Source organism: Clostridiales bacterium (assembly GCA_014799665.1).
GTDB lineage: Bacteria > Bacillota > Clostridia > Christensenellales > Pumilibacteraceae > Anaerocaecibacter.
In genome coordinates this window covers 1-177,455 of record JAAVHP010000029.1, presented here as the reverse complement: position 1 = coordinate 177,455, position 177,455 = coordinate 1, and the positions used below count along the sequence as shown (strand labels likewise).

Below are 177,455 nucleotides of genomic sequence, written 5' to 3'. Positions count from 1 at the left end.
TATATGGATTATCCTTATACAGAAAAAGCGTTCACCGGAAAGATTAACGGTAATAATTACAAATTATACGGGGAATGCGGTTGGCCGATATTCGGATATATAAAAGGAGCCGAGATTTGCAATTTTGTTTTATCAACTGAATTGCATAATAGTAGGTTGGCGTATGCGCTATTTTGTTATGTGGCTGAAAACAGCAGTATAAAAAACATCACTAATTATGCCTATATGGGTGGCGCAAAAGGGGATAATTGGGTCGTTTCGTTGGGTGGCTTGATATGTCTTATTGCGGATTGCACCGTAGAAAACGTAGTTAATTACAGTGACGTTACGGGAGATGCCGCGATAATCCAAAATGCATATAACAGTACGGTAAGAAACTGCAAAAATTACGGAAATATTTCTGTTGATTTAGAATCTCGGGTTGTTGGGGCTGTCGTAAGCGTGATATGGTCGGATAGATATGAAGTTCCGACTGTCGGGAGTATAGTAGAGGGCTGCGAAAATTACGGAAATATTATAGGAGCAAACTATATAGGTGGGATAGTAGGGCGTGTAGAGCTATTTAATGATGCACTTACTATTGGATATGTTTCTTCGAAGTATTTTACGGATCTTGGGTGCGTAGAATTAGCGCAAAATCCGTCGGTCATAAGAAATTGTAAAAATTTCGGGAACATTTATAGAAATAAAGATTATAGAAAAAAAGTTACAAATTCACCATTATCGAATACAGTAATCTGTTGTTTCGGAGGAATAGCGGGATTGGGTTATCAAATAGAAAACTGCACGAACAGCGGTAATGTTTACGGGTTCGAAGTTATACATCCCGAATATACCGTGGATTATATAGGCGGAGTAGCGGGCGCCGCCTGTACGGTAACAGATTGCACAAGCTCGACAAAATTAGTAGCGTCAAATACGATCGAGCACACGGACGATATTTGCGGTTACTTAATAGAAAAATAAATATGCGCTCATCGAAAGCTTTACGCTAAAAATATGTGATCGGTAAAAAGGCAACGCTGTTCCAGACGGCGTTGCTTTTTGTTAAGGTTCGGTAATCTATTGTAAAAGTTTCTTGTTTGTCTAGAATGGCGTAAAGCAATAAATAATGCAACGAAATTATTCGGGCGAACCGGAATAATAAATCGCTTATGTCAACACACGACACTAAAAGTTTCTTGCCCACTTCTTTTCAAAGAAGTGGGGAAAAGAGTTGACGAATAGGTGATAAAAGAAGTATAATATATTTATGGTAGATTTGGGTATCAACGTAATCATTCTCAGGGTCAAGAGCAATACGCTCGGCGATCTGTACGATATTCCCGTACTCGGCAAAACGCTCGAAGGCTGGGCGGCATCGGCGCTCAACGCACCGTATATCGCGATAGACGCGTCGCCTGTCATCAACCTTGCCGACAAGTTCAGAAACGCGGTCGATCGCACCAAGCCGATAACGGTCGTGCTGTACTGCGACACGCCGCTCATCACGCCAAAGACCGTATCGGTCGCTATCGAGCGGCTCAATACGCAAAAGCTCAACGCCGTCAAGCTCGACCGCGGCTGCGTGTTCAAGACCGAGTACCTCGTTGAACAGCAATCGCTGTACGTGCAGGAAGCGACGGGTAGCGGCGAGTTCGAAGCGGTAACCGACTGCGAATCGCTCTCGAACATAACGGATACCATTCGCCGCAGGATATTGCGTTTCCACGCGGGTGGCGGGGTAATAATCACCGACTTTAACAACACGCATATCGATTGCGACGTTGTGATAGAAAAGGGCGCGGTCATCGAGCCGTACAACTTCCTCAAAGGCAAAACGATCGTTAAGTCGGGCGCGCATATCCTGCCCGGCAACTATATAGAAAACTGCATTATCGGCGGCGGTGCGCGCATAGACAGCTCGCGGCTGTACGACAGTCTTGTCGGCGCGGAAACGCGCGTCGGGCCGTTCGCGTATATCCGTCCCAATACCGTCATCGGCTGCGAGTGCCGTATAGGTGATTTCGTCGAGCTCAAAAACTGCGTTATCGGCGACGGCTGCAAGGTCAGCCACTTGACCTATATCGGCGACGCCGAGCTCGGCAAGAACTGCAACGTCGGCTGCGGCGTGGTGTTCGCCAATTACGACGGCAAGAACAAATACAAATCGGTCGTGGGCAGTAACGTGTTCATAGGCTCCAATGCGAACATAGTTGCGCCCGTCACCATAGCCGACCGCGCGTTCATCGCCGCAGGCTCGACGATTACCAAGCAGGTCCCCGAGCACGCGCTGGCGATTGCCCGCGCACGCCAAACGCTCATACCCGACTGGGCGGGCAATAACTACGCGCCGCAAACGGCGGAGGTCAAGCACAAGACCAATACAGCCGTTCAGTACGACGACGGCATAATCGACGCGGCGCACGGTGCAAACGACAACGGTAACAACGGCGAACAGCCGAAATAATTTTAAATCAAGGAAAAATATCGGAGGCAACCAATGATAGCTCACGGCAACAAAATCAAGCTTTTTTGCGGTAACGCGTGCAGAGGTCTTGCGGAGGCGATAGCGGCACGGCTCAAAATGCACCTGTCCGAAGCCGAGGTAAGCAAGTTCAGCGACGGCGAGATTTCGGTCTCGCTCGGCGAGTCGGTACGCGGCTGCGACGTGTTTGTCATTCAGTCGACGTCCATACCCACCAACGACAACCTCATGGAGCTTCTCGTCATGATCGACGCGTTAAAGCGCGCGTCGGCGGGACGCATCACGGCGGTTATTCCGTATTTCGGTTATGCGCGTCAGGACAGGAAAGCGCGTGCGCGCGATCCCATTACCGCCAAGCTCGTTGCCGATCTTATAACGACTGCGGGCGCGGACAGGATCCTTACAATGGACCTTCACGCGGCGCAGATACAGGGCTTTTTCAATATTCCCGTAGATCACCTTTTGGGCGTGCCCATTCTCGCAAAAGCGATCGCCAACGAGTCGTTCATCAAGGAAGCGGGCGACGACCTTGTAGTAGTTTCACCCGACGTCGGCTCGGTAGGCCGTGCGCGGCAGATGGCGCAAAAGCTCAATAAAACTCTCGCTATCGTCGATAAGCGCAGACCCAAAGCCAACGTTATGGAGGTCATGAACATAATCGGCGACGTCAAGGGCAAACGCTGCCTTATCGTCGACGACATGATAGACACCGCCGGCACCATCACCCAGGGCGCGAAAGCGCTCGTCGATGTGGGCGGCGCGTCCGACGTTTACGCTTGCTGCACGCACCCCGTTCTCAGCGGTCCTGCGATAGACCGTCTCGAAAATTCGGTCATTAAAAAACTGTTCATTCTCGACACGATCGAGCTTCCCGAAGAAAAGAAAATGGACAAGTCGATCACCGTTTCGGTCGCGCCCATTTTCGCCGAGGCGATCGCCGCGATCTTCGCCGACCTGCCCGTGTCCAAGCTTTACGACTAATTAAAAATCAAAGGCGGCTGCGCCGAGCTTATCGGTAAGGCCGCTTTTTAATTGTTAATTAAATTCATCAAATAAAGATCGTAATCGGGCTTGCGCATTGGTTAAATATATGTTATACTATTAACTAGTGTTAATGCGCTCGTATTTTTGCAACTTTGTGAGGGAAAAACAGTGAAGAAAATCATTATATCGTTGAACGGGGAATGGGTGTTGGAGCATCGCGACGACGAGGTTCTGCCTGTCGACGCATTGCTTGAAAAATTATCCGCACACTACGACGGCAAGATTTTTGTAAGCGACAAGAGCTTTTCGTCGCTCGATATAGTTATCGACGAAAGCGATGCGGAAAAATTGCAGCAGAGTATTGTTTCGTTGTTCCGCGCCGACTACGGCGAGGAAAAAGCAGAAAACGTTATATCCATAGCGATCATGGACGCCGAGACTAAACCCGACGAGGCGGATGAGGCGCCTCGAAAGGCAACGGACGCGACTGCCGACGAAAAGGGTTCAAACGACAAGCCCACCGAAAAAAAGAGTGAAGCGGTCGAAACGCCGCCCGAGGGCTCGGACCGAAGATTGCAAAAGGTACTAGGCGAAATCGACGCGCTGGTGGGCGGCGACGAGTATAAAAAGCTAGTCAAGGAGATCGTCAAGATCGCGCCCGAAATAACGCGCAATAAAGCGTACGACGTTTTTTCGTATCGCAGCTACATATTCGCTATCAACGACGGATACGGACTCGACGGATTTCTCGATAAGCTCGCCGACTTGATCACAGCGCTCGGGCTTAAAAAGCTTGCGCAGTTCCGTCCCGTTATCACCGAAAAAGTTCCGGCAACCGCGCAGGGTAACGAAAGTCCGTTCGACGGCGTTAGGGCATTGATAAACAAAAAAGACGACAACTCGCGCGTGCTGTGCATAGATATAAGCGAGTGGCTCAACCGCACCGACAGCCGCGAGTTCAAGGAGTTCTTGCGCGATCTCGAAAAAGAGTCGAACAAGTTCGTGTACGTGTTCCGCACGCCGTTCGTGGATAAAGAAGTGCTCTATAAACTCAAATTCTCGCTCAACGATTTGCTGTACGTGCATACGGTATCATTCCCGCCGCTCGGCAAAGACGAGCTACGCGAGTACGCCAAGAAAGAGCTTGCGCGGTTCGGGTTCACAGTGTCGCCAGCGGCATGGAAGTTTTTCCATCGCCGACTGACCGAGGAGCGGAGCGACGGCAAGTTCTACGGGCTCGACACCGTGAAAAAAGTCGTTATGGAGCTTTTGTATATAAAGCAGCTAGATAACGCATCGCGCCGAAAGACCGTTAATAATATTTCCGTAGCGGATATGCGCGCGCTTTGCGCGACTGCCGACACCGACGAAAAGTCGGGCTTCGAAATGCTCGACGCGCTCGTCGGGAGTGCGGGCATACGCAAGCGTATAGAGGAGATCGTCGCGCATATCGAGCTTTCGCTGTCCACTCAGGGCGTCGAACGCCCGTGCATACATATGCGGTTCGTCGGCAATCCCGGAACGGGCAAAACCACTGTCGCGCGCATAGTCGGTAAGATACTCAAAGAAAAGGGCGTACTTAGCGTCGGCAATTTCTACGAGTATTCGGGCAGAGATTTTTGCGGCAGGTACGTGGGCGAGACCGCGCCCAAGACCTCGGCAATGTGCCGCGACGCGTACGGTTCGGTCATGTTTATCGACGAGGCGTACTCGCTGTACCGCGGCGACGCGGACTCGCGCGACTACGGCAGGGAAGCGCTTGACACGCTCATTGCCGAGATGGAAAACCACAGGAACGATCTCGTCGTTATCATGGCGGGGTATACAGACGACATGACAAAGCTCATGGACGGGAATATCGGGCTTGCGAGCCGTATGCCGTACACGATAGAGTTCCCCAACTTCACGCGCGATCAGCTTTACGATATATTCGTATCCATGCTCAAAAGCGTTAAGTACTCCGCCGATCTTTTGCCTGCGGCGAAGGAATACTTCGACAAGCTGCCGAGCGCGCTCATCGACGCTAAGGACTTTGCCAACGCGCGGTTCGTCAGGAACCTTTTCGAGCGCACGTTCGCAAAAGCGGCTATGCGCTGCCAGCTCCAAAAGCTTAACGGCATAACGCTCACTAAGGACGATTTCGAGCGTTCGTCGCTCGATCGCGAGTTTTCGGAAGTAAACAAGAAAAGATCGCGGATAGGGTTTGAAGTTTAATTAATTCATAATTTAATAACGGAGGTTATAATGGAAGACGAACAAAAATTAAAGCAGGCGAAAGCAGCTTACAATACGCTGTGCGCTGTGCTCGACGAGGAGAACTGGCACTACGAGAAAATAGAGGACGAGCTGACGATCATGTGCAGCGCGCGCGGCGAGGATTTGCCTATGGGGCTTATCGTGCGAATAGACGCCGAGCGTATGCTTGTGGTATTGCTGTCGCCCATGCCGTTCGAGATTCCCGACGATCGAAAGGAAGCCCTGTCCGTCGCCGTTGCGGTGGCGAGCAACACTCTTGCCGACGGCAGCTTCGATTTCGATTACGTAAATGGTCGCATTGCGTTCCGCATGACTTCGAGCTATCGCGACAGCTTGCTCGGCAAAGAGCTGTTCAGGTACATGGTGTTCGTGTCGTGCCAAACGATAGACGAGTACAACGACAAGTTCCTCGAAGTAGCACAGAGCGGTATGTCCAACGAACAAACTTACGAGTTTATCAAACGAGTATCGGAGGGTGAATAATGGAAGAAAAATTTGCAAAAGCGGCGCTGTCCGTTTATAACAAGCTTTGTAACGCGCTCGAAGAAGCCGAGCTTAAATTCGAAAAAGACGTAGAAAATCTCGTCGTGTTCTTTACCATGAACGGCGACGATATTCCCATGAAATTTACTATAAACGTGGACGCCAAGCGCCAGCTCGTTATTATTCTGTCGCACCTTCCGTTCAAGTTCGACGAGAAGTCGAGACTGAACGGTGCAATGGCGACCAACCATATAAACAACAGCCTTGCGGACGGCAGCTTCGATTACGATTACGAAACTGGTGCGGTTGTGTTCAGACAGACCACGAGCTTCCGCGAGAGCCTTATTTCGAGCGACCTGCTCATGTTCATGATCGCGCACGCCGTGACCGTTGTAGACGAGTACAACGACAAGCTGTTAATGGTGGCTAAGGGCGTCGTTTCGCCGGACGTGTTTCTTTAATTAACAATTAAAAATTAATAATTAAAAATTAAGGTGGTTATGCCGTGTCGGTATGACTGCCTTTTTCAATGAAAATTAATTAAATCACCCGATCCCTGAACCCTACGCCTTGTGCCCTGTGCCCTTATTAGCGCATTTCTGTTTGGTCGCTTCGCCGCCGCGGATATGGCGCACGCTCAGGTTATAATCGAGAATTTTCCGTACGCGCTCATAGAGCTCGGGATCGATAAGCGCGAGCGTTTGGGTAACGTCCTTATGCACGGTCGATTTGCCAATATCGAACACAGCCGCACAGTCGCGCACGGTGCATTCCGTTTTTGCAATGTATTTGCCAAGCTCTACGGCTCGCGCGGTTTTTTTGTCGTTCATGCCCGTCTCCGTTTTTTTTCGATAGTTGTATAATGTATGATATAATTCGACGGGAAATGACAGATTAATTAGGAATTAGAAATTAGTAATTAGGAATTATAGATGGCAGAGAAAGTATCAGCGATTTACATCCCACAATTAGTTATTGAATACTTTGAAGAAAAGGAAAATATCAATAGAGAAGTCTTAAAAGCACGAAAAAAGTATATAACTCTTGATTTTGCAAGCAATAGCGAAATGGGATAGTATTGAGAGCCGCTACATTAAGTAGTGGCTTTTCCATTGTCGTTATTCTTGCTTTTCTCTGTAAATTTTGATATAATGATTGTACGATAAACAGTAATTTGCAGAGAAGATTGGAGATATAATTATGAATTTAATAGCAAAATATTTTAATGAATTAACAACAACTGAATTATATGAAATATTAAAAGCCAGATCTGAAATTTTTATTATGGAACAAAATATTCTTTACCAAGATATGGATGATGTTGATTATGAGAGCCTGCATTGTTTTTTTGTAGAAGATAATAAAGTAGTTGCTTATTTAAGGGCATTTTATAATGAGGACAATGTTGTAAAATTAGGAAGGGTACTAACATTGAAACATGGTAATGGCATTGGTAAAGATTTATTAGAGCAAAGTTTAATTGCAATAAAGGAAAAAATGAAATGCAAAAAAATATGTATGGATGCTCAGAAATATGCAGTAGGATTTTATGAAAAATTCGGGTTTAAAGTTACATCAGAGGATTTTTTAGAAGAAGGTGTTGTACATAACACTATGGAATTAAAAATTTAAGATAAAATCAAATTTGCTTGCTTATTATCCGTCCACCGATCCCGAAGCGTATTTGCAATCGCTTGAAGTTGTTGCCGCATTACCGTCCAAAAGGCTATTCCCTGCTCATCATTTATTAAATATTCAACCCGAAATAGCGATTAGGATGAGAGATGCTTTCCGTGAACTGAAAGCACAAGGTAAGCTACATCATGGTGCAGGAACTTTTAATTACGGCGATTGGGCGGTATGGTTATAAGATAAATTTCAATTTAGTGATAAATGGGAGAGTCAATATGCTTGATACGACACCTAACGCAGAAGAAATGACGGCTTTGGTCGGGAAATCTCTATACGATGTATGGAATAATTTGTGCGCTTTAATCGACGATAAATACGATATGGATTGCTTGTGGGATAAAGGCGGCAAAGCGTGGAAATACGAATACAAATATCGTAGGGGCGGTAAAACGCTTTGTGCTTTATATGCAAGCGAAAACTGCATAGGTTTTTTGATTGTGTTGGGTAAAGATGAACGGTTGAAATTTGAAGCCGATAAGGACAGTTACACAAAGGAAGTACAAGCAATATACGATAATACGCATACTTATCACGACGGAAAATGGATAATGTTTAAGCCGACGGATAATTCCCTGTTCAGTGATTTTATCAGGTTATTGAGTATTAAAAGAAAGCCGAACAGAAAGTGAAGATAAATTTCAATTTAGCGTAGGATATTTGTTTTAAGTTTCCATAGGTTGAATTTACAGAAAAAGCCCCGAAAACAGGTCAAAATTCACAAAAAGGTGAGCAGGTTAAGGTGTTGGCGCATTTTGCCGTCGGAGACGGTTGCGCCCACACCAAAAACGACAGAAGCGGGATACCCGCCTTTGTTTTTTTATAAATTTATAGGGATGTAAATTGTACATCGTTAGCAGAATTAATAAAAACACCCCGTAGGGGTCAATCATTCCTAATTCCTAATTCACAATTCCTAATTAAAAAAACTTGCTTTTATCGTAGTTTGGTGATATAATAAATGCTGAAATAATAGGTAAGGAGTTTATCATGCCCAAAGAATATATTATGACCGCCGCAGGCAAACGTGAGCTCGAAGAACGGCTCGAACATATCAAGCTCGTGGAAATGCCCGCAGTCGTCGAGGAAATCGCCAAGGCGCGTGCGCAAGGCGACCTTTCGGAAAACGCCGAGTACGAGATAGCGCGCGAGGAACAGGCTCAGCTTCAAAACGAGATCGACGCCATCAAGGAAAAGCTTTCGTACGCCAAGATCCTCGACGAGAAATCGATCAACGACGACGTGGTGTCTATCGGTTGCGCGGTCGAGGTCATAGAAGCGGATATCGAGGACGGCTTGCAGGAAGCCGAGCGCATGGGTCTTACCCATACCGACGTAGTCGCGGGCTTCTTGACGAATATGTCGGTAAACGATATGCGCGCCAACCGTTATCACAGGACCATCCTCTCCGAGCTTACCGCCGAGGACTACGCTGCCGCCGGCAGCGAGCTTTTGGCTAACAAGCGTTACCGCCGCGAGGAGCTTTTAGACAAGGGCTTTACCGAGGAAGAGCTCGGCAAGGCTAAGCCCAACAACAAGATAGACAAGTCCAAGTGCGCGGGGCTCAAAGTTTATACGATAGTCGGTTCGCACGAGGCGGATGCGCTCAACGGCAGGATCTCCAACGAGAGCCGCGTGGGCGCAGCCCTTCTTAACAAGGAAGAAAAGGACGTCGTTATGGTCGGCGATCTTATCTTTAAGATCGTGGGTATCATGGTCGACAAAAAGGCAGTCAAGAGATAATACGGGAGTAAACGTACGATAATGTCGGAACAAAATAACACACCTGTAACCGAGGAGAGCGAGGAGAGTATCGACGCGCTCAAAGCGGTGCGGCTCGGCAAGCTCGACGAGCTTTGCAAGGCTAACGCCGATCCGTTCAAGATAACAAGCTACGCCGTGTCGGCGCACGCAAGCGATATAACTTCCGCTCCGCAAGAGGGCATGGAGGTGTCTATCGCGGGCAGGCTCATGAGCAAGCGCATTATGGGCAAGGCGAGCTTCGGGCACGTTCTCGACCGTTCGGGACAGATCCAGATCTACGTTAAGCGCGACAACCTCGGCGAAGAAAAATACGACGGGTTCAAAAAGCAAATAGATATAGGCGACATAATAGGCGTAAAAGGCGAGGTGTTCGTAACTCACCGCGGCGAGGTTTCGGTCGCCGTAAAAGAGCTTACGCTTTTGTCCAAGTCGCTCACGCCCCTGCCCGAAAAGTGGCACGGGTTAAAGGATAACGATCAGCGTTACCGCAAGCGTTATCTCGATCTTATAGTCAATAACGAAGTTAAGGACACGTTCGTCAAGCGCAGTAAGATAGTCTCGGCTGTCCGCGCCTATCTCGAAAACGACGGGTTCTTGGCGGTCGAAACGCCCATACTCAATACCGTTGCGGGCGGTGCGGCGGCGCGTCCGTTCGTCACCCACCACAACACGCTCGACCTCGATATGTATATGCGCATTGCGCCCGAGCTCTATCTTAAACGGCTCATCGTCGGCGGCTTGGAACGCGTGTACGAGATCGGTCGGTGCTTCCGCAACGAGGGCATGGACATAAAGCACAATCCCGAGTTTACCATGCTCGAACTTTACCAGGCGTACGGCGATTATCACGACATGATGACGCGCACCGAGGAGATCTACCGCGCGGCGGCTAAGGCTATCGGGCTCGGCGATATCATAACCTATCAGGGCAGGGAAATCAATATCGGCACGCCGTGGCGCAGAGTCACCATGCGCGAGATCGTTAAGGAAGTGACGGGCGTCGACTTCATGGCGCTCGACAAGAAAAAGGCGCAAGCCGCGATCAAGAAGCTTGGGCTCGAACTCGAAGGCGACAAGAACGCCGCCGAATGTATGTACGTGGCGTTCGATAAGCTCGTCGAGAGCACGCTCATTCAGCCGACCTTCGTCACGGGCTATCCCATCGAGATTTCGCCGCTCGCCAAGCGCGACGACAACGGGCTCACTTACAGGTTCGAGTTCTTTATAAACGGCTGGGAAGGCGGTAACGCATACTCCGAGCTTAACGATCCCATCGATCAAGCTAAGCGGTTCGAAACGCAGCGCGCCATGGCTAAGCGCGGCGACGAGGACGCACAAGCCGCGGACGACGATTTCGTAGAAGCGCTTGAATACGGTATGCCCCCGACGGGCGGTCTCGGTATCGGTATCGACCGCATGGTCATGCTTCTTACCGACAGCGCGTCCATTCGCGACGTTATACTGTTCCCGACGATGAAACCGAAAAAGCGTTGAGCGCGTATACATCGCGTGATACGGGCTACGTTTGGCTCGGCGGCTTGGTCATGTAGGTGGGTCTACACTCCCGTCGCCACCTCGCCAACTGTTGCCCGTCTGACGCGCGTCTACGCACTCAACATTGCTTTACACATTACCGATTTAATTGATTTATGTCTTTTGCCGACGAACTGAAAAAAGCGGCGGCGCGCGACGAGCTGCGCTTGCATACGCCGGGGCATAAGGGTAAGCTGAGTCCGCTCGATTTGACCGAGCTGACCGACGACAGCTTTCCCGATTTTGCGCTCGGGTCTGCTCAGTCGTTTGCAGCGAAAACCTATGGCGCTAAGCACTTGCGCTATCTTTGCGGCGGCAGCTCGCAGGGCGTAAAGTCCGCAGTGTACTACGGCGGCGGTAGCGGTATAGTCGATATAAATTCGCACCGCTCGGTGTTCGACGGGTTCAAGCTTTTGAGCAAGCCGTGCATAACGGTGGGCGAGAAGAACGGCGTTTTCCCGATCACGGTAAAGGATATAGACGGCGCGCTGACGCCCGATATCAAGACCGTCGTCGTCACTTCGCCGACATACTACGGCTACTGCGCCGACGTCGTCGGCATACGCGACTACTGCAAAAAGAAAGGGCTTCTCTTTATTTGCGACAGCGCGCACGGCGCGCATTTCGGGTTCGGCGAAAGGCTTCCCAAAAGCGTCGCGCCATATTGCGATATCTGCAATCTGTCCACTCATAAAACGCTGTCGGCGCTCACGCAAACGGCGTTGATGCTTGATAATTTGAGCGATAGCGAAAGCGAGAAGCTGCACGGGGTCGTGGATATTATGGGCTCTACGAGCCCGTCGTACTTGCTGTACGCCTCGATAGACTATGCCGTAAGACGTGCGGCGACCGAGGAGACACGCGCCCACTACGACGCGCTGTGCGCGCCGATAGAGCAGTTAAAGCGCGAGTATCCGTTCTTGAACAACGACGATTACACCCGTCCCGTGCTCGATTGCACGGCGCTCGGCGTGAGTTCCGTCGAGTTAAATAAAAGGCTGTGCGCTCTCGGCGTTTACCCCGAGCGGGTGGACGAGAAGCGCATAGTTTTCATCTTTACGGCAGAAGATACGCCTGGCGAAGTAATTCGGCTCGGCGACGCGCTACATAAGGCGTTGGAGAAATAATGACAAAAGGAAAGTTTATCGTAATAGAGGGCGTTGAGGGCGCGGGCAAGAGCAGACAGTGCTCATTGCTCTGCGACGCGTTGAACGGCTCGGGTATTCCCGCCGTGCATACGCGCGAGCCGGGCGGCGCGGCGCTTGCCGAAAAAGTGCGCGAGCTTTTGCTCGATCCCGACTATTCGCCCGACGCGGTTACCGAGCTGTATTTGTATTCGGCGGCGCGGCGCGACCACCTTAATAAAATAGTTTTTCCCGCCCTCGAAGCGGGCAGGGTCGTGATCTGCGACAGGTTTATTTATTCCACGCTCGCGTATCAAGGCTACGCACGCGGGCTAGATATCGATTATATCCGAGAGGTCAATGCTAAAACCATTTCGCCGCTTAAAGTCGACCTTGCGCTGTTCTTGGATATTCTGCCCGAGGTGGGCTTTGCACGCAAGGGCGGCGCGGACAAGACGGACAGATTGGAGCGCGAAAGCCTCGAATTTTTCAATCGCGTTTACAACGGGTTCAAGGCAATGTGCGATAGCGGCGAGCTTACCGCTATCGACGCAAGCGGCGAAAAAGCGCAGACCGCCCAAAAGATATTGGCGGCGGTAAAGAGTGTCCTATGAGCGAGCTTACGCTTAAACGATACGCCGAATTGTATTCGGGTTTGCCGTCGGTACAAGCCGTAACGCCCAATACGCGGGCGAGCGCGTTCTTGCTTTCGGGCGAAGACGAGGACGGGCTTGCAACGCTCGCGCGCATCGTTGCGGCGCGGATTTTGGGCATTGACGAAAGTCGTGCGTTCGACGATTTTGCGGACATAGTCACTTATCCGCAACCGCCCGAGGTCAAGAAAGCCAAGGGCAAAAAGGCGGACGACGCGCCTAAGTCCAAGAAATACGCCATTTCGGTCGAGGATATTCGCGAGATAATCGACAATCTTTATCTAACGCCGTTCGAGCTCAACAAGCGCGTGTATATAATAGAGAACGCCGAGAGCATGAGCGAGATTTGTCAAAACAAGCTATTGAAATCGCTCGAAGAACCGCCGTCGCGCGTTTGCTTTATTCTCTGCGCGTGCGGAAGGCTGCTGCCGACTGTCGCGTCGCGCTGCAACAAGATAGAGCTTGCGCCGTTCTCGATAGAAAAGGTTGCGGAAGCGTTATCGCCCTATCATAAGGACAAGCTTGCAGTATCGCTCGCGGCGCGCGCAAGCCGCGGCAATCTCGGGCTCGCCGAGAGCATACTCGCCGACAAGACGTTTGCCGAAACGTACAAAACGGCTAAACAGCTTTTGATTTTTTCGAGCGGCAGCCGCAACTTCGCGCACGCCGCCGCCACTTACGAAAAGTATACGCGCGACAGGCTGGATAAGCTTCTCGGCATAATAGAATATCTGTTGTGCGATATAGCAAGGCTATTGTCGGGCTGCGATACCGTTTTCGACAGACAGGATATAGAAGACGTTAAGGCGGGGTTCACGCCGTACAGCGCGGCTAAGTGCGCCGAGCACGTTCGTGCGGCGCGAAAAGCAAACGCGCAAAACGGTATGCCGTCCGCCGTTATGGATATAATGATACTTAAAATCATGGAGGAGAAGGCGTTATGCCAAAGGTCATAGGCGTTAAGTTCAGAACGTCGCCGCGAATGTATTACTTTGCGCCGATCGAGGGCGAGAAAATCGAAAAGGGTGCGCAGGTCATTGTCGAAACCCAGCGCGGCGTGGAGATCGCGACCGTAATACTGCCCGAAACGGAAGTAGGGGAAGATAAGATTGTTGCGCCGTTAAAGCCCATTTTGAGAAAGGCGGGCGACGACGAAATAGCGGGCGTTGCCATCGACCCCGAAAAGCGTCAGGAGATCATCGCTACCGCCAAGCAAAAGGTGGAAGCGCGCAACCTCGAAATGAAGATCGTCGACTGCGAGTACACGGTCGACCGTAGTAAGCTCGTATTATATTTCACCGCCGAGCAACGCGTCGACTTCCGCGAGCTCGTTCGCGATCTTGCTTCGGCGTTCCGTATGCGTATCGATCTAAGGCAGATCGGCGCGCGCGAGGAGTGCAAGCTTATAGGCTCGCTCGGCTCGTGCGGCTTGCCGTGCTGCTGCGGACGGTTCGAGTCGGACAGTGAACACGTTTCTATCAAGATGGCTAAAAACCAAGGTCTTGCGCTCACGCCCAATAAGATAAACGGTATGTGCGGACGGCTCTTATGCTGCCTTTCGTACGAAAACCGCACCTACGAGGACGTGTTAAAGCGCGCCCCTAAGCACGGCACGTTCGTCACTTGTCCGGACGGTCGGCGCGGCTCGGTCGTATCCGTCACTCCGCTTACCGAAAAGGTACGAGTGCGCATAGGCGACGACGAGAACTTCGAGTTCTGCGAGTTCCTGCTCGACGAGCTTAAATTCGAACCGCGCACCGAGCAAAAGCAGGACGGCGGCAAAAACAATAATAATAACAATAACAACAATAACCGCAACGGCAAGAATAAGAATAGGGGCAATAACGACCGCAATAACAATCAGAACAAGCAGGGCGAAAACAGAAACGCCGAACGCCGAAACGATAACGGGCAAGACCCCGCGCGCCAAAACAATAATAATAATAACAATAATAATCAAGGCGGCGGCAAGAATAAAAACCGCAACAAGCATTTCAAGAACAAGCATAAGGGACCGAATAACGGCGGCAATAATTTAAGCGGCAATAACGGCGGCAACCAGGGCGGCGCGCCGAGCGAACAATAACGTGAAAATTGTTCGCTGTCGCTAACCGCAAAAAACGAAACTACCTTATTGACATTTGTACCGAAAGATGATATAATACTTCAAAATATTTTGGAGGTAACAACAATGGCACACAAGATTTCCGACGAATGCGTAGCTTGCGGCGCTTGCGCGGCGGCTTGCCCCGTAAACGCTATCAGCGAGGGTGAAGGCAAGTACGTTGTAGACGCCGACGCCTGCATCGATTGCGGCGCTTGCGAAGGGGAGTGCCCCACCGGCGCTATCACCGAGTAATTACATACTAAATCAATAACGATTAAAAAGGCTCTTTCGGTTGAAAGAGCTTTTTTAGTTGATTTGTATATTTTGATAGAATATTAAGGTACACGTTTCTTTATACTATCTTTGTGAAAGAAGGACAAAAGACGAAATCATTCGGTAGCAGCGCAATGGCGCTTGCAGCGATAGGAATAGTTGCTAAGCTTATAGGCGCGCTGTACCGCGTGCCGCTTACGAATATTGTCGGCGCGGAGGGCATGGGGTTATACCAAATGGTCTTTCCGCTGTATACCGTGCTTCTCGCGTTCTGCGGCGGTGGCATGACGAGCGCGGTGTCGCGCGTTGTTGCAAAGTACACGGTAAAAGGCGATAACGACGCGGCGCGGCGCACGCTCAAAGCGGCGATCATTCCGCTTATAATAATTTCGGTCGCAGCGGCTGGCGGCGTGGCGCTTCTCCGCAACGTTATATCGAATATACAGGGCAACGCCGACGCAGGCGTAGCCTACCTTGCGCTATGCCCGTCGCTTTTGTTCTCGGGCGGGATAAGCGTTCTGCGCGGCTATTTTCAGGGCAAGTCGCAAATGCTGCCGAGCGGGGTAAGCCAGCTTATAGAGCAGGTGGTAAAGCTCGCGCTCGGCATTACGCTCAGCCGTATGCTTTTGCCGTACGGCGTTAAGTACGCAGTAGCGGGCGCGCTCGTAGGCGTTACCGCAAGCGAGCTTATCGCGCTCGGCTATCTAGTCGTGCGTTACGCCGTAACGCGTAAAAAAAGAGTGCGGTACATAGCTTCCGCTCGGCTCGCGCTTGCCGAAAGCGCGGAGGAGTTCGGCACGCCCGTTTCGGTCAGCGACCGCGCGCTCGTAAAAGAACTGTTCTCGTTTGCACTGTCGGTGACGCTCGGCTCGCTCGTTTTGCCCATAACGCAAATGATAGACTCAGCGCTCGTCATCAATCTATTGGTGTACGGCGGAGCGACGCGCTCGGCGGCGACCTCGCTTTTCGGACTTCTTGTAGGCCCCGTCGGCACGCTTATCAATATGCCGACAGTCGTCGCGTTGTCTGTGTCGGTCGCGTTCCTGCCCGCGCTTACCGCGGCGGTCGAGCGCGGCGAGAAAAGCCCTGCCGTCACGCGCAATGCGGCTAAGTGGATAATGCTGTTTGTTCTGCCCGTGACGGTCGCGTTCCTGTTCTTTCCCGATAGGGTGGTGAACTCGCTCTACCGTCGCGGACTGTCTGCGGAGCAGTTGGAACTCGCCGCGCAACTGTTGAGAGTCCAAGCGCTTTCCGTTTTTTATATAGGAATATTGCAGTTGTCTACGTCGATACTGCAAGGCTATAACAAGGCGCACAAGCCCGTTATAAACCTCGTGATCGGCTCGTGCGTAAAGGTAGGGCTGACGCCGCTGCTTGTGCGCGCGTTCGGTATAATCGGCTCTGCGGCGGCTACGGCGGCGTGCTACGCGGTCGCCGCAACGCTAACCTCGCTTGCGGCGTACAAGTGCGCGCCAATAGGCGTGAGCGTAAAGGACGCGCTGATAAAGCCGCTTATATTCACGGGCGTGGGAGTAGGCGCGTTCATATTGTCGTTATTCGTACTGAATAAAACGCCGCTTAGCTATTTTTGGCAAACGGTGATTTCCGCCGCGGTGTTCCTCGCCGTGTATGCGCTTGGCGTGGTGCTGAGCGGCGCACTCGATATAAAGGGTATTAAAATTCATTTTCAATCAAAAAAAATATCGAAAAAGAGGACCAAAACGGTTGACAAAGGCGGCGGCAAATAATATAATAATAAAAAAATCGAGGAGAAAGCTATGCGCTGTATCGTAATTGCTTGCTATAACGGTATAATGTGCATGTGCGGCGAGACATCGTTGCACAGGTAGTTTTTTCTTGACCTTAGCGGTTGAAGCCTGTGTGCAAATAGCATACGGGCTTTTTTATTAGGTATCTATATATCCGATTTAAACTCGTATGCGTAACGGCTACGAGTTTTTTGTTTTGAATTTTTAAGGAGATAAAATGTCATCAATCATCAGCGTACGGAATTTGTGTAAAAGCTTTAAGAGCAAGGACGGCGAAGTGTCGGCGCTCACCGAAGTAAGCCTTGCCGTGGAAAAGGGCGTTGCGCTCGGCGTTATAGGTTTTTCGGGCGCGGGAAAGTCGACGCTCGTACGGTGCCTCAACGGGCTTGAAAAACCGAGCAGTGGAACGGTCACCGTGTGCGGACGTATCGTGAACGATTTGAAAGGCAAGCAATTGTTATCGCTTCGCCGCAAGGTCGGTATGATATTTCAAAGCTTTAATCTTTTCGAGCAAAAGACGGCGATAGCTAACGTTATGTTCCCGCTTTCGGCGGCTGGCGTAAAAAGGGCGCAAGCGCGCGAACGCGCCGAGAGCTTGCTGACCGAGGTGGGGCTTGCCGATAAATTCAACGCTTATCCGTCGCAGCTTTCGGGCGGACAAAAACAACGAGTGGCGATTGCGCGTGCGCTTGCGCTCAATCCCGAAGTATTGCTGTGCGACGAAGCCACGAGTGCGCTCGATCCTGAAACAGCGGTCCAAACGGTAAATCTTCTGAAAAGAATAAACGCAAAGTACGGGCTTACGCTAGTCGTAATTTCTCACCAAATCGAAGTAATCAAGAGTATAAGCGACAGTGTAGTCGTCCTCAATGGCGGACAGGTAGTCGAAAGCGGCAAGACCGACGAGGTGTTCGGCAAGCCGCAGTCGGCGGCGACAAAACGAATTCTTGTATTGGAGGGCGGTATAAATGAGTAGCGAGCTTTGGAGAGAAATAGGCATAGGCTGTTGGCAAACGCTGTATTCGTCCGTGATATCGACGGTGCTGGCGACGGTAATCGGGCTGGTTATCGGCGTTTTGCTTGCGCTTACCGATAAACGCGGGCTACTGCAAAATGTTGTTATTAACAAGATTTTAGGCGTTATAGTCAACGTGCTACGTAGCGTTCCGTTCCTTATACTGTTCGTGGTGGTTATGCCGTTCACGCGAGTCGTGGTCGGTACTACGATAGGCACTGCCGCCACGATAGTGCCGCTCACGCTCGCCGCCGCACCGTTCGTCGCTCGGCTCACCGAGACGGCGATTAAGGAAGTAGACGGGGGAATAATCGAGGCTTCGCTCGCGTGCGGCGCGTCGGTGCGGCAAACTATTTGGAGAGCGATACTGCCCGAGGCGATGCCGTCAATTCTCGCTAACCTTGCCATAACGTTCGTAACCGTGGTCGGTTACTCGGCAATGACGGGTTTTTGCGGCGGTGGCGGCTTGGGCGCCATAGCGGTAAATTACGGCTATTACCGCAATAACCGTACCGTGATGTACGTTGCCGTGGTGTTTATCGTGGTGATAGTTCAGGTGTTTCAAGAGCTTGGTTTGTGGCTTGCCAAGCGGCGCGACAGGCGTAAAAAATAAGTCGCTATTAGTTAAGTCAAAAACTTTTTTACAAGGAGATCATTATGAAAAAACTACTCAAACTGCTCGTTACGGCCGCGCTCGGCGCGTCGGTCTTGTTCTCGTCGGTGGGGCTTGCCGCTTGCGGCGAAAACGACGATAAAACCATTCGTATCGGTGCTTCGCCCACGCCTCACGCCGAGATCTTGAAGGACGTAGTAAAGGATATTCTGAAAGAAAAGGGCTACACGCTCGAAGTCGTCGAGTACCCCGATTACGTTCTGCCGAACACCGCCGTCGAGAACGGCGAGCTCGACGCCAACTATTTCCAACACAATATGTATCTTAACTGGTTTAACGCCGAATACGGCACACACCTCGTTGCGGCGGCGCAGGTGCATTACGAGCCGTTCGGCGTGTACCGCGGAAGCTACAACGGCGAAAGCTTGTCCGACCTTCCGAACGGGGCCAAAATTCTCGTTCCCAACGACGGAACGAACGAGGCGCGTGCACTCTTTCTTTTGCAAAAGGAAGGACTTATCACGCTTAAAGCGGGTATCACTCCGTCCGAGGCGACTAAGCTCGATATAGCCGAAAACCCGAAGAACTTCGATATAGTCGAGGTGGAGGCTGCACAAACGGCGCTTTCTCGCAACGACGCGGCGATAGCGGTTATCAACGGCAACTACGCCATTCAGAACGGATTAAAGATAACCGAAGCCATTGCTACCGAGGACGGATCGGACGAGAACGTGCACGATTACGTCAACGTTATAGCAGTAAAAGCGGGGAATGAGAATACCGATAAAATAAAGGCGCTCACCGACGCCGTATTGAGCGACGCGGTAAAGCAGTACGTTCAAGAGCACTATTCCGGCGCGGTCGTAACGCTGTAAAATATACAAACAACAAAAACCGCTGTCAGTGTGACGGCGGTTTTTTGCGAATGAAAAATCAATAAAAATTATTGGTGATAAGCGTTGATTTTTTACGGGATGTCAACCCAGGCAGAATACTTTATATGCGCGTTTTTTGGCTTTTTTCCGCCTTCTTGCGCTCGACGTAGCGCTTGGGCTACGACTTCGCGCAACAAGTCGACAAATATCTCGAAAAAACGCTGCATATAAAGCGAGCATTTTGGGGTAGCAAATTGGGTGTTAGACAAGGCAAAGCCCGAAGCATAAGCCTAGGGTCGGCTATGCAAGGGCTTTAACGCAGTATAACGCACAATTTGCCCCTAAAAATGTGTTCTGCTCGGGTTGACATCCCGTACCATTTAGGTTATAATGTATAAGTAATAGTCTAATCGAAAAAGGAAGAAAACCAATGATTGACATTAATCTTATACGCAACGATACCGAAGGCGTTAAAGCGGCGCTATTAAAGCGCGGATACAAAGCCGACTTTAAGCCCATTCTCGATCTTGACGCGCGCCGCCGCGAGATAATAGGGCGGACGGAAACGCTTAAAGCCGAAAAGAATAAGGTCAGCGCGGAGATCCCCAAGCTTAAAAAAGCGGGCGAGCCCGTCGAGCCTATTTTTGCGCGTATGCGCGAGCTCGGCGACGAGATTTCCAAGAACGACGAGGAGCTTAAATCGGTAGAGGACAGCCTTCGCCACGAGCTTTTGTGCTTGCCGAACATTCCCGATCCCGACGTAGTTGCGGGCGAGAAAGAGAGCAACGAGGTTATCAAGGTTTTCGGCGAACAGCCCAAGTTCGATTTCCCGATCAAGAACCACGTGGAGCTTTGCGAAAGCTTGCACCTTATCGACTATGAGCGCGGCGTAAAGATCGCCGGCAACGGGTCGTGGCTTTACACGGGCACGGGCGCGCTTCTCGAATGGGCGCTTCTCAATTACTTTATCAAAACGCATACAGCTGACGGCTACACGTTTATTCTTCCGCCGCATATGCTCAATTACGAATGCGGTTTGGGCGCGGGGCAGTTCCCCAAGTTCGAGGACGACGTTTACCGCGTGGAAACCGCCGAAGGGGGCGCGGCGCGTAGGTTCATGCTTCCCACCGCGGAGACCGCGCTCGTCAATCTTTACCGCGGCGAAATTCTTCAAGAAAAAGACTTGCCTAAAAAGCTTTTCGCGTACACGCCGTGCTACCGCAAGGAAGCTGGCTCGTACCGCGCCGAGGAACGCGGCATGATCCGCGGACACCAGTTCGACAAGGTCGAGATGGTTCAGGTCACTACGCCCGAAAATAGTAAGGCGGCGTTCGAGGAGCTTGTCAATAAGGCTTGCGCGCTCGTAGAAGGGCTCGGGCTGCATTACAGGCTCAGCAAGCTCGCGGCGGGCGATTGCTCGGCGAGCATGGCGCGCACGTACGATATAGAAGTCTGGATCCCGTCCATGGGTATCTATAAAGAGGTCAGCTCGGTTTCCAACGCCAACGATTACCAGGCGCGCCGCAACATGACGCGCTACCGCGGCGCGGACGGCAAGATCGGTTACGTGCATACTCTCAACGGTTCGGGGCTTGCCACCTCGCGCATTATGCCTGCTATCGTCGAGCAGTATCAAAACGCCGACGGCTCGGTAAGAGTGCCTAGGGTCTTGCAGGAATTTTTGGGAATCGAAGTAATCAAATAATCAGTATTTTTACAAAAGGTTTTATTATGAGTTTTTTCAACAGACGAAGGGGTGAAGGCGGTACGTCGCCCGTACCCAACGAACAGCTCAATTTAACGAACTACGACGAGCGCACGGTGTTCCCGACGGACGGGTTTAGCGTGCAGCCGTCCGCGCCGCAGCCTATGCAGCAGCCGATCCCGTCGGCAACGACTACGGCGGTATTCGACGGCGCAGGCGTCTCGTCCGTGCCACCGATCGGCACCGAGCGCCCTATGGTGTTTGCGTCCAGAGAGCATAAAGACGTGTACATTTACGAGTATTCCGACCGTTTGGAATACTATGTAAAGATGAATACCTCTATGTATAAATTTAATACCGTTTACAAAAACTCGCAAGGATAAATCATGGACATAGAAAGAATACGCGGATTTATAATGATGATGCGCCCCGCCGACAAGGCTGTGCTTGTGGGCGGCGAGGGCGTTGTTCCGTCGCTCAGCCGTCCTAAGGTAGACAGCTGTGATTTCGGCGATTTCTTGCAGCCGTACGCTCTGAGTGAAATAGGCGAGCTCGCTATCGGTTGCACGTTCTCGCCCAAAATCGCGCGTGCGGTTGCCGAGTATAACATTGCGCAGGCGACGGAAGCGCGTTACGCGTTTGCGGGCGTTGTGCACGCGGGGCTTATCCGCGATCCCATGTCGCCGTCGGCTGCCGAGTTCTTCTCCGAGGACGCATACCTTACCTCAGAGCTTTTGAGTAGCTTCGACGACGAGTACGGTATCGGCTTTATCTATACCGACTGTTTGGGGCAGGGCAGGTTCGTGAACCGTACCGTGGATACCCGCGCACTGCGCGAGCTTTATCTCATGCCGCTTAGGTTTGCGGGAAGTAAGGCTTCGGGCGTTCAGCTCGACGGCGGATATCTCAATGGCGAAAAGGTTTGCGAGTCGAAAACGCTCTGCGAGATATATACAGATTATATTAAAAAGGAAGCAACGCTTTTCACGCAGTACGGCGACGCCGCGAACGGTAGCTCGTTCGACGCTATCGGCAGCGGCTGCGCGTACCTTCTCGGCGCCGACCAAGCCGTAAGGCGCGCCTTGGCGTACGACATAGCAAACGGCGTTCTCGACGAGCGCACTACCACTCGCGTAATCGAGCGCACGCTTGCCGCAGTGGTCAATTCGCACGAGTTCTACAATACGGACAAGCCGCGCGAGCAGTTGTCGGGCGAAAAACCCAATCTTGCGATCGAAAGCACGGTGCTGTTAAAGAACGACGGAACGCTCCCGTACTCGGGCAAGAATATAACCGTGTTCGGCGCTCATGACGCGACGGCGGACAGCGCGAAGTTCTCTATTATTCCCATTAAGGACGCGCCCAAAAAGCTGGGTGCGCTCAACGTGTTCATAATAACCGACTACGAGGAGAACGGTATCGACCATGCCGATATAACGGTTATTGCGGGCGCGGCAGCGGCGTCGAAAACGGTCGTAATAATCAAAGGCAGCTGCGCGACTCCGCTCGACGGCGTGGACTGCGCAAACGCAGTTATGTTCTGTCCGTACGACGTGCGCGTTACCGATATAGTCGAAATGCTCACCACAACCGCGCCGAGCGGGCGCTTGCCGTTCACGTGGTGCAAGAGCAAAACCGATTATCCCGTCAATAACAAGAAATACACAGCGCGCGGCGATTTCCGCTACGAGAGCACGTATAACGGCTACGCGCTGTTTAATAACTTCGACTCGAACGTTTCGTACCCGTTCGGGCACGGGCTCGACTATACAAGCTACGAGATCTCACGCCATACCTTCAACGCCAAGAGCGAGGGCGCTAAAATAACCGTTGAGTTCGTTGTAAAGAACGCGGGCGAGCTTGCGGGCGTTGCGGTGTGCCAGGCGTACATAACGCTTATCGGCGCGCCCGTGTACGGAATTTCCCGCAGGCTTGCCGCGTTCAAGCGTATCCCGCTCGAACGGAAGGAGAGCGAGGACGTTACGCTCGAAATCGATCTTAATAAGTTCGCGGTGTTCGACGAGAGTGCCGACGAGTTCTTTGCGCTCGGCGGCAAGTACCGTATCGATATAGGCTTTTCGAGCAAGGATATTCGGTTGTCGTGCGAGGTCAAGGTCGGCTTGGGTTCGCGCAGTAACGCGGGGCTCAACAAAAAGACCGCGCCCGCGTACTATAACGTAGACGGCAAGTTCGATCCGACCGCGCCCGAGATAGAAAAGCTTTTGAAAGTTCCGTTCATCAAAAAGCCCGACGAGCGTCCGGAGCTGGCGCCGCCGACGGAAGCAAGCGTTAAAAAGAAGCTTAAAAAGTTCGAAAAGAAAATCCCTGCGCACCTTCTGCCGCTGTTCAGGTATAAGGTCAAAACCACGCCTGAACGTAATAGCTAAACAGAGTGCAGTCAAAATAAAAAACAAATCCGACGAGAAATTTACTCGTCGGATTTTCTTTCAAAAATACTGCGCGCCGCCTTTGATAAAACGCACCGAAGCGTTCTCCCGTCGGTTGACTCCGTTAAAGCTACCTTGTGGCACACGCCACATCTTGTTTAGTGCTGCTGCGGTCAAGCCCTGACACGGTTCGCAAGCAGACGTTGCACAAGACCTTAACATCAACGTCACCTAACGGTAACAGACCTCCCATACGCAAACCGGGGACGGTGTTCAACCCTACTGTAGCGGATTGTAGGTTACAGAGCGCCGCTAACTCTCCGTCTAGCGCAGTACGTTTATTATAAGCTATTGCTTGAAAAAAATCAAGTATTTTCCATACTTCTTTGAAAAGAAGTAAGTAAGAAAAGTTTAAGTTTCGGTTTCGTATTGTAATTGACAATTTCTATGTCAAGTGATATAATACCAATGTTGATTTATCAACGCGGTGTAATATGGAAAAGATATTCGAGAATTTTACTGTATCCATACTGAAACTCAATAAGCTCGTACAAAAGATCAAGCTTTACGAAATGGAGGAGTACGGGCTTAAAGCCATTCACGTTATGTGCGGTTATTATCTGTACGAGCACGCGGACGGGCTTACGATAAGCGAGCTCAGTAAATATTGCTTGGAGGATAAGGCGGCTATATCGCGCGCGGTGTCGACTATGCGCGATAAGGACTTGGCCGCATACGACGCCAAAACCTATAACGGCAAAATAACGCTTACCGATAAGGGCAAGGACTTTGCGATAGCGGTGGGGCATAAAGCCGACCGCGCCGTAAACGCGGGCAGCGCGGACATGACCGAAGAACAGCGCGTTGAGTTCTATAAAACGCTCGGCACGATAGTCGATAACCTAAAAGACTATTATGATAAGCTTACGGGCAATAAAACGGAATAACAAACAACGAGGTGTTTTTTGTAATTTATAGCATATCTTACTTTAAGTTGAAAGCGCGATATAAAGTCGTGCTTTTTAATTTGCTATAATGAAGTGACCGCTCAATGAGTTGATTGTACTAAAATTTAAAGTAAGTTTTTCTTAGACGATACGCTTGAAAAAAACGTTATGCTATGGTAAAATATATAATTATATAGGAGAAAATTATGGCGATAACGAGTAACGAAAAACAAAAAGTAAAAACAGTAATATCGGACTATCTTTCTTCAGATAAATCGTCAACACGTAAAGAAATTATGGACGCTGTTTTAGACGCTTTTGGTTTTTTCGATAAAGAAAAACAAAGTAAATCAAGTAACTCAAAATGTAATAACATTCGGAGCTACGCTGGTTCTGTTTTAAGTGAAATGTGTTCTAACGGCGATATAAAAAACGAAAACGGTAATTACGTGTTAATAAAGGAAAGAGCAGTTATAGTTGAAGAGGATCAATGCAGAAATGCAATATTAGCTTTTTTAAAGAAAAAGCCGTATACAAAGAAAGATTTATATGCTACGCTTCAAAAACATTTCAAAACGGATAAAACAAAAACAGTTGCTGATGATAACGCTTTGAAAGGATTGGCAGGGAATTTATTGAGCAGTTTAATTAACACTAAGAAAATACTTTTGGAAGACGGAAAATATTCTTTGCCGGTGCAAATAGAAAAGAAAGTTTATCCAAAACAGGCTGTTGCGGAAGAAACTTTCGAAAAAATCTTTTTAGAACGTTTATGTGATTGCGGAGGAGATTTTTTTGAGAGATTTGTTTCTAATTTGCTTGAAAAATACTTTATTATTACAGGTAGAGACGTGCTTAATTGTGAGGTAATAGGCGGAACAAATGACGGTGGCATAGACGTGGTAATCGATACCATTGAAGAACTCGGATTTACAGAGCAGATTATGGTTCAGGCAAAGTGCCGAAAAAATATACAGATCACCGAAAAAGAAGTTCGTGAGTTTTATGGCGCACTAAATGCAAAGGGCGGTAGCAGGGGAATATTTATCACAACCTCCACATTCCATCCCTGTGCTGAAAAACTCCTCTTATCAATAAATAACTGTGTCGGGATTAACGGGAGCAAAATGTTCGGCTTAGTAAAACAAACCGCTTACGGGATACGCAAAAATAAAGATGGGTATTTATTTGACGAAACAATATTTAATAATTAGATTTCAATTGAGTTAAAAATAAAAATGCTCTTGGACAAGTCGTTCGAGAGCATTTTTGTATTTGTATGTTTTTGCGCTTGCTTCTTTACTGGGTTTTGGAATGGACGAAGGAGTTCGGCATGAACTCGCCGTAGAACATTTGCTGGAAGGCGGCGATATTCGAGTATCTGTCTTTGGGGTAGATCGATAAGGCTTTAAGCAGTGATTTTTCGCGCACGGGCTGAATTTTTACGTTGAGCATGGACGGGGGAACGATCCTGTCGTTGAGCCTGCGTTCCGTCGCTTCGGGCGGGGGATTGCCGACCAAGCAGGTGTATATCGTTGCGCCCAATTCGTATATATCCGTCCACGGGCCTTGCGAGCCGCCTTGCGTGTACAGTTCGAGCGGGGAGTAGCCCTTTTTGAGAACGAAGAACGGTTTCTGTACGTTCTGGGTATAAATGGACGCCGCACCGAAGTCGATTAGCTTTATTGCCTTGTTGTCGACTATCTGAATGTTCTCGGGCGAAATGTCTTTATGGATAACGCCGTGCTGGTGCAGCCTGAGCATGGTTTCGAGCACGGGGCGCATGATATTGAGCGTTTCGGACATGGATAGTCTGCCGCCGCGCCCGTTTATGAAATGGTGCAAGCTCATACCGTTCAGGTATTCCATGGCGATATAAGCGGTGTTGTTCGTAAGGAAGAAATCGTAAATACTGACTATGCCGTCGAGGTGCTTGATAGAGGTCAAGACCTTGGCTTCCTGTATGAACGCGGTAAGCCAATAGTTAAACGCTCGGGCGTTGTCCGGTCCGTCGACCTCGACCGCCGTTGCGCGCGGCGCGCGCTTGGTATAACCCTTGGGGAAGAATTCCTTGATAGCGACAGCCGTGCAGGTCAGTATGTCATACGCTTTGTACGTTATACCGAAACCGCCCCGACCGAGCGGAAGCCCGATAAGGTACCGTCCTGCAAGCAGAGTGCGCAAGGGCAGTGCGCCGAGCGCCGTGACTTCGTCAGTCGCGCGTTTTCCGCAACGTGTGCAAATACGGGTGCGCGGGTCGAGCGTACCGAAGCAGTGAAGGCATATAGTTCTTATGTCGCGGGGGTCTTGCATTTGCGCCTACATTTCCTCAATATATAATTATAAAGGATAAGAACGAATTTGTCAATAATTTAGGGAGAATTAATAGTAATCATATTTTTCGAAAATAATCGCGTAAAGCAATAAACAACGAAGCGAAAATAATCGGGTGTATAAAAAACGAACATTAAAGTAAACACACGACACTGAAATTTTCTTGCTTACTTCTTTTCTAAAAGAAGTAAGAATCGATTGACCGAAGTTGCGTTATATGTTATACTTATTTCATGAGCAGTGCCGAGGTACAAACTACGCGGGAGACCGCGTACAGTAAACCGGAAGAACTGACAAACTTTATAACCTATGCGGTTGCCGCGGCGTTATCGTTTGTCGGGCTCGTTTTTTTATTGATAAAAGCGGATGGCGCGATGCAGGCTTTTTCGTCGTGCGTGTTCGGGCTTATGCCGCTTATAGCGTTCACCGTCGGCGCGCTCGGGCATATCGCTAACCCCGATAAGCAAGCCGTCCGCGTTATGCGCAGGTTCGAGCGTTGCATTATAGCCCTGCTCATGCTTGGCGTAATGGCGCCTATTCTCCTTATCGGCTTGCCGAGCGGCGGGGAAATCGACGCGGCGTGGGGCTACGTACTGTTCTCGATCATTGCGGCGGCTGTCGCGGCGGCTACGGTACTGAACGCAGTCAATATCAAGGAATACAGGTTGATAAGCTTGATATTATACGTGCTTGTAGCGGTTGCTTGCGCCGCGGGCGTACCTCGGATTTTATCGATCTGCGGCTGGGAGCTGTTCTCGTTCGCAATAAGCGGTTGCGCGGTTTACTTGATCGGCACTATTGTGTGCGCCATACGCACTCTTCCGGCGCGGCACGTAATCTGGCATTTATTCGTTATTTGCGGTGCGGTATTGCACTTTGTAGGCGTTTATATTTACTTGTTTTAAGAGGGTCAATCGAATCATGTACAAGAAGGTAACGGCATACGACGCGGTCGGCATGGAAAAGAAGATCGCCGAGTTCTGGAAAGAAAACGACGTATTCAACAAGAGCATAACGGCGCGCGAGGGCGGCGAGGAATTTTCGTTCTACGACGGTCCGCCGACCGCCAACGGCAAGCCGCACGTGGGGCACGTTTTGACGCGCACCATGAAGGATATTATTCCGCGCTTCCATACCATGAAGGGTAAGCACGTTTTGAGAAAGGCGGGCTGGGATACGCACGGTCTGCCCGTCGAGCTCGAAGTCGAGAAATCGCTCAATATCGACGGCAAACAGGATATAGAGAAGTACGGCGTAGAGCCGTTCATCGAGAAGTGCAAGCAGAGCGTTTGGAAGTACAAGTCGGAGTGGGAAAAAATGTCCGACCGCGTAGGCTATTGGGCGGACATGGACAACCCCTACGTGACATACGACGACAAGTATATCGAAAGTGTTTGGTGGTCGCTTAAAACCATATTCGATCGCGGGCTTATCTACAAAGGTCACAAGATCGTTCCATACTGCCCGCGCTGCGGCACGGCGCTGTCGTCGCACGAGGTGGCGCAGGGCTATAAAGACGTTACCGAGCGCACGGCGGTCGTCGGGTTCAAATCCGACTTCGAGGGCGGGTGCTATATCCTCGCGTGGACGACCACGCCGTGGACGCTTCCCTCTAACGTTGCGCTGTGTGTAAACGCCAAGTTCGATTATATTCTTATCGAAGCGGACGGCAACAAATACGTTCTTGCGAAAGAGCTTGTGGACAAGCATTTTAAAGAATATACCACGCTCAAAACTTATAAGGGCAGCGCGCTCGTCGGCGTTAAGTACGAGCCGCTTTACAAGACCTATAACGGCAAAGCCGACTGCTATAAAATAGTCAGCGACGGTTACGTAACGCTTACCGACGGCACGGGCATAGTACATATAGCGCCAGCGTTCGGCGAGGACGACGCGCGCGTCGGGCGGGATAACGGGCTTCCGTTCGTAAAGACGATAGACGAGCGAGGACGGTTCACCGAGCCCAAACAGTTCGAGGGCAAGTTCTGCAAGGACGCGGACAAGGACATAATCGCCGAGCTTAAATCGCGCGGTCAACTCGTATCCGCGCCGTCGTACACGCACAGCTATCCGTTCTGCTGGCGGTGCAATACGCCGCTTCTGTACTACGCGCGCGAAAGCTGGTTCATTAAGACGACCGCCGTCAAGGACAAGCTGATAAAGAACAACGCTTCGGTCAATTGGTATCCCGAGAGCATCGGTACGGGCAGGATGGGCAACTTCCTCGAAAACGTTATCGACTGGGGCTTGTCGCGCGACAGGTATTGGGGCACGCCGCTGCCTATCTGGGTATGCGACAAGTGCGGCAAGACCGAGGCTATCGGCAGCAAGCAGGAACTCAAAGACAAGTGCGGAATAAAAGGCGATATCGAGCTTCACAAGCCGTTCGTCGACGGCGCGACCTATAAATGCGCTTGCGGCGGCACGATGAAGCGCACGCCCGAGGTCATAGACTGCTGGTACGATTCGGGCTCTATGCCGTTCGCGCAGTATCATTATCCGTTCGAGAATAAAGAGGTTTTCGAAAAAACCTTCCCCGCCGATTTCATATCGGAAGCGGTCGACCAAACGCGCGGCTGGTTCTACACCTTGCTCGTTATCTCGACCCTTCTTTTCGACAAGGCACCGTTCAAGAACTGCTTGGTGCTCGGTCACGTAACCGACGAGCAGGGCAGGAAACAGTCCAAGCACCTCGGCAACGTAGTCGACCCGTTCTCCGTCCTCGACGCGACGGGCGCGGACGCGGTACGCTGGTACTACTACACGAACTCCGCGCCGTACCTGCCGAGCAGGTTCTATATGAAAGCGGTGTCCGAGTCGCAGAACAAGTTCCTCGGCACGCTGTACAACACCTACGCGTTCTACGTAATGTACGCCGATATAGACAGCTTCGACCCGACCAAGGTCGATAAGAAAAAGCTCAAATACACGCTCATGGATAAGTGGGCGCTGAGCGAGCTTAACGAACTCGTCAAGTTTGTGGACGACGGGCTTACGCAATACAAGCTGTACGAAACGGCGCGCGCTATTGCCGACTTTACCGACAAACTGTCCAACTGGTACGTGCGCCGCTGCCGCGAGCGCTACTGGGCGGGCGGCATGACGACCGACAAGACCACGGCGTTCTACACGCTGTATACAGTGCTCGAAACGCTCGCGCGTTTGGTCGCGCCGTACACGCCGTTTATCGCCGAGGAGATCTATCAAAACATAGTTCGCACGGTAGACGAAAAAGCGCCGCTGTCCGTGCATACGGCGGACTTCCCCAAGCCAGACAAAAAGCTCATCAACGAAAAGCTTACGTGCGATATGGAGCGCGTTATCAAGGCGGCGGAGCTCGGTCGCGCGGCGCGTAACAAGAGCGGGCTTAAAAACCGTCAAACGCTCGGCAAAGCGATAGTCGCGGGCGAGTTCCCGATCGAGTACGCCGATATCCTCGCCGACGAGCTCAACGTTAAGGCTGTCGAGGTCGGCGGCACGAGCGAGCTTACCGGTTACGACGTAAAACCGCAGTTAAAGACCGTCGGTCCCAAGTACGGCAAAAAGGTGGGCGCGATACGCACGCACTTAGCCGATAACGGCGACGTTGCCGCTAAAACCGTTTTGGCGGGTAATATATATAAGTTCGAGGTCGACGGCGAGCAGGTAGAGCTCACCAAAGACGATATGCTGATAGCAACGCGCGGTGCGGAAGGCTACTGCGTGGAAGCCGATCTTGATATGACCGTTGCGCTCGATATAAATCTCACCGAGGACCTTCTCTTAGAGGGCGGCGCGCGCGAGATAATCTCTAAGGTCCAGACCTTGCGCAAGAGTAGCGGGTTCGACGTTACCGACCGTATCAAGCTTTACTGGGCGGGCGACGAGTTCATAGAAAAAACGTTCGCGCTCCACGGCGAGCGCATAGCTAAGGTGACGCTTTCGGTCGAAGTGATTAAGCTTGCGACGGACGGCGAAGCCGCCGACATTAATGGACATAATGCCATTCTCAAAGTAGAAAAATGTTAGCGCCCGATTGGAACGATTATAAAATTCTCGGCAGCGGCGACGGGCTCAAACTCGAACGCTGGCGGGACATAATACTGCTCCGTCCCGATCCGCAGGCGATATGGCGCGCGACCGTTGATTATTCCGCGTTCGACTGCCACGCGAAATACGAGCGCGACAGGGCGGGCGGCGGCAGGTGGATAGTGCGCAAGCCTATGCCCAAGGAATGGACCATCGACTGGCGCGAGCATAAGTTCTACGTCAAGCCGACGGGGTTCAAGCACACGGGCGTTTTCCCCGAGCAAGCGGTCAATTGGGACAAGACGTCCGCGCTTGTAAAGTCGGGGCAGAAAAAGCTCGGGCGGCAGGTCAAGATATTGAACTTGTTTGCGTACACGGGCGCGTCGACGGCGGTGCTCGCCAAGGCGGGCGCGCACGTAACGCACGTAGACGCGGCGAAGGGCATGGTCGAGCGCGCACAGCTTAACTGCAAGCTAAATTCCGTTCCTACCGAGAACACTCGGTTCATTGTCGACGATTGCAAAAAGTTCGTCACGCGTGAGATAAAGCGCGGCAAGAAGTACGACGCGGTCATCATGGATCCGCCCAGCTACGGCAGGGGCGCGAACGGCGAGGTATGGCGAATGGAGGACGATATCTTCGAGCTCGTAAAGCTGACCACCGTGGTACTGACCGACGAGCCAATTTTCTTCCTGTTAAACAGCTACACGACGGGGCTTCAACCGCAGACCATTTCCAACGTTCTCTCTCTGAATATCCCGTACGGCAAGGTGACGGCTTACGAGGTATGCCTGCCGACTGAGCGAGATAACGTGGCGCTCCCGTGCGGTTGTTCGGGACTTCTCGAACGCGTATAGCTCGCGTGATACTGCGTCAAGCTTCGCGCGCCCTAGGGTCATGTAGGTGGGTCTACACTCCCCGTCGTGCGCACTCGCTTTCCTTGTCTGACGCGGCTCTACGCGCTCTCGCACAAGCTACAAATCACTCCGAAGGGGTCAAAAATTTCTAATTAATTTAAGGTGAAACAGTGCAAGACGATAAAGACAAAATTCAAGCGGCGCCGTCCAAGAAAATCAAGCTTAGGCTTGACGTAAAGGACGTCGTGCGGAAGCCCAAGGAGCAAGAGCCTAACGAGGACGGTATAACCGTGCTGTTCGAGGACAATCATTTGCTTGTGGTCGTTAAGCCGCAAAACGTTCCCACCCAAGCCGACGAGAGCGGCGACGAGGACCTTCTCACTAAGCTTAAAAAGTACCTTGTTAAAAAGTACAACAAGCCCGGAGAAGCGTACCTGGGACTCGTGCATAGGCTCGACCGCCCGACCGGCGGCGTTATGGTTTTCGCCAAGACGAGCAAGGCGGCGGCGCGGCTCAGTGAGCAGCTGAAAAATCACGACGAGTTCGAAAAGACCTACCTTGCCGTGACGAGCGGTAGACCCACGCGCACGGGCAAGATAGAACACTACCTCGCAAAAGACAGCAAGACCAATACGGTCGTCGTTGCGCCGAGCTCGCTCGAAGGCGCGAAAAAGGCGGAGAGCGATATAGAGATAAAGGACGAGCGCGACGGGCTTACGCTCGTTTCGGTAAAACTTTTGACGGGCAGGAGCCACCAAGCGCGCGTGCAGTTAAAGGCGTTGTCCGCGCCGATAGTGGGCGATTACAGATACGCGGGCAATAAGCTTATAAAGAGTCCGCACCTTGCGCTCTGGGCGTACAAGCTCGTTTTTGCGCATCCCGTAAGCGGCGATATCATGCGGTTCATCGCGCTTCCGCCCGACGAGTTTCCGTGGACGGTATTCGATACCGAATCGCTCGTCGATATAGTGCGACCTATAAGCACCAACCACTATTTTAATTAACAATCCAAAATCAGTAATCCAATCCGATAAAACAAGGAGTTAATATTATGTTAGATCAAGAGATTTCCAATCTTTTAGCCTTTGCCGAGACCAACCTTTTGCTCGACGAGCTCGACTGCGCACAAGCGGCGCGGCGCATTGCAAGGCTTCTCAAAATAACCGAGTTCATGCCGGTGGAAGCGCAGGAGGGCGTCGACGCGGTCGCTTCGCCCAATTCGCTTATCGAGCCGCTTTTGTCGTACGCGCTTGAAAATAAGCTCGTGGACGAAGCGGGCAAGGCGGCGCTAAAAGCCGAGATCATGGACGCGCTCATGCTCAAACCGTCGGAGATAAACGATCTGTTCGCCGACACCTATGCGGTCAATAAGCAAAAGGCGTTCGACTTCCTCTACGACTACTGCGTTAAGTCGGGCTACGTAGATCCCGAAGAATGCGCCAAGAACGACAGGTGGGAAGCGAAAGAGCTCAAAAGCAAGATCGAGATAATAATAAACACCATGCCTGCGGCTACTACCGACGGCAAGTACCCCAAGTGCGCGCTCTGCCACGAGAACGAGGGCTACGCGGGTAGGGCGAATATGCGCTCGGTATCGACAGAGATAGACGGCGAGGAATGGTTCTTCGACTTCTCGCGTCACCAATATTTCGATAAGCACGGCGTTTTGGTGAGCGCCGAGCACAAGCCCATGGCGGGCGGTATCGACACCATGAAAAAGCTCGCGCTTGCAGCCGACTTTATCGGTCAGGACGGGTTTGTGGGCGTGGACTCTCTCGCCGAGAACGGCGGAGCACACAATACCGCTCACGAGCATTTCAAGACCGGCTTTAATCAGCGCAACGTGCCCATGCTCAAACAGGGCTACAAGCTTAGGTTAAAGAGCCAAGAGTATCCGTACCTCGAAATGGGCACCGTCGATTGGTATCCCACCGTTATCCGCTTCTCGCACTCCAACCTTGAAAAGACGGTCGAGTTCGCGGCAAAGCTTATCGAAGCGTGGAAGGGCTACTCGGACGAGCGTATCCCCAACGACGGCAAGAGCAATTTTTGCAGCGTCGTGTGCCGCAAGGTGAACGGCAAGTATATATTCGACGTAGTGCTTCGCTCGTCGGCGCTCAAACGCCCGCGCATGGCAGCCGAGTTCGACGAGATCAAGGCGGGCGCGCTTTCGATAACCGATTTACTCGGCTACGTGGTGCTTCCCAACAAGCTCAGCGAGGACCTCAAAACCGCGCAGCTCTATCTCGACGGCACGCTCGCGTTCGACGTCAACGCCAAAACGCCCCTCCACAAAATGGTCGAGCGCATTCTCAAAGCGCAGGGCGGCACGGTGAGCAAGCTCGAAGCCAAGCTCAACGTTCACGACGAAGTCGACGCGGTCTGCGAGAAGATACTCGCTTCCACCGCCACGTTCGACAATAATACGATATTCGATTTCCTCGGCACGCTTAATATAAGAGAGCTGTAAAAAAGCGTATTTCGATATGGAACGTAAATTTAAGGGAAAAAGTCTTTTTGCGTTCCCGACCGATTATACCGTCGTGGATATAGAAACGAACGGTCTTATATCGGGCGTATGCGAGATCATCGAAGTATCGGCGCTCAAATACCGTAACGCGATATTGCAAGGCGAATTCTCGACCCTGATAAAGCCCACGCAGCCGATAACTTGGTTTACCGAGAACCTTACGGGAATAACCGACGAGATGGTGCAGAACGCGCCCGATATATACGGGGTAATGCAGGACTTCTATGATTTTGTCGGTAAGGATATTCTGATAGGGCATAACGTAAACTTCGACGTGAATTTCCTGTACGATAATCTGTGGCGGCATAACGGGCTGGTTCTAGATAACGACTTCGTCGATACGCTGCGGCTTGCGAGAAAGGCTCTGCCTTGGTTACACAACCATAAGCAAACGACGGTAGCCGCGTATTACGGAATAGAAACGACAGGCGCGCACAGAGCGCTACGAGATTGCGAAATTTGCAACGCCTGCTATCTCAATTTGAAAAGGGAATTGAAGTCAAACAAATAGCTCGCTATCTCCGTTGTCGAAGTATAGCGGGCTATTCTTTTATTTCGCGTCGGAAAAGTTAAAATGTAAGATTAATAATCAATTTTAATGCACGTGCGTTGTATTTTTTGTATGCTTTTTTGGTCTCGATTATATTTTCCGCTATCAAGATATTGTGCACGTGTGGAAATTATTTCTTCAGCCTTTTTATAGTGAGAATTGGATATTAAGCGGACGATGGATATTACTATAAAGATAGCTTCTAATATTAACCAACCGAAGCGTGTAATACCTAACATATAATAATATATTATCCAATTAGATTTTTCCACGTTAAAAGTCGAGGGAAGCGCGTATGATAATATTAGAGGGATTGCAAACAATGCTGTGGCAGATATTATATAAAGTAGTGGAATATAAGCTACACCTAATTCTTTTAGAGGTTTGAGTTTCGTTTTTTGTATAATGTATGTAGCTATGGCACATATAAATCCTGCTGCAAAAAGAATCGGTACTATATAAATGGGAATCGTCGCCATTAACGTTTTAAATGTTTTAAAACTATTTAATACTGTAGCATCTACGGTAGGTATAGGTTTTGTTGACGCCGAAGAAGAGAATAGTATTGAAAAAAATACGAGTAAGTGAGAGATTTGTGCAAAGGCGTTTCGTTTAATCGCGTCTGATTTTTTGGGCGGGGTAGTAGGTTCATTATTTTGTAATTCGTTATACCTAGTCCAATCTATAGAATTTTCCATTTGCATAACCTCTTGGAAGTCTTCTCTTGGGATTACTCTTAAGTAAAACTCTAAGGTGTTGGTTTTCCTAGCTTCGGTTGCGACACCATAGGTATAGGTACTCTTTTTCTCTTGAATATCTACTTTTCCGTTAGAACTTATCGTTCCTGTATATCCCGAAACATAGGTACCCGTTTCATTATGATAGTTATACCCGTCATAAGATTCACTAATCGTGTAATGTTTATAGCCCTTTAATTGCAAATCGTTCTCATCTATTATTTCCTCATCTATATTGTAGAATTGATTATGCCCCCTGCTAAAGTATCCTTTGAATTGAAAATAAGGGATGTTATGACTATCACGGGAAGAGGACAATCTGAAATTGTAGTCAAATGTGTTGGATGAGCCGTAGTAACCTGTATCGCCATGAAAGCGGGGAACGTACATAACATATCCAATTGACAGTGCTTTGTTTACTATTTTTTGAAATTTAGTTTCAATAATTTTGTCAGCTGCGATGCTGTTTTTAATTTCGATATTTCTATTTTCTTCAAATGACATATATTCATCCCTCGTTTAGTAGATTTATATATATCATTATATCAGAACAATAGTTCTAAGTCAATATATTTTAGAATAAAAGTTCTAATATATTTATATGAGTTTTGGGGATAGATTAAAAGACCTATTAAAGGAAAACAATATATCACAATCGACCTTGGCTGCTGCTATAAGCGTTTCACAAAGAGCGGTGTCAAAATGGATAAATCACCAAAGTGAGCCGACCGAAAGCTGTATTGTTAAATGCGCGAATTATTTTTCCGTGTCAACGGATTATATGTTGGGAGTGCGCGACGATTATTGATTGTAACAAAGAAGCGCTTGGATATATTCCAAGCGCTTCTTATACGCCGCATTTCGATATAAATATGATTTATGCAGGAACGCGTTCTTCGAGCGAGGGTTCCTGCGATTTGTCGGGGTCCTCGTAGGCGGGTTCTGCCAACATGAACACCTTGCCGTCACGAACGTAAATTTCCAAATCGTGATCGAACGGGTCTTCTTCCAACGCGGAATAGTCGAGCGCGCTATCTTTGATTTGCTCGCAAATGAGTTCTCCCACGCCTTCCGGAAGATCGCGATACTTTTTCTTTTTATTTACGAGAGAGGGAAGGGCGTGGAAGAATGCGTCTACTCTGCCACGCTTGCGCTTGAATTCTACAATATCGATTTTGAGCGTTTTGGTTTCCAGTTCGTGCCAATCTTTGAGCGTGTCCTTTACCTTTTTCGTGCGTTCGAAATAGGTATCAAAGAGGGAGCGGCAAAACTCACGCGAAACCTGCCCGCGCGAACGGTTGAGTACGTATTTTAAATCGCTCACGTAATACAGTACGGCGAGCAGGCGGTTTTGGTACTCCACCCAGGGCTGTATCTCCCAAACGGTATCGCAGTACTTTTTAAAGTCTACGATCTTCACGCGAGAGTACTCATTCAGCGTTTCGTTCGCTTGACCTAGTAGCTGCACACATTCTCCCTCGATGGAGGAAAGCTCGATTAGCGTTCGTGCGCACAGATCGGCATTTGTCTGCAATTCGGTTTTGTGCATTAGTAGCACGATCACGCGGGTGATGAGCGCCTCTACCTTGCTCTTGTATTCGTTTTGCTGAAAAGATGCGATACTGCGAATGCTGTCGTTCAAACGATTTAGACCCTTGGCAATATCCGTCATATACTTTTGCCCGACTATGAGCGCCGCTACGCCGAACACGAGCGAGCTTGCCGTACTGAGCGCCCCACTCGTCGTACTGAGCGCCGCCGCGCTCTTTTTTTGAAAGAGCCCGAAAAACGCCTTCTTCGCGTCTCGCGAGGGTGGAATTTTGGATGCGGCGGGCAAGATCGCCTGATAGGCTTTTCCTACCGCCTGCGAGCTCGCGGAGAGCACGCACGCGATCTCCGGCACGGCTTGGTTGAGGCGGGCGAGAATGATCTCGTCATCGATCTCTACCAACTTGCTTTCATCGATAACCTTATCGGGCAAAAGCTGCTCAACTTTTACGCTCACGTTCGTTTGCTTCTTTAATTTGCGCGATTTTAATCCAAACATTTTTTGTCCTATTCGAATACTCGTTGCGTGATAGTCCTACCGTTCCGCAAATAAGCTTCGCCTATATTGTATCACATTTACGCAGGGAAGTAAATTATATCTGCGTATTTACGCAAACTTTCGAAATGCAAAAAGGCATCTCTGATTTTTAAAAGTTGTATTTTTACGCGATGAAAAAATCTCTCTGACAAATTGTCAGAAAGATTTTAACTGCGTGAGATGAAGTAAAATAAATTACCGTTTATTGTACAATCATTTTATATCCCAAGTACGCCCGCGACGAATAGAATGCCGATTATCATGGCTGCGGTCGTAAGAATAAACACAGCGAGAGCTATAAACCCGATAGGGCGGCGGTTGCAACGGAACTGATAAAAAATGCCCATAAGCGCAGAGCATATATATTCGACGAGTAGTACCACCAAGGCTACCACAAATCCTATGATAAATACTATAAATACGATTATTCCCAGGTCGCCCAAGTCTAATATTGCCATGATCGCCCAAGCGCACAGTACGAACATACCCGTCGTGAATATGCTCATGATAATGGAATACACGCCGAACCACATGGTTGTTTCTTTGCGCCCCGGCTCGTCGCATATTTTGCGGTATCTTCGGTTTAACCGAAAAAATACGTTACTTATCCAATTAAAGCCGCCGAGCAAACAGCCTATATTGCTCATCATGGTTACGTTACCTCCGTTATTGTTTTAGTTTCCTTTGCAGTATACCATATTTGCGATTTGGTTTATTATATCACAATCACAGATTGATTTTTCGATTTCTTTGCAATAATCGATACTCATGGTTCTTTCCGTATTTGCGGTTTGGTTTATTATATCACAATATACCGCGGTTGTCAATATTCTTCTTTACGGCAGCCTGTGCCCAGCCGATTCGTATATCTTGTACCACTCGTAGTCGGTTAGCGTAACTTCACAGCAATCCTTGTAGCCGAGCATATGCTTGTCGAGCGTAGTGCCGACTATCGCCTGCATATCGGCGGGGTGGTGTAGAACCCAAGCGATAGCGACCGCTTCGGGCGTTACGTCGTATTTTTGTGCCAAACCGTTCAGCAAGGCGTTCAGCGCGAAGTATTTTTCGTTTGCCTTATTTTCGGTTATCGCGCCGCGAAAGAAGTAGCCCGTTTCGTCGGTGAACTCGCACTGCATAGTGCCGTAGGTTTGTATCGTTATATCGTTCATGCGGCAGTATTCGAGCACGCCGCCGCTTTTGTCGCACGCCGACGGGTGGTCGGTGTTCACGTTTATGCCGTAGTCTATGATAGGGCAGTACGCGGGACCCAGCTGCAATTGGTTGGCAATAAGCTTTTGCTTAACGGTGCGCTGTAAAAACTCGGTTTGCTGCGCCGAGAAATTGCTGACGCCGAACAGCCGCACCTTGCCCGATCGTTCGAGCTCGTCGAAAGCCCTGGCTATTTGTTCGGGGCGCATGAGAGTATCGGGGCGGTGCAATAGCAGTATATCTATATGGTCGGTATTAAGGCGTTTCAGCGAGCCTTCGACGGACGATATAATATGGTCGTGGTTCAAATCGTACATTCCGCCCTTAATGCCGCATTTGGTTTGCAATACTATTTTTTGGCGTAGCGACGGGTCGATTTTTATCAGTTCGCCAAGCTTGCTCTCGCACGAGCCGCCGCCGTATATATCGGCGTTATCGAATAGGTTCACGCCTATATCGAGCGCGGCGCGGATAAGCCGATCCACGTTTTGCATAGGTTTATCGGCTATGCGCATAAGCCCAAGCGCAAGCCGTGACACCTCGATTCCGCCTAAATTCTTGTATTTCATTGTATAAGTATAACACAGTTCGGCATAAAAATCAATAGATTTACCCGATGCCAACCCGTGTTGAACACATTTTCAGGGACAAATCGTGACTTATACTGCGTCAACGCCCTTGTATAGCCGACGTAAGGCTTATACTGCGGGCGTTTCCTTGTCTAAGCCTACGATTTGTTTCCCTGAAAATGCTCGCTTTTGCGGAGGCGCGTTTCGAGCTATTTGTCGACTTGTCGAGCGAAGTCGTAGCCAATGCGCTACTACGAGCGAGAGAAGGCGGAAAAGAGCCGAAATCGCGCCCTGCCAAAAGTGTTCACACGGGGTTGGCATCGGGTATTGCTGTTGTTTTTAGTATGGCGATAATAAGTTTTTATTATGGTTAAACGACTGTCGAATTTTCGTCAAGTACTTGACAATTATAGCGAAATATTGCATAATATAACAGATATCAAAGGAGGTCTTATGGACGAACTAATTGTACAGGACGAACAATCCTTGAAAGAGCTGATCAAGCGTGTGCGCGCCGCTCAAACCGAGTACGCTTCCTACACGCAGGAGCAGGTAGACAAGATTTTCCTTGCGGCGGCGACGGCTGCCGACAAGGCGCGGCTCGACCTTGCCGAAATGGCCGTTAAAGAGACGGGCATGGGCATAGTCGAGGATAAGGTTATCAAAAACCACTATGCCGCCGAGTATATCTACAACGCCTATCGCGATACCAAGACTTGCGACGTTATAGAAACAGACGAGGCGTACGGCGTACAGGTTCTTGCCGAGCCCGTCGGTATCGTAGCGGCTATCGTTCCTACGACCAATCCCACCTCTACCGCTATATTCAAGGCGTTACTTGCGCTCAAAACGCGTAACGGTCTTATATTCTCGCCGCACCCGCGTGCAAAGAACTGCACGATCGCGGCGGCTAAGGTTGTGCTCGACGCGGCGGTCGCTGCGGGCGCGCCCAAGGGCATTATCGGCTGGATAGACGTTCCCAGCGTTCCGCTCTCGGCGGCGGTCATGAGCGACTGCGACCTCATTCTCGCAACGGGCGGTCCCGGCATGGTGCGCGCGGCGTACTCGTCGGGCAAACCCGCAGTCGGCGTCGGCGCGGGCAACACTCCCGTTATCGTCGACAGTTCGGCGGACATCAAGCTCGCGGCGTCCAGCATACTCCACAGTAAATCGTTCGACAACGGCATGATCTGCGCGTCAGAGCAGTCGGTCATCGTCATGCCCGACGTTTACGACGAGTTCCGCAAAGAACTCGATTACCGCGGCGCGTACTTCCTCAATGCCGAGGAGATCGACAAGGTCCGCAAAACCATACTTATTAACGGTTCGGTCAACGCCAAGATAGTCGGGCAGAGCGCTGCTACTATCGCCAAGCTCTGCGGCTTCGAGGTTCCCGAGACCGCGCGCATACTCGTAGGCGAGGTCGAATCGGTCGAGCTCGAAGAACCGTTCGCGCACGAAAAGCTTTCGCCCGTGCTTGCAATGTACAAAGCAAAAGACTTTAACGACGCGCTCAAAAAAGCCGAAAAGCTCGTCGCCGACGGCGGCTACGGTCACACCTCGGTCATTTACGCCAACGAGCACACCGAGGGCGCGAAGATCCAGGCTTTTGCGGATCTCATGAAAACCTGCCGTATACTCGTCAACACGCCCGCGGCGCAAGGCGGTATCGGCGACATCTATAACTTCAAGCTTCGTCCGTCGCTCACGCTCGGTTGCGGGTCGTGGGGCGGCAACTCGGTATCCGAAAACGTTTCGGTCAAGCACCTACTCAACTATAAAACGGTAGCAATAAGGAGAGAGAATATGCTGTGGTTCCGCGCGCCCGAAAAGGTGTACTTCAAAAAGGGTTGTATGCCCGTTGCGCTTCAAGAGCTGAAAGACATGGGCAAAAAGCGCGTGTTCATAGTTACCGACGAATTCCTGTTCAAGAGCGGGTTCTCTAAGCAGGTGAGCGACGTGCTCAACGAAATGGGTATCGTCAACACCACGTTCTCAGACGTTCAGCCCGATCCTACGCTTGCTTCGGCTAAGAAGGGCGCGGAAGCCATGCGCTCGTTCGAGCCCGATACGGTCGTCGCGCTCGGCGGCGGCAGCGCGCTCGACGCAGGCAAGATCATGTGGGTGCTGTACGAGCATCCCGAAGTCGACTTCGCCGACATGGCTATGCGGTTCATGGATATAAGAAAGCGCGTTTACCGCTTCCCCGAAATGGGCAAGAAAGCGTACTTCGTCGCTATCGCCACCACCGCAGGCACGGGCTCCGAGGTAACGCCGTTCGCCGTTATCACCGACGAAAAGACCGGACTTAAATACCCGATCGCCGACTACGAGCTTCTGCCCAAGATGGCTATTTGCGATCCCGGGCTTATGATGAGTATTCCCAAGGGACTTACCGCCAACTCCGGCTACGACGCTATGGTCCACGCGCTCGAAGCGATCGCTTCGGTCATGTCCAGCGACTTCGCCGACGGCATGGCTAAGGAAGCTATCAAGCTTATTTTCGAATATCTGCCTATCGCGTACAACGACGGCAAGAACGAGAAAGCCCGCGCCGAAATGGCGTATGCCGCTACCATGGCGGGTATGGCGTTTGCTAACGCGTTCCTCGGTATCTGCCACTCCATGGCGCACAAGCTCGGCTCGTATCACCACCTGCCGCACGGCATGGCGAACGCGTTGCTCCTTCCCGACGTAATGCGGTTCAACGCCGCCGAAGCGCCCAACAAGATGGGTACCTTCCCGCAATACGATCATCCCACGTGCTTGCACCGCTATGCGGAGATCGCCGAAATGGTCGGCATAAAAGGCAAGACCGACGAAGAAAAGCTCAATAAGCTTATCGATAAGCTCGTCGAGCTTCGCCGCGCAGTAGGGCTTCCCGACACGATCAAGGCGGCGGGCGTACCCGAGGATAAGTTCCTCGAATCGCTCGATGAAATGAGCCGCGCCGCGTTCGACGATCAGTGCACGGGCGCCAACCCGCGCTATCCGTTGATCGCCGAGGTCAAGCAGATCTATCTCGACGCTTACTACGGCACTAAGAAGGCGAAATAATAGGAGGGGAAATAATGAGTATGAACGAAATTGCAAAAAGACCGAATAAGGTCGTTTACCGCGACGGCGAATGCTGCTACAAGGTTTTCGCGGCGGACTATAATAAAGCCGATATTTTGAACGAGGCGCTCAATCAGGCGCGCGTAGAAGCCACGGGCTTGTTCATTCCCAAGGTCCACGAGGTGAAGAAACTCGACGACGGCAGGCTCGCTATCGTCATGGACTACGTAGAGGGCAAGTCGCTCGCGGCGCTCATTGCCGAGAATCCCGCTAAGCGCAGCGAGTATATCGCGCGGCTTATCGATATTCAGTTGTCCATGCACAAGCTTACCGCGCCCGACCTTAACAAGCAGCGCGACAAGTTCGCTCGTAAGTTCGAGCAGTCTGGGCTTGACGCCACGACGCGCTACGAGCTCCACGCTCGGCTCGACGGTATGCCCAAGCACAACAAGCTTTGTCACGGCGACTTTAACCCGTCCAACGTTATAATCACGGCGGACGACCGCGCTTGCATTATCGATTGGTCGCACGCGACTATCGGTAACGCTTCGGCGGACACCGCGCGCACGTACCTTTTGTTCAAGCTCGCGGGCGACGACAAGACCGCCGAGGACTACATGACGGCGTTCTGCAAAAAGTCCGACACCGCGCGCCAGTACGTCGAAGCGTGGCTGCCTATCGTAGCCGCTTCGCAAATGGCTAAGGGCAAGCCCGAAGAAAAGGAAATGCTTAGCAAATGGGCTGACGTTTGCCAATATGACTAAAATAATCATGAATTAGTAATTAGGAATTAGGAATGATAATGTACACCGAATGGGGTCAAGCGTTTCTAATTCCTAATTGCTTATTATGCTACATTAATTTTTAATTTATATTTGACAGAGGTTACTATGATACTTAGCGTATGCGTCGGTAGCTCGTGCCATTTAAAGGGCTCGTACGACGTGATAGAAGCGTTCAAAACGCTAATCGAGAAATACAAGGTTGCTGACAAGATCGAGCTTCGCGCCTGTTTCTGCCTTAATAGGTGCTCTTCGGGCGTTGCGGTAAAGGCGGGCGATAACTACATACTCGACGTCAACCCCACCAACACGGAAGAGAAGTTCGTTAACGAAATCATTCCGCTTTTGGGGTAGATGCTACCATGTTTTATCTTGACTTTCTTAAAGCCAATTGCAAGAACTGCTATAAATGCCTGCGCGCTTGTCCCGTCAAGGCGATAGATGCGCGCGACGGACAAGCGAAGATAATCGAGAGCCGTTGCATACTCTGCGGGCATTGCACCAAGGTCTGTCCGCAGAACGCCAAGAGCGTGCATAGCGACGTGCAGGCGATAGAACAGCTTTTGCAAAAGAAAAAGATCATCGCGTCCGTTGCGCCTGCGTTCGTGTCGTCGTTCGGCATGACCGACTTCGCGCCCTTCCGTGCGGCGTTAAAGTCGCTCGGGTTCTTCGACGCGTTCGAAACGTCGGAGGGTGCGGCGGCTGTGACCGCCGAGTATAAAAAACTGCTCGAAAGCGGCAAGTACGATAACTTTATAACTTCGGCGTGCCCCGCGGTAAACCGCGCTATCGAGCTTTACCACCACGACGCGTTGAAGTATCTCGCGCCCGTCGTTTCGCCGATGGTCGCGCACGCCAAAATACTTAAAACGCGGTATCCCGACGCCGAGATAGTATTCGTCGGTCCGTGCATTGCCAAAAAGCGCGAAGCCAAGGAAAGCGGTGTGCTTATCGGCGCGCTCACGTTCGAGGAGCTTGCGGGGCTGCTCGCCAAGCATAATATCGAGATAGAAAAGCCGAAGGCGCCGTCTAAGCCCGCGGCTAAAAAATCGGCTTCCGCCGATAAAGAAGTAGCGGCAACGGCGGCGACCGCAAGCGCGGACGCGCCCGCTATGCGCGCCAAGTTCTATCCCATATCGCGCGGCATAATCAAGTCGTTCGACAGCTTCCCCGATGATTACGAATATATCGCAATGGACGGTGTTAATAGGCTCGATCAGGCGATAGAGGACTTGTTGGGCGTTCATCACGTATTCCTTGAAATCAACGCTTGCGACGGCGCGTGCGTAAACGGTCCGTGCTCGATCAAGCACGAGGGCGGCATTGTTGAAGCGAACGTATCGGTGCGCAACTACACCAACAGCGCGCCTATCGATACCGTGCCCCAATACACCGATATTTCGGCGACCTACAAGCCGCGCAAGGCGGGCGACCGCGTTCCCACCGAGGACGAGATAAAAGATATCTTAAAGCGCACGGGCAAGACCGAACCGCGCCACGAGCTCAACTGCGGCGCGTGCGGATATTCGACCTGCCGCGAAAAGGCATGGGCGGTAGTCAATGGCTACGCCGAGGTCGAGATGTGCGTGCCGTATATGCGCGAGAAAGCCGAGAGCATGGGCAACGTCATAATCGAGAACAGCCCCAATGGTATTATCGTTTGCAACGGCGAGCTCAAAATTACCGAGATCAACCGCACGGCGCAAGCGCTTATCGGCATGGCAAATCCCGAGTACATATTCGACTGCTTCGACCCGTCGGCGGTGTTCAAGGCGGCGGACAGCGGTTTAGCCGCGCACGTCGACAAGCAAAAGCTCGATAAAACGGGCAAGTTCGTCGATATAAATATCGTGCCGCTCGCCAAAGAAAAATCGCTTTTGGTCGTTCTTACCGATATAACCGACCGCGTAAACTACGAAGCGGAGCTCGACAAGGTCAAGCAGGGCACGCTCAAAGTTACGACGGCGGTCATAGATAAGCAAATGCGCGTAGCGCAGGAGATAGCGTCGCTGCTCGGCGAAACCACTGCCGAGACCAAGGTCGCGCTTCTCAAACTCAAAGACGCCATGATAGGGGACAAAGACAATTGAGTTACTTTATCGACAGCGGCTACACGTCGCTTAACCACGTCGGCGAGGAGCTTTGCGGCGACCGCGTCGAGTGCGCGGTAAACGGTGATTACCTTACCGCCGTTCTTTGCGACGGCATGGGTAGCGGCGTAAAAGCCAATATTTTGGCGACGCTCTCGTCCAAGATCTTATGCACCATGCTGTCGGCGGGTGTGCCTATCCGCGACTGCATAGAAACGCTTATTGCTTCGCTTCCCGTATGTAAGGAGCGTGGCGTGGCGTACGCTACGTTCTCGGTCTGCCACATAAACCGCGAGGGCAAGGGCGAGCTTTTGGAATTCGATAACCCTGCGGCGATACTCATTCGCGACGGCGAGGTCAGCGATCTTCCGCGCACCAAAGCGGTCGTTTGCGGCAAGAACGTTTACACGACCGAGCTCGATCTCCGCGCGGGCGACGCCGTTATCATGACGAGCGACGGCGTGGAGCACGCGGGTATAGGTATGCTCATGAACTTCGGGTGGGAACGCCCGCAGATCAAGGACTACCTAAAACGCGCGGTGCGCCCCGATATGTCGGCGCGCGCCATTTCGGCTACGCTCGCCGCCGAGTGCAACGAGCTGTATATGGATATGCCGGGCGACGACACCACGGTGCTCGGTATCAAGGTGCGAAACCCCGAACCCACGTCGGTGTTCGTCGGGCCGCCTATGCGCAAAGAGGATGACGCGCAGTACGTAAAAGACTTTATGGCGTTAGCCGGTAAAAAGGTCGTTTGCGGCGGTACGAGCTCGCAAATAGTGGCGCGCCACCTCGGCAAAGAAGTCACATCGAGCATAGAGTTCCCCGACCGCGATATCCCGCCGATAGGGTACATAGACGGCATCGACCTCACGACCGAGGGCGTCGTTACGGTCAAGCGCGTTTTGGAGCTGTCCGAGAAATACCTCGACAATGCCGACTGCAAGTCGACAGTGCTCGATAAACGCGACGGCGCCACCCTGCTTGCGAGAATGCTATTCGAGGGCTCGACCGAGGTCAATTTCTTCGTCGGTCAGGCGCAGAACCACGCGCACGACGGACTGCCTATCGAAACGCGCATGAAGCTTAAATTAATCGACGCGCTCGCCGAAAACCTCAAAAAGATGGGGAAGACGGTGAACGTGCGTTATAATTAACAATTAACAATTAACAATTAAAAACTACGCATTATACGGTGTACTATGCAAACCAGACTTTTCGATACCGCTGTACAACAGCTTAAATACGAAGTAATAAAGGAACTCATTCGCGCCTACGACAACGGGCTCAACAATGAGATCTTTCACGATATCCCGATAAAGATTATGCCGGGACCGCAGGCGAGCCTTAGGTGCTGCGTGTACAAGGAACGCGCCATACTCCAAGAACGGCTCAAAATCGCAATGGGCGGGGATAAGACAAACCCCAACGTTGTAGAGGTCATAGATATAGCGTGCGACGAGTGTCCCGTCGACGGCATATTCGTAACGCCCGCTTGCCGCGGCTGTATTTCGCACAGGTGCGTGGAAGCCTGTCCCAAGGGCGCAATATCGATCGTGGATAAGCATTCGGTCGTGGATAAGGAAAAATGTATCGAGTGCGGCAAGTGCGCCGAGGCGTGCCCGTACAACGCGATAATTCTCCAAAAACGCCCGTGCGTAAACAGCTGTAAGGCGAACGCCATAAAGGTCAACGCCGACAAGAAAGCGGAGATAGACAATAATAAATGCGTGGGCTGCGGTGCGTGCGTGTACCAATGCCCGTTCGGCGCGATACAGGATAAATCGTACATACTAGACTTACTCGAAATACTCAAAAACTCCGAGTTTAACACCAAGTACAAGGTGTACGCCATTATCGCGCCGTCGATAGTCGCGCAGTTCAATTACGCGCGTATCGAGCAGGTGATAACGGGTATGGCGTCGCTCGGGTTCTTCCAGGTCGTTGAGACCGCGCTCGGCGCCGACCTTACGCTCGACGAGGAAGCGAACGAGCTCAAAGAACACGGCGTGCTCACGACCTCGTGCTGTCCGAGCTTTGTGCAGTACGTCAAAAAGAACTTCCCCGACCTCGCCAAGCATATATCGAGTACTCCGTCGCCCATGGTAATGGCGGGCAAGCTGCTTAAAGCGTTCGAGCCCGACTGCAAGGTGGTTTTCGTTGGACCGTGCACATCCAAGAAGTTCGAGTTCAAGCAGGACGAAGCGAGCAAGTATATAGACTGCGTTATCTCGTTCGAGGAGCTTCAAGCCTTCCTCGACGCGCGTAATATCGACGTGTCCGAGCTTCCCGATACTGCGCTCGACAATGCGTCGTACTACGGCAGAATATTCGCGCGCTCGGGCGGTATCGTAGAGGGCGTTACCGACCTTGCGAAAGAGCGCGGGTTCGAGGCAAAGCCGATCGCCATGAGCGGGCTGGAAGAATGCAAGAAACAGCTGTTATTGTTAAAGCTGGGAAAAAGCCCGTTCAACTTTTTCGAGGGCATGGCGTGCGAAGGCGGGTGCGTAAACGGCGCGCTGTGCTTGCACCACGGCAAAAAGAGCCTTACCGACGTCAATAAATACGGCGCGGAAGCCAAAGAGAAAAAGGTCGATAACAGCGTCAAGCTGTATAAACTCGCAAAAGGCGAGAAGTAATTTTTCCCTTCTTTCTTGTGAACAAGAAAGAAGCAAAGAAAACTTTATGTTATGCAAGAAGCTTTCGAAGATGTTTGTCCGAAAGCTTCTTTTGTTATCTATATTATACGCTTTTACCGGTTATTTTTTGACAGTGATCTTGCCAGCTCGACGACTTGTTCGATATCGTCGGGGTGTTTGTCGATCAAATCATCTAATTTGTCCGCTTGTGTTATCGAAATACGATTTACTGTTTCTATCCCCAAATGCCCATAATAATGCTCTATTGCGTTCAGTATCAATTCGTTTTCTTGCTCTCTCATACCTGCGCGCACGGCTATCGCGATTCCTTTGATAGGTTTTTGTGCCGTTAAAATTCTGTTCGGATTGGTGTCGCCGTAAGGCGTGGTTCTGTCGAATAAGGTTTTTTGCTGTGCGGGCACGTCCGCCCAATAAGAGGGTGCGGCAACGACTACGATATCGGAAGATAGGATATCCTCGACAATCTTTTGCGCGTCGTCGTTTTGTACGCATTTACCGTCTATATAACATTTTTTGCAGCCTTTGCAAAAATGCAAGTCGGCGTCGCCCACGCAATATTTAACTATGTTCGTATCGTTCTCGGCAAACCCGCCGATGAAGCTGTCGATCAAATACGCACAGCTTCCGTTGTTGCGTGCGCTGCCGTTAATGCAAGTTATCTTTGTCATACTAACCCTCCGAAAATATATTTGTACTATTATAGAGAATAAACAATGAAAAAGCAACTGTTTGTAAGAAAAAAGTAATTTGTATAAAACTATTATTTTTTGTCAACAATCGACGGCATGAAAAAACTCATTGCCGTCGTATTTTTATTTGCCGCGGGACTTATCGCCACGGCAATATGGTTCAGTCCGCTTACGGGCTTGGGCAGGGTTTATGCGTACGACAATAACGAGGTTATAGCCGCCGTGGACGGCGTGTGTTATTCGCAAAACGGACTGTACCGCGTCGACTTCGATGGCGACGAAACGGCTATGACCGATGCGCTCGATAAAATCGGGGCGAGGGTAGTAAAGCAGGTCGAGGTGGGCGATACGATAATTGTTTACGCGTTCAGCGACAGGGTGTGCGCCGAGGTCCAGTATACGGCGGAAGGCGAGGAGTATAACGTTATGGCGGCTTACGGCAACGGGAACGTTTCGGTGGGTACGCCGATACTCTCGGGGTGTTACTAAAATTTTTTTATCGGCGTGTATAAGCTACATAGTTTTGGCAATAATCAAGTTCAGTGGAGGAACAAAACATGAAAACCTATCAATCCAAAACAAAAGAAAGCAGGAAGAATTTTTTCAAGCGGCACAAGTACGCCATAGCGATAACGATTTCTTCGCTCGTAATAATTGCCGCAATCGTTTTGACGGTAGTCTTCACACTGCCGCAAAAACAACCGATCGTCGACACCCCGACGCCCGACGATCCCACGCCGCCTATCACTGACGTAGGCACCGAGCCGTCCATGTATGCGCCTATGAGCGGAGCTACGCTCGGGCTCGACTATGCCGACGACAGACTCGTTAAGTGGGATACGCTCGAACTGTGGAAATGGCATCCCGCAATGGACTTCGTGGGCGAGGGCGATGTAGTTGCCGTACTCGACGGTACTGTTACCGACATCGAAAAGACGGCGCTCGACGGCAACGTCGTGACGATAACGCATGATAACGGCTACGTGTCCATTTACAAGTCGCTTGCCGCCGATATGCCTATCAAGGTGGGCGATACCGTTAAAGCGGGCGACAAGATCGGCAGCACGTCTACGAGCATGATGTCTGAGCTCAATACGGGCGCGCACCTGCACTTCGAGCTCAAAAAGGACGGCAAGTACGTCAATCCGGCGTCCGTGCTCCCCATATCCGAAGATAAATAATCCAAACAAAACAATAGTATCGTGCCGCTGTACGATATAAATAAAAACGCTCGAACTTTCGGGCGTTTTTGTTATATAATACCGCTTTTTTCGAGCTTTGCGCAATGTGTATAAATTACTTGATATTTTATTGGTTTTATGGTATAATATGCTTGTAAATCGAAAACCGAAATAGGGATAGATTATTATGAAAGCGTATAGGATACATTCTCCTCATACAATCAAGCTCGAAGAAATGGACGCCATGCCGGTGGGCGAGAACTGCGTTAAGCTTAAAAACTTGATGTGCTCGATCACCCCGATCGACCTCGCGGTATACGAGGGTCGGCGCGAAGCGCGACTGCCTATCATACCCGTTAGGCAGTGCGTTGGGTTCGTGTCAGAGGTAGGCGAAAGCGTTACGGGCATTGCACGCGGAAACCGCGTAGTGACCTATTCGTCGGCGAGCTGTCACAACTGCAAGGCGTGCAAGGACGGCAGGTTTTACGATTGCGAAAAACCCTCGCTGTTCGGCGCGAACGAGGACGGGTTTTTGAGCGATTTCTCGGTCGTATCCGCCAACGACGTCTATCTTATTCCCGACAGGCTGAAAGACGAGGAAGCGATCTTCATTGAGAATATCGCGCTCGCGCTCAACGCATTGTCGCACCTTCAAGTGGAGAAGGGCGACCAGCTCGTTATTATGGGCGCGACGGTCGACGGCATCATTCTGGCGCAGGTCGCAATGTACTACCAAGCCGTTCCCATCGTCGTAGACATGAACGAGGAAATGCTCTCGCTTGCGCAAAAGGCGGGCGTGTACTTTACCGTAAACGCCGTCAACGAGGACGCGCGTAAAAAGATACTGTCGCTTACGGGCGGGCGCATGGCGTCGTCGTGCGCGTACCTTACAAGCTCGGATATGCCTGTGTCGAGTATTTGCGACTACACGGCGCGCCGCGGCAAGGTTGCTATCATAGGCAGAGCGACCAAGAGCGATCTTCCTATAACGGTCAGCGCTTTGCTCGAAAAAAACCTCGATATGTTCACCGTAGTCGACTGCGGCAAGAACTATCAAACGGCTATCAACCTTTTGGCAAACCATACCGTTCAGGTCGAATCGCTGTACGAGCAGATCGCCGATTTCGATAACGTTCCCGAAATTTACGACAGGCTTTGTGCGAACGGCACGGATAACACGCTCAAAACGCTTATCAAAATAAAATAAGGTTGCTTAAATTACTTGACAGCTAACGTTTTTTAGTGTACAATTAATAAGCTAACCATTTTGCAAAAGTAAAGAGAGGTCTTTATTATGAAAGAGAATCTTCATCCCGATTATCACGAAGTAACCGTTGTTTGCGCTTGCGGCGCAACGTTCGTCACCGGTTCCACCCAAAAGGGCGATACCGTTAAGGTCGATATTTGCTCCAAGTGCCATCCGTTCTACACCGGCAAGCAGAAGCAAGCCGAAACGGGCGGTCGCGTAGCGCGCTTCAACGAGCGTTCGGGCAAGTCCGGCAAATAGCTATAAAACGCGAACGGCAAGCAATTTTTGTTTGCCGTTTTTTCTTTGATCGTAACAGTATTGTTACGATTATTTTTTTACTGTGGTCGCACACCCGTAAGGAACATAAATTAAACAATGGCAAAAAACAAAGATAACAAATACGATACCGCCAAAAAGACGCGGCGCACCATGATAGGCGGGCAGGCGCTTTTAGAGGGCGTAATGATGCGCGGCGCGACCTCGGTCGCCATGGCGGTGCGCTCGCCCGACGGCGATATAGAAGTGCATACCGAGCGGCTCAAAAAACCGTCCAAGGCGGCTAAGATCCCGATCGTGCGTGGCGTGATTTCGTTCGTGAGCTCGCTGGTTGTCGGTATGTCGTCGCTGTTAAAGTCCGCCGAGATAAGCTTCCCCGAGGACGAAACGCCGTCGAAAGGTTCGACCGCATTCTCGGTCATACTCGGCGTAGTGCTTGCCGTGGGGCTGTTCATAGCTCTGCCGTGGTTCGTCGGCTGGTCGATCAAGAGATGGACTACGTTCGACAACGTGGGCGTTATTTCGGTTATAGAGGGCTGCACACGGCTATTGATATTCATTCTGTATCTTGCGCTCGTGCGGCTCATGCGCGACATTAAGCGCACGTTCATGTATCACGGCGCGGAACACCGCACGATCAACTGCTACGAGCGCGGACTGCCGCTTACCGTCGAGAACGTTCAGTCCTGCTCGACCAAGCACAACCGCTGCGGCACGACCTTCCTGTTCTTTGTAGTAATGTTCGCAATACTCGTTTACGCATTGCTCAATTGGGTGTTCACGCTGTTCACGGGCTACGAGTATCTTTTCGAAAACTTCTTCTTTACACTCGCAATAAGGCTCGTGCTGTTGCCGATAATCGCGGGGCTGTCGTACGAGCTTCTGCGCGGGCTTGCAATGCTTCCCGACAACAAGTTCACCAACGCGATACGCGCGCCGGGGCTTGCGCTCCAAAAGCTGTCGACCTGCATTCCCGACGACGACATGGCGGAGGTCGCTATCGCGGCGTTCAACGCCGTGCTCGAACTCGACGCCGATCCAAATAAAGACACGATAGACTTCTACGAACGCGAGTTCGCCGTCGAGCGGCAGAAGCTCGCGGAACGGCTGCCCGATAATCCGCAGGACGCCGACTGGATATACTGCGACATACTCGATAAGAGCCGCGCCGAGCTTGCGACCGTCGGCAAGATAAAGATAGGACTTGTAAAAAAAGCCAACGAGTACGCCGACCGCTTGCTTGCGGGCGAGCCGCTCGATTATATCCTTGGCAACACCGATTTTTGCGGCGTTAAAATTAAGGTTGATAACCGCGTGCTTATACCTCGGTTCGAAACAGAAATTCTTGCCAACCTCGTAGCGGAAGAAGCGGGCGAGAGCGACAAGAAAGTGCTCGACCTTTGCACGGGCTCGGGCTGTATCGCCGCAGTCGTGGCGCGCAACAGTAAGGCGAGCGTTACGGCTGTCGACGTGTCCGACGACGCGCTCGAAGTCGCTAAGGAAAACCTCGCGGGCTTGGGCGTAGAAGTCGTAAAGTCGAATATGTTCGAGAGCGTGGACGGCAAGTTCGATATAATCGTTTCCAACCCGCCGTACGTGCGCTCGGGCGAGATCGCGGGGCTTCAACCGCAGGTAACGGCTCAGCCGCATATCGCGCTCGACGGCGGCGCGGACGGGCTCGACTTTTACAGGATAATCGCGCAAAACGCTAAATCGTATCTTAGCCCTCACGGCGTGATCATGCTCGAAGTGGGGTACGACCAAGCGCAGGAAGTGGCGGCGCTGTTGAAGCCGCTCGGCAAGACCGAAATCAAAAAAGACCTCGACGGAAAGGATAGAATAGTAATATGCAGGACGTAAAGACCGATAAGCTCGACGGCATAGTCGAGAGGTTCAAGGCGCTCGACGAGAAGGTCCAAGACCCCGCCGTCATTGCCGATAACAAGGCATGGGCGGAGCTGTGCCGCGAGCGCAGCGAGCTCGAACCGATAGTCGAAAAATACGCCGAGCTCAAAAAGGCGACGGACGACCGCGCCGACGCGCTCGAAATGCAAAAGTCCGACGATCCCGAGTTCGCGGCGTTCGCCAAGGACGAGGTGGAGCGGCTCACCGCGCGCATAGCCGAGATAAACGACGAGCTCAAAATCATGCTTCTCCCCAAAGACCCCAACGACGGCAAGAACGCAGTACTCGAAATTCGTCCCGCAGCGGGCGGCGAGGAAGCCGCGCTGTTTGCCGCCGAGCTTTGCCGTATGTACAAAATGTTCGCCGAGCGCAAGCGTTGGGCGGTCGAGGATATCTCGCTCAACGACACCGAGCTGGGCGGTGTAAAGGAAGCCGTTTTCGGCATTAGCGGCAAGGACGTTTTCTCCTTCCTCAAATTCGAGAGCGGCGTACACCGCGTTCAACGCGTGCCTGTGACAGAAACGCAGGGACGCGTGCATACCTCGACGGTCACGGTCGCGGTTCTGCCTGAAACCGAAACGGTCGACGTGGAAATACTCGATAAGGATATAAAGATCGATACCTTCCGCGCGAGCGGCGCAGGCGGTCAGCACATAAACAAGACCGACTCGGCTATACGCATTACGCACTTCCCGACGGGGATAGTCGTCACCTGTCAGGACCAACGCAGCCAGACCAAGAACAAGGAACGCGCCATGCAGGTGCTTGCGACCAAGCTGTACGACTACTACCAAGGACAAAAGGACGAGGAGTACGCGTCGCTTAGAAAAGGTCAGGTCGGCACGGGCGACCGCAGCGAGCGCATACGCACGTATAACTTCCCGCAGGGTCGCGTTACCGATCACCGTATCGGGTTCACGCTGTATTCGATAGACGAGTTCATGAACGGCGACCTCGATAAAATGGTGGAAGCGTTGCGTATCGCCGACCAAACCCGCAAGCTTAACGGCGAAGAATAATGACCGAGATAGATATAATAAGCTCTGGCGAATATCCGTGCAATGTGCTGTCCAATTTCTATGAAAATCGGTTTACGCTCGACGAGGTAGAGTGCGCGAGCATGGAAGGGTTTTTGCAGTCGCTCAAATTCAGACTCAAACGCAAACAAAGAAAAATTTGCGCTCTCGTCGGTCGCGCCGCCAAGGACGCGGGCACGAAAAAGGTTAAGTGGAAGAAAACGGGCAGGCTGTACTGGAACGGCAAAAAGTATAAGCGCGACAGCGTAGAGTTCGACGAGCTTCGCCGCCGCGCCTACGCGCAGTTATTCAATAACGAAACCTTCCGCACGGCATTGATGAGCACCGTCGGCAATAATCTTACCCATTCGATCGGCAAGCACGATAAATTCGATACAATACTCACGGAAGAAGAGTTCATCGGGTATCTAACCGAATTGAGAGATAAACACGAATAATTATAGATATAAAGCAATGAAAGGATCAATCATTTTCTTTGTTTTAATAAAATAAGATAAACAATAATTTGTAGGGACGTATTGATGACAAGACGTTTACAAAAAGCTATCATATCAGTGCAAAATGTTATTTCGGTTGCAAAATCGGAAATGGCTAATGAAAATTCCAAGTGGGATAAGGGCGTGATAGAACAAGTTGTTTTGCCTGAAATGCAGGAATTATACGACCACTTTATCGTTGGTGAACGTTATTTCAAATATAAAAGAAAATTCGGTATATCCAGAATATGGCAACGTAGGTTGCAGTCTGTCGCTTATATGCTTGACACATTAGAAAAATTGTCTGATACGGAATTGGGACAAGCAATATATGATTTTCAAAGAATATACGACCGACTATAAATTTCAATTTGTCGTTTAAACGTTGAATAAAGTATAGCCCACTAAACTTCGATTATGAAGATAGTGGGCTATTAGTTTTTTGTTTCGATTTAGGCGGTGAGCGCGCTTAGAATTGCTTTCGCTTCGTCGGTGGTTTTATAGTCGTAAAACGTTCGGATGTTCTACTGTTCGTACTGTGTGCAACACTCGCAATTGCAGCAGCAACAGCATCGGCATCTGCAACAGCATCGGCGGCAGGGGTAACAGTAGCAATAATAGTATATCGGCGCGGGGCTGTCGTTTATTATCGTCGATACGGGGTTGCTTTCCGTTACGATGGGCGGCTGTCCCGAATTATCGGTCACGTTCGAAATATTCGTTATCGTATTCATATCAGTTCACCGTCACGTCGAATTCTACGGTCACGGCATCGCCTACGGCAAGATCGGGCAGGGGGAAGCCGATCTGCGGATCGTACGCCGCGTATACTACGCCGTTTATTCTTACGCTGCCGCTCGCAAAGGTCGTGCCTGCGGGGATGGGGTCTGTAAATACGAGATTGCTCTTTAACAGCGAGCCCGTATTGGTAATGACCGACGTGTAGTGCAGAATATCGCCCCGAACGGCGTACGATTTATCCACGCTCTTTACGTTGGTGATCCTGTTGGAAATGATCTGAACGGTTACGGTATTGGTGTTTTCGGTGAAGTTTACGTTGCTGCGCAACGGATCGTCGACGGTATAACTAAGCGTGGCATAGTCTGTAACGGGCGATTGCGTCATGGGGTTGTTCGCTTGAATGGTATAGCTTACGGTGACGGACTGATTTGGGTCGAGCGAGGGCAGGGGGAAGCCCGCTACGGGATCGTACGAGGGCTGAGATACACCGTTCACCACAACGCTTCCCGCAACGTATGTCGCGCCGTTGGACATATTGTCCTTTAAGACCATATTGAAAAGTTGGGTTTGGGAGTTGTTCGTAATAACAACGGTGTGAATAGAGGTTTCGCCTTCCTGCAAGAAGGTTTTGTCGCCCGTCTTTATCTTGGGCACGGAATAGGTCAGTATTTCGGTAGTGACGATATTGCTGTCCAGATTGGCGGCAATCGTTTGTCCGTCCGGCAAAACGTAGTCGAATGCGATATTGGATTGGTTGGATACTATCATAATAAAATCTCCTTTGCTTGTTATAAAGCTTTAATTTACCTGTACTTGAAAGGTCACTGTTATGCTTGCTTGCGGTGTGAGGTTCGCCGCAAAAAACCCGACCGCGGGATCGTATGAGGGATAGCTCGTGCCGTCTATCGTTACCGAGCCGTTTACGAAAGTCGTGCCTGCGGGGATCTCGTCCTTAAAGATTGCGGTAGTGATCGGTATGTTACCCGTGTTTTTAATGACCGACGTGTAGGTTAGTATATCGCCCTGCACGGCGAACGCCTTGTCTACGCTCTTTACGTTTGTAACGCTTCGGGACACTATAAAAACGGATACGGGGTTGGCGTTGGAAAAGCTTTCGGCGGGGTAGCCCGCGAACGGGAAAAACTCGTAGTCGGCGCGCGCAACGTTAAACACGGGATTGACTGCGGGCAGTGAGTTTACCGTTACGCTGAACGATACGACTACTGTTTGATCGGGCGCTATCGTTGGAATGACGACGGGTAGCGCGCCCGCGTACGGCACGCCGTCAACCGTTACCGAGTTCGGTACGAGCGTGGTTTCCGGCGGAAGCATATCGTTGACGGTAGTATTGAGCGCATTCACCGTGCCCGTATTTTTTATTTCCAGCGTGTATGAAATTTGTTCGCCGACTTCGGCGTACGTTTTGTCCGCAGATTTCAATACCGTCAGGTTTGCGCCCTTGCTGTCTATGAGCAGTGCCAAAGCGTTTGGAACGTACAGGTCGCCGTCGCTCGTAAACCGTATTACCGCGCTGCTCTGACCCGCCGTAAGAAGCGGAGAAACGTCGACGGCTGTTATATCCCAGCCCTGGCGGCAGGCGGAAGTGTTAGTACCCGCGGCGGCGTTGGCGTTGCGTGTGCCGAACGTGCCCGTAGTGTCGAGCGTGCCGTTCGCCGAGTTGATTTGCGACGCAAAGAAATTGTTTACGGGATTGTTCGGCCCCGACAGGTTGGTGAGCGTGGGTATGCTTTGACCGAACAGCATACGGTCGCCCGTCAGTACGGCGTCGCCTTCCTGCGCCGAAACGAAGATCTTGCTTGTGATAGGCAACGCGTCGGGCGTGAGAAAGTTGGAAACGGTTATCGTCGTACTGCCCGTATTGGGCGAAACGACGACCCCGCCGCTCCAAACGGTCATATTGCGAAGCGGCAGAGTCGAGTCCTCGTATACGACGGCGAGCGTCCAGCCCGCATGGTTGGTGTCCGCCGTGCGGTTGTCCAAGGCTTCTATCAGCGCGGGCACGCCCTGTACGGCGTAAGTCCCGCCGAGCGCGGCTTGCACGAGTGCCGTAACGTTAGCCGAGCGCACGTAAAATCCGACGGTAATATCGTTTGCGGGAATGTCGAAGTTCTGCGCGGTCACGGGGTCGGGCGCGACCGTGAACGTGCCGAGCGGGGTAGTAAACGCTATCCCGTTGTTGATGACCGCCGAAATGTTATTGGCGGATGAGCGGAACAGCCCGCCCCAGATAAGCTCGGCGTAAAGAACGGTCGAGCCTGCGGGAAGATCAAGCATCGCGCGCGAGCCGTTCTGCGTGTAATCGAGCGTAGTTCCTGCGGGGAACGTTCCTACCTGCAAAGCGTTGTTCAGGCTGGTGAACGCGCCTATCGAGCCCAGGGTTCCGGGCGCGTTTTGATTTGGAGCTTTGCTCAGCCCCAGCGTATTGCCGGTAAAAACGATCCCGCCTTTTTTTACGTCGGAATATCGTTGAATAAATGGCATAACCCCTCCTTTGCAAAAAAATACTACATACCCGTCACTGCGCGGCGCGGCGGCGAATATGTAGCGAATAGATAATATGTGTTTTTTATATTGTATGAGCCTTGCGTGCGATTAGGTGACGGAATATTAAGTTCGCTCGGCTATTTACATTACTCGAAATATATGATATAATAAAACAAATCGCAAATATGGAAAGAACGGTGAGTAACGATTTAACGCAAAGAAATCGAAAAATCAATCTGTGATTGTGATATAATGTATGTAAGGGAAGGCGTTATGGAAATCGACGAATTATTGAAGTTGGCTACGGCACAATACGATAATGGTATTCGGTACTATCACGGCGACGGCGTAGAACAAGATTACCGCAAGGCGGTCGAGTGGTTCAGGGCGGCGGCGGAGCATGGTCACGCGCGGGCGCAGTATATGCTCGGCGAATGCTATTACTACGGCGACGGCGCGGTGCAGGACTACGGGCGGGCGGTCAAGTGGTACGAGAAAGCCGCCGAGCAGGGGCTTGCCGAGGCGCAATGCAATCTCGGCGACTGCTACGAAAACGGCACGGGCGTTGGCGTCGAATACGTTAAGGCTGTCAAGTGGTATGAAAAATCAGCCGCGCAACAATGCGCGGAGGCGGAATACGCTTTGGGCATGGTTTGCCGTCGCGGTCGGGGCGTCGTAGTGGACGGGAATAAAGCCGTAGAATGGTTCATGAAAGCGGCGGAGCACGGCAACGGGGACGCGCAGTACGAGCTCGGCGAGGCGTACCTCAACGGGGATTGCGTGGCGCAGGATAAGAAGCAAGCGTTCTTTTGGTTTTCGGAATCGGCAAAGAACGAGTGCGCCGACGGTATTTACGGCGTGGGGCAGTGCTACCGTTACGGGTTTGGAGTTTCGGTAAACGAGGCGGAAGCCGTTAATTGGACTACGCGCGCCGCCGAGGAAGGATCGTCGAAAGCGCAGTTTGAATTGGGGCAAATGTATTTAAATGGCAAGCTCGTAAAAAAGGACGTCAGGCGCGCGATTGAATTGATAAAAGCGTCGGCAGAGAGCGGAAACGCCGACGCACAGTTTAATCTTGCCGAATATTTATATAAGGGTGAGATCGTCAAACAGGACTATCGATCGGCAGCCGTTTTGTACAAGAAGGCGGCGGAGCAGGGGCACGCCTTTGCGCAATATCGCTTAGGCGTTTGCTACGAAGACGGACGCGGAGTGCCGCAAGATTATAAGATGGCGGTGTATTGGTACGAAAAGGCAACCGAGCAGGGCAGCGCGGACGCGCAGGAATGTTTGGGTTGTATGTACGCCTACGGCAGGGGCGTTTCGCAGGACTATAAAAAAGCGTTTGATTTGTTTATCGATATTGCCGAGTTCGGCAATAGTTCGGCACAATGCGACGTTGGTATAATGTATAAAGAGGGTTGGGGCGTTCCGCAGGATTTCAAGACCGCCGCGGAGTGGTATCGGCGTGCAGCTGAGTCGGGCTACTCAAAGGCGCAGGTTAATTTAGCCGTTTTGTATGAAGACGGACTGGGAGTGCCGCAAGATTACGCGACTGCCGTTAAGTGGTACAAAATGGCGGCGGAGGAAGGATGTTCCGAAGCGCAATACAATTTAGGCTTAATGTATGAGAAAGGCAGGGGCGTTCCGCAGGATTATGCGGCTGCCATCCAATTATATAAAAAAGCGGCGGCACAGGGGGATATATACGCGCAGAATAATTTAGGCTCAATGTATTATAACGGTATTGGCGTGCCGCGTGATTACGAAACGGGAGTTTACTGGCACAGAAAAGCTGCCGAACAGGGTAATCCCGTCGCGCAATACAACATGGGTGTAGCGCACGAGCACGGTAACGGCGTGCCGCAGGATTGCGAAAAGGCTATCGCATGGTACAAAAAAGCTGCGGCGCAGGGCAACGAGAAAGCAAAGCAAAAGTTAAAGGAATTGGGATCGTAAAACTTAAAAATATAAACCTGTTTCGACAAATTTCTTGATTTTGTTTGGCGTTTATGTTATATTTAGAATATATTACGTAGAGGAGTAAAGAAAAATGTTCCCGACGGCGGAAAGCGCAATATTCGAGCTTGAAACGCTTATTGGCGTACTGCTCGCGGTCGTGCTTGGTTTTGCGATCGGCTTCGAGCGGAAGCTTCGCAGCAAGGAGGCGGGCGTTCGCACGCATACGGTAGTGTGTATGGGCGCGGCGCTTATAATGGTAGTCAGCAAATACGGGTTTGCGGACGTGAAGAACTTCGACGCGTCGCGCGTTGCCGCGCAGATAGTGTCGGGCATAGGCTTTCTCGGCGCGGGCATAATCATGTTCCGTCAGCAAGAGGTGCGCGGGCTAACCACCGCCGCGGGTATGTGGGCGACGGCGGGCGTCGGCATGGCGGCGGGCGCGGGATTGTATATCGTGGCTTCCTGCGCAACCGTAATTTTAATACTCGTGCAGTGCCTGTTACATACGAAGTTCAAGATCTTCAACGCCAAACAGGTGTATCGGCTCAATATAGTCTTCAAGCAAACGCACGGCGAGGAAACGATAATAAAAGAGGTGTTCGGTGTAAAGCACTTTTTCAGCTTTCACGTGAGAGCGGACGGCAACGACTCTATCTGCGAGGCGACCATATTCACCAAAGCCGAGTACAGTTCGGAGAACCTGCTCAATATCCGCACCGAGCATCCGTTTATAATAAGCATAGAGCGAATCGACGCCTATTGATAAATGCAAAAATTCGCGTACCATTTTACAAATAGGTGTTATTATGCAACTTGTTTTCATTCGACACGGCGATCCCGATTACGATATAGACGGTCTTACCGACATTGGAAAAATGCAAGCGAAAGCGCTTGCCGAATATCTCAAAAACGAAAAATTCGACGCAGTTTACGCTTCGCCGCTCGGTCGGGCGTTGCTTACGGCTAAGGTGTGCTTTGACGATAAGGATATAACGGTCCTCGATTGGCTTAGGGAGTTCGCACACGACGTAACGCTTCTTAACGGCGCCAAGCAATTGAGCTGGGATTTTATGCCGTCGTATTTTTGCGGTCGGGGCGAGTTCTACGACTATAATAAGTATCTCGATTGCGCTGAAATGAAGTCGGGCGATATAAAGAAATTTTACGCCGAGGTGATACGCGGATTCGACGGTATTCTCGCCGAAAACGGTTACGTAAGGGAAAATCGTTATTACCGTGCCGAGAACTCGAATAAAAAGCGTATCGTGTTCTTTTGTCATTTCGGCGTTATGAGCGTTATAATGTCGCATATTATGAACGTGCCGCACGTCGTAATTGCGCAACATTTTTGCGCCTCGCCGTCGAGTATAACTACGTTCGCTACGGAGGAGCGGGAGAACGGAATTGCGCAACTTCGCTGTCTTTCTTACGGTGCAACGCCGCACCTCGACGTTAAGAATATCAAGCCGAGCTTTGCCGCGAGGTTTTGTGAAACGTTCGACAGCGACGAAAGGCATTGAGTAATTAATTATATTAACGCAGTTCGTCGCGCTTAATTGTAAAACGAACGATAGGAGCAAGTTATGACGGTAGAGGAATATAAGGCTCACGTAGCGGCGGCAAAGCGAATAGTGTTTTTCGGCGGGGCAGGTGTGTCGACAGAGAGTGGCATCCCCGACTTTCGCAGTGTCGACGGCTTGTATAACCAAAAATACGACGTTCCGCCGGAGGTCATACTTTCATCAGATTACTTTTACTCGCATACCGATTTATTTTATAAATTCTATTTCGATAAAATGATTTTCAGGTCGGCTATGCCCAACGCCGCCCACAAAAAACTGGCGCAGTGGGAGCGCGAGGGCAAGCTCATCGCAGTTATCACGCAAAATATAGACGGCTTGCACCAAGCCGCAGGGAGCAAAAACGTGTTCGAGCTCCACGGCACGACGCTAAGCAATCACTGCATTCGTTGCGGCAAAAAATATACCTTAGACGAGATTTGCGGGCATATTCCCGCCGTTCCCAAATGTGATTGCGGCGGCATAATCAAGCCCGACGTCGTGCTTTACGGCGAGGCGCTGCCCGAAGATGCGGTTTACGGCGCAGTGAGCGCTATCGGCAAAGCGGATATGCTCATAGTAGGCGGCACGTCGCTGTCAGTATATCCTGCGGCGGGCTTTATCGGCTACTTCCGTGGAAATAAAGACAACTTGATAGTTATAAACAAAACGCATATAGACGGATTCCCTAATCAACTCAACGGTAAACTCGGTGAGCTGTTATAACCTGTTTTTGATAGGGCAATACCGGAATGCCCGCTGAAAAAGCGGGCGGCTTTATCGTTGGGGGACAGAACTTATATATGTGTGAACACGTTACCCGATGTCAACCCGTGTTGAACACATTTTCAGGGACGAATCGTGACTTATACTGCGTCATCGCCCTTGTATAGCCGACCCAAGGCTAATACTGCGGGCGTTTCCTTGTCTAAGCCTACGATTTGTTTCCCTGAAAATGCTTGCTTTTGCGGAGGCGCGTTTTGAGCTATTTGTCGACTTATTGAGCGAAGTCGTAGCCAATGCGCTACGTCGAGCGAGATAAGGCGGAAAAGAGCCGAAATCGCGCCCTGCCAAAAGTGTTCACACGGGGTTGGCATCGGGTACGTATTTATATTTAGTCACTTTAAAAATCGTCAAGCCACTTCGCGGTTTCTTCGCGTGTTTGGAAAACCATATATGGGGTAGTGCCGGTTTTCAATTCCGCAAGCATTGACGGGCGAACGTTTTCCTTAAAGGAAGCGATCCAGTTTTTAAACTCGTCGTCTACTTGTTCGATACAGCCCTCGGTCATATCGGGACGGGTCACGCCTTTATACTTTTCCGCGCGCTCGTATACGCTCTGCACGCAAAGCTCGGTGTCGTAATCGAGGAATATGCAAAGGTCGGCATATTTCAGGCGCGTTTTAAATGTTCTGAAATAATTGCCTTCGATTATCCAATCGCTCTTTACAAGCTCGCAGGAAAGCATTTCGTCGAACTCCTGCTCCGTGCGATTTTTCCAATCGGGCAACCACCATAATTTATCCAAATGAACGACAGGCAAGCCGAAGCGTTTTCCCATTTCCACGGCGAGCGTGCTTTTGCCCGCCCCGCCGCAGCCTACTATTAATGTTTTGTGATAGGGGAAAATATTTTTCATTGTGTTCTCCCTTTAAACGATTTATTTTGATGGAGCCGTCGTAACATTAAACGAATATTAAAGAATTTATTTAATGATTAAAGCTTATTTACTTCTTCTAAAATATTATGGGCGCAATTATAAAAAGAACTTTCATCAAATTTTTCGCCAAACATTTCATCAAAAACGATTGATATTTCTTTGGCTAATTCTACATAGTTTTCTACATCTTTTATTTTATTGACTACCATTGCGGTCTCAGGATCATATTCGTTAATAGGAGCAAATTCTCCGGGACAAAGTCCCATAGGATCCACCTTATTTAATTCGGTTCTAATAATATTAAATATTAGTTCATATTTTTGTTTATTACTATTCATAGTTGCAAATTCCTATCATTATTATTTTTTATATCATATCACAAATTGTATATTATTTCAAGCAATTAAAATATTAAAGTCAAATGGCATTATGGCGAGTGCTTGATATATTAAAAGTGTGCTGCGACAATAAGCAATACAGGGATGCCCGCGGGACTCGCGGGCGGCCTTTGCGCTTCGCGCAAGCGGCTAGCGAACTTGCGCCCAAAATTACTGTTTCGTAAATGTAATTTGTTTTTCTTTTTCCGGTATCTCGTATATGTGCTTTACACTGGGCGCATACTCGTGCTGATTGCCCACCAATGTAAAACGGACGCTTTCGCGTCCGTTTTACATTGGTGGGCAATACAGGGCTCGAACCTGTGACTTTCACCACGTCAAGATGACACTCTCCCAGCTGAGTTAATTGCCCGTATTCATTTAACACAATAAGTTTAGTATATTTTAATGTTTTTGTCAAGCGGTTTGCTTGTACTTTTCAATAAAATATGCTACAATGAGCGCATGAAAGCAGTTATTCAACGCGTCGACGGCGCAACATTATCTGTGGGCGGTGAGGTGGTTTCGTCTATCGGGCGAGGGCTTGTCGTTTACGTGGGTATCGAACAGGCGGACGTCGAGGCGAATATCGTTGCGTTCGCGCAAAAGCTTGTCGCTATGCGCATATTTCCCGACGGCGACGGCAAGCTGAATCTATCGGTGCGCGACGTGGGCGGCTCGATACTGCTCGTATCGAACTTTACTCTGTGCGCCGATATTTCGCACGGCAACCGCCCGAGCTTTACAAACGCCATGCGCCCCGCGGTGCAGGCGAGTAGCTTTTTCGATTACTGCGTAAACGTCGTTACCGACTGTATGCGCGGCTCGGCGGGCAGTGTGGAGAGCGGAGTGTTCGGCGCGGACATGATTATCGACCAGGTCAACGACGGACCGATAACGATTATTTACGGTTAGGTTTTTATGTTTTTCACGGGCGATATAAAGGATAAAAAAATCTTACTGCACGCGTGCTGCGGTCCGTGCAGTCTCGGTGCGATCGAACCGTTACTTTCGGACGGCGCCGATATCACCGTGTTCTTTTATAACCCGTGCATTATGGACGGCGAGTTCGAAAAACGGCTCGACGCGCTCAAAGCGGTTTGCGCGCATTATTCTTTGCCGCTCGTAGTTCCCGAACACGATTACGCGTCTTTCCTCGGCTATGCGGCGGAGCGTGCCGCCGACCGCGAGGGCGGGGCGAGGTGTTCGTCGTGTTTTACAGATAGACTTATCGCTTCGGCGGACTATGCGGGGCTTCACGGCTTCGACGCGTACACGACGACGCTTACCGTCAGTCCGCACAAGAACAGCAAGCTTATATTTTCGATTGCCGATAGCTACGACGGCGGCGCGCCGTTCCTGCCGCGCGACTTTAAAAAGCGCGACGGGTTTCTTTTATCGACGCGACGGTCGTGCGAGTTCGGCATTTACCGTCAGCGGTTTTGCGGCTGCGAGTATTCGTTCGCGCAGGCGCAGGAGCAGATAAATTCGGCGGGAGGACGGGCGTGAGCAAGATCACCGAAAAGCTTAAAGACCTTCCCGATACCCCCGGCGTATACATTATGCGCGACAGCGCGGGGCAGGTCATATACGTAGGCAAGGCGGTCATACTCGCGCGGCGGGTACGACAGTATTTTCAGCACAGCGAAAAGCCCGTCAAGGTTCAGGCGATGGTGGACAATATCGCCGACTTCGATTATATAATCACGCGCACCGAGAAGGATGCGCTCGCGCTCGAAAACAACCTTATCAAGAAGTACAAGCCGCACTATAATATTCTTCTTAAAGACGACAAAACAAACCCGTATATCCGCATCGACACGCACGCCGAGTATCCGACCATTGAGGTGACGCGGCGGGTCAAGCGCGACGGAGCGCGGTACTTCGGCCCGTTTATAGGAATATCCGTTCGCGACGTGATTTCGATTTTGCAGTCCGTTTTCCGTATGCGCACGTGCTCCGGGAAGCTTGCAAAACGCCCGCGCCCCTGCCTTAATTACGACATTGGCTTGTGCCTTGCGCCGTGCTGTGAGCGTAGCGACAGGGCGGAGTATATGAAAGCGGTCAACGGTGCTATATCGTTCCTTTCGGGCGGCGGTGACGATATTTCGGGCATTATAACGCAAAAGATGACCGAGGCCGCCGAGAACGAGAATTTCGAGCGCGCCATTTCGTACCGCAATCAGCTTCGCGTTCTCGAAAGCTTAAAGAGCAAGGTTGTGGGCGAGCTCGGCAACGTTGTCAATATCGACGCGTTCAGCTACACCGACAACGGCATTTACGGCGCGGTAAGCGTTTGCATAGTTCGCGGCGGTAAGATGATGGGCGTTAAGAATTATATCATCGACGAGCCGCAGGTGTTCGGCGGCGACATGACGACGTTCCTGCCGCAGTACTATTCCATGACCAACGAGCTGCCCGACGAGATCTGCTTGGAAAACGAGTGCGATACCTCGGCGCTTATCGAGTATTTCGGTTCGGTGTTCAGCAAGCGCGTTGCGGTCACGTTCCCGCAAAAGGGTATGCGCAAAAAGCTCGTCGACACGGCGGGGCGCAACTGCCGCGACTATCTTCTCAAAAGCGCCGACCGCGTCAAGCGCGATCAGGACATGACCATAGGCGCGTGCGAGCGGCTTAAAAGCGTGTTCAACCTCAAAAGCGCGCGCCGAATAGAGTGCTACGATATATCCAATATTTCGGGCGTCGACAAGGTTGCTTCGGGCGTTGTGTTCATCGACGGCAAGGCGGACAAGGCGCAGTACCGCAGATACCGTATCCGCACCGTCGAGGGCGCGGACGATTTTCGGTCCATGTACGAAACGCTTACCAGGAGGCTCATTCGGTACAAGAACGGCGACGCGGGGTTCGATGAACTGCCCGATCTAATAGTGATAGACGGCGGTCTCGAACAGGTGGAGTTCGCTTCGCGCGCCGCCGACGACGTGGGCGTGACCGTGCCTATGATAGGGCTTGCCAAAAAGGACGAGGAGTTGTATTTGCGCGGCAACCCTGTACCCGTCAAGCTCAAACGCGAGGACTACGCGCTCAAACTTTTACAGCGCGTGCGCGATGAGGCGCATAGGTTCGCGGTGCTTTACCACCGCACGCTGCGCTCGCGTAGGTACGAGAGCGAGCTGAAAAGCGTGGACGGCGTGGGAGCGTCGACCGTCAAAAAAGTGCTTAAAGTCTTTAACACTCGCTCTATCGTCGAGGCGAGCGCGGACGAGATAGCCGAGAAAGCGGGGATCACAAAGAAAGCTGCTAAGAACATTTACGATTATTATCACCCTACGGTGAGCGACAACAATAGTATGAAATACAAGCTTGTAGCCGTCGATTTGGACGGAACGCTGTTAAACGACGACCTCGAAATTTCAGCGGGCAATATCGCGGCGGTCAAGGACTACGTCGAGCGCGGCGGGATATTTACTTTCGCCACGGGCAGAAGCCCGAGGAGCGTTAAAAAGTTTTTGCCCGCGCTCGGGCTCGATAAGCGACCTGTGCGGCTGTTATGCAATATCGGGAGCGTGATAGTAGATTCTGCTTCGCTCGAAATTCTCAATGTGTACGATATTCCCAAGGAAATATCGACAGAGTTCTTGAAGCTCGCGCCCACGCTTTCGCGGTTCGTGCTGGTGTACACGGTGGACGGCAGTAAGATAGAAAAATTAGACAGTATTGCCGAAAGGTATGCTCAAAATATAAATATCGAGTTCGACGCCGTTGGGGATTTGAGCGAGTACGCGGCGAGCGGAAAATCGAAGATCGTTAAGATCGTTTTGGTAATGGACGAGCGCGAGCTTGACGATACCGCCAAGCGGCTCAACGTTGAGTTTCCGCAATTGCAGTACACGCAGTCGACCGCGCCGTTCCTGCAACGCCTTAAAAAAGACGGCGAGGATTTTAAGCCCGCTATGATCGAGTGCGTGCTTCGCGGCGTCGATAAAGGCGTTGCGCTCAAAGCGATTGCGGACGGGTACGGCATACCGATGACCGAGGTTATCGCAATGGGCGACAGCTTTAACGACGCGTCCATGATAAAGGCGGCGGGTTTGGGCGTTGTAATGGCTAACGCGCCCGAGCCTATCAAGCGGCTTGCCGACTACGTAACTGACACAAATAACGCCGACGGCGTAGCAAAGGTTTTGGAAATATTTTGCGGTTCTGCCGCGGAAGGGGAAGAAGATGCCTAAAAAGAAACAGGAAATCACGGCCGAAGAAAAACAGCAAGCGGCGACGCCGCAAGAGGAAGTCGCCGCGCAAAAGCAACCCGACGACGAAATAATCGAGGTGGAAACGGACGTATCCGTCGAGGAATTCGTTAAGCGCATGGAGCTCGAAACGATTTACCGCGGGAGCAGTACGAGTATTCATTTTTGTACGTTTAACGTAAGTCGTCCGGGCTTGCAGCTTGCGGGCTACTATAAGCATTTCGCCGCCGAGCGCGTGCAGGTGATGGGCGAAATGGAAATGACGTACTTACAGCAAATGACGCACGACGCGCGCAAGACCGCATGCGAAACGCTCATGCGCCAGCCCATTCCGTGCTTAATAATTACTTCTACTATTCCGCCTTGCGACGAGCTCATCCACGCGGCGGGAAAGTTCGACCGTTTGTTATTAAGGTCTAAGCTGAGAACGACGCCGTTCGTCAATAATCTTTCGCTGTACCTTAACGAACTGCTCGCCCCGTCAAAAACAATTCACGGCGTGCTCATGGACCTTTACGGCGTGGGCGTGCTCGTTATAGGTGAGTCGGGCATAGGTAAGAGCGAAACGGCTCTGTCGCTTGTCGAGCGCGGACACAGGCTAGTTGCCGACGACGCGGTTACTATCACGCGCGTGGGCGATAGGCTCAACGGCACGAGCCCCGACGTTATTCGGTACTTTATGGAAGTGCGCGGCATAGGTATTATCGACGTTAGGGCTATGTACGGCGCAGGCGCGGTCCAGCTCGAAAAGCGGATAGACATGGTCGTTAGACTGGAAGCGTGGGACGATAAGGCAATGTATAACAGGCTGGGCGATACGGAGGAATATTATACCGTGCTTGGAATTAAAAAACCGCTTCACGTTATTCCCGTCAAGCCCGGTCGAAACCTTGCCGTCATTCTCGAAGCGGCGGCGCGTACTCATCGTTTGAACGATTTGGGGTTCAGCGCGGTAGACGAGCTTAACGAGAGATTGAGAGGGAATATCAAGAAGTATTAATTAGGAATTAGTAATTGTAAATTAGGAATTTACGGTTGAGTTTAACAGAATTATTTCACGCTGTAATACTTGTCATTTCGAGCTTGCGAGAAATCTCACCGCGGATAAGGTTTACAATAGAATTGTATCGAAATTAAAACACAGATAACAGTAAACATTCTAATCGACTGTTATCTGTGTTTTTGTTTTACTTAGCTAAATCGATAGAGTTCTTTATTGCTTGTATCGTAGACAAGCCGTTTCAAGAGATTCTTCGCCACCCTCGGAATGACAGGGGACAATGTTTAGCGCTTTATTTAATTATTATCGAATTGTCAATATAAATGTCGAAACCGTCGAGTATTATAAAATATTCGACGGTTTTTGCGTAAAAAATTTTAATATATTTTGATGTAAATATTTTTATTCGACAGAAAACGTTTTAAGTCCGCCTTTTACCACGTGCGCGTCGAAAGGCAGGTCGTAATAGATTTCGCCGTCGAGCTGTAACGGCGCGGTCGTTTTAATGCTGACGCTGTCACAGATCACGTGGTGCACGAACGGCTTACCCATGTGCTTGCCTTTTTTAAATTTCGGCATTACGAATATGGCGGGGGTACGCTTGGGCTTTTCTATCGTGATAACGTCGAGCTTGCCGTCGTCGACTATGCTGACGGGCGATAGCTTTAAACCGCCGCCGATCTGCGTGCCGTTGCACACGCCGACCATAATGCACTTGTATGCGTTTGTTTCGCCGTTGACGGTTACTTCGACGGGGTAGGGCTTGTAATGCAAAAGACAGCGGAATAGCGACGCTACGTAGCTGAGTTTATTTTTGGACTTAGCCGTTTTGAGCAAGACTTCCACGTCGAGCCCCGTACCCGCCACGTTGATACAACGCTTGTCGCCGACCTGAATATAATCGAGGTCTTTGGGCTCGCCGCGCGCTATATCGGCAATCGCCTTTACGGGATCGAGCGCGCACGCATTTGTGCCGGTTGCAAAGTCATTTCCGCGCCCTGCGGGGATAAGCCCCATGCGCGCTTTATCGAAGTCTATGCCGTTGAGCACTTCGTGAAATGTCCCGTCGCCGCCGAGCGCGACCACCGTGGTGGCGCCGTTTGCGCAAAGCTCCGCGGCAAGCGCTTTGCCGTGTCCCGTGGCTTGCGTTTCGTGCACGGCGTATTCTATTGCGCGTTCGTCGAGGAAGGCGCACACCTTTTCGAGGCACTTCGCGCCGTTGCCCTTGCCGCTGCTCTTATTGGCGATAATATCGATCATCATTATTCCTCATCCGTATCGTTGTCTTCGAGCGGTTGTATAAGCTCGGTCAGCTGTTCGTTCAGCTTGGATATTTTCTGTTGAAGCCTGACGGCGCGTTTAAGCACTTCTTCCTTGTTTATTTCGTCGGGCTTTTGTTTTTGCGTTTTTTGTTTGGGCGCAGGCTTGCGCTCAGCAGGTATCGGCTTGGGCGCGCGGGTAGGGCGGCTCAGCTCATTGGCGACCTCGCGGCGCGTGCGCGGCGAAGCCGATTGCGTTATCGTCTTATGGTCGTAAGACAGACATTCCGCGAAAAGCTTAAACAGCGGCGTGACGTCGTCGGCGAGGAAAGCGCTCATTTCGGCGTTTTTAATGGTCGATGCGGGCACGCGGCTGAACGACAGCGAAAAGCCTTTGAGCCTGCCGAACATGATCGCGAACACGCGCACTGTGATCTCCGAGCCGCACTCGAACGGGTGCAGGATGACCAGCTCGCGCATATAATGAGAGAGGTATCCCGCAAAGTCGTCCTTGCTCGTTTGCGGCGCGGATACTATTTCGTTCATTTTGGCGAGTATCGCTTTAAGCGAACCCGATATGTACTTGGGGTCGGTGTGCGCGCTGCCGTTGTCGAGCGCTTCTTTGGTGCGCGGCTTGCCGGCGTTCTGTTCGAGGTCGCCCCATAACGCCTTGTTTAACAGAGTGAGCGACATTGCGGTGACGGGTGCGTCGTTAAGACCGTTCATGACCGCGTCGAGCGCGCGGAAGAACGCTATGAGCTTAGCCGCGCGGTCGAACGCCGCCGAGTTTTTTTCGTAGGTCTTGGCGCGCTTGATTTTGGGCGCGAGGAACTTTTCCGCGTCGAGCCGCCCGAGCAGCATCATGAGCCCGTCGGTCTCGGCGGACGACGGCAGCTTGAACCCGTCCGCGGCGAACGCCGCTTTGGTCGATAGCAGTATTCGGTTTGCCTCGTGCAATTCCATTCTCTCATTATACCACGTGAGCGCGATAAAATCAAGCTTTTACCGAAATACGCGGCACAAATATAAATAATGTGATTTTTGTACCCAAAACTATTGAAAAAAAATTCAAAACGGAGTAGAATATATGCGTGACAGTTTAAGCGCTTGGACTACGTTCGGGATAGGCGGCAGGGCGAAACGATTGCGCGTAGCTCGCTCGCGCGGCGAGCTTATCGACTTTGCGCCGTCGTCGCTCGTTTTGGGCAGGGGTTCGAATATCCTCGCTTCCGACGACGGCTACGACGGGAATTTGACGATTAACCGCTACGAGACTATCGCGCATAACGGCGTGCTCGTCACGGCGGGGTCGGGTACGCGACTGTATACGCTGTGCGCCTACCTAAAAGAAAACGGACTTTCGGGCATGGAATGGGCGGTCGGCATACCCGCTTCGGTGGGCGGTGCGCTCGTCATGAACGCGGGCGCGTTCGGCGGGCAAATGAAGGACGCCGTAGTGTACGCCGACGTACTCCGCGGCGGACGGCTGATAAGGCTCGACGCGCGCGAGCTGGGGTTAAGCTACCGTCACAGCGGTTTGTCGAACGACGATACCGTCATAGACGTGGCGTTCGGCTTAAAGCGCGACAGCAAAGCTTCTATCGATTTCAGGCACAAAAGCTATGCGCTGTTACGCAAGCAAAAACAGCCCATGGGCAAGAGCGCGGGCTCGGTGTTCAAGAACCCGCAGGGCGTTTCGGTAGGCAGGCTGTTGGACGAAGCGGGGATTAAAGGCACGCGCATAGGCGGCGCGGTGATTTCCGATAAGCACGCCAACGTGATAATAAACGCGGACAATGCGACCGCCAAGGACGTAACCGAGCTAATAAAGCTTTGTAAACGCGTCCTCGAAGACATGGGCGTTACCGCACAAGAAGAAATTAAGTATATAGGCAACTTCGATTAAACAAGGAGAGATCATGGCGTTTTGGGGTGATTACCACACGCATACGGTATACAGTCGCGGCAAGAAAAAGCTTCACGGCAAGGGCAGTGTGCTCGAAAACGCCGAGGCGGCAAAGGCGGCGGGGCTTAAAGAGCTCGCCATAACCGATCACGGGTTTAGGCACGTTTACGGCGTGCGCGGCAATGATGCGTTCGATGCGTTAAAAGCCGAGTGCGCCGCAGCCGAAGCGCAAACGGGCATTAAGATATATTGCGGGCTGGAAAACAACCTCGATCCCAAGAGCGGCAAAAAGTCGAAGAAGGGTATGGCTACTCCGCCGTTTATCGAACTTAGCGAAGGAATAATGGACGAGCTTCAAATCGTTCAGGGCGGATATCACGCGTTTATAGGTAACCCGCGGCTACTCGGCAATATGCTGTTCTGGACGAGAAACGTAGTGTTTAAATTCCTGCCGTGGCGTAAGAAGCTGATAGCGCAAAACACCGCTGCGTACAAGCGTATTATCGACGAATACCCGATAGACTTTATAGGACATCTCAACCGCGGCATAATGGCGGACGCGGTAGAGGTCGCAAAGTACGCGCACGAGCACGGCGTGTATATCGAACTTAACGGCAGGCATAAATCGCTTACTAAGAAAGAGATCAAAGCCATGGTCGACGTGGGCGTGGAGTTTATTTGCAATTCCGACGCGCACGTGCCCACCGACGTCGGCAAAATGACGTATGGGCTCGAAATAATCAAGGACTGTGAGATTCCGTACTCGCAGATAGCGAACTGGGAGCGGTTGCCCGATTTCAGATCGCAGCAGTTCAAGAATGCACGAAGCAGTAAGGAAGAAATAGGTGAGTAATGCCGACGATAAGCGGACTTGACGTAAAAAAGGAAATAATCTCGTTTCGGCTCAAAGAGGGCGAACGGAAAGCGCTGTTGTCGGGCTTTGTGCGCTCGTGTATGACCATGACGATGTCGTTCGGCAAAGGTATGCTTCTCGGGCTGGACTGTCAGACCGATTTCGTTAAAGAGTATATTTCCGCCGCGATGATGGAGCAGTTCAAGATGCGTCCCAAGTCCGACGAGGACGGGTTTGTGTACGCCGACTGCGAAAAGCTTTTGCGCAGGCTGTATATTCTCGATCCCGACAGCGACAGCTTCGAGGTGAGCGGCATTCCCGATAAGTTCGACGAACACCGCTACGCATACGTTCGCGGAATGTTTTTGGGCTCGGGTAGCTTTTCGGCGCACGAGGTCGAGGACAAGGACGGACCGAGCGGCACAGGCGGACGGTATCACCTGGAATTTTCGGTGCTTAGCGAGAGCCTTGCCGACGAGCTTATCGAGCTTTTGAATACGTACGGAATAAAGGTGCGCAAAATGGAGCGTGTTGATAAATACGTAGTGTACTCCAAGGACAGTGACAGCGTTTGCAATTGCTTGGCGCTCATGCGGCTCGATAATCTCGTGCTTAAACTTCAAGAAACGGTTGCGACGCTGTCATTCAAAAAGGACATAAACCGCCGCGTTAATTTCGAGATGGCGAACATGACGAGAACGACCAACGCCGCAGTCGACGTTGCCGAAGCGTTAGAGCTGATCGCCGAAAGGAAGGGGCTCGACAGTCTCAGTCCCAAGCTTTTGGAAGCGGCGGAAGCGCGGCAGAACGCGCCCGACAAAACGCTTGCCGAGCTTGCTTACGAGCTGGGCATATCCAAGTCGGGGCTCAAACACCGTTACGACAAGATAATCGAAATAGCGGACAAGCTTAGAGATAATTAGTAATTAGGAATTAAAAAGATAAGTCATTTGGAGAGATAATGAAACCGTTTGCGCATTTACACGTTCATACCGAATTTTCACTGCTCGACGGAGCGGTGCGTACCGATAAAGTTTTCAAGCTGTGCGACGAGCTTAATATTCCCGCGATCGCGATGACCGATCACGGCAATATGTACGGTGCGATAGAGTTTTTAAAGGCGGCGGTCAAGTATACCGACAAGGACGCCGACTTTTTGAAGTTCATGGCGGAACGCCGTCCGTTCAAGGTCAAGCCGATTATCGGTTGCGAAGTGTACATGACCGATAATATGCACGTTAAAGAGAAGGGCGCGAACGGCGCGCCGCCCAAGCTCAATCACTTAGTACTTCTCGCAAAGGACGGAGTGGGCTACCACAACCTTATTAAGATAGTGTCGGCGGGGTATACCGAGGGTATGTACTACAAGCCGCGCGTGGACTTCGAGTGCATAAAGGAGCATCACGAGGGGCTTATAGCTTTATCCGCGTGCTTAGCCGGCGTGATCCCGCAAGCGATACTGCACAAGCAATACTCTGTTGCCGACGACTGGATAAAGAAGTTCAAGGGAGTGTTCGGCGACGATTTCTATATTGAAATTCAAAACCACAATATCGGCGAGCAAAAGGTCGTGCTGCCGTATCTTATCGAGCTTGCCAAGCAGAACGACGTTAAGATCGTTGCGACCAACGACGCGCACTATCTCACCAAGGACGACGCCAAAATGCAAAAGGTGCTTATGGCGATATCATTCCACTCCACGCTAGAAAGCGACGATGACGACAGCACGGGCGGCATAGCGGGCGATTCGGTTTCCGACGATAAATACTTCCCGACGAACGAGTTTTACGTAAAGAACTACGACGAAATGTACAAGGCGCTCCCGTACGAGGACGCGCTCGATATTACGCTCGAAATAGCCGATAAGTGCGATCCGTACTTTATCAAAAAAGAACCGCTCCTGCCTAGCTACGTTCCGCCCGACGGCATGACGAGCGAGGAGTATTTGCGCAAGCTCACATTTGACGGGCTTAAAGTCCGCTACGGCGAGATAACCGATCAGGTGCGCGAGCGCGCCGAGTACGAGCTCGGGATCGTAGAACGCCTGCACTTCGTCGATTACTTCCTTATAGTTTGGGACTTTATCCACTACGCCGAAAGTCAGGGTATACCCGTTGGTCTCGGGCGTGGTAGCGGCGCGGGCAGTATCGTCGCGTACGCTATCGGCATTACCAAGATCGATCCGCTCAAATATGCGCTCATATTCGAGCGCTTCCTCAACCCCGAGCGCGTGAGTAACCCTGACTTCGATATAGACTTTTGTGTTGACCGCCGCGGCGAAGTCATTGACTACGTTACGCGCAAGTACGGCGAGAACAACGTTTCGCAGATAGCGACCTTTGGCACTATGGCGACCAAGGCGGCTATCAAGGACGTCGGGCGCGTGTTCGACCTGCCGTTCTCCGAGGTCAATAATATTACCAAGATGATTCCGCGCGGCTCCGAAAAAATGCATATCCGCGAGCTTCTCGGCAGGGGGGTGGATAAAGAAGGCAACCCCATTCCCGGTATCCCCGAAATGATGGAGCTGTACAAGAACGACCCCACCGCGCGGCGCGTTCTCGACATGGCGGAAAAGATAGAGGGTATGCCGCGCCAGATCGGTATGCACGCCGCGGGCGTTATCATTTGCCGCGACCCGATAGCCGACCACGTTCCGCTGTCGCGCACAAACGAGGACGTTATCGTTACCGAGTACGACATGATAGTCGACGAGGAGCTCGGGCTTCTTAAGATGGACTTCCTCGGTCTGACGACTCTCACCGATATAAAAAAGGCGTGCGACTACATTAAAGAGCAGCACGGCGTGGAAATAGACTTCGTCAAGCTCGGCTACGACGATCCCAAGGTTTACGAGCTTATAGGCAGCGGCAATACCGAGGCGGTGTTCCAGCTCGAATCGGGTGGTATGAAAGGCTTCATGCACGAGCTTCAACCGTCCAACCTCGAAGACGTAATAGCCGGTATCTCGCTCTACCGCCCGGGTCCCATGGACTCCATTCCCGACTTTATCAAGAACAAAAAAGCGCCCGATAAAATCGTTTATCAGCATCCGCTCATGAAAGATATTCTTGGCGTTACCTACGGCATAATCGTTTATCAGGAACAGGTTATGGACGTGGTAAGAACGCTCGCGGGCTACTCGATGGGCGGCGCAGATAATATCCGCCGCATGATGAGCAAGAAGAAGCACGAGGCGATGGAAGCCGAGCGCAAGGTTTTCGTGGGCGGTGGCGTCGATAAAAAGACGGGCAATAAGATCCCCGGCGCGGTCGCAAACGGCGTTCCCGAAAAGACGGCGAACGAGATCTACGATATGCTAATCAAGTTCGCAAGCTACGGCTTTAACAAGTCGCACGCGGCGGCTTACGCGCACGTAACGTATCAAACGGCGTACCTTAAATGCTACTATCCCGTCGAGTATTTCACGGCGGTTTTGAACAACCGAATTACCAAGCTGGACGAGCTCACGCATTACCTGTCGTACCTTAAAGAGGCGAAAATCACCGTTCTGCCGCCCAATATAAACAAATCGAAGTCTGAGTACACCGTCGAAAACGGCTGTGTACGCATAGGCATGGGCGCGCTGAAAGGCGTGGGCGTGCCTATCGTAAACAAGATAGTGGAGGAGCGCGAACGCAACGGCGAGTATACCGATTTCGTTGAGTTCGTAACGCGCATGGAGGACGCCGAGTCGGGCAAGAGCCTTATCAACCGCCGCATGGTCGAGTCGCTTATAAAGGCGGGCGCGTTCGACTGCTTCGGCAAAAAGCGCGCGGTGCTAATGGCGGCGTTCCCCGCGGTCATGGATAAAGTCACCAAAGAGCGCACCGCTAAAATGAGCGGACAGCTTTCGTTCTTCGAGGTCGCGCCCGAGATCAAGACCGAGTTTAACTATCCCGAAGTAGACGAGTATTCGCCGAGCGACAAGTACAAGATGGAAAAGGAAGTCGCGGGCGTTTACCTTTCGGGCCATCCGCTGTCGGCGTACGTGGATAGGCTGAGGCAGTACAAGTACAATACTTCCATGCTCAATCCCGATCTTCCCGATTGTCCGCCAAACGATACCAAGATCTCGCTCGGCGGTATGCTCACCGCAACAGTCAACAAGCTTACCAAAAAGGGCAATCCCATGGGTACGGCGGTGCTCGAAGACTTGTACGGTACGGTCGAACTGATTGCGTTTAATAAGACGTTTGAGCGGTTGCGCCCGCTGTGGGTGAAGGATACGGCGGTCGGCGTTACGGGTGTGCTCAAACAGAACGAGAACGGCGTGTCTATATACGTGGACGATATTAAACCGTTTGCAGACTCTGACGCGAACACGGCTAAATTGTGCTGTTACTTCTCGCTCGCCGACGAGGCTAAGCTTGATGAAGTCGCCGATATTATTTTGGCGTATCCCGGCCGCGAAACCGTGTATGCTAAGGACGGAACGGAAAGGTTGCAAACTCTTACCGATAAGTTCGCTATCGACACGCTGTCCATTGCGGAGCTCAGCGCGGCACTGGGCGAGGGCAATGTTAAGAAGCAGGAGTAATACAATTAATAATTAAAAAAATAAATAATAAAAATGATGATAAAAATTCATTAAAACTATTTATTTTATATAAAAAATATGATATAATAGTACTCGATAATTTTTGATTTAAGAGGTTGTTTATTATGAAGAAAATAGCGGTATTGACGAGCGGCGGTGACGCCCCGGGTATGAACGCGGCTATCCGCGCAGTCGTCAGATACGGACTCGGCATGGATATGGAAGTCATGGGCGTTGAGCGCGGACTTCAAGGGCTTATCGACGATTTGTTCGTGCCCATGAATATGCGTAGCGTTTCGGACATAATTCACCGCGGCGGGACTATTCTCAAAACGGCGCGCTGCCCCGAATTCAAGACAGAAGAGGGTCAGCAGAAAGCGGTCAAGAACCTGCGCAAGCGCGGCGTGGAAGGACTTATCGTCATAGGCGGCGACGGGTCGTTCATGGGCGCAAAGGCGATGACCGAGCACGGGTTTCCGTCGATAGGTATTCCCGGCACGATAGACAACGACCTTGCGTACACCGATTATACGCTCGGGTTCGATACGGCGTGCAACACCATACTCGACGCTATCAATAAGATTCGCGATACCATGAGCTCGCACGAGCGCGTTTCGATAATCGAGGTCATGGGCAGAAACTGCGGCGATCTTGCGCTGTATACAGGGCTTTGCGGCGGTGCGGAAGTTATAGTCGTGCCCGAACGGAAAATGTCGGTCGACGAGATAGTTAAAACGCTCGGCGGCGGTATGGAGCACGGCAAAACGAGCGGCATTATCGTTCTTGCCGAGGGCGCTGGTCACGCCGACGAGCTTAAAGCCGAGCTTACCTCGCGCACCGAGCTTGTCGTTAAGTCCACACGGCTCGGGCACGTTCAGCGCGGCGGCAGTCCGTCGTGCCGTGACAGATACCTCGGTACGTGCTTCGGCGTTCACGCAGTCAAGCTGTTAAAGCAGGGTATTGGCAATCGAATCGTCGGTATCAAGAACCATAAGTTCTACGATATGGATATCGTCGAGGGCTGCGCTATGAAGAAAGAGTTCGATAACGAGCTTTACGAAACAGCTCTTATAGTAGGCAAATAACTTTTAGTGTCGTGTGTTTGCGTAAGTGATTAATTAGTATTTGCGCCCGATTAATATCATTGCATTGTAAAATTATTTACGCCACTCTAACATAAATAAACCTTGATTTTTGATTGTTATGAAAGTTTTATTGTTTAACGGTAGCTGCCGAGAGAAGGGCTGTACTTTTACGGCTCTGAATATAATAGCCGAGGTTTTGAACGCGGAAGGCGTGGAAACCGAGATCTTGCAAATAGGCAATAAGCCCGTTCGAGATTGCATCGGCTGTAACGGTTGCGTAGGCAAGGGCAAGTGTGTGTTTAACGACGACTTTGTCAATGAGTGGATCGAAAAATCGGCAGCAGCCGACGGGTTCGTTTTCGGCTCGCCCGTATACTTCGCGCACCCCGACGGCAGGCTCTTGTCGGTGATGGACAGAATGTTCTATGCCGGCGGAAAAAGCTTCGAGCAAAAGCCTGGCGCAGTGATCGTGTCGGCGCGCCGCGCGGGAACCACCGCTTCGCTCGACGCAATAAGTAAGCATTTGAGTATTCGCCAAATGCCCGTAATATCTTCCACGTATTGGAATATGGTACACGGCAATACGCCCGACGAGGTGTTACAGGATAAAGAGGGCGTGCAAACTATGCGCAACCTCGGCAAGAACTTGGCGTGGATATTGAAGTGTATAGAAGCGGGTAAAAAAGAGGGGATAACCCCGCCCGTCGCCGAGAAAGCCGATAAAACAAATTTTATAAGATAAACACAAAAACCCGTTAGTAAAAGTCTAAAATGCCCCCCAAAAGTTTGTCTAACTTTTGGGGGGCATTTTAAAATGTTCGGGAACTTTTTGCAATCCGTCATTTGTACTCTGTTAAATAGCGTTTAGAAAGTTACGTTAACTCAATATATAATATAAATCGAACGATCCCTTGGCTCCGGCTGTGGAACCGCCCATTTTCAGAATGAGTATGTCACCGTACATATCAATTTGAGGAAGAAACATTTCCGTGCCGATTCTAATAAAACCTGTTTTGGCATCTATTCGATTTTTACTTGCTGTGATATTATACTCTGTGTCACCAATTTTGCATTTGTCAGATGCAGTAAATTTTATACCGGACGCAAAAGAAGATATATACATGCGGTGCGCAGTGGACAGTTCTTTATCAAGTGAGCTTTCATCGTCAAAATTATAATACGAAACAGCCCAAAGAGAGTATTTATTATCCACAACGATATTTGAAGATTCATCTACGTTTCCACTCTCGGCAAAAACATATTTTACAGTAATTCCGTCATGACTTTCGGTTAGCACAAGCTTGCCGTCCTCGATTGCAAAATCGACGTTTTCAAGTGACGCGGTATTTCCTTTCTCCGAATAATTTGTAATCGATAGGGGATGGTAAAAATCTATATGGTATGATAGTTTATCGGTAGTGCTAGTGGTCAGCTGAGGCATTGTGATTTTTCCGTTAGCAACTTCATATTTTGCAAACCTATATAAACCATCATAATTTGTCAAAATAATATGAGGCTTTTCATAAAAACTGCAAAAAGGCGTTTTCTCACCCCCGATCTTACTTTTTATAATCTCTATCTGTGCCTCTTGCACCACCTTCGCTTCTTGCGAAACCGTTTCATCGTAAGTAACCAAAACATCTTCTAAAAGAAATTTTTTGCCGTCATATTCGTTGGAGCTTGAGCAAGCCGTGAACATAAAACACGACGATACCAGAATAACGAGCAACATTGCCGCTATCAATGCTTTTTTAATTAAAGCCATTTTTTTCATTTGGATTCTCCTTTTTAATACCAATAATGTATAGAATAGTATATATCGCATAAAATGCGATTGTCAAGTAAAATAACACATAATATGCGATAATTTTTTTATGAGGAAGTCTAATATCAATAATATTGAATTACATTTGATTCAACGTCGATTACGTGAAGCAATTGAGCAAAGTGACATACCGCAAAAAACCATTGCTTCTAAAATAGGCGTGTCCGCGCAAACCGTTTCAAAATATATGAATCACGACATTTTTCCTGCGCTCGATACGCTTGCAAAACTTTGTATTTTACTTGATGTGTCGGCAGACGACATACTTGGAATAAATGAATAATTAAAAATTTAACAAATATCCCCGCGAACTGCAGGGATATTTTTCATTCTTTATAGGAAATATTATTTTTTGCGAGGGTTTTGTTTTGTGATTATTTTAGTCTAGTGGTAGTTCTTCTTTCGGTGTTTCGGTCGCTTTCACAAAATCGGGAGTGCCCGGTTCGAACTCGGCGAGCTCTAAGCGTTCGCTCGAATACTGTTTGAAGTATATCCATTTTAAGGTCGAGAGTTCGGCGGGCGAGAGCTCGTTCTTGTCTATAACGAGCGCGTGCGACGAGTCTACGTAAAGAAACAGATAACGCTTGCCCTCTAACGTTTTACCTATATTTTTGTTGTAGTATTTGGACGCGTGCACAACTTCGCCGTTGACTTCTTCCTTTGCAGCTATGCCGCCGTCGAAAAACTCGTATTCGAAAACGGTGGGCGGTATCGGTTTTTGCAGGTCTTTTTTGATCGAGTATTTAAGCCCTGCGCCGAAAAGCAAAACCAGTAACGAGAACACGAAGAACCCGAACATCAGTCCCGCTAAGTCGGTTTTTTCGAAATAGTAGAAAACGAATATCAACAGCACGAATCCAACCGCCGCCCCGAGCGAGCCTAATATAAGCTTGTTGCACGTTTTTTTCGACGGAGCAGAGATTTCCTTCTTTGCTTCGAGCGTATATTTGGAGCTGACTTTGATCGTTTTATTTTCGGTTATCATAGTTATATCTCGATAGGTGAATTGATAAAATCAGTATAGCATTAAAACACGCGCGTGTCAATAATTAGACAAAACAAAAGCCCCGCAAAATTGCGAGGCTTTCTTAATCTTACGAATACGCGAAAACTATGCTTTTCCCGCACATCCCAAAACATTCACTAACTTATGGCGTACGCATTCGGTGACAAGCGTTCTGCCGTCGCCGAGGTACTGGCGGGGATCGAAGTGCGCGGGGTTCTCGGCAAAGTGCTTGCGAACTGCGGCGGTGAAAGCAAGGCGAAGGTCGCTGTCGACGTTGATCTTGCAGACCGCGAGCGACGACGCTTTGCGGAGCATGTCTTCGGGAATGCCCTTAGCGCCGGGCATCGTGCCGCCGAAGTCGTTTACCATCTTTACGTAGTCGGGAAGGACCGAGCTTGCGCCGTGAAGAACGATAGGGAATTTAGGAAGAAGTTCTGCGACCTTTTCGAGAATGTCGAAACGCAGTTTGGCTTCGCCCTTGAACTTGAACGCACCGTGGCTCGTGCCGATAGCGATAGCGAGCGAGTCGACGCCCGTCTTAGCAACGAATTCCGCCGCTTCCTCGGGATCGGTGTAGAGCGCGTCGGACTCGGATACTTTAACGTTATCCTCTACGCCCGCGAGTCTGCCGAGCTCGGCTTCGACCACTACGCCGTGGTCGTGTGCGTATTTAACTACTTGGGAAGTGATCTTGATATTTTCGGCGAGCGGGTGAGACGACGCGTCAATCATGACCGACGTGAAGCCGTCCTTAATAGCCGAAACGCAAAGGTCATACGAATCGCCGTGATCGAGATGCAAGCAGATAGGCAGTCCCGAATCCTCGACGGCGGCTTGGACCATTTTGGTAAGGTACTTAGGGTTGGCGTACTTGCGCGCGCTCGACGATACTTGAAGAATGAGGGGAGCTTTTTCGAGCTTGCCCGCTTCAACGATACCCTGAATGGTCTCCATGTTGTTGACGTTGAACGCACCGATGGCGTAGCCGCCTTCATAGGCTTTGGCAAACATGTCCTTGGTTGTTACTAACGGCATAATGTTTTATTACCTCCAAAAAACATTTTAGGCTACGCGCCCGATAATCAATCGGTCCCGCGCGCCTGAAACAAGTCCGTTTCGTAAACATTATAACACAATTATCAAGATTTGACTACTGTTTTATTGACTTTTTTTATAAAAAGAATTATACTGTAAAAAAGCAGAGGTGAAATAGTGAAAGACCAAAGAATGGTAACGCTAGCGCACAATCTCGTAAACTACTCTATCGCCGCCAAGAAGGGCGATAAGGTTTTGGTCGAGGCTTTCGACGTTCCGTACCCGCTTGTCAATGAGATCATCAAGGCGATATACGCGGCGGGCGCGCAGGCGTTTGTCACCAATATAGATACCAGAGTGCGCGCCGAGCTGTTAAAGGGCGCGACCGACGAGCAGCTTAAACTTTGGGCTAAGCTCGATGCTGAGGTAATGAGCAGCATGGACTGCTATATCGGCTTGCGCGGCGGCGACAACGCTTACGAAAACTCGGGCGTTCCCGCAGCCCGCATGGATAAATACATGAGTATCTATATGCACCCCGTTCACCACGAGATCCGCGTTAAAAAGACGCGCTGGGTGATTTTGCGCTATCCGTCGCCGTCCATGGCTCAGCTTGCGGGTATGTCCACCGAGCAGTTCGAGGACCATTATTTCAACGTTTGCAACCTCGACTACGCCAAAATGGATAAGGCTATGAACGCGCTCCAAGCGTTGATGAACAAAACGGACAAGGTGCGTTTGGTCGCAAAGGACACCGATATCACTTTCTCTATTAAAGATATCCCCGCCGTTAAGTGCGCGGGTAATATGAATATCCCCGACGGCGAGGTGTATACTGCGCCAGTCAAGAACTCGATAAACGGCGTTATCACTTACAATACGCCGACCGTCTACAACGGGTCCAAGTTCGACTGGGTCAAGCTTACTTTTAAGGACGGCAAGATAATCGACGCGCAGAGCTCCAATAAGGAAAAGTCGGACGCCATATTCGATATGGACGAGGGCGCGCGGTACGTGGGCGAGTTCGCTATCGGCGTAAACCCGTATATCACCGAAGCGATAGGCGATATCCTGTTCGACGAGAAGATAGCCGGCTCTATCCACTTCACGCCCGGCTGCTGCTACGACGACGCGTATAACGGCAATATTTCCGCAGTGCACTGGGATCTCGTGCTTCGCCAAACCCCCGAGGTCGGCGGCGGCAAGATTTACTTCGACGGCGTGCTTATCCGCGACAACGGTAAGTTCGTTTTGCCCGAGCTTAAATGTCTTAACCCCGAGAATTTAAAATAGCGATTCCGCACGATTAATTCGGTAAAAAACTCAATAGGAGAATAAAATAAAAATGTTCGAACTCAAATACAAGATCACCGAAGCCGATATGAAAGCGGTCAACAAAAAGATAATGCTGTTCTACTTTGCGCTTTATCTTGCGACTGCGATAATCGGCATTGCTATCGGCGTGGTAGCCGTAATACTTCGCCCGCAAATGCTTATGCTCGTTCTCGGCATAATTCTTATCGCGCTCGGCGCAATTCTTTTGGCGTGCTCGATCATGCTCGCTATCGCGCCTAAGAATTTCGTATCGAGCGTAGTCGAACCGAACGACGAAGAGCTCGAAGTTAAGATCGACGACAATAAAATCACCGTCGGCGAAAAGGAAATACCTTTCGCAATGGTCACCAAAGTAAAAACGCAAAACGTAGGCGTCGTTGTTACCGTCGGCAAGGATACCGTTCTTATCGTTAAGGATGCGATCACTTCCGGTCAAACTTTGTCCGCGCTTGTCGAGCACTTGAACGCCAAACAGGGCAAGCGCGATATCAACGAGCTTATCGAAGCCGAAAAGCAAGCGACCGAAAACGCGCCCGCAGAAGAAAAGGCAGAAGAACCCGTTAAGATCACAGAAGAAAAAACGGAGGACGCAGAGCCTACCGTCACGCCCGTAGAAGAACCTGCGGAGGAAAAAACCGAGGTAGCCGAGGAAGTTAAAGCGGAGGAGCCTGCGGTCGAAGAAAAACCCGCACAGCCCGCCGAAGAAACCGCTGCAGTCGCCGAGGAAAAGGCGGAAGAAGTCGAAGAACAAAAGGAAGAAAAGACGGAAGAAAAACCCGCGGCCGCAAAGCCTAAAACCGCGGCAAAACCCAAGACCGCTTCGTCAAGCAAGCCGAAGTCTACTTCGACTGCAAGCAAGGCGAAATCGACCTCGACCACCGCTTCGAAACCGAAGTCGACTTCTACTTCGAGCAAGCCCAAGACTTCGACGGCTGCGAGTAAGCCCAAAACCTCGTCTACTGCAAGCAAAGCCAAGACTACGGCGAGCAAGCCCAAGAGCGAAGAATAAGGTCAAAGGTTTTCCCGTTTATTATTTATTACAATTTATTGTTTATTACAAATAGGGTGGCGTTAAAGATATTTATAACGCAAATATATTACTCGGGTGTAACAAACAACAATCGCCTTAGTAAATACACGACACTAAAAGTTTTCTTGCTTACTTCTTTTTCAAAAGAAGTAAGTGGCGTTAAAGATATTTATAACGTCATGAAATTACTCGGGTGTAAAGAAGAATAAATCACTTCCGCAAACACACGACACTAAAAAGACTTGACTAATTATCTTTAAGGTGATAAACTATTAAAAATAAAACATAAAACACTTGGAGGTTGTTTTTATGGCAAACGTAAAAGTTGCAATCAATGGTTTCGGACGCATCGGTCGTCTTGCATTCCGTCAAATGTTCGGCGCTAAGGGCTATGAGATCGTCGCTATCAACGACTTGACCAGCCCCGCAATGCTCGCCAACCTGCTCAAGTACGACACCGCTCAGGGTGGCTACTGCGGCAGAATAGGCGAGGGTGCGCACACCGTTTCGTCCAAAGAACCCGTATACGAAGAGGACGGCAAGACCATTAAGGTCCCCGGTTCGATTACCGTAGACGGCAAAGAAATCACCATATATGCAATGCCCAAAGCTCAGGATCTTCCTTGGGGCAAGCTCGGCGTAGACGTCGTGCTCGAATGCACGGGCTTCTACTGCTCGAAAGAGAAATCGATGGCGCACGTCAACGCCGGTGCTAAGAAAGTCGTTATCTCCGCTCCCGCGGGCAACGACCTCAAAACCGTCGTTTACGGCGTAAACGAGAAAACGCTCGACAAGAAAGACCAGGTCATCTCGGCTGCAAGCTGCACGACCAACTGCCTCGCTCCCATGGCTAAGGCGCTCAACGACTACGCGCCCATCCAATCGGGTATCATGAGCACCATCCACGCCTACACCGGCGACCAAATGATCCTTGACGGTCCTCACCGCAAGGGCGATATGCGTAGAGCACGCGCGGGCGCGGCGAACATCGTTCCCAACTCGACCGGCGCGGCTAAGGCTATCGGCTTGGTTATCCCCGAGCTTAACGGCAAGCTCATCGGCTCGGCACAGCGCGTTCCCGTTCCCACCGGCTCGACGACCATTCTTACCGCCGTCGTTAAGGGCAAGGACGTAACCAAGGAAGGCATCAACGCCGCCATGAAGAAAGCCGCATCCGAGTCCTACGGCTACAACGAAGATCCCATCGTTTCGTCCGACGTTATCGGTATGCGCTACGGCAGCTTGTTCGACGCTACCCAGACCATGGTCAGCAAGATCGGCGACGACCTTTACCAGGTCCAGGTCGTTTCGTGGTACGACAACGAGAACTCGTACACCAGCCAAATGGTTCGTACGATCAAATACTTCGCCGAGCTTTAATCGCAAGGCAATATAATTAACGCAAAACAAAAAAACTCTCTGCACCGTGCGGAGAGTTTTTTGCTGTGTGATTTCCTTTACGCCGCCGCGAGCCAAATCGTAAGCGAGACCAGCGAAACGGATAGAGCGGCAAGATCGATAAAAAACGAAATAAAGCACAGCCTGTCCTTTTTGAAAAAGAACGATATAGGTGTGTGTATAAACGCGAGCGTAAGCCCGATTATAAGCGTGGGCACGGCAACGAGCTTGACCTCGCTTGCCGTCACCGCCGCGGATATGAGCGCGAGCCCGCAAACAGATATAGCGGCAAAGCCCACGGCTAAGCATATAGTAATTATCGGCACGATCTTGTTCATGATTACAGTATACCACAATCACAGATTGATTTTTCGATTTCTTTACGGCAGACCGATAAATATCGGTTTTATCAAATTTGTGGTTTGGTATATTATATCATATCAGTGCGAGTTTGTCGAGCACGTTAAGCAATGTAAAGTCGGCGTTAAGTAGAGTAAAGCCGTCGTGTCAAAAAAATTTTTGCGTAAACCCTTGATTTACGTTTAATTTAGTGTTAAACTATACTCATGAAAAAACTAGCTTTATTTTTGGGAATGATGATGGCGTGCGTTTCGCTTGCCGCGTGCGCTCCGAACGGCGACAACTCCGGCGATCCCGCCGATCCAAATGCGGGCACCCCCGGCAATTCCGACGGCCCGGGTAATCCCGGCGATTCGGGCAATCCCGGCGATTCGGGCAATCCCGGCGATTCGGGCAATCCCGGCGATTCGGGCAATCCCGGCGATTCGGGCAATCCCGGCAACGGTAACGGCCCGACGATTACTTTTTCCGCGGGTATAGGTGCGTTTGCGGACGGTAAAACGAGTGTTTCTCTCAATACCGACGATAACGGCAAGGTTTCGTTAAATACGGCGGATCCTCGCGCGGACGGTCATGCTTTCTTGGGCTGGTACAGCGGCGCGGTCGAGTTCGATCCAAACGCGAAATACACGCAGTCTCAAACGTTCACCGCCAAGTATCGCTCGGGCGGCGACGCCGTCGTGTACGAGGCGCTTTTCGACGATGGCTCGACCGTTTCTATACAAATGAATATGTCGGATGCCGAATGGAAGAAGCTCGATAACGATTACATTGTTTTCAGTGAAAGAGCGCAGCAATTGGGCATGGAAGGGCGTGGAAAATCACCGATTTACCGCGTAGCCGATTCTGTTACGATAGGCATCGATGACGGCGATGGTATGCTGTATTATTATTACGAAGAAGTCGGCGTGCGCTTGAAGGGCAATACCTCGCGTCACAGGTTCTACGGCGACAACGGATTTTTCGACAACGTGCATTTGAAGCTGTCGTTCAAGCAAACGTTTGATGATGTAGAGGACGGGTATACCGCAGACGAAGTTAAGCCCTTCAGCGACCGTTGGGCGGCAGACAAGGCGGCGAAAACGGCGCGTAAAGCGCGTACGCTCGGCGGCATGGAAAAGATAGATATCAAGTATAATTCGACTCTCGACGATACTTATATCCGCGAGCTTTACGCAATGAAGTTGTTCCGCGATAACGGCATAGTCGCGCCGCACGTCACGCTGTGCGGACTTTCGGCGTTGGAGAAGGATACTAATATGCGTAACCTCGGCGTGTACAGAATTCACGAGCCTATCGACGAAGCGTTTATTGAACATAACTTTAAAGATACTGGAGTAGGCGATTTGTGGAAGTGCACTTGGGGCGCGAAGGGTTCCGCCGATTTGAAGGATTGGGGCAACCTGGATTATTTTATCGGCGTTGAGGATGAGCTGAATTTCGAGTTCTATACCTACGACAAAAAGACCAATAAGAAGAAAGATAAAACAACAGGCTTGCGCGATTTGTCATCCATGCGTAATTTTATACAAGCGATAAACAGTGATAACGTAGATTTTTCTGCGGTCTTGGATACAGATTATTTCGCCAAGTTCGAGGCTGTCAACTATATGCTTGGCAATCCCGACTGCATACGCAATCATTACAACAACTACTATATTTATTTCCGCAAGTTTGACGGTAAAGCAGTTATAATACCTTACGACTACGACCGGTGTTTGGGTTCTACGCAGTGGAATGAATACGACGCAATGACGCAGGTCACACCGTTTACGCGCCTTACGACGAATAGCGGCGACACGCAATGGAACCCGCTCTATACCAAGCTAATAGTAAAGGGCGCGCCTGCGGGTGCGGACTCGGTGCTTATGAAGTATCGCAGTAATCTTTTGGCTCTTGCGTCGTCCGATCTTATTAAGGTCGAAAGGTTTAATGCATTAAAAGACAGCTACAAGGCTCGTTACGGCAGGTTTACAAACGACGCGGTCAATAATTCGCTTGCGTTTGATGGCGGGAACAATAATAAGTCGTACTCCGATTATATTAACGCAAAGCTTCGAGTAATAGAAGAACATAAGGACGATTACAACGCGTAATTTTTATCGTTAAAGATATGCGGTGAACGAAACAGCAATGTCGTTCACCGCATTTTTGTAGTTGACAAATCGATTTACAAGGGTGTATAATAAGAAATAGAGTATAGAGTAAAGAAAGAGGCGTGTTATGATTTGCCCGCAGTGCGGCTATGACATGGGTAAAAAGAATAAATGTATACGTTGCGGTTACGAGGCGAGCGAGCTTACGGTCTTTGACGAGAAGGAGCAAGCCGAGCGCGAGAAAGAGCGTGAGCAGAGCGAAACCAAGGTCATTGATCCGTGCAACGTGTATTTAACGCATCCGTACGGCTACGACGAGTACGATTCCGATTTCGGCATGGGCGACCCGTTCGGCAGTCTGTTCGGCAGCTTATTCGGCGACCCGATAGGCGATCTTTTGGGCGGACTGTTCGGGTTTGACGTAAGACCGCAAAGGCAAGTGCACGAACAGCCGACCAAGAAGGGTAAAAAGCAAGGCCCCGTCGTCGAGGTGCGCGACGTCGAGATGGTAGACAGCGACGACCCCGACCCCGAAATAATTTTCAAGGATATAGACGACGCGCCCGAGGAGCCCCCGCAAGAGCAGAAAACAGACGACGGCGAGAAAAAGCATTACGGAATGAATAACCCGTTTAAGCGGAGAAAGAAGTAGGGAAAAAGCGCGATTTATGCGCTTTTTTACGTTGTTATTTTTCTTTTAATGTGATACAATACTTTATATAGATATGTTTAGAAAGCTTCTTAAACTTCTATCGCAAAAAGCGGCGATAACCGTATTGTCGTTTTTACTGCAAATAGCTATCATAGTCGTTATGATACTTTTTGCTACGGCATTTTATTGGTGGATATGGCTCGTACTGTTGTTCTTCGGCGGTATAGTTTGTTTGTATATAATATCGCGTGACATTAACCCGAGCTACAAACTGTCCTGGTGCGTATTGATTTTGGTTTTTCCCGCGTTCGGGTGTTTGATATATTTGTTTATAGGTCGTCAGCATACGCCGCGCAGAGTGCGTAAAAGGCTTGGTCGCGCCGCAGACGTTTCGCAGGTGCTTCTCAACATGACCAATGCCGATTTACTTGGTCGGCGTGGTTTGCTCAATCCCACGGACACCACGTGCGCCGATCTCGTGCTCAATGCGGGATCGTATCCCGTTTACGGCGGCACGGCGACCAAGTATTATCCGCTCGGCGACGATATGTTCCCCGACATGATAGCCGATATCCGCGCGGCGCAAAAGTTCGTGTTCATGGAATATTTTATTATCGAGCACGGCAAGGTCTGGGACGAGATCGAAGCCGCGCTTATCGAGCGCGCGCAAGCGGGCGTTGATGTAAAGCTCATGTACGACGACGTGGGCAGTATGTTCACTCTGCCCAAAAAGGGCATTAAGCGGCTGCGCGCGGGCGGCGTGCAGGTGCTGCCGTTCAATAAGATAACGCTGTCCTTCGATATGCGGCTTAACAACCGTTCGCACCGTAAGATCACGGTCATTGACGGGAATATCGCGTACACGGGCGGAAATAATATCGCCGACGAGTACGCCAATAAGACCGTGCGGTTCGGGCATTGGAAGGATACGCACATGAGGTTCACGGGCGACGGAGTGTGGAGCTTTACCGTAATGTTCCTGTCGTTTTGGAGCATTACCAATAAGGTGCGGCTCGATTACTATAAATACCTCATGCCGCTTTCGTCTGACCCCCAAGCCGTTGGCTACGTTCAGCCGCTGTCGTCGGGTCCCGGGCGCGACGATCACTTGATAGAGAGCGCGTTCATTAATCTTATATCGACCGCAAAAAAATACGTGTACGTCACCACGCCGTATCTTATACTCGATAACGAAATTCAGACCGCGCTCGTAAACGCCGCGCTCGCCGGCGTGGACGTGCGTATCATAATACCTAAAATTCCCGATAAGAAGATCGTTTACCAAACGACCAAGTCGTTCGTTCCCGTACTTGTCAAAGCAGGCGTCAAGGTGTTTAAGTATACGCCCGGGTTCATCCATGCAAAAATGGTTATCGTCGACGACGAGCGCGCGTTCATAGGAACGTGCAATATGGATTATCGCTCGTTCTATCTGCATTACGAGGACGGCGCGCTGTTGTATAACGTGGATAGTATCGCCGATATGAAAAAAGACTTTATCGACACGCAAAATAAGAGCCGACAAATGCAGCACGACGAGGTTATGGATGTTACGATTATTACTAAGCTTTGGCGAAGTATTCTGCGACTTATCGCACCAATGATGTAAGCGCGAAGCGCTTAATAATTTTTAAATTATATTTATTAATTCTTAATTAACTTAACAATATTTGTTGCGATCGCCACGGCTGCGAGTACGGCGCAAACGCACGCGCAAACGAAGGTTATTACCGAGCGCGATACGAAAACCGTTATACAGAACATTGCCGCCGATAGAATTAAATACTTTAAGATTTTGTCCTTGCCGAGCACGCCGACCAATATATCCCGTCGGCGTTTTTTCGTCGGTAAAAACTTGTGCTCGGGCAGCGCGCCCAGCGAGGCGAATAGGGCGTAGGTGTTTTCGCCGCTTACGTATACCGTTTTTATGCCGTCGACGTCGACGGCGTCCTGCGGCGGAGCGTTGCATAAAAGTATGACCTTTTTCGCGCCGTAGTGCTTTGCCTTGGCTATGCACCGCGCTACCGTTTGCTTGTTCGGCGGCGAGAAACAGCAAAACGCCGCCGTGCTGTTCAGGTACACGCCCGCGCCGCGCCGTACCGCCGTCGGTTCGAGCTTAATAAGCCCCGCGTGCAAGAGCTTGGCGGGTGCTTGCTCATTCATGAACATAAAATCGTAAAACATATTCGTTGCCGCAGCGGACAGCTTCTGCTTGCCTACGGCGGTTTTACTCTTAAAGCTCGATAGAAGTAGCGCGCACGCGGTGATCGAGATCGCCGAAAACACGGCGAGGTCGAATGTCGTGTAGTACCGCATGACGGCGAACGCCGCGGCGAATATGAGCAATGCGCCGAGAGAGTTATCGATAAATTTCGCAAACTTGCTTTTCATGCTTGAAATTATCGTCGGTTTGTGTTAGAATTATACAAAGAGTGCGTATGCGCCCTTGCTGTTTTGCGACAGAGGAATCGTACAATGGATAATCATACCGAAATTTTACAGCCTAACGATCTCAATATTATGCGATGCGCGTCCGAGCTTAAAGCGGGCGGGCTGGTTGCGTTCCCGACCGAAACGGTGTATGCGCTTGGCGCAGTCGCCACCGATCCGCAAGCGGTCAAAAAGGTATACGACGTTAAGGGTCGACCGCTTGACCGCGCGCTGATAATCGGCGTAGCAAAAAAATCCCAAATTAAAACGGTGGTAAAAAACGTTACGCCTTCGGCGCAAAAGCTGATAGACGAGTTCATGCCGGGCGCGCTGACCCTCGTCATGGACAAAGCCGATTGCGTGCCCGATATCGTGACTGCGGGCAGTCAATCGGTTGCGGTGCGTATTCCAGACAACCCGATAGCGCAAAAGCTTATCGAGCTTACGGGTTCGCCCGTAGTAGTGCCGAGCGCAAATACCTCGAACAAGCCGAGCACCACGCTCGCCGAACACGTTAAGGACGATCTTAACGGCAAGATAAAATATATCCTCGACGGCGGACAGACCGAGATAGGCATAGAGTCCACGATCGTCGACGTGCGCTGCACTCCGCCCGTAATTTTGCGCGTGGGCGGCGTGACCGTCGAGAGCATAGAGCGTGTTATCGGTCCCGTCACAATGAAGCGGGAGAACGTTAAACAGTCGGCTTACACGCCAAATGCCGAAGTGCTGTTCTCGGCGTATTACGACGGCATGACGGACAACATTATTTCGCGCTACGACTATCTTGTGGAAAAGGGCGTTTCGTCCGTTATTCTTTGCTTGGACGGCAACCGTAAAGCTTACGGCGACAGAAAGGTGATCACGGTCGGCGCGGACTACGCGGCGTACGCGCATAATCTTTTTGCGTCGCTCCGCTCCGCCGACGCCGAGCATTACGAAACAATCATTGCGGAAGGCGTCGACCCCGAGGGCATAGGATCGTCGCTCATAGCGCGGCTTATCAAGCTCAGCGGGGGAAGCATTATCTAATTAGGAATTATAAGTGGTTTATGGCTGAAAACAGTAAAATCAAATTGAGCATTATATTCGTTTGTACGGGCAATACCTGTCGTTCGCCGATGGCTGAATTTTTGTTCAAGGACTACCTTAAACAAAAGAAGCGCAGCGGCGATTTTAACGTTACGAGCGCGGGGCTCGAAGCGGGAAAGGGCGATATCATGACGCCGCAGGCGGCGGAAGCGCTTACCACGCTCGGTGTTAAATTCAACCCCGAGAGAAAGGCACGGGTGTTCACCGTGCAAATGTCGCTCGACGGCGATCTCATTATCGGCATGACGGATGAACACGCCATGCGCTGCGACAGCGATAACGCTATTTCTTACGTCGATTTGATAGGGCACCGCATACCCGATCCGTACGGGTATCCCACGCCCGCATACCTTGAATGCGCCGCCGCAATGAAGTCGGGCTTCGATAAAATTTTGGAGCTTGCGGACGAGAAACTCGCCGAAAAGCGCGGCGAATAGCGGAGAGGAATAAAAAGATTTAACCAATTGACAAAGATAAAAGTTTAGTATATAATATACCCTAAATATTCATATAAAGATAAAATCATGGAGTAGTGAAAATTTCATGTGGGGTGGTGCTATGACTAAACCAAAAAAGAAAACTATAATCATAATTTGTATATTGGTTGCTATCGGGATAGTAATCGGCTTATTGATTCGCGGGCAACATGCGTCGGACTTTTCCGTTGAACAGCACGTTCAAAGAATATCCAAGCGCGTGGAAAAGCGTTTTATGGGAAAAGACAGCGAATACACGGGATACACGGTGTATCCGCTGTACGACGCCGACGATAAGTTTGCTAATTTTTGTTTGGTCGAGTTTGAGCCTTACGGTTGTATTTATATTCAAATTGAAAATTCTTACCCGCTATTGCAAATGTTGGGGCGTTTCGGTATGTATTCGATAGCAAGCAGAGTAGATGAAGAAAGGTACCGTTACAGGCTTTCGAAAGAAATAGACTTGCCTAATTTTGCCGACGGAAGATATTGGTCGATAGTGTATGATGAGTATGGAAATGAATTATCATATTACGATCATTATTTTTATGAAGTAGACAGGGAAGGACAAATTAAATATTGTAGTGGAAGTCATTATAAAGATATTGTCATGGGTGATGATAAAAGATACTTATTGTATCCCAGAAACGGTTTCTCGATTCCTGCCGTAAAAAGGGGCGATAAATTCTTTAACTTAGTATCATTGGAAGAATTCGATTACGACCCTGCCGCCAAAGTAGACAATAGATATTTCCCGTGTATACACGTTGGATCGACGCCATATCACAGTGAGGATTTATAAATTATTATAGGAGTGTACGTAAATTAATCTTTAAAATGTATGCTCAGAATAAGGGCGCACGGCGAATAACGACGTGTAACTTAATTAAAAACGCGTGACAAAATTCTAAAAGAATGATATAATAAGGGCGTAGATATACTAATTGTATCGAGGTGTTTATGTTTTATATCGCGTGCGATCACGGCGGCTTGGAGTTAAAGGCAGCCGTAATAAAAAAGCTCGAAGGCTTGGGCGAGGCCGTTACCGATCTCGGCACCGACTCCGAGCAGTCGGTCGATTATCCCGACTACGGGTTTGCCGTTGCCAAAAAGGTTGCGGCGGAAAGTAACGCGCGCGGAATTGTGATTTGCAAGACGGGCGTCGGCATGAGCATTTGCGCCAACAAGGTAAAAGGCGTTAGGTGCGCGCTTTGCACTTCGGTCGATATGGGTCGGCTTTGCCGCGAGCATAACGACGCGAACGTTCTTGCACTCGGCGCGAGCAATACCGATACCGCCACCGCGCTTAGTATCGTTGAGGCGTTCGCCACGACCGAGTTTGCGGGCGGACGGCACGCTAACCGCGTAAATAAGATCACAGGATACGAGAACAATGGCTAAGGTCGAAGCGGTCGAGTACAAGGATAGAGAATCGCTGGACGCCGAGCTGTTGTCCGCCGTGTCGGACATTATGTCGGCGGAGGAACAGGCTAAGTCGATTATCGCCGTTGCGGCGGAAAACGTTAAAGCCGTTCAGCAGGCGGGAAGCATCCGCGAGCGCGATATGCGCGAGAGCAGTAAGAAGCTTATGGCTTCGGCGCGCGAGGAAGCGTTTAAGGAAGCCACGGACAAGGCGGAAGCCGAGTGCGCCCGTGCGCTTAAAGCCGCGCACGAAAAGGGCGACGCGCTCGTTAAATCCAAGCAAAAAGATATAGCGAAAAGAATCGACGAGCTATACAAATCTCTCGGGAGCAAGAAGTAAGGTATGGCGATTGCCAAAGTGTCGCACGTCCGCGTAGTCGGATTGAAGCGCGAGCAAAACAAAATAATCGATCGGCTTACCGAGGAAGGTTTGTTCGAGGCGCGCGCAACCGACGCTTTGCCGTACGGCAAGACGGGCGGCTCCGTCGACGCGTACAAGGAGCTTAAACTCAAACAGAGTAATATTGCGTTCGCGCTCGACTTTCTTAAAGCGCGGCATAATTTTATGAGTAAAGCGCTTGACGAGAACGAAAAAGACGTAAAGCACGGCAAGGCGCAGCCGATAGATTATACATTATCCAAAGAGAAATATTCGAGCGGCAGAACGCTCATAACCAAAGCCGATTTTTCGGACGCTGCGGCGAAAGAATACGAATTACTTCACGTGGTCGACGAGCTCCAACAAATATCGTTCGATATAGCCGATTGCTCGTCGCGCGCCAATAATATTAAAAGCACGATTTCGGCGTACAAACCGTATGAGAGCGTTCCGTTCGTTTTATCAGAGCTTCGCAAGGGTTCGGTCGTTATTTCCGTGTACTCGGGCGGCAGCGCCGAGGTGGAAGGTTCTCTAAACGAGCTTCCGTGCGCATACGAGGAGCGCGAGGGCGTTGTCGTCGCCGTGTGCAAGGCGGCGGTTTTGGAGCAGGTGGATAAAGCGTTGTCGGCGCTCGGGTATTCCATTTGCCCGTTCGCGGACGATTGCACCGCGCTTCAAAAGCTTACTGCGCTCGAACAGGAACTCGAAGACATAAAACGTCAGACCGTCGAGCTTACCAAAAAGGCGCTCGAATATGAAAAGTACGTTAAGGAATTGCGAATACTCTACGACTGCGTAGGGCTCGATATAGAGCGCAGCGAAGCCGAGCAAAAATTTGTCAAGACGGACAGCGTGTTCGTGCTCGAAGGTTGGCTGCCCGAGAGCATTGCTCAGTCTACGGCAGATAAGCTTACCGAAGCGTATCCGTCCGTATTGGTGCAGCTGCTTGCGCCCGAGGATAAGGACGAACCGCCTACGCTCGTTAAAAACAATAAGGTAGTTAAACCGTACGAGCAAATAACCGATATGTACAGCTCGCCGAACTACAAGGAGATAGACCCCAACCCGATTATGGCGGTGTTCTACTTCCTGTTCTTCGGCATAATGATAGGCGACGCGGGCTACGGGCTTATTCTTGCGATTGCGGGGCTTGTCATAGGCACGAGCAAGAAGTTCGACGGCGGGATCAAGCGATTGGCGCTTCTCGTTGGCATGGGCGGCATTTCGGCGATAATTTGGGGCGTGCTGTTCGGCGGTTATTTCTCGATAGAGTTCGATACCGACGTTGCTATAATATTAAACCCGCTCGATAAACCGTTGTTGCTTCTAGTGCTAAGCATAGGCTTCGGCTGTTTGCAATTGGTCACGGGCTTTGTAATAAAGTTCGTTGCGTTGTGCAAGCAGGGCAAGCCGTTCTCGGCAATATTCGATTGCGGCTCTATAATACTTTTGTTCGCGGCGCTTGTTTGTTTGGTTATCGGTATGCTTCCGTCGCTCGCGCCCATGCTGGGAATAACGATAGACTTCACGCCGCCGTCGAGCCTTAAAATTGCGGCGCTCGTGCTTGCGCTTAGCGGCGTTGCGCTCATACTGATATTCGGCGGGCGTAACAGCAAAAACGTGTTCGGCAAGGTAGTAGGCGGATTCAAGGGCTTGTACGGGCTCGTCAACATTCTGTCCGACTTGTTGTCGTACTGCCGTTTGTTCGGGCTGTGCCTTGCAAGCTGCGCGATAGGTCTTGCGTTTAACCGCTTGGGCGGTATACTCATGGATATTCCCGTTGCGGGATATGTGGTCGGCGGAATTGTGCTTGCGGTATTGCATACGTTCAATCTTGCGCTGGGAGTGCTCAGCGCATACGTTCACGACGCGCGACTTCAATTCCTTGAATTTTACGGAAAGTTCTACGAAGGCGGCGGCAGACTGTTCACGCCGCTCGGTAGTCGTACCAAATATATTCGCTACAATTAATCATCAATTCGGGTCATACCTTAAAAGGTTTTACCATAAATCACTCATTGTAAGGAGAAAGAAAAATGAGTATGGGCAATTTTTATGCCATCTTGGGCGCGGCGCTTGCCGTCATCATATCCGGTATCGGATCCGCAATCGGCGTAGGTCGCGCGGGACAGGCGTCGTCGGCGCTCCTCAGTAAACAACCCGACAAGTTCGGCACGACAATGATCTTGCAGGTCATGCCGTCCACGCAGGGCTTGTACGGCTTCGTCGTTGCGTTCATGACCATGATCAAGCTTAACGTTTTCGGCGAAATGATAACGCTTACCGACGCGCAGGGCTGGATCATATTCGCGTTCTGTATGCCCATAGCGATAGTCGGCTTGGTTTCGGCTATCATGCAGGGCAACGTAGCTATCGGCTGCATCAACCTCGTAGGCAAGCAGGATAACCAGATCGGTCACGCTATACCTATGCTCGTTCTCGTCGAGATCTTCGCTATATTCGCGTTCATCGTATCCATTCTTGGCGTAATGCTTCTTAATATCGCGTAAATCATGCAGGGCAAGGAAAAATTAATCGACGATATTCTTTCGTCGGCTAAATCCACTGCCGCGGCTATGGTAGAGGAAGCTACGCGCGAGGTCGACGCGGAAGTGGCGGCTTTGCGCAGTTCGCTCGACGAGAAGCAAAAAATCGAGCGCGAGGAAATTCTCGGAGCGGCGCAAAGCGTGTACTCGGGTCAGGTCAAGCTCGCCGAGCTCGAAAGCAATAAAGTGCTTTTGCAGGCGCGGCAAGATTGCGTGAACGCGGTGTACGACGGTGTTAAACAAAAGATACTGTCCGCGCCCGACGCCGAGTATTTGAAGCTTCTCGAAAAGCTTATTGTGAGCGTGTGCGAGGACGGCGACGAGATAGTCGCCGCCAAGTCCGACGCTAAGCGCGTGACCGCCGCGTGGGTCAAGAAGGTAGCGACAGCCGCCAAAAAGAAGCTCACTTTATCCAAGGAAGCGGGCGAGTTTTCGGGCGGGGTAATACTTCGCAACGCGCGATACGACCGCGATTTGAGCGTGGACGAAATCGTCGCCGAGCTCAAAGAAGCTACGATCGCCGAAACTGTGCAAAAGTTGGGTTTGTAATGTCAACGTCGACCAAAGTTTATGCGAATATGCTTGCGAGCGAGAGCGGCAAGCGTTTGGATGCGGAGCGGCTAAGGCGTGTAATAGACGCCAAGTCGCTTGCCGACGCGTTCAAAATGCTCAGCGATTACGGCTTTAACTACGTAGAGGGCTGTACGGTCGACGGGTTCGTCGTTGACCAAACCAATGCGCTCATTGCGTTCATTGCGGACGCGGCTGCGGGCGACAAGCTAAAAAATGCATTGCTTGCACGCTTTACGTACAACAACGCCAAGCTTGCGTATAAGTCTAGGTTTACCGAAACGCCTGCCGACGGGTACTACACGATACCCGATTTTGCCGCGGACAAAATCGCAAAGGGCGAGTACGACGACTTAGATAAGTTCATGCGCGAGTGCCTTGAAAAGCTCGACGAGGACGGCGAAAGCAAGCCGCAGAAAATCGATATAGCGCTTACCCGTGCCATGTACAAGTACGTTCTATCAAACGGCATACCGCTTGTTAAAAAGTATTTCAAAGCCGAGATCGACATGAAGAACATTTTGTCGGCGGCGCGAATGAAGCGGCTCGGCATGGACGCCGACGAGTTCGTGGACGGCGGAAGCGTTTCGCGCGAACGCCTTACCGAAGCGGTGGGGGCTGACGATTTTGCTGAATGCTTCGAGCATACGCCGTTTGAGGAATACGCAACGCGCATAGCGGCGGACGAGTTCAAAAACCTTTGGAAAGCCGAGCGTGACGCCGACGATTATTTGTACTATCTCACCGCCAAACAGGTGGAAAATTACACGTCGTACGAGCCGTTTATCAATTACTACACCGACGCGCTTATCGAGCTTAAAACGGTCAAAATGGCGCTTGTGTGCGTTAAGACGGGCGTCAAGGACGGGTTCTATAATCGGTTGTCCGATATTTATAATTCGTAATAAAGCTTACGAATAGATTACGGAGTATCATTTGGAAAAGACAGGTAAAATTGCGGTAATAGGCGACAGCGAGAGCGCAACGGCGTTTCTTGCGATCGGCGCGGCGGTGTACAAGGTCGATAACGAGTACGCGGCGGCGGATACGCTTCGCGAGATAAGTAAGAGCGGCGAGTATGCGGTTATACTCGTTACCGAGAACTACGCCGCCAAAATGGAAGCGCTTATGCAAAAACTTAAAAGCAAGACCTATCCCGTTGTGTTAAGTATTCCGGGCTCTATGGGCTCGAACGGGTTCGGGCTTGCAGGCGTCAAGAAGGACGTCGAAAAAGCCGTAGGAGTTGATATATTGTTTTAGCGTGCTCGACTTTGCTCGCACGCTTTGAGCGTTCTTTTAGAGAATTTGTGGAGAATAGTTATGGGTAAAATCATCAAAATAAGCGGACCGCTTATCGTAGCGGACGGTATGCAGGACGTCAAGATGTACGACGTGGTACACGTGTCAGACAAAGGACTTATCGGCGAGGTAATCGAATTGCGCGGCGATAAGGCGTCCATACAGGTATACGAGGAAACGAGTATGCTCGGCACGGGCGAGCCCGTGACCTCGACCGAACAGCCGCTGTCCGTCGAGCTCGGTCCGGGGCTTATCGGCGGTATTTACGACGGTATTCAGCGCCCGCTCGAAAAGCTTCAAGCATTGTCGGGCGACCGCATCGACCGCGGCGTTTCCGCGCACGCGCTCGACCACGAAAAGAAGTGGGAGTTCACGCCCGTCGTTAAGAAAGGCGATGCCGTTCAGGCAGGCGACGTTATCGGCACGGTGCAGGAGAACGAGGTTATCACGCACCGCATAATGGTGCCTTACGGCGTAAGCGGCAAGATCGACAGCATTAAGAGCGGCGCGTTCACCGTTGAGCAGACCGTTGCGGTCGTAAACGACGGCAAGAAAAAACACGACGTACGTATGCATCAGTACTGGCCGGTGCGGCGCGGCAGACCGTATATTGAAAAGCTTCCGCCAGTGGAACCGCTTATTACCGGTCAGCGCGTAGTCGATACGTTGTTTCCTATAGCGCGCGGCGGCGTGGCTGCCGTTCCTGGTCCGTTCGGCTCGGGCAAGACCGTTTTACAGCACGCGCTCGCTAAGTGGAGCGACGCGGATATAATCGTATACGTAGGCTGCGGCGAACGTGGCAACGAGATGACAGACGTTCTCAACGAGTTCCCCGAGCTTATCGATCCCAAAACGAATCAACCGCTCATGAAGCGCACCGTGCTTATAGCCAATACTTCTGATATGCCGGTTGCGGCGCGCGAGGCTAGTATTTATACGGGTATCACGATCGCCGAGTATTACCGCGATATGGGCTACTCGGTAGCTATCATGGCGGACAGTACTTCGCGCTGGGCGGAAGCGCTCCGCGAAATGAGCGGACGGCTTCAAGAAATGCCGGGCGAGGAAGGCTATCCCGCATACCTTTCGAGTAGGCTCGCGGAGTTCTACGAGCGCGCGGGCACGGTTAGGCTTTTGGGCTCTAAGGAGCGCACGGGCTCCGTTACCGCCATAGGCGCGGTGTCTCCTCCCGGCGGCGATATGTCAGAGCCCGTCAGCCAAGCGACTTTGCGTATAGTCAAGGTGTATTGGGGGCTATCGAGCGCGCTTGCATACAAGCGGCATTTCCCCGCGATCGACTGGCTCGTCAGCTACTCGCTGTACTCGGATAGGCTTGCCGAATGGTTCTCGCGTAACGTCGATCAGCAGTTCAACGCCTACCGTACCGAGATAAGCAAAATCTTGCAGGACGAGGCGCGACTTGACGAGATAGTAAGGCTCGTCGGTATGGACGCTCTTTCGCCGCGCGACAGGCTCACTATGGAAGCGGCAAAATCGGTGCGCGAGGACTACCTGCACCAAAACTCCTTCCACGAGGTCGACACCTATACCTCGCTCAAAAAGCAGTTTAAAATGTTAAAGCTTATAGTCGACTACTACCACCAGGGTCAGCGGGCGCTCGACCGCGGCGTGGGCGTGGACGATATTCTCGGCGTGCCCTGCCGCGAGCAGATAGGTAGAGCCAAGTACGTGGTAGAGACCGATATGGCTAAGCTCGATACGTTGCATGATGAGATGGTGCAGCAACTTGCCGAACTCAAACAAGAAAACGATTAATCGCGCTGTCAACGATTTATAAGAGGGTATAATAAATGCGTAAAGAATACCGTACGATTAGAGAGGTTGTAGGTCCGCTCATGCTCGTAGAGCAAGTAGAGGGCGTTAAGTACAACGAGCTTGTTAAAATCACGCAGAACGGCACGGACGAGGTTCGGCTCGGGCGCGTTCTGGAAGTAGACGGCGATAAAGCGCTCGTTCAGTTATTCGCGCCCAGTCGCGGCTTGAAGATAGCCGACGCAAAGGCGCAGTTCACGGGCAAGGCGATCGAGCTTAAAGCGTCGCACGATATGCTCGGGCGCGTGTTCGACGGCATGGGTAATCCCATTGACGGCGGCGCGGAGATCCTGCCCGAAAAGAGCCTTGATATTAACGGCAGCCCGCTCAATCCCGCAAGCCGTGATTATCCCAACGAGTTCATTCAAACGGGCGTGAGCGCGATAGACGGGCTTAATACGCTCGTGCGAGGACAAAAGTTGCCCGTGTTCTCGGCTTCGGGTCTGCCGCACGCCGACCTTGCCGCGCAGATAGCAAGGCAAGCCAAGGTCAAAAACACCGACGATAAGTTCGCCGTCGTGTTCGCGGCAATGGGTATCACCTACGAGGAAAGCGAGTTCTTTATTAACGATTTCAGGCGCACGGGCGCTATCGACCGCACGGTCATGTATCTTAACCTTGCGAACGACCCTGCCGTTGAGCGTATCAATACTCCGCGCATGGCAATGACTGCCGCCGAGTATTTGGCGTTCGATTGCGATATGCACGTGCTCGTTATTATGACCGATATAACAAACTACGCGGAAGCGCTTCGAGAGATCTCTGCGGCGCGCAGAGAGGTGCCGGGGCGGCGCGGCTATCCCGGATATTTGTACACCGACCTTGCGACCATCTACGAGCGCGCGGGGCGTATACGCGGCAAGAAGGGCTCTATAACGCTTATACCCATTCTTACCATGCCCGAGGACGACAAAACGCATCCCATTCCCGACCTTACTGGGTATATTACCGAGGGGCAGATAATTCTCTCGCGCGAGCTGTACAAAAAAGGCTTTAACCCGCCGATCGATGTTCTTCCCAGCCTGTCGCGACTTAAAGACAAGGGCATAGGCAAGGGCAAGACGCGCAAGGATCACGCCGATACCATGAACCAACTGTTCTCGGCGTACTCGCGCGGCAAGGACGCCAAAGAGCTTAGCGCGATACTCGGCGACGCAGCACTTACCGACGTAGATAAGCTGTACGCCAAGTTTGCCGAGGAGTTCGAAAAGAAGTATATCAATCAGGGCTTCGACGCTAATCGCAGTATCGAGGAAACGCTCGATATCGGCTGGGAGCTATTAAGGATATTGCCGCGTAGCGAGCTTAAACGCATACGCGACGAGCACCTCGACGAGTTCTACGACGCTAAGAAATAGGTAACTCATGGCAAGACTGAACGTTAATCCTACGCGCATGGAATTGCGTAGGCTCAAAGACAGGCTTAAAACCGCCGAGCGCGGGCATAAGCTGCTCAAAGACAAGTCGGACGAAATGGTTCGGCAGTTTTTGGTGCTTATTAAAGAAAACAAGCGACTTCGCGAGGAGATAGAAGGCGAGATAGCCGACGCGCTTAAAGCGTTCGCGTTCGCGGGCGGTGTGCCGCTCGACGTCGTTCAGGCTATTGCGTTGCCTACTCTTACCGCTAAGATCACGGTCGGGAGCAAGAACGTTATGGGCGTGGACGTGCCGTTCATGACGACCGAGCGCGTGGGCGAGGTGCAGCTGCCGTACGCGCTGTGCTCCGCGCCTGCCGAGCTCGACGACGCTGTGCTCAAACTGACCGCGCTGACCGATAAGATCCTGCATCTTGCCGAGGTCGAGAAAACGTGTAATATGCTCGCTGACGAGATAGAGAAGAACCGCAGGCGCGTGAACGCGCTCGAATACGTTATGATCCCGCAGCTTCAAGAAACTATCAAGTATATCCTAATGAAGCTCGACGAGAACGAGCGCGCCGCTATCGTGCGTTTGATGAAAGTTAAATAGCTTACTTTCTTTTTCGAAAGAAAGTAAGCAAGAAAACTTTAAGTTATTTACTGCATGGTAGCAATTACCGCGCATTTGTTTTTTGTAAGCAAAGAAAACTTTAAATTAAATATAAAAATCGTATTCGGCAAGCACTGTCGGTACGATTTTTTCATAATGATCGAAAATATATTGATTTTCTTTCGGTGATATGGTATACTTATTATGCCAAACAAGTTATATGCCCTAATAAGGAGTACGGGGTTTTTTATTAAATCGAATAGGTATATACTTTTCTCATATCGTCCATATATGAATTTGGTAAAAATGCAAATTCCTTTTATGTGGACGAAATTTCCGTACTGCATATTAACTTGTTTGGCGACAGTCGGAGTTTGCGTTTTTCGTGCGTTGACTTCGGTTGGCGCATTTTTTATGTAATTTTTTAGGAGGTACCTATGAAAAAATTATTTACAACACTTTTGGCTCTTATGGCGTGCGTTTTCGCATTGTTCGGCTTAGGCGCCTGCGGCGGAAGCGACGGTGGCAGTGGAGAAACCGACGGAACACAACCGGGCAATTCGCCCAACGGGACAGTCAATACGCCGACGGAAACGTACGTACCCACGGCAGCGGATATTGTTGCGGCACGTAAAAGCGCTGTCGACGAAAAGGTCCAAGGATACGATTTCGATTTAACGATCACAGGCGATTTCCAAGTGCTCGGTTTGGGTACCGCATTGAACGGCAAATACGACGGGAAGTATCGCTATGACGGCAATAATGACGAGGTAGCGTTTAAGCGCACGACGAGTGGCGCGCTTTTGGCGGATTCCACTTGCTACGTGTTCACTTCGGGAGATAATCGCATTAAGGCAACGATGGACGGAAAGGACAGCAAGGTCGTGAAAAAGCTTTCGATAGAAGCTGTCGAGGATCAAGATATAACTATGGTTAATTTGCCCGTAGTTAAAATCGTTGACTCGGCAAACGAAAGTAGTATAAGCGACATAACCACGCTTAAAAATTCCGCTTATGCGTATTCCTGCAAGCTCAAAGCTGGGAATAATAATATTGCATATACCGCACTTAATAAGGTTTTTGAAAAGCTCGGCACGGGCGTATCGTTTAAGGGAATAACGTTAGCCGAAGATACGAGCACGTTCGATTTTAATATAAAAGACGGCAAGCTCAATGATTTCAAGCTCGGTATGAAGCTCCAAATCGACGTTAAGGCAGTTAAAGTGGTTGTCAGTGTAGATTATACGCAACGAGGGAATTCGACCGAGATTTCTCTGCCCGATACTGCAAACATTGCATACAAGGCTGCGGATATTCAAGCGGAAGTGAGCAAGATTAATGCCGCAGTCGCAGACATAAAGGATGATCCCGTTTATTCGCTTGATTTAACTGCGGAAAATGAATTCGATCCCGGTTGGAACAAGCTTGCCATTGTAGACAGCTATACCGCAAGAATGTACAAGAAAACGGAAGACGGCGTAGACTGGTTTAATCATTCCTATTATTACAAAGCGCACAGTGAAACGGCGGGTAAGGAAACGTATAAGTACACGCTCGGCAACGTGAACGGCGAAGATGCGGATAATCAGGGTTCTTGGCTTATTTCCCGTAAATCAAAAAATACTCAAACAAGAGCCGACGGTGTTACCGCTGCCACGCAATTCGATTTTCTTACTTCCGTAGTTAAACAGACGGCGAGCGAGATCGACTGCATTAAAAAGCAAGTAACAGGCACGACCGTTACATATTCCGTATATCTCGGTAAAGCCGCGACTAAGACTGTGCAAGAAAAAATCGTCGCTATGATCAATACCAATAGCTACGAGGACGTAATAGAGGTCGAAAATTACTTCAATACCGAGAATGTTATCAAGGACGCAAGCTTAGTTGTCGTTGTGACCGACGGAAAGATTTCTTCGATAGTTTGCGATACCGAGCTTTGCTATAACCCCACGGGCGGGGAATATACCGAATATAATATCACGCTTAATAATAAAATCGATTTGCAAGTAAACAAAAACTTGGATAAAGCGAATAAATACGAAATCCCCGATAAAGTAAAGGGTAACGCGATCGGTTGGGGTAATAATCTTAACGACAGCGAGTATTACATTTTATAACGTACTTTCTTTTTCGAAAGAAAGTAGGCAAAGAAAACTTACTTCTTTTTCGAAAGAAGTAAGCAAGAAAACTTTAAGTTAAATAATTTTTAGTAAACGTATTGACATTTCGATTATAACGGTATCTAATAACAATAGAGTCGTGACTGGCAAGAACCCCGGGCAATTGGAGCCCGGCACTTACTGCAGGTCACGGCTCTTTTTTATTTCTAATTTTTAATCGTATCGCATATTTATAAACCATGAATATGAATATGCGAAAAATACCGTTTATTTTTGCGGCAATAATGACCGTCGTTACAGTGCTATTTCTTTGCTCGTGCGGCGTGAGCGGAATGAAGAACGTAAGCGAGCGGCGCAGCGGGTATTTTACCGCGACGGCGGACGGCTGTACCGTTACCGCGGTATCGGGCGTGCGCGAGGACCCGTACGCGCTCGACGGCGCGACTAACGAGCTAGTTCCGTACACGCTTATAACGCTCGTCCCGTCGAGCTTCGACGTGGACGCGGTCTATACTTACGTTGCCGTAGTGGACGGCTCTACGTTCGGCGGAACGCTCGTCGTTCATCCGTTCGCCGCGAGCTTTTCCGCGGAGTTCGAGCACGAGGCGATAGGCGAGTTTACCGTGTCTATCGAGCGCAACGGGACTAAGACCGACTACGCACTGTCGTCGCTCGTTACCGCCGATATGATAGACTATTCGAGCGCAATAAGCGCCGCCGAGAACGAGTTCCGCGACCTAAGCGGACAATACGAGATCCGCGCGCGCATTATCAAAAACCCGATAGACGGTTCGGGCGTGTGCTGGCACGTAGCGTTCATAACCGCCGAAGGGCAGTGCGGCGTTCTTCTCGATCCCGTCACGGCGCGGGTCATTGCCAAAAAAGCAAATTAAATAATATCGGTGCGCCCCAGTAGGTAATCCGTCGATACGCCGAAAAAGTCCGCGAGCAAAACTATATAGGTTGCCTTCGGCTCGTTTACGCCCCTTTCCCAATAATCGATAGCTTTTTGGCTTACCCTTATTTGTTGAGCGAGCGCTTGCTGCGACAGACCGCGATCTGCCCTCAACTCTTTTAACCGAGTTCCAAACATACTATTATTTTAGAAAAAAACTTCTTAAAATACTTGACAAAGAAGATTTCTTCTTGTAGAATAATGGATAGAACGCGCTTGTCAGCTTACGACGCTTTTTGTAAGGTAAGCGAGTTCACACATATTTTTCCCACATACAGAAAAAAGTCGCAATCGTTTGCGGCTTTTTTCATAATCTAAAACAAAACGAGAGGTCAAATTAATGACCGCTCGTTTTTGTATTTTAACTTAAAGTTTTCTTGCCTACTTCTTTCGAAAAAGAAGTAGGTTTTCTTTGCTACTTTCTTGTTCACAAGAAAGTAGGGAAGTAACTAGTCTTTCTTAGCGCGTTGCTTGTAGCCTTCGAGGCGGGCTTTCGCTTCCTGCTCGGCGCGTTCGAACAACTGCTGCGCGATCTCGGGCTTAGCCTTAGCGAGCGACTTATAGCGCGTCTCGCCGCCGATAAACTCTTGATAGCTGCCCGTGGGATCCTTGCTGTCGAGAATGAACGGGTTTTCGCCTTTTTCGGCAAGATCGGGATTGAAGCGGTAGAGCTGCCAGTAGCCTGCCTTGACCGCCTTGTCTTCTTCCGCCATGCCCTTGGACATATCAATACCGTGGTTGATACAGGTAGCGTACGCAATGATGAGCGACGGGCCGTGATAGGCTTCGGCTTCGGCAATCGCCTTGATGACCTGGTTCTTGTCCGCGCCCATAGCGACCTGCGCCACGTACACGTAGCCGTAGGTCATAGCCATAGCGCCGAGGTCTTTCTTCTTGGTGCGCTTGCCGCCCGCGGCGAACTTAGCGACCGAACCGGTGGGGGTGGACTTACTCGACTGACCGCCGGTGTTGGAGTACACCTCGGTGTCTACAACGAGCACGTTGACGTCCTCGCCCGAAGCAAGCACGTGGTCGAGACCGCCGTAGCCGATATCGTACGCCCAGCCGTCGCCGCCGAAGATCCAGATCGACTTTTTGACAAGGCAATCTTTGTCGGCGAGAATGTCTTTAACGAGCGCGGCTTTCTCGGCGTCGAGCTTCTTCGCGCCTTCGAGCACTTTTACAAGCTCGGCGGCGGCAGCCTTGCTGCCTGCGGCGTCGTCCATGTTGTTGATCCAGTTATTGCACGCGGCGGCGCACTTCTCGCAGCCGGTAGCGGCGAGCGCGGCGACCTTGTCTTTAAGCGCTTCGCGGCGCGCCTTGTACGCAAGGTGCATACCGTAGCCGTACTCGGCGTTGTCCTCGAACAACGAGTTAGCCCACGCGGGACCGTGACCCTCGGCGTTCTTGGTGTAAGGGCAGGTGGGAGCGGAACCGCCGTAGATCGACGAGCAGCCCGTAGCGTTCGCTACGACCATGCGGTCGCCGAAAAGCTGGGTGATAAGCTTGACGTACGGCGTTTCGCCGCAGCCCGCGCACGCGCCCGAGAATTCGAACAACGGCTGTTTGAACTGGCTGCCTTTGACCGTATCGACCTTGACCTTGTCGGCAACGTCGACGAACGGAATCGTTTCGGAATGCGCGTAGTTCTTGCTCTCGGCGTCGATAACGTCGTCGAGCGGTTTCATAACGAGCGCCTTTTCTTTGGCGGGGCAAACGTTAGCACACGATCCGCAGCCCGTGCAGTCGAGCGGCGAAAGCTGAATGCGATAGTTGTATGCGGTGTCTTTAAGCTGAGCGACCGCGGGCTTGGTGATATAGGTCTTGGGCGCTTTCGCGTCTTGTGCTTTGGTGGATAGAACGGGGCGCAAGCACGCGTGCGGGCAAACGAGCGAGCACTGGTTGCACTGTATGCAGTTGTCGGCGATCCAGACGGGAACGGTGGGGGCAATGCCGCGCTTCTCGTACTTGGTCGTGCCGGTAGGAACGGTGCCGTCGGCCGCGAACGCCGATACGGGCAGTTTGTCGCCTTCCTGACGAAGAATGGGATTGACGACGTTCTTGAAGTAGTCGTCGCCGCCGACCTCAGCAGCTTTCGCGCCGGTCTTGGCGTTAGCCCACTCGGCGGGAACCTTGACTTCTACAAGCCCCGCGATAGCGTTGTCTACGCACGCGTAGTTCATGTTGACGACGTCGTCGCCCTTCTTGCCGTACGCTTTTTTGATCATCTGCTTCATGTAGCCTGCGGCTTCCTCGTAGGGGATAATGTCGGCAAGCTTGAAGAACGCAGCTTGGCAAACGGTGTTGACGCCCTTGCGTGCGCCGATCTCGTTGACTATTTTAAGCGCGTCGATCGTGTAAAGCTTGATATGCTTTTTGGCGATGGTCTGCTTCATTTCGGCGGGAAGCTCGCAGTCGAGCTGTTCGGGCGTCCAGTGGCAGTTAAGAAGGAACACGCCGCCTTCCTTAATGTCGTCGACCATGTTATAGTGTGTGACGTACGACGGGTTGTGGCAAGCCACGAAGTCCGCCTGGTCGATGAGGTAGGTCGACTTTATCGGCACGTCGCCGAAGCGAAGGTGCGAGATCGTAAGACCGCCGGACTTCTTGCTGTCGTAGAAGAAATAGCCCTGCGCGTACTTGTTCGTGTGGTCGCCTATAATCTTGATCGAGTTCTTGTTCGCGCCGACCGTGCCGTCGCTGCCGAGCCCGTAGAACTTGCAACGGATAGTGCCGGCGGGCGAGGCGTTGATGAACTCGGAGTAATCGAGCGACGAATTGGTTACGTCGTCGTTGATACCGATAGTGAAGTGATTCTTCGGTTTAGCGGCTTCGAGGTTCTTGTACACGGCGTTGACCATGGACGGGTTAAACTCTTTCGAGCCGAGACCGTATCTGCCGCCGATGACCTTGATATCGGCTTTGCCCGCTTCGAGAAGGGCGGTGCAAACATCGAGGTAGAGCGGTTCGCCCAAAGAGCCGGGCTCCTTGGTGCGGTCGAGCACGGCAATGCGCTTGACGGAAGCGGGAAGAGCTTTTACGAAATGCGCTACCGAGAACGGACGGTACAAACGTACTTTCAAGAGACCGACTTTCTTGCCCTGCTTGGCGAGGTAGTCGACGGTTTCTTCAACGGCTTCGCAGCCCGAACCCATCATAACGATAACGTCCTCGGCTTTCTTGTCGCCGTAGTACTGGAACAGCTTGTACTCTCTGCCCGTAACGGTCTTGACCTCGTCCATCATCGCCTGAACGATATCGGGCGTGGCGTCGTAGTACTTGTTGGCGGCTTCGCGGTTTTGGAAGTAGATATCCGCGTTCTGCGCCGTGCCTTTCTGGGTAGGGTGCTCGGGGTTAAGCGCGCGCGACTTGAACTCGCGAATTTCTTCCATGCAGCCCGTCTTTTCGGCGAGCTTTTTCATCTCGTCGTACTCGATGCCGTCGATCTTGTCGATCTCGTGGCTTGTCCGGAACCCGTCGAAGAAATGCAGGAAAGGTACTTTGGCTTTAAGCGTGGACAGATGCGCTACGAGCGCAAGGTCCATAGCTTCCTGTACGGAGTTGGAAGCGAGCATTGCAAAGCCGGTCTGGCGGCAAGCCATAACGTCCGAATGATCGCCGAAAATGTTAAGCGCGTGAGCGGCAAGCGCGCGTGCGCTGACGTGGAAAACGGTCGGCAAAAGCTCGCCCGAGATCTTGTACATATTGGGGATCATGAGGAGTAGACCCTGCGACGCAGTGTACGTAGTGGTGAGCGCGCCCGCGCAGAGCGAGCCGTGAACCGCGCCCGCAGCGCCGCCTTCCGACTGCATTTCCGCAATACGGAGCTCTTGCCCGAACATATTCTTGCGTCCTGCGGTCGCCCACTCGTCGGCGTACTCCGCCATGGGCGAAGACGGCGTGATGGGGTAGATTGCCGCGACCTCGGAGAAGGCATACGCAACGTGGGACGCTGCGGTATTGCCGTCGATAGTCATTTTTACCATAAATACCTCCAAAGTAAATTATTACGAGTTGATTTCGGTCGAAAAGCACGCGAAAAAAACGCCGCTTTAACGAACCGAATATATTATAAAACATAATATAAATAAAGTCAAGACTCTATCTTTAATAAATATAATTTCAGCGATAAAAAAATATATGAATACCCATGATTGAATAACATGACAGAAAAATAATTGACTATTGCGTTTTTCGGTGGTAGAATATAATCGATACGGAGATGTTGCACTATGTCGAAAGATGAAAGCGATAATGACGATAATATCCTGCGCGCGATAAGCGCGTCGATCCGCGACTGTTCGGAAACGGAGCGTGCGGAAATATATTCGCATATAAAAAAACAAGAGAAAAGCTTCGAAGTGATAAACGGCATAGATACAACGGGCGTCGAACCGCTCTATGAGGTAGACGGCGGCGACGGGCTTCGTGTGGAGAAAATAAAATGAATATTTTAGACTTATCCCTGCGCGAATACGTAAACGCGGTACGCGCCGAAGAATTTCCCGTGCGGGAAGCGATAGCGGCGTATCTCGACCGCATAGAGCAAACCAAAGAACTGAATAATTTTATAACCGTTTGTTCGGGCATTGCCGATATGCTCGCCAAGGACAGGGACGGGCTTATAAAACACGAGAAGTGGTTAGCGCCGAAGGTGCCGCTTCTCGGCGTGCCGATTGCGGTTAAGGACAATATCGAGATAGCGCATGAACGCTGTACCTGCGCGTCGCGCGCGCTCGAAAACTACGAATCGAATAACTTCGCAAGGGTTATAGAACGTTTATTATACTCGGGCGCGGTGATAGTGGGCAAGACGAATATGGACGAGCTCGCTATGGGCAGTTCGACCGAAAACTCGGCGTTCGGCGCGGCGCGGAACTTTCACGATAGTACGCGTTCGGCGGGCGGGAGCAGCGGTGGCTCGGCTAACTGCGTGGCGGCTAAACAGGCGTTGGCGGCGTTAGGCAGCGACACGGGCGGCTCGGTGCGCCAGCCTGCGGCGTTTTGCGGCGTGGTCGGGTTAAAGCCCACCTATTCGAGCATTTCACGCGACGGGCTTTTGGCGCTCGTGCCGTCGCTCGACCAGATAGGCATTTTCGCGCGTGATTGCGACGACGCGTACATACTGTTTTACGCGCTATGCGAGCGCTACGAGATGAACGCGGAGATCGCCGAGGGCGAATTAAACTGCGATATGCGCGGCAGAAAGATAGGCGTTATCAAGCAGTCGCTCGGTGTTGCGGGGCTCGATATAAAGGTCAAAGAACAGTTCGAAAAATCGGTAGCGCATATCGAGAAGCTCGGCGGGGAAATAGTCGAGCTCAATATACCGTCGTTTGACGCCGCGCTCGACGTGTACCATATTATTTCCTCTGCGGAAGCGGTGAACTCGATACGGCATAAAACAGGCGTGCCCGATATTGATTTGACGCTCGTCGGCGGCGAGGTAAGGCGGCGGCTCGTTACGGGCGCGTACGTGCTAGGCGGCGATAACTACAAACGACTTTACATAAAAGCGGCAAAAGTCCGCGCCGTCATTAAACGCGAATACACCGTCGCGCTAGAAAACGTCGGCGCGATTATAACTCCCACTTCGCCGACGGTCGCGACTAAGCTCGGCGCGGCGCGCGATCCGCACGCCGAACACGCCTGCGACAAGTTCGCGGCGGCTGCGAGCCTTGCGGGGCTTCCCGCAGTGAGCGTGCCTTTTGGCACGGCTTACGGTCTGCCCGTAGGCGTTCAGGTGATAGGCAGGGCGAACGACGAGCGCGGAATTTTGGAAGTGGGTAAAGCTTTAATGAACGGCTGATAAAACCGAGTAGCTAATATAGAAATTTCGCTTGACTTCGGGGGGGGGTATGGTATACTCTCCTTATAAAATATAATAGGAGTAAACTATGAAAATCAAAAAGCCCATTGTCGCGCTTTTATGCGCAACGCTTGCTATCACCGCGTGCGGTGCGCTCGTCGCTTGCGGTAATGACCAATACGGTCTCGGCACTACCACGATAAACTTAGCCGATTACGTCGACGACACGCCAACCGAGATAGGCTATGCGACGAAAACCGCCCTTGAAAGAATAAACCCGAACAATACCGCCGCGATCGGCAGTTACTATTCGAGCTATTACAGAATTTTCAAGACTTTTTCTTCGCCCGCTACGTACAGCGTGTACTTTGTAGAGACAGGCGAAAGAATGACCGACTTAACCGAGCAGCCGACCGTTGTCAGCGGCACGATCACCACTTTAAGACTGTCGCGCACGAACTCGTCGACGGGTATGGTGGAGTACGCATACTGCGCGCCCGACGGCACGATGATTTTCGACTATAACAGATACGTAAATAGCTATTACGATAACCCCGTGACTTTCACGTCCGTCAGTATGTACGAGGGCGATAATAAGACGGCTACGCGAATGATCAAGGCTACGGCAATCGTCAAGGCGGGCGAAACCAACGAAACGATAACCAAGTATTTCAAGATCGATACCAAGTCTCACTCTTACACTTCGTATACCGAAGTAAGCGAAAGCAATCTCAAAGAAGTTCCGTCGTACGCAGAAACCGATTACACGGTGGGCGGCAACCCCGATTTGCAATACGTAACCTATACGGGCAGCGACTTAGAGGTCAACGGCGGTATTCTCGATTACAGGTATAAAGATTTCGGCGATACGCGCTATTTCTATAAGAACGGCGATAAGACCGGCTCTGTCGACATGAAGGACGGCGAGGAACTCGGCTTCGTCGGCAATAATTTCTATTACTACACGATCACGACCGCCGCGCCCGAAAGTAGCTCGTACAACTTAGCGGTGCAGGTGGACGGCACGCTCGTGAAAGGGAACTACAAGCTGTTTAGATACGACGTCGTAAAAAATTCTACCAAAGAGCTCGACACCGACCTCATGATATTGCGTGTAGATCCCATGTATAACTACTCGGCAAAAGCTTACGACGCGGCGCGCGTTTACGCCGTGGAAAAGACTGACGGCGTGTTCTATTACGCCGATATAGACGTCGACGTGCCGGTGGGCGAGAGCGACAGCTCGGTGTATATTGCCGACAGCAGCTTGCGCATCGCGTGCCAAGTGCCCGACGAGGTCAGGAACTATACGAGCCTATACAAGCTTACCGACGACAGGTTCGCGCTGCTCGGCTATAACAGCTACAATAGCGGCTACGTTTTCGACGGCGGCTATAACTACGTTTGCGATATATCTGGTTCGCTGTACGTAAACGAGCAGCTTATTTCGTTCACCCACGGCGGTAAAGTAGGTCTTAAAGACTATAACGGCAAAATCGTCATCGAGCCTAAATATAAGTCGATAGGCACGTTCTACGGCGGAATAGCGATCGCAACCAAGGAGAACGACGACGGCGAAACGATCTCCGTTCTTCTCAATAAAAACGGCAGCGAAACGGCATTGCCGCAGAACGATGCGGAAGAAGGTGTATACGTAGAAACCTATTCCAATGGCATATACGTCGTTTCGACAAGAACCGACAGCAAGTATACCGTAACGGTTTATAACTACGAGCAAAAGGCGATTAAGACCTTTGAAAACGTAAACACTATCGGCAATGTTTACGTAAACGGCTCGTTCGTTTCGTACTCCGACGGCGAATACGACGAAGTGTACAAGATAAAATAATCACGCTTTATTCGATAAGGACCTCGCTCGAAGGAGCGGGGTTTTTCTTTGCATAAAAGATAGTTTCGTTCCGCAAAATATCGGTATGGAAAGCGTTGATCGCATATTAAATAGCTTCGCTACGCCGACGAACGTAGTCACGCATGATCTTACTTGCGGTGGGGCGCAGGGCGCATTGCTCGTTCATCCCGATCTGTCCGATTCGGCGACCGTGCGCGCAATCGTGTACGCGCTCAATAATCTCGATTGCAAGAGCGCGTCATTGGGCGATATAAAAAGCAGGGTGCTTTTGGAATACGATATAAACGTAGTGAGCGACACCGAGGAAGTCACGCACTGTCTTTTGTGCGGCGACGTTATTCTTTGCTTGGACGGCGAAACTAACTACGCGGTCATCAACGCGCGGTCGTACACCACGCGTGGCATTACTGAGCCGCCCGCTGAGACCGTCATGCGCGGACCGCGCGAAGGCTTTATCGAGGATATAAAAACAAATCTTTCGCTGTTACAGCGCAGGCTTAAAACGCCCGATCTTGCCATAGACAGGTTGGAGATAGGCAAACGGTCGCAGACCTCGGTCGCGGTATGCTATCTTAAATCGGTCGCGTCGGCTAAGATCGTTAAGCAGATAAAAAAGCGTCTGGAAGCTATCAATATCGACGGCGTGATAGACAGTCATTATCTCGTGCCGTACCTCGAAGAAAAACCGCTGTCGCTCTTTACTCAGGTCGGCGTGAGCGAAAAGCCGGATATCGTCGCGGCGAAAATGTTAGAGGGCAGGGTGGCGATTTTCGTAGACGGCACGCCCATGGTGCTGACGCTTCCGTTCGTTATGATAGAGGAGTTTCAGTCGGGCGACGATTATTACCAGCGCTCGACCTACGGCACGTTTATTCGCGTGCTCAGGTATTTGGGACTGCTGCTAGCAACGTTATTGCCCGCGCTGTATGTTGCGCTGCAAAACTATCACTATACGCTCATACCCGTGCGGTTCATGATAACGCTCATGACGGCGATAAAGGGCTTGCCGCTGTCGCCGCTTGCCGAAACGCTGTTCGTTCTTTTGTTGTTCGAGATCATACGCGAGGCGAGCGTTCGTATGCCGCGCGCCGTCGGTATGGCTATGAGTATAGTCGGCGCGCTCGTCCTCGGCGAGACGGCTGTAAACGCGGGCATAATAAGCTCGCCCGCGGTCATGATAACCGCGCTTAGCTCGATCGCGCTCTTTACCGTTCCCAACCTTATAGGTCCTATGAGCGTGCTTAGACTGCTTTATACGCTTATAGGCGGGCTGTGCGGACTGTTCGGGTTGATACTTGCCGTGCTGTTTACGCTGCACTACGTTTGCTCGTTGAACGGCTACGACGCGCCGTACCTCGCGCCGTTCGCGCCGCTTATTCCTTGTGATTTTAAGGACGCTATCGAGCGCACCGATCTTCCCAACATGAAAAAGCGTCCCGTCAGTATTCCCAATATGAACGGGACGAGACAGGGGAATTAGGAATTAAAGAGGTTTAATTTATAAGAGCCCTCATCCGTCGCTACGCGACACCTTCCCCAATTAGGGAAGGCTGAATGTGATACAGCTTGATTACTTTATGCCTTCCCCAAATGGGGAAAGTGGCAGCCGCTCCGTCGGCTGACGGATGAGGGCATTATTAATTTACAATTCCTAATTAATACATATGGATACGCAAAAGGACAAAAGCACAATCGAAACAAAACAAGCCACGGGCAAGCAATTAGTAGCGATAATATTCATGCTCGCCATGGCGACGAAAATGTTCATGCTGCCCATCATGCTCATTCAAACGACGGGGCGCGACGGGTATATAATAGTGGCTATCGGTGCGGCGATAGACCTTATCGCGCTCGGCGTGATACTCGTTGCTATGCACCTTGCGGGCGATACCGATTTCTTTACGCTTATATCGCGGTTGTTCGGCAAGGTGGGCGCGAAAATCATCGTTGCGATAATAGGGCTGTTCATGCTGTTCAAGCTGAATGTCGCAGTCGCCGAAATTCTGACCTTTTACGGCACTAACGTGTTTTCGGACTTCGACACCTCGCTTATGATAATAGTGCTGCTTGCGTTCTTTTGCGCGGTCGCCGTGCATACGCTGCGCGCGCTGTGCCGCCTTAACGAACTGCTCGTGCCTATCGTGACCGTGTGTCTTACCGTGCTTATCGTCATTGTTATAATGACGGGATTCGATTTGGGCAACGTGCTTCCCGCAGTGCGCAACGCCGATAAATTCAAGACGGGGCTTACCAACCACGCCGCGTGGTTGGGCGATTTTACGCCGCTGTTGCTGTTCGTGGGCAGATCCAAGATGAAGAGGTTTACGCCGCTGTTCGGCGCGGGCGCGGGAGTGCTCGGCTCGGCGGTCGCCGTGTTTTTTGCGCTCGTACTGAGCGCGGCGTTCGGCAACGTGCCTACGCTCATAGACAGCACGACCAACCTTTCGAGCATTTTGCAGTACACCATGGGCAACGTTTACGGGCGTATCGACATGATTTCGTCCATACTGTGGAGCATTGCGGTATTCGTGGAAGCGGCGCTGTTTTTCTATTGCACGGCGCGGTGCGTCGCGTTCGTGATCGGCAAAAACGCGCATATATTCATTGCGCTCGGGTTGTGCGTTGTGGTGTACGCCGTTCAGGTTTTCGCACTCGTCGACCCCGCAATTTTCGCGCTTGTGGTCGCTTCGCCCGCGTCGTCTATAGTGTCGCTCGTGTTCACCGTGGTGTTGCCAGCGCTCCTGCTCGTTGCGGCGATAGTCGATAAAACAAAGGGTAGCGCAAAACAAAAGATCAAGCCGAGGGAAGCTGTATGAAAGGACAAAAGAAGCTACTGATTTATAAAATTCTTCTGTTCGCGTTTGCGTTCTTTATAGCGTTCATGCCGTCGACGGCGACGCGGAGCAAAGAGGTGAACAGCCGCGTGATCGTGGAGATGCTCGGTATCGACGGCGGCGACGACGGTGTGTCGGTCACCGCGCAGTACATTATGCCAACCGAGCAAAAGGACGGCGCGAGCAAGGACACCGTAACGGTGACGGGCGACAGCCTTACGCTTGCGGTGGAAGCGTTGAGTACCGCGCTCGGGCGCAGAGCGGAGCTCGGGCATTGCTCTATGGTAGTGGTTGGCGAGAAAGCTACGCCCGAAATGCTGTCCGCGCTCATGACGGCGACCGACGTCACCGCCGACGTGTATATGACCGCGGCGGAAAAGGAAGCCAAGGACTTTGTGTCCGACGTTACCGAGTTCATGAAGAAAACGGGTGCGACCGACGCCGATTTTATTGCGTACGGCGTTAAGAAAGCGCACGTTGCGACGAACACGCTATTAAGCTTTTTATCGGACCTTAACGGCGCGTCGCATACCGCGTTCTTGCCCGTCGTCGAAATGTTAGAGGAAGGCGAGGGTGAAAGCGGTTCGGGCGGCGGAAGTCAGGGCGGCGGAAGCGGCGGACAGCAAGAGAGCAGCGGCGGCGAAGGCGAGAAAGGCGGCGGAAGCGAAGGCGGCGGTGAGAGCAAGCAAACAGGCATGAAGGTAGAAAAGCTCGCCGTGTATTCGAATAACGAACGCGTGGCTGTTTTGGACAAGGAAGCGGCGCGCGGCGTGGCGTGGGTGAGCGCGCCCATAGAAAAAGGCTTGCTCGTTGCCGACGTGGAGTACGGCGGAAAAACAGTCGAGGACGTTTCGGCGCGACTGCTGAAAAAGCACGTATGCGTTAAGATCGACAAAGAGCATAACATCGCGACCGTCGAGGTCAAAGCGGTAATCGAGCCGAACGGCGATAAGTTCAATACGCTGACGGCGATGGGCGGCGATATTGAGCAGGCGATCACTTCTGCGTTCGCGGAAAGCATAAAGACCGAGCTGAATAAGGCGTACGTCGACTCGCGCGCCGTCGGCTGTGACCCGCTGTTTATCGGCAGGGAGTTCTACCGCAAAGCGCCCGATTATTACGAAACGGAATATAATTTTTACGGCGTTAGCGTAGAGTTCAATATAGACGTTACGATAAAGTAGTAGGCAAAAATAATACTATTCGTTAAATTTCGTTTTGCGCTTGATTTACGAGTATGGCTATGCTATAATTAAAATATGTTTGACTTCAATAAGCGGAAAACGATAATAGCGATAATCGGGCTTGCCTTATCGATAGCGGTAATAGCAATATGCGCCGGATATAACGAAGAGGGAACGCTCAACGAGATTTCGGCGATCGGAGTAGTTTCGCGAGCGTTCCTGTCGTTTGGTATTGTGTTGTGCGCCTCATCGCTGTTTTTGATTTTCTTTGATAAACGATTGTCGTTGATGTTTTTCTGTTTGTTTTTCGTGTACGCCGTTTTGATTTTCTTCGTTAATTTAGCGGAAGCAGACATTGCGATCGTCGTTTTGGCTTTTATAGTTTTTGGGATAGGTTCTGTGTTTTGCATAGCAAGCTATAAACAACGAAAAGAGTATCTTTTCGGCATAAAAAATGAAAGTAAGCGGCAGAAGCTGGTTGAGCAGTTTCAAAAAGCTTTTGAAGAAGACGCGGAGATCAAGCAAAAAATAGCGTACGGTGAAAAATCAATTTTTCTCGACGGACGCAACGGTAAGATATATCAGGTCATTAAAACCGAAAAAGGCTACTACTTCCACGTAGTCGGAAGCGAATTGTTAAAGCTGACTTTTGATAAATTTATATATGATTTCGATCATTATTACTCTTATGCGAATAAGAATGACTTTACGGTTCCATACGATGATATTGACAGCGTAAAAGCGAAAATAAATGCCAATAGTTATATCGGGTATTTACCTGTTTTCGGTACGATTACAATCGGGCTCAAAAGCGGAAAGAAGAAAAAATACAATCTACATAATTTTATGGAACGCGAGTTGCTCGAAGGCTTTTTCGACGGCATAGAAATAAAAGAAAAAAAAGCGCGCGCCGACGAGGACGACGACCCGTCCGCTATCCCTGAAAACGGGCTTACGGTACTGCATAGATTAAGTATATTCTCGCTCGTTTTCGGTATATTTGTTTCGGCGTTTTTAAGCGTCTATTTCTTTTTTAATACGACGGCGACCGACCCGTATTTTACCGTTATTTGCGTGCTTGTAACGATAGAGCCTATTGTCGTGCAGTTGATATTTCCAAACTATGTTACGTTAAACGATTTTGGAAAAGGTGCGCCGATACAGCGAGGTAAAATTTCTTATTTGTTGCCCGCATTTTTATATCCCATGATATTTGCGTCAAAATGCTTGATTGTTGGTAGTAATCTGTTAGACTGTGACTATTTAAGCTTGTTTTTGTACTCGCTTATTCCGTTTGTCATGCTTCTCGGTATTTATTTTATATTCGGCAAGGAGTACAGAAAAAACAAGTGGATAATAGCGTACGTAGCAATAGCCATTGCGGTTTTCAGCGCTTGCGCGGTTTATAAAATCAATTTGGCTTTTGACTTCGGAGAGCCGCAAAAGGTTTCCTGTGCCGTTACGGATAAGCGTGTTTCGGGAAGCGGCGATAAAACCGATTACTATTTGACGATCGAGTATGACGGCAAAAGCAAGGACGTGAGCGTGGCGAAAAAAACGTATCAACTGTACGAAGCGGGGGATAGCGTAGTAGTGATGGAATATGACGGCGCGCTTGGCATAGAGTACGCATACCTTCCCGAAAACTACGAATGATTTTATCGAATACTTTTGCAAAAAGCTTGACAAGATAGATAAAAAGTATTATAATAACTAAGCTGAATTAAGCAAATCTGAGTTCGAGGAACGAAGGAGGTGTGAATATGGCAGTTATCCGCGTCGGAGAAAACGAATCGCTCGACAGCGCGCTCAAACGTTTTAAACGTAAGTGCCAAAAGGATAATATCCTTGGCGATATGCGCAAAAAGGAATACTACGAAAAGCCCTCCGTTAAGCGTAAGAAAAAGGAAGAAGCCGCTCGTAAGCGCTTCCGTTAATGCGGAACTTCCGATTAAGTTCGTGCGGCAATCTTGCTATCGATTTCCGCGCTGCGTGTAGATATATGTCGGGCACGTAGCGCCGCTACGAACCCACCATATATCTTTCGTATCGCGAAAATCGCTAACGCAATCTTGCTCGCGTCACTTAATCAGCAGTTCTAACCCATGTAAAATGAATTTTACTACGGTTTGGTCCGTAGCCTAAAATTATTTTCGCGGTGTCATCTGAAATCATGACGCCGCTTTTCTTTTGCAAAAATTATTGCGGGCGATTATTACACCACAATATATATTGCTCGGTTTTATCGAAAAACAACAGTATATTGTGACTACAAAATACCACAAAAAGCTACAAAAATTCCCATATAAAATCTCTTGACTTTTGACGATTTTTGATATTTAATGGGGATACATCTCTTTTGTTTATTTCGCCCGAGGTTGTGTCGGGGCATTGGAGGTTATATGAAAAGACACGACTTTATTGTAAAAACTATGGTTCAAACAGGGTTTCGCACCTCTCTTAAAGGTTTCGAGCAGTTCCGCAGGTGCGTAGAGCTTTATTCGGATGATCCGTCGGCGACTATCGAAAGCTTATATGAGCGTATTGCCGACGACTTTAATTGTACCAAAAGCTCGGTAGAGAAAAACTTGCGTCGGCTCTGTGAAAGCTCTGACGCAAGTTCTGCTATCGGTAGGTTATTCGGTATCGATTTCGTCGATACGGGCAATAAGGAAATAGTGTCTATGTTTTCTAACTACGTATCGCTCCAAAGCGACAGTTACAGCAAGTAGACGTTACAGCTTGTTCACTGCGCTTTTGAGCGTTTTGATCTGTCTGTCGAGTTCTTCGGCTGCGCAGCCGCCTAATGCTTTTCTCCGCGCGATCGCGCTCTTGGGCTGAACGGCGGCGAGTATGCCCTCGTCGAACAGCTCGCTGAACGAACGGTATTCGTCGAGCGTAAGCGATTGGAGCGTTTTGCCGCTGTTTACGCAGTACAGTACGAGCTTGCCCGTGACTTCGTGCGCCGAGCGGAAGGGGAGTCCTTTGCTCGCGAGATAGTCGGCGCATTCGGTAGCGCACGAGTGTCCGCCAGCCGCCGCGCTTTCGAGCCGTTCGCGGTTGAACGTGACCTTATCGACGAACGCGGTAAATACCTTTAAGGAGATTTCGAGGGTGTCGTCGGCGTCGAACACCGGCTCTTTGTCCTCTTGCATATCCTTGTTGTAGGCGAGCGGTAAGCCCTTCATTACGGTGAGCATGGCGACTAGATCGCCGACCACGCGCCCGCTCTTGCCGCGAAGAAGCTCGTTTACGTCGGGGTTCTTCTTTTGCGGCATGATGGACGAGCCTGTGCTGTACTCGTCGGGAAGAGAAAGGTAGCCGAACTCCTCGCCCGACCAGTACACGAACTCCTCGTTTATGCGCGAGAGGTGAAGCATCGCTTGTGCCGCGCACGACAGATATTCTATAACGAAATCTCGGTCGCTCACGCCGTCGAGCGAGTTTTGAGTAATGCCGTCGAACCCGAGTAGCTCAGCCGTGTATTCGCGGTCGATAGGGAAGGTCGTCGACGCGCACGCGCCGCTGCCGAGCGGGCAGAGGTTCACGCGCTTGCGGCAGTCCTTGAACCGCTCTATATCGCGCAGGAACATATTGGCGTAGGCGAGCAGGTAATGTCCGAGCGTTGTCGGTTGGGCCTTTTGCATATGCGTGTACGCGGGCATGGCGGTCGTTTTCTCGGCTTCCGCTTTATTGATAAGCGAAAGAACGAGCGACTTTAAAAGCCCCGTCGTGCGGTCTATCGCGTCGCGTACGTACAGCCTCAGATCGGTCGCGACCTGGTCGTTGCGACTGCGCGCAGTGTGTAGCTTTTTGCCGACGTCGCCGACGCGCGAAACCAGCTCGTTCTCGACGAAAGAGTGAATATCCTCGGCGTTTGCTACTTCGAGCTTGCCGCCCTCGATATCTTTAAGAATTTGTTCGAGCGCGGCGACTATTTTATCCGCTTCGCTTTGCGCGATTATGCCGCAGTGGGCGAGCATGGTGCAATGCGCTATCGAGCCGCTTATATCCTGACGGTACATAGTGCGGTCGAACGGCAGCGAGTCGTTGAAAAGCTCGGCTATTTCGTTAAGTTCGGCGGTGAACCTTCCGGACCATAGTTTCATGATAGATCCCTAATTATTTCTTGTTGGTCTTGTTCTTTTCGAGCATTTTGGCTCTGACTTTAAGCGGCAAGCCGAAAAGGTTGATAAAGCCAGCCGAATCCTTTTGATCGTAAACTTCGTCTGCGCCGAAGGTCGCGATATCCTCGTCGTACAGCGAGTACGGTGAGGTCATGCCCGCAGGCGTGATCTTGCCCTTGAACAGTTTGAGCTTGGTCGTGCCGGTAACGTATTCCTGCGTGCTGTCGACGAACGCGGACATTGCTTCGCGGAGCGGGGTATACCACTTGCCGTCGTAAACGAGTTCGGCGAATTTAAGCGCGATATGCTCTTTGAAATGCGCGGTGTCGCGGTCGAGCGTGATCTCTTCGAGGTTCTTGTGCGCTGCGTAAAGTATAGAGCCCGCGGGGTTCTCATACACGCCGCGCGACTTCATGCCGACTAGACGGTTTTCGACCATGTCATCGACGCCAACGCCGTGGCGCGAGCCGATCTCGTTGAGAACTTCTATAAGCTTGACGGGCGCGAGCTTTTTGCCGTTGACGGCGGTGGGAATGCCCTTGACCCAGTCGATGGTTACGTATTCGGCGGTGTCGGGGGTGTCCTTAATGGGCTTGCTTATGAGCAGCATTTCATCCTTGGGCTCGTTGGCGGGATCTTCGAGATCGCTGCCCTCATGCGAGAGGTGCCAAAGATTGCGGTCCATGGAATAGTTGTGCTTTTTGGAGACGGGAACGTCCAGTCCGCGCTTGACCGCATAATCGATCTCCTCGTCGCGCGACTTGATATCCCATATACGCCAGGGCGCGATTATCTTCATGTCGGGCGCGAGCGCCTTGATGGACAGCTCGAAGCGCACTTGATCGTTGCCTTTGCCGGTGCAGCCGTGGCAAATGGCGTCAGCCTTTTCCTTCTTGGCGATCTCGACCAAACGCTTGGCGATAACGGGGCGCGCGAACGACGTGCCGAGAAGGTACTTGCCCTCGTATACCGCGCCCGCCTTGATGGTGGGGAAGATGCAGTCGGTGACAAACTCGTCGGTAAGGTCCTCTATGTAGATTTTGGACGCGCCGCTCTTGATCGCTTTCTCGTTGAGCGGAGCGAGCTCCTCGCCCTGACCGACGTCCGCGGCTACCGCGATAACTTCGCAGTCGTAGTTCTCTTTGAGCCACGGTATGATTATGGTCGTGTCAAGACCGCCCGAGTACGCCAAAACAACTTTCATTTTTGCCATGATATTTTATCTCCTTGAATTGAGTTTTTAATTAATATATATTGTACAACAATTATCGAGAAATTGCAAATAGAATTTGTAATTAGAAATTAGTAATTAGGAATTGAGGACCGCTTCGCGGTGATTTAATATAACCTTAATTTCTAATTCCTAATTCACAATTCATAATTAGATTTTCATGTCGCCGAGCTTTATCCATTTCTTCTTACGCATAAGCTCCGATACGCCCAAGGCAACGGCGGCGGGAACGATAATATAACATACGAGAACGGCGATAAGCACGTACCACCACGCCATACCGTTTTCCAGCGAAGTTATGAAAGTATTGATAACGCCGACCAAGCCCGCAGTGCCCATGCCCGCGCCCGTCGCGTCGCACATTATGCCGAATGCCGCCGAAGCAAGCGGTCCCGCGACCGCGCTCGCAACGACTGCGGGAACGAGTATTCGCGGGTTTTTGCCGAGGTTGGGTATTTGCAGCATACTCGTGCCGATGCCCTGCGATACGAGCCCCGCCCAGCGGTTTTCGCGAAAGCTCGCGACGGCAAACCCGACCATGTGTGCACAGCATCCCGCGCACGCCGCCGCCGCGCCTATCTGCGCGTTAGCGGTAAGCTCGGGCGTGTTTATGAGCGACGAGCTGAATATCATTACGCCGAACGCCGCGCTCGAAGTGGGTAGGGTGAGAAGTAGTCCCATGATGACGGCAACGAGTATTCCGAACGAAACGGGCTCCCAGCCGATAGCGAGCGATACGGCTTTTCCAAGCAGTGCGAAAAGTATGCCGAACGGTATGCCGAGCGCGATCGCGCCGAGCGTGCCCGTAACTATCGCACATAGCGGCACTACTATAATATCGATAGGCGTTTTGCCCTCGACGTGGCGAGTGACCTCTATCGCCGTGACGGACGCAACGAACGCGCCGACGGGATCGCCTATACCGATAGTTGGGTTGGCGGACGCGCCGTAAATTTGGATTCCTGATAACGCAAATATATTGGTTATGTTCGCGCCGACCATGCCCGCGACCGCCGCCGAAAAGCTCGTCAGTTTGTTTGCTTTAAGACTGTGCGCAATGCCTACGCCGATGCCCGCGCCCATGATCATCTTGGCGACAGTGCCTATATAATACAGAAGATTGCCGAACCAGTTTTTGCCGATAAGATACCCGATCTCGCCGATGATCGTGCCGATTATGAGCGTGCAAAACAGCCCGAGCGCCATTCCGGAAAACGCCTGAATAAAATACCTGTTCGCAAAGTATTTTATAAATTCTTTAGCTGTTCGCTTTTGCTTAGGTGGCGAAATAGTAGGGGCTTCTTGCTCCGTCGTGCCGTCCGCTGTTTCAACCGCTTCTACAGCTTCGGCGGTTTCGGCTTGTTCATCGGTTTCAACGATTTCGAGCATAGCTTTTTATCCTTAATATATATTTGATTGAAGTATAACAAAATGTAATAGATAAGTCAATTAAAATCAGGGTGCGGGGCACAGGGGATAGGGTGCAGGGAACGACCGCCACGCGGCGGGTCGATTTAACCGTAATTTTTAATTTTTAACTTTTAATTTTCGTTTGACAAACATAGAAAAGGTATGCTATACTCTTATCGTACCTTTTTCTCGGGCCGCGCTCTCCACGCGGTACTGTGATAAAGGCGAATAAATTTTTGTCGGAGGATAAACATGGACAAACAGGTCAAGGCGGAAATCATCGCCAAGTACGCAACTCACGAGGGCGACACGGGCTCGCCCGAGGTTCAAATCGCGCTTCTTACGTGGCGCATCAACCACCTTACGGAACATCTCAAAACGCATCCGAAGGATCATCACTCGCGCCGCGGTCTTTTGCAGATGGTAGGCTCGCGCCGTAGCCAGCTCAACTACCTCAAAGAGATCGATATCGAGCGCTACCGTAGCTTGGTTGCTAAGTTAGAGCTTCGCAAGTAATCAACACACCGAGGGGCGTGCTTTTTCGCACCCCCTTGTTTTGTAATTAACAGGCATTATAATTATCAGGAGAAATATATTTTATGGATTGCAACGTTTTCCAAACCGAAATCGGCGGCAGAACGGTCACCGTCGAGACGGGTAAGTATGCGGGGCAGGCTAACGGCTCGTGCATTATCCGTTGCGGCGACACTGTCGTCATGACCAACGTTACCATGGCGGACGCGCCGCGCCCCGGCATGGATTACTTCCCGCTCGGCGTAGACTTCGAAGAAAAGCTGTACGCTATCGGCAAGATCCCCGGCAGCTTCAAGCGCCGCGAGGGCAGGGGCAGCGACAAGGCGATACTTACGTCCCGTCTTATCGACCGTCCTATCCGTCCGCTTTTCCCCAAGGGCTTGTTCAACGACGTATCGGTAGTCGCAACCGCTTTGTCCGTCGACACCAATATCCCTCCCGAAGTTTTCGGTATGCTCGGTAGCTCGATTGCGCTTTCGATCTCCGATATTCCGTTCATGGGACCTACGGGCTCGGTCGTAGTCGGCTGCGTAGACGGCAAGTACGTCATCAACCCCGATAACGAGCAACGCGCAAAGAGCACGATGCATGTATATGTTTCGGGAACGAAAGACGCTATCATGATGGTCGAAGCGGGCGCGCAAGAGGTATCCGAGGAAGAAATGCTCGGCGGTATCCTTTTCGCGCACGAAGAGATCAAGAAACAGGTCAAGTTCATTAACGATATAGTTAAAAAGGTCGGCAAGAAAAAGCTCGATATGGAGCTTTACCATATCGGCGAGGACGTCGATAAAGCGGTCCGCAAGTACGCCGACAAAAAGCTCGATAAAGCGCTCGACACATTCGACCGCACCGAGCGTCAGGCTAACCAGGACGAAGTCCAAGCCGACGTCATGGAGCACTTCAAAACGGAGTTCGAGGGCAGGGAACGCGAGATTGGCGATACTCTGTACTACATGACCAAGGAAAAGGTCAGAGCCAAGATTTTGGATAAAGGCGTGCGCCCCGACGGCAGAAAGACCACCGATATCCGCGATATTTGGTGCGAAGCGGGCGTTCTTCCTCGCACGCACGGCTCGGCGGTGTTCACCCGCGGTCAGTCGCAGGCGCTTTCCATCTGCACGCTCGGCACGTCGCGCGACGCGCAAAAGCTCGACAACCTCGACGACGAAGAAACCAAGCGTTATATGCACCAATACAATATGCCGCCGTACTCGACGGGCGAGGCTAAACCGCTTCGCGCGCCCGGTCGGCGCGAGATCGGTCACGGCGCGCTCGCAGAACGCGCGTTAGAGCCGGTCATCCCGAGCGAGGACGAATTCCCTTACACCATTCGCGTAGTGTCGGAGATCCTTTCGTCCAACGGCTCGACCTCGCAGGCGAGCGTTTGCGGCAGCACGCTGTCGCTTATGGATGCGGGCGTGCCCATTAAAGCGCCCGTTGCCGGTATCGCCATGGGTCTTATCAAGGACGAGGCCAAGAACAAGCTCGCTATCCTTTCCGACATTCAGGGCTTGGAGGACTTCCTCGGCGATATGGACTTCAAGGTAGCAGGTACGACCAAAGGCATTACCGCCATCCAAATGGATATCAAGATCAAGGGTATTGACGAACAGATTCTGCGCACCGCGCTCGAACAGGCGCGCGTCGGCAGACTGCATATCTTAGGCAAAATGCTCGAAGTTATCGACAAGCCCCGCGCAGAGCTTTCGCCGTACGCACCCAAAATCATTACGTTCAATATCGATCCCGATAAGATCGGCGACGTTATCGGCAAGTCCGGCAAGACGATCAACAAGATCGTCGACGAGACGGGCGTCAAGATCGACATCGAGGAAGACGGCAGAGTGTTCATTGCGGGCATAGACCAAGAGATGACCGCAAAAGCCAAAGAGATCATTCTCAATATCGTCAAGGATCCCGAGATCGGCGACGTATACGAAGGTCCGGTCGTTACCGTCCGCGACGAGCTCGGCGCGTTCGTAGAGCTTGCTCCCGGCAAGGACGGCATGATCCACATTGCCAAGCTCGGCAAGTACGTAGGCAAACGTCTTAACGCGGTAAGCGAAGTGCTCAAAGAGGGCGATACCGTAAAGGTCGAAGTCGTAAGCTTCACCAAGCAGGGCAAGATCGACCTCAAACTTTTGGACAAGCTTACGGGCGATCCTATTGAAAAAGCGCCCGAGGGCACCGAGGTCGAGGACGACCGTCCCCGTCGTCCCCGCGGCGACAGACCGCACGGCGACCGTCCGCGCGGCGGCAAAGGCGACAAGGGCGGAAGGGGCGAAAAGCCGCACCGCGAGAAAAAAGAAGACTAGTTTAAGTTAATTGGTGCCACGCCTCGCAAGCCCAAACGGCGTATTTCGGGCTATTTTGCCCCTTATGTCGCTTGACGTACCGTGTAGGTACGCCCGCGCTCCAAAAGTGTCAAACTATCTCCGAACTGCGGCGTTTGGGTGCAAGCAGTTTTTGGGTGCAGACTGTGGCGTCAGACAAGGAAAAGTGCACGCAGCTGTACTTTAATTGTACAGCAAGTGTGCTTTGACGCAGTATCACGGCTCAGTATGCCCCAAAAACCTTACGGGTGTGGCACCAATTAACTTTTTAATAACCATAAATCACCCCGATAACGAATATAAATATTGTCGGGGTGTTTTTATATGGTTAAGATAAGCAAGGCAAAATTTTTTCGCGTAGTTTTGGGTAATATAGTAATATGCGCCACGGTCGCCATGCTGTTGTTCGTAACGGTATCGGTCGGGGCGAGCAAGGCGGACGCGAGCTCGGGAACTCAACCCATATACTCGGGCAAGTCCGATACCAAAATATCGCTCATGGTCAACGTGTACTGGGGCACCGAATACATTGCGCCCATGCTCGAAACCTTCGGGCGGTACAATATAAAGACGACGTTTTTCGTCGGCGGTTCGTGGGCGGTCGGTAATGCCGAAACGCTCAAACAAATAGTGTCGGCGGGGCACGAGATAGGCAATCATGGGTACTTCCATAAGGACCACGCCAGGCTCGACGCCGCATATAATCGCAAAGAGATACAGTCTGCGCACAACGCGGTAAAGGACTTGGCGGGCGTGAACATGAATCTGTTCGCACCGCCGTCGGGCGCATTTTGCGGCGATACGCTGACCGTTGCGGAAGAACTCGGCTACCGAACCGTAATGTGGACGCGCGATACCATAGATTGGCGCGACCACGACGCCGAGCTTATATATAAACGCGCCGTTAAGAACGTTAAGGGCGGCGACCTCATACTCATGCACCCGACCGATTGTACGGTCAAGGCCTTGGAGCGCATTATCATTTCGGTATTCGCCGAAGGGCTTAGGATCGCGCCCGTGAGTGAGGTGCTGGACAGCAAAATATAATTAATAATTAAGGTTAAATAATGACGGTAAAAAAATACGAAAGCGGACTGACGGTAATAGTCGAACAAAACAGCGCGCTCCGTTCGGTAACGGCGGGGATAATGGTAGGCACGGGCAGCGCCTACGAAACGCGCGAGAACAACGGTATATCGCACTTCATAGAGCATATGCAGTTCAAGGGCACGACAACGCGCACGGCGAACGATATAGTGTCGCAGTTCGACCGCGAGGGTGCGGTGTACAACGCGTTCACGGGCAAGGAAAACACGTGCTTCTATTTCAAGTCGATCGATGAGCGCGTAGAGCAGTGCTTCGACATTCTGTGCGATCTCTTCCTGAATTCCACGTTCGAGCAAGCCGAGCTCGACCGCGAGCGCAAGGTCATACTCGAAGAGATAAATATGTCGCAGGACGAGCCCGACGGCGTTTGCTACGACGTGCTGTACTCTACGGCGTTCAAGGACGGCTCGCTCGGCATGGAAATTTTGGGCACTAAGGACAACGTCAAACGCTTTAACAAACCGGATATACTGGAATACAAAAAGCATAACTATTTGCCGAGCAATACTGCGGTGGCGTTCGTCGGGAACATAACGGAAGCCGCCGCGCTTTCGCTCGTCGAAAAGTATATGCCGAGCCTAATAAACGCGCCGTTCGTTACGCCGCGCAAGCAAACAGAGCAACCTATATACGACGGCTACGGCGAAGCGATACACGACTACGAGCAGTCCGAAATCTCGATAGCCTTCCCGTCGATAACGCTCGGCGATCCGCGCTCGGCTACGCAATCGGCGCTCGACTGCATACTCGGTAGCGGCATGAGCTCTCGCCTTTTCCAAAAGCTCAGAGAGCAAATGGGGCTTGTGTACAGCGTGTACACTTCGCCGTGGCTGGGCGCTACAAACGGTATGTTTTCGGTGTGCGCCAATGTGAACGTTAAGAACGTTACGGGCGCTGTACAGGCGATAAGAGCCGAAATTGACAGGCTGGTAAAGGATGGCGTGACCGACGAGGAAACCGAAAAGGCTAAAACGCAGCTAAAAGTCAACGCCATGTTCGGCAAGGAAAACCCAATGAACTATATGCTCGCGCTCATGCGGCGGCGGGTGATTTTGGGTATCGATTACGACCTCGACGAACTGCTTTCGCGCATAGAAAAAATTACGGCGAGCGATATAAACGCGCTCGCTCGCGAAATCTTCGCGCGACCCGCAATATTCGCTTACGCCGGTAAGAAGCCGCCCGAAAAGATCGACGAAATTTATAATAGGGGATAGTCAACCATGGATAACAATACGACCGAAAACGTAAACAAAGAGGACAAGCTCGACGTTCTGTTCCGTATGCAGGCGGGGCTTGACTCGTACATACGCGATAAGCGCAATCTCGATTTTTCGCGCGGCGAGTGGGTGTGCAAAAAGGCGCTCGCGCTCATGGTGGAGCTGGGCGAGGTGGTTGACGAAGCCAAGTATAAATGGTGGAAGAACCCCACCGAAATCGACGAAGCCAAACTTAAAGAGGAGATAGTCGACGTTTTGCATTTCTTCCTCGGTATGTGTATCGACGCCGGAATGACGGCGGACGAGCTGTTTGATATTTACCTTAAAAAGAACCAAGAGAACTACGACAGGCAAAACGGCTTGTCGAGCAAAAAGGGATATGAAGTAAAGTAATTTAGACAAGATTATTTTATTTTATTGCCTTAAAAGCCTTGAAAAGTCTACCTCGCTATGTTATAATATACTATGCGTAGAAGTATGCTATAGCATTTTTCCGAGGGATCGACAGTGGCTAAGAACAAGAATAAAAAGAGAAAAGGCAATGGAACGGGCAGCCACGACGTGTTAGGTATGAGCCTTATCGTCGTTTCGGCTTTTTTATTGTTATGTATCGTAATTAAACCCATACTCGGTGTTTTCAGCGAGGCTATTTTCGGCGTAATGCTCGGCGTATTCGGCATTGCGTCTTATCCCATGCTTTTGGGCTTGCTCATAACTGGTATTTTGTTGCTTAGATCCAAGCATATATCCATGCCGTCGACTAAAATGACGGTTTGTACAGTTCTTCTCGTATTGTTCGCGCTCGTTATCCTTCAACTTGCGACCACGCACGCGTTTTTGAAAGAGGGCTTCTCCGATTATATCGGGGATATTTATGCCGCCAAATATTCGGCGGGTGGGGTAATAATGGGCGTGATCTCGTTTGGACTTAAAGCGGCCATTACGGAGATTGCCTGCTACGTTGTGTTCTCTATTGCGATAATAGTCGTTGTGCTCGTCATGACCGACGCCGTAAACAGAATAAGAAACGGCAAGAAGAAAGCTCCCGAACCCGCGCCCGAGCCGTCTTACCGTGGCATGATGTCGGACGCTGAAGCGCGTCGAGTAATTCCCACCGTGCAGGCGGGGTTATTCGTCGGCACTATCGAGCCCAAAGAATCGAGATATACTACCGAGAGCGGAGTTGCATCCGACCTTCGTGAAGATAACAACAGGCGGGTGAGCGACTACGCGGAAACGCCTGTTATGACCGACGCTGCGACCGCGGAGAGCAGAAGTGCCGCCGCCAAAATGAAGCTTTACGGCGACGCCGACGCTATTAGACGCCAGTCCGCCGACGAGTTTAGAAACAACTCGGGGTTCGGCTACGGCGAACGTTCGTATAACGACGATTACAGCAGTCGGCAAGACCAGCCCACCGTTTTGTCCGAGCCGTACGTTCGCACCAACCGCGACGCAGAAGCTCAGGCGTACAGACAGGCACAGGCGCAGGCGCGCTCGGCTCAGCCCGATATGCCGCGCCGTATCGACTACGACGGACCGCCGGATAATTTTACGGAAGTATACTTCCCCATAGACAAGCATTTCGACTTCAACGACGAGGGTATAGTAAACGCCGCAACGGACGGAGATATCAAATCAACGCTTCAAGCTCATGCAGAAGAGCAGTTGCAGCGCGACGTGGATATAATCGAGGCGTGGCATAAGCCCGCGGAGCGTCAAGCCCCGCCGCCGCCCGTGTTCGACGTGCCTCCTCGGCGCGAAACGTTTGAGCCTGTTGAAAAGATAATCGACGCGTCTGATCCCGTTTCGAAGTTGCAGCCGTCGATGGACGACGCGCTTATAAGCTCGCTCGATACCGGCTTTGCGCCCGAACCCAAGGTTTACCCGCTTGAAAGCGAAAAGTTCAAGCAGGACGATATTATCGATGCGTTCGAGGTAAAGGGCAGGTTTATTTCGTCCGATCCCGAGGACAAGTTCGTAGCGGACGAGGATGACGAGCGCGAGGAAATACTCGACGGCACGACGGCAACGCCCATTACTTCAATTGAACAAAAATTCGGTGGATCGAATCCTTTTGCGACAGATCCGCGCGAAAAAGAGGTCTTGTCTGACGATATCATTACGGGGGGAAGCTCGCTCAAAATCGTTGACGGCCCTGCCGTAGATCTCACCGAGCGCCGTGACAATGTGAGCGATATAATAAGCGGCGAGGACCTTTCGGGTATGTATATCACTACAGACGATATTCCCGAAGAACCGGTTAAGCCTGTTGCCGCGCCCAAACGCGCCAAGAGCAACGCTCCGCTCGAAAATCAAATGTCCATTGACAACTTACTCCAAGATCAAGCGCAGACCTCGGTCGTAGCCAAGGACGAGCGTAGGTATAAAACTTATACGTTTACTCCGCCGCCGATTGATTTATTGAAGGAATACGAAAAACAGGACGATTCGCCCGAGGAGCTCAATGCCAAAAAGGTTATCTTGGAGCAGGTCGTTTCTAACTTCCTTAAAGTTCAAGTAACCGTTACTAATATCGTTCCGGGCCCGCAGGTCACGCGGTACGAGATCGACGTGCCGAGCGGCACTTCGGTCAAGGGTATAGAAGGGCTCTCTACCGATATTGCGTACGAGCTTGCGTGCAGTAGCGTGCGCGTGGAAGCGCCTATACCCAATAAGCGCGCCGTCGGTGTAGAGGTGCCTAACAGGAACAAGGCTATCGTCGGCTTGCGCGAAATAGTTTCATCAACCGCGTTCAGCAAGCCCAAGTCACCGCTGGTGTTCTCGGTAGGAAAAGACCTCGGCGGCGATATAGTGGTTTGCGATCTGGAAAAGGTTCCGCATCTTCTTATCGCGGGTCAAACGGGTAGCGGTAAGAGCGCGGGCTTGAACAGTCTTATTACAAGTCTTTTGTATAAATCCAGCCCTGACGATTTGAGGTTTATTCTTATCGACCCCAAACGCGTCGAGTTCAGCAAGTACCGCGGTATGCCGCATTTATTGTTCGAAAAGACGATAAGCGAGCCTAACGACGCGCTCAACGCGCTCAAATGGGCTGCGGGCGAAATGGACAGACGATTCACCGTTATGGCTAAGTATTCGTGCAGCAAGCTGTCCGAGTACAACGCTCTGCCCGAGGTTACGAGCGGCAAGATAGACAAGCTCCCGCATATTGTTATTATTATCGACGAGCTTGCAAACCTCATGCAATCGCAGGTTTCGGGCGAGATCGAAAACAGAATAAGCCAAATCGCGGCGCTTGCTCGGGCGGCGGGCATACACCTTATCGTCGCTACTCAGCGCCCGTCTGCGGACGTCATTACGGGTACGATAAAAGCCAACCTTACCAGCCGTATCGCGTTTGCGGTTAAGGATGCGACTAACTCGCGCATTATCATTGACGAGGTCGGTGCGGAAGCGTTGCGCGGCAACGGCGATATGCTTTACTATCCGCAGGACGCCGCGGCGCCCCGTCGTGTTCAGGGCTCGTTTGTCGACGGCCCCGAAATTCTTACCGTCGTCAACTATCTCAAAGAGCATTATGAATGCGACTTCGATACCGAAGCCGAGCAGTTCGTTTGTGGCGGTTCCAAGGACGGTAACGGTGCTGTCGGCGGCAAGGACAGCGGCGGCAGTAACGAGCCCGATATCGATCCGTATGCCGAGCGCGTTATGGCGCTCGCGCTTAAAACCAAGCAGATATCCGTTTCGGTCGTCCAGCGCAGGTTCTCTATCGGCTACGCCCGTGCGGCGCGTATTATCGACAGCATGGAAGATAACGGCTTTATAGGCCCCTCCACCGGCAATAACAAGCCGCGCGACGTACTAATGACTGTTGAGCAGTATAAGGAAATGTTCGGTCACGCTCCCGACGATAATTGACGGCGTATGCATCGGCGGATACGGGCTACGCAGCCACAGGCTGATTTGTAGCAATCATGACACAGCTTCGAGGTGAGCGACAAATCAAGGAGCGTGCAACATTTGGTTGCCTCGGTCATGTGGGTGGGTCTGCACTCCCTTCGCGTGCGTGTCAACTGTTACCCGTCTGCGCCGCGCCTACATCGTCAATCAAGCTTATTTCTAAACACATGAGGTTCGAATGAAAAACGTTGCGGTTATATCACTCGGTTGTGATAAAAACAGGGTAGACACCGAGCACATACTTTTCAGAGTAGTGCGCGGCGGTTATGCCGTAAGCGACGTTGCGGACGCGGACGTTATTATTATCAACACTTGCGCGTTTATCGAGAGTGCGCGGCAGGAAAGTATAGACACCATTCTCGAATGCGCCGAGCTCAAAAAATCGGGCAAGTGCAAAAAGCTTATCGTCACGGGCTGTCTGCCACAAAAACACAAGGACGAGCTCATAAAAGAACTGCCCGAGGTCGACGCCTTTTTGGGCGCGTTCGAGTACGAAAAGCTCAAAGATATACTTGAATTCGAGACCGACGAAATCGGCAACGCTGACGAGAATACGTTTTATTCGGCGGAGAATTGCGGACGGCTTCTTACGACCTATCCGCACGTAGCCTATCTCAAAATAGCCGAGGGCTGCAACAACAAATGCACGTTTTGCACGATCCCGAAAATACGCGGCGAATATCGTTCAAGACCTGTTGACGACATATTGAAAGAAGCCGAGTCGCTCGTCACCGACGGCGTGAAAGAGCTTATACTCGTAGCGCAGGACGTAACGCGTTACGGGCTGGATATAGGCGAGTCGCTCGTGTCGCTTTTGAAAAAGCTGTCGGGGCTTAGCGCAAATATTCGGTTATTGTACTGCTATCCCGAGCAGGTGACGGACGAGCTTATCGAGCTTATCGCAACCACGCCCAACATAGTCAAGTATATCGATATACCCGTTCAGCACGCTTCGGATAAGATTTTAAAGCTTATGAACAGGCGCACTACGGGCTCTGCGATACGCACGCTCGTAAACAAGCTTCACGATAACGGCATAGTCGTGCGTACCACGCTCATGGTCGGGTTCCCCGGCGAAACGCAAGCCGAGTTCGACGAGCTGTGCGACTTCGTAAATACATGCATGCCCGAGTATGCGGGCGTATTCGCTTATTCCAAAGAGGACGGTACGGCTGCGGCGCGACTGCCCGACCAGGTCAAAAAAGCGGACAAGATAAAGCGCGTAAAAACGCTCGGCGCGCTCTGTACGGCGGCAACGCGCGAGTTCAATAAATCGCTCGTCGGCAAAACGATAAGGGTGCTTTACGAGGACGTAGATTTCGATAAAAATATGTTTATCGGGCGCGCCGATTTTCAGACCCCCGACGTGGACGGCGTTGTGTACTTCAAAGCGAACGGCGTGGACGTAGGCAATTATTACGAGGTCAATATAGACGGGTACGACGATTACGACCTTTACGGCACGGCGGTCGGCACCGACTACATAGACGAGGAGATCGATCAATGAAAATGAATTTACCGAACAGGCTCACGTTATTCCGCGTGGTTATGATCCCTGTGTTTATAGTGCTTTATTTCGTCGAGTTCGAGGGGCACAAAGCGGCTGCGCTCGGCGTGTATTTTTTGGCGTGCGTTACAGACTTTCTGGACGGCTATATCGCACGCAAGAATAATCTTGTAACAAACTTCGGTAAGTTCGTCGATCCCGTTGCGGACAAAATGCTCGTAGCGAGCTCGCTGATCGCTATTTGCGTTACCGCGCCTATCGTCGAGCCTGCAAACGTTTATACCATATTGATAGCCGTGTATACCACGCTCATACTGTCGCGCGAGCTTATGATAAGCGTATTTAGGACAGTAGCCGCCGATAAGCGCGTGGTTATAGCCGCGGATATAACGGGTAAGATAAAAACTATGGTCCAAATGATGGCTACGTTCGCGCTAATACCCGTGACCGATTTCTACGCTTGGAACGAGATGGCGGGCATAGTGTTCTTCTACGGCGGGTTCGCGCTCCTGTCGCTCGCAACGCTTTTGACCGTTATATCGGGCGCGCATTATCTTATTAAAAACAAGCAAGTATTGGCAGATTAAACGCGAGGAGAGAAAAGCATGAAAGTCGGTTTTTTGGCAATAGATAAACAGCCCGTCGACGTTCGGGAAGCGAAGATCGCATTGTTCGATAACGGGCATACGCTTGATGTCATTATGACGGTTGGCGCTTCCGATATAGACTTTGCGCTCAATCAACTTCGTTCCGTTTGCGACGCGATAGTGATATCGGGCAATATCAACGCGTTCTACGATACGTATAAGGACACGCTGTCGTCGCGCCCCGAAAACTTTGATTTGGACGGCAAAATTCACAGCGTGTCGCGCGAGATAACGCCGGAGTTTTTGACCGAAAAGTTTATCCCGCTTTTAAACAAGAAAAGCAAAAAGAAATTCGGCGTTATTGTTTTCAAAACGTACGGCAAGTCCGAAGCCGAGCTTAGAACTTTATTAAAAGACTATATGGGAAAAAAGAGCAAGGTACAGCTCGGATTTTTCCCCGACTTTTTGGAGTGCGAGGTCCACGCGCGCTGCGCCGCAACCATGGCAAAAGAGGAGATGAACGGTATCTCGCTTAAACTCAACGAGCTTTTGTACGGCTGCACGTATTCATACGATAGGATAAGCATAACGGAGCGCGTTGCGCAAATGCTTGCCGAGGAAGGGCTCAAAATCAAGATCGCCGAAAGCTTCACGGGCGGCGCGCTCGGCTCGGCGTTCACGATGCTTCCCGGCGCGAGCGAGTATCTCGTAGAAGACTTGGTAACGTACTCCATTACTTCCAAAAACAAGCGATTGGGCGTTCCGCTCGAAGTCATAGCCGAGCACGGCGCGGTAAGCGGCGACACCGCTTACAATATGGCGCTCGGGCTCATGTCGAGCGGTGATTGCGATATAGCGATAGCGACTACGGGTAATGCAGGTCCTACCGTGCAGAACGGCAACGCGGGCTTGTGCTTCGTCGCGCTCGGCATAGCGAGCGAAAAGAGTATCGCCGTCGTCAAGTACACGTTCGGCAGCGACCGCGAAACAAATATCAAATCGGGCGTTAAAAACGCTATGTTCCTTTTGTACGAGAGCCTAGTCAGCTATAAGCAAAAGCTCAAACGCCGCAGAGCGCAAGCCGCGCAGCAACAGCAGTACGCGGCGGCACAGCAACAACAGTACGGCGCACAGCAGTACGCACCGCAGCAGCAGCCCGTAAGCCAGCAGTATGCGACCGCGGCGCAGCCTCAGCAACAACCGACCCAGCAACAACAACAGACGCAGTTCATAGCTCCGTCGCTCATGCCCGATATCGTAACGAGCGACGACGATAATCAGTAGTAAAACCAAAAGAGGTATATCATGGATAAGAAAGAAAAGTTCAAAGTCTACAACACCGACATGACGCAGGCGGAAAAGGAAAAAGCGCTTGCCGACACGATCGCCCAGATCGAAAAGAATTACGGTAAGGGCTCTATCATGCGCATGACGGACAGCGTTGCCGCGCCCGTCGATGCTATTCCCACGGGCTGCTTGTCGCTAGACCTCGCGCTCGGTATCGGCGGACTTCCGTGCGGAAGGATAGTCGAGATCTACGGACCCGAGAGCAGCGGTAAAACCACGCTTGCGCTCCACGTGATCGCCGAAACGCAAAAGACGGGTGGTATGGTCGCGTTCATCGACGCGGAGCACGCGCTCGATCCCGTGTACGCGCAAAAGCTCGGTATCGACCTTTCCAGACTCTATATATGCCAGCCCGACAACGGTGAGCAAGCGCTCGACATTGCCGAGCAGCTTGTGCGTTCGAGCGCCATGAGCGTAGTCGTTATCGACTCGGTCGCCGCGCTTACTCCGCAAGCCGAGATCAACGGCGAGATCGGCGAGAGCCACGTAGGTCTTCAAGCCAGGCTCATGTCGCAGGCGCTTCGTAAGATCGCTGGCGTTTGCAACAAGACCAAGACCTGCATAATCTTCATCAACCAGCTCCGCGAAAAAATCGGCGTTATGTACGGCAACCCCGAGGTCACGCCCGGCGGCAAAGCGCTTAAATTCTATTCGAGCGTTCGGCTCGACGTAAGAAAGGGCGAGCCGCTCAAAGACGGCGCGAACATCATCGGCAACCGCACCAAGGTCAAGATCGTAAAGAACAAGCTTGCGCCTCCCTTCAAGACCTGCGAATTCGATTTGATTTTCGGCAAGGGCATATCAAACGAGGGCGTTATCCTCGATATGGCTATCGATAACGGCATTATCGTTAAGAGCGGCTCGTGGTTCTCGTATAACGACGAGCGGCTCGGTCAGGGCAGAGAAACCGTCAAGTCGATCATTCTTTCGCGCCCCGAGCTTATGCAAGAGCTCGAAGTCAAGATCCGCGATCTCGTCGTGCAAAAGGGCGGCATACCGTTCGAGGACGGCGAAAGCTCGGACGACGACGCGGAATAATAGATAGTTATGTTTGATTACGTTTCGGGCAAGGTAGCTTCGGTGGGCGAAAACCGCGTAGTCGTCGATTGCGGCGGCGTGGGGTTTGCGCTTACCGCAACTTCCGCCGCTTGCGCTCGTGCGATAGGTAACCCTACGGCGAGCTTCCCCGTATACATGGCTGTACGCGACGACGCGATAGAGCTTTTCGGGTTTAGCGACGAAAAAGAACGCGAGCTGTTTTTGCTTTTGATAACCGTGTCGGGCGTAGGACCCAAGCTCGCCGTGACCGTTCTCGGCGGCATGGCGCAGGACAGGCTCTTACAGGCGATAGCGTGCGCCGACGTGGCCGCGCTCTCTACGATAAAAGGCGTAGGCAAAAAGACGGCGGAGCGTATCGCGCTCGAATTAAAGAATAAAATAGCCGATAACGTGGACGCGGGACTTACGGTAGGCGACGTGCTTAACGTTCAGCCCGTCGACGATAAAGTGCTTGCGGCGCTCATGGGGCTCGGATACGAACGCAAGGAAGCGGAAGCCGCTATCAAAAAAGTGGCGGGGCCCGATATGTCGACTGAGGAAATCATCCGCGCCGTATTAAAAGGTTAAAGCATAATACGAGAAATTTATGAACGATAAACGTTTTATTGCCAATAGAGAGCTCATCACCGACGACGGCGATACGTCGCTGAGGCCTACCACCTTCGACGACTATATCGGTCAGGACAAGGTCAAGTCGCTTCTTAAAGTGTACGTAGCGGCGAGCAAGGCGCGCGGTGAGGCGCTCGACCACGTTCTTCTGTACGGTCCGCCGGGGCTGGGTAAGACCACGCTCGCGCATATCATTGCGGCGGAGCTCGGCGTTGAAATCAAGGTTACGAGCGGTCCGGGCATCGAGCGCGCGGCAAACCTTGCTTCGTTGCTTACCAATATGCAAGAGCGCGACGTGCTGTTCCTCGACGAGATCCACAGGCTCAACCACTCGATAGAAGAAGTGTTGTATCCCGCAATGGAAGACTTTGCGCTCGATATTTCGACGGGCAAGGGCGCGGGCGCGACTTCTATAAGGCTCAATCTCAATAAGTTCACGCTCGTAGGAGCGACCACGCGCGCGGGTATGCTTACGGGGCCCCTTCGCGACAGGTTCGGCGTTATTTGTCGGCTCGAACCGTACTCGGCGGACGATCTCGTGCGCATAGTCAAGCGCTCGGCAAGGCTTCTTAAAATTTCGATAGACGACGACGCGGCGAAAGAGCTCGCTTCGCGTTCGCGCGGCACACCGCGTATAGCCAACCGCTTGTTAAAGCGCGTGCGCGATTTCGCCGAGGTGTACAACAACGGCAATATCGCGCTCGATATAACGGTCAAAGCGCTCAACGACATGGAGATCGACCCGCTCGGGCTCGACTACAACGATATAAAATTACTGTCCGCGCTCGTCGAGAAATTCGAGGGCGGACCGACGGGGCTCGACACGCTCGCCGCCGCGATAAACGAGGACGCGGGAACGATAGAGGATGTTATCGAGCCGTATCTCATTCAGCTCGGATTTATAGCTAGAACTCCTCGCGGCCGCATTGCGCTCGGCGCGGCGTATAAGCACTTAAATATTAAGCCGCCCAAAAAAGCCGCCGAGCAACTGTCATTTCTCGACTTAGATAAAAAAGATGAATAAAAGCGATTTCTATTACGACCTGCCAAAAGAGCAGATCGCTCAAACACCTATCGAGCCGCGCGACAGTTCGCGGCTTTTGGTTTACGATAGCCTAAGCGGAAACATGGAGCATTTGCATTTCTACGATCTGCCCAAACTGCTAAAAAAAGGCGACCTTCTCGTAGTCAATAACACCAAGGTTCTGCCCGCGCGCGTCGTCGGTACCAAAACGGACACGGGCGCGAAAATATCGTTCCTATTGCATAAGCGCATAGATAAGGACACTTGGGAATCGCTTTGCCGCCCCGCCAAGCGCGCGAAAGTAGGAAGTAAGCTTGTTTTCGCCGACGACTTGATGGGCGAGATAGTGGGCGAGGGCGAGGAAGGCGCGCGCACGCTGCGGTTCAGCTATGACGGCGTGTTCGAGCAAATACTAAACCGCATAGGCGAAGTACCTCTCCCGCACTATATCCATAACGAGCTTAAAAGCATAGACAGGTATCAAACGGTATATGCCGAAAAGGAAGGCTCGTCCGCCGCGCCGACTGCAGGACTGCACTTTACCGATAGGCTTATGGACGAGCTGAAAGCTATGGGTGTGGAGTTTGTGGACGTGCTATTACACGTCGGTTTAGGTACGTTCTTACCCGTTAAGACCGACGAGATCACAGACCACAAAATGCACAGCGAGTTTTACAGCGTGAGCGAGGAAGCCGCAAACAAGATAAACGCGGCTATCGCCGAGGGTAGGCGTGTGATAGCTGTCGGCACTACGTCGGTACGCGTTCTGGAATCGTCGTCAACCCCCGACGGAAAGGTAATAGCGGGCAGCGGCGAAACGAGTATTTTCATTTATCCGTCCTATAAATTCAAGGTCGTTAAATCGCTGATAACCAATTTCCACCTGCCGGAGTCAACGCTCATAATGCTAGTAAGCGCGTTGATCGGCAGAGAAACTACGCTCGATATTTATAATACCGCAGTGAAGGAAGGGTATAGGTTTTTCTCATTTGGAGATGCCTGTTTCTTCCTTTGAGCGCGTATGCATCGGCGGATACGGGCTACGCTTGCTCGGAGGCTCGGTCATGTACTTTTGTGTACACTCCCGTCGCCTCCTCACAACTGTTGCCCGTCTGCGCCGCGCCTACGCTCTCAAAGTGGTACATTGTGGATGTCACTCAGCTTTAAAATAGTCCTAATAGTATAACAATAATAATCAAGGATAACAATGTCTGAAAAGTTTTCGTTTAAGGAAATACACGTTTGCAAGCAAACGGGCGCGAGAGTGGGCGAGTTCACTACGCCGCACGGCGTTATCAAAACGCCCGTGTTCATGCCCGTCGGCACGCAAGCGACTGTCAAAACGCTCGCGCCGTACGAGGTGGAAGAACTCGGCGCGGATATTTTGCTTGCCAATACTTACCACCTGTATATGCGCCCCGGCGAGGAGCTTGTAAAAAAGGCTGGCGGGTTGCATAAGTTCATGGATTGGCACAAGCCCATTCTTACCGACAGCGGCGGCTTTCAGGTTTTTTCGCTGTCCAACCTAAACAAGATAACGGACGACGGCGTGGAGTTCAGCTCGCACCTCGACGGCTCGAGGCATTATTTCACGCCCGAAAAGTCGATAGATATTCAGAACGCGCTCGGCTCGGATATAATTATGGCGTTCGACGAGTGTAGTTCGCCCGATTGCGACAAGAAGTACGCATCGCGTGCGCTCGACCGCACTACGCGCTGGCTCGAACGCTGTCACAACCATCACAAGAACGACGAGCAAATGCTGTTCCCCATAATTCAGGGCAATATGTTCGAGGACCTTCGCGTGCAGTCGGCGCGGCAGTCCGTGCCGTTTGCCAAGTGCGGTATCGCGATCGGCGGGCTGTCGGTAGGCGAGCCCAAAAAGGTCATGTACAGAATGCTCGACGCGCTTCGCCCCGAATATCCTCAAAATATGCCGCGCTATCTCATGGGCGTGGGCAGTCCCGACTGCTTGGCGGAGGGCGTACTTCGCGGCATAGATATGTTCGACTGCGTTTTGCCTACGCGCACCGCGCGCAACGGTCTGGCGTACACGAGCGGTGGAAAAATCACTGTAAGGAACGCCGCATATAAAGAGGACTTTACTCCGCTCGACCCCGAATGCGATTGCTATACCTGCACGCACTTTACGCGCGGCTACCTTCGTCACTTGATAAACGCGGGCGAGGTGCTCGGCGCGCGACTCATTTCCTACCACAATTTGTACTACCTAACGCACCTGATGGCGCGCATACGCGAGGCGATAATGAACGACCGATACGGCGATTTCATTGCCGAGATGCGCACGCGAAAAGAGTACACCGACAACGTTAAACCTACCGATTTTGCCGATGGAATATAAGCTTATACGAAGCAATCGCAAGACCTTGTCTATTTGCATAACGGGCGGCGAAGTGGTCGTTAAAGCGCCTTTAAAGACGTCTAAGGAGTATATAGAAAAATTCTTAGCGGAAAAGAGCGGTTGGATAGCTAAAAAATTAGCCGAAAGCAAGCGTAAGACGGATGCGTTATCCACTGTCATAAACGGTCAAAATATTCTCTATCACGGCGCGTTTTACGCGGTTGAGATTTCGGCGGAACGCAAGCGCACGGCGTTCGACAACGGCAAATTGCTCTTGCCCGAAAAGTATGAGGGTAATAGGTTTTACGCGATAGCGCAGTGGTATAAACGAATAGCCAAGACCGAGTTAAAACTATTGCTCGACGAGTGCTCGGCGCGCATAGGCTTAAAGTACGGCGAGTTTTCGCTCACCAACGCCAAGACCAAATGGGGCAGTTGCGACGGCAAATGCAATATCATGCTCAATTGGCGGCTCGCCATGCTCGACAGCGAGCTTGTAGAGTACGTGCTCGTTCACGAGCTGTCGCACACCGTTCACCACGACCACAGCGCGGCGTTTTGGCAAGAGGTAGGAAAGTATATGCCGAGGTTTAAGGCGGCTAAGAAAAGACTGAAAACTTATTCGATACTGACTTCATTATATAGGTAATATTTGAAAGTACATTCATCGCGTGATACGGGCTACGTTTAGCTCGGTTGCTTGGTCATGTACGTCTATGTACACTCCCGTCGCACCCTCGCTAACTGTTGCCCGTCTGACGCGCGACTGTACTTTCAAACAAATTATGAGGATTTTATATGCGTATATTGGGAATAGATCCCGGCTATGCGATAGTCGGGTACGGACTGATAGAATACGAAAAGGGCAAGCTCACGCCGCTCGATTACGGCGCGGTCGAAACGCCTGCCAAAATGCCGACGCCCGATCGGCTCTTAATGATAGAAAAGGATATAACCGATATAGTGACCGACTTTCAGCCCGACGAGATAGCAATAGAGGAGCTGTTCTTTAACACCAATATAACGACGGGTATCAAGGTAGCGCAGGCGCGTGGCGTAGTGCTTTTGTCATGCGCCAAGCTATGCAAAAATCTTTTCGAGTATACGCCGTTGCAAATCAAATCGACGGTAACGGGCAACGGCAACGCGGCAAAGTCGCAGGTCCAGTTCATGGTTAGGTCGCTGTTAAGATTGAGAGATACTCCCAAGCCCGACGACGCCGCTGACGCGCTCGCCGCCGCTATATGTCACGCCTATTCGGCGCAGGGCATAAAGCGCGGATTAAAGTGATATATAATATTCAAACAAAAACGCCGTAGGCATTAGCCTAGGGCGTTTTATGATTATTAAGACTATTTCAAAAATTTCTTTACGAGGAAATCGTTGAACTTCTTAAACGGTTGATAGCGCATGGGGAGATCGAGCCAAGTCTTTTTATTAACAATGCTCTTGTAGTGGGTGAACGTTTCAAACCCAACCTTGCCGTGGTACGAGCCGAGTCCGCTCGCGCCGAACCCGCCGAAGGGCATATACGTGGTAGCGAGATGAATAACAACGTCGTTCACGCATCCGCCGCCGAAGCCGAGCGAGGTCGTAAGCCGTTTTATGCGCTTGCGGTTAGACGAGAAGATATAGAAAGCGAGCGGCGCGTCGTGGCTCGACACGTAGTCGGTTATTTCTTTTTCGTCCTTGTACGTGAGGATAGGCAGAACGGGTCCGAAGATTTCTTCCTGCATTACGGGATCGTCGGCGGTTACGTTTATCATGACGGTGGGCGCGATTTTGAGCGTATCTCCGTCGCTGTCGCCGCCGCAAACCGTCTTTTGGGGATCGATCAAGCCCGTCACGCGGTCGAAGTGCTTGCGGTTTATCATTTTGCCGTAGTTTTCGTTTGCGAGCGGGTTTTCGCCGAATTGAAGCTTGATTTGCTTTTTGATTTCTTCTACGAGTTTATCGCGCACGCTTTCCGCGCAGAGTATGTAGTCGGGCGCGACGCAGGTCTGACCGAGGTTGAGAAACTTGCCCCAGACTATGCGCTTGGCGGCGAGCTTGATTTTTGCCGTTTCGTCCACTATGCACGGACTTTTGCCGCCCAGCTCTAAGGTGACGGGGGTGAGAGTTTTTGCGGCGTTCTCGTAGATTTGAGTGCCGACGCGCTTACTGCCCGTAAAGAAAATATAATCGAATTTTTGGTTTTCGAGCGCGGCGTTGACCTCGCCGCCGCCGAGCACTACGGCAACGTATTCGGGCGGGAACACACTCTCTACAACGCGCTTTATCGCTTCGCTCGTATTGGGCGACGATGAGCTCGTTTTGAGAACGACAGTATTGCCTGCGGCAACAGCGTCCACGAGCGGATCGATAGAGAGCAAGAACGGATAGTTCCACGGACTGAGCACCAGCACCGTGCCGTATGGCGAGGGCTGGCGATAGCTTTTGGATACGTATTGCGCGAGCGGTGTTTTGCTGCGTTTAGGCTTGGCAAATTTGTTAGCGTGCTTTATCATAAAGCTCAATTCGCTGAGCGCGAGTCCCGTTTCACACATATAACTTTCGCTCTGCGATTTGCCTAAATCCTTATAAATCGCTTCGTGAAGCGCGTCGAGATTATTGCGTATCGCATTGCGGAACGCTTTGAGCATTTTAATGCGGTACTTAATATCGAGCGTTTTTCCGCTTTTGAAAAAAGCTTTTTGGCTTTCTACCAATTCGGTAATTTGTTGTTCGGTCATGTTAGATATCTCCGCGAATTTTCAAATACATAGTTTTAAGTTTTTTCTTATCCCACAGCTTAGGAACGGGGTAGAGCGGGTTGGCTTCCTTTTCGGCGTTGGAAGCGAGCTCGGCTATGTCCTCGTCCTTTATGCAATCGATCGTTTTGGGAATGTTAAACTGTTCGTTGAACTTTTCGATCTTTTCGATAATGGTATTCTCCGCGATTTCGGGCGAGGTTTTCTTGTCCGCAAGTCCGCAAAATACCGCTATCTTTTTAAGCTTTTTGTATGCCGCTTTGCCGTATTCGCGTAAAACGACGGGAAGTATAACGGCGTTGGCAAGCCCGTGCGGCACGTCGTACTTTCCGCCGAGCGAGTGCGCAAGCGCGTGAACGTACCCGACGTACGCCTTGGAAAACGCCTTGCCCGCCTTGTGCGAGGCGATAAGCATATTCTTGCGCGCCTCTTGCGTGCCGTCTGTGTAGGACGAGGGAAGGTTTTCGAACACGAGCTTGATCGCATCAAGCGCGTCGCGGCGGGTCGATTTGTTTCCGCTCTTGCCGATATACGCTTCGATCGCGTGGGTGAGCGCATCCATACCCGTAGTGGCGACCACCGCGGGCGGGAGAGTCATTGTAACGCTCTCGTCAAGCACCGCGTACTTGGGGATAAGCGGGAAGTCGTTTATCGCATACTTGTGCCGAGTGTCGCTGTCGACGACAACGCAGGCGAGCGTGGTTTCGCTGCCCGTGCCGGCGGTCGTGGGTATGGCGATAAGGAGCGGTATTTTCTTGCGCACTTTGAGTATGCCGCCCAGCTTAGCGAGCGTCTTTTTGGGACGAGCAACGAGCGCGCCCACGCCCTTGGCGCAGTCCATAGGCGAGCCGCCTCCGAACGCTATAAGGCTGTCGCAACCGTTTTCGCGGTACAGCGCAAGCGCTTCCGCGACGTTAGCCGAAGTAGGGTTAGCTACGACCTTGTCGTATATCTCGTACGATAAGCCATTTTCTGTAAGACTATCGGTCAGCCCGTTTGCAAGTCCCAGTTTTACGATAGTTCCGTCGGTAACGATAAGCGGCTTTTGCTTGCCGTTGATTTTAAGGACTTCGGCGATATTCCCGATGCTTTCTATAAGCTTGGGATCTTTGTATGGCAGTAGCGGCAGCGCCACCTTAAATACGAACTGAAATATTCGGCAGTACGCCTTTTTGAAAATATTCATTTTGATTCCTTTAATTCAATGTTGATTTATCAACATTTATTATAAAGGTTTATCGCCATGTTGTCAAACGTATTATTTGATAAATCAACGAATAGAGTAAAATTTTGACGAAACGGGGTAATGAATATAAAAAAGTTGAATAACCGCGCGCAAATAATTGACTTTAAACAAAATATGTGCTAAGATATCACTGTTTAGGGGAGTAGCTCAGTTGGTAGAGTCGCGGTCTCCAAAACCGTTGGTCGCGTGTTCGAGTCGCGTCTCCCCTGCCAATAACCCCACCCTTAATGGGTGGGGTTATTTAGTAGGGGAGCGCGACTCGCTCTGCGCCGAAGTAAGGCATAGAAAGCGAAGAACTTGGTAAAGTAAGTTTGATATCGTTAGTGTGTTTGAAACTTCGGCGCGGTATTCGCTAACCGCTTGCGCGAAGCGCAAAGGTCGCGCGCGAGTCCCGCGCGCTGTCGTGTCGTAGCCCATCGCACGGGGGTATTTTTTAGAGGAGCGCGACTTTTCAAAGAAGTTCAATAGGTAATTATGATTAAATCGGTAGACATATATACGGACGGGGCGTGCAGCGGCAATCCCGGAAAAGGCGGATGGTGCGCCATACTTCTGTACGGCGGAAAAGAAAAAGTGCTGTCGGGCGGCGACGCCGATACCACCAATAACCGCATGGAAGTATACGCCGCGATAGCGGGGCTGTCCGCGCTCAAAGAGAAGTGCGCGGTCAATCTTTACTCCGACTCGGCGTATCTCGTCAACGCCATAGAGCAGCGTTGGCTGAATAACTGGAAGCGTAACAATTGGCGTACCGCCGATAAAAAAGAGGTCAAGAATCAAGACCTGTGGCGCGCGCTCGACGAGCTTTTGAATAAGCATGAAGTTACTTTCATTAAAGTAAAGGGTCACGCCGATAACGAGTATAACAACCGTTGCGACGAGTATGCACGCGGCGAAATTGCCAAGCTATGAAAACGCATTCATCGGCGGATACGGGCTACGTTTGGCTCGGCGGCTTGGTCATGTACGTCTATGTACACTCCCGTCGCCTCCTCGCCAACTGTTGCCCGTCTGCGCCGCGACTACGTTTTCAATACGGATTAAGGATAGAGGATAAAGAATGTTGACAGTAAAGCAAGCCGAACACGAGATAGAGATCGCAGAAAAGCTCACGCCGGGGCTGTGGGTAGCGCATAGCAGGTCGGCGGGTGATAACGCGCGACTTATTGCGCGGAAGTGCGGCATGGACGAGGACAAGGCGTATGTTTTCGGGCTGCTTCACGATATAGGTCGGCGCGACGGTTCTTGGAATAGCCGACACATGATCGATGGATATAATTACATGACGAGCATTAACGAGCCCGAGATAGCGCGGATATGTCTAACTCATTCGTTTCCGATCGACAAAGATATTTCGCAGTATATAGACAGAATAACGATAACCGACGAGCAAAAGCTGTTTTTGGTCGAATATCTTAAAGGCATTGAGTTTGACGATTACGATTTGCTTATACAGCTTTGCGACGCTATATCTCTGCCGCAGGGCGCGGTGCTCATGGAAAAGCGGTTGATGGACGTTGCGCTTCGGCACGGTGTGAGCGATTTTTCCATTAAGAAATGGCGAGACTTTTTCGAGCTGAAAAAGCTATTCGACGGCAAATGCGGCTGCAATATCTATTCGTTCCTGCCTAACGTGGTGGAAAACACCTTCAAAGATTTATAAGCATAACCGTAATTACATATAATAATTACGTGAAATCTCGAACCAAAACGTCGCTCGCGCAGGTCGTTATCGGCACGCTATGCGCGGCAATGATAGCGCTGTGCGGACTGTTTATGTCGAGCGGAAGCGTGTTGCTGTACTGCTCGGCGGTGGTTGCGCTTAGCGTTTTCGGCGTGGCGTTTTGCGCGGTGGACGGCGAGAAGTATCCGCACGCGTCGCGCACAATGCTCGTTTGCGCCGTGGTCGCCGCGGTCGTCGTCGGGTGCTATATATTATATATAAAGACGGGACTGTCGCAAAAGTTCACTGACTTCGACGCGCTTAAACAGTTTATACTCGATAGCGGGTTTTGGGGCATTGCGATATTCATAGGGCTGACGGTGTTCCAGGTAGTCGTACTGCCTATACCCGAAGCGGTAACGATTCTCCTAGGCGTTGCGATATACGGCGCGACTTGGAGCTTCGTGCTGTCTGTTATCGGCACGATAATCGGCTCGCTCATATCGTTCGTGCTCGGCAAGGTGTTCGGGCGCAGACTGTGCAACTGGATGTTCGGCGAGGAAACGACCGAGAAGTACGCTAAGCTGCTGGGCGACAAGGGGAGGTTTCTATTCATAATCATGCTGCTGTTCCCCGCGTTCCCAGACGATATGCTGTGCATGATAGCGGGGATAACGACGATGAGCTACGCGTACTTTACTATCGTATGCCTAGTTACGCGCCCCGTCATGATCGGGCTGACCGCGTACCTCGGCAGCGGCGCGATACCGTTCTCGGGCTGGGGAATACCCGTATGGATAGCAATAGTGTGTTTAATGTTCGTTGTGTTCGTGGTCGTGAGCAAGCTGAAAACCAAGATGGAAAACGGCAGGCGAAAGAATTAAAAGTATTTTTGTAGGCGGTCATTTTTTACTTGACTTTTACGGCAAGCGGTGGTAGAATGAAAATAATTTAATACTTGCCTTGCGGACAAGTAGCCGCGAAGAGCTTTTCACAGAGAGTAGGGCAGAGCTGAGAGCCTTATAAAAGCGTCGCCAAGCGAAACCACCGCTATCACGGCAAGACTGCTTGAAGTTATCAAGAAAACGAGGCGCTGATATCGGCGCGAAGTAAGGTGGAACCACGGAATTACAGCCGTCCTTATATATTAAGGACGGTTTTTTATTTGTACCGACAGGAGGACAACATGAACATCACACTTAAAGACGGAAGCGTTATCGAAGTCGAGAACGGCGTTACCGCGTACGAGGTAGCAAAACGCATAAGCGATAATCTTTACCGTGCCGCGCTCGTTGCGCGCGTGAACGGCGAGCTCGTCGATCTCAAAACGCCGCTTACGAACGATTGCACGCTCGAAATATTGACCTACCGCGACGACGACGGCAAGACCGTTTACCGCCACACCGCCGCGCACATACTCGCGCAGGCGATAAAGAACGTATATCCCGCGGCTCAGCTTGCGATAGGTCCCGCGACGGCGACGGGGTTCTACTACGACGTAGACCTTCCGTTCGCCATAACCATGGACGATCTCGAAGCGGTCGAGAACGAAATGAACGAGATAATCGCTGCTGACCTGCCTATCGAGCGTGTAACAGTCACGCGCAAGTCCGCGCTCGCGCAAATGCAGGGCTTCGGCGAGGGCTACAAGATGCAGCTTATTGACGAGCTTCCCGCGCGCAGCAAGATCTCGCTCTACCGTCAGGGCAACTTCGTCGATCTTTGTCGCGGTCCGCACCTGCCGTCGACGGGCAAGGTCAAGCACGTAAAGCTTATCCAGCTCGCGGGCGCGTACTGGAAAGGCGACGAGCATAACAAAATGCTCACGCGCATTTACGGCGTGGCGTTCGAGAAGAAATCCGAAGTCGAGGAATACCTCGAAAAACTCGCCGAAGCGAAGAAGCGCGACCACAACAAGCTCGGGCGCGATATGCAGCTTTTCATGACCGAGGAGCGCGTCGGTCAGGGCTTGCCGTTGTTCATGCCCAAGGGCGCGAAAATGATGCAGATAATGCAGCGGTTCGTCGAGGACGAGGAAGAACGCCGCGGGTATATGCTCACTAAGACCCCGTACATGGCAAAGAGCGATCTTTACAAGCTTTCGGGTCACTGGGATCACTACCGCGACGGTATGTTCATAATCGGCGACGAGGTGATGGACGACGAAGTGCTTGCGCTCCGTCCCATGACCTGTCCGTTCCAATACATGATTTATAAGAACGGCTTAAAGAGCTATCGCGACCTGCCGTGCCGCTATGCCGAAACGAGTACGCTGTTCCGCAACGAGTCGAGCGGCGAAATGCACGGGCTTACGCGCGTAAGACAGTTCACGCTCGCCGACGGGCATACCGTATGTACGCCCGAACAGCTCGAAGACGAGTTTAAGAGCTGTCTCGATCTTTGCGAATATATGCTGAGCGTATTCGGCTTGCGCAACGATATTTTCTATCGTTTCTCGCGCTGGGACCCGAAAGACAAGGAAAAGTATATCAACGAGCCCAAGAAATGGAAGGCGGCGGAAGATACTATGAAGCGTATCCTCGACGATCTCGGCGTGGAGTACGTGGAAGGTATAGGCGAAGCGGCGTTCTACGGTCCGAAGCTCGATATCCAGTCGCGCAACGTTTACGGCAAGGTCGATACGCTCTTAACCATTCAGATAGATATGTTCCTCGCCGAGCGGTTCGACATGACCTATATCGACGAGAACGGCGAAAAGAAAACACCGTACATTATACACCGCAGCTCGATCGGCTGCTACGAGCGCACGCTTGCGCTTCTTATAGAGAAGTTCGGCGGCGCGTTCCCGCTGTGGATCTCGCCCGAACAGGTGCGCGTAATGTCGCTTACCGAGCGCACCGCCGACAAGTGCAAGGAGATAACCGACGAGCTTAAACGCCGCGGCATACTCGCAACCCTCGACAACCGCAACGAGAAGATAGGCTATAAGATCCGCGAAGCGCAGGTAGATAAAGTTCCGTATATGCTCATAATAGGCGATAAGGAAGCGGAGAGCGGCATGGTCTCCGTCCGTCACCGCAACGATAACCTCGGCGTTATGACTTTCGACGAGTTCTACGTTAAGATCAGAACGGAAATCGACACGAAAGCGATTAATTAGTTTTTTCCCTACTTTCTTTTTCGAAAGAAAGTAGGCAAAGAAAACTTACATTATAGTATAAAAGAGTGGTTTAGATGAACCACTCTTTTTGTTTTAAACTTAAAGTTTTCTTGGTTACTTCTTTTTCAAAAGAAGTAACAAAAATCACTCATCGTCGTCATCTCTATCGCGGAGCTTGACTTTATTAACGACGTCGCGGCGGATCTCGTCGCTCATAGCGGCGTAATGCTTGCGCGTGGTGTTGACGTCCTTATGCCCGAGCACGTCGGCGACTACGAAAATATCATGCGTTTCGTGATAGAGCGTAGTGCCGTAAGTACTGCGCAGCTTGTGCGGCGTAATCTTCTTGAACGGGGTAGTTACCTTGGCGTACTTCTTGACCATCAGCTCGACGGCGCGCGGGGTAATGCGCGTGCCTTTGTTGGAAATGAACAGTGCGTCATGATCGGTCACGCGCTTACCGAACGGAGTTTTTTCGAGGATCTGGTTATCCAGCCAATCGATATACTTGCGCAGCGCGTCCGCGACTTCCTCGGAGAAATACAAAATCGAGGTGCTTCCGCCCTTGCGCGTAACGACGAAGCTGTTATCGGAAAAAATAATATCGGTGCGGTTAAGCCCCACGCACTCGCTTATACGAATGCCCGTGCCGAGGAACAACGACAGCATAGCCTCGTCGCGCACGGCGGTCTTTTCGTGAAAGCTTTTTTGCCGCCCCGTAAGATTATCGCCGTTCTCCGCCTCGTCGAGAATATCGACGACCTCGTTCACGTCCAACCGAATGATCGGCTTTTGGTGGATCTTGGGCGTGTCGACCTTGGTCATGATGTCGAGCGGCAGTTTTTCCTTTTTATAGAAATACTTAAACAGCGCGCGGAGCGACGAAACCTTGCGCTCCTTGGCGTGCTCCTTGCAGCTGTGCTTTTTGCCGTCCAGCGTGTACGACGAAAGATAATCGATAAATGCCTCGACGTCGGTGGGCGTTACGCGTTCGAGATCTCTCAAGGTAAGCTCTACTATCTGCTTGTCGCGGAAGCGGTAGCGCGTGAGATAATCGCAAAAGACCCGAATATCACGAAGATATCCGAGCCTTGTAAGCGGCATCGTCCGCATCGATATGCCTACGTTAAACTCTCTTGCGAAGTCTGGCAGGGTATCGAGCACGTCGGCGATCGCCGCAAGTGTTTTCTCGTTTCTTTGGTCGAAATAGGTAGAACTCATTGTGCATCTTCCGCAACGTATTCGATAGTGCCGTCGGCGTAGTTGCCCGTCTTTAACAGCGACATGAAGATCACTTCGCTGATCGGGATAAACAGTGCGTAGGCGAGCGGAATAACGAGCGATGGAACGTACGCTACCGAGAACGCGATAGGCATACCCCAAATAAGGTTCAAGCAGTAGATAACGACGGCGACCTGCACCATGACCACACAGCGAATAATGATCGAGAACTTAAAGTTGACGTTTATCCGCTTCGTGCGGTCGGGATCGCCCGCAAACCGTATTACCGCCGTTATGAACAGAAGAATAGGGAACAGTCCCGCAACGATATACAAAACGTAGTCGTACTTCATTCTCATTTTCAAGCCGACGTAGAACGTAAGGAACAGTATAAGTCCTACAAGGAACATGGACGCGCACATAATGGTGTAGTGCGTCATGAGTAGGCGATTGCTGTAATACCTGTACCGTCTGGTGTATTCCCGTGCCGAATTGTTATGCTCGCGGATCTGAACGTCGTTGCCCATATCGAGCGCGGCTTGGCGAATACGCGCAAACCTCTCGTCGGTCGGCTCCTCGGCGGCTGCGATCGCCGCTTGCTCAGCTTGAACGGGCTGTTCGCGCACGGCAGGTCGGGCGATCTGCGACCTGTCTACCAGGTCCGAAAGAACGGTCTTGTACTCGCGGCGCGCAGGGCTCTCTTCCTCGGCAATGCTGAATCCTATGTCCTCGCGCGGCGGAGTATATACCTGCTTGCTCTGCGCGGGCGCGGGCATTGCCGTTTGAACGGGTGCGGGCGGCGCAGGCTGAGGTATTGGCGCGGGCGGCTCGGTATGAACCACCGGCGCGGGTTGTTGGGTCTGAACGGGTGCGGGCGGCGGGGGAGTGGGCCGAGTTGCCTTGGTCGGCGCTTCCTCGTACCTGCGGTACTCGTCGGCATAGCTCCTGCCTCGTTCGTTGTTATAGCACCTATCTATTATAGACCGCGGATCGAGCGCAGTCACCGTTTGCGGTATTTCTTGCTCGTCGGGTTCTTCGGCTTGTCCGTATTCGTTATTGAACTCGTCGGCAGTTTCGTCCTCGTCCAAAATCTCGGCAGGCTCGTCCGCCGCTTCCGTTTCCGCTTCCTCGGTTTGAGTAAGAGAGAATATATCGGTCTGAACGAACTTTTCGGGCTCGGGCTCGTAGCTTACGACGGGCTCGGCCGCTTCCTGCTCGGTTTCTTCTATAATAGGTTCGTCAATAACGGGCGACGCCTGTTCCTCGATAGGGGGGAGGGGCGCGGCTTCCTCTTTCGGCTTTTTGGGACGGGGCTTGGGCTTGCGCTTAGGTAGCGCGTAGCCGTCGTCCTCCACGTCCGAAAAATCATTATCGGGCTGAATGAACACCGCAGGTTCGTTGCCCGTAATAAGCTCGCCGAAAAGCGCGGTAGTGCGCTCGAACTCGTTTTTATATTTAAGGAAAACCTCTCTGCCGCTGTCGGTGAGCGAGTAATACTTGCGCCTGCCGCCGTCCGATTCGGCGTTATCCCAATAGGACGAGATAAACCCTTGCTTTTCCAATCTTTTGAGGCACGCGTAAACGGTGGGCTGTTTGATTTCCCACTGTCCGTCGCTCCTTGCATTGATCTGCCTTATAAGATCATAGCCGTAGCGGTCGCCTTCGTATAATATTTTAAGTATAATGGTGTCGACGTTACCACGAATTAAATCGCTTTCAGCCATTTTTATACCTCTATACAGTATTATACAATACAATTTTGCTCGTGTCAATGTTTTTGCGAATAAAAAAATTAATCGTTATGTCGAAAAAGCTCTTAAAAGTATTGACAAATTGTGAACAATGTGTTAACATTTACCTGTATACATACGTAATTGTGAACAAATTGTGAACAAACTGTTAACACAAACAATTGTCCAAAGAGGTGAAAAGTATGAAACGCCATACAACCGCAACCTATAATAAAGAAAAGAGAACGATAGCCCGCGCGGTTATCGCTATCGCCACGTTCATAACGGCGTTGGCGATAGCCGTCACTTGCGCGCTGTGCTTTAATGCGCGATCAGCTGAAATGAACGTCGGCAATTCTGCGAACGAGGTCACGACTTCCGTGACCAACAGAACGGCGGGCGGCGATTTCAGCGCGGCGGGCGCGCTTGCAAAAGGCGATACGTTTACTCTATCGTATGCGGCAAGCAACGATTATTCTATAACCCTTCCTGCGGGCGGAACGTTTACGTTCGAGGTATGGGGTGCGTCCGGCGGTCAAGGCTATTCCGTGAGCGGCGCAGGCGGTAAAGGCGGTTATACCAAAGCTACATACAAAACCACGGCAAAAACCACAATTCACGTAGTAGTAGGCGGCGCCGGTGTCACGTGGAGCGGTTCGAATAAAACCAATGCCGGCGGATACAACGGCGGCGGCAACTCTCAGTCCCAGCGTACTTGCTCGCACGGTAGCGGTTCTGGCGGCGGCGCTACGCATATTGCTACGGCGGCAGGCGAATTATCGGGCGTTTCGAGTAGTTCGGTGCTTATAGTAGCCGGCGGCGGCGGTGGCGCGGGTAACGCGTCATATGCCGGCGGCAACGGCGGCGGAGATACTTCCGGCGTTACGGGCGAGATCGCGGGGCAAAATTCGGGCAATGCGGGTAGCAACGGCGGTTACGGTGGCGGTAGCGCGAGTAGCGGCGCGGGAAGCGGTAAGGGCTCCGGCAGTACTTATCCGGGTTCTGCGGGCTCTTTCGGTAAAGGTGGTAACGGCGGTACTGCTTCTAACTATAACGGCGGTGCCGGCGGCGGCGGTGGTTATCACGGCGGTGGCGGCGGCGCCGCGCCGAGTACGTGTGCATGCCATCCCGGCGGCGGCGGCAGCAGCTACGTAATGAGCGGGCTTACGAATACCGTTTTCAAATCGGGACAGCAGTCCGGTAACGGTCAAGCCATAATAACGGTCGACGAGGTCAACCAAAACCCCACGAGCAAGAACGCTACTAACGTAGCTATAAATGCGCGCGGTACGACTTCTACGGCTATTGCGGCAAGCACGATTGCGCAAGACCCCGATCCTGCTAACGCTTCGACGACCGCAACGACGGCATCCGTTTATTTTACTGCCGGATCTTCGTCTAACTATGACACTCTTCCTGCGGCTAATGCGGGACTTTGGGTCAACGGTACGAGCACTGTCGCTACAACGTACTTCGATTGGACGTGGGCAGCGTCTACGTTAACCATAACGAAAGTTAAGAAATATCCGCGCGTCGGTGTGGACGGCTGTACTACAGAGGGCGTATTGACTCTTTATACCAAGGTACGCGATAGCTTCGGTACGACCACTACCCGCGGTACGTCGACTATTTCGTTTACCGTTAAAGTCGCGGTCAATACCATTGCGCTGAACGTACTCAATACGGCGAATTATAACTCGGGTCCTTCGACGGGCGTTTACAGTTCTACGCTCGTTCCGTCTACCGTTGCCGATAATACCAGATACAGTACGGCTACGGGCAGGCAAACTATATTTATAAAGAAAGCGCTTGCCGTTAACGAGTCGGTAACTATCGCAGCTTCCGATATAGTGGGCGGCACGGCGAAAGTGAACGCTCTTGACACCCCCGTTATATCGCTTTACAATACTTCGGCGTTTGTAAACACATTTACGACCAGAAAGTATAAGGTTGACGAACTCGATAATAATACTAACAAGCTTACAGCTTACTCCAACGTTTCAACTGCAATTCCCAACGCCTTCACTCAGATTACGATCACGGCGGTGGCGGTTGACAGCGCATATCAGGTTTTGCCTATAAGGATATATGCGGTCGAAGGAACTACCGTAGGCAGTATAGTAAATAATTGCGCGGCGGGAGTGGGATATATAGACGTAGACGTAGTATTCCTGCTCGAAAACACGCGTCCCGTTTTGAGCTCGGCGAGTAACCTCGTTGATTTAAACGTAGGAGAGACTAAGTCGCTCACGCTTTCCTCGTACATAACCGACGTCGACGGTATAGACGCGTCGTCGCATACGATTTTATCGGTTAAAGTACCCGAAAATGAGGTAGTGCAGGTCAGCAACCGTAGCGGTTCCGTTCAAAAGAACGTAATCGGCGGCGGTGCGGCAAGCAGCTATAATGTCGGTTCCGGGTCGCTTCACACGAACGTTCTTACCAATGCATATACCAATACCTCTACGGGATTCAGTTCGTATATTGCGTACAACGCCAAATCTCCCGTATCGGGTACGTCTGCAAACCAGGCGTTTATGAGCTTTACCTATACGGGCAACAACAATACGCTCAGCGTTACCGGTTTAAGATCGAGCTTTAACCAGTACTTGAGCGGAAGAGCGAATGCGCTCGGGCATTTCTATCTTATCCTCAATATTAAAGATACGCGCAATGCCGCGGATACGGGTATTTGGCTGCCTATCGCGTTCCGCGTAGGTTATAATACCTCGTGGACTCCGACGGCTACCGTCACCGCACCCAATTCGCTAACGGGTCAGTCCACTTCGTCCACGTACCCGACCGCTTCGGGCTCGGTAGGGCAGTCGTTCTACTTTGCGCCCATGGCGATCAATAACGGCACTTCCAAGGTCGTAGGTCAGTATTCAAACGGTTCGTCCTACACCAACTCCGGTTTGCAACCGCTCGCTATCGACGGCGATAACTTTACCACCGACACCGGCACTGCGACTTGGGGAGCAAAGACCGTAGGCTTTAACGAGTTCCTTCGACTTAACTCGTTCAGCGCAATCGACTTTGTCAAAACGGTGAGCGAGGACGGCGCGACGGGTAACGCCACGAGCGCTCAAAACAAATACGTTAAAGCCGAAACTATCGATATTTACGTTCCGAAAACCTCGTTCAACGGCGGCAGGGTCGTTGTCGACGCCGATACGGGCTTGGCGAGCGACGGGCGCACGCATATCTTACTTACCGCGGACGGCGATTACTATAAGACCTCGGGAATTAAGCTGACTCTGCTTTCGGCTACAATGAATAGGTATTTCTACGGCACGGTAGGAGTTATTGACAGCGCCAAGAAAACCGTTACAGGTATCAATATAGCAATTCGCGTAAACAACCGCACTCCCGTAGGCGAGGAGGACGCAACCAAGGTTGCTACCGAAAGCGTTTACAGTGACTACGAATACAATAAGGCTCAAGGTAATCCGCCTACTATAACCTTTAAGATGCCACTCGGCGAAAAGATCATCGTTACGCCTTACGACTTTATAAGCGATCCCGATATGGCAAACCATGCGGGCGAGTCCAACATTATCCCCAAGTTCACGCTTAACGGTGTGACGGGCAGGTATGTGGCTTCCACCGGTATGCTCATAAGCGGTGGTACGGCCGCTGACGGAGGTGTGGAGTTTAACGGGCTTTACGATGGCACTACATATAACGTAAACAATTACGCCGACATGCTTAAAGCGATCAACGGAACGAATACCGTTAAAAAGGTGAGTTCGACCACTGCGGGCAACGTTGCGGGTGCCTCTGCAGTTGCCAATGCCGGCGTTTACCGCGATAAGCTGTTCTTTACGCGTTCGTCTGATACGGCCGACGCGTATGCGTTCAACCCCACAAGCTTCAATAATATCAATTCCACGGCCACTAATACCAACGGCTTTATTACGTACAGCTTCGGTTCGAGCGTTAAGCTTGCGGGCGAAGCGACTGCGCAGAACATTGACTTTATAGTCATTTCGTCCATATCGCGTACTTCGCAGCCTGCGTATATCGACCTTACCGTGCGCGACCGCTACGGCGACGGCACGGACGGTGCGGGCTCTATTCGCGTTCGTATTAAGATCGAGGTTATCAACACCGCGCCGCAGATTAAAAATGCCAACCGCGTTGTTTCACTTGCGGCTGCGCCCGTCGATAACAGCGGTACCGTCATTCCTACGGCTATCACGCTTCCCGCCAACGGCAATAACGACGCTAACGGTCTTATGGTCGACCCCGATAAGGATACGCCCGACTTTGTTACTTCGAGCGGACTTCTCGTTGCGAGCAAGCGAGGCATTACCTACGACGAGTGCACATCGTTCGACGACTTTATTTCCGATCCCGACAATGCGGTGTTCCTTACCGACGGCAACGGAAAATCGCTCGATAACTACATTACGGCTACGCTCGATTCGCGTTACCAAATGACTGTTACCGCGCTCAGCTCGACCAAGGCTATTGCGGGCGGCGTGTACGTTTACTTCTATGTAAACGACGGCAACGGCGGTACCTCGCTCGGCTTTATCCAGATAGAGGTCGTGGACTCTGCGCCCGAGCTCAATACCGACGAGAACTACGGCTTTAACGAGTTCGAGGACGGACAGACCGGCGAGGACTCGGCGGGGCAGACTGTTGTGGAGAAGCTTCCTACCTGGACCATCGAAACGACGAGTACGGCGGATATTTCGCGTAACCGCTATATCGTCGGTTCGGAAACATCTATCGATTATCTTAAGGCGTTCGGCGCGGTTGACACCGATATCAAGCTTATTGCGACCGATGCGGACGGCTTGCATAACAACGTTCTTCTTTCGCCCATGCTCGAAGCGGCGGACGGCGATAAGTACGTTAATAAAGAGCTTCCCGAAGCGAACGGCGATGGCTCGGTTACGATTAGCAGGGCGTGGTTCAAGTCTGCTGTTCCCGATGTAACGTACGGCAATACTTTTGCCGAGAACGCTAACTCGATTGCGGCAACAGTTTATTACAGAGTTAAGAACGTAGACGGCACGGTATCGACTTCCGCCGAAATGAGCGGATATACCGCGCAGATGATGTACTATCACAACGGCACTTGGCTTACCATTACCGAATTTGTCGACGCAGTGTTCGGATCGGGCAACGATAACCTGTCCCTAAACAATCTTTCGACCTATATAGACGGCAAGGGTCGTTTCGTTTACCCGTACTGGGCGCTTCGTTTGTACGCGCCTACCGGTATGGCGAGCAACAGTCGTGTGGCTATTAAGCTTTCGCTCCGCGACGAGGCGCATCTCGGCGGCGACACCGCGGGTATTGCTACGGCGTATCAACCGCTTAGAAGCGACACCAGCGGCATGAATGTAATCGGCGCGCTCAAAACCACCGTTTATCAGTATATCGCGTCCACCGGTATTCGCACCAAGGACGAATTCTCCAAGTACAACGATTACTACGTGGTCGAGCATACCAGAACGGACGGTTCGGAAGCCTCGACCAAGGCGTACTACTCGACCTACGACGGCGTTAAAACCAACGCGTATGGCTACGGCGCTACTATCGGATATAAGGTGGTAGACGGTGTTGCCATGCTCGATACTGCTGCTACCGGGAATAACGTTATTAAAGCGGCTAGCGGCAACGAAGACGGCACCAAGGCGGGCGCGACTGCGGGTACCGAGTATAAGACGGGCAACGAGAAACTGGCAGGCGCGTATAAGTACGTCGATACGATAGAAATTCCCACGGCTTCGGTCGATCTTAACGATACGGCTAATACCGTTTACGTACCTATGAGCTTCTTCGGTATGATGAAGGACCTTATCGGTATCGACGACCAGACCGTCGACGGCGGCGTTGTTTACAGCGATAACTACGTCGGATACAACGTAGGCTCAAACGGCACGCCGTATGTGCGCGGCACTATCGACGATATCGCTTCCGCTATATCCATTACGGACGGTGACGATATTTGGACGGGCGACGAGCTTAACAGTAACCCGTATGTTACGATCGGCGCGTTTGACGATTACAGCAAGACCGGCATTACCAGCAGCTTAACCAAATTCATCACGACAAGCAATACTGAGACTGTAAGCTATCCTTACTACAACAACCGTTTGGCGGTTCTTACAGTGGACGGCGACGACCATCTCAACAACCTTTACATGGATCCGACCAACAGAAACAGCTTCGTCGGCGACGGTAGAATAATGTATCTCGAAGATCAGTCGGTTAAGCTCCAAGAGCATAACTTCGGTCTGACTTTCAATAAAAAGAATATGCGTACGGGTACGCGCGATCTTACGATCACCATCAACCTTGCGCGTGCAAAGTGGACTTCCTCGTACAGCGGCAACGTTGACGTGGGCGAGACCTCTGCCGATGTAGAGAGCAATACACGTTCTGTTACCGTTAAAATTCATATCGAAAACGCCAAGCTCGAACTTTCGCAAGCACGAGCGGGCGACGGCACGGCGCTTCAATACGACGGCAATACCTACTATGTAGACGTTACGCTCGCTACCGCGGAGTCGCAGTCGTTCATGCTTGTTCGTCGCGGCGAAAGCGGCGTCGAGTCCGGCAACGCTACGTACAGCTATGCAAGCAAGCTGGCTTACACCGACGCCGACTACGGCATTGTAAATTCCACGACCTACCGCGACAACGCATACTTCTACGCCGACTCGTTCTCACGGCTCGGCAGCTGGCTGTCCGGCGAGGGCGCATACACGCGTGCTGTGGAATATGACGACGATAATAATTTGTTCGTTCATACGGCTGTCAACGCCACGGAGGAAAATAAAGACCAGAAGTCGATGCTCAACTACTTCGGCGGCGATATGAGCAAGCTTAATACCGATGCGAAGGTAGAAGCGTTCCAGCCTAACGACGGTATGTACGGCACGAGCAACGACGGTTACAGCAGCTACTTCAACGCTTCGCTCGTCGATAACGGCAAGGTCATTAACATTATGGCTACCCGTAAAACGTTCATCAATGAGGACGCGTTTGTAAAGGACGAAGAGTTCAACGAAAATACCGCTACGATAGACGACGTTAAAGCCGAATACTTAAAGCGCGGACTTATTGCAGAGTGGGATGCGAGCAACACCGCCAAGTTCCAGCCTAGTAGGGTTTACTATCCGTTCCGCGTAATCGTTTACGACGATTGTGGTGCAGGCTTTACCGACGGTTCGTATACCTCGATAGAGTTCCGCGTTCAGATCGGCAACGCCAAACCCACGCTTAAAGGCGTAGGCGAAGCGTCCACGCTTACCGGCGCGCAGAAAGGCGACCGCACTTACAGCGTTAACCTTGCGGTCGGCAACAGCATAACTTTCAACCTGTACGACTTCATCAGCGATCCCGATATTACCGCTTCGGGTAGTGGCAGCTCGCTTTTGACCAAGAACGAGTTCCTCAATCTCCGTAATGTTTATATCGAAACGGGCGATTACCTCGATTCGCCGTTTGCGCACGACGATTATTTGAATAAGAAAAAGACTTACGATCCCAATAACTCGGCGCTAAAAGAGGACGGAAGCGGGTATTACCGCGACGGTGGCGGCTTCTCGCCCCGCGGCGACAAAACGCGCGACGTTATAATGTGGATGGATACCGCGAACACGGATATTAACAGTAACAGCGTTCCCGGCACCAACAACATAACGTTCACTGTTAACAGGCGTACCACCTCCGTCATCAACGGCTCGGCGGTATCGATCAACGAGTACAGGTTCACGCTTAAATTCTACGACGGTTCGGACGAGAGCGGAGCTTATACAAGTAACCTTACGTTCATTATCAACATTACAAACCAAACGCCCAGAATTACCACTACTACGCGTAACTTCACCATGCATTCGGGCGACGACCTTACTATTCTCACAACGTACTACGATACCTTCCTTGGCGGCGATAATTCGTCCTATGTATACTCGTCTACCAAGACGGCGTACGATAGCTACATTAAGGGCAGTAACTACCAAAGAAACGGTATGGGACGGCACAACGCCGTCGGCGCCAAGACCGAGAACGACACCTCGGTTTGGTACTATTCAAACATTACGAGCTCGGAGTACGACAAGGTCGTTACCAACAGCGATATCAACCGCGAGTATAACGATGTGCGTTACCACCTTGGCTTCTTCGGCTTGGCTGACGACGACACGCCTTGGCAGTTGCGTATTTCCGGCTTCTCGTACTATAATGGTTCGGGCGCTAAGATAAATGTTACAGACGAGTTTAGGCTCGCTTCGGAAGGCAGCACGACTTCGGCAAGTATGCCGCTTGCGCTTCGCGTACAGGCGCTCAGAGCTTGTACCAATGAGCCGCTTATCGTTACGATTGATGACGGCGAGGGCGGCGTGATTTCGTGCACACTGTATTTCACCGTTATTAGCTCGTCGCCGGTTGCGTTGTCTAAGGACAATCCGACCGAGGCGAAAACTGTCGCCGACGCGGGGCTCGAATTCGATACGGTAGAGAGCTCGACTTCGGCAGGTTCGTTCAGACTCTACACTGTGCCGTCGAGTAATTCGACCTACGCCGTAGCGGGCGAGAATAAGTCAGCGCGCAATGAGTACACCATCTACATGACCGACGTCGCCAAGGATCCTGACGGCGATACCGAAACGGCTAACATGACTTTGTACGGCAACGGCGAGTTTGCAGTAAGCGGCAACCCGCTCTCGCTCGGCAGCGACGGTATTTATCATTCGGAATGCTTCGATATCCAGATACTTTCGGGCGGCAAGGCGTTCAAGCTGACAGCCAGGGATTATAATCCGAGCATTCCTTACGAAACGCTCAGCTTCCGAGTTGCGGATGCGGGCAACGGTGCGTACGACAACTCTATCGAGATTACGCTTAACGTTTATACGCTGTACTCCGATATGACCAACGCGTCTGCTGCGGCGCTCACGGGCGACAAGCTCACTGCGTACTTAGAGGGTAGCGAAGTCGTCAACGTTAAGTCGTACGACGCTTATTACAGCGCGTCTGGCGCGGTTAAGTCGACTTTCGCACAGCTCAAACTGAGCGGCAACCAGGGCAACGACGGTAATAACGTTTCGCCCATAGCCGACCCCGACGTTAAGACGGTCGGTTCGGAATATTATACCACGCGCCTTTATGCGCTTATGGAAGTCGACGGCAATGCGTTCAAGGCGATTTCGAGCAAAACGCTTGCAAGCAGCTTTACGATCAACAGCGCGCGCGGCAATTTCTATCTCACAAACAGAAGCTCGTTCGATCGCTATCTTATCGGCGGAATTCAGTACGACGGCGTAAATGCGACTGTTTTGTCGCGCAACCCCGAGGCCGCCGGCAGCCTTATCGAGGTCAACAAGTACGTTGATTTTGAGTTTGCACCGGATGGCTCTGCTATAATGTTTACTCCCGTTGCTTCCACTCTCGACAACAAGAACATTCTGCTCTACGTCGAAACTGAGAAGTACGTGGACGACAGCCGTAGCATTAAGCGCGACGACGCCGCTCTTTCGGCCGGCGCTGTGTTCAGGCTTAACGTTCAAGACTCCGCGCCGCAAACGCTGACCGCAGCCGGCATGACAATCGGTATCAATCAGGTTGTTTCGGGCTATGCGGGCGAGGACGTTAGGCTCACTATCCACAACGAGAGCGATCCGTTTAACGCAATGTTCATCGACTCCGACGCGCGTGATATCGTAACTATCAAAAAGTTCGACGACGCTGCGTACGAGAAAGCAATGAAAAAGGCGATTGCGCTTTATCCCGATCTCGACTGGAATAAGGACGACAAGAGCAAGCCTCGTGCGTTCTCCGTTGACGTGGACAGCGCGACCAATGAGCTCGTAATACATATCAACCGCAGGGTAGATATATTCGAAAACAACAAGTATATGCCGTCGGTAACGTTCCCGATCGAATTTACCGGCGTGGATATCTTGGGTGCGTCCGCTACGTCGGTAGTAGAGCTTACCATTTACAATACCGAGGCGCAATCGGTCAACCGCTACGTTGCTCAGTACGACAACTTGACGGGTGTTGGTTATACGTTCGACGTAGATGATAACGGTGAGTACAACATTAAGGCTTCACTCCAATACAGCAAGCCGCTCACCATTTCGCTTGCCGACTTCATGATCGATCACGATACCGAAATCGCGCCCAACTGCGATGCCGATTCGTACGTGTTCGCTTCGTCCACCCGCAACATTTATCCGTACGAGTACCTCGGCGAAGACGTTCAAAAGGTTTACTGGTTCGATACCTATAACGGTACTTACGATCCCGACAGCAAGGTCGAGCTTGCGACGGTTACGCCCGTCGGCGCAGACAAGTGGCACAGGAACGCGATTACGATCACGGCGACAAATACCACGCGTTCGCTTTCGGCGCGCACGTATCTGCGCATACTCGATAGGTCGACGGACAGCGATGACCGCGATACCGGCGTATTCGTAACGCTCGACATTACGGTCATGAACGACGCGCCGCACGTAAAAGAAAATATGTCGGCTACCACCGAGTACATGATCGGTTCCGAAACATCGACCACCGGCAGGCTGTTCTTCATAGGTGACTACGTAGCGGACAACAACGAGTCCGATGCTTCGGGCGACGTGTTGAGCGCGCAGACTCAAACGTACCTCCGCATATTCACGCACGAGCCACGTCAGGAGAACTTCGAAATCTATTCGATCAAATACGATACCGTCGCCGATGATAACATCGACTTCTACACCTCGTCCTTGTTCGAGGTTTCGAGACCGACCGAGCTCGACGAAGACCTGTTAGCCGAATACCTTGCACGCAAGGGCTTGGATGAGAGCTTTAAGGATACGTCCAACATCTACAATCAGTGGTTCGTTATTAAGCCTATAGCAGGGTACTACGGCAAGGGCGCTGTCGATATCACCATTGCGGACGGCGACGCCAATATCAGCCCCGACACCATGCTCACGACTTTCCGTATAAATATCGAGGTGCTTTACAGCCAGACCGAGGCGAATAACGAGCTTAATTCCGTTACGCTCGCTTGCTCCAAGTCGACGACGCTCGATATAGGCAGGCTTATGCCCGAGCTCGAAAACAAACTTAAACTCGATCTCGGCGGACAGAACAATGCCGAAGGCGATAGCCCCGAGGGCGATGAGGGCTCGGCTCTTACGAGCGCCGACGGAAACAGCGATACCTTCTCGCAATCGAGCTATTACGAACTTACGAGCGTTGAGTTCCAGAACGCTACCGACAGCAGCTACGCAACGCTCGAACGTATAGGCGAGTCCGCGGTATGGCGCTTGACTGCTAATAATCAGGTCACGTTCGATCCTATCCGCATCAACGTCAAGTACAGAATGCGCAACGATCCTTCGCGCGAGTACAGCAAGTATTTCAGATTTAACGTTATTGCCAACCAGTCGCCGCAGGCCAAGTACACCGAAATAACGTTCGTTCGTTACGATCGCGTCGGCGACGGCTTGCACGACCTCGACGACAGCAATACCGTTCGTCTCGAAGCGTGGCAGTTGTTCAGCGACGCCGACGATCCCGAGGGCGCGGCGATCCGCATCCTTAGCGTTAAGTCGCAGGTTTCGTCCATAGTCAAAGCTTCGTTGTCCGAGGACAAACGCTATATCGTATTTACGTTCGCCGCGCGCGGTAAATCGAATATTACCGTGGAAGTGACCGACGAAACGGGCGCGCCCGTGCTTCTGTCCTTCGTGGCTAAGAACGAGGACCTGCCCGCAGGTAGCTTGTGGTTGCAGATAAGGGCAAGCTTCGAGGGGAACACCCTGATTTGGGCGATAATAATCGGGTGCGTGCTGTTACTGCTTATACTCTTGATAATACTCATCGCAGTATTGCGTAAGCGCAAACAGGCGAGAGAAGAACTCGAAGCGCTCTTGGTTTCCGAAATGGAAATTGAGGAGCAAATGATCAAGCTCGCAGGCGGTCCCGCTCCTACCGATTACCAAAGCTTCGGCTACCTTCCTCCCTCCGTGACCATACAGCAAACTACCACTACTACCACGCAAATGCTCGGCACGGGCGGTAGTCCCGACCAGTCGACGCAGCCGATAGCAGAGCTTCCTCCGCCCGAGGACGGAAACGCGCAGTAAACCAAACCTAATAAAAAAGCCGTATCGAACGCAAATTTCGATACGGCTTTTTGCATTGACATAATTATAGGGTGGGTGTATAATAAACGTGTGAAGAATAACGGAAACAAAATGCGTCCTACCAAGATAGCATACATAACGCTCTTTGCGCTCAGTCTTGTCGCATTCGTGACGTGGATTATATTGCAAGTAACAAGCGTGTACGACGCCGCTAAGATTATGCTTAGGTTTGTCGCGCCCGGATTGTTTGTTTCGGCCATGATAGTCGCCCTTATCGATATTCATTTAAACCCGAATATGACAGATTGTGATAAATCACTTGCAAGAAAGGGCGTTATCGGTACGTTCGGCTGTGGTTTTTTGACAATCGTAGTATTGGCTATTATACCGATAATAATGATTTTCGGGTTTTGGATAATTATGATTATAGCCTACGGACAGGGGTTATAGTTTTTTTCTTCCTTCTTTGACAAGAAGGAAGCGAAGAAACTTTTACGTTAAGTAGAAAATAAATAAAAGCGTAGTTTTCTTTGCCTACTTTCTTTGTAAAAGGTAAGTTTTCGTTACTTTTTGAAAAGAATGAAGAAAAGAAACTTTTAAGTAAAATTGTTATCTTAAAACATTCTATGTTTTTTTCAAAAATGGCTCGGAGAAATTAATAACGATATGAAATTATTCGGGTGTAATGCTTGAATTAATATAAGCACATACCCGACACAAAAAGTTTTTTGTCTACCTCTTTTCAAAGAAGTAGGTAGGTTAGTAATTATATTTCTTTCTAAACCCTATGAGCAACGATACGGCAAGGATAAGCGACAACCCTTCCGCAACGATTGTGGCGCTCCAAATGCCGTTTATCCTGAAAATAAGCGGCATAACGAATATTGCGCCGATCTGGAATACAAGCGTGCGAGAAAGCGAAATAAGCGCCGAAATAACGCCGTTATTAAGCGCGGTAAAGAACGCCGAAGCGTAAATTCCGAACCCGCTTATAAGGAACGATATCGAATATATCCGCAGCGCAATAACCGCAAGATCAAGTAGCTCGCTGTCGTATCCGACGAAAATATACGCAAACGGCCTGGCAAGCGCCTCGGCAAGCCCTGTCAGCACAACCGCGGCGATGCCGTAGAACAAAAGACTTTTCTTGAACACGTTTTTCAATTCTTCGTGATTTTGCGCGCCGTAGTTGTACCCGATTATAGGCGTCGTTCCTACCGAGAACCCGAAATAACAGCCAATGTAAATAAAGCTTACGTACATTATCACACCGTACGCGACAACTCCCGCATTGCCTATATATTTGAGCAATTGAAAGTTGTACAGCACGCTTACCAATGAAGTAGACAGATTGGCAAACATTTCCGACGAGCCGTTGGAACCGGCTTTAAGTATAGCTTTAAAATCGAATTTCGGTCGGGCAAAATACAGTTTTTTACCTTTACGCACTAAGAAATAGGCAAGGGGAATACCGCCGCCGACGCATTCGCCGATAACGGTCGCAATCGCCGCACCCGTCGCGCCGAGCTTTACGACGTATATAAGCAGGAAATCCCCGATTATGTTCGTAACACCCGCGCCGATCGTTATGGCAAGTCCGAGCTTGGGTCGGTCGGCAACCGCAAAGAAATACTGGAAAAACGTTTGAAGAATGAACGGCGTAAGCCCTCCGAGCATGATCAGCCCGTACGTTACACAGTGCCCGTGTACTTCGCCTTCCGCGCCCAATAGCGTGGCAATTTTACCCATGAACGGCATGGTCAACGCCGTACAGGTAGCGGCAACAGCTGTTGTGATAATAAGAAGTCCCGAAAAAAACCGTCGAGCGTCGTCCTCGCGCTCCTCGCCGAAAAGCTTGGCTATAAGCGCGCAGCCGCCGCTACCCAATAAAAATCCGATCGAGCCGAGTATGTAAAAAATGGGCATAAATAGGTTTACCGCGGTAAACGCGTCGTCGCCCGCAAAATTCGACACGAATAACCCGTCCACTACGCCGTACAGCGAAGTGAAAATAACCATTATTATAGACGGTACTGCAAACCTAACGAGCCTGCCGAACGTAAACTTGTCCGAAATTTGTATGCGTGGCATAGCATGGGATATTGTATATGAATATAAAATAATTGTCAAGCAAAAAAGCAACGCCGAAAGAGCATTGCTTTGCAAATATCAAGGGGTCAAAAATAAGTAATTCATGTAAAAGCATTACTCGGGTGTAGTGCTAAAAAACACTTACGCAAATACCCGACACTAAAAGTTTCTTGCCTACTTCTTTTCAAAGAAGTAGGTTATATGTCTATATTATCGACTACGGCTTTACCCGTGGCTTTATTACTCAATCGCTTAATATCCTCGCTCGATCCCGCGACAACGATAATATCGTCGGCGAGCAGCTTGCAGTCGCCGGCGGGCGAGGTGATTATCTCGTCGCCGCGCTTGATAACGACAATGTTCACGCGCTCGGTATTGCGCAGATCGAGCTCGATAAGCGTTTTGTCTTGCCAGCGCTTAGGCGTGCGGATCTCTATCATGCGGAAGCTGTCGGCAAGAGTCATGATCTCGACAACGTTGGGCTTGGCGAGCGATTTGGCAAGCCGTTCGCCCATGGCTTCCTCGGGAATTATGACTGCGTCCGCGCCGATACGCTCGAGAACAAGCTTGTGCCGCTCGTCGTACGCCTTGGATATGACCTTGGGTATACCCATCTGCTTGCAAAGAAGGGTAATGAAAATGCTAGCTTCGATATTGGACGCGATACATACGATCGCCACGTCCATATTATTAATACCGAGCCGTTCGAGATTGCGTTCGTCGGTTGCGTCCATGCATACCGAATGCGTGCAGAACGGCGAGATCTCATTGACCTTTTCCTCGTCGACGTCAACGCAAAGCACTTCGGCGTCGTACTCGTACAACGCTTTCGTAAGGCTGACGCCGAACCGCCCGAGCCCGAACACTACGTATTGATTGTTTTTCTTCATGATAACTCCTATAAATCATCCTATCATAATATTCGACGACGGATACTTGATATGCGCATTATCGTTCTTGGTGAACATTAGCACAATACTGAGCGGCCCGAGTCGCCCGATAAACATGACCACGGCGAACACGTACAGTGCCGCGTTCGACAGGCTCGGCACAATCCCCATGGAAAGCCCCGTCGTAGTAAACGACGAAATCGTATCGTACAGAATATACCCCGTCGCAAGATCGGGATCGGTCGCGCCTATGATAATAACGCTTAACGCAATAAGCGCGGTCGCGAGTACGAGAATGGATAGTGCGCGAAGTCCTGCCTTAATGCTGATGCTGTGCTTGCCGATAACGATTTCGTCCTTACCGGTAAATCCCGCACGCGCCATAAGCAATATAACGAGGAATGTCGTCGTCTTGATGCCGCCACCGGTACTGCACGGCGACGAGCCTATAAACATTATAATCATGCTCATAACCATGCCGGCGGACGATAGTTTGGTTTGATCGAGTGATGAATAGCCCGCCGTCGAGCTAGCCGTGACAGCTTGGAACAAGCTGTTCAAAAGCTTCTCGCCGCCGTTCATGCCCGCAGTCGCGGCGGAATTGAATTCGGACGCGAAGAAGTAAAGCGTGCCGAACGCCATGATCGAGAGCGAAACGATAATGACCGCTTTCGTGTGGAAACGGTACTTCTTGTAGCGGAACTTGCATTTGAGAATATCGTCGATAACAGGAAAGCCGAACGAGCCGAGTATTGCTATAAGAGCGACGATAAGCAGTATGCCTATGTTTCCGTTGTAATCGATAAGCGAGCCGTACGGATTTGCCTCCGTGCCGAGAATATCGAATCCCGCATTGCAGAACGCCGATACCGAAGTGAACATTGCCTGCCACACGCCGACGCCACCGTTACGCACGCAGAAAAAGGGTATAAGCATGATCGTGCCCGCAAGCTCGATTATGCCCGTAATTATCATTATTTTAAGCACGAGCCGAACCACGCCCTTCATCTGGTCCTGTCCAAGCGCTTCCTGTATCGCTATTCTGTCTTTGAGCGTAATGCGCTTGCGGATGATTATGAAGAGGAAAGTCGCCATCGTCATGAACCCGAGCCCGCCGAACTGAATAAGCAAGAACAGTATCACTTGCCCGAATACGGTAAACGACAACGCAGTCGAGCTTACGACAAGCCCCGTGCCGCATACGCCGTTCATCGCCCAGAACACCGCATGAGTGAACGACATCCACTTGCCGTCGGTGTTGGAAATAGGCAACGCCAAAAGGAACGCGCCCACCAGCATTACTACGAGGAAGCCCAAAAACACTACTATCATCGGACGCATCCGAAATTTCTTTTTCATGTTTTTGTAGTGCGTCATTTGACCTCCGAAAGAATACACGACGCATTAGCAGCAATCGCGCGTCCCTCGCCGATAATACCGAGTTCCTCGGTCGTCGTCGCCGAAACGTTCACCCGCGAAAGCTCAATGCCGAGCGTGGTAGACAGGCTACGGCGAATATCGGGAATTATGCGCATAAGCTTGGGCTTTTGCGCCGCTATCACAGCCGAAACGTTCTCTATCGCGAACCCGTTAGCCTTGACCTTTTGTACAACTTCATTAAGCAGCTTCATAGACGAAACGCCGAGAAATTTATCGTCAGTGTCGGGGAAAAGTACGCCTATATCGGGTAGGTCCGCCGCCGACAGCAGTGCGTCCATGATCGCGTGCGTAAGCACGTCCGCATCGGAATGCCCGAGTAAGCCCTTGTCGTAATCAATTTGCACGCCGCCGAGTATAAGCTTGCGCCCCTCGACGAGTTTATGCACGTCGAACCCGATACCTACATGGCAGGCATGAGGAACGGCTTTTAAAAGATCGGCGGCAGTGGTTATCTTGATATTATCGTACGAGCCTTCTACGGCGCGCGGGGTAAAGCCAGCTTTCTCGTAAACTTCGGCGTCGTCGGTGAATACGCCGCTAACGCTCTCGTACGCCTTGAATATTTCGTTATATCTAAAAGTTTGCGGTGTTTGCATATTCATAAGCTCGGCACGGTTAAGGCTCGTAAGCGTTCCGTCGGGTCTGACTCGCTTAACGGTATCCACGCTTTTTACCGCCGCAATGCCGCTGCCGTATTCTATGGCTGATTGCACAGTGCGTAAAATAAGCTCTTTTGTGGCGTAGGGGCGCGCTCCGTCGTGTATAGCCACGATATCGCACCTGCACGCTTTCAGCCCGTTAAACACGCTTTCCGTGCGTGTAGCGCCGCCTAAAACGACCGAAACGCCTTTATACTCGTTCGCAATCGCGGTTATCGCGTCGAGATCGGTGGCCGAGCAAACGAGAACGATAGGCGATATCTCGGCTTCGTAAAAAGTATCAAGCACAGTCTCGATCATGGTTTTCGTGCCGAGCTTGTATAAAACTTTGTTATAGGCAAGCCCCGTGCGTTCGCCGCGCCCCGCGCAAACGATAACCGCACCGACGTTCGGCTTTTGGGACTCAGTGCATGATCTCATAAAGAGTGCTTGCGTCCTCCTTGGAAGCCTTGTCGTTAAGCGACTTGACCGTGAACTTAATAGGCGTCGAGCCGAGCTTGACCTCGACCACGTCGCCGACCTTCAAAACGTACGCGGGCTTTACCGATCTTCCGCCTACGTATACCTTGCCCGCGTCGCACGCCTCGGCGGCAACCGTTCTACGCTTGATTATTCTCGATACCTTTAAGAACTTGTCTATACGCATATCTTTTATTATACTACAATGCCGAGAAAAAGGCAAGCTAATCAATTAGGAATTAAAAATAAAGAAAATGCGACTATTCCCGTATTTAAAAATAATATTCTTTTCTTTTTGGTGTTTTGCCTATAAATACTTGACAAGTTAATGTAGATGAACTAAAATATAGTTAATCTATATGAATTAGTTTACGGAGTTAATATGGATAAGTATTTTGTTGCGAATGCCGTGCTTTCTGTTTTCAGCAAAAACTATATGGATCTGAAAAAGGATCTTCCTATACGTCCAAGCGAAATGGGAGTGCTTAATATCATTTCTAAAACGGAAGGTCCGCATACGCCCGTAATCTTAGCGGAAATGTTGAAGGTGTCGAAGCCGATGATCACAGCGCATATCACTTCGCTTGAAAATAAGGGTTATATTATCAAAAGTCCGTCGCCGCAGGATAAACGCGCCTATTACATTCTGCCGACCGAAAAGGCGAAGGCGCTTGTCGAAAAGGCGAGAGCTGATTTAGAGCGGAAGCTCGACGTTTTGACGAACGGGCTCGGGCAAGATGATTTTAACGCCTTGGTCGCGTTGGCGGAGAGAGCGAATAAAATTATGGAAGTTAGTAACTCGGGGGTGAAATAATGCAGAATAACGAAATCGAAAAAGCTATACCGTGGAACCCGTGGCACGGGTGCAAAAAAGTCAGTGCGGGTTGTAAAAATTGTTTTGTTTATAAAATGGACCAAAGATACGGCAGAGATACCACAGTAATCGAAAAGGGTAAAACCACCTATGAGCTTAAAGACAAAGACTGCCCGCCCAATTCTTTAATTAAGCTTTGCTTTTCTTCCGATTTCTTTATTGAAGAAGCGGACGGGTGGAGGGACGGCTGTTGGGATTTTATCAGAAGAAGAAAGGACTGCAAATTCGTGCTTACGACCAAACGCCCCGAGCGAATTAAAAACAGCGTTCCTTTTGACTGGGGCGAGGGCTGGGAACACGTTTATATGAGTATCTCCATTGAAAACCAAGAAATGGCGGATATTCGGCTCAAACATTTCTTGGAAGCGCCCGTTAAGCACAGAGAAGTTTTTTGCTCTCCGCTGATCGGTCCTATTTCTTTGGGAAAATACCTCGATACGGGATTGATAAAATGCGTGAACGTAGGCGGGGAAATGGCACCCAAAGCGGATGTGCGTCCTATCGAGTATGAATGGGTCAAGAATTTGTATTTGGAAGCAAAAGAAAGGAATATCGAATTTTATTTCCATCAATGCGGCTCGCTGTTTTTGAAAGACGGAGTGAATATCGGCAAATGGAATCTCAAAGACCAAATCGCTCGCGCCGAAGAAATTCAAAAAGAACTTGAAACCTTATACAAATAACGTAACGAATTTTACATAAAAAATCTCCCGAGCAAAATAGCCGAGAGATTTTTTTGTTCGTTAAGGCAGGTCCTCGCCGCCGTTGGGATGGTGACAGCGTTTGAGCCGTTTTATGCCGCGCACGCCGCCGCGAATAACGCCGTATTTGAGTATGCAGACGATCATGTATTCCGAACAGCTCGGCGTGTATAAACATCTGAGCCGTACTTTGTCGGAGGCAAACCTTTGATAGACCCGCACGAAAAACACCGGTATGGTCTTTCGCGCGAGGAACAGAACGATAACGCACGCGCCATCGCACGCTATTCCCGCAATGCTCTCGCTTGACAACGCGAGGTCAAGCGGTTCGCAAATAAGATACGCAAGGCAAAACGCCGCAAGCGCGATTATTGCCGCGGCAAGCACGAACCCGACCGCCGCAAAAGCGTTAAGCTTCGGTCTGTGCAGTTTGCGCTCCGGCGGGGTGGGGAAGAACTTAATATCGTTAAACGACCCCGGCGGGTGCATCGTAGTGATAAACTCGTCGTCGAAATTCATACGAAAAAGATTAAAGTAAAGCGACCGCACCTTTTTCGCGCGGTCGCTTGGTGATCACAAATCAAATAGATCAGTTGATTCAAGGAGCATTTTTGCTTGCTTGCAAGGGCAAAAATGCGACGCCGACAAATTAGGTGTCATACTGCGCCTCTTGGGGCGCAAGGCGCGCGTAGCGCGCGTCCGGGGCTTGCCCCGGGGTATAATACCTAATTTATTTTCTTTTCGCGCAGCTTTTGTTTCATGCCCTCGATGATCTGTTCGGCATTGGCAACGCCTGTTACCGAGCAAACGAAGCTGTCGCCGGGCACGATAAGCCCGAAGGTGTTGTAATCGGTGAGCTTTTTGTCGAGCTGTTCTTTGGACTTCTTAATGCAGCCGCCCTTAGACATAGACATATTGATCGACTGTTCGGTCTCGGTCTCGGCGGTGAAGTTGGTTATATCCTTGTAGAAATACTCCTCGGTGATCTCGGTCTTAGTGCCCGAGAACATATCGAACTTGCCGTTGTACATACAAATCTGGTCGTTGCTGAAAAACAACCATGTAACCGAGCAAACGGACGAACGCCACCTGCCGTCGTCGCCTATCTTTTGATAGTAAACGCCGGTAAGGCGGTTGCGGTATTTCTCGAAGCCGTAGAACCGAATAGGCTCGATCTCGCTGACCTGGCTTATGTCAAGCCCGATCTTTTTGAGCGCCTTGGACTTGCTGCCGAACTCGTTGAGTTTGTCGGCGACCATTGCATCGAACTCGTCGTCAGACGGCGCGTCCTTTTTGGTTTTGCCGAAGCAGCCGCCCTTGACTTCCTGAGCGGTGAAATACTTGTATGCTTTAAGCTCGTTCTCGGTCATGACCTTCTCGTTGAGCGTTTCGATATCGAGCGGGGTAAGGGGAATGCTCGTGTTGTTGTTCGCCATAATTTTATCTCCTAAAAATAATTTTTATTTGTTGATCGCCCTGCGGCGAATTAGTTATCGTATGATCGTTACGATAGGGGAAAGCGTTATGCGTTTTTCTTTTCGCGCAGCTTTTGCTTCATGCCCTCGATGGTTTGCGCCGCGTTCGTTACGCCGCTGACCGAGCAAACGAAGCTGTCGCCGGGCACGACGAGAAGGAACGTTTCGTAATCGGTGAACTGTTTGTCGATGTCCTCTTTGACCTTACCGAAGCAGCCCTTTTTCAGGTTGAGCTTGGTGACCTGCTCGGTATCGGTTTTGGTGGTGACGTTGGTTATGTCGCGGTAGAAATACTCGTCGGTGGTTTCGATCTTGGAACCCGAAAGCATATCGAACCTGCCGTTGTAAATGCAAAGCTGGTCGTTGCTGAAAAATATCCACGTGACCGAGCAAACGGACGAGCGAACTCTGCCGTCGTTGCCCGCCTTGGACGCATACACGTCGGTCAAGCGGTTGTTGTACTTCTCGAAGCCGTAAAATCTGATAGGCTCGATTTCTTCGACCTGGCTTATATCGAGCCCGATCTTTTTGAGCGCCTTGGACTTGCTGCCGAACTCGTTCAGCTTTTCGGTGACAAGGCTGTCGTATTCGTCGTCGCTTATTGCGGTTACTTTATGTAAGCATCCACCCTGGTTGCTGTCCGCAAAGAAATAATCGTAGCACTTTTTCTCGCTTTCGGTCATGACCTTTTTGTTGACGGGACCGACTGCGAGCGGCGCGTCGCCCGCGTTCGAGTTGTTGCTCGACGGCTTTTTCGTGGGGCGAGAGGTCGTGTTGAGCTTGTTCCTGAAAATCGTCCCGAAGATGATGCAAATTATGCCCAAGATGACGAGTGCGAGGTAGATGATCAGATACGAGTCTAACCCCAGTAGTGAGAGAGATATCATATTTTTACTCCTTATGGTTTATTACGAATTATGTATTAAAGCTCGCTCGGTCTTTCCACGCCGATGATCTTAAACAGCTGAGCCGCATCGGCGGGGGAATAACCGATTTTTCGTGCTGTGCTGAGCTCCTGCGTCCAATCGGGCGAGATCTTAAAGCACTTGCGCGCAAAGTAATCCTGTTTTACGTATGCTATAAAATAATGATATATTCCGCGGTCGTCGATCATGGTGGCGGCGTTCGCGTATTCAAGAATTTTATCTATCGTCTTGCGGCCGCATAGGAACGGCTTCCTGCCTTTTAGCAAGCACACAGCGGCATAGAAATGCGGTTCGGGGTTATCAAAGGACAGCGGCATGGCTTTTTCGAACGCCTCGATAGCTTTGTCGAACATACGAAGGTTCATGAAGCACAGCCCGAGCGAGGTGTTGGCGGGAACGGTAACTTCCGTATCGGCAGAATGTTTTACGATCGCTTGTTGAAGTATCATCGTCTGTCTGTTCAAAACAGGCGGGGGAAGCGTAGCGGCTTTTTCTTGATTAAAGTCGGCAATCACGTGGCAGCACACGCATTCACCGTTATCCAAGAAATCGGGACTACCGCAATTAAAGCATTTAGGCATAGTAAAAAAGTCCTTTTCTGAATTCGCCCTATATCGACAAATTTTTATTACCGAAATATTATATCATTTTATATATACGATGTCAAGATTATTTCGTGATTATTTGTACGCTATATAATATATAAATGAAAAGGAGAAAAATAGGGTAAAAAGGACTATTTTTGTTTAAGAAAAAATTTTTTAAAAAAATTGCAAAAACTTGTTAAAAACGCTTGACATACAAAAAGGGTGGTGATATAATGAGTAAGCTGTCCGACAAAAGACAGCAACGCACATTAAAAAGTGAATAGATTTTAGCGAATTAGACTTTTTTATAAAATATACAAAGTCAATTAATTTATGTCAGTATGTTTTTTTGAGAAAGAATCGATTAAATTATTTTGTTAGCTAAAAGGGTTCGCCCTTTGGTTATACGATTATTTTAGAGTTTGATTCTGGCTCAGGACGAACGCTGGCGGCGTGCTTAACACATGCAAGTCGAGCGGAATATAGGGGCTTGCTCCCATATTTAGCGGCGGACGGGTGAGTAACGCGTGAGCAACCTGCCTTAGACTACGGGATAACACTTAGAAATAGGTGCTAATACCGTATAAGACCACACTCAGGCATCTGAGAGGGGTAAAAGATTTATCGGTTTAAGATGGGCTCGCGTCCCATTAGTTAGTTGGTGAGGTAACGGCCCACCAAGACTGTGATGGGTAGCCGACCTGAGAGGGTGATCGGCCACATTGGAACTGAGAAACGGTCCAAACTCCTACGGGAGGCAGCAGTGGGGAATATTGGGCAATGGGCGCAAGCCTGACCCAGCAACGCCGCGTGAATGATGAAGGTCTTCGGATTGTAAAGTTCTGTCGCAGGGGACGAAGTATGACGGTACCCTGTAAGAAAGCCCCGGCAAACTACGTGCCAGCAGCCGCGGTAATACGTAGGGGGCTAGCGTTGTCCGGAATGACTGGGCGTAAAGGGTGTGTAGGCGGTTTATTAAGTTGGATGTGCAATCCTGGGGCTTAACCCCAGAACTGCATCCAAAAC

At 51.0% G+C, this 177,455-nt stretch carries 153 protein-coding genes, 2 tRNA genes, 1 rRNA gene, 1 other RNA gene and 1 pseudogene; 119 read left to right on the top strand and 39 right to left on the bottom strand.

What is annotated here, in order from left to right; genetic code table 11:
- The 6 genes from HDT28_09775 to HDT28_09750 form a co-directional block, all read left to right on the top strand.
- On the top strand, positions 1-966 hold a 966-nt coding region (locus tag HDT28_09775), incomplete at its 5' end, for a hypothetical protein (protein MBD5132852.1).
- 286 nt (positions 967-1,252) lie between these two features.
- Entirely contained in the window at positions 1,253-2,449 is a 1,197-nt protein-coding gene (locus HDT28_09770; GenBank protein MBD5132851.1) for a hypothetical protein, read from the top strand.
- A 33-nt stretch (positions 2,450-2,482) separates the two neighbouring features.
- Positions 2,483-3,448: a ribose-phosphate pyrophosphokinase gene (locus tag HDT28_09765; GenBank protein ID MBD5132850.1), complete on the top strand. Its 966-nt coding sequence runs from the start codon at positions 2,483-2,485 to the stop codon at positions 3,446-3,448.
- A gap of 171 nt (positions 3,449-3,619) precedes the next feature.
- Positions 3,620-5,665 carry an AAA family ATPase gene (locus tag HDT28_09760; GenBank protein ID MBD5132849.1) on the top strand — a complete coding sequence of 682 codons (2,046 nt, stop codon included), beginning with the start codon at positions 3,620-3,622 and terminating at the stop codon, positions 5,663-5,665.
- A 30-nt stretch (positions 5,666-5,695) separates the two neighbouring features.
- Positions 5,696-6,190: a YbjN domain-containing protein gene (locus HDT28_09755; protein MBD5132848.1), complete on the top strand. Its 495-nt coding sequence runs from the start codon at positions 5,696-5,698 to the stop codon at positions 6,188-6,190.
- Entirely contained in the window at positions 6,190-6,651 is a 462-nt protein-coding gene (locus HDT28_09750; GenBank protein ID MBD5132847.1) for a YbjN domain-containing protein, read from the top strand. Before HDT28_09755 ends, HDT28_09750 begins: the two co-directional genes overlap by 1 nt.
- 102 nt (positions 6,652-6,753) lie before the next feature.
- Here HDT28_09750 and HDT28_09745 read toward each other — a convergent pair whose 3' ends face one another.
- Complete coding sequence (locus tag HDT28_09745) at positions 6,754-7,020, bottom strand: stage III sporulation protein D (GenBank protein MBD5132846.1); 267 nt, start codon at positions 7,018-7,020, stop codon at positions 6,754-6,756.
- A gap of 102 nt (positions 7,021-7,122) precedes the next feature.
- Between HDT28_09745 and HDT28_09740 the strand changes: the two genes are divergently transcribed.
- From HDT28_09740 to HDT28_09655, 18 genes and pseudogenes are all read left to right on the top strand, one after another.
- Positions 7,123-7,266 (top strand): hypothetical protein, encoded by a 144-nt coding sequence (locus HDT28_09740; GenBank protein MBD5132845.1) that lies wholly within the window; start codon positions 7,123-7,125, stop codon positions 7,264-7,266.
- Positions 7,267-7,390: 124 nt separating this feature from the next.
- Positions 7,391-7,822 carry a GNAT family N-acetyltransferase gene (locus tag HDT28_09735; protein ID MBD5132844.1) on the top strand — a complete coding sequence of 144 codons (432 nt, stop codon included), beginning with the start codon at positions 7,391-7,393 and terminating at the stop codon, positions 7,820-7,822.
- 13 nt (positions 7,823-7,835) lie between these two features.
- A pseudogene (locus HDT28_09730) lies at positions 7,836-8,060 on the top strand (MBL fold metallo-hydrolase).
- 37 nt (positions 8,061-8,097) lie between these two features.
- The gene (locus HDT28_09725) at positions 8,098-8,511 is read left to right on the top strand and encodes a DUF3788 domain-containing protein (protein MBD5132843.1); all 414 of its coding nucleotides are present in this window, start codon (positions 8,098-8,100) and stop codon (positions 8,509-8,511) included.
- Positions 8,512-8,869: 358 nt separating this feature from the next.
- On the top strand, positions 8,870-9,622 hold the full coding sequence (locus HDT28_09720; protein MBD5132842.1) for a hypothetical protein: 753 nt from the start codon (positions 8,870-8,872) through the stop codon (positions 9,620-9,622).
- A 21-nt stretch (positions 9,623-9,643) separates the two neighbouring features.
- Positions 9,644-11,137 carry a lysine--tRNA ligase gene (lysS, locus tag HDT28_09715; protein ID MBD5132841.1) on the top strand — a complete coding sequence of 498 codons (1,494 nt, stop codon included), beginning with the start codon at positions 9,644-9,646 and terminating at the stop codon, positions 11,135-11,137.
- A 155-nt stretch (positions 11,138-11,292) separates the two neighbouring features.
- Positions 11,293-12,303 (top strand): hypothetical protein, encoded by a 1,011-nt coding sequence (locus HDT28_09710; GenBank protein ID MBD5132840.1) that lies wholly within the window; start codon positions 11,293-11,295, stop codon positions 12,301-12,303.
- Positions 12,303-12,914: a dTMP kinase gene (tmk, locus tag HDT28_09705; GenBank protein MBD5132839.1), complete on the top strand. Its 612-nt coding sequence runs from the start codon at positions 12,303-12,305 to the stop codon at positions 12,912-12,914. Before HDT28_09710 ends, tmk begins: the two co-directional genes overlap by 1 nt.
- Positions 12,911-13,909, top strand: a complete 999-nt coding sequence (locus HDT28_09700) for a hypothetical protein (GenBank protein MBD5132838.1) — start codon at positions 12,911-12,913, stop codon at positions 13,907-13,909. Before tmk ends, HDT28_09700 begins: the two co-directional genes overlap by 4 nt.
- Positions 13,894-15,039, top strand: coding sequence for a hypothetical protein (locus HDT28_09695; protein ID MBD5132837.1), 1,146 nt, complete (start codon positions 13,894-13,896; stop codon positions 15,037-15,039). The genes HDT28_09700 and HDT28_09695 overlap by 16 nt, the downstream gene beginning before the upstream one ends.
- Before the next feature lie 105 nt (positions 15,040-15,144).
- On the top strand, positions 15,145-15,312 hold the full coding sequence (locus HDT28_09690; protein ID MBD5132836.1) for a 4Fe-4S binding protein: 168 nt from the start codon (positions 15,145-15,147) through the stop codon (positions 15,310-15,312).
- A 113-nt stretch (positions 15,313-15,425) separates the two neighbouring features.
- Positions 15,426-17,081, top strand: a complete 1,656-nt coding sequence (locus tag HDT28_09685; protein MBD5132835.1) for an oligosaccharide flippase family protein — start codon at positions 15,426-15,428, stop codon at positions 17,079-17,081.
- Between the two features lie 247 nt (positions 17,082-17,328).
- The gene (locus HDT28_09680) at positions 17,329-18,078 is read left to right on the top strand and encodes an ATP-binding cassette domain-containing protein (GenBank protein MBD5132834.1); all 750 of its coding nucleotides are present in this window, start codon (positions 17,329-17,331) and stop codon (positions 18,076-18,078) included.
- Entirely contained in the window at positions 18,071-18,730 is a 660-nt protein-coding gene (locus HDT28_09675; protein ID MBD5132833.1) for an ABC transporter permease, read from the top strand. Before HDT28_09680 ends, HDT28_09675 begins: the two co-directional genes overlap by 8 nt.
- Before the next feature lie 44 nt (positions 18,731-18,774).
- Entirely contained in the window at positions 18,775-19,605 is an 831-nt protein-coding gene (locus HDT28_09670) for a MetQ/NlpA family ABC transporter substrate-binding protein (protein MBD5132832.1), read from the top strand.
- Positions 19,606-20,035: 430 nt separating this feature from the next.
- Positions 20,036-21,310 carry a serine--tRNA ligase gene (gene serS / locus HDT28_09665; protein ID MBD5132831.1) on the top strand — a complete coding sequence of 425 codons (1,275 nt, stop codon included), beginning with the start codon at positions 20,036-20,038 and terminating at the stop codon, positions 21,308-21,310.
- A 26-nt stretch (positions 21,311-21,336) separates the two neighbouring features.
- Positions 21,337-21,693: a hypothetical protein gene (locus tag HDT28_09660; GenBank protein ID MBD5132830.1), complete on the top strand. Its 357-nt coding sequence runs from the start codon at positions 21,337-21,339 to the stop codon at positions 21,691-21,693.
- A 3-nt stretch (positions 21,694-21,696) separates the two neighbouring features.
- Complete coding sequence (locus HDT28_09655; GenBank protein ID MBD5132829.1) at positions 21,697-23,697, top strand: hypothetical protein; 2,001 nt, start codon at positions 21,697-21,699, stop codon at positions 23,695-23,697.
- Positions 23,698-23,766: 69 nt separating this feature from the next.
- Here HDT28_09655 and ffs read toward each other — a convergent pair.
- Positions 23,767-24,030: signal recognition particle sRNA large type (gene ffs, locus HDT28_09650), an RNA gene on the bottom strand.
- Positions 24,031-24,191: 161 nt separating this feature from the next.
- Here ffs and HDT28_09645 point away from each other — a divergent pair.
- Together HDT28_09645 and HDT28_09640 are read left to right on the top strand one after the other, a co-directional pair.
- On the top strand, positions 24,192-24,644 hold the full coding sequence (locus tag HDT28_09645) for a winged helix-turn-helix transcriptional regulator (GenBank protein ID MBD5132828.1): 453 nt from the start codon (positions 24,192-24,194) through the stop codon (positions 24,642-24,644).
- A 206-nt stretch (positions 24,645-24,850) separates the two neighbouring features.
- On the top strand, positions 24,851-25,858 hold the full coding sequence (locus tag HDT28_09640; GenBank protein ID MBD5132827.1) for a restriction endonuclease: 1,008 nt from the start codon (positions 24,851-24,853) through the stop codon (positions 25,856-25,858).
- A gap of 85 nt (positions 25,859-25,943) precedes the next feature.
- Here HDT28_09640 and HDT28_09635 read toward each other — a convergent pair whose 3' ends face one another.
- On the bottom strand, positions 25,944-26,957 hold the full coding sequence (locus HDT28_09635; protein MBD5132826.1) for a serine/threonine protein kinase: 1,014 nt from the start codon (positions 26,955-26,957) through the stop codon (positions 25,944-25,946).
- A 254-nt stretch (positions 26,958-27,211) separates the two neighbouring features.
- Between HDT28_09635 and HDT28_09630 the strand changes: the two genes are divergently transcribed.
- The 6 genes from HDT28_09630 (at position 27,212) to HDT28_09605 (ending at position 34,884) form a co-directional block, all read left to right on the top strand.
- On the top strand, positions 27,212-27,883 hold the full coding sequence (locus HDT28_09630) for a hypothetical protein (protein ID MBD5132825.1): 672 nt from the start codon (positions 27,212-27,214) through the stop codon (positions 27,881-27,883).
- A 16-nt stretch (positions 27,884-27,899) separates the two neighbouring features.
- Entirely contained in the window at positions 27,900-30,986 is a 3,087-nt protein-coding gene (locus tag HDT28_09625) for an isoleucine--tRNA ligase (GenBank protein ID MBD5132824.1), read from the top strand.
- Positions 30,980-31,843, top strand: a complete 864-nt coding sequence (locus HDT28_09620) for an SAM-dependent methyltransferase (GenBank protein MBD5132823.1) — start codon at positions 30,980-30,982, stop codon at positions 31,841-31,843. Before HDT28_09625 ends, HDT28_09620 begins: the two co-directional genes overlap by 7 nt.
- Positions 31,844-32,088: 245 nt before the next feature.
- Positions 32,089-32,847 (top strand): RNA pseudouridine synthase, encoded by a 759-nt coding sequence (locus HDT28_09615; protein MBD5132822.1) that lies wholly within the window; start codon positions 32,089-32,091, stop codon positions 32,845-32,847.
- A gap of 47 nt (positions 32,848-32,894) precedes the next feature.
- On the top strand, positions 32,895-34,313 hold the full coding sequence (locus HDT28_09610) for a hypothetical protein (protein ID MBD5132821.1): 1,419 nt from the start codon (positions 32,895-32,897) through the stop codon (positions 34,311-34,313).
- A 16-nt stretch (positions 34,314-34,329) separates the two neighbouring features.
- Positions 34,330-34,884, top strand: coding sequence for a 3'-5' exonuclease (locus HDT28_09605; protein ID MBD5132820.1), 555 nt, complete (start codon positions 34,330-34,332; stop codon positions 34,882-34,884).
- 71 nt (positions 34,885-34,955) lie between these two features.
- On the opposite strand, the gene HDT28_09600 is transcribed toward HDT28_09605, so the two are convergent.
- Positions 34,956-36,164 (bottom strand): hypothetical protein, encoded by a 1,209-nt coding sequence (locus HDT28_09600; GenBank protein ID MBD5132819.1) that lies wholly within the window; start codon positions 36,162-36,164, stop codon positions 34,956-34,958.
- 97 nt (positions 36,165-36,261) lie between these two features.
- Here HDT28_09600 and HDT28_09595 point away from each other — a divergent pair, with 97 nt between their 5' ends.
- A complete protein-coding gene (locus HDT28_09595) occupies positions 36,262-36,468 on the top strand; it encodes a helix-turn-helix transcriptional regulator (protein ID MBD5132818.1) in 207 nt (68 codons plus the stop codon).
- Between the two features lie 69 nt (positions 36,469-36,537).
- On the opposite strand, the gene HDT28_09590 is transcribed toward HDT28_09595, so the two are convergent.
- The 3 genes from HDT28_09590 to HDT28_09580 form a co-directional block, all read right to left on the bottom strand.
- Complete coding sequence (locus tag HDT28_09590) at positions 36,538-37,707, bottom strand: hypothetical protein (GenBank protein MBD5132817.1); 1,170 nt, start codon at positions 37,705-37,707, stop codon at positions 36,538-36,540.
- Between the two features lie 257 nt (positions 37,708-37,964).
- On the bottom strand, positions 37,965-38,396 hold the full coding sequence (locus HDT28_09585) for a hypothetical protein (protein ID MBD5132816.1): 432 nt from the start codon (positions 38,394-38,396) through the stop codon (positions 37,965-37,967).
- 186 nt (positions 38,397-38,582) lie between these two features.
- Positions 38,583-39,524, bottom strand: a complete 942-nt coding sequence (locus HDT28_09580) for an aldo/keto reductase family oxidoreductase (GenBank protein MBD5132815.1) — start codon at positions 39,522-39,524, stop codon at positions 38,583-38,585.
- 453 nt (positions 39,525-39,977) lie between these two features.
- Here HDT28_09580 and adhE point away from each other — a divergent pair, with 453 nt between their 5' ends.
- The 6 genes from adhE (at position 39,978) to HDT28_09550 (ending at position 48,092) form a co-directional block, all read left to right on the top strand.
- Complete coding sequence (gene adhE, locus HDT28_09575; GenBank protein MBD5132814.1) at positions 39,978-42,581, top strand: bifunctional acetaldehyde-CoA/alcohol dehydrogenase; 2,604 nt, start codon at positions 39,978-39,980, stop codon at positions 42,579-42,581.
- Positions 42,582-42,595: 14 nt separating this feature from the next.
- Positions 42,596-43,345, top strand: a complete 750-nt coding sequence (locus HDT28_09570; GenBank protein MBD5132813.1) for an aminoglycoside phosphotransferase family protein — start codon at positions 42,596-42,598, stop codon at positions 43,343-43,345.
- A 126-nt stretch (positions 43,346-43,471) separates the two neighbouring features.
- Positions 43,472-43,717, top strand: coding sequence for a (2Fe-2S) ferredoxin domain-containing protein (locus HDT28_09565; GenBank protein ID MBD5132812.1), 246 nt, complete (start codon positions 43,472-43,474; stop codon positions 43,715-43,717).
- 8 nt (positions 43,718-43,725) lie between these two features.
- Positions 43,726-45,453, top strand: coding sequence for a 4Fe-4S binding protein (locus tag HDT28_09560; GenBank protein MBD5132811.1), 1,728 nt, complete (start codon positions 43,726-43,728; stop codon positions 45,451-45,453).
- The gene (locus HDT28_09555; GenBank protein MBD5132810.1) at positions 45,450-46,610 is read left to right on the top strand and encodes a SpoIIE family protein phosphatase; all 1,161 of its coding nucleotides are present in this window, start codon (positions 45,450-45,452) and stop codon (positions 46,608-46,610) included. The genes HDT28_09560 and HDT28_09555 overlap by 4 nt, the downstream gene beginning before the upstream one ends.
- A gap of 45 nt (positions 46,611-46,655) precedes the next feature.
- Positions 46,656-48,092 (top strand): 4Fe-4S binding protein, encoded by a 1,437-nt coding sequence (locus tag HDT28_09550; protein MBD5132809.1) that lies wholly within the window; start codon positions 46,656-46,658, stop codon positions 48,090-48,092.
- Positions 48,093-48,205: 113 nt separating this feature from the next.
- Here HDT28_09550 and HDT28_09545 read toward each other — a convergent pair whose 3' ends face one another.
- Positions 48,206-48,781 (bottom strand): flavodoxin family protein, encoded by a 576-nt coding sequence (locus tag HDT28_09545; protein ID MBD5132808.1) that lies wholly within the window; start codon positions 48,779-48,781, stop codon positions 48,206-48,208.
- A gap of 117 nt (positions 48,782-48,898) precedes the next feature.
- On the opposite strand from HDT28_09545, the gene HDT28_09540 reads away from it, so the two are divergent.
- From HDT28_09540 to HDT28_09505, 8 genes are all read left to right on the top strand, one after another.
- Positions 48,899-49,291 (top strand): hypothetical protein, encoded by a 393-nt coding sequence (locus tag HDT28_09540; protein MBD5132807.1) that lies wholly within the window; start codon positions 48,899-48,901, stop codon positions 49,289-49,291.
- Positions 49,292-49,359: 68 nt separating this feature from the next.
- A complete protein-coding gene (locus HDT28_09535) occupies positions 49,360-49,983 on the top strand; it encodes a M23 family metallopeptidase (GenBank protein MBD5132806.1) in 624 nt (207 codons plus the stop codon).
- A gap of 187 nt (positions 49,984-50,170) precedes the next feature.
- Positions 50,171-51,190 carry an alcohol dehydrogenase catalytic domain-containing protein gene (locus HDT28_09530; GenBank protein ID MBD5132805.1) on the top strand — a complete coding sequence of 340 codons (1,020 nt, stop codon included), beginning with the start codon at positions 50,171-50,173 and terminating at the stop codon, positions 51,188-51,190.
- A gap of 87 nt (positions 51,191-51,277) precedes the next feature.
- Complete coding sequence (rpmE, locus tag HDT28_09525) at positions 51,278-51,490, top strand: 50S ribosomal protein L31 (GenBank protein ID MBD5132804.1); 213 nt, start codon at positions 51,278-51,280, stop codon at positions 51,488-51,490.
- Between the two features lie 117 nt (positions 51,491-51,607).
- Positions 51,608-53,368: a peptide chain release factor N(5)-glutamine methyltransferase gene (gene prmC, locus HDT28_09520; protein ID MBD5132803.1), complete on the top strand. Its 1,761-nt coding sequence runs from the start codon at positions 51,608-51,610 to the stop codon at positions 53,366-53,368.
- Positions 53,356-54,432, top strand: coding sequence for a peptide chain release factor 1 (prfA, locus tag HDT28_09515; GenBank protein ID MBD5132802.1), 1,077 nt, complete (start codon positions 53,356-53,358; stop codon positions 54,430-54,432). The genes prmC and prfA overlap by 13 nt, the downstream gene beginning before the upstream one ends.
- Positions 54,433-54,440: 8 nt before the next feature.
- On the top strand, positions 54,441-54,887 hold the full coding sequence (locus HDT28_09510; protein ID MBD5132801.1) for a hypothetical protein: 447 nt from the start codon (positions 54,441-54,443) through the stop codon (positions 54,885-54,887).
- Positions 54,888-54,971: 84 nt separating this feature from the next.
- Entirely contained in the window at positions 54,972-55,289 is a 318-nt protein-coding gene (locus tag HDT28_09505) for a hypothetical protein (GenBank protein ID MBD5132800.1), read from the top strand.
- A gap of 161 nt (positions 55,290-55,450) precedes the next feature.
- On the opposite strand, the gene HDT28_09500 is transcribed toward HDT28_09505, so the two are convergent.
- From HDT28_09500 to HDT28_09490, 3 genes are read right to left on the bottom strand one after another with little or no spacing between them, the layout of a single operon-like run.
- Entirely contained in the window at positions 55,451-55,660 is a 210-nt protein-coding gene (locus HDT28_09500) for a hypothetical protein (GenBank protein ID MBD5132799.1), read from the bottom strand.
- A gap of 1 nt (position 55,661) precedes the next feature.
- A complete protein-coding gene (locus HDT28_09495; protein ID MBD5132798.1) occupies positions 55,662-56,435 on the bottom strand; it encodes a DUF11 domain-containing protein in 774 nt (257 codons plus the stop codon).
- A 30-nt stretch (positions 56,436-56,465) separates the two neighbouring features.
- The gene (locus HDT28_09490; protein ID MBD5132797.1) at positions 56,466-58,169 is read right to left on the bottom strand and encodes a DUF11 domain-containing protein; all 1,704 of its coding nucleotides are present in this window, start codon (positions 58,167-58,169) and stop codon (positions 56,466-56,468) included.
- Positions 58,170-58,445: 276 nt separating this feature from the next.
- Between HDT28_09490 and HDT28_09485 the strand changes: the two genes are divergently transcribed.
- From HDT28_09485 to HDT28_09470, 4 genes are all read left to right on the top strand, one after another.
- Positions 58,446-60,131 (top strand): sel1 repeat family protein, encoded by a 1,686-nt coding sequence (locus HDT28_09485; GenBank protein ID MBD5132796.1) that lies wholly within the window; start codon positions 58,446-58,448, stop codon positions 60,129-60,131.
- 94 nt (positions 60,132-60,225) lie between these two features.
- Positions 60,226-60,897 carry an MgtC/SapB family protein gene (locus HDT28_09480; GenBank protein ID MBD5132795.1) on the top strand — a complete coding sequence of 224 codons (672 nt, stop codon included), beginning with the start codon at positions 60,226-60,228 and terminating at the stop codon, positions 60,895-60,897.
- Between the two features lie 43 nt (positions 60,898-60,940).
- Positions 60,941-61,654, top strand: a complete 714-nt coding sequence (locus HDT28_09475; GenBank protein ID MBD5132794.1) for a histidine phosphatase family protein — start codon at positions 60,941-60,943, stop codon at positions 61,652-61,654.
- A 63-nt stretch (positions 61,655-61,717) separates the two neighbouring features.
- On the top strand, positions 61,718-62,419 hold the full coding sequence (locus HDT28_09470; GenBank protein ID MBD5132793.1) for an NAD-dependent protein deacylase: 702 nt from the start codon (positions 61,718-61,720) through the stop codon (positions 62,417-62,419).
- 397 nt (positions 62,420-62,816) lie between these two features.
- Here the strand turns inward: HDT28_09470 and HDT28_09465 are convergent, their stop codons facing one another.
- From HDT28_09465 to HDT28_09455, 3 genes are all read right to left on the bottom strand, one after another.
- Positions 62,817-63,332 (bottom strand): adenylate kinase, encoded by a 516-nt coding sequence (locus HDT28_09465; GenBank protein ID MBD5132792.1) that lies wholly within the window; start codon positions 63,330-63,332, stop codon positions 62,817-62,819.
- 77 nt (positions 63,333-63,409) lie between these two features.
- Positions 63,410-63,691: a DUF1871 family protein gene (locus tag HDT28_09460; GenBank protein ID MBD5132791.1), complete on the bottom strand. Its 282-nt coding sequence runs from the start codon at positions 63,689-63,691 to the stop codon at positions 63,410-63,412.
- A 336-nt stretch (positions 63,692-64,027) separates the two neighbouring features.
- Positions 64,028-64,103, bottom strand: a tRNA-Val gene (locus tag HDT28_09455).
- A gap of 92 nt (positions 64,104-64,195) precedes the next feature.
- On the opposite strand from HDT28_09455, the gene HDT28_09450 reads away from it, so the two are divergent.
- From HDT28_09450 to hprK, 4 genes are read left to right on the top strand one after another with little or no spacing between them, the layout of a single operon-like run.
- Positions 64,196-64,645: a D-tyrosyl-tRNA(Tyr) deacylase gene (locus HDT28_09450; protein ID MBD5132790.1), complete on the top strand. Its 450-nt coding sequence runs from the start codon at positions 64,196-64,198 to the stop codon at positions 64,643-64,645.
- 6 nt (positions 64,646-64,651) lie between these two features.
- Entirely contained in the window at positions 64,652-65,239 is a 588-nt protein-coding gene (locus HDT28_09445; GenBank protein ID MBD5132789.1) for an epoxyqueuosine reductase QueH, read from the top strand.
- Positions 65,236-67,923 carry an excinuclease ABC subunit UvrC gene (gene uvrC / locus HDT28_09440; GenBank protein ID MBD5132788.1) on the top strand — a complete coding sequence of 896 codons (2,688 nt, stop codon included), beginning with the start codon at positions 65,236-65,238 and terminating at the stop codon, positions 67,921-67,923. Before HDT28_09445 ends, uvrC begins: the two co-directional genes overlap by 4 nt.
- A complete protein-coding gene (gene hprK, locus HDT28_09435; protein MBD5132787.1) occupies positions 67,916-68,941 on the top strand; it encodes an HPr(Ser) kinase/phosphatase in 1,026 nt (341 codons plus the stop codon). The genes uvrC and hprK overlap by 8 nt, the downstream gene beginning before the upstream one ends.
- Before the next feature lie 402 nt (positions 68,942-69,343).
- On the opposite strand, the gene HDT28_09430 is transcribed toward hprK, so the two are convergent.
- Together HDT28_09430 and HDT28_09425 are read right to left on the bottom strand one after the other, a co-directional pair.
- Positions 69,344-70,204: a diacylglycerol kinase family lipid kinase gene (locus HDT28_09430; GenBank protein MBD5132786.1), complete on the bottom strand. Its 861-nt coding sequence runs from the start codon at positions 70,202-70,204 to the stop codon at positions 69,344-69,346.
- The gene (locus HDT28_09425; GenBank protein ID MBD5132785.1) at positions 70,204-71,163 is read right to left on the bottom strand and encodes a hypothetical protein; all 960 of its coding nucleotides are present in this window, start codon (positions 71,161-71,163) and stop codon (positions 70,204-70,206) included. The genes HDT28_09430 and HDT28_09425 overlap by 1 nt, the downstream gene beginning before the upstream one ends.
- A gap of 124 nt (positions 71,164-71,287) precedes the next feature.
- Between HDT28_09425 and murB the strand changes: the two genes are divergently transcribed.
- The 6 genes from murB to HDT28_09395 all read left to right on the top strand — a co-directional run bounded on the left by murB (position 71,288) and on the right by HDT28_09395 (position 79,326).
- Positions 71,288-72,106: a UDP-N-acetylmuramate dehydrogenase gene (gene murB / locus HDT28_09420; protein MBD5132784.1), complete on the top strand. Its 819-nt coding sequence runs from the start codon at positions 71,288-71,290 to the stop codon at positions 72,104-72,106.
- A gap of 13 nt (positions 72,107-72,119) precedes the next feature.
- The gene (locus HDT28_09415; GenBank protein MBD5132783.1) at positions 72,120-72,959 is read left to right on the top strand and encodes a PHP domain-containing protein; all 840 of its coding nucleotides are present in this window, start codon (positions 72,120-72,122) and stop codon (positions 72,957-72,959) included.
- A complete protein-coding gene (gene whiA / locus HDT28_09410; protein ID MBD5132782.1) occupies positions 72,959-73,882 on the top strand; it encodes a DNA-binding protein WhiA in 924 nt (307 codons plus the stop codon). The genes HDT28_09415 and whiA overlap by 1 nt, the downstream gene beginning before the upstream one ends.
- 38 nt (positions 73,883-73,920) lie before the next feature.
- Positions 73,921-77,499: a DNA polymerase III subunit alpha gene (locus tag HDT28_09405; GenBank protein ID MBD5132781.1), complete on the top strand. Its 3,579-nt coding sequence runs from the start codon at positions 73,921-73,923 to the stop codon at positions 77,497-77,499.
- Positions 77,500-77,624: 125 nt separating this feature from the next.
- Positions 77,625-78,584, top strand: a complete 960-nt coding sequence (gene pfkA, locus HDT28_09400; protein MBD5132780.1) for a 6-phosphofructokinase — start codon at positions 77,625-77,627, stop codon at positions 78,582-78,584.
- A gap of 118 nt (positions 78,585-78,702) precedes the next feature.
- The gene (locus HDT28_09395) at positions 78,703-79,326 is read left to right on the top strand and encodes a flavodoxin family protein (protein ID MBD5132779.1); all 624 of its coding nucleotides are present in this window, start codon (positions 78,703-78,705) and stop codon (positions 79,324-79,326) included.
- A gap of 135 nt (positions 79,327-79,461) precedes the next feature.
- Here HDT28_09395 and HDT28_09390 read toward each other — a convergent pair whose 3' ends face one another.
- Complete coding sequence (locus HDT28_09390; GenBank protein ID MBD5132778.1) at positions 79,462-80,358, bottom strand: hypothetical protein; 897 nt, start codon at positions 80,356-80,358, stop codon at positions 79,462-79,464.
- A gap of 100 nt (positions 80,359-80,458) precedes the next feature.
- Here HDT28_09390 and HDT28_09385 point away from each other — a divergent pair, with 100 nt between their 5' ends.
- Positions 80,459-80,692 carry a helix-turn-helix transcriptional regulator gene (locus tag HDT28_09385; GenBank protein MBD5132777.1) on the top strand — a complete coding sequence of 78 codons (234 nt, stop codon included), beginning with the start codon at positions 80,459-80,461 and terminating at the stop codon, positions 80,690-80,692.
- A 96-nt stretch (positions 80,693-80,788) separates the two neighbouring features.
- On the opposite strand, the gene HDT28_09380 is transcribed toward HDT28_09385, so the two are convergent.
- Together HDT28_09380 and fba are read right to left on the bottom strand one after the other, a co-directional pair.
- The gene (locus tag HDT28_09380; protein ID MBD5132776.1) at positions 80,789-81,394 is read right to left on the bottom strand and encodes a hypothetical protein; all 606 of its coding nucleotides are present in this window, start codon (positions 81,392-81,394) and stop codon (positions 80,789-80,791) included.
- A 126-nt stretch (positions 81,395-81,520) separates the two neighbouring features.
- Entirely contained in the window at positions 81,521-82,450 is a 930-nt protein-coding gene (gene fba, locus HDT28_09375) for a class II fructose-1,6-bisphosphate aldolase (protein MBD5132775.1), read from the bottom strand.
- Between the two features lie 177 nt (positions 82,451-82,627).
- Between fba and HDT28_09370 the strand changes: the two genes are divergently transcribed.
- The 3 genes from HDT28_09370 (at position 82,628) to gap (ending at position 86,195) form a co-directional block, all read left to right on the top strand.
- Positions 82,628-83,743: an aminopeptidase gene (locus tag HDT28_09370; protein ID MBD5132774.1), complete on the top strand. Its 1,116-nt coding sequence runs from the start codon at positions 82,628-82,630 to the stop codon at positions 83,741-83,743.
- A 52-nt stretch (positions 83,744-83,795) separates the two neighbouring features.
- Entirely contained in the window at positions 83,796-84,794 is a 999-nt protein-coding gene (locus tag HDT28_09365) for an NADH-quinone oxidoreductase subunit K (GenBank protein ID MBD5132773.1), read from the top strand.
- A 330-nt stretch (positions 84,795-85,124) separates the two neighbouring features.
- Complete coding sequence (gene gap / locus HDT28_09360; GenBank protein MBD5132772.1) at positions 85,125-86,195, top strand: type I glyceraldehyde-3-phosphate dehydrogenase; 1,071 nt, start codon at positions 85,125-85,127, stop codon at positions 86,193-86,195.
- Between the two features lie 77 nt (positions 86,196-86,272).
- Here gap and HDT28_09355 read toward each other — a convergent pair whose 3' ends face one another.
- The gene (locus HDT28_09355; GenBank protein MBD5132771.1) at positions 86,273-86,551 is read right to left on the bottom strand and encodes a hypothetical protein; all 279 of its coding nucleotides are present in this window, start codon (positions 86,549-86,551) and stop codon (positions 86,273-86,275) included.
- A gap of 228 nt (positions 86,552-86,779) precedes the next feature.
- On the opposite strand from HDT28_09355, the gene HDT28_09350 reads away from it, so the two are divergent.
- The 3 genes from HDT28_09350 to cls all read left to right on the top strand — a co-directional run bounded on the left by HDT28_09350 (position 86,780) and on the right by cls (position 90,930).
- Positions 86,780-88,669, top strand: coding sequence for a hypothetical protein (locus tag HDT28_09350; GenBank protein MBD5132770.1), 1,890 nt, complete (start codon positions 86,780-86,782; stop codon positions 88,667-88,669).
- Positions 88,670-88,796: 127 nt separating this feature from the next.
- The gene (locus tag HDT28_09345) at positions 88,797-89,321 is read left to right on the top strand and encodes a hypothetical protein (GenBank protein MBD5132769.1); all 525 of its coding nucleotides are present in this window, start codon (positions 88,797-88,799) and stop codon (positions 89,319-89,321) included.
- Between the two features lie 73 nt (positions 89,322-89,394).
- Complete coding sequence (cls, locus tag HDT28_09340; GenBank protein ID MBD5132768.1) at positions 89,395-90,930, top strand: cardiolipin synthase; 1,536 nt, start codon at positions 89,395-89,397, stop codon at positions 90,928-90,930.
- 35 nt (positions 90,931-90,965) lie between these two features.
- Here the strand turns inward: cls and HDT28_09335 are convergent, their stop codons facing one another.
- The gene (locus HDT28_09335; protein MBD5132767.1) at positions 90,966-91,712 is read right to left on the bottom strand and encodes a hypothetical protein; all 747 of its coding nucleotides are present in this window, start codon (positions 91,710-91,712) and stop codon (positions 90,966-90,968) included.
- An 84-nt stretch (positions 91,713-91,796) separates the two neighbouring features.
- Between HDT28_09335 and HDT28_09330 the strand changes: the two genes are divergently transcribed.
- From HDT28_09330 to HDT28_09260, 15 genes are all read left to right on the top strand, one after another.
- Complete coding sequence (locus HDT28_09330) at positions 91,797-92,783, top strand: threonylcarbamoyl-AMP synthase (protein MBD5132766.1); 987 nt, start codon at positions 91,797-91,799, stop codon at positions 92,781-92,783.
- Between the two features lie 20 nt (positions 92,784-92,803).
- On the top strand, positions 92,804-93,280 hold the full coding sequence (locus HDT28_09325; protein MBD5132765.1) for a hypothetical protein: 477 nt from the start codon (positions 92,804-92,806) through the stop codon (positions 93,278-93,280).
- A gap of 121 nt (positions 93,281-93,401) precedes the next feature.
- Positions 93,402-94,121 (top strand): hypothetical protein, encoded by a 720-nt coding sequence (locus HDT28_09320; protein MBD5132764.1) that lies wholly within the window; start codon positions 93,402-93,404, stop codon positions 94,119-94,121.
- Positions 94,122-94,279: 158 nt separating this feature from the next.
- Positions 94,280-94,720 (top strand): ribose 5-phosphate isomerase B, encoded by a 441-nt coding sequence (rpiB, locus tag HDT28_09315; GenBank protein MBD5132763.1) that lies wholly within the window; start codon positions 94,280-94,282, stop codon positions 94,718-94,720.
- A complete protein-coding gene (locus HDT28_09310; GenBank protein ID MBD5132762.1) occupies positions 94,713-95,081 on the top strand; it encodes a hypothetical protein in 369 nt (122 codons plus the stop codon). Before rpiB ends, HDT28_09310 begins: the two co-directional genes overlap by 8 nt.
- Before the next feature lie 3 nt (positions 95,082-95,084).
- Complete coding sequence (locus tag HDT28_09305) at positions 95,085-97,091, top strand: V-type ATP synthase subunit I (GenBank protein ID MBD5132761.1); 2,007 nt, start codon at positions 95,085-95,087, stop codon at positions 97,089-97,091.
- A 65-nt stretch (positions 97,092-97,156) separates the two neighbouring features.
- Positions 97,157-97,630 carry a V-type ATP synthase subunit K gene (locus tag HDT28_09300; GenBank protein ID MBD5132760.1) on the top strand — a complete coding sequence of 158 codons (474 nt, stop codon included), beginning with the start codon at positions 97,157-97,159 and terminating at the stop codon, positions 97,628-97,630.
- A 3-nt stretch (positions 97,631-97,633) separates the two neighbouring features.
- The gene (locus HDT28_09295) at positions 97,634-98,215 is read left to right on the top strand and encodes a hypothetical protein (protein ID MBD5132759.1); all 582 of its coding nucleotides are present in this window, start codon (positions 97,634-97,636) and stop codon (positions 98,213-98,215) included.
- On the top strand, positions 98,215-99,141 hold the full coding sequence (locus HDT28_09290) for a V-type ATPase subunit (protein MBD5132758.1): 927 nt from the start codon (positions 98,215-98,217) through the stop codon (positions 99,139-99,141). The genes HDT28_09295 and HDT28_09290 overlap by 1 nt, the downstream gene beginning before the upstream one ends.
- Positions 99,142-99,172: 31 nt before the next feature.
- The gene (locus tag HDT28_09285) at positions 99,173-99,496 is read left to right on the top strand and encodes a V-type ATP synthase subunit F (GenBank protein MBD5132757.1); all 324 of its coding nucleotides are present in this window, start codon (positions 99,173-99,175) and stop codon (positions 99,494-99,496) included.
- Between the two features lie 54 nt (positions 99,497-99,550).
- On the top strand, positions 99,551-101,311 hold the full coding sequence (locus tag HDT28_09280; GenBank protein MBD5132756.1) for a V-type ATP synthase subunit A: 1,761 nt from the start codon (positions 99,551-99,553) through the stop codon (positions 101,309-101,311).
- Positions 101,312-101,346: 35 nt separating this feature from the next.
- Positions 101,347-102,726: a V-type ATP synthase subunit B gene (locus HDT28_09275; protein ID MBD5132755.1), complete on the top strand. Its 1,380-nt coding sequence runs from the start codon at positions 101,347-101,349 to the stop codon at positions 102,724-102,726.
- Positions 102,727-102,733: 7 nt separating this feature from the next.
- Entirely contained in the window at positions 102,734-103,336 is a 603-nt protein-coding gene (locus tag HDT28_09270; protein ID MBD5132754.1) for a V-type ATP synthase subunit D, read from the top strand.
- A gap of 437 nt (positions 103,337-103,773) precedes the next feature.
- A complete protein-coding gene (locus HDT28_09265; GenBank protein MBD5132753.1) occupies positions 103,774-105,456 on the top strand; it encodes a hypothetical protein in 1,683 nt (560 codons plus the stop codon).
- Between the two features lie 248 nt (positions 105,457-105,704).
- Positions 105,705-106,352 carry a hypothetical protein gene (locus HDT28_09260; GenBank protein MBD5132752.1) on the top strand — a complete coding sequence of 216 codons (648 nt, stop codon included), beginning with the start codon at positions 105,705-105,707 and terminating at the stop codon, positions 106,350-106,352.
- Here HDT28_09260 and HDT28_09255 read toward each other — a convergent pair.
- Together HDT28_09255 and nifJ are read right to left on the bottom strand one after the other, a co-directional pair.
- Entirely contained in the window at positions 106,349-106,552 is a 204-nt protein-coding gene (locus HDT28_09255) for a helix-turn-helix transcriptional regulator (protein MBD5132751.1), read from the bottom strand. The genes HDT28_09260 and HDT28_09255 overlap by 4 nt on opposite strands.
- A 311-nt stretch (positions 106,553-106,863) precedes the next feature.
- The gene (nifJ, locus tag HDT28_09250; protein ID MBD5132750.1) at positions 106,864-110,400 is read right to left on the bottom strand and encodes a pyruvate:ferredoxin (flavodoxin) oxidoreductase; all 3,537 of its coding nucleotides are present in this window, start codon (positions 110,398-110,400) and stop codon (positions 106,864-106,866) included.
- A gap of 246 nt (positions 110,401-110,646) precedes the next feature.
- Here nifJ and HDT28_09245 point away from each other — a divergent pair, with 246 nt between their 5' ends.
- From HDT28_09245 to HDT28_09205, 9 genes are all read left to right on the top strand, one after another.
- Entirely contained in the window at positions 110,647-110,862 is a 216-nt protein-coding gene (locus HDT28_09245) for a hypothetical protein (GenBank protein ID MBD5132749.1), read from the top strand.
- On the top strand, positions 110,859-112,223 hold the full coding sequence (locus HDT28_09240) for an Asp-tRNA(Asn)/Glu-tRNA(Gln) amidotransferase subunit GatA (GenBank protein MBD5132748.1): 1,365 nt from the start codon (positions 110,859-110,861) through the stop codon (positions 112,221-112,223). The genes HDT28_09245 and HDT28_09240 overlap by 4 nt, the downstream gene beginning before the upstream one ends.
- An 88-nt stretch (positions 112,224-112,311) precedes the next feature.
- Complete coding sequence (locus HDT28_09235) at positions 112,312-114,072, top strand: WG repeat-containing protein (GenBank protein ID MBD5132747.1); 1,761 nt, start codon at positions 112,312-112,314, stop codon at positions 114,070-114,072.
- A gap of 85 nt (positions 114,073-114,157) precedes the next feature.
- Positions 114,158-115,573, top strand: a complete 1,416-nt coding sequence (locus HDT28_09230) for a spore germination protein (GenBank protein ID MBD5132746.1) — start codon at positions 114,158-114,160, stop codon at positions 115,571-115,573.
- Between the two features lie 184 nt (positions 115,574-115,757).
- On the top strand, positions 115,758-116,909 hold the full coding sequence (locus tag HDT28_09225; GenBank protein ID MBD5132745.1) for a GerAB/ArcD/ProY family transporter: 1,152 nt from the start codon (positions 115,758-115,760) through the stop codon (positions 116,907-116,909).
- Complete coding sequence (locus HDT28_09220) at positions 116,906-118,111, top strand: hypothetical protein (protein MBD5132744.1); 1,206 nt, start codon at positions 116,906-116,908, stop codon at positions 118,109-118,111. The genes HDT28_09225 and HDT28_09220 overlap by 4 nt, the downstream gene beginning before the upstream one ends.
- 75 nt (positions 118,112-118,186) lie before the next feature.
- A complete protein-coding gene (locus HDT28_09215) occupies positions 118,187-119,767 on the top strand; it encodes a hypothetical protein (GenBank protein ID MBD5132743.1) in 1,581 nt (526 codons plus the stop codon).
- 107 nt (positions 119,768-119,874) lie between these two features.
- Positions 119,875-120,048 (top strand): 30S ribosomal protein S21, encoded by a 174-nt coding sequence (locus HDT28_09210; protein ID MBD5132742.1) that lies wholly within the window; start codon positions 119,875-119,877, stop codon positions 120,046-120,048.
- Between the two features lie 465 nt (positions 120,049-120,513).
- Complete coding sequence (locus HDT28_09205) at positions 120,514-120,843, top strand: hypothetical protein (protein MBD5132741.1); 330 nt, start codon at positions 120,514-120,516, stop codon at positions 120,841-120,843.
- Between the two features lie 3 nt (positions 120,844-120,846).
- Here the strand turns inward: HDT28_09205 and argH are convergent, their stop codons facing one another.
- The 3 genes from argH to HDT28_09190 form a co-directional block, all read right to left on the bottom strand.
- Positions 120,847-122,220, bottom strand: a complete 1,374-nt coding sequence (argH, locus tag HDT28_09200; protein MBD5132740.1) for an argininosuccinate lyase — start codon at positions 122,218-122,220, stop codon at positions 120,847-120,849.
- A 13-nt stretch (positions 122,221-122,233) separates the two neighbouring features.
- On the bottom strand, positions 122,234-123,451 hold the full coding sequence (locus tag HDT28_09195; protein ID MBD5132739.1) for an argininosuccinate synthase: 1,218 nt from the start codon (positions 123,449-123,451) through the stop codon (positions 122,234-122,236).
- A 168-nt stretch (positions 123,452-123,619) separates the two neighbouring features.
- Entirely contained in the window at positions 123,620-124,675 is a 1,056-nt protein-coding gene (locus HDT28_09190) for a PTS sugar transporter subunit IIC (protein MBD5132738.1), read from the bottom strand.
- 456 nt (positions 124,676-125,131) lie between these two features.
- Here HDT28_09190 and rpsO point away from each other — a divergent pair, with 456 nt between their 5' ends.
- The 16 genes from rpsO to ruvC all read left to right on the top strand — a co-directional run bounded on the left by rpsO (position 125,132) and on the right by ruvC (position 143,785).
- Positions 125,132-125,395, top strand: coding sequence for a 30S ribosomal protein S15 (gene rpsO / locus HDT28_09185; protein ID MBD5132737.1), 264 nt, complete (start codon positions 125,132-125,134; stop codon positions 125,393-125,395).
- Between the two features lie 83 nt (positions 125,396-125,478).
- Positions 125,479-127,731, top strand: coding sequence for a polyribonucleotide nucleotidyltransferase (locus HDT28_09180; protein ID MBD5132736.1), 2,253 nt, complete (start codon positions 125,479-125,481; stop codon positions 127,729-127,731).
- Between the two features lie 342 nt (positions 127,732-128,073).
- The gene (locus HDT28_09175) at positions 128,074-128,796 is read left to right on the top strand and encodes a polysaccharide deacetylase family protein (GenBank protein ID MBD5132735.1); all 723 of its coding nucleotides are present in this window, start codon (positions 128,074-128,076) and stop codon (positions 128,794-128,796) included.
- Between the two features lie 20 nt (positions 128,797-128,816).
- Positions 128,817-130,073, top strand: a complete 1,257-nt coding sequence (locus tag HDT28_09170) for an insulinase family protein (protein ID MBD5132734.1) — start codon at positions 128,817-128,819, stop codon at positions 130,071-130,073.
- Between the two features lie 6 nt (positions 130,074-130,079).
- On the top strand, positions 130,080-130,469 hold the full coding sequence (locus HDT28_09165) for a dUTPase (protein MBD5132733.1): 390 nt from the start codon (positions 130,080-130,082) through the stop codon (positions 130,467-130,469).
- A 114-nt stretch (positions 130,470-130,583) separates the two neighbouring features.
- The gene (locus tag HDT28_09160) at positions 130,584-133,958 is read left to right on the top strand and encodes a DNA translocase FtsK (GenBank protein MBD5132732.1); all 3,375 of its coding nucleotides are present in this window, start codon (positions 130,584-130,586) and stop codon (positions 133,956-133,958) included.
- A 220-nt stretch (positions 133,959-134,178) separates the two neighbouring features.
- A complete protein-coding gene (gene rimO / locus HDT28_09155; protein MBD5132731.1) occupies positions 134,179-135,507 on the top strand; it encodes a 30S ribosomal protein S12 methylthiotransferase RimO in 1,329 nt (442 codons plus the stop codon).
- 2 nt (positions 135,508-135,509) lie between these two features.
- The gene (pgsA, locus tag HDT28_09150) at positions 135,510-136,094 is read left to right on the top strand and encodes a CDP-diacylglycerol--glycerol-3-phosphate 3-phosphatidyltransferase (protein ID MBD5132730.1); all 585 of its coding nucleotides are present in this window, start codon (positions 135,510-135,512) and stop codon (positions 136,092-136,094) included.
- Positions 136,095-136,112: 18 nt separating this feature from the next.
- Positions 136,113-137,378, top strand: coding sequence for a CinA family protein (locus HDT28_09145; protein ID MBD5132729.1), 1,266 nt, complete (start codon positions 136,113-136,115; stop codon positions 137,376-137,378).
- Positions 137,379-137,438: 60 nt separating this feature from the next.
- Positions 137,439-138,479: a recombinase RecA gene (recA, locus tag HDT28_09140; GenBank protein ID MBD5132728.1), complete on the top strand. Its 1,041-nt coding sequence runs from the start codon at positions 137,439-137,441 to the stop codon at positions 138,477-138,479.
- A gap of 9 nt (positions 138,480-138,488) precedes the next feature.
- On the top strand, positions 138,489-139,067 hold the full coding sequence (gene ruvA, locus HDT28_09135) for a Holliday junction branch migration protein RuvA (GenBank protein MBD5132727.1): 579 nt from the start codon (positions 138,489-138,491) through the stop codon (positions 139,065-139,067).
- Positions 139,068-139,086: 19 nt separating this feature from the next.
- A complete protein-coding gene (gene ruvB, locus HDT28_09130; protein MBD5132726.1) occupies positions 139,087-140,133 on the top strand; it encodes a Holliday junction branch migration DNA helicase RuvB in 1,047 nt (348 codons plus the stop codon).
- Positions 140,126-141,148 (top strand): tRNA preQ1(34) S-adenosylmethionine ribosyltransferase-isomerase QueA, encoded by a 1,023-nt coding sequence (gene queA / locus HDT28_09125; protein ID MBD5132725.1) that lies wholly within the window; start codon positions 140,126-140,128, stop codon positions 141,146-141,148. The genes ruvB and queA overlap by 8 nt, the downstream gene beginning before the upstream one ends.
- Positions 141,149-141,340: 192 nt before the next feature.
- A complete protein-coding gene (tgt, locus tag HDT28_09120) occupies positions 141,341-142,495 on the top strand; it encodes a tRNA guanosine(34) transglycosylase Tgt (protein MBD5132724.1) in 1,155 nt (384 codons plus the stop codon).
- Entirely contained in the window at positions 142,485-143,144 is a 660-nt protein-coding gene (locus HDT28_09115; protein MBD5132723.1) for a M48 family metallopeptidase, read from the top strand. The genes tgt and HDT28_09115 overlap by 11 nt, the downstream gene beginning before the upstream one ends.
- 149 nt (positions 143,145-143,293) lie before the next feature.
- Entirely contained in the window at positions 143,294-143,785 is a 492-nt protein-coding gene (gene ruvC, locus HDT28_09110; protein ID MBD5132722.1) for a crossover junction endodeoxyribonuclease RuvC, read from the top strand.
- A gap of 62 nt (positions 143,786-143,847) precedes the next feature.
- Here ruvC and HDT28_09105 read toward each other — a convergent pair whose 3' ends face one another.
- Both HDT28_09105 and HDT28_09100 read right to left on the bottom strand, forming a co-directional pair.
- Positions 143,848-145,227, bottom strand: a complete 1,380-nt coding sequence (locus tag HDT28_09105; GenBank protein MBD5132721.1) for an aldehyde dehydrogenase — start codon at positions 145,225-145,227, stop codon at positions 143,848-143,850.
- 1 nt (position 145,228) lies between these two features.
- Positions 145,229-146,431, bottom strand: coding sequence for an iron-containing alcohol dehydrogenase (locus HDT28_09100; protein MBD5132720.1), 1,203 nt, complete (start codon positions 146,429-146,431; stop codon positions 145,229-145,231).
- 196 nt (positions 146,432-146,627) lie between these two features.
- Between HDT28_09100 and HDT28_09095 the strand changes: the two genes are divergently transcribed.
- From HDT28_09095 to thrS, 6 genes are all read left to right on the top strand, one after another.
- Positions 146,628-146,703, top strand: a tRNA-Trp gene (locus HDT28_09095).
- Positions 146,704-146,968: 265 nt separating this feature from the next.
- Positions 146,969-147,403: a ribonuclease HI gene (rnhA, locus tag HDT28_09090; GenBank protein ID MBD5132719.1), complete on the top strand. Its 435-nt coding sequence runs from the start codon at positions 146,969-146,971 to the stop codon at positions 147,401-147,403.
- Positions 147,400-147,558: a hypothetical protein gene (locus HDT28_09085; GenBank protein ID MBD5132718.1), complete on the top strand. Its 159-nt coding sequence runs from the start codon at positions 147,400-147,402 to the stop codon at positions 147,556-147,558. Before rnhA ends, HDT28_09085 begins: the two co-directional genes overlap by 4 nt.
- Positions 147,552-148,154 carry an HD domain-containing protein gene (locus tag HDT28_09080; protein MBD5132717.1) on the top strand — a complete coding sequence of 201 codons (603 nt, stop codon included), beginning with the start codon at positions 147,552-147,554 and terminating at the stop codon, positions 148,152-148,154. Before HDT28_09085 ends, HDT28_09080 begins: the two co-directional genes overlap by 7 nt.
- A 29-nt stretch (positions 148,155-148,183) precedes the next feature.
- The gene (locus HDT28_09075) at positions 148,184-149,038 is read left to right on the top strand and encodes a TVP38/TMEM64 family protein (GenBank protein ID MBD5132716.1); all 855 of its coding nucleotides are present in this window, start codon (positions 148,184-148,186) and stop codon (positions 149,036-149,038) included.
- A gap of 302 nt (positions 149,039-149,340) precedes the next feature.
- On the top strand, positions 149,341-151,275 hold the full coding sequence (gene thrS, locus HDT28_09070; protein ID MBD5132715.1) for a threonine--tRNA ligase: 1,935 nt from the start codon (positions 149,341-149,343) through the stop codon (positions 151,273-151,275).
- A gap of 144 nt (positions 151,276-151,419) precedes the next feature.
- On the opposite strand, the gene HDT28_09065 is transcribed toward thrS, so the two are convergent.
- Both HDT28_09065 and HDT28_09060 read right to left on the bottom strand, forming a co-directional pair.
- Positions 151,420-152,496 (bottom strand): tyrosine-type recombinase/integrase, encoded by a 1,077-nt coding sequence (locus HDT28_09065; protein ID MBD5132714.1) that lies wholly within the window; start codon positions 152,494-152,496, stop codon positions 151,420-151,422.
- Positions 152,493-154,220, bottom strand: coding sequence for a PadR family transcriptional regulator (locus HDT28_09060; protein MBD5132713.1), 1,728 nt, complete (start codon positions 154,218-154,220; stop codon positions 152,493-152,495). The genes HDT28_09065 and HDT28_09060 overlap by 4 nt, the downstream gene beginning before the upstream one ends.
- A 209-nt stretch (positions 154,221-154,429) precedes the next feature.
- Between HDT28_09060 and HDT28_09055 the strand changes: the two genes are divergently transcribed.
- Both HDT28_09055 and HDT28_09050 read left to right on the top strand, forming a co-directional pair.
- Positions 154,430-166,327 (top strand): hypothetical protein, encoded by an 11,898-nt coding sequence (locus HDT28_09055; GenBank protein ID MBD5132712.1) that lies wholly within the window; start codon positions 154,430-154,432, stop codon positions 166,325-166,327.
- 90 nt (positions 166,328-166,417) lie between these two features.
- Positions 166,418-166,777 carry a hypothetical protein gene (locus HDT28_09050; GenBank protein ID MBD5132711.1) on the top strand — a complete coding sequence of 120 codons (360 nt, stop codon included), beginning with the start codon at positions 166,418-166,420 and terminating at the stop codon, positions 166,775-166,777.
- Positions 166,778-167,086: 309 nt separating this feature from the next.
- Here the strand turns inward: HDT28_09050 and HDT28_09045 are convergent, their stop codons facing one another.
- The 5 genes from HDT28_09045 to HDT28_09025 all read right to left on the bottom strand — a co-directional run bounded on the left by HDT28_09045 (position 167,087) and on the right by HDT28_09025 (position 172,053).
- Complete coding sequence (locus tag HDT28_09045; protein MBD5132710.1) at positions 167,087-168,418, bottom strand: MATE family efflux transporter; 1,332 nt, start codon at positions 168,416-168,418, stop codon at positions 167,087-167,089.
- 197 nt (positions 168,419-168,615) lie between these two features.
- On the bottom strand, positions 168,616-169,308 hold the full coding sequence (locus HDT28_09040; GenBank protein MBD5132709.1) for a TrkA family potassium uptake protein: 693 nt from the start codon (positions 169,306-169,308) through the stop codon (positions 168,616-168,618).
- A gap of 15 nt (positions 169,309-169,323) precedes the next feature.
- Entirely contained in the window at positions 169,324-170,685 is a 1,362-nt protein-coding gene (locus HDT28_09035) for a hypothetical protein (GenBank protein MBD5132708.1), read from the bottom strand.
- Complete coding sequence (locus tag HDT28_09030; GenBank protein ID MBD5132707.1) at positions 170,682-171,827, bottom strand: 2-C-methyl-D-erythritol 2,4-cyclodiphosphate synthase; 1,146 nt, start codon at positions 171,825-171,827, stop codon at positions 170,682-170,684. Before HDT28_09030 ends, HDT28_09035 begins: the two co-directional genes overlap by 4 nt.
- A complete protein-coding gene (locus HDT28_09025) occupies positions 171,811-172,053 on the bottom strand; it encodes an RNA-binding S4 domain-containing protein (protein MBD5132706.1) in 243 nt (80 codons plus the stop codon). The genes HDT28_09030 and HDT28_09025 overlap by 17 nt, the downstream gene beginning before the upstream one ends.
- Positions 172,054-172,248: 195 nt before the next feature.
- On the opposite strand from HDT28_09025, the gene HDT28_09020 reads away from it, so the two are divergent.
- Entirely contained in the window at positions 172,249-172,680 is a 432-nt protein-coding gene (locus HDT28_09020) for a MarR family transcriptional regulator (GenBank protein ID MBD5132705.1), read from the top strand.
- The gene (locus tag HDT28_09015) at positions 172,680-173,423 is read left to right on the top strand and encodes a DUF5131 family protein (GenBank protein ID MBD5132704.1); all 744 of its coding nucleotides are present in this window, start codon (positions 172,680-172,682) and stop codon (positions 173,421-173,423) included. Before HDT28_09020 ends, HDT28_09015 begins: the two co-directional genes overlap by 1 nt.
- A 60-nt stretch (positions 173,424-173,483) precedes the next feature.
- Here HDT28_09015 and HDT28_09010 read toward each other — a convergent pair whose 3' ends face one another.
- The 4 genes from HDT28_09010 to HDT28_08995 all read right to left on the bottom strand — a co-directional run bounded on the left by HDT28_09010 (position 173,484) and on the right by HDT28_08995 (position 176,423).
- Positions 173,484-173,930, bottom strand: coding sequence for a membrane protein insertion efficiency factor YidD (locus HDT28_09010; GenBank protein ID MBD5132703.1), 447 nt, complete (start codon positions 173,928-173,930; stop codon positions 173,484-173,486).
- Between the two features lie 236 nt (positions 173,931-174,166).
- A complete protein-coding gene (locus HDT28_09005) occupies positions 174,167-174,877 on the bottom strand; it encodes a hypothetical protein (GenBank protein MBD5132702.1) in 711 nt (236 codons plus the stop codon).
- An 86-nt stretch (positions 174,878-174,963) separates the two neighbouring features.
- On the bottom strand, positions 174,964-175,803 hold the full coding sequence (locus tag HDT28_09000; protein MBD5132701.1) for a hypothetical protein: 840 nt from the start codon (positions 175,801-175,803) through the stop codon (positions 174,964-174,966).
- 35 nt (positions 175,804-175,838) lie between these two features.
- Positions 175,839-176,423, bottom strand: a complete 585-nt coding sequence (locus HDT28_08995) for a hypothetical protein (protein ID MBD5132700.1) — start codon at positions 176,421-176,423, stop codon at positions 175,839-175,841.
- 420 nt (positions 176,424-176,843) lie between these two features.
- Here HDT28_08995 and HDT28_08990 point away from each other — a divergent pair.
- Positions 176,844-177,455: ribosomal RNA gene (locus HDT28_08990) — 16S ribosomal RNA — on the top strand; the annotation flags it as partial.

Excerpts from the sequence above, each read along its gene's own strand:
- HDT28_09770 (MBD5132851.1), top strand. The coding sequence starts at position 1,253 with ATGGTAGATTTGGGTATCAACGTAATCATTCTCAGGGTCAAGAGCAAT.
- HDT28_09765 (MBD5132850.1), top strand. The coding sequence starts at position 2,483 with ATGATAGCTCACGGCAACAAAATCAAGCTTTTTTGCGGTAACGCGTGC.
- HDT28_09755 (MBD5132848.1), top strand. The coding sequence starts at position 5,696 with ATGGAAGACGAACAAAAATTAAAGCAGGCGAAAGCAGCTTACAATACG.
- HDT28_09750 (MBD5132847.1), top strand. The coding sequence starts at position 6,190 with ATGGAAGAAAAATTTGCAAAAGCGGCGCTGTCCGTTTATAACAAGCTT.
- HDT28_09745 (MBD5132846.1), bottom strand. The coding sequence starts at position 7,020 with ATGAACGACAAAAAAACCGCGCGAGCCGTAGAGCTTGGCAAATACATT.
- HDT28_09740 (MBD5132845.1), top strand. The coding sequence starts at position 7,123 with ATGGCAGAGAAAGTATCAGCGATTTACATCCCACAATTAGTTATTGAA.
- HDT28_09735 (MBD5132844.1), top strand. The coding sequence starts at position 7,391 with ATGAATTTAATAGCAAAATATTTTAATGAATTAACAACAACTGAATTA.
- HDT28_09725 (MBD5132843.1), top strand. The coding sequence starts at position 8,098 with ATGCTTGATACGACACCTAACGCAGAAGAAATGACGGCTTTGGTCGGG.
- HDT28_09720 (MBD5132842.1), top strand. The coding sequence starts at position 8,870 with ATGCCCAAAGAATATATTATGACCGCCGCAGGCAAACGTGAGCTCGAA.
- lysS (MBD5132841.1), top strand. The coding sequence starts at position 9,644 with ATGTCGGAACAAAATAACACACCTGTAACCGAGGAGAGCGAGGAGAGT.
- HDT28_09710 (MBD5132840.1), top strand. The coding sequence starts at position 11,293 with ATGTCTTTTGCCGACGAACTGAAAAAAGCGGCGGCGCGCGACGAGCTG.
- tmk (MBD5132839.1), top strand. The coding sequence starts at position 12,303 with ATGACAAAAGGAAAGTTTATCGTAATAGAGGGCGTTGAGGGCGCGGGC.
- HDT28_09700 (MBD5132838.1), top strand. The coding sequence starts at position 12,911 with ATGAGCGAGCTTACGCTTAAACGATACGCCGAATTGTATTCGGGTTTG.
- HDT28_09695 (MBD5132837.1), top strand. The coding sequence starts at position 13,894 with ATGCCAAAGGTCATAGGCGTTAAGTTCAGAACGTCGCCGCGAATGTAT.
- HDT28_09690 (MBD5132836.1), top strand. The coding sequence starts at position 15,145 with ATGGCACACAAGATTTCCGACGAATGCGTAGCTTGCGGCGCTTGCGCG.
- HDT28_09675 (MBD5132833.1), top strand. The coding sequence starts at position 18,071 with ATGAGTAGCGAGCTTTGGAGAGAAATAGGCATAGGCTGTTGGCAAACG.
- HDT28_09670 (MBD5132832.1), top strand. The coding sequence starts at position 18,775 with ATGAAAAAACTACTCAAACTGCTCGTTACGGCCGCGCTCGGCGCGTCG.
- serS (MBD5132831.1), top strand. The coding sequence starts at position 20,036 with ATGATTGACATTAATCTTATACGCAACGATACCGAAGGCGTTAAAGCG.
- HDT28_09660 (MBD5132830.1), top strand. The coding sequence starts at position 21,337 with ATGAGTTTTTTCAACAGACGAAGGGGTGAAGGCGGTACGTCGCCCGTA.
- HDT28_09655 (MBD5132829.1), top strand. The coding sequence starts at position 21,697 with ATGGACATAGAAAGAATACGCGGATTTATAATGATGATGCGCCCCGCC.
- HDT28_09645 (MBD5132828.1), top strand. The coding sequence starts at position 24,192 with ATGGAAAAGATATTCGAGAATTTTACTGTATCCATACTGAAACTCAAT.
- HDT28_09640 (MBD5132827.1), top strand. The coding sequence starts at position 24,851 with ATGGCGATAACGAGTAACGAAAAACAAAAAGTAAAAACAGTAATATCG.
- HDT28_09635 (MBD5132826.1), bottom strand. The coding sequence starts at position 26,957 with ATGCAAGACCCCCGCGACATAAGAACTATATGCCTTCACTGCTTCGGT.
- HDT28_09630 (MBD5132825.1), top strand. The coding sequence starts at position 27,212 with ATGAGCAGTGCCGAGGTACAAACTACGCGGGAGACCGCGTACAGTAAA.
- HDT28_09625 (MBD5132824.1), top strand. The coding sequence starts at position 27,900 with ATGTACAAGAAGGTAACGGCATACGACGCGGTCGGCATGGAAAAGAAG.
- HDT28_09620 (MBD5132823.1), top strand. The coding sequence starts at position 30,980 with ATGTTAGCGCCCGATTGGAACGATTATAAAATTCTCGGCAGCGGCGAC.
- HDT28_09610 (MBD5132821.1), top strand. The coding sequence starts at position 32,895 with ATGTTAGATCAAGAGATTTCCAATCTTTTAGCCTTTGCCGAGACCAAC.
- HDT28_09605 (MBD5132820.1), top strand. The coding sequence starts at position 34,330 with ATGGAACGTAAATTTAAGGGAAAAAGTCTTTTTGCGTTCCCGACCGAT.
- HDT28_09600 (MBD5132819.1), bottom strand. The coding sequence starts at position 36,164 with ATGTCATTTGAAGAAAATAGAAATATCGAAATTAAAAACAGCATCGCA.
- HDT28_09595 (MBD5132818.1), top strand. The coding sequence starts at position 36,262 with ATGAGTTTTGGGGATAGATTAAAAGACCTATTAAAGGAAAACAATATA.
- HDT28_09590 (MBD5132817.1), bottom strand. The coding sequence starts at position 37,707 with ATGTTTGGATTAAAATCGCGCAAATTAAAGAAGCAAACGAACGTGAGC.
- HDT28_09585 (MBD5132816.1), bottom strand. The coding sequence starts at position 38,396 with ATGATGAGCAATATAGGCTGTTTGCTCGGCGGCTTTAATTGGATAAGT.
- HDT28_09580 (MBD5132815.1), bottom strand. The coding sequence starts at position 39,524 with ATGAAATACAAGAATTTAGGCGGAATCGAGGTGTCACGGCTTGCGCTT.
- adhE (MBD5132814.1), top strand. The coding sequence starts at position 39,978 with ATGGACGAACTAATTGTACAGGACGAACAATCCTTGAAAGAGCTGATC.
- HDT28_09570 (MBD5132813.1), top strand. The coding sequence starts at position 42,596 with ATGAGTATGAACGAAATTGCAAAAAGACCGAATAAGGTCGTTTACCGC.
- HDT28_09565 (MBD5132812.1), top strand. The coding sequence starts at position 43,472 with ATGATACTTAGCGTATGCGTCGGTAGCTCGTGCCATTTAAAGGGCTCG.
- HDT28_09560 (MBD5132811.1), top strand. The coding sequence starts at position 43,726 with ATGTTTTATCTTGACTTTCTTAAAGCCAATTGCAAGAACTGCTATAAA.
- HDT28_09550 (MBD5132809.1), top strand. The coding sequence starts at position 46,656 with ATGCAAACCAGACTTTTCGATACCGCTGTACAACAGCTTAAATACGAA.
- HDT28_09545 (MBD5132808.1), bottom strand. The coding sequence starts at position 48,781 with ATGACAAAGATAACTTGCATTAACGGCAGCGCACGCAACAACGGAAGC.
- HDT28_09540 (MBD5132807.1), top strand. The coding sequence starts at position 48,899 with ATGAAAAAACTCATTGCCGTCGTATTTTTATTTGCCGCGGGACTTATC.
- HDT28_09535 (MBD5132806.1), top strand. The coding sequence starts at position 49,360 with ATGAAAACCTATCAATCCAAAACAAAAGAAAGCAGGAAGAATTTTTTC.
- HDT28_09530 (MBD5132805.1), top strand. The coding sequence starts at position 50,171 with ATGAAAGCGTATAGGATACATTCTCCTCATACAATCAAGCTCGAAGAA.
- rpmE (MBD5132804.1), top strand. The coding sequence starts at position 51,278 with ATGAAAGAGAATCTTCATCCCGATTATCACGAAGTAACCGTTGTTTGC.
- prmC (MBD5132803.1), top strand. The coding sequence starts at position 51,608 with ATGGCAAAAAACAAAGATAACAAATACGATACCGCCAAAAAGACGCGG.
- prfA (MBD5132802.1), top strand. The coding sequence starts at position 53,356 with ATGCAGGACGTAAAGACCGATAAGCTCGACGGCATAGTCGAGAGGTTC.
- HDT28_09505 (MBD5132800.1), top strand. The coding sequence starts at position 54,972 with ATGACAAGACGTTTACAAAAAGCTATCATATCAGTGCAAAATGTTATT.
- HDT28_09500 (MBD5132799.1), bottom strand. The coding sequence starts at position 55,660 with ATGAATACGATAACGAATATTTCGAACGTGACCGATAATTCGGGACAG.
- HDT28_09495 (MBD5132798.1), bottom strand. The coding sequence starts at position 56,435 with ATGATAGTATCCAACCAATCCAATATCGCATTCGACTACGTTTTGCCG.
- HDT28_09490 (MBD5132797.1), bottom strand. The coding sequence starts at position 58,169 with ATGCCATTTATTCAACGATATTCCGACGTAAAAAAAGGCGGGATCGTT.
- HDT28_09485 (MBD5132796.1), top strand. The coding sequence starts at position 58,446 with ATGGAAATCGACGAATTATTGAAGTTGGCTACGGCACAATACGATAAT.
- HDT28_09480 (MBD5132795.1), top strand. The coding sequence starts at position 60,226 with ATGTTCCCGACGGCGGAAAGCGCAATATTCGAGCTTGAAACGCTTATT.
- HDT28_09475 (MBD5132794.1), top strand. The coding sequence starts at position 60,941 with ATGCAACTTGTTTTCATTCGACACGGCGATCCCGATTACGATATAGAC.
- HDT28_09470 (MBD5132793.1), top strand. The coding sequence starts at position 61,718 with ATGACGGTAGAGGAATATAAGGCTCACGTAGCGGCGGCAAAGCGAATA.
- HDT28_09465 (MBD5132792.1), bottom strand. The coding sequence starts at position 63,332 with ATGAAAAATATTTTCCCCTATCACAAAACATTAATAGTAGGCTGCGGC.
- HDT28_09460 (MBD5132791.1), bottom strand. The coding sequence starts at position 63,691 with ATGAATAGTAATAAACAAAAATATGAACTAATATTTAATATTATTAGA.
- HDT28_09450 (MBD5132790.1), top strand. The coding sequence starts at position 64,196 with ATGAAAGCAGTTATTCAACGCGTCGACGGCGCAACATTATCTGTGGGC.
- HDT28_09445 (MBD5132789.1), top strand. The coding sequence starts at position 64,652 with ATGTTTTTCACGGGCGATATAAAGGATAAAAAAATCTTACTGCACGCG.
- hprK (MBD5132787.1), top strand. The coding sequence starts at position 67,916 with ATGCCTAAAAAGAAACAGGAAATCACGGCCGAAGAAAAACAGCAAGCG.
- HDT28_09430 (MBD5132786.1), bottom strand. The coding sequence starts at position 70,204 with ATGATGATCGATATTATCGCCAATAAGAGCAGCGGCAAGGGCAACGGC.
- HDT28_09425 (MBD5132785.1), bottom strand. The coding sequence starts at position 71,163 with ATGGAATTGCACGAGGCAAACCGAATACTGCTATCGACCAAAGCGGCG.
- murB (MBD5132784.1), top strand. The coding sequence starts at position 71,288 with ATGCGTGACAGTTTAAGCGCTTGGACTACGTTCGGGATAGGCGGCAGG.
- HDT28_09415 (MBD5132783.1), top strand. The coding sequence starts at position 72,120 with ATGGCGTTTTGGGGTGATTACCACACGCATACGGTATACAGTCGCGGC.
- whiA (MBD5132782.1), top strand. The coding sequence starts at position 72,959 with ATGCCGACGATAAGCGGACTTGACGTAAAAAAGGAAATAATCTCGTTT.
- HDT28_09405 (MBD5132781.1), top strand. The coding sequence starts at position 73,921 with ATGAAACCGTTTGCGCATTTACACGTTCATACCGAATTTTCACTGCTC.
- pfkA (MBD5132780.1), top strand. The coding sequence starts at position 77,625 with ATGAAGAAAATAGCGGTATTGACGAGCGGCGGTGACGCCCCGGGTATG.
- HDT28_09395 (MBD5132779.1), top strand. The coding sequence starts at position 78,703 with ATGAAAGTTTTATTGTTTAACGGTAGCTGCCGAGAGAAGGGCTGTACT.
- HDT28_09390 (MBD5132778.1), bottom strand. The coding sequence starts at position 80,358 with ATGAAAAAAATGGCTTTAATTAAAAAAGCATTGATAGCGGCAATGTTG.
- HDT28_09385 (MBD5132777.1), top strand. The coding sequence starts at position 80,459 with ATGAGGAAGTCTAATATCAATAATATTGAATTACATTTGATTCAACGT.
- HDT28_09380 (MBD5132776.1), bottom strand. The coding sequence starts at position 81,394 with ATGATAACCGAAAATAAAACGATCAAAGTCAGCTCCAAATATACGCTC.
- fba (MBD5132775.1), bottom strand. The coding sequence starts at position 82,450 with ATGCCGTTAGTAACAACCAAGGACATGTTTGCCAAAGCCTATGAAGGC.
- HDT28_09365 (MBD5132773.1), top strand. The coding sequence starts at position 83,796 with ATGTTCGAACTCAAATACAAGATCACCGAAGCCGATATGAAAGCGGTC.
- gap (MBD5132772.1), top strand. The coding sequence starts at position 85,125 with ATGGCAAACGTAAAAGTTGCAATCAATGGTTTCGGACGCATCGGTCGT.
- HDT28_09355 (MBD5132771.1), bottom strand. The coding sequence starts at position 86,551 with ATGAACAAGATCGTGCCGATAATTACTATATGCTTAGCCGTGGGCTTT.
- HDT28_09350 (MBD5132770.1), top strand. The coding sequence starts at position 86,780 with ATGAAAAAACTAGCTTTATTTTTGGGAATGATGATGGCGTGCGTTTCG.
- HDT28_09345 (MBD5132769.1), top strand. The coding sequence starts at position 88,797 with ATGATTTGCCCGCAGTGCGGCTATGACATGGGTAAAAAGAATAAATGT.
- cls (MBD5132768.1), top strand. The coding sequence starts at position 89,395 with ATGTTTAGAAAGCTTCTTAAACTTCTATCGCAAAAAGCGGCGATAACC.
- HDT28_09335 (MBD5132767.1), bottom strand. The coding sequence starts at position 91,712 with ATGAAAAGCAAGTTTGCGAAATTTATCGATAACTCTCTCGGCGCATTG.
- HDT28_09330 (MBD5132766.1), top strand. The coding sequence starts at position 91,797 with ATGGATAATCATACCGAAATTTTACAGCCTAACGATCTCAATATTATG.
- HDT28_09325 (MBD5132765.1), top strand. The coding sequence starts at position 92,804 with ATGGCTGAAAACAGTAAAATCAAATTGAGCATTATATTCGTTTGTACG.
- HDT28_09320 (MBD5132764.1), top strand. The coding sequence starts at position 93,402 with ATGACTAAACCAAAAAAGAAAACTATAATCATAATTTGTATATTGGTT.
- rpiB (MBD5132763.1), top strand. The coding sequence starts at position 94,280 with ATGTTTTATATCGCGTGCGATCACGGCGGCTTGGAGTTAAAGGCAGCC.
- HDT28_09310 (MBD5132762.1), top strand. The coding sequence starts at position 94,713 with ATGGCTAAGGTCGAAGCGGTCGAGTACAAGGATAGAGAATCGCTGGAC.
- HDT28_09305 (MBD5132761.1), top strand. The coding sequence starts at position 95,085 with ATGGCGATTGCCAAAGTGTCGCACGTCCGCGTAGTCGGATTGAAGCGC.
- HDT28_09300 (MBD5132760.1), top strand. The coding sequence starts at position 97,157 with ATGAGTATGGGCAATTTTTATGCCATCTTGGGCGCGGCGCTTGCCGTC.
- HDT28_09295 (MBD5132759.1), top strand. The coding sequence starts at position 97,634 with ATGCAGGGCAAGGAAAAATTAATCGACGATATTCTTTCGTCGGCTAAA.
- HDT28_09290 (MBD5132758.1), top strand. The coding sequence starts at position 98,215 with ATGTCAACGTCGACCAAAGTTTATGCGAATATGCTTGCGAGCGAGAGC.
- HDT28_09275 (MBD5132755.1), top strand. The coding sequence starts at position 101,347 with ATGCGTAAAGAATACCGTACGATTAGAGAGGTTGTAGGTCCGCTCATG.
- HDT28_09270 (MBD5132754.1), top strand. The coding sequence starts at position 102,734 with ATGGCAAGACTGAACGTTAATCCTACGCGCATGGAATTGCGTAGGCTC.
- HDT28_09265 (MBD5132753.1), top strand. The coding sequence starts at position 103,774 with ATGAAAAAATTATTTACAACACTTTTGGCTCTTATGGCGTGCGTTTTC.
- HDT28_09260 (MBD5132752.1), top strand. The coding sequence starts at position 105,705 with ATGAATATGCGAAAAATACCGTTTATTTTTGCGGCAATAATGACCGTC.
- HDT28_09255 (MBD5132751.1), bottom strand. The coding sequence starts at position 106,552 with ATGTTTGGAACTCGGTTAAAAGAGTTGAGGGCAGATCGCGGTCTGTCG.
- nifJ (MBD5132750.1), bottom strand. The coding sequence starts at position 110,400 with ATGGTAAAAATGACTATCGACGGCAATACCGCAGCGTCCCACGTTGCG.
- HDT28_09245 (MBD5132749.1), top strand. The coding sequence starts at position 110,647 with ATGTCGAAAGATGAAAGCGATAATGACGATAATATCCTGCGCGCGATA.
- HDT28_09240 (MBD5132748.1), top strand. The coding sequence starts at position 110,859 with ATGAATATTTTAGACTTATCCCTGCGCGAATACGTAAACGCGGTACGC.
- HDT28_09235 (MBD5132747.1), top strand. The coding sequence starts at position 112,312 with ATGAAAATCAAAAAGCCCATTGTCGCGCTTTTATGCGCAACGCTTGCT.
- HDT28_09230 (MBD5132746.1), top strand. The coding sequence starts at position 114,158 with ATGGAAAGCGTTGATCGCATATTAAATAGCTTCGCTACGCCGACGAAC.
- HDT28_09225 (MBD5132745.1), top strand. The coding sequence starts at position 115,758 with ATGGATACGCAAAAGGACAAAAGCACAATCGAAACAAAACAAGCCACG.
- HDT28_09220 (MBD5132744.1), top strand. The coding sequence starts at position 116,906 with ATGAAAGGACAAAAGAAGCTACTGATTTATAAAATTCTTCTGTTCGCG.
- HDT28_09215 (MBD5132743.1), top strand. The coding sequence starts at position 118,187 with ATGTTTGACTTCAATAAGCGGAAAACGATAATAGCGATAATCGGGCTT.
- HDT28_09210 (MBD5132742.1), top strand. The coding sequence starts at position 119,875 with ATGGCAGTTATCCGCGTCGGAGAAAACGAATCGCTCGACAGCGCGCTC.
- HDT28_09205 (MBD5132741.1), top strand. The coding sequence starts at position 120,514 with ATGAAAAGACACGACTTTATTGTAAAAACTATGGTTCAAACAGGGTTT.
- argH (MBD5132740.1), bottom strand. The coding sequence starts at position 122,220 with ATGAAACTATGGTCCGGAAGGTTCACCGCCGAACTTAACGAAATAGCC.
- HDT28_09195 (MBD5132739.1), bottom strand. The coding sequence starts at position 123,451 with ATGGCAAAAATGAAAGTTGTTTTGGCGTACTCGGGCGGTCTTGACACG.
- HDT28_09190 (MBD5132738.1), bottom strand. The coding sequence starts at position 124,675 with ATGGCGCTCGGGCTGTTTTGCACGCTCATAATCGGCACGATCATCGGC.
- rpsO (MBD5132737.1), top strand. The coding sequence starts at position 125,132 with ATGGACAAACAGGTCAAGGCGGAAATCATCGCCAAGTACGCAACTCAC.
- HDT28_09180 (MBD5132736.1), top strand. The coding sequence starts at position 125,479 with ATGGATTGCAACGTTTTCCAAACCGAAATCGGCGGCAGAACGGTCACC.
- HDT28_09175 (MBD5132735.1), top strand. The coding sequence starts at position 128,074 with ATGGTTAAGATAAGCAAGGCAAAATTTTTTCGCGTAGTTTTGGGTAAT.
- HDT28_09170 (MBD5132734.1), top strand. The coding sequence starts at position 128,817 with ATGACGGTAAAAAAATACGAAAGCGGACTGACGGTAATAGTCGAACAA.
- HDT28_09165 (MBD5132733.1), top strand. The coding sequence starts at position 130,080 with ATGGATAACAATACGACCGAAAACGTAAACAAAGAGGACAAGCTCGAC.
- rimO (MBD5132731.1), top strand. The coding sequence starts at position 134,179 with ATGAAAAACGTTGCGGTTATATCACTCGGTTGTGATAAAAACAGGGTA.
- pgsA (MBD5132730.1), top strand. The coding sequence starts at position 135,510 with ATGAATTTACCGAACAGGCTCACGTTATTCCGCGTGGTTATGATCCCT.
- HDT28_09145 (MBD5132729.1), top strand. The coding sequence starts at position 136,113 with ATGAAAGTCGGTTTTTTGGCAATAGATAAACAGCCCGTCGACGTTCGG.
- recA (MBD5132728.1), top strand. The coding sequence starts at position 137,439 with ATGACGCAGGCGGAAAAGGAAAAAGCGCTTGCCGACACGATCGCCCAG.
- ruvA (MBD5132727.1), top strand. The coding sequence starts at position 138,489 with ATGTTTGATTACGTTTCGGGCAAGGTAGCTTCGGTGGGCGAAAACCGC.
- ruvB (MBD5132726.1), top strand. The coding sequence starts at position 139,087 with ATGAACGATAAACGTTTTATTGCCAATAGAGAGCTCATCACCGACGAC.
- queA (MBD5132725.1), top strand. The coding sequence starts at position 140,126 with ATGAATAAAAGCGATTTCTATTACGACCTGCCAAAAGAGCAGATCGCT.
- tgt (MBD5132724.1), top strand. The coding sequence starts at position 141,341 with ATGTCTGAAAAGTTTTCGTTTAAGGAAATACACGTTTGCAAGCAAACG.
- HDT28_09115 (MBD5132723.1), top strand. The coding sequence starts at position 142,485 with ATGGAATATAAGCTTATACGAAGCAATCGCAAGACCTTGTCTATTTGC.
- ruvC (MBD5132722.1), top strand. The coding sequence starts at position 143,294 with ATGCGTATATTGGGAATAGATCCCGGCTATGCGATAGTCGGGTACGGA.
- HDT28_09105 (MBD5132721.1), bottom strand. The coding sequence starts at position 145,227 with ATGACCGAACAACAAATTACCGAATTGGTAGAAAGCCAAAAAGCTTTT.
- HDT28_09100 (MBD5132720.1), bottom strand. The coding sequence starts at position 146,431 with ATGAATATTTTCAAAAAGGCGTACTGCCGAATATTTCAGTTCGTATTT.
- HDT28_09085 (MBD5132718.1), top strand. The coding sequence starts at position 147,400 with ATGAAAACGCATTCATCGGCGGATACGGGCTACGTTTGGCTCGGCGGC.
- HDT28_09080 (MBD5132717.1), top strand. The coding sequence starts at position 147,552 with ATGTTGACAGTAAAGCAAGCCGAACACGAGATAGAGATCGCAGAAAAG.
- thrS (MBD5132715.1), top strand. The coding sequence starts at position 149,341 with ATGAACATCACACTTAAAGACGGAAGCGTTATCGAAGTCGAGAACGGC.
- HDT28_09065 (MBD5132714.1), bottom strand. The coding sequence starts at position 152,496 with ATGAGTTCTACCTATTTCGACCAAAGAAACGAGAAAACACTTGCGGCG.
- HDT28_09060 (MBD5132713.1), bottom strand. The coding sequence starts at position 154,220 with ATGGCTGAAAGCGATTTAATTCGTGGTAACGTCGACACCATTATACTT.
- HDT28_09055 (MBD5132712.1), top strand. The coding sequence starts at position 154,430 with ATGAAACGCCATACAACCGCAACCTATAATAAAGAAAAGAGAACGATA.
- HDT28_09045 (MBD5132710.1), bottom strand. The coding sequence starts at position 168,418 with ATGCCACGCATACAAATTTCGGACAAGTTTACGTTCGGCAGGCTCGTT.
- HDT28_09040 (MBD5132709.1), bottom strand. The coding sequence starts at position 169,308 with ATGAAGAAAAACAATCAATACGTAGTGTTCGGGCTCGGGCGGTTCGGC.
- HDT28_09035 (MBD5132708.1), bottom strand. The coding sequence starts at position 170,685 with ATGACGCACTACAAAAACATGAAAAAGAAATTTCGGATGCGTCCGATG.
- HDT28_09030 (MBD5132707.1), bottom strand. The coding sequence starts at position 171,827 with ATGAGATCATGCACTGAGTCCCAAAAGCCGAACGTCGGTGCGGTTATC.
- HDT28_09025 (MBD5132706.1), bottom strand. The coding sequence starts at position 172,053 with ATGCGTATAGACAAGTTCTTAAAGGTATCGAGAATAATCAAGCGTAGA.
- HDT28_09020 (MBD5132705.1), top strand. The coding sequence starts at position 172,249 with ATGGATAAGTATTTTGTTGCGAATGCCGTGCTTTCTGTTTTCAGCAAA.
- HDT28_09015 (MBD5132704.1), top strand. The coding sequence starts at position 172,680 with ATGCAGAATAACGAAATCGAAAAAGCTATACCGTGGAACCCGTGGCAC.
- HDT28_09010 (MBD5132703.1), bottom strand. The coding sequence starts at position 173,930 with ATGCACCCGCCGGGGTCGTTTAACGATATTAAGTTCTTCCCCACCCCG.
- HDT28_09005 (MBD5132702.1), bottom strand. The coding sequence starts at position 174,877 with ATGGCGAACAACAACACGAGCATTCCCCTTACCCCGCTCGATATCGAA.
- HDT28_09000 (MBD5132701.1), bottom strand. The coding sequence starts at position 175,803 with ATGATATCTCTCTCACTACTGGGGTTAGACTCGTATCTGATCATCTAC.
- HDT28_08995 (MBD5132700.1), bottom strand. The coding sequence starts at position 176,423 with ATGCCTAAATGCTTTAATTGCGGTAGTCCCGATTTCTTGGATAACGGT.